Raw genomic sequence first — 230,686 nt, 5'->3', positions numbered from 1 at the left:
TCGACGCTCCTTTCATAAATTTGATTTTTACGACGATCAAACAGACAGAACTCGCCTGCCCTGAATACGACCACTAAACGCGAGGGCTGCTTATCCTGCTAAATGTGCAGTACATCAATACCAGATTACGAAAGGGGTTTAGGTTTAAACAAAATGTCACCGCTAACCTTAGATACGGTTAGCGTTGTAATATGCTGATACATACCATCCTGGAAAAAGCGAAGATATTTGGGCACGCTGACGAATACGCCCACGCCTTCGCTAGTACTATCCTCGTTGACTATGCTGTCAATTGCATTCATTAGAATATGCCCTAGACCCACATGCTGATGAGACGGGTGCACCGCAATGAAAGAAACCATGTGATAAGCATCTGCTGGCATGCTATTTCGAATTTTCTCTTCTTTTTCTACCATGGCTTTGGTACTGAAATAGCCAGCTGTTAACAGCATTTTCAAACGCCAGTGCCAGAACCTTCCACTGGTAAAATCGTTGTTGGGTTTGGTCAAACACGTGACTGCAAGCAAGCGGGTATTATCGAATAATCCCACCATAGGCTGTTCTGCTTCCCAAAACGCATCGAGCTCTTCCCTGATGGCTGCGCGCAACCGTCCTTCATACCCTTCTCTTTCCGCCTGAAAGATGTCCATAAACAAAGGGTCGTCGAAGTATGCGTTGTACAAAATAGATGCCGCTACTTTGAGATCATCAGCGGTAAGGAATATGGCTTGAATGTTCTCAGGCTTTATCCTTTCATCGATAGCATTACTCATTGCGGTATCTCCCTGGGAAATTAACTTATCATTGTTAGTATTGCAGAAATAATTAGCTGTACAAATTACAAACCAAATTGTTAAAACAAAGTTAACAGCTTTTTTGGCTAATGTCGAAATACCTGAGAAACCGAGGGTGAAAGGTTGAAGCAGGAAAGTAAAGCGAGAAGAAAGGAAAGCGGGCTCGAAATAATACAAGCCCGCTATTTAACTAATATTATAAGTATTGATAAGCGCTATCGCCCCACCCTACTAACATGCCATCCTTGAATACCAGCGGCGTGCATTCATCTTTTGTTGTCATGCCATCATCCATTTTCCGCTGAGTGCGGTAGAACAAGATTCGGTATGCATGTCCGCTTTTCTCTACCATCTCATTGAAGTCGGCAACGCCCATCTTTCGAACGACTGATTCGTAGGTCATGTTATTTTCTAACTGAGACACATGTTTACGGTTGTTGTATTCCCGATCTTCCCAGTCAGAAGAATAATGACTATCATCTCCTCCCACAGAAATAACGCAACCAGACAGTGTTAAAGGGGCTAGCATAGCGAGGGCGATAACGGCGTGTTTCATATTCGTTTCCTTTGATCAAAATTTTAGTTTTAGTCATTTTGGAATAAGCTAATCAACTTCCAGACCAACTTTTAACTATATGTTTTTAAAAGGAAATCAAAAAACAGGTCTAAGTAGCACCGCTACTTTTTAGTTAGAATTACTATTATCTGGCTTTCTTAACCAATTTATAATCAAATGACCTGGCTACTACTGTGTGCCAGCTACAGGATAAATTATGTCAGACTCAGATATTGTTCAAAAGCTTGTGATGATATGCCATCAAATGGAAAATGCCGGAGTCACTCCAAGTGTAGGGCTGTTAAGGAATAAAGCCCCATTTAAGGTATCAGTTACACAGGCTATCGATGCGATAAAAAACTACAACAGCAGCCGTAAGAAACCCGTCTCGGAACCTGCTATGGCAGCTAGTAATAGTGATATGGCTTCCCTTGAAAAACGGATAGCACAATTGGAGGCTGCGGTACAAATTTTAGAACAACGCTTGGCGAATGACAAAGGGTGAAGTTGGGCCAATTTTTTACCTGGCCCATACATAGTACTGGGTTAATGAGGCTCAAGTGATGCAATGAATTCAGCCAGATTGGGAGCGAGTACACATTCAGGGTTTTTGCCTACTCGCTCCAGAACCACTTCGCCCGTCTGGTTCTCTAAAGAAATTATGTAATCATCGTCCTGCGTAAGGGCAAAAAACAAGGTGGGAGCCTGTTTAAGACGTTGTTTCATGAGGACATGACCGATCAAGTTTTCCTGCAGCCTGAGAAAATCTTGTTCGCTACAGACCTGAAGCAATTCACATTCGCCCTGGCTGGCGACCGCAGGTAAATGAAAACTGTAGTAAGAAGAAAAATATGCGCAAAAGTCACTATGTATATTTAAAGAAAGCGCGTCTGACATATCTGCAAATGTACCAGCAGGAGATTGCTTCACAGGCCGCCACTGTACTGGTTTTCCATTCTCTGCTTTCTCCTGATAACAAGGAGAAGGCCATTCATCATCGTACTCAATTTGCAATAATTCCTTTTTTTCTTGTCCTAATTTCAGGAATTTATCGATAAATACATCTAAACTTTGTTGAACATGAAGGGTCATTTATGGCGCCTTTTGGTTTACACTAAGGGTAATTATTCAATGATTCCAATAAAAAAGGAATCGGAACACCCTGTTTTTAAGGTTACTCGTTAGTACAATGACAGACAAAACAACTTTCGAAATTCCTTCCCACCTTAGTTTGGGCAAGGCAGTAGAATATGAAACAGCCTATAGCCCTTCATTGTTGCAAGCGGTACCAAGGAGCCTAAGCCGTGAAACCTTGTCCCTTCATAACGAGAACCTGCCCTTTACCGGCGAAGATATATGGACCGGATATGAGTTGTCCTGGTTAAATAAAAAAGGTAAACCACAAGTTGCCATACTGGAATGCAGAGTGCCCGTCACGTCGCCTTCTCTTATTGAATCGAAGTCATTTAAGCTTTACCTCAACAGCTTTAATCAGACTGCTTTCGCATCACCAGAGGAAGTGGAAAAAGTACTTCATGAAGATTTATCCCGATGTGCCGGTAGTCATGTGTCCGTTAGCGTTGTATTGCCATCATCTTTTTCCTCTCTAACTATGGCGGAGTTAGCCGGTGAAGTCATTGATGACCTGGATATTACTGTTGACCGCTACACGCCAGATAGCAGCTTACTCTGTGTTGGAACTGAGTTAGTTGAAGAAACGCTGGTCAGTCATTTGTTAAAATCAAATTGTCTTATTACCAGCCAACCTGATTGGGCGTCCATACAAATTCGCTATGCAGGGCCAAAGATTGATCATGCATCCCTGCTAAAATATCTCATTGCATTTCGCCAACACAATGAATTTCATGAACAGTGCGTGGAACGAATTTTCTGTGATATCAACCGGCTTTGTTCACCGGAAAAGCTGACCGTTTTTGCCCGGTATACTCGCCGCGGCGGCCTTGACATTAATCCTTTTCGCTCTAACTTTGAGCAAGCTGGTAAAAATGTTCGCGTGGCGCGTCAATAACACCTAAGCTTTTATTTTTTCGTCAGGAGCATCATGAACGACAAACAAATAGCAACGCTATCCGGATTCAATGAGTTGCTTTCTTCGTTTATTATTCGGCTAAGTGCTTTTTATGAAGGCTTATCAGCAGATACCGACAATGAACTGAAAGTACTTCGCGGACATCTGTCGGGCAAACCGGATTTCACCTTGGCAACGGTGAGTATCAACAAAATTCAGGGCCTTATTCAGCACGCTGATATATCCATAAAAAAACACGCACAACTCAGTATCAAAACTATCGAGAAAACCGTTAAGCAACATCAACAGGCTTTCGCGTCTGACCCGGTGATTCAGAAGCAATCAGCTCAATTGCTCATGGCAGCTCAACAGCCCATTTCAAATATATTTGAATTACAGTCGTTGTGTATAAAAGCCATTACACTGTTTGGTTCGGTTTCTCCTCAACCCGTTGAGAGTGATAATAGCCAATCCGCAACCCCATCAAACGACGACGAAAAAATGCAAGACAAGTTATTCAGAGAAATCCAATCTGAACTAACACAGCTTGTAGATAGCTATGACGGAAAGATGCAGGCAGAAGCGCGTTTGTCCGATTTAAAGACTAAACTGGTTTCTCCCTTATCAGAAAAAGAGCTCCTCGAAGCGTGTATTGCTATTATCAGAATGGTGGTAAGCGATGCCATGCGGGAAGCGTCACTGAGTGGTAAAATGATAAACCACATTCATCGAGCACTGGGCGGGCTTAGCGATGATGTTGATACCAGTATTCAGTCTTCTGTGTCGGCATTTGAGGCGCGTAAAAAACGCGACGATGAATTTGAGGTCCATCTTCATGATATGGAAGGGGTTGTACGGGAATCTGATTCCTTAGAAAAACTCAAAGCAGAAGCCAAAGCCAAAATAGATGCCCTTTCCAGCGCTGTTAAAAATAAAAAAGCAGAGGATAATGAAGATCAACAAGCGTTGATGTCTTTATTGAGTGGCATGCAGCAACAAATGAGTGCATTGCAAAAGCAAACTCAGCTGTATCGACGTAAACTCGCTGAGCAAACCGCGTTTAGCCACACCGATCCTCTGACACGTCTACCAAACAGACTGGCTTACAATGAGCATTTTGCCAAAAGCTTTTCTAAGTTCAGTGAGAATGGAAAAAGCTTATCTTTAGCAGTGGTCGATATTGACTATTTTAAGTCGATTAATGACAGGTTTGGTCACCAGGCGGGCGATCGCACACTGCAAGCTGTTGGTCAACATCTCAAGAAACAACTCGAAGAAGATGAATTTATTGCTCGCTGGGGAGGGGAAGAATTCGTGATCATACTTCCCAAAACGAGCATAAATGCCCTCGCACACCGCTTAGAGGAAATGCGTGCCTCCCTCGCCCGCTTACCCTTTAAGTTCAAGAGTGAAAAAGTCACTATTACAGCTTCCTTCGGTGGTACATCAGTACGTGAAAACGACGAACAACAAACTGTTTTTGAGCGAGCGGATCAGCTGTTATACAAGGCCAAGGAAAATGGTCGGAATCGCGTTGAAGTAAATTAATGCCAAGACTAGGCATTGCCAGGACACAAGCTATGAACAAAGTGCAGTTAAACCCGGTAGGCTGGATGAGTCAACTGTCCCAGGTGGAGGTTGCCAAATTACAAGACACGACTAACAGCGAACTGTTCAATGTTTTCAGACGATGCTGCCTTGCGGTGCTCAATAGCGGCGTCGATGAAGACAATTTTGAACTTTTATTCGCCCCTTACGACGATTTTGATATTCGACTTATCCGTCGGGAACGAGGGGTTAAAATTGAATTGGTTAACCCTCCGGAAGTCGCTTTTGTTGATGGTAAACTCTTAAATGGTGTGCATGAGCATATTTTCGCCGTGCTGCGCGACCTGCTTTTCATGGGTAACAAATATGCTTTTGTTCATCAGCAGGCCCCTACTGAAAGCAATGCCATAACGGATATGGTATTTGATATGCTAAGGCATGCTCAGGCTCTGGAAGGCAATGATGAATTGAATACTATTGTGTGCTGGGGCGGGCACTCCATAAGACAACACGAGTATAAATATACCAAAGAAGTGGGCTACCAACTTGGCCTGCGGGAAATGAACATATGTACCGGTTGCGGACCAGGCGCAATGAAGGGGCCAATGAAAGGAGCAGCTATCGGGCATGCCAAACAGCGCTACAAGAAAGGGCGCTACATCGGTATCTCGGAACCCAGTATTATTGCTGCAGAGCCTCCTAACGCTATAGTTAATGAACTCATAATTATGCCTGACATTGAAAAGCGTTTGGAAGCTTTTGTGCGGCTTGCCCATGGTATTGTTATATTTCCAGGTGGCGTCGGTACCGCAGAAGAACTGCTGTATTTACTTGGTATTTTAATGAACGAGCGCAACGCTCAGCAACCTTTCCCCGTTGTACTTACAGGCCCTTTGGAATCGAAGTCCTATTTTGAAGCTATTGATGATTTCGTAGGCGCCACCTTGGGTAAAGCTGCACAAGAAAAATATCAGATAATAATAGACGATCCCCCCGAAGTAGCGCGCACACTCCGGGCTGGGTTGAACAAAGTGGAAAGCTTTCGCCGGGCCATGGGCGATGCTTTCAGTTTTAACTGGTCATTAAAAATTGAAGAAGCCTTCCAGGTTCCCTTTATTCCAACTCATGGCTCTATGGCATCGCTTCCTCTGATATCTGATCAACCTGCAAGTGATCTGGCGAAAACGTTACGGCACGTATTTTCAGGCATAGTGGCCGGAAACGTAAAAGCCGAAGGTATAGCAGAAATAAAGAAACATGGGCCGTTTAAATTGAGTGGTGAGTCAGCGCTAATGAAACGCATTGATATGCTACTGGAATCGTTTGTCCATCAGCAACGTATGAAACTACCGGGTGCTGAGTACGAGCCCTGTTATGTCATTGAAGCAAAGCAGTAAAGTTTACTAAATTAAGGTAAATCCGCCTTTTTGGGAGTGACATTTATTAAAGTTTGTTACGATTTTGTCGTTCCTTCGCTTATCACTTTTAAGGTACACTGTACACATAAAGTGGAACATAGTGATGAAGGATGAATAGCAAGATTGCAAGGCTCGTTTTTCTTGGTGTCGGCGCATATGCATTGTTTGTATTTTTGGTCATGTCTTTTTATCCGGACAAGCCCGAAAATATGGATTGGCAAGACAGAGAGGAATATAACAAAGTTCAGATCACTAAACTTCGCTTGGGTTCAACCCGGGAAGAAGTGCTTGCTCTGTTGGGTTCTCCGGATATCACTGAAGCAAAGATGGAATCTGGCACTACCATTCAGGTGATGTTCTATCGCACCCAGCACGTTCGCGCTGACGGCCTTACCACACAGGATGAATGTACACCTCTGCTGTTTGAAAACAATCAGCTAATTGCCTGGGGCGATGGCGCTTACCAGAGTTATCTTAAGTCTTAACGCCCGATTTTCGTGAAAGGTAATATGGATGGAATTACTCATTCTGCACAACAAGCACAGCACGCTTTGTTGCAGGAGGCTAATTCGTCTGGCATGCAAAGAGCGGAAGAGCTAGCGTCTGCGCTCCTCTCGGTGGGCAAAAACAACCCCGATTCACTGCTAGCGTTATCCCACCTGCCCGGCGACAATAATCTCCCCCCTAATTCAGCCTTGCGTCAAGCATGCCTGATGGCCTTTATTGGTATACTCCAACAATACAATGATCATTACCTTCTTCATCTTATAACCGCGACTTTCTGTGTTACTACTGTCTCCCGTTCAGAGCGCGCATTACAGCTACAGCGATCACTTTGGATGCAAAAAAAACGTCTGCTTTTTACAGAAATTAGTCGTCTGAGTAAGCTAGCGAGCCACAACAACCCGCTTACTTTTTTACGACTTCCCACCCTCACGGTAGAACAGCGCTGGTACATTCTAGTTGTGGCGATGAGCAACAACCAAACCCACAAGATAGGTGAGGTGTTGAGACAGGCCATGCCATATCTTCCTGTCCATCAGAGACAAACCTTCACTGTACTGTTGCACTACCCTTTAGATTCCATGCCAGGGAGTAAGGTGATTTACAAGCAGCAGCAGGGTATTCTAATTAACCACCTATCGTTAGACAGGGCACTCGTCTGGTTGCCCAAAAATAGAGAATTTGCAGATGTTTTACTCTCAAAGGCCCAGGTTTCTTCGGGCACAAAGCTTACTCTCTCTCAATGGGAAGAACGTCTACATCAGTCTCAGATATCTGCGCTTGCCACAAAAAGCCTAAGTCCGCGAAGCTATCCGGTAAGTAAGTTACCAGCAGATTTAGCTTCTATTATCAGCATGCTTCAGGACCAGGCTCTGGACATCAATAAATTGGTGTCGGCACTGAACAATCAGCCCGACCTGGCCGACTTTCTTAAGCAGATGGCTGGTCAGGAAAATCGATTGCGCATCGCAGTGAGTGACGTAAAGCAAGCAGTCATGACATACGGCCTGCAACGCCTGGCGGATATGCTGGTCTTACGTGCACTCACTCAGCGATTACAGCAGAAGGGGTTTCCCTTACTCCTCACTTGCAACCGTGTGTGCGATGTCATTGCCAGTATAGCGAGTAGGCTGGCTGAAATTAGTGCAGTTTGTTCATTAACCCCTCAATGTGCAGCGCTTTTAACCACATTTTCTGTGGCACCGTTATATTCTGTCCCCGCTCTAAAAACACGAAAAAAATGGCCGATGAGCACAGGCCCGGCATATCGTCTCGACAGGTTCGCCAAAGACAGTAATGGCACATTGCAGAAAATGGCGGTGACACTGGCTTCTCAATGGCAGCAACCACCGCTTTATCAAAGTATTATTTCACACAGCAATTTGTTCCCTGCTGACATTCCCCAGCGGATAAAAGCTGACACGGTTATCTTAGGCATGAGCCTGCTATTGACCAATCAATGGTTGTTCAACGGAATAAGCCACGAAAAAGATGATCTCTATTACCGCACATCACTTAAAATATTGCAGGTGTCAGACGCTGAAATTCTTTCATTACGTCGTGATATTTGCCCATTGCTGTGGCTTCCTATGGCAGAATAGAAACGAAAGGATTATGATGAACATTCACCGCATTTATGTTCTCGAATAGCCCGCCTCCTGTCACATCAGACGCGATTACGTTAAAATATACCCAACCACCGGGATTTTCTATTCTCTGTATACTACGCTTACTACGTATAAAACTAGCCGTATGCAATCCGGTGTTTCGCTACGTGGAATACCCCACTACGCACTAGCAACCTAACGAAATTTTACGACAAGAATTATCAAAGGATTCCTCAACATGACTCAACAACGCATTACCGTTATTCGCGGCGATGGTATTGGCCCGGATATTATTGATGCCACAACGAAGATATTAGACAAAGTTGGCTGTGACTTTGCGTACGATTATGCAGACGCAGGCTTGGTAGCGTTAGAGAATCACGGTGAGCTTCTGCCACAAGACACGCTGGATCTCATTGCAAAAAATAAGGTGGCTTTAAAGGGCCCGCTTACTACGCCGGTAGGTGAAGGGTTTACATCTATTAACGTTAGCCTGAGAAAACAATTTGCACTTTATGCCAATGTGCGCCCTGTATTATCCTTTAAAGGCACCAAAGCGCGTTACGAAGATATCGACATCATTACTGTACGTGAAAACACACAGGGTATGTACTCAGGTCTCGGCCAGGTTGTCTCAGAAGACGGTCAGGAAGCAGAAGCCATGAGCAAAATCACCCGACAGGGCGCTGAGCAAATTGTCACTTTTGCTTACGAGCTCGCCCGTCGTGAAGGGCGAAAGAAAGTGACAGCGGTTCACAAAGCCAACATTTTGAAATCTACATCAGGACTCTTCCTTAAGGTGGCGAGAGAAGTAGGCGAACGTTATCCTGACATCGAGTCAACAGAGATGATTGTTGATAATACCTGCATGCAGCTGGTCATGAACCCGCATCAATTTGATGTTATCGTAACAACAAACCTCTTCGGTGACATTCTCTCCGACCTCTGTGCTGGTCTTGTTGGTGGTCTGGGTATGGCACCCGGTGCAAACATTGGTAAAGACTGCGCGATCTTTGAAGCTGTTCACGGCTCGGCACCAGATATCGCGGGTAAAAATCTGGCCAACCCGACTTCAGTCATTCTTGCCGCGATTCAAATGCTTGAATATCTCAATATGGGTGACAAGGCAGAAAAGATTCGTAACGCACTAAAAGAAGTGATTGAAACAGGCGACCGTACTACACGGGACCTAGGTGGCCAGGCCGGTACTACCGAATTTACAGATGCAGTGTTAGAGCGTCTGTAGCTAGCGTTTTATTTATGTTGAAAAAGCGGGCACTGCCCGCTTTTTTTATACTGTCATAAAGTTCAACTGTCCTAAAACTGGACTCTCCAAACGACAACTTTTGTTCTAGTCTGTCATTGTACGATTCGTACGAAGGAAATATTTACATTTAAGGATGACTGTTATGAACAAAAAAACACTATTGATTAGCGCTCTCACAGCACTACTCACGTTAAGCCACATGCCAGCCTTCGCTGCTGATGCAATTGAAAAGGATCCTCTCGACGTTGCGGGTATCACCTCGGAATCAGCCATGGATTTAAATACCATGTCTGTAGACCAGTTGATGACGCTACCTGGTATCGGTAAAAGTAAGGCACAAGCGATCATCGCGTACCGGGATGAGAAAGGTTACTTTCACGACGTAGAGCAATTAACCGAAGTGAGAGGTATCGGCCAAAAAATGCTTGCTAAAATACGCGATAAAGTAAAAGTAGTTAAGCATTAATGAAAGAAGCCCGCTATTCAGCGGGCTTCTTTAGTCTGTGTTACAAAAAATTAGCCATTCAAAGAGGCAATATAAGCTTTAAATTCGTCACCTAATGCAGGGTGTCGAAGAGCGTATTCCACATTTGCTTTCATATAACCGAGTTTACTCCCGCAATCATGGCTCTTACCTTTCATATAATAGGCATCAACCTGCTCTATTTTCATCAACGAATCAATAGCATCGGTAAGCTGAACTTCGCCACCTGCTCCCGGAGGCGTCACTTCAAGTAGATCCCAAATTTTCTCAGACAAAACGTAGCGGCCAACAATTGCCAAGTCAGAGGGAGCGTCCTCCAAGTCAGGCTTCTCGACCATTCTGTGGATCTTAGCGGAATCGCCAGGCTTAATATCTACACCTTCAAGATCGGCAATACCGAATTTAGTAATATCTTCCTGAGGTACCTGCTCTACCATAACCTGGCTAACACGGCTTGTATTAAATTTGGCTACCATATCCGCAAGGTTGTCTTTCTTCGGATTACTGGCCACATCGTCGATGATAACGTCTGGTAGCACGACGGCAAACGGCGCATCTCCTACCAGAGGTTGAGCACACAAAATGGCATGACCTAAGCCGGCAGCATGGCCCTGACGCACATGCATAATAGTGACATCTTTAGGACAGATTGACTGAACTTCTTCGAGAAGTTGACGCTTAACACGTTTTTCCAGTGTTGCCTCGAGCTCGAAAGAGGTATCAAAATGATTTTCAATGCTGTTTTTACTGGCATGGGTAACTAAGATAATTTCCTTTACACCCGCCGCAACACATTCATTTACCACGTACTGAATTAAAGGCTTGTCTACCAACGGCAACATTTCCTTGGGAATTGCTTTTGTGGCCGGTAACATTCTGGTGCCTAGCCCTGCTACGGGAATTACTGCTTTCTTAACTTGACTCATATTTACAAGTGTCCTTTTTTCTACTGAAAGTCCAAACCGATAACGGAGTAATGCAATCCCTATTCCGTCATGGGGAAAAAATAAAATTTATTAAAGTGTCGGTAAACTACAGAAACAGTGTCGCATAACATAACAAAAGTCTTACCTATTTTCTGTCTTCAATGCTGTCTGGCATCTCTTTTAAGTAGAACTGGCTGTAAATATTCTACTACCTATTGGCTTTTAAAACGCCTAGAACTGATAACCAGTCTGTAAAACCCACAGAGTAATGTAAAAACCTCCCACATGCACCAATATGAAGCGTTATTGCACCATATTCAATCCCAGATTTAGTGCAACAAACAAGAAAAAATTGTCTCTTTCGAGTTAAAGCAAATTGTATGCACGATAACGTGATACTTTTGTGACAGTCGTGCTAACTATCTGCGCTAAGGTTGAAGCGGCAGTTTACCTGGGGTACTTACCTGTTTTGCCCTTTATACCGTGTAGCAGCCCTTTGAATAAGTATCCAGATCGAATTTTTCCATTTTCCAGGCAGAAGCGATTCACACACCATCTCACGGGTAAGGCTAAAACATTTCGCATCTTCCAATAAAGCGGTACGTAGGGTCGACGAACCAGTATGAGTATATTTCTTGCCTGGTAATAAAGTCTTATGGGAGCCCCAACTTTAAAAGCGATACCTGCGATAACCTGTCGTCCATCCCCTTGTTTATGCGGCATCAACACATCAAGTAACTTTATTATATGATAGCCTTGGGTTCTGGCTCGCCAACACCACTCATGATCTACACCGTCGATAAACAACCCCTCATCTTTGCCGCCAATATCGTCAAAACAACTGACTGTAAGTAACATACCCGACGCAATAATTTGTTTAACGTCTGCCATGTTATCACTTACCGACAGTGCCTTTTGAATTCTGGGCGAAACTGCCGTGCTTTCAAAACGACAGAATACCTGCGGGCCCACAGCAGCTACCTTACCAAACTTTTCAATCGCTTGATCTAAGCCTTTGGCGAGCCCAGCCAGTAGTGCAAGGGAAACCTCACTGTCCTGATCGAAAATGTAAACCGCTTCACAGCCGTTATTTTTAAGACAATTAATACCATAATTCTGAGCTGCAGCAATGCCCACGTTTTGAGGAAAATGAAGATATTCACATTGAGAAGGAAGTGGTAACTCAAGCTTCTCTACGGAATTATCGACTAAAACAATAGGCTTATTTCCCTCCTCAAGCACATCCAATACGGTTTGTAGGTGAGCAATCTCGGGATGATACAAAATAATGACCACACCGGTTTTCACTGCTTTTCACTCCGCTCGAGTATTTTGCGATCCAGTTTGTACGCCAGTTTAACTACCTTCGCTGGCATCAACCGTGTAGCGAGCACGCCACATGCATAAAATAGATTCCACAACGTCAGCCTTTTTAAGGCTCGCATGGCGTATAGTCGCGCGCGAAACTCATTTAAAGACTTACTCAACCCGCGGCGCTTGTAAAAGTCATTTACTCGCCTGAAATCTAATAATCTGTCTTTCAAATTTCTAAACACGAAGCCTTCTTGCGCCAGTTTTATCCACAAGAAATAGTCTTGCGTATTCATTAAAGAAGCGTCGTAGCGAAAACCTTTGCGGAAGATATCGTAGCGGAACGCCACAGTAGGGTGATTCAAACTGCAACGCCGTGGGAGTACCCTTAAGATTTGCTTATGGGAAGCAGGCATTACTCTTGCCCCCACCCTATCTCCAGCTTCGTTGATTTCCGTTAAGGCTGTACCAAGGACCCCTACGATTTGATGGGCTGAAAGGTAATCGATTTGTCGCTCGAGTCTCACGTCTACAGAAATGTCATCGGCATCCATTCTAAAAAAATATTGAAACGGCTTGTCTAAGCCCCACTCTATAGCGAAATTCATACTGGCCGCAAGACCAACATTTTTATCGTTTTTGGCAAGAAATACACGCTCATCCCGTTGCGCAATATCAATAAGCACGTCCTGGATGTGGTTAGAAACTTCGCCGTCTATAACAATAAGGAAAGCGAACTGCTTATAAGTCTGTTGAGAAATACTGTCTACAGCTTGCGCCAGCCAATGGGGATCATCATTGCGATAGACTGACATAGCAACAAGTGCATTTGCCGTAGTTGGAATGCGCCCTTGGTGAATAAATGTGGTTTTTGCTTTGTACAATGCGACCGCCGGAACGCCTTATCATTTTTATAGGGCGCAAACATAGCAAAAATATTGCAAGACGTCTGCACGATTTCGTGTTTTAACGACGCCTACTTTGCACGTATATGACGATTGACTCTTCTGATCATCTTCCAAATATTTTGGATTACGTAGCTGTAAATCATCAACAAGGCTATGAAACCCCAGAACATCACGTATTCCGGAACCTGATATACTTCACCAAGGATACCCACTGCGCAGTAACACATACCAAGAAATAAAATTGCTATTAATGCCTGACGGCTGGACAGCCCGGCCCGCATAAAAATATTGTGCAGATGTTTTCTATCGGGACGCAAAACTGACTGCCCTTTCTTCGCCCGACGATACATGATCGCTGCCATATCCATAAGCGGCAAACCGATTAACCAAACGGCCGTTATCGGCCTGAATGCGGCTTGTTGTCCTTGCGTGTGGTCGACTAATAACCAGACGATAGTGAGGCCGACAAACATACTACCGGCATCACCCATGAAGATTTTATTCCCTTTAAACCCTTTCCAACTGAGATTGAAAGCCAGAAACGGTACGATGGCTGCGACTATTATCAGTGGCTCCATGATGGCTGCACCATTTCCTGTCGCAAGTAGAATGCCGACCACAGTTAACAACACGATAAGGCTCATTCCACCAGCAAGGCCATCAATACCGTCGATCATATTAAACGCGTTAATCACTCCAACCACGCAGACTATGGTAAAAAAGTAACCCGCCAACCCCAGATATGTTTCTCCGAATCCAAATATATTACCCAGAGAGGTGATATAGTTTTGTGCACTCCAGGCCATAATAGCTGCAACACCAAACTGGCACATGAGCCTGCCTTTAGCGCTTAATTGGAATCTGTCATCCAGCATGCCAAGCAAGACAATAAATGCGGATGCGGTGAAAAAGAGCGGATTATTCTTCATCCACACGTCGGTAGCGACACTCGCGACTAAAACCGCCATGAAAATCGCCACGCCACCGGTCAGTGGTACCATGCCAGCGTGGCGTTTTCGGCATGTGGGGTGGTCCACAAGTCCAAACTGATGCGCCAACGGTGTCATCACCACCAACAGGATCAGCGCAACAAAAAACGCCGTGAATAACGGGACAATTTGAAGATAATCAAACATATTGACTAATAATCCCACCCTGACGGAGATAGTTGCCGGCCCTGTTGGCCATGTGTATTGAGGTAAAAATTGCAGTATTCCATTTTGTAACGGCTTCCATCATACAAAGCGTTTAACCCACCTTGATTAACTGACACATGATAATCGACTAGCAACAAAATAACTACCACCTGATTTAATTAAAAGTGGGGCCAAATAGATTTGTTTTTCAAAATCCGTGTACCAAGCCACTAAGTTTTACATAACTCACTACTCGTGTGACTAAAGCAAACCTGTTGATATAGTCCTTTCGGCAATACAATCTAACCACCAGCAATTGATTGTTACATTCTCGCGCAACTACTTTAACAGCAGGAAATCAAAGTCGGCTCGTAAGCTCTACCCTCACAATGATCCGTTCACATCCTTACGCAGTATCTATCTGCTCTCCTCAAAATTATGCAATTTTCGTGCAAACAAAAAGAAATCGATTTTTTAGCACCTGGTTGTTTGCGAAACAATCAATTACACTGCCCATATTTTCTGGGCGCTGCATAGTAATAAATTTATGGTATGCTAGGCCCCAAGTTAAGAGAAGGAAATGTTGAGATATGCGTTTTATCAATGGCTTAGGTGTCGCGCTAGTAACTGGCGTTATTTCTTTAGCTGGGTGTTCATCTGCGCCCACGCCAGTTGTCGCCAATATCCCCCTCGTGTCAGGGAACAATATTGAATTGATGAATTCGGCAGTTGTTCCTGTTCCACAGGGCAATTTATCCGCTGGTAATATGTTGCAAATTGCCGACACCACCTTTCTGGTGGGTAAAAATTATCGTTCTGCAACAGGCCTGAATTGTAAACAATTATTCACAGCTGGTGAGCCTCGTACTCCCCGCGCGATGTGTCAACGCAATGGCCAGTGGCAATTGCTTGCGCCCCTTCTCAACCCTAATGAATCCTAAACGATATGATAAAATTTATGTCTTCTAACCGTTTGGCTATTACATTAGCCTTGAGCTGTTCCCTTTTTTCTCATTCATTTTCAGCTAGTGCGCAATCGCTGTCTGACTTACAGCAGCTTAGAGAGCAGGCGCAACAACAAAATGGCAGTAGCTCGACAAACAGTAGTGTGTCCACCTCTTCGGTATCTCCGATGAACGTGCAGACATCACGCACACTACCGGGCGCCAGAAGCATGGGGCAAGCTTCTGCAGGCCAATACACGAATCAACCCCGCTCAGGAATGACATTGCCGGGGGAACCCACCCTTGAAGATGTCTTCCCCATGCAAGAAGCGCTATCTAACCCGCCGTTTGCTGCTAACCTTTTTATTGGTGGGTTTGAATCGGAGCGAAGCTCTGGACTAAATGACAACTACCTCATTGCTCCAGGCGATAAAATATCCATTTGGATGTGGGGTGCCATTAGTTACTCAGATGTGGTTACCGTAGATAACCAAGGTAACATTTTTATTCCTAACATTGGGCCTGTAACCGTGGCAGACACACCGGCAGGGTCTGTCAATCAATTGGTGACGAACAGTATTAAGCAAGTTTATACCAACGATGTTAATACTTATGTGAACCTGTTAACTGCTACGCCGGTCTCAGTTTATATTACCGGGCCAGTGATACGCCCAGGACAGTATGCTGGTCTTGCCAATGACAGTGTACTTTATTATCTCAAGCGAGCAGGCGGTATTGATTTCAACCGCGGAAGTTTTAGAAAAATAGATATTAAGCGCAGCGGCAAAGTAATAGCTACTGCTGATCTTTACGACTTTATTCGCCACGGTGTTTTACCTGGAATATCGTTTCAGGACGGTGATACCATCATGGTTCACCCAGTTGGAAATCGCGTCACAGTAACAGAAGGTGCCAGTAATAGTTACACCTTTGAATTTAAAGATGACGAATTAGAAGGCAAAACCCTGCTTGAATACGCCCGGCCAACTGAATTTATGAGTCATGTTTCGGTTGCAGGCCTCAGAAAAGACGAGCAATTTGCCGAATATCTGGCACTAACTTCGTTTAACAACATCACCTTGCAAGCGGGTGATCAGGTAAGTTTCGTTAACGACCATCCCCCAATGGTGTATCAGATAAACATTGCAGGACAACACAATGGGCCGTCGCAAATCATGGTAGACAAAGGGACTCGCCTCAAAGATGTAATGGATTATGTCCAAATTGATGAAACCTTGTCCGATCCCACTAACGTATTTCTACTGAGAGAAAGTGTTGCAGAAAAGCAACGAGAGTTAATTGAGCAATCGCTGCAACGCCTGGAACGTAGTATTTACACCGCTCCAATTAGTTCTACGGGAGAGGGCTCTATACGCGTGCAGGAAGCGCAGCTGGTGTCTGACTTTATTCAACGGGCTCGACAAGTAGCGCCTCAAGGCAAAGTCATCGTTGCTGAGAAAGGGGAAATTGCCAATGTACTACTGGAGCCGAACGACACCATAGTGATCCCAGAAGTATCCGACCTGATCCACGTTGCCGGAGAAGTAATGATGCCGCAAGCTGTTGTATTCAACGACGAAGCAACCACGGCTGATTACGTCGCATGGGCAGGTGGTTTTACCCAGCGGGCCGATGACGATCGCATTCTCATTATCCGAAAAAACGGTATTGTGGAATTTGATAGTATTCACAGCAGCTTTTGGTCGGAAGGAGAAGGCAGGCTTGATTTACAACCAGGGGATCACGTTGTAGTGCTACCGTCTATCGATGTTAAATCCCTGCAGGCAATAAAAGATATCACACAGATAATCTATCAAATCGCAGTAGCGGCGAACGTAGCGATTAATTGATGGAATTATCTTTGAAAACACAGCTACTTGCGTGGCGAAGAGTCATCTTCGCCCTATTTTTGCGAGATTTGCAAAGTAAATTTAGCGATAAACTAGGCTTAATGTGGGCATTTATTGAGCCCTTCTTGTTCGTTTTCTTCCTTTCTTTCTTGCGCAGCCTAATAAGGGAAGGTGACGTCCATTCCATCCCGGTATTTTTGTTTATGATGATTGGTTTGATGGGGCTGCAATCCTTTTTGTCCTGTTTAAACAGTGTGCCGAACTCGCTAAAACAAAGTAAACCACTTCTGGCATTTCGTCAGGTCCAGCCGATTGCAGCATTGTTGAGCTCAGCGTTTACAGAATTTAGTATTAAAATTGGGGTCATCGTTTTAATTTTCATCGGTGTCTATCTTTTACAACTGGATTTGCAAGTGGCCAACCCACTGATGTTAATTATGTTGTACTCAACTCTATGGCTAATGGGCATATCGATTGGTCTAATTCTTGGTATAGCTATCACATTTATACCCGAACTGAACAAGATAAAAGCGTTACTTTCAAGACCACTAATGTTCATTTCTTGCGTATTTTTCAGTCTTCAAGACATACCGAAAGAATATTGGCACTGGTTCACGTGGAATCCACTGGTACATTTTATCGAATTGGCTCGTTACGCTTGTTATCCCTCTTATGGAAACGCTGGTGTATCACTATTTTTTATTTTTAAAGTCACCGTTATCTCTCTATTTTTTAGTCTCGCCATTTACCACATTTCCTGGAAAAAGGTGTTGGCGCGATGATTAGAATTGAGAATCTGACCAAGAGCTATCCGAGCAAACTGGGCCCCCAATATATTTTTAAAGATCTCAACTTTGATTTCCCGACGGAAAAGAGCGTAGCGATTCTCGGTAAAAATGGGGCGGGTAAATCTACTTTGTTCAGAATGTTGGCGAAAAGCGAATATCCTGACAAAGGCCGTATTATAACCAATAAAGCCATGTCCTGGCCCGTTGCACTTCAAACCGGCATCCATCCGCAAATGAGTGGACGGGAAAATACCCGGTTTATCGGCCGGATTAATCAGGTGCCCTCGCTCAAAGCGTATGAAGCCGCAGTACAAAAATTTGCTGAGGTAGGAAAGCGCTTTGACCTGCCGGTTAAAACGTACTCAGCGGGGATGCGAGCGAGATTAGCTTTTGCATGTTGTATCAACATCAATTTCGACATTTATCTTATGGACGAAGCCACTTCTGTGGGTGACCCGTCTTTTCGTCGTAAAGCCAGAGAAGCACTAAGAGAAAAAAGTAAGACTGCCGGAATGATTATGGTGAGTCACGAGCTCGACCAAATACGGGAGTTTTGTACCTCAGCCGTCATTATCGAAAACGGCGAGTTACGCTACTTTGAAAATTTAGAAGAAGGCATCGATGCCTACATGGCAGAATAACGTAGCAGCGACAACGATTACATTATGAATATATCCAACATTATCAATAAACTAAAAAAGAACAAGATTGTTTTTATCCTTGCCCCCTGGCTTATTTATGCCTTTTACCTGAATGTCATTGCCGCGCCTCAATATGAAAGCATCAGTAAGCTGATCATAAAGTCTACCGATGGCGGCAGTGCCTTTGACCCTACCAGCCTTCTGGCAGGTACGATAGCGGGTGGCGGCTCCGCCAACGACAGTCAAATTATTGAAAGTTATATTAAATCGCAAAGTATGATGCGTTACCTGGAAAATACTGTTGCCTTATCAGCGCACTTTTCAGGGGAGTATGGGGATATGTTCAGCCGCTTAGCAGAAGACCATACACAGGTAGATTTTTATCAGTACTACCTCGACCATATCACCGTAGAAGTCGATTCTGCTTCAAGCGTTATCACGCTGAAAGTGAAAGCCTTTACCGCTGATTTTGCTCAAATTGTTAACCGCGCTATTGTTGATGAAGCTGAGCGGTTTCTTAACGAAATTAATAACAATCTGGCAAAATCAAAAATGGACTTCGCCAAAGGCGAGCATCAGGTGGTCGAGGAAAAGCTCAAAGAAGCCAAAAACGAATTACTTGCCTTTCAATCAACTTATAACGTGTTGGACCCAACCGCAGAGGGTGCAGCGTCGCAGCAAATTGCCTTTTCACTACAGGCGACACTTGCTCAGAAACAAGCTGAGCTCAATACGTTACAAACCATGATGTCGCCCACCGCGCCAGAAGTACAAAACCTGAAAAGACAAATTGGCGCATTACGGGAGCAAGTGGACATACAAAAAGAGACGTTCAGCAATAAACAAGACGGTGCCGAATTATCTGTTACCGAACAAATGGCCCAATACAGTAATTTGCAAGTGCAAATGCAATTGGCGATTCAAGCCTTTTCATCGTCCCTTGTATCATTAGAGAATGCTCGGGTTGAAGCCTATCAAAAGCTACAATACTTAGTGACTATCGAAACACCGACTTTACCCGATGACAATGCCTATCCGAAAACCCTTTATAACCTGGTGTTATTCGGCGTTATCCTGCTGATAATTTATGGGTCGGTACGTATTATCGTTGCTACTGTCAAAGAACTGTAGAATAAAAAACGAGTAGTAACGGACATTTCTCTTTACTGCTCGTTTTTATTCAATGCACATCTGCAACCCCTTCCCTTGTGTATAGTACTTTCCTTCGGTATAACAGTAGCCAGAATATTACAGAACAGCAGGACTGATACACCTGCTTGCTCATGTAAACTACCATAACAATCATTACAAGACGGAACTCTATTGTGACAATAAAAACATCTAACGATACCAGTTTCTTTGGCCATCCAGGGGGCCTTCAAACACTGTTCTTCACAGAAATGTGGGAGCGCATGAGCTATTACGGTATGCGCGCACTTCTCGTTATCTTCATGACCCTGACCATTCAGCAACAAGGTCTGGGTTTCGACAAAGAAACCGCATACGCTATTTACGGGCTCTACACAGGTGCGGTCTATTTTATGGGCTTGTCCGGCGGTTGGTTAGCCGACCGTCTGTTCGGTGGACAAAACGCCGTATGGTATGGCGGTATTATCATTATGAGCGGCCACATCGTGCTGGCGATCCCCACCACTTCAACCTTCTTTATCGGTCTGATCCTGGTAGTCCTGGGCACAGGCCTTCTGAAACCAAACATCAGTGCTATGGTTGGCCAGCTCTACACGGAGCATGACGCACGTAGGGACAGTGGTTACACGCTTTATTACATGGGCATTAATATCGGCTCCATCATTGGTAATTTTGTATGTGGCTGGCTGGCAGTGAACCAGGGTTATCACTGGGCGTTCGGTGCCGCAGCTGTAGGTATGGGGATTGGTTTAATTCAGTACCGTATTACACAACATAAATTGCCTGCTCATTCGGCTAAACCTACGGTAGAAATGACGCCGTCCGGGGTTAAGAAAAGTTGGACAGGAATTACCATTTTCCTTATCACACTTGCCGTAGTGACCTACGCTATGACCATGGGCTTTCTGGTTATTGACGTGGCCCAGGTAGCTGAGTACGTAGCATACCTGTTTACGGTTATTTTCCTACTGTACTTTGGCTTTATCTTTTTCTTTGGCAACCTCACCAGCAACGAAAAGAAACGCATGCTATCGTTGTTTTTAATTTGTGTGGCATCGGCTTGCTTCTTTGCTGGCTTTGAGCAAGCCGGTTCATCATTAAACGTTTTTGCCAATGAAAATACAGACAGAATGTGGGGGAGCTTTGAAATTCCCTTCGCCTGGTTCCAAAGCCTGAATTCTATCTTTATTATCGCTTTGTCTCCGTTTTTCGCAGTGTTATGGATTCAACTTGGAAAACGTATGCTAGACCCGTCCTACGGCATCAAATGCGCCCTGGGCGTGCTGATTATGGGTAGTGGTTTTATTGTGATGTTTTTTGCCGCCATGTACGCAGCGAGCGGACAGCAGGTTGCTCCCTACTGGCTTGTGGCAACGTACTTCCTTCACACTGTGGGAGAACTATGCCTTAGTCCTGTAGCGCTTAGTGCGGTCAGTAAATTATCCCCACGTCGCTTCTCCGGACAGCTGATGGGTTTATTTGTACTTACATATTCAATCGGCAGCGTTATTGCAGGTGTAATGGCTGGTGCGTTCGGAACGGATGAGTCAGGCAATGTATCTTCACTGTTCAGCAGTATTGCAACCTTTGCTGGGGTCATAGGCGTACTTGTACTGGTGTTCTCTTTAATTACCAGACATTGGGAAAAGTTACCTCAGGAAGATGAAAAGGCAGTGCAATAACCTCTGTGATTCAAATTTCCTTCAGCGTAGCTACCAAACTGCGCTGAATTGCACTACCATAGCCGGTGTAAACGTTTAACCTTTACACCGGTTTTTTTGTATTTAAGGCAGCTATGGCATTTTACTTTTCCACAAGAAATATTCCGGGGCTCGAAGAGCTTCCTCTAAGTGAGCGGGTTCGTATTCTTGAACTTGCCGCAACTAAGTTAACTGTGCCCGAAAAAACACTCCTAAATATACTAAAATTACTCGTTATTGTGCCGGTGTTCGCGTTGGTAATAAGAACGTTTACTCACTGGCATGCATTGCTCTGGGTTTTGGTAATCGTGTTGTTCTACCCGCTTATTATAAAGCCCATTCAATATACATTGTGCGCGAAATACGTACCTCAGGTCTTATCTAAGGAGAGACAATGAAAACCGTTTTGGTAACTGGCGGCGCCGGATACATTGGCAGCCATACTGTTTTACAACTGCTTGAGCAAGACTTTTCCGTAGTCGTATTAGATAATCTGGTAAATGCCAGTGCAGAATCACTACGACGTGTTGAAAAGATCACCGGTAAATCTGTTACCTTTGTGCAAGGTGACATAAGAGATACCACTGTTTTAGACAGTGTTTTTAGCAAACATTCAATTGATGCTGTCATCCACTTTGCAGGCTTAAAAGCAGTAGGCGAGTCAGTAGAGAAGCCGTTGGAATACTATGAAAACAACGTTTACGGTACGCTGACGTTGTGTAAAGCGATGCGACAACACGGCGTGAAAAATCTCGTGTTCAGTTCCTCTGCCACTGTATATGGCGACCCGGTCTCATTACCCCTTCACGAAAAAATGGCGACGGGACAACCTACTAATCCATACGGCATGTCAAAACTCATGGTCGAGCATATGCTAACCGATCTGCATAAGTCAGATGAGAGCTGGAATATCGTACTACTGCGATATTTCAATCCGGTTGGAGCCCACCACTCAGGGCAAATTGGCGAAGATCCCAATGGCATTCCCAATAATCTAATGCCTTATATTTCTCAGGTTGCTACTGGTAAATTAGCCCAACTTAGTGTTTTCGGAGACGATTACGATACGCCAGACGGCACTGGAGTTCGCGATTATATCCATGTAGTCGACTTGGCTAACGGACACCTTAAGGCACTCGACAGACTAGCCTTGAACATGGGCCTGGATGTATACAATCTGGGCACTGGCCAGGGCTACTCAGTGCTTGAAATGATAAAAGCTTTTGAGTCCGCGTCAGGGCAAACCATCAACTATAAAATTGCTCCAAGGCGGAGTGGCGACGTTGCAGCTTGCTATGCCGACCCAACACTGGCAGCGACAGAGCTAAACTGGAATGCCGTTAAAACATTAGAAGATATGTGTAAAGACGTTTGGCACTGGCAGTCGAACAACCCAATGGGTTATAACGCTTAAGCTTTTGCGAAAAGAGAAAAGGGCCATTTCGGCCCCTTTTTTTTGTTATTACTCTTGCGTAGTGTCTATGTCGTCTAGCATAGACTCAAATTCAGAGAAATCATCGAGTTCCTCTTCTTCAATAACGCTATCGCCACTTTTACCATCGGTAACCCGAAATTCAAGATTCTGAAAATAGGCATTCTTAACGAAGGTATAATCGTCAATGGCTTGCTCCAGTTGTGTCTCTTGATCGATGAGCGCCGCCCTGCCCTCTAAAATATTAACGGTAAACCTAACCACATTGGTAGTTCCATCCAGAATGGCCATGGGATAATAAACGTTATCGACGAAACGGCCACCAAGAGAACGAGGATCATTTGGCCCAAGTGCCGGAAGCATAAGGAATGGTCCGGTTTCCACGCCCCACGAACCTAATACTTCGCCAAAGTTTTCCCGCTTTTGCTCAATTCCCATCTTTCCTGCCACATCAATGGTGCCTAATAAACCCACTGTGGAATTGATGACGAACCTGGCTAAGCTATCCAGACCAGCGTCTATTTTGCCCTGAAAAAAGTTGTTAAACATATTCCCAGGTTCTTCCAGGTTATTAGCAGCGTTCACTAAACCCGTACGGGCAAATTGAGGTATAACCGTGACATAACCTATAGTAACCGGACGTAAAACATACTGATCCAATACCTCCCAGTTAAAATCCCAGACTACGCGGTTTACAGGTTCAAGAGGATCTTTCGGGTCTCCCTGATATAAATCCCCCTTCCCTTGTTCAACTCGTTGAGCCTGTTGACTGGCACAACCGGACAACACTGTCGTCAACAGGATGAGACTGGTAATGCAAAATCTGGACAATGTGTTCAAAGCACTTCCTTACTAATGATAATTGAATACTGACTGGTTTCTCCCGGTTTCACCGGAACTGAAATCACGCCTTGAAGGTCACCCGCAGTGGGCATAACGTCTTCATCAGACGACACCCGTGCCGTCAACTTAGCCTGCGAAAGTGTGGCCAACGTATACCCAGGCATCATTGCATTATCATTGTTCAGCGTTAGAGTAACAGGAAATTTTTGTAACGGAATTTTGACCACCGCAGCCGGCATTCTATTTTGGCTGTTAGCGTCCTGCGCATAGACAATCAGATAACCTTCGCCGGGGAGTTTATCACTTACCCCTTCATCAATTGTGACAGTTATCTCAAAGCCAGTGTTGGCAGTCGTATTTTCTGCCTCAGGCAACGCGTCTCTTTGTTGGCTAAGTACTGATATCCGTTGCTCCAACCCCAGACGTGTTTCATTTTCCGCAGGCAATTTGTCTTTAACTTGTTCAAAGTAGCGGGTCGTATTAGCCAGGTCGCCTAATCTTGCTGATACCACCGCCATCATTAGGGCGAGATTATCGTTTTGTGGGCTGCTTGCCAACAAACCTTGCAATACAGACTGAGCTTTAGTCATTTGCCCCTCATCGTTAGTTACCATGAGGGTCTGCGCGTAGGTGATCCTTATTGTGGTATCGTCCGGTTTAAGCACAAGCGCTTTTTCAATTGCCTGCACAGCTTGCGCGTCCTGTCCTACAGACAACCATAGACGAGCCAAAAACATCCATCCCGTGGCATCATCAGGATCACTTCGAAGACGGCTCCGTATAGCATAGGTTAGATCTGCAATATCTTTATTTGAAAACGACGATGCTTCTGGGGAGGAAAGCTTTTCGCTTAAAGCAGGCAATGCTTCAATCGCTTGCTCAGCCCCTTTTACCTGTTCGATATGATTTACTTTGGCATAAACCGTCAGAACCACAGCTACTGACAAAATACCTCCGAAAATCAGAGGGAGCGAGGCTTTCTGACCGGTCTGTTTTTCACTTTCGGCCACTTCATCTAACAAGGCGAGTTTGAGTTCCTCACTGGCAGCTTTTTCGTCCTCCTCACTAATGATTCCTTCTCTTACCTCACGCGCCAGTTCATCCAGGCGTTGCCTGATGATTTTCGTATTCGTCAACACATCCCTTGCACTGACTGAACGCTTACGTAACCAGGGTAAAGCAACCAAAAAAACGACCAGGGTAAGAAACCCGGACACCGCTATAACAAAACCTTGCCAGCTCATAAATCGTCCTGCTTGAGCAGCGCTTCTGCTTTTTTAAGTTTCTCATCCCGATTTTCCACCTCAATTTTCCTGGGTTTCTTCAGGATATAAACAGCCACAAACCCAATAAACAGGACTGGCAGGGCCCATAACCATAGGGTCGCAGCATTTAACGGAGGCTGATAATAAACAAAGTCTCCATAGCGGGCTTTCATGTAATCAATCACTTCCTGCTCACTTTTGCCGTCTTTGAGTAAGGCGTACACTTTCCTGCGCATGTCGTGGGCGATCATGGCATCGGAATCAGCGATGTTCTGATTTTGGCACATCGGGCAACGCAGTGACGCGGTAAGCTCCAGGAACAGTGCTCGCTGTGCTGGGTCATCGAAAGAAAAATTATCTTCAACGCCATATACCGGAGTAAAGGCAAAATACAAAGTGAGTACAAACACGCTCAGTAGTTTTTGTATCGACATGATCTACTGTCCCTCTTTTTCTTTGAGAAGGGCGCGATATACAGGTTCGATTTTGCTTTCCCATACCCGTTGGTTAATATCACCGATATGATGCATACGAACGACACCGCGATGGTCTATCAAAAAGTGCTCTGGTGCTCCTGTGACACCCAAATCTAAGGATGTCTCCCGAAAAACATCAAAAATATTGTATTCATAGGGGTTGCCGTATCGGCTCAACATATCCGTGACTTCCTGTTGTACCCGGGTAAGCGTCTTGGTACCAAAGTCAGGGTCTAGATCCTGATCGAAGTACAAACCAACAAACCGTACACCTGCATCCTGGCGTAACCTCGTCAAATAAGGCATCTCAACGGCACAGGTTACGCACCACACCCCCCACACATTCAGTATTGTAACTTCACCCTTAAGACTCTCCGGCGTGTACATTGTATCCGGGGCCATTAAATCTGGTAAAGAAAAGTCAGGTAATGGCTTTCCATCCGCTTGAGAATCCATTTGTCTGGGATTCGAAAACAGCCCCATAAAAAGAAAAATGACTACTATGAGGAAAGCTGATACTGGGATTACAAACAACCACGTTTTTTTCATAAATTCTCTTAACTTTCCGCGCTAACAAAAGGGGTAACGGCTTTCTTCACAGCCTTGAGTTTGGCCATTCTGTAGCGTTTATCAGACAAGGAACACAGTCCGCCGAGGGACATAATTGCCGCTCCGCCCCAAATCCAAATAACAAAGGGTTTGATATATACCCGAACTGCCCATGCACCATCGTCTAAGGGCTCACCTAGTGCAATAAACAAATCTCGGAACAAAGTAGAGTGTATTCCGGCTTCCGTCATCGGCATTCTCTGCACGGTATACAATCGCTTTTCTGGCTCCAAGTGGATAATTTTCTCACCGTCTTGATAAACGTCAAACACACCAACATCCGCAGTATAATTTGGCCCTTTAAATGGTTTAACACCAGTGAAGTGAAAGGTATAACCGCCCAATTCAGCACGCTCACCCGGCGCCATTCGAATATCTCGTTCCAATTCATAATTAGACACTAAGGTTATGCCAATAAGGGTAACAGCAAAGCCAATGTGGCCCAGCACCATTCCCCAGTGGCTTGGCGTCAAACGGGTAAGTTTTGATATGACACTGGCATCGGGAAGCGCATCAATACGCTGCATGACTTCTTGTACGGTTGTGATTAAAACCCAGGCAGCGAGAACCAGTCCCAGTGCGGCCATGTAGGTAGGCTCATCATAGCTAAAATTAATGAGTACGCCTGCAGAAATACTCAACCCCAGGGCAGTCCAGAACTGTTTACTCATAGCTTGCGCCGACTGCTGCTTCCAGCGTGTCAACGGACCAATTCCAAGCATAAATACGAACGGGACGATCAGCAGTGTAAACATTTGATTGAAGAAGGGGGCGCCAATAGAAATAGAGCCCAGACCGAGTTCTTTGTGCACTAACGGCAGCAAGGTACCAAGTAACACGACAATGGTAGCTGCACACAAAAAAACGTTGTTGCCAATCAACAGCACTTCCCTTGAAAATGTACTGTAACGCCCTGGCGATCTCAATTCAGAGGCGCGCAAGGCGTACAAAAGTAACGCCGTTCCACTGAGTACCACCAGGATCCCAAGAATAAACAATCCTCGGGAGGGGTCACTGGCAAATGAATGCACAGATACAATAACCCCGGAACGCACCAGAAAAGTACCGAGCAAACTCAGGGAAAAGGCCGCGATAGCCAGTAAAACCGTCCAGGACTTGAATACTTTGCGCTTTTCGGTAACAGCTAACGAATGAATAAGAGCTGTACCAACCAGCCAGGGCATAAAGGAGGCGTTTTCAACAGGATCCCAAAACCACCAGCCGCCCCAGCCAAGTTCGTAATAGGCCCACCAACTACCCAGTGCAATTCCCAAGGTCAGAAACGCCCAGGCTGCAATAACCCAGGGCCGAGACCATCGAGCCCATGTAGAATCGAGCTTGCCTGAAATTAACGCTGACACGGCAAACGCAAAAGCGACAGAAAACCCTACATACCCCATATACAGCATGGGAGGATGGATAATCATGCCAAAGTCTTGTAGTAAGGGATTGAGGTCTCTGCCATCAACAGGAAAAAATGGCAGCATGGTGTCAAATGGGTTTGAAGTCAGCAACATAAACAGGTAAAAGCCGATAGCAATAACCCCTAGTACAGACAGCACTCTTGATACCATCTCGTCTGGGATCCCTTTGCTAAATACAGCAACAGATGCAGTCCATACTGACAACATGAGTACCCAAAGCAAAAATGAGCCTTCATGGCCACCCCACACAGCAGTCACTTTATAATAATCTGGAAGTTTGCTGTTTGAATGCTGTGCCACATAAACCACACTGAAATCATCAGTTAAAAATGCGTAAATCAGCGCGACAAATGCAATAAGAGTAAATACAAACATCCCCGCCGCCAGCGGTTTCGCTGTCCCCATCAGAAGGCGATGATTTATGTGTGCTCCCCACATAGGGTAAACAGCCAGTAAAATAGCGCAAAGTAATGCCAGTGTCAGAGATACATTTCCAAGCTCGGGTATCATGTTAAACTCCCGGTTGCTCAGGCTTTACGTGTTTTATCCCCTTCATTTGTTCTGCAAGTTCTGGCGGCATGTATTCCTCATCGTGTTTAGCCAGTACTTCCTGAGCTTTGATTACCGTCTTTTCCGTTAACACTCCGGTTGCCACAATTCCCTGACCTTCACGGAATAAATCTGGCAAAATTCCCGTGTACTGAACAGTGACAGTGGGGCCCGTATCGACTAAGTCAAAACTGACAGCCAGGGTTTCTGAATCTCTGACTACACTGCCGGGTACAACCATACCTCCTATGCGAAGCCGCTGGCCGATATCAGGTTTTTTTCCGTCCCTGCCGTCGACGATTTGAGAAGGTGTATAGAAAAGATCGATGCTATCTGACAACGCGAACAACATAAGAGACACCGCTCCGGTGAGTAAAACACCAATAAAACCGACGGCCATAAGTCGTTGCTTTCTACGTGGATTCATTTTTCTGCCTTGTCTGGAACGGAAGGAATAGAGACATGGTTTGCGCGTTTATTTTCAGCGTGTTGAATGCGCTTTCTACGCTGTGTTTCCGCGCTAATTTGATTTTTAAGGGTTCGTTGCGCCAGTATTGTCTGCACGACAATAGCCAACAAGCTCATTCCTGTAAAGCCAAAGGAAAGCCAAACGTAAAAGCCATACCCACCCATTGCCAAAAAGTCTGCCATCGAATCAAACTGCATTACCAGGCTCCTTTTCGCTTACGAGGTGTTGTACCCAGGGACGATGCAATTCTCTGCGTACTATTTCGTTTTTCATTCGCATAAGCGTGACTGCCCCAATAAAGCAGGCAAACCCGACAATGTTTATCAATAATGGCCATAGCATTTCAGGGGCCATGGATGGTTTATCAAACTTGGTAATGGTGGCACCTTGGTGCAAGGTATTCCACCACTCTACTGAAAAGTGAATAATAGGGATATTCACCACGCCTACCAATGACATAACACCGGCGGCTTTGCCTGCTTGTAATTTATCTTCAAAAGCACCGTAAAGAGCGATAACGCCCAGATACAAAAACAACAAAATAAGTTCGGAAGTTAGCCTTGCGTCCCATTCCCACCAGGTACCCCACATGGGTTTCCCCCATGCAGCCCCTGTAAACAGAGCGATTAATGTCATGACCGCACCCACGGGAGCCATCGCTATCATTGCCATGTAAGCTGTGCGCCATTGCCAAACCATGCCCACCAGCGCGGCAACCGCCATGGCAACATAGGTACTCATCGAAAGCATGGCACTTGGTACATGAATGTAAATGATCCGAAACGAATCTCCTTGTTGATAATCCTGAGGTGCAAATGCCAACCCCCAAACAGAACCTACAACAAGGCACGTTAAAGCAAGACTCCAAAACCAGGGCAACAAGGTTTGACACAGGGCATAAGCCCTTTCTGGTTTAGCGTAAGGATGCATCCATTTCCACATCAGTTTTGACTCACTTTTAACGAATACGCGATGGCCGACGGTGCCGCCGCCAGTGCAAATAAGAGCATGGCACCGATAATAGCAACCTGGCTGCGATAAGGTAACTGCAAGGCAGCAGCGTCCACGGCAGAGGTGGCGAAAATCAATAAAGGAATAAATACGGGGATCAATAAAAGTGCAAGCAAAACACTACCTCGTTGAAGGCCCACGGTCAGCCCCACCGCTATTGCGCCAATCAATGATAATAACGGGGTACCGAGTAAAAGCGTCAGTATGAGTGCCTTGTACATGTCGAATGTCAGATTCAAAAACATGGCTAACAGTGGTGACAATAACAACAGTGGCAGAAACGTCACCAGCCAGTGGCTTAACACCTTTACTAAGGCGACGATGTAAAGAGGGATACCAGACACCTGAAGTTGTTCAAGTGAACCGTCCTGAAAATCGTCACGGAAGAGGCGTTCCATACCCATGAGTGACGAAAGAATAGCTGCAATCCATATTACACCAGGCCCTATCCGCTGAAGCGTCTCAGAACCCGGCCCAACCCCGAGGGGAAACAAGGTCACCACCATTAACAGAAACATCAAGGGCTGTAATAGCTCCGCTCTTTGCCTGAATGCCAGAGCCAGTTCCCGCCGAAGAACGCCCTGCGTTACACCACTCAAATTCGGTACTCCAAATCGAAAAAAGTCAAAGGTCCGGCAACGGCCGACAATGGCTGATGGGACGTGGCCAGGATTGCACCACCGGCTTTCACATGCTGACACATTACCTGCTCAAGTTGCAAAACGCCCTCAACGTCCAGTGCGGTAAAGGGTTCATCCAACAGCCATACGGTGGCTGGTTTTAGCCACAATTTTGCCAACGCAACTCTTCGCTGCTGGCCGGCAGACAACATACGGCAAGGCATATCCTCTAAACCAACTAATTCGAGCACTGACAAAACATCCAGAATATGTGCATCAGATACGTTGACTGCGTGTTGGCAACACCAAAATCGTAAATTTTCAAGTGCGGTCAGCGTGCCATTAACCCCGGATTTATGACCAACATAAATCATTTCCCGATACCACGGCAAATCCAACGGCTTGCCCCGCCAGGTAACATCGCCACTTGCGGGCTGAGCCAATCCTGACAGAATGCGAAGCAAACTGGTTTTACCGGCACCATTGGGCCCCCGCAAATACATCAGTTCACTTTCCCGTAGTTGTAGCGAAAGCCCGTCAAACAGAACGCGATCTTTCTTTATACAGCTAAGATGTCTGGCTTCCAGCACCGACTACCCTTATGATTATTAATACTTTGTGAAAAGTTATCGATGGCATTCTACCATAGGCGCTGGGAATCGCATCAAACCCGTCATGCTATTAAACTTTTTTATGATTTAGTTCAAAACAAACAAAGTCAAATAAAAGGCGCTCAAACAATACGACGTTGAGTTTTCACCGAGGCTGCCGATATGGTTGATATGAATACACAGATTGCAGCATTGCTGACGAGCCCTGACAAGGCCTCAACTGAAGACCTGATTAAACAAAAAGCGGTTTCTCCTCTGCTGACGTCATTGTTGCAAACCCGTGTATCGGTTGCCCAGAGCGGTAATTCGGTACACATTCAGGTGCCTTCAGAACCAGCATCACCACAAACGCTATCTGTGCAAACCCAGGGTCAGCTATCTCTGAAAGAGTCTGCTACTTTCTCAATTGGGAAAACCGGCTCATCTGTCACGCTGTTTGACTTTTTACCAATAAAGCAAACTACGACACTGAATCAAGCTGATGTTCAGCGACTGGTGAGAACCCTGGCTGACGCCATCACCCTTGCAAGTATACAAAGTCCGACTTTATCAAAAGGACTGTACCTTCACGGTGTGGTTGAACAGGCAAGTTCGCAGAGACTTTCCGTTTCTCTGCAATTACCAGGCTCTCCTACTGTCACGATACCAACACCGAACAACACCCCTCTTTTTTCTTCGCAAGAGAAAATAAAGGTTCACATACAGGCGCCTGAATTTCAACAAAATCAAAAAAACTGGCCAGTCACAATTAGCAGTATCCCGCCCAAGCACACTCTTCAGTCTGCAGTTCAGATAACATCTCCCTTGGTTAAGCTTGCGTTGGTAAAGGGGCTCGGTACTGAGGGAATTAAAATTGAGGGGGCGCCACCAAAGCATGTCTCTGATGTGCTTCTTCCAGCACAACCACGGCAACCTGCGATTGTCAGCGCCTCGATGACATTAAAAAATGCACAGTTAAGTGTACAGGGGGTTCAAAGTCGCCCGGTACTCCAGTTCCCAGTAGCTCCACAGCCAGTCGACACCTTGAATATAGCAAAACTGACGTTGCCAGAACGTGTCGTGTCTATTTTAAATAAAGTACCACAAGCGAAAGCAATTTCTCTGCAGCCGCTTCCAGCTACCGCCGTCGCATCCAGCAATGCTGTGCCTTCTAGCGCGCAGGCACAGTCTTCTAACTCGTCCACTTCACAGGTTCACGCCCCCACAATTAGTAATGATGCTGTAAAAACGCCTGCTTCGATGGAGCATCACAGCAAAAGCGGCCAAGTTCCCCCTGAAAGTATACCTGCAACCCCTACTACCAATAATACCCCGCGCCTGGATAGCGAAGTAAAGAGCTCCAGTAAGATTAGTCACAGTGATATTCCCGTTGTTCAGGAAAAGATCCGCCAGCTTTCCAGGCAGCTTTTAGCCGAAACAGGTTCTACCAATGAAGCACTGGGTAAATTAGTGCAGATTTTGCGAACTCATTCCACTCATGCTCCAGCAACGACCAGCATTACTCAACAGTGGTTAAACAAAATAGCCGTTGGCCCCCTCACTGCTGTAAAGCCGCCCTCATCTGCAACTCAAAATGTCGCTTCTGCAGAAAGTTCGGCTCCAGCGACACCAGATGCATTGGCAAATACCATTAAACAGGTGCTAACAGCCCATTCGCTGGTCACCACACCTACGGCCATTTTAGCTCCGCCCTCAAACTCCGATTTCCTTGGTGCTTTGGTGTCAATTTTACAACTTGGCCTCACAGGGCGAGCATTACGAAATCAATCTGGCTTGTCAGCCATTATTGATAAACCTGAATCAGTGATCGCAAAAACCATAGGTACGTCAGTTGCGGGGCAATCTCCGTCCAGAGTTGCCAGTGATATGGCCGCACTCGACCAAAGAACCCAAATCCTCAAGCATGTAAAAACACTACTCGCCAACCATCAGCAACAAAAAATACAAGGCGCAGAAAACCGAACACAGGGAACTGAGAGTTTTTACTACGTACTTCCCATCACCCGTGACGAAAACAAAGCGCCAGAATTATTGTTTCGAACCGAAGAAAAACGGGAGCATGAAAATTCAAAATCTACGCAGAAGGGTCGAGTTTGGCACTTAACCATGAAACTTGATATCGGAGAGTTGGGTGAATTGCTGGCTAAGAGCCGTATTGACGGAGAAAAGTTAAAACTTGATATTTATGCTTCCACCGACCCCTTGCTACACAAAGTCTACGATACCCTGCCCTACTTATTGCGACGTTTAAACCAGCTTGGTGTAGAGATAGAAGGACACACATGCCAACGTGGGCAATTAAAAGGGTTGCTAAAAGATGCGCCTTATCAACTTTTTGAGGCAATGGTATGAGTGATAAGACCCGCAGAGCTATCGGACTAAGGTACGGTAGCGGCGATAAGAAAAGCGCCCCGAAGGTCGTGTCGAAAGGCTACGGTGATTTAGCTGAGGCAATTATCCAGTCTGCACAGGACGCAGGTATACTCATCCACGAAGATCCATATTTAAGCGAGATGCTGGCAACCCTGGATTTGGGGCAGGAGATCCCAGAATCACTTTATTACATCATCGCAGAACTCATTGCCTACAGTTATGTGTTGCAAGGAAAAACGCCAGCGGGTTGGGAAGAGAGTGGGCAGCTACCTCAAAAGATATAAAAAAACCCGCTTTCACAGTCTGTGAAGCGGGCTTATATATTTTTGTTAGCGCGGCTAGTTTTTAGAGCGTCTCTTCCGACTCACCCTGAGCATCTTCTTCTTTTACAGATTTACTCAGTAACAATTCAGCGCGCAATTTGGTTTCGATATCATTGGCAATATCCGGGTTATCTTTTAGAAACTTCATTACATTGGCTTTACCCTGACCAATGCGATCACCGTTGTAGCTATACCAGGCACCGGCTTTATCTACAAGTTTCTGCTTCACACCTAAATCGATAAGCTCTGCTTCTTTGCTTATCCCTTCACCGTAACGGATCATAAATTCAGCCTGTTTAAACGGTGGTGCAACTTTGTTTTTAACGACTTTTACCCGGGTTTCGTTACCCACCACTTCATCGCCCTCTTTTACCGCGCCAATACGGCGAATATCCAAGCGAACTGAAGAGTAAAATTTAAGGGCATTACCACCTGTGGTGGTTTCTGGGTTACCAAACATAACACCAATCTTCATACGAATTTGGTTAATGAAGATACAAAGCGTGTTTGACTTCTTAATGTTTGCCGTAAGTTTACGCAGCGCCTGTGACATTAAACGCGCTTGCAAACCAACGTGAGAGTCGCCCATCTCACCTTCAATTTCTGCTTTCGGTGTAAGAGCAGCAACCGAGTCTACAATAACTACATCTACGGCACCTGAGCGCACCAGCATGTCACAGATTTCGAGAGCTTGCTCCCCCGTGTCTGGCTGTGAAACCAGCAAGTCATCAATGTTGACACCCAGTTTCTCAGCATAGACAGGGTCAAGGGCGTGTTCAGCATCGACGAACGCACAAGTCTTTCCCTTTTTCTGAGCCGAAGCAATTACCTGTAGTGTAAGCGTAGTTTTACCAGATGACTCTGGCCCATAAATTTCAACAACTCGTCCGCAAGGCAGACCGCCTATACCCAGCGCAACGTCGATACTCAGTGAGCCTGTTGAAATCGCTTCAATATCCATGGCCTGGTTGTCGCCCAAGCGCATGATGGCACCTTTACCAAATTGCTTCTCAATTTGCCCAACGGCGGCGGAAAGTGCTTTTGATCTGTTATCGTCCACGATATTATCCTCAAGATAATGACTGCTCATGCCACAAACCTGAATTCACACGTGCGTATAGTTGAGGCACGTACAACGGTTTATTTACCAAGCGTTATGAATTAATATTGAATGCATTCTATACTGTATAAGCATACAGTCAAGTGCATTTTGTGTTTTTCCTGTTTACTTCAGAACTCAACTGAAAAAGACATCACTGTGTAGTAGCTTTCAATGTGAATGATTTACAGCGGCTTCACAACAAGACGTTGGTACAGAAAGTCGATGGCAAAACAAATCGCCTTATATCTCACTTCCTCCCGGTTGCCACTGAAAACTTGTTTTACTGCCAACGTTTCCGAAAACACGTCGAAACCAAACCACACCGTACCCACGGGCTTTTCTTGTGAACCACCACCCGGCCCGGCAATGCCGCTAACCGAAACAGCCACGTTTGCGCCCGAGCGTGCAGTTACACCTGCCACCATTTCCAGTACGGTTTGCTCTGAGACAGCACCCTCAGCGTTGAGTGTTGAATGTTTCACTCCTAGTTGAATGTGCTTAGCTTCATTTGAATACGTCACCCAGGATTGATTAAACCAATCTGAGCTACCAGCCACAGATGTAAAAGCGAAGGCTATTCCACCACCGGTGCAGGATTCTGCACAGGAAACAGAAGCTTTGCGTTCCCGAAGTACCTCTCCCAGGGCCAAAATTTGTTTGTGTAAGAATCCGTCCACGGAAACAGTTGAAATATCTGCGCTCATATCAATAATACTCTCCTGAGATTATAATGGAGTGTACCATTTCCCAATCGGCTCGCCGATACGGATTTAAATATTACTCCAGTGTTGTATGCCGGAGCATTGTACCGGAAAATAGGCGTAGGCGCGGGAAAATGCTTTGGTGTAAACCGCATTCATGACTCTCTCGCACTCATCTGTACCAATTTAGTAAAGAGGTTTCCTTGGAATCACATACGCCCATGATGCGCCAATATCTGGCCATAAAAGCGCAACACCCATCTATCCTGCTTTTTTATCGCATGGGCGATTTTTACGAGCTGTTTTATGACGATGCGAAAAAAGCAGCTCATCTGCTTGATATTTCACTTACCGCCAGGGGCAAATCCGGTGGCGAGCCCATTCCTATGGCTGGCGTACCTTATCACGCAGTGGAAAGCTATCTGGCAAGACTGGTAAAAATGGGCGAATCTGTGGCCATATGTGAACAGGTAGGCGACCCAGCTACCAGCAAAGGGCCAGTGGAGCGCCAGGTCCAGCGTATCGTTACTCCAGGGACCGTTACTGATGAAGCCCTGCTGGAAGAACGAAGAGACAACCTGCTGGCTGCAGTGTGTGGCCATAGTATGCAATACGGATTGGCAACGCTGGATATTAGCAGTGGTCGTTTTTTAGTATTGGAATGCGAAACAGACGAACATTTATTAGCCGAATTGCAGCGTTTGAACCCAGCAGAACTACTCTATCCCGAGGGGTTTGAGAGTCTCCCTCTCATTGAAAAGCGCAAAGGCTTACGACGTCGACCAGAGTGGGAATTTGACCCGCAAGGTGCCACAGAACAACTCACTTCACAGTTTGGCACCGCGTCTTTGGAAGGGTTTGGCATTAAAGGGCTTGATAAAGCCATCGGCGCGGCAGGCTGCGTACTGCAATACGTAAAAGATACCCAGCGAACTGCCTTACCCCACATCCGCAGCATTCACAAAGAACAACAAGAAACCCGTATACAACTGGACGCAGCAACCAGGCGTAACCTGGAGCTGACACAGAACTTATCCGGAGGCATCGACAATACTTTGTTCAGCGTGCTGGATACCACCGCAACAGCCATGGGCAGTAGGTTGTTACAGCGTTATCTGCACGCTCCTGTCACTGACCACTACGAACTCACGGGCCGTCAGCGCGCCATCGCCGCGCTCATAGAAAATGGTAGCGAGGACATCACCGAAGCGCTAAAACGCATTGGCGATATTGAGCGAATCATGGCAAGGCTGGCCCTGCGTACGGCCCGTCCCAGGGATTTTTCCAGATTGCGTAATGCGTTTAACGAATTGCCTGACTTGATGCCTGTTCTCACCGGTTATAACGACGAGCTACTCAACAATGTAGCCTCGGGTATAGGTCAGTACCCCGACTTACAAACGTTACTCAATCAGGCAATTGTCGACAACCCGCCTGTCGTGCTCCGGGACGGCGGTGTTATTGCGCAAGGGTTTAATGAGGAACTCGATGAACTTCGGGCATTGTCACAGGGTGCAACAGACTACCTCACAGCACTGGAATTACGTGAACGGGAGCGTACCGGCGTATCTACTTTAAAAGTGGGTTATAACAAGGTGCACGGCTTTTTTATTGAATTGAGCAGAGCCAACAGTGCCAGCGCTCCGGCCGACTACATTCGCAGACAAACGCTGAAAAATACTGAACGCTACATCACGCCCGAACTCAAAGAGCACGAAGACAAAGTACTCACCAGCCAAAGCCGTGCACTGGCGCTGGAAAAACAGCTTTACGAAGCCTTATTTGACGCCTTTGCTCCTCATTTAAGCGCGCTAATCAATACGGCAGAAAATCTGGCTAAACTGGATGTCATCCAATGTTTTGCTGAACGGGCTATCGCACTGGATTTGCACTGCCCTGAACTAACTGATGGCAAAGAAATTGATTATGATGCAGGTCGTCACCTGGTAGTAGAGCACGTGATGGATGACCCTTTTATCGCCAACCCCGTACAGCTTAGTCCCGAACAGCGAATGCTGGTTATCACCGGGCCGAATATGGGCGGTAAATCAACATATATGCGTCAAACAGCCCTAATTGTGCTTATGGCCTACCTTGGTAGTTACGTACCTGCACAAAGAGCGAAGATAGGTCGGGTCGATAGAATCTTCACCCGCATTGGCGCATCTGACGATCTCGCCTCCGGCCGCTCCACCTTTATGGTGGAAATGACAGAAACCGCGAATATTTTGCACAATGCAACAGAATACTCATTGGTGCTTATGGATGAAATAGGACGGGGCACCAGTACATATGATGGTTTGTCCCTGGCCTGGTCCTGTGCGTGCTTCCTTGCCAGGGAAATTAACGCGTACACGCTTTTTGCTACCCACTATTTTGAACTTACCCAGTTGGCAGACACAGAAGACGGGGTAGTTAACGTACATTTGGATGCCGTCGAACATGAAGACAATATTCGCTTCATGCACCGTGTGGAAACCGGTGCGGCAAGTAAAAGCTATGGCTTGCAGGTAGCACAACTCGCCGGTGTTCCCCGGCCGGTTATTCAGGCGGCAAAAGCAAAACTTCACGAATTGGAGAACCGCGAGCGCCATACCTCTGTCGCAGAAAATCAAAGTCCGGTTCCACAAAGTAACGAAGTTGCTCAGGGACAGTCTGAGATGACGTTTACCGACATGCCAGATCCGTTGAGAGATGCCCTTCGCAATTTATCTCCTGACGAACTGTCACCCAGGCAAGCATTGGACTTGATTTATACCCTCAAGCGACTAAGTGTTAATTGAGCGTTTAACGAGGTGATATAGCGGTGATTAATCCCAACGAAGCGTCATTGGCAGCGCTGTTTTTAACGAGAATTTACGAGAATTCAAAGGCGTGAGAGGAAAGCGCCCGGTAACACAGGCAAACAGATTGTTTGCCTGACGTTCTTTCGCTATACTATTGCGCCGTCCAAGTGTTGAGATTATTTCTGTCTCTCTCAACACATTAGCCATACAATCCAACGCCTTAGGTTTCGCATGACAAATTATATTTTCGTCACCGGTGGTGTCGTATCATCGCTAGGTAAAGGTATTGCTGCCGCTTCTTTGGCAGCCATTCTTGAAGCGCGTGGTCTCACCGTTACGATGTTAAAACTGGATCCATACATCAACGTCGATCCAGGTACTATGAGCCCAATCCAACACGGAGAAGTATTTGTCACTGACGATGGAGCAGAAACCGACCTGGATTTAGGTCACTACGAGCGCTTTATTCGCACACGCATGACAAAACGCAATAACTTCACCACCGGACGGGTATACGAAGAAGTGCTTCGTCGGGAACGACGTGGCGATTATCTCGGCGCCACTATTCAGGTTATTCCCCATATCACTAATGAAATTAAGCGCCGCGTTATTGATGGTGCTGAAGGGCACGATGTTGCCATCGTTGAAGTGGGTGGAACAGTAGGTGACATCGAATCTCAACCGTTTCTTGAGGCCATCAGGCAGTTGGGTACAGAAGTTGGCCGCGATCGCGCCATGTTTATGCATTTAACACTGGTACCTTACATGCCTGCCTCCGGCGAGGTGAAAACGAAACCAACCCAGCACTCCGTTAAAGAGTTACGCTCTATTGGTATTCAACCCGATATTCTGGTGTGCCGTTCTGTTGGTGCCCTGCCGGCAACTGAACGATCTAAAATCGCCCTTTTTACCAATGTTGCCGACAAAGCGGTTATTAGCCTGAAAGACGTAGACAGCATCTATCGCATTCCAGCTGCACTTAAAGCGCAGGGTATGGACCAACTGGTTGTCGATCGCTTCCGCTTAGATTGCAAAGAAGCAGACTTAACAGAATGGGAACAGGTTCTGTATGCAGAATCGAATCCTACCGCAGAAGTTAATATTGGGATGATTGGAAAATACGTCGAATTGCCCGATGCTTACAAGTCAGTTAACGAAGCGCTGAAACACGCCGGTTTGAAAAATCGCTTAACGGTAAATATACACTATGTTGATTCACAGGATGTGGAAACCAAAGGCACTCAGATCCTCGAGCACTTAGATGCCATCCTGGTTCCCGGAGGGTTTGGTGAACGCGGTATTGAAGGCAAGATTGCTGCTGCCCGTTATGCCAGAGAAAAAAAAGTGCCTTATTTAGGTATTTGCCTCGGCATGCAAGTAGCGCTTATTGAATTCGCCCGTAACGTTGCTGGCATGGAAAACGCCAACAGTACTGAATTTAATCCGGATACCCCGTATCCTGTTGTGGGTCTTATTACAGAATGGCTCGACGCAGATGGCTCTACTGAACAGCGCGACGCTACATCAGATCTCGGTGGTACTATGCGTTTAGGCAGCCAGCTGTGTCACTTGATCCCTGGCAGTAAAGTTCATGCTATTTACGGTAGTGAAGAAATTTACGAACGTCACCGTCACCGTTATGAAGTAAATAACAATTTGCGGGATCAAATCGAAGGTGCCGGATTGAAAGTAAGTGGTTTGTCCACCGATAAACGACTTGTAGAAGTTATCGAAATCCCAGACCATCCATGGTTTGTAGCCGGTCAGTTCCACCCGGAATTTACGTCTACACCCAGAGACGGTCACCCGTTATTTACCGGATTTGTAGAAGCAGCCGGTAAATACCAGAAAGAAAATCACTGATTCTAATAGTTCGCGGCATTCTCCCGTTGCCGCAAACACAAACGTTGAGGAAAAAAAATGGCGAAAATTGCTCGCATTGTTGGACGCGAAATCCTGGACTCCCGTGGTAACCCTACGGTAGAAGCGGACGTTTATCTCGATTCAGGTGCTATGGGTCGCGCTGCTGCGCCTTCTGGTGCTTCTACAGGTTCCCGTGAAGCACTGGAACTGCGTGACGGTGATAAGAGCCGCTATATGGGTAAAGGTGTAGAAAAAGCCGTTGGCGCAGTAAATGACGTTATTGCACCAGCCCTGGCGGGTATGGACCCGCTGGCTCAAACTGACGTTGATAACAAAATGCTTGAGCTGGATGGCACAGAGAACAAAGAAAAGTTAGGCGCGAACGCGATCTTAGCTGTCTCTCTGGCTGTAGCCAAAGCGGCTGCTATTGAAAAAGGTGTTGCCCTTTACGAGCACATTGCAGACCTAAACGGTACCTCAGGTCAATATTCCATGCCAGTGCCTATGATGAACATCATCAACGGTGGTGAGCATGCAGATAACAACGTAGACATCCAGGAATTCATGGTTCAGCCTGTTGGTGCCAAGAGCTTTAAAGAAGCCCTGCGTATGGGTGCTGAAATTTTTCACAACCTGAAAAAAGTGTTGTCAGCAAAAGGCTTAAACACAGCCGTTGGTGACGAAGGTGGTTTTGCGCCAAACCTGAGCTCCAATGCAGAAGCGCTTGCAGTTATTGTTGAAGCCGTAGAAAAAGCCGGCTACAAAATGAACGAAGATATCACCTTGGCACTTGATTGTGCTGCATCTGAATTCTACAAAGACGGTCAATACGTGCTGTCAGGTGAAGACAAATCTTTTGACTCAGAAGGCTTTGGTGATTACCTGGCTGAACTGACCAATCAATACCCAATCGTCTCTATTGAAGATGGCTTGGATGAGAGTGATTGGGACGGCTGGGAAAGCCTGACTAAGAAGATCGGTGATAAAGTACAATTGGTTGGTGACGACCTTTTCGTAACTAACACGAAAATTCTTTCTCGTGGTATCGAAAACGGTATTGGTAACTCGATCCTTATCAAGTTCAACCAAATTGGTTCTTTAACAGAAACGCTTAACGCGATTAAAATGGCGAAAGATGCTGGCTTTACAGCGGTTATCTCTCACCGTTCTGGCGAAACAGAAGATGCCACCATTGCCGATTTAGCAGTGGGTACGGCTGCTGGCCAAATCAAAACTGGCTCACTGTGTCGTTCAGACCGCGTAGCCAAGTACAATCAGTTGCTTCGCATTGAGCAAGCGCTGGGTGACAAGGCGGTTTACCGCGGTCGCAGCGAAATTAAAGGTCAATAATGACGCATCAACGGGTAGCTCTGGCTACCCGTTGTTTTTAGTGCTACCTTAGTTTCATCTTTTGTCATCATTTGTTGTTATGTCGTCCCCATCAGAAGCCTCTTCCAGCCAAACTACTTTTTTTGCTGCTTCAGATGCTGCTGATCTCGCGCCGCACTACACTGAAATATGTAACGCCCTTTACGAAAGGGAATTGCAAGTACTGTCTCATTCAACTATTTCCCACGTTTCAGCGTTAAAACTGCGTTTGCAAGCCTTGCCGCACAGGGTACAACGGGCTGCTCACTACTTAGCGCGTAACCCTACCCCACTGGACGTAGACAGTCACAATGGTTCATGGCGCTACAAACAGACCTCTCGGTGCCCGGCGAGAAAATGGCGTGCCGACATCAACACGACATGGTTTTCCCAACACGCAGGTTACGGCTTGCCGGTACCGGTTTATTTAACCCAATTTGGCGAAGAGCATATCGAACTGGATTCAATCGACAAAGTACAGTTTGACAATGAAACACTGCACCTTAACAAATATGGCTGGTTTACCTTTGACGGTGTCAGCTTGGGCAAAAGTGAAAAAACAGAGGCTGTGCTTGTTAAACCTACCAAAGTTATTATGGCTGCCGCGTGTTGTGGGCACCGATGGAATCACAAGGGAAAATTATCGCCTCGGGCTATTACTCTGAGAGAGTTATTGCTATCAACCACCATTAACTGGAAAAAATTTATCCTTCCTACTGTTAAAGCTTCCACTGCATAGGATAAATATAACCATTTTTTCTGTTTATCCTGGCAATGAAGGGTTGACCTGAGCGCCGTAGATGGTTACATTGTCACCTATCAACTGGACGGCAAAAATTACGTTAAAATGATGCATAATTTGCTACTTACTTTTCTACTCCTCACGGCAGCAAGACTGCACGGGTAGATTGCATCCAGTTATAGGAATCTCCATAAACCCGTGCACTGCACGGGTTTTTTTTTAACTAAACATCACGAGTACACAGCCATGACGAATCAGGTAAAAATCTTTGATACTACATTGCGCGACGGCGAGCAGGCACTGCCCGCCAGTTTGAGTGCCAAAGAAAAGCTTCAGATCGCCCTGGCGCTAGAAAGGCTGGGCGTAGATATCATCGAAGCCGGCTTTCCCGTATCCTCACCCGGTGATTTCAAATCGGTGCAGATGATTGCAAAGGAAATAAAAAACAGTGTGGTGTGCGGGTTGTCACGGGCATTACCAAAAGATATCGACGCTTGCGGACAAGCACTGAGTGTGGCTGAACAATTTCGCATTCACACCTTCATTGCCACGTCTGAAATCCACGTAGGTGCAAAGCTGAGAAAGTCCCAGGACGAAGTGGTAGAAATGGCTGTAGCTGCAGTTAAACACACCAGAAAGTACACCGATGACGTGGAGTTTTCCTGCGAAGACGCCGGACGGACCCACATCGATTACCTGTGCAGAATGGTAGAAGCCGCTATTAATGCCGGAGCAACGACAGTAAACATCCCTGATACTGTGGGTTACACCACACCCACTGAATTCGGTGGCATTATCGGCAACCTGTTTAACCGAGTGCCCAATATCGACAAAGCCACTATTTCAGTACATTGTCATAACGATTTGGGACTGGCTGTTGCCAATTCACTGGCCGCTGTTGAGCAAGGCGCCCGTCAGGTAGAATGTACTATTAACGGTATCGGCGAACGGGCGGGCAACTGCTCACTGGAAGAAATTGCTATGATTTTGCAAACCCGCGAAGCTATGTTGGGCATGCAAACCAATATCAATTCAACTGAAATTTTCCGTACCTCAAAATTAGTCAGTCAGTTGTGTAATATGCCAGTTCAGTCCAACAAAGCGATTGTTGGTGCTAACGCATTTAGCCATTCATCCGGTATTCACCAGGATGGCGTGTTAAAAGCACAAAACACCTATGAAATCATGACGCCTGAAAGTGTCGGCATAAACAAAAACAATCTGAATCTCACGTCTCGTTCAGGTCGCCATGTGATTAAACATCGGTTAACTGAACTGGGTTACAAGGCTGACGATTACGATTTAGAAGCAGTGTACAGCGCATTTTTGGCCCTGGCAGACAAGAAAGGCCAGGTTTACGATTACGATTTGGAAGCTTTGCTGTTTTTCGATCAACAGAAACACGAAGAAGCCTATTATCAACTGGCTTATTTACAAGCTAATTCCGGCCGTGAAATTATTCCAAGTGCCACAGTAAAACTAAAGGTTGGCGACGACACGGTAACGCAAACTGCCATTGGTAATGGTCCGGTAGATGCGGCGTTCAACGCGATTATCTCCATTTTAGGTCACGAAGATTTAGAGGTCGTGGACTTCAAGCTGGACTCGAAAGGCGAAGGCGCAGATGCCCTGGCCCAGGTAGGCGTCATTGCCGAGTACAAAGGCCGCCGTTTCCACGGGATTGGCTTGGCCACCGACATCGTAGAAGCAGGAGTCAAAGCCCTGATCTTCGTATTAAACAATACCCATGTTGCTGATCAAATCGATGAGCAAAAGAATCAACAAGAACGCGTAGCAGGAGTATAAATGAGCGAATTTAACATTGCCGTACTGGCCGGCGACGGCATCGGTCCGGAAGTCATGCAGGAGGCCGATAAGGTCTTGAATGCCATTGAAACTAAGTTTGATGTTACATTCAATCGCACGGCTTATCCTGTTGGAGGTTACGCCATTGATACTGAAGGGGAAGCGTTGCCAGCCAAAACCCTGCAAGGGTGTGAAGCCGCTGACGCCATTTTATTTGGTTCAATTGGTGGCCCAAAATGGGATTCATTGCCGCTTGAAAAGCGTCCTGAACGGGCCGCACTGTTGACCCTTCGCAGTCACTTTGATTTATTCAGCAATCTCAGACCTGCTAAAATTTACCCGGGCCTTGAAGGGCTATCTCCTCTTCGCGCTGACATCGCTGCAAGTGGTGTTGACGTTCTGGTAGTTCGCGAGTTAACCAGTGGCATTTATTTTGGTCAGCCTAAAGGCAGAGACGGCGAAGGTGAAGAGGAATTTGCTTTTGACACTATGCGCTACTCGAAGCGGGAAATCAGACGTATCGCAGTATCAGCTTTCGAAGCAGCACAAAAGCGCAGAGGAAAGGTCACCTCTGTAGACAAAGCTAATGTATTAGTGTGCAGCAGACTGTGGCGTGAAGTTACTGAGGAAGTCGCGAAAGATTATCCCGATGTGGAACTGGAACATATTTACATCGACAATGCCACTATGCAAGTAATGAAAAACCCCGCTCAGTTTGACGTAATGCTCTGCTCCAACCTGTTTGGCGACATCATTTCAGACGAATGCGCGATGATGACAGGCTCTATGGGTCTGTTAGCTTCAGCAAGTATGAATGAAGATGGCTTTGGCTTGTATGAGCCTGCCGGAGGCTCTGCGCCGGATATTGCCGGACAAGGTATTGCCAACCCCATTGCGCAAGTACTGTCTGCGGCTATGATGCTGCGCTTTAGCCTCAACCTGCAAGAAGCAGCAGACGCTATTGAAAAAGCCGTAGTGGCCACCTTAGAAGCCGGTGTATTAACAGGCGAGCTATTACCTGAGGACAAACGCAGTGAAGCGTCCACCACGTCTCAGGTTGGCGACGAAATCGTTAAACAAATTATGAATCAGGAGTAGAAAAACCGCATGGCCAAGACCTTATACGACAAAGTCTGGGAGGCACATATTGTCGACCAGATGGGTGATGACAGCTTATTGTATATCGATCGACATCTGATCCACGAAGTCACATCCCCACAGGCTTTTGCTGGTCTTAAGGACAAAAACCGCAAGGTTCGTCGTCCTGATCGCACTTTTGGTACGATGGATCACAGTATCTCTACCCGATCTCTTGCCATCGATGCATGTGGCCCGGCGAATGCCCTACAGCTTAAAACACTGGCTGACAACTGCGAAGAAAACGGCATCAAGCTTTATCCCGTTGGTCACCAAAAACAGGGTATTGTGCACGTTATGGGGCCGGAGCTTGGTTTAATTCAACCCGGCATGACGGTGGTATGTGGCGATTCCCACACCGCCACGCACGGTGCATTTGGTGCCCTCGCCTTTGGTATTGGTACATCTCAGGTAGAACATGTTTTGGCTACCCAAACCCTGAAACAGAGCAAAGCCAAAAGCATGCTCATCAACGTCAATGGCACCTTGCCTGTTGGCATTACTGCCAAAGATATTATTCTGGCCATCATAGGTAAAATTGGACACGCTGGTGCAACAGGCTATGTCATTGAATATGCGGGTGAGGCTATTCGCGCATTATCCATGGAAGAGCGTATGACCATTTGCAATATGAGCATTGAGGCTGGCGCGAAAGCCGGCATGGTTGCACCGGATGATACAACTTTTAACTACTTAAAAGGCCGTGAATACGCACCAACTCAACATTGGGACGATGCTGTCGCTTACTGGAAAACGCTGTACAGTGATGACGGAGCAAACTTCGACACTGTAGTAGAATTGGAAGCTGCTGATATAGCGCCACAAGTTACGTGGGGCACAAACCCCGGTCAGGTTATCGGCGTGGATGCACCAGTACCTTCCCCCGATGATTTCAACGACGCCGTTGAAAAAGAAAGTGCTGTTAAAGCGCTATCTTACATGGGTTTAAACGCCGGCGACAAACTCAGCGATCAGCCCGTGAGTCACGTATTTATCGGTTCCTGCACTAATGGTCGCATTGAAGATCTGCGCGCTGCGGCATTTATAGCTAAACAGGGCAAAGTACCCAGCGAAGTGACTGCTATCGTTGTACCCGGCTCCGGCCAGGTTAAGCGTCAGGCAGAAGAGGAAGGTTTGGATAAAATCTTTACGGACGCGGGTTTTGAATGGCGATTACCAGGCTGTTCTATGTGTCTTGGTATGAATGACGACATTTTACAAGCCGGTGACCGCTGTGCATCTACCAGTAACAGAAACTTTGAAGGTCGCCAGGGCCGTGGCGCTCGCACCCACCTGGTAAGCCCGGCTATGGCTGCAGCGGCAGCGATTACTGGCCGTTTTGCCGATGTCAGAGAATTTCAGGAGTAAGTAATGAGTCAAGGTTTCACTGTACATACTGGCCGAGCCTGCCCGTTAGATCAGGCCAACGTAGATACTGATCAAATCATCCCAAAGCAGTTTTTAACGGGTGTTACCCGGGCTGGCTACGGCAAACATTTGTTCCACGACTGGCGGTATCTCGATCTTCATGAAAAAGAGCCCAACCCTGACTTTGTCATGAATAAACCGGAACACCAGGGCGCTTCCATTCTGCTTTCAAGAGAAAACTTTGGCTGTGGTTCTAGCCGTGAACACGCTCCGTGGGCACTGGCAGACTATGGGTTTGATGTAGTCATCGCAACGTCTTTTGCAGATATCTTTTACGGTAATTGCATCAATAACCAATTGGTTCCTGTTGCGCTTAGCAGTGCCCAAATGGATTCGCTGTTTGCTTTAGTAAAAGCCGAACCATCGATGGATATCATTGTAGATTTACCCGCGCAAACGGTAACAGCTGGAGATGAGGTCTTTCACTTTGATATTCTGGCGCACCACAAAAGCAACCTTATTAAAGGGTTAGATGCTATTGGGCAAACCCTTGAATTAAACAGTGCCATTGAAGGGTATGAAACAAAGCAGCCTGCCTGGCTGTAATACATTGAGTGCTGAAAACTAAGGCGAAAGTTTCCACTTTCGCCTTTTTTATAAGCCTACCAATCTGTTAATGCTGCCATGGAGAAATCCCGGCCTTCAAAGTTCAAAATAACCCGCTGTGCTTCAATCTTAACGATTTGCACTTCATCGTTTATCCAGTCACCTTCCCCGAGCTGAACCCCATTTACCCGAACCCAGCGATCTGACGGTCTGCTAGCGTACATGTGGGCATTAAACGCCATGCTTGGCAACCGGGTAAGCATACGCACGGGAAGTTGATCGACTCTGGGTAAGTCGTCCCTCACTACTACCTGAGGCTCGGGTTCATATTCAGTTGCCTTGTTATCAAGCTCTTCGAGAGCCTGATTAAAACGCGCTAGCAGTTCAGGTGATACATCGCCCTTATTTTCCGGTGGCGCGTTTATGATCTCGCCTTCAGGTTCTTCGGTGATGTTTTGTATCGCTCTCTCACGGGCTATTTCTTCGACAGGCTGAGGCGTCGTTGGCGTTTGCAACGTATTGTCTGAGTTAGACTTTTGCTTTGTTGGTTCTTGCTGTTCAGTCGGCGTGTGTATGTCAGCTGTTAGCTGCTGCTCGTTTTCGCCCGCAAGCACATCAATACTTTCTATAGCAGGTGCAGAGTCAGGCTTTTCATCAATCTTACTGCCCCCGTCCTGGTTTTCTAAAGTAATAGATACATTTCCCACTGATTGCCACCAGCGGGGAAAGCTTCCCGCGCCAAAACCTAATGCCAGCCCAAGTAAAATCACTACACCGAAGGATACACTTTGCTTTGCGTAAACCTTCCACAATGACGGCAATCCCTGCACTGTAGGCAGAAAAAGGCTCCTATTAAACTGGTCTGATATATTTCTATCAAGGGATGCAGCAGAGGTATCCCTTTCGCCGCGGATCAGCGCTTGTGTTTCAGTTCGATGGTGTTTATTGGTTTCAATCTCGACCGTTTGCGCGGGGTCAACCTCAACCTCTTGCACGCCCATTTCTGCCAAACCTTGTACCATGGCGTCGCTGGTAACTAACCCTGATTTACGAATTTTTACCGGGCCATTTTGTTTGGTGATCTGAACAATCACCATGCCGGGTTTAAGATCGGTAATATCTATTGTGTCAGACATACAACCTCCCCATTGCGAAACCCAGCAGCACTGCAACTACAAACGCCATTACCAAATACCATTTTTTCTGATGCTGAATGCGCTGGGCGACAACATCCTCACCCAATATTTGCTCAGCAGCAGCGAGGAAAATTGGCTTTTTCACTACGGCATGCTGTTTAGTAAAGGAAAGGGTTAACGCCCTGTCGCATAACAAATTGATCACCCTGGGAATGCCCCCGGTTATCTGATGAATGGCTTTTAGCGCAGATTGACTAAAGATACTGATATCGCCGTTGGCAACCCCCAGGCGATGAGCCACATAGGCTGACACTTCTGGCGCAGTAAGGGGTAACAAGTGATATCGCGCTGTGATCCGTTGAGCAAGTTGACGCAATTCATTGCGTTTTAACAACTGTTGCAGCTCCGGTTGCCCTATAAGAACAACTTTAAGTAATTTCTCACGGTTCGTTTCTAAATTTGTCAGCAAACGAAGCTGTTCCAGTACTTCGGGCATAAGGTGCTGCGCTTCGTCAATCATCAGCACCGTGTTGGTACCTTTTTGATGATTATCTGCGAGTTTGGCCAGAATTTTATCAGTAAAGTACTTGAGGCTTGCCTTATCGTCGTCATAGGCAATACCGAGCTCATCACACACAGTAGCGAGTAATTCCAAAGCAGACAGCGTAGGGTTTAAAATCATTGCTACCTGCGTGTTGTCAGGCAGTTGCTGTAGCAACTTCCTCGACACTGTGGTTTTCCCAGTGCCCACTTCGCCGGTAAGCATCACAAACCCACCACTCTCCTGTAGACCAAATGTCAAATGAGCCAGTGCCTCTTTATGCCTCGGGCTCATGTACAGGTAATCGGGGTTCGGCGCAATGGAAAACGGATTGTCGTTCAATCCAAAATAGTTCAGATACATGGAGTTTTATTGTTAGCGATTCACCGCGACTAAACTACCCACCCCTTTCAAAGAAGTCAAAATGTAAGCGATGGATAGAACAAAAAAAAACTGAATTAAGGCATAATAGCCACAAAGAGATAAGCAGTGAATCGTATGAAAGTATATCTAGTCGGCGGAGCAGTACGTGATGCCCTGCTAAATCGCCCGGTCACCGAGCGGGATTGGGTGGTAGTAGGTGCCACGCCAGATGCCATGCTTAAGCAAGGTTACACACAGGTTGGCAAGGATTTCCCCGTATTTTTACATCCCAAAACCAAGGAAGAATACGCCCTTGCCAGAACTGAGCGCAAAGCCGGTCTCGGCTACACCGGTTTTACCTGTTACGCCGCGCCAGATGTTACTCTACAAGAGGATCTCATCAGACGTGACCTGACCATTAACGCTATTGCCCAAGCAAAAGATGGCACGTTGACTGACCCTTTCCATGGTGTGCAGGATATTGAACAGCGAACTCTCAGACACATATCCCCCGCGTTTGTTGAAGATCCTTTGCGAGTATTCCGGGTTGCCCGTTTTGCTGCCCGCTACGCATATTTAGGTTTCACCATTGCACCGGAAACGCTGTCACTCATAGAAGAAATGGCCAGCAGTGGCGAGCTCACGCACTTGTCCGCTGAGCGGGTATGGAAGGAAACAGAAAAAAGTCTTATTGAGGGACGACCCGGCATTTTTTTCCAAACGCTGGCTAAGGTTAATGCACTTGCTGACTGGTTTGTCGAATTGCAACCACATGTTGAAACGCTCACATCACTGATGGAACAGAGCAGAGCTCCCCAGGTCAGCGCTGAAGAGCTTTGGGCTCTCATAGGTTTAGTATTGAATGATGCAGACGTCCTCACGCTATGCAACAGGTTGAAATGTCCAAATAAATACCTGGATTTAGCGAAGCTTTGTGCCCGCTTCCACAACGAATTGCATTACACATCAACAACAACATCGCTGTTAACTGTGCTAAACCGCTGTGATGCCTGGCGCAAACCAGAACGTTTCAGGCAGTTGCTTACGGTTATTGGCATTGCGGTTAATAACAAAAAACAGCAACAATTTAATCACTCTCTGCTGAACGCCATCGAAGCTGCCGGAAACGTGGATGCCCGGGTGTTTGTGGAACAAGGCCTGCACGGCCCCGCAATAGGTAAAGCCATGGATTCAGCACGAGACGCCATCATTAAGCAGCAAATGTCTCATTGATTGTCTAGTTCTGATACCCAAGGTATACGATGCAATGATATACTTGGCCTTTGTGTTGAAAACTGTGATTTACCATGACGTTTGAAGAATTAGAGCTTGATGACAGCCTCTGTCAGGCTGTGACAGATATGGGCTACAGCAGGCCCACCTCTATTCAGTCTCTTGTTATTCCCCCTGCGATGGATGGAAAAGATATACTCGCATCGGCCCCTACAGGTACCGGGAAAACCGCTGCATTTTTGCTGCCCGCTTGCCAATACTTGCTGGATTTCCCTCGCCAGGAACCCGGCGCAACACGGGTACTCATTCTTACACCTACCCGAGAGCTAGCGCTTCAGGTATACGAACAGGCGCGGGCGCTTACCCGGCATACAGAATTAGTATGCGGCGTGATCACCGGCGGTATAAATTACGGCACTGACAGAGACACGCTTAGCCAAAATCTGGATATTCTGGTGGCCACACCAGGGCGACTGTTTGAGCATATCGAAAAAGAATCCGCAGATTGTCGCGACATCGAGTGCCTTATTCTCGACGAAGCAGACCGTATGCTCGACATGGGTTTCGGCAGTATTGTTGGTCAAATTGCAGCTGAAGCGCGGTGGCGGAAACAAAACATGTTGTTCTCTGCCACGCTGGAAGGCGTCGGGGTAAGAAACTTTGCCCGGGATATATTGCAGGAACCAGAAGTGGTCGAAGCCAATCCTTCCCGTAAAGAAAAGGCCAAAACCCACCAATGGTATCACCTGGCTGACAACATGGCGCACAAAGAAGCCATGCTTATTCACATTCTCAGCAATGACATCACCAATGCGGTAGTGTTTGTAAAAACCCGGGAACGGTTACAAGCGCTCAAAGACAAACTACTCTCAGAGCGCATTGAAGTTTGCTGGCTGCAAGGAGAGATGCCACAAGACAAACGAAACTCTGCCCTTGCTCGCTTTAAATCAGGTGAGGTGCCTATATTGATAGCGACGGATGTTGCCGCCCGAGGCATCGACGTTCCCAACGTCAGCCACGTAATTAATTTCGATATGCCTCGCAAAGCCGACGTTTATGTTCATCGAATTGGCCGTACCGGTCGCGCTGGCGCAAAAGGAACGGCGATATCACTCGTTGAAGCCCACGACTTTGACATGGTAGGCAAGGTGGAGCGCTATTCTGGTGAGCCTTTAAAGCCACGCTTTATAAAAGGCTTGCGACCACAGCATAAAGCCCCATCTGCCACAGCGAAAAAGAAAAAGAAGTCAGCTTCAGCAAAGAAAAGTAAAAAAGCACGTTAAGGAGTGTTTATGGCCTTTCCGGAAAAAATCGTACTCGCTTCAGGTAACGCAGGAAAAGTTAAAGAGTTTACCCGGCTCTTTGCGGAACGAAACGTGACAATCATTCCGCAAAAAGAGCTCGGGGTGAAAGACGTGCCGGAAACCGGCACCACCTTCGTAGAAAATGCCATTATCAAAGCCCGCCACGCTGCCCGTGAAACGGGTTTGCCAGCTATTGCAGATGATTCAGGTCTGGTGGTGAACGCACTGGGCGGCGCACCAGGTATTTATTCTGCTCGCTACGCAGGGGAAAACGCTCAGGATCTTGATAACATTGAAAAGCTACTTGCAGCGTTGTCAAACAACCAGGATCGTCGTGCGCACTTTTTCTGTATGCTGGTGTTTATGCGTCATCACGACGACCCTGTACCTCTTATCAGTGAAGGTTACTGGCACGGTACCATTACTCACGAGATCACCGGCAATGGCGGTTTCGGCTATGATCCTGTTTTTCATGTTCCCTCCCATAATTGCACAGCAGCAGAACTCGACCGGCAGGTGAAAAACGCCATTAGTCACCGTGGGCAGGCCATGAACTTTTTGCTTGAGAAAATGAGGCAATCTTTTGCGTAATCCGCCTTTGGGGCTGTACATCCACATTCCGTGGTGTGTTCAAAAATGCCCCTACTGTGATTTTAATTCTCACGGTTTAAAATCTGATTTACCAGAGCAAGAATATACGTCACACCTTCTGGACGATTTAACACAAGACGCACACCTGGTAGCCGGCCGTGAAATCACTTCTATCTTCATTGGCGGCGGTACGCCAAGCTTGTTTTCGGCCAACGCAATATCCCATCTTCTGACCGGAGTGAAGGATATTGTTAAGGTAGCGAATAACGCGGAAATTACCCTGGAGGCAAACCCTGGGACCGTTGAAGCTAATCGTTTTGACGGTTATGCAGCCGCTGGTGTAAACCGTATTTCCATGGGCATTCAGAGCTTTCAGGATCGTCACTTAAAAGCACTGGGGCGTATTCACGATACCCATCAGGCTCAACGCGCCATTGCCCTGGCCAATAGAGCGCCGCTAAATAGCTTCAATATCGATTTGATGCATGGTTTGCCAGATCAGTCCCTCGCGAACGCACTGGATGATTTACGCAAAGGAATTGCCAATAATCCAGCACACCTTTCCTGGTACCAACTCACTATTGAACCTAATACGCCTTTTGCTTCCCGTCCTCCCGAACTGCCCGATGACGACGTTCTGTGGGATATTCAGGCGCAGGGGCACGCAGAATTGGAACAGGCAGGTTATCGTCAGTACGAAATATCTGGCTACAGTAAACCTGGCTTCGAGTGCCAACACAATTTGAACTACTGGCGCTTTGGTGACTACCTGGGCATTGGTTGTGGCGCACACGGGAAAATAACTCAAGCGCAAAACAATACGATAACCCGAACGGTAAAAGTGAAGCACCCACGAGGCTATATGGATATTGCCCGTCCTTATGTGGATTCCAGCACAATTGTCGCAGGCGAAGATCTGGCATTTGAATTCTTTATGAATCGTTTTCGCTTAGTTGAGCCATGTCCAAAACAAGATTTTTCAGACTTCACGGGAACAGAGCTGTCAGACACACAACTACAGGAACTGACAAAAGCAATTGATACTGGCTTGCTCGTTGAAGATGAGAAATATTGGCAGGTTACGCAAAAGGGCCGCCGCTATCTGAATACGTTGCTGTCGGCTTTTGTCTAAGCCGATGTCATCGCGCTAATTTGAAACAATCACGTCGAAGGGTTTAAACGCGGGAACGTCTTTGCGCAATTTCTCTTCCAGTTTATTGAGTTTTCTGAGCTTTTCACAAAACCACTGGGCTTTGCTATTTAAAGACGCCGGGCCATTATCCAGATCGAGATGTTCCCCTACCGCCTCCAATTGCCGGGTAATTTCTTCCAGGCGTTCATCACTTATCTCAACCTTGCTTTCATCCATGCCTGCAATGGCAGATAAAATTCCCCCCACAGACATGGAGATAGCTTCTTCCAGCTGAGCTTCAATTTCACTGTCGACAAAATCATCAACACTTTCCAGTGAACCTGGACCGATGAAGTAGTGATTGCTGGCGTGACGAAACTTGTCTTTCACTCTGTTTCGCACTCGTTGCATGGCGGTTTGTAACTTCTCATAGCTTTCGTGATCAGCACCAACCAGCCCCTGGTAAACATTATCCACGGTATCTGTAGCCAGCTCTACGCCTTCAGTAGCAAGGATAATCATCTTGGGTACAACATAATGCAGTCCCCTGGCATAATCTCTCAGCCAGCGACGCTGCTGCACGCTGAGATCCTGCCAACGCCCTTTTATAAAAAGTTGATCCCTTTGGTTGATTTGCACCACTGTCCGGCTCTTATCCATTATGCGCAATTGGTTGTCATTTACAGCAATACCGTAAGCAAAATCGATGTTACAAGATTGCCCTGCCAGGGCCGATAAAGGCAATAACAGTAAAGCGGCCACGCAGGCTCGAACAGTAAATAGGGAGGATAAAATCGTATTCATACCGCTAATTGTGTACGCGTCACCGGGAAATAAAAAGCCGTGATCGGCTCAACCTGCCAAAATTCAGGTTGAATAATCACGGCTTAGTAATGGGGTTAACGGTGCGACCAGACTAATCTGTTTGGGTACGGACTAACCTGACATAAACGTAGCGATCTTTCTCTTTTATAGAATGACTCGCATTAAAAAATGCCACTACCCACGCACGAATCGGGTCTTCCATCGATGGCGTCGATGTCCAGAAATCGTCTGGGGGTGTATTGGGAAAAATCGTGTCATTGATGGCCGGGCGAACACATTGTCTCTCGGTAATGGTAGCCAGTTCCTTGATATTAGGTAGCCGCCAACCCAGTAAAGCAGTGCTGTCTTCCTCCTGAGCTTTTACTAACGCCTCCTGCCAGTTGTACTTTACTGCTGTGTCTGTGCAGGTAGATCCATCCCAGGTTTGCCCTAAAGCACAACGCTGCCATATGAGATCAGTGGCCACGTGCAAAACAGAGCCGTCTCCCTGATCGATGAATTCATCATCAGCGGCGGTTTCAATGCCTTCAGACAGACACGTTTGCGCCAAGGTAGAAAACGAAAATAACAATGTAATTATCGCGGTAAATTTTTTCATCACTTATCTCCCTGCTCTAACCAGTCTGACCCTTGCAGCACTGGACTTGATGAGAAAGTTATCCAGACCCGAAGCGAAATCAATTGCCCAGGCATTTTGCGCGGCATCGCCAGACACCCCATCAGCACTTGGAATTCGCGTCCAGTACCAGAGCCGGTTGTCTGTATTGTCAATCGCGCCGGCGAAGGGGAAGTAGTCCTCATCGAGCATAACACCGCTGGGCAGACCGAAGTGGATTAAGGACATTAATTCTTCGTGGGTTGGCATGCGCCAGTCATAAAAACCACATAATCCTGCACTGTTTACCGCTGAAACGTATGCTTCTGTGTTGCAGTTGGTGAGTGTGCATGTTGTATCTGTGCCATCCAGCGTGCCCACGTATCCACCGTTTTCATCAGTAAAGTACCAGGAGTATGTGTTATCACCATCCCGCAGACCGCCATCATCGGTTTTCTTTTCCCATACCAGCCCAGTTATGTTGTCCCGGACACAAGACCAGGCTTGTGATGTGTCATCTTCTTCGTCGCCGTTACTGTTTAGTTTGGTAAAGTCAAAACCAGCCTGGCCGCGTCCGGCTTTTTCCAGAAAGCCAGCAGCGTTAACCAAGTCACTTCCCCGCTGGCCGTCCTGACCAGGAAAATCATTTTGCTGACTATTTACATAGGCGGTGTTGTTTGTCTGAACGGTTACCCCTGTGTCGTTCATCAGTGGGATTGGAAATGGTCGCACGGTGACGTCTATGGTGTCTGAAACTAAATGACCGAAACTGTCAGTGACCTCCAGCGTATAAGTCACCGTTGTTTCCTCCGATACTAAGGGGGCTACGGCGTATGTTGAGAGATCAGAATCATTTGCAATGGAGTCTGCCGTAACGGCGGTGCCATCCCACATCACATTTAGTGGTAAGCCAGCGTTTACCGTTGTGTTGGCGGTACCATTTAATACAATACGTTCACCACTAAACACCGCCTGATTGACGCCTGCTTCCACGGTTGGTTCAGTTTCACTTTCCGATAACGCAAACAGAGTTACCGTTTCCGTATCTGTTGCACCTTCTTCATCAGTAACCGTCAAAGACAGTATGATAGACTGGCCGTCGGCCTCTATAGGCATCACGATGGAAAGACTCGCCGCATTAGTCACCACATTGTTTAATACGCTATCACCGGAGGTTTGTTGCCACTCCCACTCACTAATGGGGTTTTCAGTATCAGTGGCATCTGCATCGCTACTACTACTTCCAGACAATGTCAGTGTGCTACCGGCAGAGAAGGTATTCTCAGGCTGACCAGATTCTTGTTCGAAGGTAATTATTGCTTCAGGTGACGCATTTACCGGCTTTACGACCACATTTACTGTATCTGTATCACTGTTTCCAGAAGCATTTGTTCCCGTTAAGGTAAGCACAAAAGTAGTGTCTGTAGTAACGGTGGGAGCTGTAAAGGTGGCATCAGCCAAAGAGGTATCAGCGTGGGTAATGGTGGCTTGTGGCGATGACGACCACTGCCACACTACGGTATCAGCTTGTCCACTTGCTTGCCCGGTAATAGCCACATCGGTTTCTTCGAGGGTTTGAATGTCAGCACCGGCATTGACAAAAATGGCATCCGAGCTCTCACTTGTGCCACTATCACCACCGCCACCACAGGCGGTAAGAAAAGATACTGCTAAGCAGAGTGTTAGTAGTGTTGTTGGGTATCGAAATATAAACATCTGGCGCATCACAATCAGTCACCTTTATGAAAAAAGACTCATGCCACTATGTCCCAGATTCATTTCCCCGCTTGTGACTGACTTTCTTCACTGCTCACCTGCATGGCTTCCAACTGCTTTTTACCTGAAGCAATATCTGTCATATCGTAGACCATCAGGCTGATGTAGTCCGTTTTGCCTGTTGCCGATGCAAGTGGAGCCAGGGTGATATTCTGGTACATATACGGCTCATTTCCTGTAATCGGCCGGTAGTTGTGAAACTTGAACAAATGTGGCCGCTGTTCCCACGTCATAAAAGCGCGGGTTTTCAGCTCAAAAACCGGTTTGGCTTTTTGTGCAAACCAGGCTTCGTTGATATGAGGAAAAATGCTGAACAGTGTTTTATCACGCACGTGGCTTGGCAAAAGGCCACTGTGAGATTCCATGAAGCCATTCCACATTTTGATCTTGAATGTTCTGTCGAGCACAACTATGCCTACATCCACACTTTGCAGCATATCCATCATCCAGTGGAACGATTGCATCTCCTCCAATTCACTGTCGTTCATCAAATATCCTCCAGTAAATGGGCCAGTTTTGCATTCATCGTTTGCATGGAATCCTCTGTAAACAAAATAATTAGATCACACCGGACGTTATAGCCCTCCAAGCCATAGCTCAATTCTATTGCCAGTGTGCGCTTCCACTTCATCTTACTGGTTTGAATAATTTCCGTAATGGCCCGATGTTGCCCCAGCACAATAGGCTGGCCCTGGGCAAAGGTGACGTCCATCTGCTGAGCTAACCCGGTTAAACAGGTACCAATTAAAATACTGGCTGCATCCATCAGTAGTTCTAACTGAAGCTGATCGTCAACGTCTTCTGTCACATTGAGAATTTTGGCTACATCTTCGAAACTGGAATCGCTGAGAATACACATAACTTCACCGCGAATACCAGAACCAATAAAGCCTTGGCAAATAGCGGTAACCTGTTCCTGACTTTCAATGTCAGAAAGCATCATATGCATTTCTGATGCTTCAATTAGGTTTACGTTGGGAATAGGAAGGTGGACAAATACGTTCATTGTTCTGGCCAGGTGATCCCCTGCCCTGCCCATAGCGATATTCGTGATCTCCTGGTAACAGTCGCGAATATCCGGGTCTAACTCTGCAGCACCTTCCACCTCTTCGGGCCCTGACAACAGGTTGTGCTTTACCAGCACCTCTTCCAGTGTCACTGGGTCAACGGGTTTGCGAATAAACTCCAGTGCTCCCAAACGGGTCACGCGGTCATGGGCTTCGGGCTGAATATCCCCGGAAATCACCACAACGTTAGTGCTGAGGTTATTGTCTTTTATCGCCTGAAGCGTTTGGTAACCGTCCATTACCGGCATGTTTAAATCCAGTAATAGTAACTGTCCTTTACCTTGTTTTAACGCAGCAACGGCTTCCTCACCATTTTTGGCGAAGTGTATTGCCACGTCCCAATCAGGAGGCAGACATTTGGCCACTTGTTTCCTTGCAACCAGCGAGTCATCGCACACTAACACTGACACCATAAAACCAAAACCTTAAATAAAATCCCTACTACATTTGTAGCATGTATAGCTCATTTTTCCATTCGTCATTGGTGTAAAGTGAGGGATTAGGCCGTGCTTTTAGCAATAATTTGATCTATGCAAACAGCAAAGGCAATAAGAGCGCCGTTATTATTCCGTTTAGGCACAGTCCTAGTGTTGCTAATGCGCCAACCTGCTCCCCCATTTGCAAGGCTTTAGCCGTGCCCACAGCATGACACACTGCGCCAAGTGCAACGCCTTGCGCCTGCGGCAAAGTAATATGTAAAACAGCATAAACGGTAGGGGCAACTACCGCCCCAACAATACCAGTAGTGATAACAAAAACCGCAGCCAAAGGGGGAATGCCCTGAATCTTTGCAGCGGCTTCCATGGCCAAAGGCGTGGTAATAGATTTAGCTAACATAGTCATTTGTAAGGCAGTGGGAGCCTCAAGAACATAAAGCACTCCCCAGGCAGTAACGGGTGCAATGATCCCAGCAAGTAGTACAGCCAACACCAAATGCCATCCTAACTCTCTTATTTTCCGCCACTGAGTGTACATGGGTAAGGCTAACGCCACTGTGGCTGGGCCGAGAAGCCAATGAATGATGCCAACGCGTTGCTGATAAAGGGCTACGTTCTGGCCTGTCACGATAAGGCACAGACCTACGAGTACTGCCGTTACTAAAACCGGGTTAGCCAGGGTGTTGCCTGCCGTGATCTTTTGAATTGCAATGGACAATGCGAATGCCACCAATGTCACGCATATCCAGATTGCTCCATCCAGTGATGCCGACCCTGATAATAATTCAGCCGTGGTAAGCCACCAGTCAGCAAACGCTTCCTTCAGCGTCATTTTTCACCTGCCTGTAACGCACTGCCTAACAAACGCTGTGCCAGCAAGGCGGCAATGCCTAAGCTAACTATTGTCGTTCCAACGATGGCAAGGGAAACTGCAGCGAGATTTTCCTCGATGTGTTGCCAGTATATGGCTACCCCAAGAACTGCAGGTACAAACAGTACAGACATGTACTTTAGCAGTGGCGCACCACCTGCGTGGAGTATCGGAGAAGGACGTGACTGAAAAAACTGAAATGCCAGTAGTAACAATAATCCCATCAGTGTGCCAGGCAGAGGTAACGACAACACCCTAACAGCGATTTCACCGATAAAATAGAACAAAAAAATAAGGACAAACCCTAAACATCGTTGAGTCAAAGACGGCATAAAACACACATGGAAGATTTGAAAACAACAGTGTATCTGAGTACTCAATCACGTCAAACCGACGTTGGTCTTACAGCCATCTGTCCAGTTGTTTTGGATCCATCAAATACCGACGACTTACTTTTAACCGAACGCCGTTTTGTAAAATCAAATACACCACCCGTTGTGCGGGTTTTTCGGCACTTTGAATAGCATCGCAATTGACGATTGTAGAACGACTAATACGAATAAAGCGGGGGCCTAACTTTCGCTGCATATCGCAAAGCGTACATCTGACCACGTGATTTTCATCATAGCAATGAACAACCAGATAGTCTCCGGCAGCGTCTATCCAACGCACATCTTTTTGATCTATGTAGAGCCACTCGCTAGCCGAACGCAGCGCCAATTTTCCGCACGCATTAAACCCCTTATTAATGCGGTTTAATCGCGCCATCAATGCAGCTCTTGATATGCCAGATTGCAATGATAAACCTCGACATACATTGTCGTACAACTGTCGTTGACGGCATTGGTGAAGCTCGTGCAAACGGCGGGCAAGACAAGCATTCAATTTATCCAGGGAGACAGGATAATGAATAAAGCCTGCCGCCCGCGCAGAAAAAGCATGTAACGCCTGGGCATTAGTTTCACCTACCACCAAAACAGAGTTGGGCTGCCAGGTAGCTCGCTGAAAGTGGTCAAAGCAACAGATGGTAATCACGCTGCCATCTGACGACTGCATTGCCAGACATTGGTCGTTATCGTTAACCGGGCAAACGCGCTGAACCAGTGGCGACGCTAATAACGCTTCAGTCAGGCAGTTCCGAAGGGAGACTGAGCCAACCCAAAGAATTACTGAAACAGCTTCTGGCTTTACATCCAGATTGTACGCCATCTCACAGGATGTAGACGTTACTGGCATTGCGCGCACAGTGTTTATCTGCGTGCCGTCATTGTGCGATCGGTCATTCCCAGACGGCGCGCAATCAGATCTCCTGATTTTGCAGCATCATGACGGTCGGCAAACGTCAGCATATCTTCGCCATTACAGCGCAACCCTTCTTGCAACGCTTTTACGCGGATTTTGCTGTCGCGTATGGCAAAACGCAATTTAGTGGTGTTATCATCGCGGATAGCTTCGCAAATCTTCACAAGATCATCAGTTTTGTGAATTGGGTAAGACGCTGCAGCAGCTGAGGCTGAAAATAAAACAGCCATTAGTGACCCGGCAATTAAGACAGGTAAACGGCGTACAGAACGAGTGGCATTTTTTTCGGCAATGGAAGTGGTCATGGCAAATCTCCTTATTGGGTGAAACCTGACAACGAAAACGTCACCAGGGACACTCATAAAGTAGAGAAAAGTGATTAAAAGGTTTGTGTATTCTCGTTGAATTACCATCTTTTGAGATTTTGCGATAAACGGCTTAAATCCGCTGACAACTTGCCCGCTGTAACGGTTAGTTATCGACATTGTTTAACATTCTGTAACAACTCATCATCAACAGGAAAACAATGAGAACCCGAGCAAGCTACAACGAAGTGATGACAAAAATAAGACCAGGAGACCTCATCGCTTTTGGTGGTTATAGTCTTTTTTCCCGTTGGGCAAAACTAACGACCTGGTCAAATGTGACGCATGTCGCCTCTGTAACAGCGCCGCAATATTGCAAACAAGGTCACCTTTCTCATCACGCCTTATTAGAAGCAACGGTAAAAGAAAACAAAAAAGGGGTAATGGTAAACAGCTTGAAAGCGCGCATTGAACGGTATCCCGGTGATGTGTGGTGGCTGCCCCTAAGTGATCACGCACAACAACAATTTGCGTCGTCGATGGCTATAGTCGATGAATTTATAAAGTCTGAAAGCGGAAAAAAATACGACATTTGGCAGCTTTTTGGTTCCGCTGTTGATTTTTGCGACAACCTTCCGTTTCTTTGGCGTTTAACGCGGAATAAAACCTGCGATCGACAATGGTTTTGCTCAGAACTCATTGCAGAATTGTATAATCAAACTGGTGTGGTTCGAGACGTGAATGCTGCAGAAACCACGCCCATCGACCTCTGTCGCTTTTCCATATTCAAATCGCACTATGTGCAACTCAAAGGAAAGGACAAAGATATTAGACGTTTTAATTCCGTTCGTGGAACCAGATGGGGACAGTGGCTAACCGAAGACGAGGAAGCCACTATAAAACAGAAACGTTAAAATGCACTATCCTGATGCACTTTAATAAACATGGAACTATCGGCTTTACTGTAATCTACTTTGTATTCTTTGCCGTTAAGGGTTTGTATAAACACCAGTGTTTTCTCGTCACCGAAAACATCACCGGTAGTAATATCCACCAATTCCATATCCATCATTTTAGCTTCCCGTTTGTTATCGGGAATTTTACCTTCGTAACGCTTTATGCCTTTATACGTCACAAGTACAGGGGGATTGTCATCACCGTTGATAAGAAGCAAGTCCCATTTTCTGACTTTGTGAATAATCGTATTGCGGCCGCTTACCAGAAAGGGCTTTTCAGTCATTTTATTCTCCGCGCTGGCTGCCTGAACTTTAATGTAGGAAAGATAGCAAAGAATCTAAAATTGTGCACTATACCAAAAGGGCAAATAGCGCTTTTTCATTTAGTTACGTTGATACGGTTACGATTTCAGGTATACCTTTTCCGGAGCATCCCAGCGTAACCATTGTCGACCGGTGAGATTTTTTATAACCTTCTCACAGCTGCTGTGGTGTGACTTAGCCATGTTACATTCTGCCACGGCCTTCAAATTCACCCTGAATAAAATCTGTTGCAAACTTGCCAACAACGTTAATTCAGAGACATTCTGGGCCATCGGTAAACTTACCGTTACCCGGTTCGGCTGACTGCATACAGTCGGCTTAGATGTGTTGGTATCACCATTGCAGCCACCACTGGCAAGCAGGAAAGACCAGATAGCGGAAGGTTCAAGATTGTTCTGTAACTCTACGCGAAAAAAGTTGTGACCCTCACGGGTAGACTGAAACATCGCAGGTTTATTAAGCGGCGATAGCTGTTCAGCTTGTTGCGTGTGATTACTATCAAAATCAAGCCCCATGGTTAATCGAAGCTCTGTCGCACGCTTCAGTAATGCCTCGTTCGCGTCCAGGCGAATGTGGGTGTTGTTGAGCTTGCTATCACACCCATGGTGAAACTGTAAGAGTGCAACGTCTTTAGATTGCCATTGGTTTTCGACAAAACTCAGGCGAACCCAGCGGCCGTCCACTTTAATCTCGGGTTTGCTGAGGTACATGGCCAGGTAATTGACCTTCCAAAGTGCTTTATCAATGGTTACATCAAAGCCACACTTTTCACCTGACGACAAATCGGTAAACGTGACGGGAATATCTCCAGGTGCAGTTGGTTTGCCAGTGAAATACTCACAGCCGGAGCAAACCACACACAATATACAAACGCCAACCCATCTAAAAAACATAACAACGAAAACCTGTGAAGTAGAAAACAAATAACTGCTTAGTTTGCGGGCTATCAAAAATACACATTTACCCGCACACCTGCATAGTGAGGTATACAAACAAGAAAGGTCAAGCGTACAAGAGACTAACAGATGGAAACATGCGGCATGCTGTGTGTAGTAAAAACAGACTTCTGTGCTTAGCCATTATTCACCAGACAGGAAAGCTCGCGCCGCGTTTAGATGGGCCTCTTTTGTTTCGGGTTTCATCTTTTCAAGCAATCTCGGCATCATGGATAACCGATGATTACGCTTAAATGCATCGATGTGTTTATCTATAAAATGCCAATATAACCCTGTCCAGGTTTTCTCCCAATCTCCTCCTTTGAAGTCTGACATTTTTTTGATGTAGTTCGCACCGCTAATATAGGGTTTGGTTGCAAAACTTCCGCCATCAGCAAACTGACTCATACCGTAAACATTAGGCACCATTACCCAGTCATATGCATCCAAATACATGCCCATGAACCAGTTGTACACATCATGAGGACGGGTTTCACTCAACAGCATCACATTGCCCAGTACCATTAAACGGTCGATATGATGGTTATACCCCCACGCCAGCGCCGTTGATACGGCATGATCCACCGGGGGTAAACCGGTCTCACCCTGCCAGAATGTGTCATGCAACGCCCGTTTATGCTGCCAGTGGTTTTTATTTCGCATCTCGCTGCCGTCGACCTCGTAGCTAGCCCGGATAAATTCCCGCCACCCCAGGATCTGGCGTACAAACCCTTCTAAGGAATTTAACGCTATACCGTGTTCATCGGCAAAGTCGAGGGCTGCACCCAATACCTGCTTTGGCGTCAGTAAACCAATATTCATTAAAGGAGAAATCGCGCTGTGCCACAACCGCACTCCGCGGCTCGTTATCGCATCTTCATAGGGGCCAAATTTTTCAAATCGCTCTTCAAAAAACTGCTTGAGATAGGCCGTTGCTCCGTCATGGGTATAGGGTAGCCAACAACACGCCTCTCCATACTTTTCTGCCTCAACCTCCTCTACCCACTGCACCGCATCTGAGACGGCCTGATTACCAAATCTTGCCACGTCTTCGGGCAGCACTTCAGACTTAGGGATCTTTTTGCGATTGTCTTCGTCAAACGACCACTTCCCTCCTCTGGGCTCTCTGTTATCCATCAATATATTCAAATCGCTACGCAACCCTTTATAAAAAGTTGCCATAAACTTTTTACTGTCGTTGAACCGGCTAATCGCGGTGTCTTTTTTCAAAATAAAGTACGGGCTGTCGTACCAAACCCTATTCAATTGGGCATCTACCAGCGCCTTTTCTAAATAGTTATCGGTGGTATCAGCTACGTGGATATCTTCAATGCCATCGTTTTTTAGCCGCTCAAACACAGCGTCTGTAGTTGGATATTCGCCTATCGACAGCCGTGTCACCTTCATACCTTCTTTTTCAAGACGAGCTTGGTAGGCATCCATGGTGAGTTTATGCAACACCAACTTTGCCCGGTGAATGGGGTTGAATGTCAGTATTAACGATTCTTCAATAAGATAAACGGATCGCTGCTCGTCAAATGCGGGATGAGTAGCAAATAACTGATGGGGATAAATAAGTACGGCTGAAGACATAGTGCAGATTTGATTAGCTGTTTGTATGTATTACGTAAATGTTGTGATTTGGATTAGCGAAGCAGCGAAAACAAAGGTAGCGAGTATGCTAGCGAAAGGCAGACCTACATGCTCAAAAATGGTTAATTTATATGCGTTTGAAAACTGAAAGATTAATTAGGTAATGACAAACACGTGAGCTATGCATATAATGCGGCGCGTTACTTCGCAGGTTCACCCATGCATTTCACAGTAACGCTTTAAAAGTACTACAAATGGCCCTATAGCTCAGTTGGTTAGAGCACACGACTCATAATCGTTAGGTCCCCTGTTCGAGTCAGGGTGGGGCCACCACTTTTATAAACTTTCCAAGTAAATACCTACTAACAGAAATTACCCTGTGCTACCTCTGTGCTACTTTTAGTATAGCGGTAAACATCTCTATATGCTTGATATAATTAATCTCTTACCTTTACTGAGCTTCACTTCTAATCAGAAAAGCTTGTTGCTATATGATTAGATATTGTTTTGCTTGATATTTGTCAACATTCAGGTAAATCATTTCTTCACCGAGTAAATACTGTGATATTCATCGTTCTAAGCAATAGGAAACGAATGAATACTATTTTCTAAAGAGCTTTTTAAACCCTAAAAGCTCATTTCAGGTGTTGAGTATGAAAGATTGGACTAGGGAAACTGCGAATAAGCCCTGCAATTTAGTTCTTGAACCCGCCTTCGCGTTCGCCGTCTAATTTTTGAACGCCAAATTCTCAATTTAGGCCAATATACTACCTTTTAAGGCCTGATTTCGGGCTTATTGCGGGTTATTCCCGGATTTTAGACAGATCTTGGCTGTCGTCGTAACATCAGGTCTACTTTAAACAGGTTTGCCAAGGTGAATAGAATGGCTAACTGCGAGTCATTTTTCATCAGTCCTTTGTATCGTGTTTTGATAAAGCCACACTGACATTTGATGATCCGAAACGGATGCTCCACTTTCGCCCGGATGCTGGCTTTAAAGTATTCGATGTTGATGGCCGTTTTGTTTTTGCGAGGATGCTTTTTCAGTGCCCGGACTTTTCCGAGGCGTTCGGCAACCTGCCATTCCACATTTGTATCTTGCAACTCTCCCCGTTTCTCTGCGCCTTGATAACCGGCATCGCCGGAAGCGAATTCTTCTTAGCCGTGCAACAGGTTGTGTAACTGGTTCAGGTCATGCTCGTTGGCTGCGGTGGTCACCAACGTATGGGTGATGCCACTCTTGGCATCCACACCAATATGGGCTTTCATACCGAAGTGCCATTCATTGCCTTTCTTAGTCTGATGCATCTCCGGGTCACGTTCACTCTTTTTGTTTTTAGTGGAGCTGGGCGCTTCAATAATCGTCGCATCCACCAGTGTACCCTGCGTCATCATCACACCGCTGTCTGTCAGCCATTGGTTGACCGTTTTGAATAATTTGCGAGTCAGCTTGTGCTTTTCCAGCAAGTGCCGGAAGTTCATAATGGTAGTGCGATCTGGAATGGCTTTACCCAATGACAGTTGCGCAAACTGACGCATCGAAGCAATTTCATATAACGCATCTTCCATCGCTTCATCACCAAGGCTGAACCATTGCTGCATACAGTGAATGCGAAACATAGTCTCAAGCTCATACGGACGTCTGCCATTGCCTGCTTTAGGATAAAAGGGTTCAATCACTTCCAGCAGTTGAGACCACGGCAGCAGGTTATCCATTCTGGATAAGAATATCTCTTTACGAGTTTGATGGCGCTTACTGGAACACTCACTATCGGCAAAAGTTAACTGTTGGCTTATGGGCGGTAATGGCTGTGATTTACTATGCAGCTATGATCTCACATCGGGGACTTATTCGCATCTTCCTTAGATAAACTGACTCTACATTGCTGAGTCGTAAATCAAACCTACTTTATAACCATACGCTAAAATAATGAAGTTTCCGTCTACATTGGTCTAATTTACTACGACGCGAATTGACACTTATTAATCCAAGTTTCTACACATCATAAATCTCGCTTACGGATATTGATTACAACACGACAAATGACACACAGCTATAGATAAATGATAATAAAAACTGTTATCATTTATCTTAACATTCTAACTCTCATCACTTTTCTTTTATTACACAACACTTGGATTTTTTTGCAATGAAATATTTAGCCGCGTTAATAGCTGCTTCGTTGACCTCCCCTGCTTTATCACAAGACATTGAGAACTCTTCGGATACACGTGAAATATCACCCGCAAAATCCGACCAAATTGAGCGTGTGGTAGTGACTAGCAGAGCGATCAATCTATATCGCAATGGTAACTCATCTACAGGTAAATTAAGTGTTGACCCACTTAATTCAACCCAACAAATCACTACGATCAATGAAAGCTTGATACGCGATCAGGGTGCGCGCAATGCAAAAGATATTTATCGCAATATTGCAGGAGTTAGCCAGTTTAGCTATGCCGGTGTAACCGCGAGGGGTTTCAGACAAGAGGAAATCTTCTTCGATGGCTTACGCGGAGACCCTTATGTAGGCTTTAACGTACCTCAACTATTTAATATTGAGCGGGTCGACTTTTTAAAAGGCCCTGCCGGAATGCTCTATGGGCCAGGTGCACCAGGTGGCTTATTTAACTATGTCACTAAAAAGCCAACGTCAGATTTCGACGCCAACGCAAGGGTTATCGCGGGCTCACATTCTCGCTTTGGTGGCTCAGCAGAAATAAATGGAGCGATTGATAACAATCAAAATGCTCGTGCTGGTGTTTTTTATGAGCAACAAGATACCTATCGCGACAACAGTGATAGTGAAGTATTTATCTTCGACTCTGGCTACACATACGACCTTCAAGGCCACCTACTAACGCTTCAGTACACCCATTATTCACAAGATTTGGGCGCTAATCGACTGCGCGGCGTGCCCGTTGACGACAGTGGTAACTTTCTCACAGATATAGATTGGAATCATAACGAAGCCAGTGATTTTCTAAATTTGCGCTCCGACTCTGTCCAGCTTTCTCTAGAGGGACAGCTCAGCGATTCAATCAGCTACGATACACGTTTGCGCTATATAGACAATGAACAAGAGCAGAACTACCATGAACCACGAGCACTTATTGATAGTGATGGAGATGGGAATATAGACCTTGTTGGTCGAGAGTTCAGGGATCAATTACGCGAGCAAGAGCAGCTTAGCTTTGGCGCTAACTTTGTGTATTCAGGCGAGTGGTTGGGTGCAGACCATAGAACGGCGTACGGCGTTGACCTTTACAAAGGAAAAGAGGATGCGCTTTTAGGTGGCACTGCTTTAGAGCAGGATTTTGTTCTTCGCTATCTAAGCGGGACATCGCTTGACTCAGACATCATTCCACTAACGCTTACTAACCCTAACTACGGTGTGACGCAGCCTGAAAACTATAACGTGCAATTCAGGCCGCTAAGCATAACAGAGCAAACGCGAAACGGTGCCTATGTACTTAATGAACTCGCTTGGGAGCAGTTTACCTTTGTTGCAGGTTTGCGCTACGACCAGTTTGAAGATGAAACGCCTAGTGCTGTTTTCGACGATTCGAATGTAAGTTTTCGAATTGGCGGTATTTATAAGATTAACTCTAATATTTCGCTTTATGGTCAATGGGCCGATTCTTACGAACCTCAGTCGGTGAGTAATCAGCAAGATGAAGCTGGCGGTCCGTTTGAGCCGACCACAGGAGATATCATCGAGGGTGGTATGAATGCAGAACTGTTCGATGAAACTACCTTGCTACGATTAGCCGTTTACCAAATAACCCGAGAAAATATCCTTCAGTCAACCGGCGAAGACCCTGAAGGCGACGGCATCGATAATGTCGCGCCCGTGGGTGAGGTAACCAGTGACGGATTTGAAGTTGAGGTAATCACTGACATAACGCCAAATTGGATCTTGAGCGTAGCTTATGGCTACAACGACGCACGAATCACTGCAGATAATGGCGGTGGCGGTATTAGTAACAGTGTAGGCGACCGCTTCGCTAATGCGCCTCAGAATCAATTTGGTTTCTGGACGCGTTACCAAATACCTGAGTGGGATCTCGCTTTTGCCTTTGGTGGAAACTATGTTGACGACCAACTGAGTCTGTCGGGACAAAATGTGAAGTCCTATTTCATTGCCGATGCGTCAATAACTTGGGAAGTAGACAACTACAATGTACTGTTTAGAATAGATAACCTCTTTGATAAAGAGTATGCAGAATCAGGCTTTATTGAGCGCACGGGCCACTTCCCCGGAAATCCAAGAAACGGATTTGTAGAATTCACCTACAAGTGGTAATCCACTGCTCTTTTTAAAATTTGGGATTGGCTGAGCGCATGAGTTCTGCTTTTGAATAGCGCTTTTTAGTTAAATTCTTGCGCTTAGCCCTTATTTCTTTTAATTAAACGCCGTGCTTTTTACAATGTTCCCTGCACCATGCAGGGCTTGTCTTTTATCTTATACAAGTATTTCATAACTAACTTTAAAACCGCGCAAAAATAGTACCTAAAGAAGTTATACAACTTGCATGCGTGGGTAGGCTTGATTAAAAGAAACATTAACGCTGTAGGCTAGGTATAATGGCAGCTGTATTTGAGCCTGGTTGTACGTCTACCTAGTAGGTGGTTTTAAGAAAATATGAAATGAGTTGTCGTCAATATAAGTAAGTGAGCTGAACTGTGGTACTGAAATTCGAAATGAGATTTGAGGAAGTTTTTGCCTCACCATATTCATATTGCATGCTCAAGCTCTCGCATACTTTGTAACTTATGCACCAAAGTCAAAATCTCGTTGGATGGCGCAACTCGAATTCCCGCTTTGCTAAACTTTGAGCAGTTCTTGCTTAATAATTTCTACTTCACTAATACGCATTTACTCTTTTCGATAAAATCACACAACAACTCGCTGTCACTTACTCAAGCTTGCTAACTGTTTTGGCTTTTTGCTTTAGCAAAATGAGGAAGCGCTTTAACAACGCCCCCTGATTTTGAAAAAGCCAATTAAACGCTATTCTCCCCTAACGTTCTGCACTTTTTTCAGCAATGTATTCATCCACTAATTCTTCCAGAATGGCTAGCGGTACTGCGCCGTTTTTAAGTACAACATCGTGGAAGTCCCGCAAATCAAACTTGTCACCGAGCTCAGATTTAGCTTTCTCACGAAGGGCGAGTATTTTCATCATCCCTACTTTGTACGACGTCGCTTGCCCAGGCATAACAATATACCGCTCAATTTCCGCTGTAACATCGCTGAGTGCCATACCTGTGTTATTAACCATGTATTCAATGGCTTCTTCTCGGGTCCAGCGTTTATCGTGAATACCAGTATCGACTACCAGACGCACGGCTCTAAACAGCTCTGCTTGTAATCTTCCAAGGTTGTCCAGGGGGTTATCCTGAAAGCCCATTTCCCACGCTAAATACTCGGTATACAGTGCCCAGCCTTCAGTGTAAGCAGTGAAAGGTGACATTTTACGAATCAAAGGAATGCCTTCTAATTCCATGGCGATGGCAATCTGAAAATGATGGCCAGGAATACCTTCGTGATACGCCAGGGTGCGCATACCGTATTTAGGCGTTGCCTTGATGTCATACAGGTTGGCATAAAAGCGGCCAGGACGTGAGCCATCTATTGCGGGCTGCTGATAGTAAGCACCTGGCGCAGTTTTTTCCTTAAACTCTGGAATACGCACGACTTCCATTCCCGCTTCAGGACGAATTCCAAATGCTTCGCTTATACCCGCGTCGATTTCATCCAGTATTTTTTGATAGTCTTCAAGAATTTGCTCACGCCCAGCGTCGCTGTCTTCATAATAATGTGATGGATCAGCAGCCAACGCGTCTATGGCACTAAAAAAGCCTTGTGATACATCGTAGCCTTCATTGGAGAGTATAGTCAGCATTTCACCCTGAATTCTTGCTACTTCTTTCAAACCCAGGTTGTGAATTTCATCAGCAGTCATATCAGTGGTAGTGAAAAAACGCAGTGCGTTGGCATATACCTTATCCCCATCCGGCAAGTGCCAATACCCGTGATCGCTTCCTGCTTTAGCCTGAAGAGTTGTGAAGTAGTCAATGAACAGTTGATAGGCACGATCTACGTCGTCATTTATCACTGCTTGCGCTTCATTTAAATACGCATCCTGTTGTTCTGCTGAAATATCCTCTGCTTTACTCATTTTTTCTTTTAATGAGCTATAAAGAATATTTTCTTCCAGTGGCGATGAGACAAACCCTTGCATTTCATCCAGCACGCGGTCTATTACAAAACGGGGAGGAATGATGCCTTTTTCTTCTCGTAGCTTCAGCCCTTCTAATACTTGCGCAAACTTTTCATCAACAGCGCGCAAACGGCTTAAATAGTTTTCAACATCGGTAGCATCATTTATTTGATGCTGACCTTCCATAAAGCTAGGAAATCCGTTTTGAACGCCAAACAGCTGGTTCACCGGGTAAGTGTGATAACGAAAAGGTGCATTACTGATTAGATAATCTAGCAGGTACAGGGTGATTTTTTTTGAAAGTTGCTCTTCTCTGTTGAGATCTTCATTGTCGTAAGCACCAACCAATTCGCGAACTTGACGGGCCTGTTCAAAAAGAGCATCACCTTTTTCTACACTTGCATCGTCGAGCTTCCCGTTATGCCCTTTGATCCCTACAGATTCTAAAAAGCCCAGCGAGGTAAGCATTTCAGGGCTATCGAAGGCTACTTTTACCAGCTCTCTATTTAATAAATTATTAAAGTAAAATGGTTTATCGGCATGCCATTCATGAGCAGCAAAACTTCCGCCAACTAACACTACTATCAGTAGCCCCGCTCCAACCCATTTAAAAAATCGTTTCATTGTTATTATTTTCCTTAGTTTAGTCACCGTTAACGTTAACGGAAACAGGCAGTATTAGTAAGAGGGTTTGGTTAAAAATTTAGTGTTCGGGATACCGCCTGATTATAACAACTTTGCACTTAACGCCTTCAAAACTGCGCGGGTGCGATCACGGGTTTTGAGTTTTGCCAGGATATTAGACACGTGATTTTTCACGGTGCCCTGAGCTAAAAACACAGTGTCTGCTATTTCCTTATTGGAATAACCGCCAGCAATTAACTTTAAAATATCCAGCTCTCTTTCACTCAATGGCTCGATATTCGGGTCAGCGAACGTAGAAAGCAGCTCATGGCTAAGCTGATCAAGCAACACAGGTTCTGCCAACATTCCACCTTCATGCACGATGGTAATGGCATCGTGAAGCTTATCGGCATCCACGTCTTTTAATAAAAAGCCGTTAGCGCCAGCATGCATGGCTTGAGTAAATAATTGTGGGTCATCGAAGGTTGTGAGTATGATCACCTTTGTATCTGAACCGGCGTCGCCATCCTGCCTGTTTAGTGCATGCAGCGCTTCTATGCCACTTTTTACGGGCATGCGGATGTCCATAAGCAACACATCCACCGGCGTTTCAGCCAGTTTCGCCAAAGCGTCATCGCCATTCACTGCTTGCCATTTCACGTTGATATCGTCAAATAGCGACAACAAACTGCCAATGCCCTGTCGCACCAATGCCTGATCATCGGCAATGGCCACGTTAATCATAATCTTGCTCCTTATAAGGGATCTGAACGGTTAGCCGCCAGCGATTATTTTCACTGTTTACGGTAATATTTCCATCTAATTCTGCTGCTCGCTGCTGCATATTGCGAAGACCCATTCCCTTGCGTGGTTGCAGGATTTTTGCAAACCCATTCTCAACGGTCATCTCAATAACATTGGCGTGCTGATAAAGGGCAATGATGACGTGCTTGTCTTTGCCGTAGCGCAGCGCATTACTTACCGCCTCCTGACAAATACGCAGCAGCACCTCGGCGTGATGCCCAGACAGTAACGGTGCAGATAAACGCTGGGTGAATTCGGCTTTTACCAGGGGCAAGTTAGCAAACAAGCTATCGATTGCAGCATTGAGATCTAACTGGGTCGACTGCTTGTTTTGACGGACAACGTCTCTTATTTGGCTCAGCAAATCTTTTGCGATTTGTTTGGTTTCATTCACGCTTTTTTGCTGAGGCTCGGCCACGGTTTTACTTAAAAACTCAAGGTTGAGTAATAGCGCGGTGAGTTGATGGCCACAAATATCATGTAAATCCCGGCTTAACTTTTCTCTTTCTGCCTGTCTGGATGTTTGTTCTAACAAGGCCCTGGTAGACATAAGTTCCGCATTAACTTGTTCCAGCGCTACCCTCGATGCCTTCTCCTGCACGGCGATATGGGCCACTGCCAGCGAGAAACTTTGAAAAGCGAGATTCAAACCGATGGCAATGAGGGACGGGTTTAACCCTTTGTTCCACATAAGATAATACAGCAAAAAGCACAATGCATTTATCATCAGCAACAGAATAACGGCTTGGCGCTGATTGAGAAAAAAAGGCAGTTGACCCGCAAAAATCACTAACAAAATCAACGCATCGGTAGACTGACAGCAGACAAATACGGCACCAAACCCCAGTATTTGCACAACCAGGCATAGCCCACTGATACGTTTGTCGTGCAGCGCAGCCGGAATAAAGTTAATGGCGATAAAGCCTAGCAGGAACAATCCAAACCCGACGTAGTACAACGTCTCCGCCAGCGCAAACTGTGCTTTAACCCTGGTGATCATCATCACAGAAAACCACCCGAGCACTCCTGCAATGATTAACGTGGTATTTCTATCGGCTTTACCCATTTTGTATTTCCCTTAACGTCGTGCCTGTAGAATACGCAAAGCAAAGAAGCGTCTCAGGTGCCAAAAGTCACGTTTTCACAAAGCATGACTTTTGGCACCTGTTTGTAACTGTTAGCACCGCTACAGTAAATAACATCACAAACAGGAGACGCCCCATGAAACACACACTGATTGCATTAACATGTTCGACCGCTTTGCTTGCATCGGCCCATGCCGCTGACATTACAGTTGAATTTACTGGCATTACGGATGTATCCGGTGAACTTTATGTAGCGGTTTACCCGTCTGCCACGGCCATGAAACAGCACGCAGCCATTCAAAGTCAAGTTGTCTCGGTACACTCCCCCACTCCCCGAATTGTGCTCGCCGATTTACCAGAAGGCCATTACGGCATCATGGTGTTTCAGGATTTAGACGGCAATCGCGACCTCAACAGCAATATGCTGGGTATTCCCACAGAGCCCTATGGTTTTAGCATTAATCCGCAAGTAATGGGGCCACCTTCTTTTGAAGATATTCGTTTTGATGTAACCGCCTCTAACCAAGTCATCACCATCAGCATGGAGTAATTTCGATGAAAAGACGAGATTTTGTAAAAGCGTTAGGTCTGGCAGGTTGCAGCTCTTTAGTACCTGGCTTTGGCGTTAATGCCTTTGCTGGTGAGAGCGAAACATTTAACAGCTTTTTTCAACAGCAATTGGCAAAACACCCGATTTTGAAGGGGTGGGAAGGTTTAAACGACGACATTGCACCACGCACCTTTTCCTGGCAAGGCAGTTTGCCAGAAGCACTTATTGGCAAACAGTTTTACCGCAATGGGCCTGCATTAGTGGTGCGTAATGACGAGCGCTATACCCACTGGTTCGACGGTGATGGTTTTGTTCACCGCTATGGATTCGATAAACAGGGTGTTACCCATTCCGGTAAGTTTGTACGAACCAAAAAGTATAAAGAGGAATCCCGCGTAGGAAAGTTCTTATACAATGGCGCAGGGTCTGTCATTACAGGTTCAAAACTGTCTAAAAGTGCCGAAGCGGTAAACACTGCAAATATTGCCTTGTTGCCTGTCGACAACGAGCTTTGGGCGTTATGGGAAGCCGCTATGCCTTACAAAGTTGACGCTAACACACTGGAGACTCAAGGCCAGGTTTCTCTGGATAAAACCTTAGACGGAGTACCATTTTCCGCTCACCCGCATACTGACCGCTTTGGCCACATCTGGAATTTTGGTGATCTGTCTTTCTTTGGTGAGTCGGCAATTATTGTTTATCAGATGGATGCTAAAGGGTTGTTACTTAACTACGGCGTCGTAGAGGCACCGCAAAGTTATGTCCATGATTTTGCCGTCACTGACGATTACCTTATTTTTTACTTTCCGCCCATCGCGAAATCTGAGGCAGAAACGTTAATCGACAGTATGTCTTTCCACGGCAATGAACCGGGCGAGTTACTGGTTATTGACAAGAGCACATTAAAGCCAGTGTTTCGCCGCCCTTTCGATGCAGGTTTCGTGTTTCACTTCGGCAATGCCTGGCAACAAGGCAACACATTAGCCATAAACGCCTGTTGGTATGAAAATGCGGATATTATTTTAAATGATGTAAAAACACTGGCACAGCACGGTAAGCAGAAACACCACCGAAGTACTGCGGCGCAGATACATATCGACCTTGCTGCGTCCTCAGCACGATTGGAAAACACTGCCATTCCTATGGAATTTGTACAGTTTGATGGGCGTTTTACCGGCACACCAACCACCTTTCAATTTGGTGTGCATGCCAATGCCGACGCGCCTGACGGAGAATACAATGCCGTAGCTCGGATCGATACAAAAACAGGTAGCGTAGACAGCTATAGCTTTGGAAAACACACACTAGCAGAAGAGCCGCTTTTTGTGCCAACAGGCGCACAAGAGGGACAGGGTTATTTGGTTAATACCTGTCTCGATTTTCGTTCTGGCCACACCTACTGCAACGTGTTTGATGCCATGGCGATAAGCAATGGCCCGGTGGCACAAGCGAAAATAGATACCTATATGCCACTGGGTTTTCACGGTGCAATTATATAGTGTATAACCACAGCGTTGCGTTTCATGCCATAGCACGATCTACAACCACCTTAAGTGGCCCGTGTTATGGCGCACTAATAGAATCGTGCACCACTACCTTGTCCCACAGGTGCGCGTGCTCCTCGACAAACTTTACGTGCAGCGGATGGTTTTGATAAGTGTCCTGATCGGCAACAGAATGAAACATCATCAACTCAGACACGTGAAAGCTGTTATCAATAACATCTCGTTTCAACGTTGATGCAGGCAAGCCAACGTGCAAGCTGGCAATTTCAGGAATGGCAGTCAGACTTCTTAAGCCACTGATAAGCTTATCTCTGTCTGACTCTGAAAACGGGTTGCGCAACCAGAAATACACCATATGCACCACTGCCGGTAATGCACCACTATCACAAGGTGTACTGTTGGCAGAAGCCGGTAACACTGTCGCAGCGCCCAGTGCGCCAGTTGCCATCAAAAGAGAACGCCGTTGTTTATCCATAGAGCATGTGTCCTTATCAACATGGTCAATCAAAATAGCAGTATTACTTTATAACGGATTAAGCGCAAAAAAAACCGCGGTCAAATGCCGCGGTTTGGGTTTATATCTTACACAAGCCTGTGTGGTTATTTTAACGTAACAGTAAGTACAGGGGCGTTGCCATCTGGCCCTGTTACTGTGAACTGGTATTCACCAGAAGTCGGTACTTCCATCACCAGATTGTTATTGCTGCCACCCAACACTTTTTCTTCACCTACTATCACCATGTTTGATGCCGCATCGTTGGGGTTCCCCAAATTCACCGTTGCCCAGTCTTCCGAGGCGACTTTAAACTCAACGGTGCCGGCGCTTAAGGAAACATCGGCTGTGTACACGCCTTCACCAAGGTAGGTAAACTTATCAGCCACACCCCAACCGTTCATCCCGCCGCGAACAAACACCTCTGTGCTGCCCCAATACGCCTCTTTGAACACACCTATGGTAGGGGCGTTCATGTCTGACGTGTCGAAGACAAACACATAGCGATCGCTGTCGGTGATAGTGAGCACCAGATTATCGTTAGTGGCCGCTATACCCAGTGTTTGACCAGATGTAATGTTTCTATCACTGTCGTCACCAGACAACGCGCCAAAGTTCACTGTACTCCAATCTTCAGAAGCCACCTTAAACTCATAAGTACCGGGTTCCATGTCTCTGGCAAAGGTATAAACACGGCCCCCCTGATAGGTAAACATTTCATCTGTGCCCCAGCCATTCATGGCGCCGCGCAGATAAATAGACGTCCCTACGTAAGGCTCTTCATTTTCTACTGTGAGTACAGGTGCTTCACTGTCTGATGCATCTACTGTAAACAGATAGGTGGCATCAATAGTCGGCGTAAACGCGAGGTTGTTATTGGTTCGTGCTAAGCCTTTTTCGACGCCTTCCATCACTACACCATCGTCACCGTCTTCGGCACCAAAGTTAACGGTAGACCAATCTTCCGAGGCGAATTTAAAGCCGTATGTCGTTCCACCCGTTAGCGCAACAGCCACGGTATACACGCCATCTCCCTGGTAGATAAAGGCATCATCAGTACTCCAACCGTTCATATCACCGCGCAAGTAGGCTACCGTATCACCGTAAGGCACCACATCGGGTGCGCCTGCTGTTGCATAAGACGATAAGCCGTAACCCTGGGCGCCGGATTGCGGTTTTTCAAACACAGCAATGGTCATGGCTGGCACAGTGAAAGTACCATTGCCATCTTCACCTTCAGCAAAGCTGGCACCGCGCACCACACTATCTACAGAAGCAGCCTGAACGCTGTGCAGCATAAAGCCAGAAGCGGTATTTACAGTAATCGACTTTTCTTCGTACCCCGTGTTCACCAACACCATGAGCGCATCATTCATCATATCCAGATCAGCACGACTTTCTTCACTGTCTGGCACGATTCCGTCGTCAATACTCATGGCGATGAGCCCTTTTTGTTGACGACTGCCAATGTTGTGAAAACCCACACGGTCGATGATGTCTTCTGCAGTTGTCAGGCGGAATAATGGGCTCGACATGCGAATAGACAGAAGTTCGGCAAATACATCTGAGGCAAACATGATGTCTGACATAGACGCTGACCGATCCGGACTGTAAATGAATTCGCCCATTTCAGCCCAGCGATCTTCATTTTTATCAGCAATAGGCAAACCCACATTCCAGTTATTGGTTTCATATGTAAAGTCTACAAAATTGAACCAATCGCCAGAGTCATAGGAATCTCTGTCCATGGACTTGGAACGCAGCATGTCACCGCCCATTTGCAGGAAGGGAATACCTTGAGAGACCAGGTTAATGCCCATGGCAACATTTTGTGCCCGCACCCGCTCTTCGAGGCTAATGTCGTGGGGCAAAGTGTAGTTTAGCTGATCCCACAGAGTCTGGTTATCGTGCTTAGAAACATAGTTGATAATGTCAGCCGGATCTTCGGCATAACCACCCAGGTTGCTGGTTGCGCCTGCCGTACCCGCTGACGTTTCGAGAATGTAATCTTTGAGCGTACCAATCATACCCATCTTCACCCGATCCTGATCGCTTAACAGCGCGTCTGAATCTGGTCTAAAGATATTCCCCTGACGAATCGCCTCGCGAATGCGGTCGTTGTAGGTACCAATTTCCGTGCCTGCCATATTGAGCTGGTTTGCCTGCTCGTAGCCACGGTCAATTTTGGTCCAGCCTTCGCCGTAGAAGTAGTTGTCTGCGTCGATAGTTTGCACAGCGTCGCGCAAACGCACCATGGTATCGCGGGTCGCCTGACTCATGATGTCAAAACGAAATGCATCATACTTGTAATGCATCGCCCACATCATCAGTGAGTCCTGCATAAACTTCTCCATCATAACATTGCGGGGTTCGGTATCTTCGCAACAGGTTTCCCGAACGATAGCACCGGTGTCTACCTCGTAACGATGGTAATAGCCAGGTACCACCTTATCGAGCACAGATTTCGAGAACACACTGGAAGCATTGGTGTGGTTGTACACCACGTCAAGGGCTACCCGAAGGCCCAGTTCATGCAGAGCCTGGATCATAGAGCGCATTTCTACAATACGTTCAACGCCTTCTGCACTTGAGGCATAGCTGCCTTCCGGTGTATTGAAATGGTGCGGATCGTAACCCCAATTAAACCCGTCTACGCCGCGCATGTCGTTAGTCAACTGCTGTGCTTTTGCCCCTTCCGCTAACGGGTCATAGCTGTTGTAAACATCGATAAGCATCGCTCCGGCGCTTTCTTCCTCGCACACAGCTGCATCGGCATTTAAGCGGCACAAGTCGCCAACAGTGTCGTACAGACCAACAGTTTTTGTCGGGTCTTCATCAATGGTGGCGATGTCATTTGCAGGTAGAATGTGGAAATAGTTAAGACCAGCGTCCACCAGCTTTCGTAAGTGCTCTACTGGTGCCGTATTATCTTCTGTAAATGCCAGATATTTTCCGCGATTGGCTTCTGAGGTTGACATGTCACGAACACTGAAATCCCGAACATGTCCTTCATAGATCACCGCATCTTCCGGGTTAGCAATAGCTGGAATAGCATGGGTATCCCAACCGTCCGGTTTTAAGTCTTCATCGTTTAGGTTAACGAATCGAGAAAAGCGGCCATTGGTGGTGACTGCTACTGAATAGGGGTCTGTCACAAGGAGTGTTTCCACGTTCCCCGTAGACGGATGATAGGCTGTAACTTCAAAGCGGTATAGCTGGCGATCAAATGACATATCGCCCTCGTAATACCATACGCCAGAGGTATCGTTTCGCGTCATGTCATAACGCTGTGCCAGGGTTTTGTCATCGTTGTAACGCAGTAGTGAGACGCTTTGAGCAGTAGGTGCCCAGAGTGCCATGGTAATACCTGCATCTGTGTAAATGACGCCCAACTGCGCTTCATCAGCGTCATCTTCACCCAGGGTATACAAGGCATCAATGGCGTTAGCGATCTGAATACCTGTGGCAACCACTAACGCGCCATCTGCGTCGTAACCACCAACTACCGCCTGTGTTGTCAGTACTGTTTTGGCGTCGTCATCTGACCAATCGCCTTCCCATGCAGTCAATGAGGCAAGGTGCGGCGCTCGCGCCGTTTGTTCTTCGCTGAGCGTTGTAGGCATGAGGGTCACTGCAGTGCCATTAATGCCTGATTCTAAAGACGTCTCTAATTCAGCTTGTGCAGAATAATGCAATTTCACTTCAGCAACATTATCAGGCACATTCCACAATATGGTTTGAGCATCTAACCAATGCGCGCCCAGCCCTTCAATGGCCACGGGTTGTGGTCCTAGTGATAAAATGGGAAATTCAAAAAGAGTTGGCTCACCAGATAAGGTGAAGTTCATGCGCACAAAATCAGCATCGTCCTGAATGAGCGAGCCTTGAAAATCGCCGCCGCCCATTTCTTTACCCGCGTCATCAGTGCCTTTGTGAATAATAAAGTTATGGCAGCTTCCATAGCCTTCTTTGAGTTCTAATACCCAGTAGGCACCATAGTTTGGGTCGATTCCGGTATGTACCCGGCCATTTGCCCAGTCAGTGTCGGCATCAGCGTAGGCATCGCAGCTATCATTGTTCCAGGTGTGTAATCGCCAGCCTTCGTAAGCCGGGTCGCTACTACTGTTATCTGCATCCACCGAGGCGCGATTGTAATAAAGTACCGCTTGGTTGGCAGACGGCGTAAATACCGGCTCTGGCAGTGTTGGATCAGCGCCAACCACACAAGCATCGTTGGTTTCATTGGGTACGGTAGGTGCATCACACTGAATAGGTGGCGGCGCTTCGCAGAATTCGCCAGTGGGATCTGGCAAATTGGGGGCTGAGCACGTAAGTAGGTCGTTGGAGCCCGACTCTACACCAGAGCCCCCACATGCGCTAAGTAGTAATGCAGCTGTAATGAATACAGCCATTTGCCATATCCGTAAGCGACTAAACATAGTTTTCTCCTGAGTATTTGCGTGCTGGTGCACTCGCCCTGCTTGTGTTGTTAGGATGTGTTTTTTCATAGTTGGTATGTCATCCCCAGGTAATATTGCGTGCCAAAGAACTGGATAGTGCCGGTTTGCTCAACGGATGAAAAATAGCTCTTCGTGGGCTCATCGGTGAGGTTGTTTATTTGGAATAACACGCTCCAGTTATCGTCTATTTCATAAGAGGCCTGGTAGTCCATTACCAATTCAGAATCGAAATTCACCACCTGATCGTTCACTGCCACTTGCTGGGACACAAAGGCATCGCGATACCGGGTAGAAAGCCGGGTTTCAAACCCTTCGTATTCCCAAAACACGGTTAACGTGGCGACGTTTTCTGACAGCCCTGGCAAATCAGAAGCATAAACGCCATTGCCCAGCACTCGCTGTATTTCACTTTCGGTATACGAGAAGCTGGCGTTCATACCCAGCCCAGACCACATACCAGGTAACATGCTGTAAATTTGCGTGTATGCCACTTCCAGGCCGCGAACATAACCGCCTTCTGCATTGTTTACCGCAGTGCGATAGCTGCCATTTTCCGTAGGCACGGTAACGAAAATCGGAGCCCCGTTTTCATCTCTGGCCAATTCAGATTCCTGCCCGGAAAACTCGGGGGCTAAATACACGGGCACTTGAATGGAATCAGGAATAACAACACCGTTGGCTTCAAAATCGTATGGGTCAATCTCGATATCTTCCACAAAGGACTCAATGTCTTTGTAGAACCCGGCGATGACTAACGCACCGTCTGTTTCACTAAAATAGTACTCCCAAGACACATCGTATTGGGTGGCATAAAAAGGCTCGAGATACGGACTGTTACTGGCATTACCATTTACTCTTGCGGTAGGCGTTGACAGTGTAATTTCGCCCGAATCCCTGTCTTGCAGCGCCGTCACCACTTCAATGTTAGTGGACGCATTCGCCGCAAACCGGTTAATTGGCGCTCGGCCCATGACCTTTGCAGCAGCCAGTCGCAATTGCGTATTGTCGGTAAACTTGAAGTTCAGGTTGATAGAAGGAAGTACATCGCTGTATTCGTGGGTGAGGAAATCAGGACGATAAAAGTTGTTGATAAGCCCGGCTTCATCAACAATATTCTGTGCACCTGCCGTAGGGTCGCTCACCTCTACGGAAACACCAGTTTCCGGGTCAGTTAAGGTTTGGGTAGCTCGTTGCAGTGTAGTGGAGCTTTGCTTACTTTTCACATAGCGCACACCCACATTTCCCGTAACAGGAATATCGCCCACTTCGGTGTTAATATTAGCCATCAAATAGGCTGAGTTTACCGTTTCAAATACATCACCACTTTCCTGTAACGTCCAGGCTGAAGACGGGCCCGAACCTGGGCCATTGATCACTCCCGCAGCACCAGGCCCCCATGTTTGCAAAGGCTCTGGTCGGCCATCGGGGAACCAGGTATTGAGCGCACGATCTAAATTAATGGAGAGATAACTGGGGAAATAAGCAAAGTCACCCTGCCAATCCACCACTTCCACCATGTCGTTGGTTAAACGCAGTGGCGGTTCGCTAACTGAAAATGCACTGTCGTTGCCGTATTCAAATACCGAACGATCGTTATTGTATTCCCTGTCTGAGTAGCGATACCCAAATTCAAAGCCGGTTATTACGGGTAAGTCGACGTAATACTGGAAATCAATTTTATAAGCATCCAGCTCGTCTTTGTTTTCATAAGGGTAAATGCCGTATTTGCTCACCATTACACGATCGACATCAGAAAAAGCATCGGTCTGGCTAAAGCCGATATCAGGTAAATTGAGTCCGTTTAATAAATAGGAAATTTGGATATTTTCATCAAAAACCGGTGTATCTGCTGTGGCGTCTTCCGCTACCAGTGACCACAACAACCCGTTTCGAAAATCACTTTTTGCGGTAGAGCGGGAAACGTCAAACTGCACAGCAAAATCAGGGGTAATTTCCCACGCTGCGTTCACCCCTAAATTGACAATACTGTCGAAATCCTGATTGTCATCGTTTACTAATTCCACGCGCGTAAAGCTGCTGTCGGTGCGAGAAAACGTGCCACCGACAACATTATTATTGACGACAACCGGATTAGTTATTCCTGCATTCACGCCCCCTAGTTTTACCCGAAAACCACGGGCAAATTCTTCTGAATCAAATTTAGAAACAAAGGCATCCGCTTTTAACGTAAAGGTGTCAGTGGGCGCCCATTCAAACGCCGCGACATAACCATCCCGGGTTTCTTCACCGCCTTTGTGCTGCATTTCAAAACCCTCAGAAATGTTTTCACACTCAGGACAGTTTTCCGGCCCATCCGTATCTCCCTCAACCATATCGACATCGACATTGCCGTTATAGGCAAGGCCAATGAATTGCGTTGATACGCTTGGCTGAAATAAACGGGCATAACCCAACGATACGCCTAAGGTGTCGTCAAGGAATTTACCTTGGTACGAGAAGCTCAGACGGTGGCCATATTCTTTGGCATCGGATATTTCTGACGCCCTGTCGTTGTACATACCGCGAACATTGGCACTGAATTTATGCTGTTCCTCCATCGCTAACGGCGAAGCCGTTCTTAGCTCAACGGTACCGGCAATACCGCCTTCAATCAGCGACGCTTTTGGCGATTTATAAACCGCTGCTTCACTGATGAGTTCCGATGGATACTGGTCAAATTCAATGGCTCGACTGCCGCTGGTAGAGACCTGCTCCCTGCCATTGAGAGTAGAAAACACAAAGTCGCCAGACAAACCACGAATATTTATCTGCGCCGCCTGACCGCCGGTACGCACCGCTGAGATCCCTGGTAATCGGGTTAATGCATCTGCCATGGAAACATCGGGCAAGCCACCGAGATCGTCAGCCGATATTTGCTCCGAAACGGTATCGGAGAAACGTTTTTGATTTAGCGACTGAATAAGACTGGTACTGAAACCTCTTACTTCAATACGCTCATACACTTCGCTTTCCTGCGCTTGCGTTTCATCGGCTGACGTTTCGTTTGTTTGTGCAAGTGCTGACGACATACTCACCGCTAGGCCACTGCTCACCAACGCTGCCATTATTATGCTGGGTTTAAATGTTTTCATTTGGTGTCCCATTCCTGTTTTTTATCGACATTTTCGTGGCTATTCCCGCCTTAAAACGCCATTTATGGTTCCACTACAAATGTTACATTTTTGTTTAAAAAGAGAGCAATGGCTTGCATACGTATTCATTAACAATATGAAAACATTTAATAAACATACGTGAGTTTTATGTGGCCCGTCATTTTATAAAAATCATAACCGACTGATATTTAGATATTTTCATCAGGTGCGACAATTTGTCGCATTGGAACGGGAGGTGTAATGAGACAGACTGCGCCGTTTATTGTTGCTGTTTCTCTCGCCAACTGACTAGATTATCAATGCTGCGCGAGCTCATGCAGACCTACAGGTATTCATTTCATGCCAAATTGGCGCAAATTACACAGACGCATTCATCTTTATCTGGGTTTATCTATTGGTGTTGTCTTCGTTATCATAGGCCTGTCTGGTGCGTTTCTGGTGTTTTACAACGAACTGGATACAGCACTTAATTTACCCGAAGTTGAGGCAAAGCCGACCGTCGCTGATTACGACACTGCGCTCACGACACTGCTTATTGCATACCCACAAAAGACACGCTCTTGGCGGTTTAAAGTAAACGAAATAACCCCCTACATTTCGGCCCGCTATTATCAACCCGAAGAAACAGCTGATGAAGACTTTGCTCCTATGATGGTGTGGCTGTCTAAAGACGGTAAACACATTCTCAGGCGCGATTTCTGGGGGCAATATTTTGCAACCTGGATGTACAATCTGCATTTTCGCCTTTTGGCCGGCCCCAATGGCGGCATTGTGGTGGGTTACGTTGGTATTGGTTGCACGTATTTACTCATCAGTGGGCTTTGGGCTTGGTGGCCTAAACGTAAACAGTGGCAAAAGCAGTTGCGCATAAGAAGCACCCAAAATACGGCGGTAAAACTGTATGATTGGCATAAAGTGGCAGGTCTTGTCACAGCGCTACCCTTACTATTGTTGTGTATTTCGGGTGTCATGCTTGCGTTGCCAGAAGAAACACGCACTATTGCCAAGCCATTACTCGGCCCTGCAGATTCACCGAATATCACTCCACTTGCTGAACATAACAACTCCTTTATTTTACCATCCAAAGCGCTGCAAATTGCTTTAGCGCAGTTTGACAACGCAGTGGGCGCGTGGATAGAAACACCAGATAAAGAGGGCGCAAAAAACTATTATCGCATACGAGTTCAATTGCCTGGCGATCCTTCCCGGCGTTTTCCCCACACCTATATTTACATTGATGGCGCCAGCGGGCAGCTACTGGAAATTTTCGATTACTATGAACAGGGGAAGCTCAACACCATGATGAACTGGCTTCATCCGCTGCATGACGGCACTTTGTTTGGCATTTCGGGCAGGCTTTTTTGGACTGTCAGTGGTGTAGCCGTATTCATATTGTTTGTTCTGGGTGTAACCAGGTGGTGCTACCGCAGAAAACGTAAAGAGCGATCCATCCCAGTGAGAACTCACGTATACTCATCAAGTTCTAATTAGTGAGAAACAATGATGCAACGGGACTATTTATCAAGGTTACTGGCACTGACGACACTGCTTTTTGTCATCTCTGGCTGTGCGTCAAATAAACCTGAAATTAATATCAGTGAAGAACAAAATTTTGCTGACATCGACACCTTCTACGTTCAGCCTCCGGTAAATGTGAGCAATGAAACTATTGCCAATCACATGCAAACGTCGATAGGAAATATCCTCACTAGCAAAGGCCTTCGTTCAACAAATCAGGATGAAGCGGATGTCACTGTGATGTTTTACCCGTCTACGGCTAAAAAAGAAGATGGTAAATCGATTAGTTTTGGTTTGGGAACCGGTACTTTTGGTCGCTCAGGTGGAATTTCATTAGGCAGCGTATTTAGCGTGCCTGTGGGTGAACAGGTAAGCCAATATCAGAATTTGCAAATTGATGTGGTTAAAGACGGGCAATTTATTTATAGCGCGGTGGGCAGTACTGAGCTAGATGCAAAAGATAGTATTACTATCCAGAAAAATCTTACTGAACTAGTGACCTCTTTACTTGCACCATACCCTGCAAAACCCTAAAAACTTTCAATGACCGATAGATACTGGTCTTGGTGGAAAAAAATAGGCGGAAACTGCCTGTAAGACCAATACAGGCCTTTACTCTTCTTGCTTTTATCAGAGCGATACGGATTGCTCCAATTGCCCCAGCAAACGAAATCCTGAACACGGGTAATTTCTCCAGTTACAAACCAGCATTCTGGTTCCCCGCAATCACAAGCCAGAGGAGTAAACGCTCCCTTATCTTTCATTAAAATAGCACGCAGTTCCCCTGACGTGATCACTGATGTGTAAGCGCCATTGATAGTATCTGAAAACTGCGCCTCATACTGCCGGAACATGTCTAACAGCGGTATGCCGTCGATCAGAATGTCAACAGCACCTTCATAAACTTCAGATGTTGATGGTACCAAACCAAGCACATTCACTAACCTTGCGCTCCAGAATATTTTTTTGAACCTCAATGGTGCCGTATTCGCAATGCCGGTGCTACAAAAAACGCAGTAGAACAGCCTACTGCGCTTTTGAATTTTAATTAGCTGCGACTAACTTTTAGACGCAATCGCAGTTCGCACCATCAGTCCGTACGCCGGATCAGCCTGATCATACTGACTAAACATAGCTTCCTGAACATCTGACGTTGCCTGGCTCAAGCCGTCAGCAATATTGTTCACAAGTTGGCGCTTTTGATCATCTGACATTATGCGGAACAAATCGCCTGCTTGAGAAAAATTGTCCTCATCCTGAATATCATGTACATCCAACCATGCATCTTCTTCCAGTGGCATAGCAGGCTCAGCAGCGCTTTCGACTTCTGCTGGCGCACCATTCTCACTCCGATTATTTGGATAGAAGTTCGCTCCACTTCCAGCCAGAGCGGGCTGAATACCTGCAAAAGCCCCATCGCGCTGATAGTTATGAACCGGGCATCGCGGTGTATTTACCGGAATTTGATTCACATTAGCCCCCACCCGGTAGCGATGAGCATCCTGGTATGCCAACAATCTTGCCTGTAACATTCTGTCGGGAGAAGCACCAATACCGGGAACCAAATTGCTCGGCGCAAAGGCGGCTTGCTCAGTTTCTGCAAAATAATTATCTACATTGCGATTCAGCTCCAACTGCCCCACTCCAATTAACGGGAAGTCGCTGTGCGGCCATACCTTCGTTAAATCGAAAGGGTTAATACGATAAGTCTTCGCCTCCGCTTCAGTCATGATTTGCACATTTACCGTCCAGGAAGGAAAATCACCGTTGTCGATACTGTCGACTAAATCCTGCTGCGCGCCGAAAGCGGGCATACGGGCAGCTTCTTCGTTGGTCAGTGTTTTAATACCCTGATTGGTTTTAAAGTGCCATTTAACCCAGAATCGTTCACCCTGCTTGTTCCAGAAACTCAACGTGTGTGAACTATAACCATTAACGTGACGATACGATAAAGGTATACCTCGGTCTGACATCAAAATAGTCGACTGATGTAACGACTGAGGGTTATTCGCCCAGAACTCATAAATTGCCTGTGGATCTGGCAAGTTGGTACGCGGGTTCTTTTTCTGGCTGTGAATAAAGTCGGGGAACTTGATCCCATCTCGCAAGAAGAAAACTGGCGTATTGTTGCCGACCATGTCCCAGTTACCCTGTTGGGTGTAGAACTTTACCGCAAATCCGCGAGGGTCGCGGGCATAGTCACTGGAATCCTGACCGCCACCCACAGTGGAAAAACGCAAAAATACTGGAGTTTGTGCGCCTTCTTCCTGCAAAAAATCAGCGATGGTGTAATCAGACAAGCCGCGGGTTACGGTAAAGGTACCGTAAGCGGCACTACCTCTGGCGTGTACTACTCGCTCGGGAATACGCTCGCGATTAAAATGAGCCAGCTTTTCAAACAAATAGTGATTGTCAAAGGTAACTGGCCCACGGCGACCCACTGTGCGACTTTGATTATCTGATGCGACTGGTGCACCGTTACTGCTGGTTAATGGTACCTGGCTATCGATTTTTTTAGAAAAGGGACACTGACTCATAATACATTCCTTAATATAAGTAAGCTGACAAGTTAATCTTGCCAGTCGATTATTTAAGGTAATTATGATTGGAAATATTAATTTAAAATAGTGATATTAATCTATCATCTTAATCAATATTTACGATGAAAGGGAAGTAGATCATTTTGTAACTCCGAAAATACTGTCAAAGAATTTAACACACTCTCTACAAAATTTTTAAAAAAAATCGTAAACCAATGTTTTTAAGTGCTTTTTACGCTGGTACAACATTTGCTTAAACCAGTTTGAATCAGTGATTATACTTAGATTTAAGATACTGTAGATTAATTAAGGAACAATTATGAAAAACGTTAAATTAAAAAGTTTTGTATTTGGCGCTGGCCTTTGCTTGAGCACCTTAACTCAGGCTGCACTCGTAGATCTAAGTACATGGTCTGCTGAGGGTGCAGGATCTTGGTCTTTGCAAGCTGGCAACGACTCTGTATACCAATCTATAAATGGTGACCCAACCGTATTTTTCAGTGGTGTTGATAGTCAAGGATTGTCTTTATCAGGGGAGATAACTGTTCAAACCTCAAGTGATGACGACTTCATCGGTTTTGTCTTAGGTTACAATGCAGGAGATTTTAATAATGCAAACGCTGATTATTTGCTTATCGACTGGAAACAAGGCAATCAGACATTTTATGGAAGCGCAACTGCAGGCTTAGCTATCTCACGTATTACTGATGTCATGGACGTTTCGTCATTTTGGAATCATGGTACAACGACAGGATTCGAGGAATTGCAACGGGGAACGACATTAGGCAACACTGGCTGGAGTGACAATACAACTTACTCTTTCGACCTAGTATTTACATCGTCACTTGTTCAGGTATTTGTAGACGGTAACTTGGAATTAAATGTCGCAGGAAGCTTTGCTGACGGATCATTTGGTTTTTATAATTATAGTCAGTCAGATGTCCTGTATGCTGGCATAACAGAAGATATTGCACCTCCTCAAGCCAATGTGACTGAACCGGCTACTTTAGGTATTCTCGCTCTGAGTAGTATTGGTTTGCTAGGCTTCCGTCGTCGCAAATAACTCATTAAAAGATAATATCAAGTTAGATTTTTCTTTAATCATATAGAAAGGCATCGTTTTCGGTGCCTTTTTTATTGGTGGTTGACCTGTCAGGAAGACAGTAAATACTCACCCATTTCATGCATAAAGCACGAGACTTGGTGTAGTTTCAGTAGAGGACACTTATCATGACAAAAAATGCAAACAAAAACACCTGAAATTACATGTAAATCTATTGCGTTTTTAAATAGCTTTTAGCGCATTAATGATATCATCAGGCTCCGAGCGGGTTCTGTAATCCACATCCACATATCGCCATATAACCTCTCCATTTTGATTTAACACAAAGGTCGCAGGAATGGGCAAAATGGTGGCATTCCCATTGTTTATTTCTTGCAAATCGAGGCCGCGATCTTTGCGCATATGCTCAAGCAAAAATTCAGGTACTTGCCATGCAACGCCGTAACTTGCAGCGACTTTTGCGTCTTGGTCAGACAAAACAGTAAAAGGTAATTCACTAATCTCATGAGCGCTAAGGGTGCCATCAGGTCGTTCTGGACTAATAGCAATCAGCTTGGCTCCGAGGGAGGTAATATCATCAATACGTTGCTTTAAAGCGTTTAATTGTAAGTTGCAATACGGGCACCAACTTCCACGATAAAACGTGAGTACTACAGGCCCCTGCTCTAAATAATCTTGCAGTGAAACTTGCTCACCAGTGGGAGACGGTAAAGTAAACAGTAGCGCTCTTTCACCCACCGGCAGCGCCAATTCACCTTGCTGCAAGGCTTTCGCTTTTTCAATTTCTTTATCTACACCAGCCATAAAGTCCGGGTTGTTCTTTCTGCCGGCATCAACTTTGGCTTGGGTTTGAGCTTTTAAAGATTTCATTGTTTATGCATTCCTGTGTGGGAGAAAAAACTCACTGTCATGACTTTTTTCATACATTAGCACTAACTAAAACCTTAGCTACATGAAAGAGTGGGATGGATAGACTTTTAAGGTCAATAACTATTACACCACCTGCCCCGCTGCCCAACCACTGCTCCACGCCCACTGGAAATTAAAGCCGCCGAGCCAGCCGGTGACATCGACCACTTCACCAATGAAGTAAAGCCCATCGACGTTTTTCGCCATCATGGTTTTTGATGAAAGTTCGTTGGTATCTACGCCACCAATGGTGACTTCTGCGGTGCGATATCCTTCAGTGCCGTTGGGTTGTATTTCCCAGTTTTCCAGGGTGAATGCAATAGCACCGCACTCACTGTGAGATAACTGTTTTACCGGCACATTTCGCCAATTGTGATAATCGACCAGACTTTGCACCATGCGCTTGGGAAACACTTTGGCTAAACAGGTTGTTAAAAGCGCGTCTGGCGTGTTATTTCGTGCGGTTTGTATAAGTTCTGCTGCATCTTCATTGGGCAGTGTATTGATACTCAATGTGTCACCAGCTTGCCAATAACTGGAGATTTGCAGCATCGCGGGGCCGCTCAAGCCCCGGTGGGTAAAAAGCATGGCTTCTTTAAATGTGGTGTCATTACAACTGGCGTAAACATCTACAGCGATACCACTGAGTTCTGCCAGTGTTTCTTTATCTTTATCATGCAATGTAAATGGCACCAAGGCCGCGCGGGTGGGTAAAACATTCAGCCCAAACTGCTCGGCAATCTTATAGCCAAAGGTTGTAGCGCCCAGTTTTGGCATACTGAGGCCGCCAGTGGCAACAACCAAAGACTCGCAAGCATATTCACCGCTTGACGTGGACAAAACAAAACCGCTCTCGGACTTTTCCACCTGCAGAATATCGCATCGCGTAGTGATGGTGACGTCGGTTTTTTCGCACTCTTTTAGTAATAAATCGACGATATCTTTTGCACTGTCATCGCAAAAAAGCTGCCCTAAGGTTTTCTCGTGATAGGCAATGCCATATTCAGCAACAAGGCTGATAAAATCCCACTGGGTGTAGCGACTCAGTGCCGATTTACAAAAGTGAGGGTTCTGCGATAAAAAGTTTTCGGGGCCCGCATACATATTGGTAAAATTACAGCGACCACCCCCTGACATGAGTATTTTACGACCCACTTTTTTTGCGTGGTCAAGCACTTCAACGCTACGCCCTCGTGCACCAGCCTGCGCTGCACAAAACAATCCAGCGGCTCCCGCTCCTATCACCACAACATCGCATTTTTTCACCGGGTTACTACCTTTCCCATAACCATTATTAAACGGGGTATTATAACATCAATCATGTTCCGATTGATGGGATAAACTCGGTTCTCTCCCAGCCTACCGTAATAAATTTACATACCTAACAGAGTACCAGGTTTTCAGAAAGGCCTGTTTTTTCATGATTTTCTCTCATTCTTTAGTCCAAAAATATAAATTTTAATACTTTTTAACAATACTAAACAATGTGTCGTTAGCTTATAACTACCCACCAAGCTGAGATATTACGCAGCAGTCCATTCATTCACTTGTTGATTAACAGAGGAATCTACACCATGGAAGATTTCATCGCGTCATTAGACGTAAACCAATATTTGCCCGGCGCGCTTGCATGGGCAACGAATATCCTACTTGCTTTACTTATCCTTATCATTGGGTTATGGGTAGCTGGTAAGGTTTACAAACTCATTGTTTCTATCGCCAATCGTCACCCGCAGTTAGACGATACCCTATTCAAGTTTTTCGGCAGTGTGGCTAAGTACACGATTCTGGCTTTTGTAGGTATAGCGGTGTTAAACCGGTTCGGCGTACAAACAGCATCGATTATTGCACTGTTAGGTGCCGCGGGATTAGCTGTTGGCTTAGCGCTGCAAGGTACACTATCGAATCTGGCTGCCGGCGTTATGCTGCTTATTTTCCGCCCGTATAAAGTGAACGACTTCGTTGATGCGGCAGGCAAATTTGGTAAAGTCACAGAAATTGACTTGTTCACCACTATTTTGCAAACATTTGATAATCAGCAAATTATTATTCCAAACAGTCAGATTTGGGGTGAGCAAATCGTGAACCATTCACACCATGAAGTACGCGGTGTAGACATGACCTTTGGTATTGCTTACAACGAAAATACCGATGCTGCTCGAGCAGTTATCGACAAAGTACTGGCTGATCACCCACACGTACTGAAAGATCCGGCACCATTTGTTGAAGTATCTACGCTCAACGACAGTTCCGTTGATTTTATTGTGCGCCCTTTCTGTCACGGCGAACACTACTTCGATATCCGTTTCTCAGTACCTGAGCAAATTAAGAAAGCCCTGGACGAAGCTAACATTGAGATACCGTTCCCACACCGCAAAGTCATTGTGGTTAACGAGAACGCTTAATAAATTAAAAAAAGGAAGCCGATTGGCTTCCTTTGTTGTTCCAGCACAATTACGTCATTCATACGATAATTGTTTTTTCTTCACCGTTAGCATTGCTCAACGTTATAAGCACTTCAAATACACTGTCTTGTGCCGCAGATAATTGAATCATGTACATCAGGCAAAGTGTTCGACTGTTTATACCCACCAATTTCAAACCAATTCGATTAGCTATGTCGTCCATAACATCTGCAACTGCAGATTTAGCATCCAGCCAATACCCAAGCTTTTCGTCGAATGTTTTGTTATGTTCTTTAACTTTAGCTAGAAATTGCTTTTTATCATCCATTGAGGCTTGATTAAGATCGCCGATACCTTTGGTCGACTCTGCTACCTCGCGAAGCGTAGGCCCCAGTTGTGCTAGCGAATAAACAGCTTGCAAGGTTGTCACCAATCGCTTAATGCCAAGATCCCAGCTCTCATATTCCTTCTTATCATCTTTTACACGAAAGCTATCACGATACTTCTCGAAATCCCGTTTTCTTTTGAATCTGTCTTCTATGACATTTTCCACATAGTAATCTTTGAAAGTTTTGTCATCTTCGTATAAGAGCAACCACTTGTACGGATGATCTTCATACATACTGCCGTGAAGCTGACAGATTTTCTCTAACTGCTCTCGACTTCGCGCATAACGCACTGAATTAAATTGAATTTGTGTTCCAAGAACCGTAATGGCATTTGGGTCAAGATTTAACAGTGCTTCAAATGCCGTATTACCAGGCCGCAACTTTATACTCACTACACTACTTGAAGGCGTAAACTTCTCCATGGTAAGTAATGCCTTGTAACGCTCTATTGCTTTTCTTACCCGGAGATCTGACACGATAGGCTGAATGCTGAGAGAACTAAAATCGCAACCTTCCTGTGATTTGGATAAATCCAGTGATGCTAACAATGCATATATTTCAGTAGGTGTATGTAGCTTGTCATCTGTGTTGATATAACTGAAACCAATACTACCTGATTGCTCAGGTGACATGGCTTGGCGAACTACATCATAGGTAAGGTTGAAAAGGGTTTTTCTCGATTCCCCCAAGCCTTCCGCGCTTGCTTGCCCCTTAAACTTGTAGGCAATAGATATACAGCCTGTAGGGTCTACATTAATAACCAGATCTCTGGTTACATCAATGACTTTCTTCATTTGAACGTCAAAGATATCTACGGTTAGCGTTGTGGTACTCTTTTCAAGGGCTTGAAGTTGCGTAGTTCGTTCTATTATCGTGAGCCCTCTACCGTCTAACTGATACAGCAAATTAGCAGCTTTCTTTTCATCACCCAGTAAGACAGCGCGAAGGAAAAGTTGAACCAAGGGGCTATTCTCTTCTTCTATAATCGCTGTATATCCAAGCCCTATTGAGTCTGTCGATTCCCTGCTATTCTCCATCTGTAGTTTGAGTTTAATAGACGCAGATTTTTCCAGTGCCTTTGTTACTTTAGATTTAAAAGTGTTGTAGCCGTCAAGAATAATGGAAAGCTTCGCTGCAGTTTCGGTATCTATCGTTTTAACTGCTGTTTTAACCTTCCCGCCCAATGTTTCTAACGGTTCAAAAAAAGGTGCTAGTTTATCATTGAGGTCACTTTTCAATTCATCTAACTTTTCACTCGCCATCCCTTTTAAATTCGAGATCGCCTCAGATAACGCTTGCTCTGCATGCTCTGTAAGTATTGATGTATCGATACCAGAATCAGGCTCTAGATTTACTGCAAAGCGAGACAATAACTTCTCCAGCAATTTTTTAGCTTGCTCATTGCTATCGGTGGTGAGTGATAAAGGTGTTTTATCAAATTCCTCCTGTAACGTTTCAAGCAACAAGCTATCAATCGTATCGCTGGCTGTCGTCTCACCAGTCACTAAGGTAAAAATGCTTTGCATCCATTCCTTATCCGTATCAAGCTTGCTCTCCAGTATCTCCTGCAAGGACGTTGCAGGGTTCTGGTATTCTTCAAGGAAATCAATTACTTTATCGGCGTCATCAAATAGCCTTTTCACAGTACCTGAGGCAATTTTATCCAGCCCTGTAATTTCTGCACCTGCATTGAGAGTCAACACAGTTGAGCTGCTATCTTTTTCGTTTAGCAGCACTTCAAGGACCACTTTGTCGTCAAGGTTTTTAGTAAATCGGACCAGTGTGTCTCCCTTTTGAGAGACCTCCCGGGCGAGGGACACTCCAAGGCTCGATGCAATATCAACATCTGGCGAGCTATCTTTTCCATCTGCTGAAAATTCTATTGATTGACCTAACGAAACGGTTCCTTTGACCGTCATGGAACCTTCAGCTCGAACTTCAACTGCACAATACCCTTCCTTGCGGCTACCGGACACCAGCATCGAAGATAAATCACCAACGGACCAAAATCTTACAGGGCGCTTGTACATCTGCCACAAAGCACTGCCCAACTCTTTGTCACCTTTCACTCTAAAATATGTGTCTATTTCAACGCTTTTACTTCCTGCAACAGACGCGCCCACAGAAAGAACGTTAAGAGTGGCATTTCCTCCAAGCTCTATCCCTAAACCCGCTCGAATATCCTGATTGATCACCTGATAATCACTATAAAGCGCCGCAACAGATGCATCGCTAGGTTTATCACTGAGGGGAGTCAGATAGATTTTCTCTTCCTCAGCACTCAATACCCGAAGATTGAATGCTGTATCTCCCTCTACAGATAAGTACATTGCGCCTTCACTTCCAGAAGAGTCGAGTTTTTTATCAAAATCGATCTCTTTTTCAGTAATTGAAGTTGTGTCATTTACACTGGTTGTAAACTGTTTGATTAGCGACAGCGCTCGCTGAAACGCTTTATATTCATCGCTCTCCTTTATCTTCGATTGCCGTTCTTCTGATAGGGTCTGGATAAACGCTTCTAAAGTGGTCTCTGTCGACGTTGCTACGGCATTGATACTTTCACTGTTTGTCAACGTGACAATGCTTTCATGCAACTTTTTGAGTTCTTCCTCCTCAATAGACAGCTCATCGTCTCCAAGATAATTTATCAGCGCAGTTAACAGTGCAGGGGCTTGGAGCTTTTCAGGTAAGGCATTAGATAGGGATGATATTTTTAAGGTACTCAAAGTAAATCCTCTTTACAGTTGGTTAAGTTGTGATTAGCGCAGTACCGCAGCAATCCCGCTACGCTAGAAGTGTTAGTTATTAAAATAGCAATTAATTCAGAGCCTTATTATGCACTGACCGGGTTAATACAACCCCACCGCTTTGCGCAGCACAGCTAAATGTTCATTGTCAGAAGGCACTTCGGCACTTTTCCAGTAGGCCGTGTGGGTGAAGCCATCTTTTACTGTTGAATAATCCAAAGCAATTTCTTCAATGGGGGTTTTGGATATGTCGCTGGGAGGCGTCATGGTGCCATTGGCCACGTCAAACGCCTCAAAGCTATAGTTTCGGCTTACCGGCCCTGAGATTAAATCGCCCTTGATATAGCCGTCGTGTGGCATGTAAATATTCGTCCACTTTACTGCCCCGAATACTGCACCGTGATGCAGGTAATATTTATCATCGCCACCGTAATACCAGGCACCGTGCTCAGTGAGCGGCGGAGAAGTAGGTAGCTCTCTATCCAGCTTGCGCTTTTCAAAGTTTTCCTGATTTTTGTAAAGCAACACATCGGCATAGGTGAGTGGCGAACCCAGGGTGATAAAATCTGAAATCAGCCAGTTGTTGTCCGGGTCGTTGTCGGTAAGTGAACTGAAAAGTTGTCGCTGAGTTTCCCAGTACGTGTCAGCATCGAAAGCTTCCGTACCACAGCTTTTGGCAAGCTCTGTTAACCCGTTGCAATGCTCACGCGAGGCTTCGCTCAAGGGGGTAGGAACGTCGTTATGATCTTTAAATTTATTATGCCGAGCCCACAAGTGAGTAAGGATGTCATAGGCCACATAGGAACCTAAACTATGCCCCACAAGCACAATTCTGTCGTAATCACCGGTTTGATGAATGCGCTCCAGTAATTCAACACCGCCTTTTCGAATGGCTTGTCTGATGGCTATGTTGGCAGGTTTTGCCTGAATGTAACGGGCCACATCACCAAAATAATGGGTGAAGAAGCTGCGGGCTTTCGACACAAGGAACGCCCAACCAGCACTGGCTGCTGAGACAAACGTCAGGGTCAGGCCCGACAGATCATCCGAACTACTTGCAATATCACGCCACCACAATGCGAGAAAAAAGCCGAAAATAATAAGCCCCCACAGGATAAACCAAAGTGGCTTTAGCGTATTGGCATGGTTGTCATAGCGGCTTGGTAGACAGAAAAGTAACGCGCTGATCCAGCCCCAAAAATGCTCCCATTTAGTGCCTACCGTTCGGTGAGCCCAGTAGTACTCAAAAAAGTCTGTGCGCTGAACGGGTTCTTCTTTACCGCTGGCTTGTGGCCTGTCTGTGGTAAGCCGTCTCTGCTCGAAGGATTCACTAACTGAACTGGGCTTGTTCCAAAAGTGGGGAGAGGTGAGGTTTGGATCCTGCTTCCAAACATGGGTAACAAATTCGCGAATGGTATCCATTGGGCGTTGCTCACCCATACCGTGAATTACCACTACTGCCTGCTTTTTCGCACTATTTGCGTTAGCTGATGACGTCGCCATTGCCTGTTCCCTTTAGCAAAATTTATCCTGCTCTGAGCAACTGGCAAGTACTACAATCAATTTTGTTTAAATATCAAACAGAACCCACGATAAGTCAACGAGTAATTTCAGAAAATTCATGGTACTAAAACACTTCGGGACGCCTGTTTATGTTCATACATGTTGGCATCAGCTTTTTGTAGCAAAGTTTGAATACTATGATGGGGCTTATCTGCTACAGAACAGCCCACACTGGCGCTCATACGCACACTACCACCTTCGGTATTAAGCATGAAAGACTGACATTGGGTCTGCAGTCGCTCAAATAAACGTCGTGATTGCTGCCGATCCCGGCTGTGGCTTAGCACAACAAACTCATCACCGCCAAAGCGCCCGATAAGGTCGCGTTCCCGACACACAGATTTAACACTCGCTGCGACTTTCTTCAGCATCGCATCGCCCGTTGCATGGCCATACCTGTCGTTTACATCCTTAAAGCGGTCTAGATCTATAAACAGCAGCGTAACAACGCCACCTTCCCTGGCATGTCTGGCGAGCATTCTATCGGCCGCCGTTTCCCATCCCCGACGATTAAGAACCGGACAAAGACTGTCGTAACTGGCATCACGAAATGCACGGGTTCGGTCGATATTTAACTGGCGCACCTTTTCAGATACCGCTACTGCCAGCAAAATTGCCTCGATTGTGACCGCAATGACCAAACCATAGCGGTGTAGAAAAGGGCTTACATCATGAAGGTAGAGACGCAGCAACATAGAAAAAAACATCAACACCAGTGAAATAAGAACCAGAGTTGCGGCAGGCACACGCATTTTGACGGCGTATGAAGTGGCCGCAGTAATTCCAATAATTCCAGCGAGCGTAAACATCCCCATTATACTGCTGTAATGCAACGTGAGATTCTCGGGTAGCAGGATCTGTAACACAGCTAAAGCCAAAACTATCGAACCAACCGAGCGGAGAAGGTGGAAAAATGGTTTGCGTAATAAACGGCCAAGATCCAAAAGGCGGATAATAAACCCCATCGCCGTAAATACTGTGAGCCCGGCAAGGAATAATTTCAGCCTTACATCGTTTGCCCACACAATTCCTGGCAGGACGATGTTCAACATGCCTTCCTGAGCAAAAAAGAACAGGCCTGCCGACCCAACATACGCACTATATGCGTAAAACCCGGCATTGCGCATACTGCGCCCTAACACCCCAACGAATATAACCAGTGCCAGACAAAAACCCAAAAAGCCACTCATCATCAGCAAGTGCATGTGTTCCCGGTCGTAAAAGTCAGATAGCGAATCTAACCGTGGACGGATAAAGCGGCTTCGTTGCACGTCGAGAATCAACTCTACATCGTAGTCACCCACTGGCAGTAAGAAGGCTTTGCTAGCACTATTTAACACAGGAAACTCTTCGCCCGTAGAGCTGTTAGCTATGGCATTTCTCGCAACGTCGAGTCGAAAATTAAGTACTTCCTGTACTTTTAAGTGACAATGCAGAAGAACGCGATGCTCGCCCTGGGAAACAGGAATAGAAGGTGGGAGAGATTCCTTTGAAGTCGAAGTAATACACCCCGCTACGACATGGTGAGGGAAGACGTACAACAACAAACAAAAGCCAATACGAAACCAAACTAAGGGCATGGCAGGCACTTTATGTCGAGCCAGAAAATACGTCGCTTTCATAGTACTACTCGAAACGATCTTTATGTTTCATAGTACTCATTAGGCACTTAAAAATATAATACTATTCCAGCATGAGGAACGCGCCTTTAATAACTTTCTTACTGCTAGCGCTGTACGTCAAAATAGCTTCAAGTGTTTATATTTCAGGCTAGCTCATTTTCGCAATTACGCTTTGAGGCACTATGCGTAGAACCCAGTGCAGCAAGGCCCACGGCCAGGTCGGAACATAACTGTTGGCTTTTTCTTTGTTAATGGCTTTCACCATAGCCTTGCATCCCGTTTCTGTATCCACGATGAAAGGGACTTTTTTAACTTTTTCATTTATCTCACTGCGGATAAAACCAGGATGAACGCAGCTAACTTTAATGGGCGTGTTTCGCACATCAATGCGGATCCCTTCTGACAAGGAGGTAATGGCTGCTTTTGTTGCTGCATACACTGTCATCGCCCGTCTAAAGCCGCGCACTGCACTAATTGAAGAAATTGTCACCAGGTGTCCGTGATCCTGAGCACGAAATATAGCCATTGCCGCTTCGCATTGCGCTAGTGCCGCAACAAAGTTCGTCATTGCAGTTTGCCGGTTAGCCTCAAAAAAGCCGGTTCCCACCGATGCACCTTTTCCCATTCCCGCATTCACGATGACTCTGTCGATTACGCCAAACTCATCTTTAAATGCTGAAAACACCCGAAACACAGAATCGTGATCATTCACATCCAGCGCCCTTACCGATACTTTAATGTCAGGGTTAATTTGCAGAAGGGTTTGCTGCAGATCAGTTAGTCTGTCGACCCGTCGAGCACACAACCCCAAGTCGCAACCCTGCCTGGCAAATTCCAACGCCATTCCGCGCCCTAACCCAGAGCTTGCTCCGGTAATTATTATTGTTTTTCTCATGTATATTCTCTTCGTTTATCACTTAAATATCACACAAATAGCTAACTACAGCAATTTGCCATTTATTGCACGCTGACATCGCCACAGCAGGTAGTGGACAAATATCCAAAAGCGCTTAAATGCCGGGTTTCGCGTCTGCTTATGGTGGTATCTATAGTAAATTTGCTGTGCGATAACTGCGAGACGAAATAACCCATACACCTCATAAAAACGAAAATCCCCGATGTCTATGGCCATTTTGCGCGTATATCGTTGCACCCATTCCTTACGGGATATCATGCCCGCTAAGTGCGTGGGCTGACGTCGCGTAGTCTGAGCGAGAAAGTCATCACCGGGTTCAACCCAGTATGCAAGGGCATTCCCCACATCCATCAACGGGTCACCCAGTGTGGCGAGCTCCCAATCCAGTACCGCTAGCGGCCTGGTTATATCACTGGGATCAAGCACAATATTGTCAAAACGAAAGTCGTTATGGGTCAGACAAATGGTTTCTCTGGCCGGCATGTTTTCTTCCAGCCAACGCATCACTTTATGACCTGCGGGAACGTTCCAGGTTTTCGCTTTTTGATAACGGGAACACCAGCCTGTAATCTGGCGTGCAATGTAGCCTTCCCCTTTACCCAGGGAAGCTAAATCCGCCTGCCGAATATCAACCTTGTGCAAGGCTACGAGACTATCGATAAGTGCGTTGCATAAAGCTTCAGCTTGCTGTTTTGATACTGACACCTCACGGGGAAAACGATTGCGGGGAATAATACCCGCTATTTTCTCCATGACGTAGAATTCACTGCCCGTGCAACTGCTATCATCACAGAAGCCAAGTACAGACGGAACCAGTGGATACACTGGCTTTAGCGCCTTTTGCAAACGATACTCCCGCCCCATATCGTGTGCTCCTTTTGCTTTCGTTCCCGCCGGCGCACGACGCAGAATAAGTGAACTATCAGGGTAAGTCAGTTGGTAAGTCCAGTTAGAAGCACCACCTGAATATTGGCTTACATCCGGTAGCGAATTGCCAAAGTGACCAACGTTCTGTTTTAACCACTCATGCACCGCGGCGACATTGAGAGCTTCACCTTCACGAACCTTTCCAGGACGATCAATAGCACTTTCTGTCATAATGTTACCGCCCTATTTGACGAAGTCTGCGGGTTAGCTTCGCCATCATTTTTAAATAGTAGTTGGGAAATAGCCGCTTTATTCTGAATGCCTTAATCCCTTCTTTATGGGTTAGCAGCATGAACTGACCACTTTGCACACCGCGATAGGCAACATCTGCCACATTCTCGGCAGTAACGCTACCACGTTCCAGCAGTTTGGTGACTACACTTTTCATTGCTGGGTTAGCGCTGCGCACAGACTCATCGAGATTGGTTTTAAAGAACCCCGGGCATAGAACACTCACACCGATATTTGCATCAATCAGTTCCAACCTGAGGGTTTCAGAGAAACTAACGATAGCCGCTTTACTGGCATTGTAAGATGCCATCATTGGCGCAGCTGTGATCCCGGCTTGTGATGCCACATTAAGAATGTACCCGCCTTTTACTTTGAGCAGGGGTAAAAAAGCCCGGGTCATACGCACAGCACCCAGCACATTGATTTCCAGTACCCACTGCCATTGGGTGATGTCTTCTTCCATCAACGCGCCGGCAGTTGCAACGCCAGCATTGTTGATGAGTACATCCAGTCCTCCCCATTGCTGTTGTATTTCTTTCGCTAAATCATCAACTTCCGTATCGCTGCATATATCGCAGTGAAAATACTGAATATCCCAACCTTGACTAGACAGTTCTTCCTGTACAGCCTTTCCTCGCTCGTCATGGATGTCGACGATGACCACCTGTGCGCCTGTTTGTGCCCAGCGTAACGCCATTGCTTTGCCCAGCCCGGAAGCAGCCCCAGTTATCAGTACTTTTTTCGATTCCATGTTATTGCCCTGCCTTGTTACCCAACTGTGCCCTGTACTTCTTTACTTCCAGTCGGGACACCATGGCTTTGTGCACTTCATCAGGACCATCAGCTAACCGCAAAGCTCTGGCCATCGCTGCGAAACCTGCAAGGGGGAAATCAGCGCTCATACCCGCCCCACCATGTAATTGAATCGCCATGTCAACAACGTCCTGCAGCATGTTGGGCACCACAACCTTGATAGCAGAAATTTCCGTCATGGCCGCTTTTACTCCCAGATTATCAATTTTCCATGCCGCATGAAGGGTTAGCAGGCGGGCTTGATCGATTCTCATCCGCGCTTCTGCAATGCGCTCAGTGTTGCCACCCAGTTGAATGATAGGTTGCCCAAATGCTTTTCTTGTCATCCCCCGCTGGATCGCAAGAGCAAGAGCCCGTTCAGCAGCGCCGATTGCACGCATACAATGATGAATTCGCCCTGGCCCCAAGCGCCCCTGTGCTATTGCAAACCCTTTTCCAAGCCCTGCAATGACATTGTCTGCAGGCACAGTAACATTTTGCAAATGCATCTGCCCGTGACCATGAGGGGCATCGTAATCGCCGTAGGCGGTCAGCATACGGGTTATAGTGACTCCCGGTGTGTCCAAAGGGACAAGTACCATGCTGTGACGGGCGTGCTTGTCAGCAGAATCATCAGACAATCCCATCACAATTGCAATTTTTGCATGGGGATGGCCAAGACCAGTTGTCCACCACTTTGTACCGTTAAGTTCTAGCTTGTCGCCACGCTTAACAATAGTAGTCTCCATGTTCGTTGCATCTGAAGAAGCTACATCAGGCTCGGTCATCGCGAACACAGAACGTATTTCTCCAGCCAGTAATGGTGTCAACCAGGTATTCTTTTGCTTTGGAGAGCCAAAATGATAAAGCACCTCCATATTTCCCGTATCCGGCGCATTACAATTAAATAGCTCCGCAGCCAGCACACTTTTCCCCATTTGCTCAGCCACTGGCGCGTAATCCAAACACGATAGTCCCTGACCCAAATCTGCATCTGGTAAAAACAGATTCCACAGATCATCTTCTTTTGCCTGCTTTTTTAGCGCTTCAATGTGGTTGTCTACACGCCACTTCGTCCAGTCGCCATGGCCGTTTTCCCTGTGGTTTCGCGACATAATTTCGGCTTCCACGGGCAACAAATAGCGCTCGATGAAGGTTCCTACTTTTTCCGCATAATATTTACTTTGTTCAGAATGAGAGAAATTCATCTTAAATCCTGTAAACGAATGTTAACGCAGTGTAGCCATCAACAATTGATGAATGAAGTGAAACTAATTAGAGTTGTATTATGAATACCATTCACAATATTAATTATGCGTGAAAAACAATTACATCAATTAGATCTCAATTTGTTACGGGTATTTGAAGCCTTGTACGAAGAACAAAACATGACCCGTGCAGCCGAGCGATTGTATGTTACTCCTTCGGCAATGAGCCATGGGATAAAGCGTTTGCGGGAATACTTAGATGACCCACTCTTCGAACGTCGTCACGGCAAAATGCAACCCACCAGCCAGTGCAGAAGGGTGGCACCTCAGCTATTAGCCGGCCTAAACGCCGTGCGAATGTCGCTTCAACAGTTTACCGAGTTCGACCCGCTGAATAGCCGGCAAAGGTTTAACCTTATGGTCCACGATGCGCTGGAACCTTTGTATGTTCCCGCCTTGTTTAGTGTGCTTCGCTCAAAGGCACCGGGCATTGAACTGGCGTGCCAGGCTCTTGAAAGACAACAAATTCAAAGTGCTTTAACCAGTGGTCAGGCAGATATCGCCATTGACGTTGCCAGGCCAATGTCAAAGCCTATTCACCACCAGCGCATCAGCCGGGATGAATTTGTTGTATTGCGGAAGAAATCAGATCTGCCTCTCACCCTCGATACATACCTACAATCAGAACACGTTGTGGTCAGCCACCGGGCTTCGGGAAAGGTAGTGGAAGAGATTAGTTTACAGCAACGCAATGTTCATAGACGCCAGGTTCTGCGGTGTCAAAGCTACAACACCGCTAGGTATCTTCTCAAACAACAACCGCTTTTACTCACTGTGCCATCGTCTGTGGCTTTACAATTACGTGACAACGACCTGGAACTACTGCCCGTACCTGTCAAAACAACGTCTTTGGATATCGACATGTACTGGCACGAAAACAGTGAACAGGATGCCGCTATAAACTGGTTAAGAGAACAGGTAACTACTGTAAGCCGTACGTTTTCGTCTGACTAAATTCAGCCAAGCTTCTTGGTGATCTGCTCCAGCGATAACCCTTTGGTTTCGGGGAAGAGGCGAATAACGAGGAACAAACTGATCAATGCCAGCAAGCCGTAGATGGCAAAGGTAAATGCTGCACCAAACTGTGCTAGCTCCCAGGGAAAAATAAACTGAACCAAAAAACTGGCGAGAGCATTTACCACCCCCACCAAAGACAGCGCCAATGCTCGTGACTGATTGGGAAAAATTTCCGCCAGCATCGTCCACATCACCGGCCCTAATGACATGGCAAATGAAGCCACAAATGCCATTATACCGAATAATACTAACGGGGCATTCATGTTGATACTTTTACTCAGCAGCAATGCCTCATGTTGTTGCAACATTGCCTCACCTACCGTTGATTCGAGCGCTTGTTTAAAAGCTATATCAGAATTGAACGTGACATTGACAACTGGCGCCAACACTTCGGTGAATTCAGGGGCGATTACCGCTAATTCAGCTACTACGTCACTGCCGAGATAAAACACAGCCTGACTAAACCCGTACGCGCATACGGCCATACTCAGTGTTACGCCGCAAAGGCCCGAAATAAGCAGAGGCTTGCGACCCCAGCGGTCGATCGTGTACATGGCGAGTACCGTGAAAAGGACATTGACCAGGCCTATCCATATAGCTTGAACGAAAGCCGCATTAGTCCCTACACCGCTCTGTTCAAAGATGGTGGGTGCATAGAAGAAAATAACGTTTATACCCGTTACCTGCTGCGCAATGCCAAGGATGAGGCCAATAGCCAGAGGAAAACGCAATGCGGGAGAGACCAAGGACCGTAAACTGTCCCTCCAGTGCCACTCGCGTTCGTTCAAAGAAGCGTTGATGACATCAAACTGTCGGCTCATTGCTTCACCTGAAAACAAACGTTTGATGACCTGCTGAGCGGCATCCTTTTGCCCTTTCAACAGTAACCAACGGGGACTTTCTGGCACAAAGAAAAGCAATGTAAACCACGTCAATGCCGGTATAATTTCCAGGCCAAGCATAAATCGCCAAGGTGCCTCGCTAATACCCAGAGAAGATACCCACCCCATTTCACTTTCGCTCAAATTAAGAAAGAAATAATTGCTGAAATACGACAATGCGAACCCGAGAACGATATTAAGTTGGTTTACCGACACCATTTTTCCCCGTTTTTCGGGCTCACTAATTTCGGCAATATACACAGGAGCAACAACTAAAGAGCAAAAAGCCATACCGCCGACAAACCGGGCCACCACTAACATGGTATAACTCACCGCTAAAGCAGACGCTATAGCCGAGCAAAGGTACAGTAAGGCAATACATAACAAGGTGGTGCGACGTCCCAGCGCATCACTCACCACGCCTGCAAACGCCATTGCGACTAGTGCTCCCAGCGTGGGCGAGCTGACGACAAACCCTTGTTGCCAGGGACTTAACGAAAACGCTTTGTCGATAAACCCTATGGCACCGGATATCACACTGGCATCGAAGCCAAAAATGAAGCCGCCCAACGCTACGACAAGGGTGTAAAACAAGGTTGGTGATACCATTCTACGCATCTGGTGGCTGCCCTAATGACCCGCGTTCAACGAGTTCAGGTAAAAAGACGTGCTCTATGGTGTCGAATCGTTTGATGTTGTAAATCTCATCAAGCACCCACTGTGCTGCCATTTCGCCCATGGCTTTAATAGGGTTATTAATGGTAGTCAGCTTAGGATACAAGTAGCGTGAAAAAAGTACGTTATCGAACCCAATAACAGAAAGCTGTTCCGGTATGCTAAACCCCGCATCTCTGGCGGCGTCCATGGCACCCGACGCCATTTCATCGTTTGCACAAACCAATGCCGTTATTTCCGGATGCGCTTTCATTAGTGCATGAAAACCAGTCTGACCACTCGATTCGTGGTAGTCACCTTCATAAACCCAAGACTCGCAATCTTGGATATGAGCTTCACGTAATGCTCGAATATGCCCCGTTAAACGGTCACGAGCATCTTTCTTAAATTGCGGCCCACTGATGTAACCAATATGCGTATGGCCGCGCTCAATAGCCGTATTAGCGGCAATGAAGCCGCCCTGCTCATTATCTACCACGAAACACTGAGACTCTAAACCTGCAACCATTCGATTTATTATGACAATGGGAATATCGCCCTGACTCAGTGATGTAAGGAATGAATCTGAAACTGCCTCTGCGTGTAATATTAAGGCGTCACAACGGCGGCTTTTAAGAAAATCGATTGCATCGAGTTCCTTCTGTTCGTCTACGTGACCGGCAGTTATAATAACGTGCTTGCCATTTTGCTTTAGCGTTCCTTCCACCGTACTCATTAAATCGCCAAAATAAGAACCATGCAGCTCTGACACCAGTAATCCGACACTGTTGGTCCTTTTAGATGCCAGTGACTGGGCAATAGCATTTGGCTGGTAGCCAAGTGTATCCATTGCATCCAGCACTTTTTTGCGTGTTCTGTCGCTGACACTGGCATGCCCATTCATTACCCGGGATACCGTAGCTAAAGACACACCCGCCGTTTCAGAAACCTGATAAATTGTAGCCATAATATTGAGACTGTTATAGTTTTTAACACAATGTAACGATTATTGTGACGGAACACTAGAGCGTATTGACCTATGCGCTATGTTTTGTATAAAAGACAAACACGCTCTTAGGCCTTGTCACACCGACCATACGTAGATGGTAAACAAAGCAAGTTGCCAGAAACACCGGGCTTACTACGGTTTGTTAACCACATCGAATTATATCCTGCACACAAATAACACTATTTTTACATTGAAAAAGTATTATCTTCGTGTAATTATCCTACCAATGTAAGCGCTTACAAAACCAAAAACAAGATTTGAAAGCGCTTACAAAGAATCAAGTTAACATTAATTACAAAAATAGCCAACAAAGGGGATACGCTTTGGAAACACCGGCGATTTCTACAAATAAAAGCGAAACGGGCGCACCACCAAATCAATCTTATCGATTTGCCTTGTTCGCCCTCACATCACTTTTTTTCATGTGGGGCTTTATAACTTGTTTGAATGATATTCTCATTCCTTATCTCAAAGGCGCTTTCGATCTCACCTTTACCCAGGCAATGCTGATTCAGTTTTGCTTCTTTAGCGCTTACTTTATTGTTTCGCTACCAGCAGGCATGATCGTATCCAAAATTGGCTATCAAAAGGGTATCGTACTCGGATTGGGCATTGCCTGCGTGGGGTGTGTATTGTTCTACCCTGCAGCTGCATATGAAGTATATGCCTTATTCCTTTTTGCCCTGTTTGTGCTCGCTTCAGGTATCACTATTTTGCAGGTTTCTGCTAATCCCTATGTCAGTGCGCTGGGAGACCCCAAAACTGCCTCGTCACGCCTGACAATGACCCAGGCTTTTAATTCTCTAGGCACGACCATTGCGCCATTTTTCGGTGCATACCTCATTTTTGGTAGTACGGGGGAACACGGAGGCACTGCAACTGCGTCGGACGTCCAACTTCCTTATCTCATTCTTGCCCTGGCCCTACTGCTACTGGCGATGACATTTGTGTTCCTTAAACTTCCCAAACTTCACCACGAAAATAATGGTGCAGGGTTATTTTCAGGTGGAGCCTGGCAACACAAACACCTTGTGTTAGGCGCTATCGGTATTTTTATGTATGTAGGTGCTGAAGTCGCCATTGGTAGTACACTTGTCAGCTACCTCGCAGATACGTCAGTCATGGGTCTGTCTGAAAGCCAGGCGTCTAAAATGATTGCATACTACTGGGGCGGCGCCATGGTCGGGCGCTTTATAGGCGCATTAGTGTTACAAAAAATACCGGGCGGTACTGTACTGGTTTTCAATTCACTAATTGCCATAGGGCTAATCGTGGTCTCAGTGAGCACGACTGGCAGTATCGCCATGTGGAGCATTCTTGGCGTAGGTTTATTTAACTCCATAATGTTCCCTACTATTTTTAGCCTTGCACTACAAAAGTTGGGCAAAGACACTCCCCAAGGTTCTGGCATCTTGTGTTTAGCCATTGTTGGCGGTGCCATTATTCCCCTTTTCCAAGGCATGCTGGCCGACAGTCTGGGTATCACACTGTCATTTTTACTTCCTGCTTTATGCTATTTCTACATTGCGTATTACGGCTTAGTCGGTAGCCGAGTACACCCATCTTTGCACGAGGAATCACAATGAAACTCAAATGTCTCACTTCAACCATAGCCGTGATGATGCTGGCGGGTTGTTCTGACTCACCCCACAATATGGCTAACCAGAGCGCCGACGAAGGTAAGGCGTCTGAAATCTGGCCAGCGCTCGATATTGCTATTAAGCCTTCTAAAGACGTTGAAGACAAAGTGTCAGCTGTAATGGCCACGATGACACTTGAACAAAAAATAGCGCAAATGATCCAACCTGAAATTCGCAATATCACCGTAGAAGAAATGCGGGAATACGGCTTTGGCTCGTACCTCAATGGAGGCGGCTCATTTCCTAACGGCAACAAACAAGCTACACCTGAAGAATGGATCCAACTGGCCGAAGACATGTACCAAGCGTCAATTGATGACAGTTTGGATGGTTCCACCATACCCACTATGTGGGGCACTGACGCGGTACACGGTCACAACAACGTACTAGGCGCTACCCTCTTTCCTCACAATATCGGTTTGGGTGCTGCAAACAACCCGGCATTGATGGAAGAAATTGCCCACATCACAGCCAAAGAAGTAATGGCCACAGGAATAGACTGGGTATTTGCTCCTACTGTTGCTGTAGTGCAAGACGATCGGTGGGGCCGCACATACGAAAGTTACTCCGAGAACCCTGAGATTGTCCGTGAGTATGCCGCGTCGGTTGTAAAAGGCCTGCAAGGCTCCGCTGATGCAGACTTCCTTGGCGACCAACGGGTGATCAGTACCGTAAAACACTTTGTGGGTGACGGCGGAACGGTTGGTGGTGACGACCAGGGCGACAACATTGCTAGTGAACAGGAACTATTCGATATTCATGCCCAAGGGTATGTGGGTGGTTTAACCGCAGGTGCGCAATCGGTCATGGCATCATTCAACAGTTGGCATGGTGAAAAATTACATGGTCACAAATACTTGCTTACCGACGTTCTGAAAACGCGGATGGGGTTTGATGGTTTTGTGGTTGGAGATTGGAATGGTCATGGCCAGATAAAGGGCTGTACAAACGATGATTGTGCCCAGGCCATCAATGCCGGCCTGGACATTTTCATGGTGCCTGGAGACTGGAAGCAACTTTACTATACCACTATAAAACAAGTGAAAGACGGAACCATATCATCAGCCCGAATCGATGATGCCGTACGCCGTATTCTTCGGGTTAAAGTGCGCGCTGGCCTTTTTGAAAAACCAAGTCCGGCTGCCCGTCCGCTTTCCGGCAACCGCAGTTTGATTGGACACGCGGACCACAGAGAAGTGGCGCGCCAGGCGGTAAGAGAATCCCTTGTGTTGCTCAAGAACAAGCAGCAGGTATTGCCACTTAAATCGGGCCAACAGATTTTAGTCGCAGGTGATGCAGCCAACAATATTGGCAAGCAATCCGGTGGCTGGACCATTACCTGGCAAGGCACCAACAACACCAATGACGATTTCCCTGGTGGTTCATCGATTTTTGACGGTATTAACGCACTCGCCGACGAAGTGGGTAGCAATGCCACACTATCCGAAGATGGTAGTTACACAGATAAACCAGATGTAGCAATAGTGGTGTTTGGTGAGGAGCCCTATGCAGAAGGTCACGGTGACAGAGAAACCCTCGTATATCAACCAAACGATAAACGGGATCTCGCTCTACTGCAGAAATTCAAAAGCGAAGGTATCCCGGTTGTATCTGTGTTTATTAGCGGCCGTCCTATGTGGGTTAACCCTGAATTAAACGCCTCTGACGCATTTGTGGCAGCGTGGTTGCCAGGCTCTGAAGGTGCTGCCGTTGCTGATGTACTCTTCGGCAAACATGACTTTACCGGCAGACTGCCTTTCTCATGGCCTGCCACACCTTCTCAGGTGGTAAATACTGGCGATGAAGATTACGCCCCCTTATTGCCTATTGGTTTTGGTTTGAGCTTAGAAGATTCCAATGTGCTTGTTGATGATCTTGATACAACACTTGCTCAACAAGTAACCTCCGGACAGCCTCTTACGCTGCTTGACGGCGCGGTTCAAGCTCCATGGGTATTGTGGCTTCAGTCGGGTGACCAATTACTGAGTGTAAACGCGAGTACCCATAAAGTAGGCGCACTGACATACCGCACCAGTGACAAAGTGATTCAGGAAGATGCCAGAACCCTGACCTTCGATGGTAGCGAACCTGCTTCCGTGCGCTTTGCCAGCAAAAGCTACTTTAGAGAAGACGTAAGCTCTCATGTGGCAGAAGACTCTGCATTATCTTTAAGCGTTAACCGTCACAGCGACATCACCGGTCCGCTACACGTGAAAATGAACTGTGAGAGTGAAGGTGATGCACCGGGAAGCTGTTCTGCCAGTATTGATATTGCCGACGCTATTGGGGCAATTCCTGCAAATAAATGGCAAACTATTTCCATTCCCACGGCGTGTTTTACCGCACAAGGCATCGACTTTACTGGTTTGGTGGTCCCACTGGAAATAGCCAGTGCATCGGCTGTTGAATTAAGTATTGCAGATGTAGCAATTAAACCCATGAAAAATGACAGCTTGGCGGTGAAATGTACTGATTAAACAGTCACGCCCTTTAGTCTGAACACGCCTCCCAGTAGACAGTTATCTAATCGCTGGGGGGTATTTCATAAGCTCGCGCATATATTCCTTGTCGGCTTGAACGTTACAATACCGTAGTTTTCCATCCACTCAAGCATATTGCCAAACCAGTCAGACCTGTGATTCATTCCAAAACCATGCCCACCATCGGGCAACAGTAACATCTGAACAGGAACCCGTTTATTTACAAGTGCAGCATGATATTGCAAGGCGTTCTCAACCGGTACGACTTTATCATCATTAGCATGTACGATATAAGCTGGGGGCGTGTTTGTAGTCACATTGTTCTGCGCAGAAAATGCGGAAACTAAATCACCACGGGGCGACTCGCCCAATAAACTTTGTCGCGACCCCGCATGGGTAATACCTTGGTTCATTGAGATAACAGGATAAATGAGGATTTGGAAATCAGGACGAAGGACTTTTTTGTGATGTGCCTTATTTACCGGTTGCCTGAAATGCGTTGCCAGAGTGGCAGCCAGGTGCCCACCGGCAGAGAAACCCATAACCCCTACCCTGGTTGCATCGATTTGCCAACCTTCTGCGTGCTGACGCACTAGCGTTATCGCTTGTTGTGCATCCTGTAGCGGACCATATATTGGATTATCCATGATCTCCGTCAGTGGCATCCGGTATTTCAATACAAACGCGGTAATGCCTGATTCAGCAAGGCGGCGTCCAACGTTAAACCCTTCTTTATCGATGGCCAGCCGTTCATAGCCCCCTCCTGGTAAAATGAGAATTGCTGCGCCATTGCGTCTCGCAACAGGAGGAGCAATCATCGTCAGTTCGGGCTTATCAACGGCGACAATGGAGCGATCATCTATACCTCCACTCCCCTGAAATTCTGTTGGCGTGTGGGATTTTTGACCGGGGATCCCGTTTGGATAAAGGGTTAATTCTGTTATCTGCAGTTGCTTTGTTGTCACTGTTTCTCCGCTATGCCTCATTTCACACTCAACCATACCGGATAAACCGGTTATCCGCGATGACAGCGTAAAGTCCGGGTACAACTTTATCGCAACAGTTTACTCACTTCCTCACTGTGCAGTGGTTTATAATGCAGATATCCCTGACTGGCATCACAACCTAATTGAGCGAGAATTGTTTCTTGTTCTTTTGTCTCCACACACTCGCCTAGAGTAGTTAATTTCAGGCTCTTCGCAAGCATAACAATGGTTTTCACAATGCCATCATTAACATCAGATTTACTCAGCTGTGAGACAAAGCTTCCATCTATTTTAAGTTTATCTATAGGTAAACGGCCTATGTAACTTAAACACGAATAACCGGTACCGAAGTCATCAATGGATATTTTTATCCCTATTTTTTTAAGTTTTTTAAGGGAGGTTAACGCAAATTCGGTTGATCCGATAAAGCTGTTTTCAGTAAGTTCAACTTCGAGTAATGATGGCGATATATCATATCGAGACAACACTTCTTGTATTTGTTCAGCACAATCAAGCTGGATCAGAAAACTGGCGGGCAAGTTAACAGCCACCGGAACAAGGTTTACCCCATCCGCTTTCCACTGTTGAATTTGGCGACAAGCGTTCTCAATGACCCAGGTAGTCAAAGGGTTAATAAGGCCAGCCTCTTCCGCTATGGGTATGAACGTTGAAGGAGGAATAAAGTTGCCATCATCATTCCATCGAATTAATGATTCCAAACCTATAATAGCTCCATTATCTAATCTCACCTGTGGCTGATAAACAAGACTAAAAACATCGCCAAGTTTAATTGCCTGCCTAATTTTACTTTCAGTGGCAAGCCTGGCCAGAGAGTCTTCGAGCATATCAATACTAAAGAAACTGTAATGGCCTGGTCCTTTCTCTTTGGCGTTATACATACTGGTGTCAGCATGCTTTAGAAGCTCTATTCCTTTTTCAAAATTCTGTTGATGCAATGCTATGCCGATGCTGGTAGAAATATGCAACTGGTTTCCATTTACAGACATGGGCTCGCTTAAGCTCTCGATAATTTGCTCAGAGATGGTGACAAGGGTATCGCGCTCTGCAACACCTTCTAACATAATGACAAATTCGTCACCGCCCCAACGGCACACGCAATTTTCTCCGGCGATGAGCCTGGTTAGCTTATTGGCAACGACTATAAGGACTTCATCTCCCACATCATGGCCTAAAGTATCGTTTATAAGCTTGAATCTATCTAAATCTAAAAACAGAACCGACAGCGACGCCCCTGTTTTGTTGGCCTTTTCAACAGCCTTGTCGAGTTTTTCAACAAAAAGGTGACGGTTAGGTAATTGTGTCAAGGCGTCGTAATTTGCTCTTTGATACAGCTGACGCGTGCGCAGATCCACAAGCTTTTCTAATTCTTGATTATGCGCTTGTAACTGAGTTTGGTGGCTTTCAACCGTCGACAATATATGGTTAACACCTTTGAATAACTCGCCAAGCTCATCGCTCCTCTGGTCTGGAATGCGCCTCGAATATTCACGATTTTTACCGACAAATTTTACTAGCGCAATGAGTTGCTGGAGTGGTTTACTCAGCATACGTTGCAAGCGCCAGTGCAAAATGTAAGTTACGAGCATACTTAGCGCTAATACGCTTAAAACGACATAAGTGGCATGTCGTTGTTGTTCTTTCAGAGATTTCGTACTGGCACTTAAAACTAAATGTCCAATGACATCATTGTCGAACATTATGGCCTTGCGATAGTAAATGACGTTCTGCTCGAAAGTGGCACCTTCATCTAACAAAGTTAATGTTTTTAAATCATTGATATCACTCATAGTATAACTGGCAAGCAGATTTTCCTCCGCATCCACAATTGTGGCAGTTAGGACAGCCGGCAATTTAGAGGCGGCGACAAGCAATTCCTGTATTGTATTTGTATCGCTGAATAGCACTGAAGTACTGGTAGCAGAAGCAAGCAGTGTCGACTGGTTGTCAAGAACTGCAACCAGATTGTTTTTATAATCATCAACAAAATTGGTATACAGAATGCCTGCGACTAAGCACAGCGAGAAAAAATTTACTGTTAAAACGGTAATGAATTGTTTGGTGAAAAACGATGAGCGACGAATCATTTTTTCAGCCTCGCAACCTGGAGCAGCTTAGCGCTGATTTTTATGTTCAGTCGGTTTGCTTGAGCTAAGTCGATTTCAAAACGCAGCTTTTGATTGTCTTCGTAGAAACGGAAAACAGTTGGTGCTTGCTGCACACTGTCGATATCAGATATTAAGACGGCTTGATTAAGGTAATCATCTGGCAGCCCTTGGCTATCAGTTAAATATATTATACTGCAGGTGTCGGTACTGAGTGTATCAACGACTTTTATTGAAACACTGTTCTGCTCCCGAGATCCTACCAATGCTTTGAGGAAGTCCAGCAATTCGGGATTATTATGCACACAAAACGTGCGGGCAGGAGCGGTATTAACAGGCCATGTTATAAACTTCGTAAAATTATACATGTAAGCCGCTTTTAACTTGTCCACTTTTTTAAGTTCGGCAAGCGCAGAAGGAACAAGCAGACATTGCAATAAGAATAGCCAAGTTAACTTTTGAGTAGTGCTGGATAAATTCAAAAACACGTTTATCGCTTAAAAGAACGTCGACAATTGAAAACCGAAACGCCATAACTCTTTAGGCTGTGGACCGTTTAAATTCTGATATACAGGTTTACTTCCAGTTACCATAATTTGAAGCCAGTCAGCGGCTGTATAACTTAGTCCGGCATTCAACTTTACTTTTGTGCCGCCATATAAAGCAGGGTTAGTAATTCCCGCAGGATAAGGAAATGCGCTATCTACGGTAATCTCATCGTCCTGACCGTGAATAGGATCTGCATAACTTATCTCTGCGCCGGTGAAGAGCATACTACGTTCTGTTAATACAAAATTGTACTTACCATTTAACTCATAATTGTTGCCCAACCGATAATCACGATCGTTAGTACCTGTGCGAATACGTGCCGACAATGAAACGGAAAACGGATAATCTCCCTTATTACGTAACCCAATTTCCAATGGCAAATCATAGGTACCAGAACCTAATTGCATCGTATAAGGTAACTGTTGGTCTCCGGCCGCTCTTGGCGTGTCACCTTGCTCGTCAATTGAGCCAGTGGGAAAGCTGATACCCCCACTTACCCATACGCTGTAATTTTCATTTGCTATATATTCGAAATGCCCCGTAACGACAACGTCACCTAACCCCTCAGATGAAATCAAAAATTCATCATAGCCTGGTACTACACTGATATGGTCAGTTTCCTGACGAATGAAGGGAATTTGCACCCCTACTTTGATGTCTTTTTTATACTGGTACCCTATTTGAACAATCTTGGCATATTGATTGATGACTGTGGGCAGAACGGGGAAGTTTTCATTAGTCCTTTGCTCTTCACCAGGCACGAAAAGTACTTCGTCACGGGATACATCGCTGTCATCAATCATGTAGCCGTCGAACTCTGCAGCTTTAAACTGTAAGGATACCGACCACTTACGTGAACTAGCATCTGTTACAGTTTCACTAATATCAACATCAAGTAAATCCTGAAAACTCATTTCTGCAAATTCAGAAGGAGTGCTTTGCGCCATAGCGCAACCTGAGGAAAAGAAAAAGAAAAGAGAATAAAAATTGAAAAGTTTCATTAGAAAACCGCGCAAACGTGCATGGCTTTATTGTAGGCTATTTTTGTGTCTCACGGGTATTATCTTAATTATCTAATTTCACACTGTTTATTATCTTAAAATACGTCACTGGTGATAGAAGCAAGACATTGGTGGAGTCCGATAAAAAAAGCCGCTACTGTCAAGAAGCGGCTTCGTCGTTACTTACGAACGTATGAGGTTAGAATGTGTAACGAGCACCGAGGGTATAACGAGGGCCGTACTGACGAGCAAACAGGAACTGCTCTTCAAACCGGCCATAACCACGCTCAGTTTCATTGTTGATATTCACGCCTTCAACAAACACTGTGAAATGCTCGTTAAAGTCATAGTTGATACTCGCATCCCACTGCCCAAAACTATCAAACTGAGTAGCGGGGTTATCTGACGAGCCCTGGGCCTGGCCCATGCCCACAACGTAATCTGAACGCCAGGCATAAGTGACTTTTACCGATAAACCTTCTTTTTCGTAGAAAACCTGGAAGTTGGCAGAGTCACTGATCCCCACCAACGGGTTCTGTGGCTCAAGGTCGTAAGGATCATATTCAACATCCCCATCTACCACGGTGCCGTTTACACCCACACCAAAACCAGTGTCACCAAAGGTATGCTGAATAGCCACTTCGATACCATCCACGGTTTTCGTGTCGTCGAGGTTCCGAGGCTTAGTTACGCGCCAGGAAATAAGCGGGTCACCAGATTCAGGTTCTACCACGCCATTAGCATCAGCATAGCCATTATCAACAAAATAGCCGTATATAGCTGAATCGGTTGCCTGAACACCGTTGGCTTCAAGTGCAGCTACAGCTTCATTCCAACGGGCACCTTCGTAGATGTCAAACAACCCGTCGAAGGTCTCATCTGAAGACTGATAATCTATATAGTTTTTCACCGATTTTCTGAACAGTCCTACAGACGCATAGCTTGATTCGTCGTAATACCATTCAAAAGATAAATCCAGGTTAGTAGACTCATATGGCAACAAGCTGGTATTACCCTCTGACACGGTTCTGGCGCCTATTTTAGGACTGCCGCTAAACGAACGGCCACCCTGCAATAAACCAATCGGAGCACGTGTAATAGATTTACCCCAGGAGAAGCGGGCAACCACATCGTCAGTAACATCAACTTTTACGTCGAACATGGGCAGAAGTACATCGTATTCGCCGGTAAAATCCTGCAATTGTAGTTCAGGTTGGAACTCGGTGATCCACTCTGACGCAGCAACCCAGTTAACCTGCACAGGTACACGCACTTCTGCAGAACTCGGTACTTCTGTCTCCTCATAGCGAACACCTGCGTTCACCTGAACGTAATAACCTTTTACATCAAAATCCCACTCTGTTTGCACGTAGATTGAGTCAGTGGTTTCTTCCACCAGGCTTACTGATGGGTCACCGCTGAAGTATGGGTCAGTTGAATATACGTTGCTTTCACCGGTGACATCGGCCGTCAGATACGCCAGCTGCCGCGTGATGGCTTCATCGAAGCTGTAGGTATAGTAGTAATTAGGGTTTAAATCAGAACCTCCACCGTCAAACGCATCAAGGAAATCACCGGTGTCGTTTCTGACAAACATACTGTCGGGGAAGATTTCCGTATATGACGGGCTAAAGCCCGGACCACCACGCAGCCCACTCCACGCAGTAAATCCACTTAATGTTTGCTCTGTTCTAGCTACACCAAAATCCACTTTCACAAGGGGAATATCAAATGCAGAATTGTACCAGGTACCATCGAGCTGGAATTGTTGTATTTCAGACTTTCCGGGCGAGTAAATAAACTGGCTGAAATTCGAATCAATCTCGCTCGGCATGAGCTCATTGGTACCGTTATTCCAATTTACATAAACGCTGGGTACTTCTCCTGAACGGTAGTCATAGACTTTGGAAAGTAACTGATCAGAACCGAGAATGATTTGACCAGCACTGCCCAGGCCGTCGTCGTGGCCGTTGTCAGTTTCATTGCTGGAATCGTGGTAATCCAGGGAGACTTCCCAATCGTCATTAATTTGCCACTCAAGGTTAATACCTATGGAACGTGCATCAACTTGCGTTGTATTTCGACTGGCTGTAAAGGAACCATCATCACCACTAATGTCAGCGTATACCGCGGTACCATTTTCATCCAATTCATAGGCATTAATGTTGGCACCAAAGTTATTCCAAATACCCCAACCCACGGTATTCGTACCAGTGGTGGCACGGGAGGCAGTGTAATCTACAGTGGCAGTAAAATTGTCTACAGGCCGGAACTGGAAAGTTACCTGGGCATTTGTACGTTCACGCTGAACATCGTTAATGCTGTAGTTCATGTCCTTAGGAAAGAAGGCAACATCAGTCAGGTTTGTTCTGTTGTCAATGACATTCTCAGCATCGAGTTCAGGCAAGGCATCATTTTCCTGTAAAACCCAGCCCTGAATACTGGCCGCCTGTTGTTGGAAATCCCGTTCCTGATGGGAAAAAGATACGCCAATACCAAACATGTCGTCATTAAAGGTATTACTGAATACACCAGCGATTTCCGGTGTGATGTCATCGCCCGCTTCATTAGACGTATCCATGATACCTTTAGCGGAGATAGAAAATTGCTGGCCAGGTCTTGCAAGAGGGCGCATTGTGAGAATATTTACCGTGGCACCCAAACCACCACTTGGGTTTTCCGCCCGCGCAGTTTTTTGTAGCTCAAGGGTGTTTACCCCTTCGGAGGAGAGGTTTTCCAAATTATAAGACCGGGTAAAGCCAGTGCCCGGCATTTGCCGTCCGTTCAACGTCACAAGGTTAAACTCCGGGCCAAAACCACGAACTGTGATTTGGCTACCCTCGCCGTTAGAACGACTAATGGTCACCCCGGTAATACGTTGCAATGCTTCCGCCAGGTTGGTGTCGGGAAACTTACCCAGTTCTTCTGCGGAAATGGCGTCAACCACACCGCTTGAACCGCGTTTTAAGTCCATCGAACGCATTAAGCTGCCGCGAATACCACTTACCTGGATCACTTCCATTTCAGGGTTATCAGCTTGTGTATCTTCTTGCGCTGACACCGAAGAACTAAGTGCTGTACCCATGACTACTGCTAAAGCTGTAGCAAGATGAGATTTTTTAAATACTGTGTTTTTCATAATAGCCCTACTGAATCTTGATGGCTTCTCATTGCCGCCAGCCGATTAGCTGGCGGCAGCCTTTATTTCTATTCTGCTGCGATTTCAGCGTTATCTATACGGTACACCGCGCCTTCGCCTTGTCCCCAGGCGGGAAACACCATGACAACATTAATAGCGCTTATATCCAGGCCAGCGTCATACAACGTCTGTAATGGAAAGGTATAGGTCTGCCATTCACCGGCAACAGGATCTGCGCCTTCGAGACTGGAGGAAAGTGGCAATTCCACAGCGGTTGAAGCACCAATGGATTCAATTTTGAATAACCAAGGTGCCGAGCTGTCATTTGGCAATGCACTTACTTTCATTTCAAAGCGAACTACGCCTGTGCTCAATAAAGCTGAAGCGTCAAAAGAAACATCTTCGTCAGCTAAGAATCCCATTACCGTAGGTTGTGAACCAATTCTGAATTCTGCCACGGTGCCGTGAGCGTCGTCGTCAGTTTCTTCGGTAGGAGTAGAGCCACCACAACAGTCCCAAATTGACCATTGAGAGGCAGCGCTGTCAGCGAACAGAGTCAGCTCAGAGGATTGCTGTGCACCAGCGTCCGGGTGATAGATCTTCATGTTATCTACGCGATACACAGCACCTTCACCACTGCCCCAAGCCGGGAAAATCATGATAACGTCAATGGCACTGAGGTCGAGTCCGGCAGCCTGAAGATCTGCAAGTGGATAAGTATAAGTTTGCCACTCGCCTTCAACGGGCGCAGCGCCTTCTGCACTTGCGGTAAGTGGTAATTCTACTGCAGTCGCGGCATCATTAGATTCCACTTTGAATAACCAGGTCGCACTTGCGTCATTTGGCATACTGACAACACGCATGTCGAATTGTAATAACCCTTCATCTGCTATGGCTGTGGCATCAAAGGGAGTATCGCCACCACCCGCTGCCGACCGGGTAATAAAGCCCATTACCGTTGGTTCTGCACCAATACGAAATTCTGCAGTAAGACCGTGTTCTTCGTTATCGATTTCTTCTGTGGGGGTAGAGCCACCACAGCAGTCCCACATTGGCCAGTTCACATTCATGCTGTCTTCGAACACAACCAGTTCCGGGTAAGAATCCTGTGATATTTCCACATTGGTCAGACGATACACACTGCCTTCGCCTTTGCCCCACTCAGGGAATACCATCACTACATCAATAGCACTCAGGTCAAGGCCGCCGTCAGCAAGCACGGAAAGGGGAAACTCGAAAGACTCCCATTCGTTTGCACGAGGAGAAACGCTGTCTAGGTCGCCCGGGCCTACATAACCACTCATCAGAGGCACAGAGACTTCAGTGGTACCTTCAGCACTTTCCAGTTTGACGAACCAGTTGGCAGTAGTGTCATTTGGTGAAGAAGTTAATTTCAGATCGAACTTGAGACTCCCAGTATCAGCCATGGGCGAGGCATCAAAGGTTTGCGCCTGTCCTTCGGGGTCGGTGATGAACAGCTCACGGCTAATAAAGCCCATCACTGTCGGCGTCGCTCCAATGCTAAATTCGTACACCTGGCCTTCGTCAGCATCTTCCACTAACGCAGGTGTGGTGCCGCCGCAGCAATCCCATGCCGGCCAGTTTGGGTTTGGCGTATTGTCAAATATGGTGAGATCTTGCGCTATACCAGTAGATGGCGGCGAAGGAATGGGTGCTGCACCTTCAACTAACGCATCGTCTAATGATTCATAGCCAGGGCGGATAGTTTCACAACCCTTACCTGTATCAGGGTCTGAAGCACACTGATAAACGCGAACATAATCGACTTCATAGGTATTGCCGTTGGCAAACGCATCTGCATCAATGCCAAGCTCGTTTACGTTCGAGGGCCAGTCACCACCCACAGCAAAGTTGAGAATGAGATAAAACTCCTGGTCAAAAGGCGCATTGTCCCAGAAGGTAGTAAGCTCGCCAGTACCCTGCTCGTAGTACTCAGCATACCATCCACGGTGAGACAGCCCGGTAGCTTCGCCTTTGCTGTTGTAACGCTCTTCAGAGCGACGCTGTGTGGCATACAGATAATCATCCATATACCAGCGAATTTCTCCCTCCTGCCATTCTACCGCATAGGTGTGGAAGTCATCTGCGGGGTTAGCACCGTCGGGTAATTTATACGCCTTGCCTGAGCTGTCATTGTTCGGCCATTCCTGGCCATAATGCAATGTACCGTGGATATACGCTTCGGGGTTGCCGTCGGCATCCATTGCTTTTAAGTTTACCGATTCAAGAATGTCAATTTCGCCTGAACGGGGCCAGCCACCATAGACTTCATCCGTTGGCATCATCCAAAACGCTGGCCAACTGCCCTGACCTGCCGGTAATTTAGCCCGCATTTCGATGCGACCGTATTTGAAGTCAGCTTTATATCGGGTGTTAAGTCGTGCTGAGGTATAGGGTTTTTCAGCCCCTTCTTCCGCGGGTAGCGCCACAATATTTAAAATGCCATCCGCTACGAAACTGTTTTCATCACTATCGGTGTAACATTGTGATTCATTATTACCACCACCGTCACAGTTGATTTCGTGAGTCCATTTGTTGTCATCGATGCTGGTGCCGTCAAATTCATCACTCCACACCAACTCCCAGTCTGTGACAGGCTGGGTAGGTTCAACAATCTCTAGGTTGGTTGAAGTGGACGCTCCGCCTCCGCAGCCAAAGAGGGTTGTGACCGAAATCGCAGCAGCCAGCCGCGTAAGTTGAGTTGTCTTATTAGTCATTATTTTCAGCCCTGATACAAAATTTAATCGCTGTAAACGTCGCGAAACTCCCGCAGACATTTTGTAAGCGCTTACAAAAGGGCCAAAAATAAAAGCACCAGAATTGAAAGCGCTTTCATCACATTAAAACATGGTTTCAGAAAGGTCAACATAGTTCTCAAATTTTTAACACTTTGGTTACCAATTAAGCGAGTGAGTAATAACATCTGCATGAGAAAACGAATTGCTGCTGTTTTGTCCAAAATATCCTCGACACCAGTGTTCCGATTCATTATATTGCGCGCCCGCGATGCATTAATCCTGCATTAACCCAGCAAAAATTCACCGCCTAACACTTGGAATTTATTTTGATTACCACTGCCAACGTAACGATGCAATTTGGTGCTTCACCACTGTTTGAAAATATCTCAGCGAAATTCGGAAACGGAAACCGTTACGGTCTCATTGGCGCCAATGGTTGTGGCAAATCTACGTTCATGAAAATTTTAAGTGGCAAGTTAACACCAACTGGGGGAAATGTTTCTCTGGCACCCGGGACCAAGCTAGGGATCTTAAACCAGGATCAATTTGCCTTTGAAGAGATGAGTGTTGTGGATGCGGTTATCATGGGTGACCGTGAACTGTGGGAAGTTAAACAAGAACGGGACATCATTTACAGCAAAGCAGAAATGAGCGAAGAAGACGGCATGCGCGTGGCCGATTTGGAAACACAATTCGCTGAAATGGACGGCTACACCGCAGAAGCCAGAGCAGGAGATATTCTCATTGCTGCAGGCATTGAAGAATCTTATCACTTCGGCTTGATGAAAGAAGTGGCACCAGGTAAGAAAGTGCGTGTATTGCTCGCCCAGGCTTTGTTTGCAGATCCTGACATCCTGTTGCTTGACGAGCCTACTAACAACCTGGACATTTACACTATATCCTGGTTGGCGGAAGAGCTTAACAAGCGCAAATCCACCATGATTATCATTTCTCACGATCGCCACTTTTTAAATTCCGTGTGTACGCACATGGCCGACATCGATTACGGTGAACTGCGTATTTATCCTGGCAATTACGATGCTTATTCCGAGGCTGCAGCGCTTGCTCAAGAGCAGTTGCATCAGGAAAACGCGAAGAAATCAGCTGAAATTGAAGAATTGCAGAGCTTTGTGGCGCGCTTTTCTGCTAACGCCTCAAAAGCTAAACAAGCAACCTCGCGGGCTAAACGCCTGGAAAAGATAGAATTGGCTGAAATAAAAGCCTCCAGCCGTCGTAAACCTTACATTCAATTCAAACAACACAAAAAATTGCATCGACTGGCCATTACCCTGGAAGATGTTGGCCATGGATTCCCCGAGCTTCCTCTTTTTTCAAAGGGTAACCTACTGTTGGAAGCCGGCGCCCGCCTGGCGATTATCGGTGAGAATGGCGCAGGCAAAAGCACACTTTTAAAATGCCTGATAAACGAATTAGAAGTTAACGAAGGCGTAGTGAAGTGGGCGGAAAATGCCGCTGTGGGCTATGTACCCCAAGACAGCAATCGCGACTTTGCTAATGACATGACATTATTCGAATGGATGTCTCAGTGGCGCGGCCCTAAGCACGACGATTTACAGGTTAAAGCCATGTTAGGTCGCTTACTGTTTGGCTCTGACGATTTTAATAAAAAAGTCAGCGTTTGTTCCGGTGGGGAAAAAAACAGACTGCTATTCGGCAAATTGATGCTTCAGGATATCAATGTTCTAGTGATGGACGAGCCCACTAACCACCTGGATATGGAATCCATTGAAGCGTTAAATATTGCCCTTGGCAATTTCGATGGAACGGTTATTTTTGTTAGTCACGACCGTGAATTTGTTTCCTCTCTGGCCACGCAAATTATTGAAATCAAAGACAAGCAGCTCAATAGTTTTGAAGGCACCTATGAGGAGTTTCTCGCCCATTGCGAAAGCGCCAGTCAATAGTAATTATTCCCCCGTCGACACTAGCGCTAACATGAAAATGAAAGGTTAGTCGCTGGCGGGCAAGTTTTTATAGACTACACTCAGTGACAAAGGGAAAACGGAGTATCGCTTTGTCACTATCTGAGCCTGCACCCACGCAAATCGTACCTATTTTAGCTGGCGGTGGCACGCGCTTGCCAGCTCACATCGGTATTTTACAGGCCCTGGACGATCTCAATATCAGTTGTGGCAACATGGTTGGTGTGTCCGGTGGTGCTATCATTGCGGCACTCTACGCGCACGGCCACTCAATATCGTCAATGAAAAACCTGGCATTAACCACCGATTTTCGTCAATTTGCCGACTTTTCCTTTTGGCGACTACTCCGGGAAGGCGGGTTAGCCTCTGGCGACTATTTCGAACAGTGGCTGGATGACTTACTCAAAGGTGCTACCTTCAACACAATGCCAACCCCGCTACACATTCTTGCTACCGATGTTAACGGTGGCGGACCGGTAATATTCAATCGACAACACACGCCCGACATAAAAGTCGCTGCGGCTGTAAGGGCATCTATGTCGATACCACTTATTTTTTCGTTTAAAAAATTCGAGGACAAACTATTGGTAGATGGGGCTATTCTTTCAGAAGACGCATTGTTCAAAGACTGGCAGGAAGACGGCACACTGTCGGTGTGCTTTCGCTTACAAAGCCGGCAAAAAAAAGAAGATCTTGGGGTAAAGCGGCGCTTTGCCCTCCCCTTCTATTTATTGCTGTTAGCCAGAACTTTTATGTCTGCATTGTCCAGGGAATATGTCCATGCAGAATTTTGGCAACGTACCATACTTATTGATACTGGTGAGGTCTCTGCGGTGGATTTCAACGCCTGTACTGACGATAAAGAAACCTTGTTCGACATCGGGTATAAGACCACCATAGCTTATTTACCGGCCAAACTTCAGCGGGAATTTGAAAAAAGGGAAGAAAAATAGAAAGTCCCTAGTCCCCCTATCGCCACTTTTCATCCAAGTTTAAGCAGTTTCATCGTTTATTTACAACGGTTGATAAGAAACTTGACTCTGGAGTAAGCTCCAGGGTTTATACTTATTTGTATGAACGAAGAATTTTACAAAATTGGCCAACTTGCCAAAGCTACCGGGTTAACCGTAGACACTATCCGCTTTTACGAAGAGCAGGGCTTACTTTGCCCTACCCGTCGCTCAGCCGCAGGATATCGACAGTTCTCACAACAAGATCTGGAAAAGCTACAGTTCATTCAGCGCACCAAGGCTGTTGGTTTTACACTGAAAGAAATCAGTGAGCTACTCGCACTGAAACTTCACCCGGATGCTCACACCTGCATGGAGGTCAAAGAAGTGACAGAACAAAAAATTCATCAGGTATCAAAAAAAATTGACGAATTGGAAAAAATTCGTGGTTCGCTCCAACAGCTCGCTATTGCTTGCGATGGCGGCCCGCGCAGTGCGGAACATTGCAATATATTGCAGCTTCTTGATTCGGATACGCCGCTATGACAGACATTATTGTGTTTTTTACTAATTTCCTCGCACTATTCGTCGAATCAGCGCCCTGGCTACTATTAGGCTTACTAGTTGCAGGGATCATGCACGAGCTTGTTCCCATCAGTTTGCTGCAAAAACATATGGGCAACAGCAGTGTGGGCGCAGTGTTAAAAGCCGCTTTCATCGGAGCGCCATTACCCCTGTGCTCCTGTGGAGTAATTCCAGCCGCACTTGGGCTAAGAAGAAGCGGGGCATCCCGACCGGCTACGGTATCATTTCTGGTTTCCACGCCAGAGACCGGCGTCGACTCTGTGTCTGTTTCGTACGCATTATTAGGCCCCGTGTTTGCTGTTGTCAGGCCCATCGCCGCCATCTTTAGTGCAATTTATGCGGGTTTGATGGTTAAGTTGTTTGCCGAGAAAGACACACCGAGCCATGAGCATCATGGATGTTGCTCAAAAGAACCCGCTAGGAGCGACAGTCAGGAGCACAGTACACATGATCATGAACACTGTGATACTGATAGTTCCCACAATAATGCCGACAGTTGCTGCGGCACCCCGGATCCAGCCCAAGAAAAACCGAATAAGCTGGCTACTTTACTGCAATTTTCTACCGGTAAGTTATTAGAAGACATTACCTTGTGGTTACTGGTGGGCTTATTACTGGCTGCCGCCATTCAAACCTGGGTGCCGACTTCGTTCCTAACGTCCTGGGGTGACGGCTTTCTTGCAATGCTGGTTATGGCACTGATTGGCGTTCCTATGTACATTTGCGCCACTGCATCCACACCTTTGGCGGTAGGTTTTTTGTCTGCAGGCCTCTCCCCCGGAGCCATTCTGGTGTTTTTACTTGCAGGGCCGGCGACCAATGTTTCAACGATGGGCATGATTGGAAAGGAAATGGGAAAACGCACCCTGGGGATCTACATTTTCTGTATTTTGTCGTCAAGCATCGGTTTAGGCTACCTGTTGAACCTGCTCGTTGACACATACGCGTTGGGCAGCTTTATTCCAACTGGCGAGGGACAGCATATTCACGGTGGCGGCGTTGAACTAATTTACGGGTTGTGTGCCTTGGTATTAGGTTTACTTATCGCACGTAACACATGGCGAACAGGCATGAAAAAATGGGCGCGAACAAAAACTGAAAACACATCAAAAAGCAGTTCCTGCTGCCACTAAACCGTTAAGGCTGAGCTCACCAGATTACGCTGGTGAACTCAGGACAAAAATTTCCGACACCGCGAGCTAGTTATTTTAATGGGTAATGATTCTTCAGGTATTGTTATGCTGAAATTCCGGTGCCAACACACTTAGGCCCAAACCGCTTCTTTTATTCACCTTAACCTGGGTGGGAATGCGTTCCTTCATCGCTTCAATATGGCTTATTACGCCAATCATCTTGCCGGATGCATTGAGGTTATCCAAGGCGTCCAGTGCCACATCCAGAGTTTGCGCATCTAAAGTGCCAAACCCCTCATCGAGAAATAAAGAGTCGATACTGGTTTTGTGACTTACCAGGTCTGATAGTGCCAGTGCCATTGCTAAACTCACCAGAAAACTCTCCCCTCCTGACAAGGTTCGAGTGTCGCGTTCCACGTCGCCTTGCCATGTATCTACTATAACAAGTGCCAGATCTTCCCCAGTCTTTCTGGTGAGCTGGTAACGCCCCTGCAAACGCGTTAACTGACGGTTAGCGAGTACGAGAAGATTGTCCAGAGTAAGCCCTTGTGCAAAGGTCCGGAATTTACTGCCGCTGGCTGAACCAATAAGGCCGTGCAGCGCAGACAAGGTACTGAAACTTTTTTCTTTATTCGAAATTTCTTCCATCAGGCCTTTATGCTGTTGACGCAATTCGCTGTCGCGCTCAAGTGTGGAGGTAATGTCGAAACGTTGTTTAAGCGAGTCGTCGCGCTGCTCGTTTAAGACAGCCAAATGTTCCACAGTTTGCTGATGGGTTACATCCTGCCACTTGATAGCTTCAGGACGTGCTTGCCACTGTGCAAGCCCCTGTTGCGCTTCTTCTTTTAGTATTTCGGCTTTTCGTATTGATGTATCCAGTGTACTTTTCAGCGTCTGTAAATCTGTGTACTCTTGTTGAGTTAACAAAGCGTTGAGAAAATTATCATCGCTGGAATAGCCCGCTTCATGCCTCGCCTTCGACCACGCAGAGCCTTGTTCTTCACATCTGTTTTCAATGTGCCGCATCAATTTTACTGCTTCTTGCCACACAGTATCAGCACGCCCGAATGCCTCTCGAACATTAGCCAACACATTCGTCGCTTCGTCTCTGTTTTTACTCATAGTTTGAAGGTGTAATGACAACGCTTCTAACACATCGCTAACGTTTTGCTCGCCGAACAACGCCACGCGGTCAGCGGTGATATTTTTAATCACACGTTCCACGGCAGTTATCTCTTTTTGCAATCCGGCTAACTGCTCCTGACCGTTAGTCAGAGCGTCTTGTAACACTTTCCTATCTGCGTGCAATGAAAGCAGACTCTTTTCTATCTGTTGTGTTTGCTGCTGATTAGCCAGCCACTTATCTCGTTCACCTTCCCGCTGCGTTAACCATGTTTCAGCATCATCAACTGGCACAAACGCAAACCCTGAATCTTGTATATCATGGGTAAGTGGTGTAGCTATGCGCGCTTTTTCAGCCTCTAAAGAAGCGATTGTGTCGTTTAGCGCCTTCTCCTGCTTGATGCTATGTTCCAGATTTTGTTGGTGCAGTGCCAATTCACCCTGTAGTGTATTCGTAGTTTGCTGGTACGCACGAGCATCATCCCGTTTATGCTGCCAGCGAGCCCTCGCTGCTTTAATAGCATTCAAAGATTCCGTAAACCGCTTCTGATCTTCAGTTAACTTGCTTTCCATTTCATCTAACGTAGCGGTATCAGTGAGCTCACTTTGAATACCAAGTTGTTGGCAGTACTGCTGCCAACGAGCCACCAGCACTTCCCAGTCACTGTCACATTCACTTGTGGCTTGTGCTATCTGTGCCAAACTTGCCGACAACACACTACACTTATCCCTGGCATTCATACCATCCCGTTCAGCTTCGACTAAACGTTGTTGTAAGGTTGCCTGACGCTGAGTGCTTTGTGCCACATCGATGTGACATGAACTATCAACGGCTCGTACTTGTTCACCACACAGAGGACAAGGTTCTCCCTCTTGTAACTGCTTGCGATAAATCGAGAGTTGTTCTTCCTGAGAAAGTAGTGCAGTTACATCTTTCAGCGCATCATTTATTTCTGCCCAGCGGGCTCGCATAGCACTGTGCGTTGCAGTGGCCGCAGCTAACGCTTCGCTGTCGTGGGAGTGTTTTTTCCTAAGCACATTTTGCTTTTCCGTGAGCGCAGTGGCTGTGCGCTGCAACTGTTTAGCTTCCGCCAGAGGACGCCATAATCCTTGGTTGTCAGACAACTGCTGTTCAAGATCAGCTTCTGAAGACATGGCTAACAAGCCATCGATATTTGCAAGGGCGTCTGTGCAATCCTTTTCACACGCTTTTTCAGCGGCAATGGCTTGGTCTAGTCGATCGTGCGTCTCTGCCTTCAGAGCTTTCAACCTTGCGGTTTCGCTGCGAGCTTCCTCGCGCTTAACCGTGGCTTGAGCAATCTGTGCTGCCACGTCACGGCCCTGTTCAAATCGAATCCGCCAACCGGAAATTTTTTCTGCCAGCGCAGAATGATGAGTGTGAGCAGTGGCATACTCATCACAGGCATTTTTTGTGGCTTCTGCCTCCTGAATAAGCTTTTCTTTCGCAGCCAGATCTTCACGAAGCGCTTCAACCTTGGCTTGCGTACCTTTACGGGTTTTGACCAAATCAGATAAATGCTCGGTCTCTTGTGCTATCTGAGCATCGAGCGGTTTAACCTTTTTCTCGATGAAAGTCTGTTGAGTCTCGTATTCCTGTTGCGCTTTTTGCCAGTTTACATGGGCAGTGTTTGCATCGAGGTTGGCATCGTCCCGCGTTTTTTCAAGACGGGACTTTTCGCTTAACGCTTCTGCAACCAATTGACGTTGTTGACCCTGTTCACGCTGATACTCCTGAAACTGATCCCAAATTGGGCGCAACTGCTGAGCGGGCTCACCCTCTGCCAGTTTCTGCAGACTAGCTGCGTTATTTTCTACTTCGTGCCTGGCGTTATTGAGGCTTATGGACGCCTGTTCCAATGCGGCTTTTCGTTGTTCAACACCCTCCCACCAGCGCAGCCCTTGTTGCCATACAGCTATGTCGTCATCCAGTTTCTTTACTTGCACATTCACGTTTTTGAGCTGTTCGTTAAGCGACTGCCGTGCTGTGTCATCTAAATACTGAACAGCATCAATATTAGCCCGTAGCAATGCTAATTCGTGCTCTTCTGCTTTGAATGCTTCATGGACACGTTGGGAAATAAGGCCGTACACCTCTGTGCCGGTCAGTTCTTCCAACAGCTCTGCCCGCTCACTTTCCTGGGCATTCAGAAAAGCCGCAAACTGTCCTTGAGACAACAACATAGACTTCGTAAAACGAGCGAAATTCAGCCCGGTGATCTTTTCTATTTCTTCCGCTTTCGGTCTTATTTGAGAGGCGAGTATTTTCTTACTGCCGACTTCTGCCAACTCAACTTCTGCCTGCTGTAAATTCCCATCCGGTTTCCCCCTTGCCCGGCGCATACTCCAAAAAGCGCGGTAAGCCGTATTTTTTACAGAAAACTCAACTTCCGCCAAACATTCAGCAGTGCCTCTGGTCATAATTTCATTGGACGATGACGACAACTGACCCAATCGGGGCGTTTGGTGATACAGCGCAAGGCAGATAGCATCGAGTAAGGTGGTTTTGCCTGCTCCCGTAGGACCTGTAATCGCAAATAAACCGTTGTCAGAGAACGGTGGTTGGGTGAAGTCTATTTTCCAGTCGCCTTTTAAGGCATTTAAATTTTTTAGCCGCAATGACAAAATTCGCATTAGTCAATCTCCTCATCAAGAGAAGCTACCACGGCTGCAAAACGTTGACGCAACGCAGAAGTAAGTTGTGGTTCAAGTTGGTCACCCAACGTCTGCAACCGGCGTTCGAATACCTCCTGGGGCGTCAGTTCAGTGAGTGTTTCGCTGCAATCCTGTCCAATAGCATGAGCCTGTGCTGACTTTACACGGCGTAACTGCAATACTTCTACCGGCAGCGCATCTACCATCGATTGAATTCGCTGATGAAGGTCGGTCAAATAACCGTCAGTAGTAACTTCGATGCACAACCAGGTAGTGCCGTCTGAGTCCTTAAACCCTGCCAACTGAGTTTCAATTTCAGCCAGATCTCCTCTCAATACAGACATTGGCTGAAAACGGGGTACCGGCACCGGCGTAATTGCTGTGCGCTTGTCTTCCTGAAATGTCACTACTAACACCTGCTTTTGAGTGCCCAACTCGTCAAAGCTCAAGGGAATCGGTGAACCGCAATAGCGGATGTACTCACGCTTGGCAACCACTTGTGGACGGTGGATATGGCCAAGAGCAATATAGTCGGCGGCAGGAAAACCGTCAGCCGAAAACCCCTCAAGGGTGCCGATGTAGATGTCTCTAACGCTATCTGACTGACTCACACCCAATGCAGTCAGATGCCCGGTTGCGATTATAGGAATGGAGAGACCTAGGGCATCTCGACGCTTACACGCGAGGTCGAAAAGCGCGTGATAATGAGCAGAAATTGCTTCTCCAATCTGGGCTTTCTTATCTTCACCGGATTGTCCCGCCTCACTTTTAATGAGATCTCGTGGCCGCAAAAAAGGCACAGCACACACTAGTCCTACAACCTGATCGTTACTGTCTTTAATGTCAATAAGCTGCTCTGACAAATCATCTGTACAGGCTGCAACTACCCTCGCATGCAAGTGTTGTAGCAAACTTCGGGTTTCGTTTAACACAGACACAGAATCGTGGTTACCACCTAATACAATAAGTCCACAACCGGTTGCCTGTAGGGATACCACAAACGAATGATACATTTCCCGCGCGTAACTGGGTGGCGAGGCGGTGTCGAAGACATCTCCGGCAACGATTATTGCCTGGACGTTGTGAGTACGCACAACGGTTAACAACCAATCGAGAAAAGCCTGGTGTTCATTTCTTCTGTTTTGAGTAAAAAAACTCTGGCCAAGATGCCAGTCGGAGGTGTGGAGGATGTTCATGGTATAGCGTGTTTAAAAAGGTTGGGAATACTTTAACACAGAGGGAAAGAAAAGCCTTAGCAGAGTAGTAAGCCTTAAGACTCTGAAATACCTTCTGCGTGAATTTTCTCAAGGACTCCGCGCCAACGAGATAGTCTTGCGGAGGGGGAGCCAACTGAACCTTTTTGACCTGGGGACCAAATTCCCGAACTGTTAAAACTGAAAACCGGAATAAGGTCAGTACGCTCACGAGCAGGAAGAACTTCCGCAATTAAGCTATCAAGAATAAGAGGTTGTGCACCAGGAGTGTCATAATACCCCAGAACCATGTGAGCCTGGGTGAGTGTGCTACGCCGCCCACCTATCTTAGCTTTTACATAAATTAATCTCAGCTTTTCTTCAGGCACGCCTAAACGAAGAAGGAACACATACTTGGCGATAGCGTAGTCTTCGCAATCGCCTAGTTCTTTAGCTAAAAATTCTGCTGGCGATGCCCAGTAATCGCTCTGTCGCCATACAAGGTCATCAGTTTTGTAGGTAACATTGTCACGAAAATAGTGATTTACCATTGTAAGTTGCGTACGCGTTTCCGCTTGAGAGGCTTTTTCAAATAATGAGGCTAGTTCTTGCTCCCTAACTTGCGTAACTTTCCCACCATAACCGATTACTGCCCGCCAAAAAATGGCTAAATCAATAGATACTACGGCTTGCGAAATGAAAGAATGACAACACAGCATCAACACAGTTACAAAGAGTAATATGTGCTTTTTCAGGCTTGCTGAATAATAGTTTAATACTGTCACAATTCTTCTTCTTTAGTTATCGGCAGTTAATCTGGCAATGCCGTCAAAGCCTATAGACAGTAACACCTCCTCGTCCTTGTCAGAAACCACACCATCAGCTATTACCAGCATACCTAAAGAATGTGCTAAATCTGTCAAACCATGGAGGTATAACTGGTTTGAACGATTATTAACCACATCATAAACATAAGTACTATCTATTTTTAAGTATGTTAATCCAAACTCATGTACATTTCCGACCCGAGAAAAACTTTCACCAACCCGCTTTAAACCCACCGAAACATTCATTTCCCTCATTTCACGACAAAAAATACGAAATGCTTTGGGATGCATGATAGCGGTTTGCTCACGAAGCTCTAATGCCAATCGACTGGCGGCATCAGGCCATTTTTTTAACAATTCAACAAGTGTCGCTCTCGCTTGTTTCGTCGCAATGGATTCTTCATATAATAATATCGCCCCATGCCTCGCCGTGTTTTCCGATAACCATTTGAGGGCATTAGAGACGCTCACTTCATCAATGCGGGGAATGAACCCAAAACGGCGGGCTGCTTCAGTAAACCGACTGATATTTCGTTGACGTCCGCTGTCGTTAAACTCACATAGAAGTTGCTGATGAAAGCTACCACCTTGTGCAGTTTTTATGGGCACAGCTACTATATCAATTTTGTCAATAATCTTCGTAAAGTCGGCTTGCCATTGCGCTTCACTTTCACAGTGATAACCGCTTTGTGGCACAGGTTCTACACTGTAGCCAGATACAACACCACTGTTTTGAACATGTTCCAGTAAATCGTCAAGTCGCCCAAGTAAATCATAACTCGATTCTTCCGGAGAAATGTAAACACCAGCACAAATACAATGTATCGCTGCATCACGTAACTCTGGATGCTGCAAAACCGGTTCAGCTTCTGAGAATTTTAAAAGTATTGCATCTAAGTTAAGGCATTCCGTTAGCAGTACGCAGATGTCCGTTTCATTAATTCGGGCGATGCGAAAATCAGTGTAAATAGTATGTTCTGACAAATAATAATTACGAATTGCATCTGCAAACAATGCGAAAAACGTATCGTATACATTCGGAGCCAGCGACTGAATATCCCCCTGTTGCTTAGCGATGCTGTGAACAATAAGCGCGTTTTGTCCATCTTTATCTCGATAACGCAATTGTGATTCAAGTAATGTAAAAAAAGCGTTGATATTGGGTATATCGGTAACGGGGTCGTGTTGTTCTTTTCGTCGCCCTTCCTCTAAGCGAGTAGTATTTTCCAATAAGTTTGCCTTGAACCTTTCCGCCAATGAATTCATTGCAAGCACGACTCTGGCAAAGTCGGTGGTCCAAGGTTCATCAATTTTTATGAAACGACGCTCTGAAAAACTATTTGCTTGGTCGACGATGGCGGAAAGAGGTTTGAGTATTAACCGAAGTACTAACGAACTTAGTCCGCAAATTACTACAGATAACAAAAGAATACTGAATACAAAATGCTGAAATTTTTCCCATAACATATCCATGGCAAAAGCCGTTTGACTCTTTACATAAAGCGTGCCGAACTGTTCCCATCCGTCGCTCACTTGGGCGACACCATAGGGAACATTAAGAGACGCAATCCGCTGAAACCACTTTGGTGAAGACGACACTTCGCCTTCATAAATTATTTGATCAATTACATTACCATTAAAACTATCAAGACGAATTTCCGAGTAATGACCAGCATCAAACGTGGCAGACAACATCAACCTAACGCTAGCAGGAGACTTTTCTGCCTGCGTTAATACTAACGCCAGTGAATTCGCATCGTCGATATTTTTTAGGTATAGCTGCTCTTCAGTACTCCTTTGTGCGGAGTGAAAAAGAATTGCGAAACTCACTAAACTGTTAGCCAAAATAATGATAATTATAGAGAGCAACAATTGTTTATTTAAGGTCATCCGGGCTTCACTAGCTATTCTTTAATTTCAGTCGGTAGTGTTAACGTAAAAACTGTGCCTTCACCGACTTTAGAGAAAACATCTAAAATGCCTCCCATTTTTTTTTCAGTAATAGTTTTTACGACATGTAATCCTAAGCCACTACCACCACAATCTCGCTTAGTAGTGAAATAGGCGTCAAACATTACCCTCTGCCATTTTTCCGGAATACCTATACCATTGTCGGCAACACTAATGATGACTCTGTCGTCACCTTTTTTTCTGGCGCACAACGTAATTCTAGGCGAGGCGATAGTGCTATCAAAAGCATGTATGGATGCGTTAAAGAGAAGATTGGTTAACACTTGTGAAAGCGCACCAGGATATCCTTTGACGATAAATTCCGCGTCAAATTCAACGTCGAGCTCAATAGTAATGTGTTTGATTTTCAGTTGAGGGCGAATACTACCTGTCACACTCTCTAATGTGGAAATTAGAGAATAAGGCATTAGTATGTCGGCACTCTGATTCACTGCATTCATTTTAAAATCGCGAATAAGCTTGGCGGCACGATCAAGATTAAAAGCCAATAAATCACCGACTTCGTTACTATCGTCAATAAACTCGGTGAAAATTTCTTCCGATAACGTGCCTTCTTTAAAATGCTTGCCTATCTCGTCAAGACTGTCTTTTAAATGAGATAAAGAGGTGATGGCAACGCCAAGAGGGTTATTCACTTCGTGGGCCACACTTGCCACCATACCTCCTAAGTTGACTAGGCGCTCATTGTCTATCGCGGCTTGCTTTTTGCTCTCCAAGTATTCGCTTTCTGTTAAAATTGGAATGTACTGCTCCACAGTAGATTGTAGTTCCGCCTTTTTGTCTAACTCACCACCGACAATCACAATACACCCCCCGCCGTATAACGATGTATCAACCGGATATACCGCGTAACTGTGTGCCACCCCCGCTTTGTCAAGCCACGCTTTGCATGCTGGAAAGTTATTGATATGCCAAATATGCGAACTTACCGACGTTAGTACTGCTTCACTAATAGGTATTTGCCCGTTTATCGGCTCTCCCACCGTATTGACAGCAATAGCCATTCCCTCGCGAAATGTCCAAGCCGAAACATGATACGCGCCTGTAACAATATAAAGAGCTTTGTTGAGCAGTGTGAATTGCGATTGAACAGGAAGTGAACGCAACAGGTCTGCCGTTAGCAAATCAGAAAACGATTTTTCAAGTGATGCCACCATTCCCCCCTAATCCGGATATTGTTCACGCAACGCCCAGAACACATCAAAATGCTCTAACACAAGATCAACCAATTCCGGATCGAAATGTCTTCCTCTTTGTGTCTGAATCTCATTGTAAATATCTTCCTTTGGCCATGCTTCTTTATAGCAGCGCTTAGAGCCAAGTGAATCAAACACGTCAGCGATGGCAGTGATACGGCTCGCGATGGGTATTTCTTCACCACTTATCCCTTTGGGATACCCGGTCCCGTCCCATTTTTCATGGTGAGCAAGACAAATCTCTGCAGCCATTTTAACAATAGGCTTTTTAGAGCGACTGAGGATGTCGTAACCCAAACGTGCATGGCTTTTCATCACATTCCATTCTTCGTCAGTCAGCTTGCCAGGTTTGTGCAATATACTGTCTGGGATCGCGACCTTTCCAAGATCATGCAAAGGTGAACTTCGGCGAATGCGCTCGCCTTCACGTTCATCGATACCTGCGTATTTAGCTAACAAATAGCTAAACTCTGAGACGCGTTTAACGTGAGCCCCGGTTTCCTTGCTCCGAAGCTCTACCGCATCCCCCAACAAATAGAGGATTTCCTTTTGCGTATCTGAAATTTCTTCGTTGATCAGAAGGTTTTCGTACACCAGCGAAACATTGATACAGTAAATTTCAAGAAACTCCTGCTGAGATTCACTTAGTTTTCCATTGGTATCAATATAAAGGAGGTTTTCGTACCCATTGTCAGTGCAGGTGTAAAACACATAACCATGGTCGAAGTGTTTAGATGCTTTATGCTCAAGCACTTCCTTAAAGCATCGCTCTACCCGCTCCGGTAACGGCATCGAATTGGACTTGTCAATGTCTGCCAAATTACCCGTTGCCGCTAACACCCGAGGCTCAGAAATAATGTCACTATTGTCTGGGATGGTTGAACAATAAATTGCACTGGAATCCAGCTGCAATAAATTCATAATTTCTTTGAGCACTGCTGAAGCAAAACCATTCAACGAATTGGATTGAAGCATCTTAGTTGTACTTTCAATCACCTGCCGCAATCCTCTGCGATGATTCTCGATAGTGGAAATATCGCGATAAGAACGCAGCCCGGTGAACATTAGCGTTTTAAGCTTCTGGCTGGTAAGCTCGGTTTTTTCTTTGTAGTCATTTATATCGTACCGCTCAATGACCTCATGCTCAGGAGCTTGACCTGGTTGTCCCGTGCGCAACACCAACCGACATGATGTATTTTTCAGCTCTGTTCTGACGAAATGGACCAGGTCGAGACCAGCATGGTCTGTTTCCATCACCACATCAACCAGCGCGAGAGCAATCCCTTTCTCTTTACAAAAAATCTCTCTGGCTTCCTTGCCGGAGTAGGCATGTAAAAACTGGATCTTTTTGCCCTCAAATCGGAATCGCTTTAACGTTAAATCTGTGACCCTGTGCACTTCTGTTTCATCATCTATGATTAGCACCTTAAGCTCACTAATCGCCTCTTTACTTTGCTCTTTCCTAACTTCACCAGCTACTGCCTTTTGTTTCGCGAAAAGTGGGTTTCCCATCATCAATCCTCACGCCTTAAATCATTTATTTTTACAGAAATCCACAGTCCATTATCTGGGCTACTACCATAATCTATCTCGCCTTTAAGCTTACTCTTGACCAAGTTATAAACGACACTAAGACCTAGACCAGCATTACCAGCCCCTCGGTTTGTGGTATAAAACGGCTCAAATATTTTAGACAACAACTTCTTCTCAACGCCTTGTCCGTTATCTTCTACTTTCAAGACTAAAGATTTTTCGGAAACGGAAACCCCAATTGAAACTATCTTGCCTGACTTCATACCTTTGAAACCATGGATTTCAGCATTAGTTACCAGAATATGAAGAATTTGTAGAATAACTGTTGGGTAGGTGGTGATTTCAGTTCCATTGCTCAACTGCGTTTTAAATGTGATTTCCGAATCTGCTGACTCGTGAACATAGTTGTCAACAAATTCATTTACCAACACAGCCATATTAACCAACTCGGGCCGCTTAGCATCATCTGCATGCAAAACATCAATTCGCTTAAATGATGTAACGAGTTTTGAGGCTCTTCTCAAATTGTCCAGAGCCATAGAGAGCATCTCTTTGGCTGAACCCACAAAATCCTCAAACTTCTCCTGATCTAATACCCCACGCTCAAAGTCTTCTTTTAAATCCCGTAATAAGTCATTCACATAAGAACAGCTTGTCACACTAACACCCAAGGGCGTATTTACTTCATGGGCAATTCCGCTAACAAGCCCCCCCATAGCGCCGATTTTTTCTGCCTCGACGATTTTTTCTTGGGCAAGTTTGAGCTTCTCTAGCGCCTGTTCTCTCTGGCCACTAATGTGATGCATTCTTCTTGCGAAATATACAAGATACAAAATAAGTAGACTTGCAAGAGCAGAAAGTACCGGAATAAGCATGTACAGCTTACTTACTAAGTTTTCAGGTTGATAAATAGTCAACAACCAACGCTGGTCCAGAAAATTAATGCTTTCCTGAAAATAGTCTCCTTCAGTTTTACTATGGAACTCGCTGGAAAACGCTAAAATCTGTTTGTCATCGAAAAGCTGATATATCGCATAGTTAGAAAGTGCATCGTTCATAGCTTGCATTTCTATCACTAGACTCACATCTACAAGCACACTAACCAATACACCATGAAGAGGCATATCCCGTGTAATAAATACAAGTGAACGCTGGCCGTCGCCTAACCGAAAAAGAGGCGTTGCATAAAATTCATGTTTACCCACTTCTTTTAAATCAATTTGGGTAGACATCATTGAAACTATCATCTCCTCATCAAAATCAGGGTAGTTGCTTGAAGTTTCCCAATATTTCAAAGGCAGTGGCGCGGTTGCATTGCCCCGTTGCCCTGGCCCGTAGAGGACAATACCGGCGCCTACTACAGCCTTCTCGTACTCTAGGTTCAGGGCAACATAGTTATCAAACTCTTCTTCTTCTACCGATTCTGAAGAGTTGTACAACTGAACAATAGATTTCATAAAAAATTGAATCTGGTTCAACCGGTTATCAACATTCTCTTTAAACACCATTGAAGGTATGAAAAAACTGAGCTCTTCTTTTTGTATTTTTAGCCGGTTGTATATACCAATTCCAAAGCTGGTACTCAGGGCACAAAAAACAATTCCTAAAACGATATAGAAAGTATATCTTTTAAAAACCATGGCTCTTACCTCACCACCGATACCAAACTATTCATAGTGCCGTCCGACGAAAATTACCAATTTTGAGTAATAAACCTACTCTGTCCTTCACTCGATATTTTCTAAGAATAGATGACATATGTTCTTTTACGGTTCGCAGTGATATTGACATCGCATCAGCCATTGCCTGGTTAGAAGCACCATTAAGCAAGTGAGCAAGAATTTCACCCTCACGCTCGGTCAATTGCTCCTTGTAATCAGGTTGCCGTTGAAAATTTGGATGTTCTGACAAGCGGTGTACCATGGCAGTAACAAGACCAGCAGGCAGCCAAAAACCACCTGAAGTCACCGCTCCGGAAATATCTTCGTATTGCGAAGCTATCATATTGATATGGGTATATCCTCGGGCGCCAACCAGGAAGCTGCGTTGCATCTCTTTAATATCTAAATTATCAGTGACAACAATGGGCTTTATGTTGTCCTTAGCACAAGTGCGCACCGACTGTAACGCGTTGGGCTCTGATGCGTAAACCCAGCATATGCCACCTTTGGAAAGTGACGTAAAAGTGGCGGTTTCCAATTGTATTGCATCGGAAAAGACACTCTGCGATGCGAGTCTTTCACCTGATATAAACATCTGTGTCATCATCGCTCCCCTAATGCAGAGGCAGATGCCCGAATCAGTGGATTAATTAAATATTGCATTACTGTTCTCTTACCTGTTATCACATCAACCTGAACCATCATGCCTGGCAGAATATCCATCTTGAGGTCAGGTCCACCCTGTGTAGAAAGCCTGACAACGTAATACGTTCTGTCTTGTTCGTCAGTCACTGTGTCCGCACTGATGTGCTCTACCTCTGCTTTCATGCCACCATAGATAGCAAAATCATAGGCACTGAATTTGAGGATAGCCGGTTGCCCCAGTTTCAAAAATGCGATGTCTTTAGGAGGAATTTTCGCTTCGACAATCAAATTGTCGTCAGCAGGTATAATTTCTGCTACTTGGCTACCCGGCGTCACAACACCGCCTACCGTGTTAACAAGGAGCCGCTGGACAGTGCCGTCCACTGGAGAGCGAATGTCTGACTGTTTGACAACATCTTCAAGCCCAGTAAGTGATTCCTGTAAAGACGATAACGTAGCGACAGCATCATTGAGTTCTAAACTCCAGCGGTTCTGCATTTTGAGACGCGCTTCTTCAAGGTTGTTCTGCTCTTCATCGATGGTGGCTTCAGCACGGGAAATCGCCGCTTTGGTTCGTTGTATAGCACCTTGATTTTCGATTATTTGCCTCTCTAGTCGCAAAATATCGATTTCGGATACCGCTCCTGAACTCATTAACGGACGTGTCACTGCTAATTCTCGTTGTGCGATGGATAAGGTTTCCAGGTACTGCTTGAGTTCAGCTTTAAAAGACTGCAAATCTTGTTTTCGTTGTGTGATACGGCTCTCAAACCTTGATTGTGCTTCCTCCATTTCTTCCATACTGGAGAAATATAAAGCTGTTTCATTTGTCACTATCTCTGGCGCATCCTTTTGCAGCTGAATAGGAAAATGTAAAGGCTGCGCGCGGGTTTGTGCGGTCAGACGATGTACCTTGGCTGCAACTGCATTAATTTTAGAGTTATTTTCCTGCAGCGATGATAAATAGCGGGTTGGATCTACCTTAAGAATAATCTGTCCTTCTATTACTTTCTGACCTTCACTAACCAATATTTCTTGCACAATACCGCCATCATATGATTGCAAAACCTGCAACTGACTGGATGGGACAACTTTCCCCTCTCCACGTGCGACTTCATCAACAGATGCAAAAGCCGCCCACACCATCAGACAAAAAATCGTAATAACAATGACATACAGCAATACCTTAGCTCGAAGAGGACGCTGCTGAATGCGTGCCCACTCTGCTTCTAACACCCAGTCATTTTCTGGTGGAGGAGTAAAAAGGCTTTTAAGAAATTTAGAAAACACTGTCATATCACCGGCCTCCTGTTGCAGAGGCAAGACGTCTAAGAACCTGATCTCGCGGACCATCTGTCAACACTGTGCCTTTATCGATAACGATAATCCGATCGACCAAAGTCAGTAGCGATTGGCGATGAGTGTTGAGGATCATCGTTTTGCCTTTGGTCTCACGGTCAAGCATGTCTTTGATGCGCTGTTCTGAAGATGCATCCATGGCTGACGTCGGTTCGTCAAGTAAAAAAATTGATGGACGACGAATGAGCGCCCTGGCTAATGCGACGGCTTGCCGCTTGCCGCCTGACAACAATTTGCCTCCTTCTCCTACATTCATATTTAGTCCGTCAGGGTGGTGATTGACAAAATCAGTTAACCCGCATGCAGTGAGAATTTCCCAGACGAAATCTTCATCCATATCTTCCTGGAAGGCGGTAATATTGTCTTTAAGCGTCCCTTTAAACAGATTGATATCCTGGGGTACAAAGCCAATCTGATTGCGAAGGGCACTGGGTTCATATTGCTGCAAATCGATGTTATCTAGCGTGATCAATCCGCTTGTTGGGGCGTACGCACGCATCAGCAACCTATGTATAGTACTCTTACCCGACCCGTTGTTTCCAAGAACGGCTATACGCTCCCCCGGTTCCACAGAAAGTGATATGCGTGCAATAACATGATTGTCAGCTCCCGGATAAGCAAAGGAGACTTTATCGAATACTAACCGACCATGAATCGTGTTATGGTGTGTCCACTTTTTATCTGCCCCAGACTCTTCAGTTTTGTTCATGAGTTCTGTCAGGGTGTCGTAAGACGCTGCAGCATGGTGATATTGCGACAGTAGACCTGCCGCTTGAGATAACGGCCCCATAGCCCGCGAAGATAGTAGGTAGGATGCAATCAACGCGCCCTGAGTGAGTTCACCTTCCACAATCAGAAATACTCCGACGACGATAATCGCTATACCCACTGATTGTTGAATCCACAACGCAGCACTACTAACCGATGCCCCTGCAGTACGAATTTTTGCATTTACCTTTGCCAGAAAAATAGAGAACTGTTCCCATTCGTGCTGTACATGATGACCTGCGTTAAAAAACTTCACATCGTCAAAGCAGTTAACAGCCTCTGTCGCCAATCCATTTCTCGCTGCACTCACGTCGCTGGCAGTGTGAGCTAACTTTGCCATGTTCCGCTGTGCATAAAGGCTGTATAACACCAAGATAGTACCGCCCACTAAAATAGGCAGCGCCAATAACCCATCAATCAGTCCAATAATGACAATAAACACAATGGCAAAGGGCAAATCCACCAAGGCCACCAACGTCAAAGAGTTAGTAAAACTTCTAATGGCCTCAAACGACTGAAGGTTATTTACGAAGGCCCCCGTCGATGATGGCTTCTCCTTGAATGAAAAGCCCAGCACTTTTTGCATCAGGTTGGCAGTCAATGTGACGTCAATCCGACTCGCGGCTAAATCCACAAAAAAATGGCGTAAAATGCGCAAAAATAATTCAGCAAGTAACACCAGTGAAGCACCAATAGCGAGTACCCAGAGTGTTTCTGTTGCAGCATTGGGTACTACACGGTCATACACGTTCATAACAAACAGTGGCATCGCCAGCGAGAGCAAACCAATAAATACTGAGGCAAGCAACACATCTTTATATAAGCCGACGGCTGCAGACACCGTATCCCACAACCAGTGTCTTTGTTTCTCGCTATTAGTGACGGAGTCAGGTTTCCCTATGCGTCTATCTGGGCGCAGGAAAACCACAAATCGGGTGTAAATCGCATTAAGTGACTCAACTGTAATGCTCTCCACAGTTTCAGACTGGTCTGAAAATACAACCTGTGCGTGCTTATCATCAGGCGAAATAGCTACAAGTACACAGGCGCGTTCTTCAGAGAGCACCAGCACCGCGGGCAAGAGAGCCGGATTAACTTCCGGTAAGTCACGCTTGACCACTTTACAGCTTAGCCCCACCCGTGATGCTGCTCGGGGCATGACCGAAGGCGAGAGTTCGCCTTTGTCCATAGGTAAGCCCGCTAGCACGGCATCGGGAACAAACCGCAGGCCATGAAAATCACACACGGTTTTAAGACACGCCATCAAAGGCCCGCCTTGTACAGAGGTGGCCTGTTCAAGTTTTTCCAGCTTTGATTGGTTAAACTTTGGTTGCGCTGTCACTGACGAAGCTCCGCCAAATCGAGGGATGCATGTCCATGAACGAAGCCCCTTAATGTGGTGTTATTCTCAAGTGCGGGGGCAGGTTTGTCGGCGTCACCTAATGAAAATGAATTCAGCTCAAAACGAACAACATCTTTTGATTGTTGAATAATACCAATGGTGTCATCGGTATTCTGCTGCTCCACGGCACAACCAAAATCATCCACAGCTGTATATGAAGGCGTATCGGGGCAATCGTCCCAAAGATCAGTGGTTCCATCACTATCAGTATCGCGGATCAATATATTTGTTTCTTGTGACATCACATCGATATCTTCTGCGGGACAGACGTATTTGGGATCAAAAACTGCGCGGGATAAAGCAAGTCCTTCTCGTATTTCGATCTCAGTTTTAGATACATTTAAGTATTGTGCTAACATACCGCTTCCAGCTTGCAAACGAAGCACGGCTTTGTATTGCGAGTACTGCGCTTGCGTATATGCACGGCCTGATTCATACGCCTCGTTTTCGGAGTCTAGTAAATCCAGTAGCGTTCGTTCACCAATCTTGAATTGGTCAAGGTACGCCGTTCGTACACGGGACGAAGAAAGCCGATGTTCATTGAGGGCGGGGATTTGTCGAGTTAAGTTGACAACGTCGTTATATGCAATCTGTACTGTTTGTCTAACGTCACGGCAAGACTTATCACGAAGGTCTTTTGCCTGGTAGGTGGCATGAATTGCAGACTTAATAGTCGCATCGTCTGCGCCACCGCGATAAAAGTTATACGTCAGTTGTAAGCCGACTCTTGCCTCGGTTTGACGATTGTTTTGCCCTACTTCGTCACGATTTTGTGTACCATAACTTGCGACTAAGTTTATTTGCGGGTGATAGCGGCTTTTGGCCGAATCAATGCTGTAGTTCTGAGAGCGAATATTGAACCAAGATGCAAGAAAGCCGGGATTTCGTTGATAGGCCTCCATTAGACTGTCAACAACAGATGCAGGGAGCTGAACCTCAGCCAAACTATCAATGGGCGACAGCTGCTGCGGCATCATACCGGTTAACCGTAAAAAACGAGATGTTACATCATGCAAATTAGATTGCTCTGTCATCACGTTAGATTCGGCGAGGTAGAGTCGACCGCTAATTTGTTCCAAATCAGCGCGCCGTGCCACACCAGCAGCAGCGCTCTTTTCAATCTGCTTGTAAACATCAACGTGTATTTTGAGGTTATTTTCCGCCACTTTTAACAATTCACGGTACATCAACACATCTGCATACGCAGTAGCTACCTCTAATGAAATCTGTTCCACCTGATTCAGCAGTTCCAGAAATCTCACCTTTTTTGCGGCTTTAAGCCGCTTGACTTCGGACGACGTAAAAAAACCGTCGTAAAGCATTTGTGTTACTGAGACGCGTGCTTCGTTAGATACGAAGCTTTGGTCTACGCCATAGTTTCGCCTTACTAAGCTTGCATTGGCAGTAAAATCAACCGAGGGCCGATAACCTGAACTTGCCACTCTTACATCTTGCTCTGATTGTAAAAACTCTCTCCACGTGGCTTTAACATCAGGGTTTGTATCTATGGCCTCCCTGACAATGTCTGCAAGAGTAACTGGTTCAGCTTTTACTGAATTAAAAAATGTTAATAAAGAAAATGATAAAAAAAAGAGCAACAAAATTGATTTCATTCAACCTCCAACCTGAAGCGAGAACACTTCAGGAAGCATTAAAACCAGCCTGAACTTCTTATCATTAAAGGTAGACACGGTTTTCTGGTCTCGCAAATAGACTAAAGTAGAACTTATTACGCAACAATATTTAAACTAATAAATACCGAAAAAAGACAGTGAGTTACGCTCTCCCCGTACCTAGGTACAGGGTCGTATTTTCTATTTGCGCTAGCTTTCTATACATAATACGAGCTAGGTAACGAAATATGCTAAATGTCATCAATGTCACAGGTAACGTAACTGCTACTCTTTCTAACGGTGAGCAAATCTCCGTATCCGAAGGGGATATTCTGCCGTCTGACGCCCAAATCATCTCTTCTGATGGGGGTACTATACTCACTGAACAAGCAGGCGAAATTACTTTGCAGCCCGGTTTCCCTCAGCTTGTGGCTAACGTTGAATTGGTGCAAGCGTCTCTGTTTGACAATGAAAATGTGGTTTATGACGACACATTAAATGACGTTTTCGCAGATATTAATGGTGAATCGCCCAGTACTGCCGCTGCAGACATCGACACACTGTTAGCCGGCGATGGCGATATTCTCGACGCCCTTGAGGAAACAGCTGCAGGGGGAGCAGGTGGTGGCGGCGGTGGCGGTGCCACTTTTGTTCAATTGAGTAGAATTGCAGAAGATGTTGAGCCTCTGACATTTGACTATACCCCTGAAGTTGGCAGCCCACAGGACATCGAAGGCGACACTATTGGACAAGGTTCCACGCAGGAGCCTACCACAATAGATAATTTTACTGTAAGTGATGGCTTTCCTCCTGTGGTTTCCGGGGAAACCAACCTTGATCCAAACACACCCATTACTATTTCTGTGATCGATGAAAATGGCGATAGCACGTTAGTCGAGGCACAAACCGATGAAGATGGAAACTTTAATTTCTCCCTGCCAGACACGCTTGAAGATGGAAATATTACAGTGGTGGTAGAAGTGCCCGATCCACAGCAAGGTAGTATCGTTGTTTCAGAGACAGTGACCATTGATGGGACAGCGCCAGGGTTAACTATTGATCCTATTGATGTCACAAATAACCCGTTGCCTGAAATAAGCGGTACTAGTGATTTACCTTCAGGTAGCGAAGTATCAGTAGAAATTTTTGACGCTGCGGGAAATACCCAAACGCTAACTGCATTAGTACTTGAGGACGGAAGCTTTTCGGTTACCCCGTTGACATCACTCAGTGAAGGTGAATTTACGATAAATGTTTCCGCTACAGACGCTGCAGGTAATACAACATCTCTCAGCGCTGGTGGAGAAGCAGATTTTACAGCACCCACATTGGAAGCAAGTATAAATAACAGCGATCCAACCAGTACTGTCATTTCTGGGAATTCAGATTTACCAGCAGGCAGCAACATTTCAATAGTTGTGACTGACGCAAACGGTAATGAACAAACTTTTGATGTTCAAGCCACTGAAGATGGCACATTTACCCTTATTTTAGACGACACATTTGAAGCAGGAGAGTACGCTGTGGCAGTCTCTGCCACCGATACGGCAGGCAATACTGTCGATGTCACTGAGACATTTGCAATTGCTGACAGCAGTCCATCCGAATCAGAAGATACGCCACCAGCAAGTGATGACCTCGCGGATCCGTCCCCAGTAGAAGATGGCACTACCCCATCCACTGGTGAAGATGGCTCATCGCCGACCATTACTATTACGATAGACTCAGTAGGTGCAGTTAGCGATTCAACGCCCATCATTTCGGGTACCACAGATCTGCCTGCCGGTGAAACAGTCACCTTAACCGTCACCGATGCCAATGGTGATGAACAAACCGTCACCGCAACCGTACAACCTGATGGGTCGTTCAGTGCCGATGTGCCCGCCGAATTGGCTGAAGGGGAATTTACTATCACCGCTGAGGCGACCGATGCCGCCGGTAATACCAGCACGACTTCAACGTCAGGCACAGTGGATACCACTGCACCCACCGTTACGCTGGATGCACAAGGCACTGGCAACGATACTACGCCTACCATTTCGGGTAGCACAGATCTGCCTCCCGGTGAAACGGTCACCTTAACCGTGACCGATGCCAATGGTGATGAACAAACCGTCACCGCAACCGTACAACCTGATGGGTCGTTCAGTGCCGATGTGCCCGCCGAATTGGCCGGAGGGGAATTTACTGTCACCGCTGAAGTGACTGATGCCGCAGGGAATACGACTACCACTACCCTTTCGGGTGGCGAAGTCGATACAACAGCGCCTACCGTTACCCTGGATGCACAAGGCACTGGCAACGATACTACGCCCACCATTTCGGGTACCACAGATCAGCCCGCCGGTGAAACGGTCACCTTAACCGTCACCGATGCCAACGGCGACACACAAACGATAACAGCAACGGTGCAGCCTGATGGGTCGTTCAGTGCCGATGTGCCCGCCGAATTGGCCGAAGGGGAATTTACCGTCACCGCTGAAGTGACTGATGCCGCAGGGAATACGACTACCACTACCCTTTCGGGTGGCGAAGTCAACACAGCAGCACCCACGGTCACACTTGATGGACAAGGCACTGGCAACAATACTACGCCCACCGTTTCGGGAACTACCGATCTGCCTGCCGGTGACTCAGTCACATTAACCGTCACTGACGCTAACGGGGACACTCAAACCGTCACCGCAACGGTGCAGCCTGATGGGACGTTCAGTGCCGATGTACCCGCCGATTTGGCTGAAGGGGAATTTACTGTCACCGCTGAGGCGACTGATGCCGCAGGGAATACGACTACCACTACCCTTTCGGGTGGCGAAGTCGATACAACAGCGCCTACCGTTACCCTGGATCCCCAAGGCACTGGCAACGATACTACGCCTACCATTTCGGGTAGCACAGATCTGCCTCCCGGTGAAACGGTCACCTTAACCGTCACCGATGCCAATGGGGATGAACAAACCATCACCGCAACCGTACAACCTGATGAGTCCTTCAGTGCTGATGTGCCCGTTGAATTGGCGGAAGGGGAATTTACCGTCACCGCAGAAGCGACTGATGCCGCAGGGAACACAACTACCACTACCCTTTCGGGTGGCGAAGTCAACACAGCAGCACCCACGGTCACACTTGATGCACAAGGCACTGGCAACGATACTACGCCTACCATTTCGGGAACTACCGATCTGCCCGCCGGTGAAACGGTCACCTTAACCGTGACCGATGCCAATGGTGATGAACAAACCGTTACCGCAACCGTACAACCTGATGGCAGCTTTAGTGCTGATGTGCCTACCGAATTGGCTGAAGGGGAATTTACTGTCATCGCAGAAGCGACTGATGCTGCAGGGAACACAACTACCACTACCCTTTCGGGTGGCGAAGTCAACACAGCATCACCCACGGTCACACTTGATGCACAAAGCACTGGCAACGATACTGCGCCCACCATTTCGGGAACTACCGATCTGCCCGCCGGTGACTCCGTCACATTAACTATTACGGATGCGAATGGTGATGAACAAACCGTTACCGCAACCGTACAACCTGATGGCAGCTTTAGTGCTGATGTGCCCGCCGAATTGGCGGAAGGCAACTTCACCGTCACCGCTGAAGTGACTGATGCCGCCGGTAATACCGGCACGACCTCAACCTCAGGCACAGTGGATACCACTGCACCCACCGTTACCCTGGACGCACAAGGCACTGGCAACGATACTACGCCTGCCATTTCGGGAACTACCGATCTGCCTGCCGGTGACTCCGTCACATTAACTATTACGGATGCGAATGGTGATGAACAAACCGTTACCGCAACCGTACAACCTGATGGTTCGTTCAGTGCAGATGTGCCCGCCGAATTGGCTGAAGGGGAATTTACTGTCACCGCTGAAGTGACTGATGCAGCAGGGAACACAACTACCACTACCCTTTCGGGTGGCGAAGTCAACACAGCAGCACCCACGGTCACACTTGATGCACAAGGCACTGGCAACGATACTACGCCTACCATTTCGGGAACTACCGATCTGCCTGCCGGTGACTCCGTCACATTAACTATTACGGATGCGAATGGTGATGAACAAACCGTTACCGCAACCGTACAACCTGATGGTTCGTTCAGTGCAGATGTGCCCGCCGAATTGGCTGAAGGGGAATTTACTGTCACCGCTAAAGTGACTGATGCAGCAGGGAACACAACTACCACTACCCTTTCGGGTGGCGAAGTCAACACAGCAGCACCCACGGTCACACTTGATGCACAAGGCACTGGCAACGATACTACGCCCACCATTTCGGGTACCACAGATCTGCCTGCTAGTGAATCAGTCACCTTAACCGTGACCGATGCCAATGGTGATGAACAAACCGTCACCGCAACCGTACAACCTGATGGGTCGTTCAGTGCCGACGTACCCGCCGAATTGGCCGAAGGGGAATTTACCGTCACCGCTGAAGTGACTGATGCCGCAGGGAACACAACTACCACCACCCTTTCGGGTGGCGAAGTCAACACAGCAGCACCAACTATTACACTAGATCAGCAAGGCACCGGCAATGACACTACGCCCACAATTTCGGGGACTACCGATCTCCCTGCCGGTGAATCAGTCACGTTGACCGTCACTGATGCCAATGGCGACACGCAAACCGTCACGGCAACGGTACAACCTGATGGGTCGTTTAGTGCCGACGTACCCGACGAATTAGCCGAAGGGGCATTTACCGTTTCCGCTGAAGCCACCGATGTGGCGGGCAATACCGGCACGGCGTCAACCTCAGGCACAGTGGATACCACCGCCCCCACCATTACACTGGATGAACAAGGCACTGGCAACGATACTACGCCCACTATTTCAGGGACTACCGACCTGCCTGCCGGTGAGTCAGTTACGTTAACCGTCACTGGTGCCAACGGCGACACACAAACCGTCACCGCAACCGTACAACCTGATGGGACGTTCAGTGCCGATGTGCCCGTTGAATTGGCGGAAGGGGAATTTACCGTCACCGTTGAAGCGACTGATGCTGCAGGGAATACTGGCACGACCTCAACCTCAGGTACAGTGGATACCACTGCACCCACCATTACGCTTGATGCACAAGGCACTGGCAACGATACTACGCCCACCATTTCGGGAACTACCGATCTGCCCGCCGGTGACTCCGTCACATTAACTATTACGGATGCGAATGGTGATGAACAAACCGTTACCGCAACCGTACAACCTGATGGCAGCTTTAGTGCTGATGTGCCTACCGAATTGGCTGAAGGTGAGTTCATTGTAGATGTGACCGCAACTGATGCTGCCGGTAATACCGGCACGACCTCAACCTCAGGCACAGTGGATACCACTGCACCCACCGTTACCCTGGACGCACAAGGCACTGGCAACGATACTACGCCTGCCATTTCGGGTAACACAGATCTGCCTGCCGGTGAAACGGTCACCTTAACCGTCACCGATGCCAATGGTGATGAACAAACCGTCACCGCAACCGTACAACCTGATGGGTCGTTCAGTGCCGATGTACCCGTTGAATTGGCGGAAGGGGAATTTACTGTCACCGCTGAGGCGACTGATGCCGCAGGGAATACGACTACCACTACCCTTTCGGGTGGCGAAGTCGATACAACAGCGCCTACCGTTACCCTGGATCCCCAAGGCACTGGCAACGATACTACGCCCACCGTTTCGGGAACTACCGATCTACCTGCCGGTGAAACGGTCATCTTAACCGTGACGGATGTCAACGGCGACACACAAACGATAACAGCAACGGTGCAGCCTGATGGCTCATTTAGTGCTGATGTACCCGCCGAATTGGCGGAAGGCAACTTCACCGTCACCGCTGAAGCGACTGATGCGGCAGGTAATACCGGTACGACCTCAACGTCAGGCACTGTGGATACCACTGCACCCACCGTTACCCTGGACGCACAAGGCACTGGCAACGATACTACGCCCACCATTTCGGGAACTACCGATCTGCCCGCCGGTGAAACGGTCACCTTAACCGTCACCGATGCCAATGGTGATGAACAAACCGTCACCGCAACGGTGCAGCCTGATGGGACGTTCAGTGCCGATGTGCCCGCCGAATTGGCTGAAGGTGAGTTTACTGTAGATGTGACCACAACTGATGCTGCCGGTAATACCGGCACGACCTCAACCTCAGGCACAGTGGATACCACTGCACCCACCGTTACCCTAGACGCACAAGGCACTGGCAACGATACTACGCCTGCCATTTCGGGTAACACAGATCTGCCTGCCGCTGAAACGGTCACATTAACCGTGACCGATGCCAACGGCGACACACAAACGATAACAGCAACGGTGCAGCCTGATGGGACGTTCAGTGCAGATGTGCCCGCCGCATTGGCTGAAGGCAACTTCACCGTCACCGCGGAAGTGACTGATGCGGCAGGTAATACCGGCACAGCGTCAACCTCAGGCACAGTGGATACCACTGCACCCACCGTTACGCTGGATCCTCAAGGCACTGGCAACGATACTACGCCCACCATTTCGGGAACTACCGACCTCCCTGCCGGTGAAACGGTCACGTTAACCGTGACCGATGCCAATGGCGACACGCAAACCGTCACCGCAACCATACAACCTGATGGGTCGTTCAGTGCTGATGTACCCGCTGAATTAGCCGATGGGGAATTTACTGTCACCGCAGAAGCGACTGATGCTGCAGGAAATACAACTACCACTACCCTTTCGGGTGGCGAAGTCAACACAGCAGCACCCACGGTCACACTTGATGCACAAGGCACTGGCAACGATACTACGCCTACCATTTCGGGAACTACCGATCTGCCCGCCGGTGAAACGGTGACCTTAACCGTCACCGATGCCAATGGTGATGAACAAACCGTCACCGCAACCGTACAACCTGATGGGTCGTTCAGTGCCGATGTGCCCGCCGAATTGGCCGAAGGGGAATTTACCGTCACCGCTGAAGTGACTAATGCCGCCGGCAATACCGGCACAGCGTCAACGTCAGGCACAGTGGATTCCACTGCACCCACCATTACGCTGGATGCACAAGGCACTGGCAACGATACTACGCCCACCATTTCGGGAACTACCGACCTCCCTGCCGGTGAAACGGTCATCTTAACCGTCACCGATGCCAATGGGGACACTCAAACCGTCACCGCAACCGTACAACCTGATGGGTCGTTCAGTGCTGATGTACCCGCTGAATTAGCCGATGGGGAATTTACTGTCACCGCAGAAGCGACTGATGCTGCAGGAAATACAACTACCACTACCCTTTCGGGTGGCGAAGTCAACACAGCAGCACCCACGGTCACACTTGATGCACAAGGCACTGGCAACGATACTACGCCTACCATTTCGGGAACTATCGATCTGCCCGCCGGTGAAACGGTGACCTTAACCGTCACCGATGCCAATGGTGATGAACAAACCGTCACCGCAACCGTACAACCTGATGGGTCGTTCAGTGCCGATGTGCCCGCCGAATTGGCGGAAGGGGAATTTACCGTCACCGCTGAAGTGACTAATGCCGCCGGCAATACCGGCACAGCGTCAACGTCAGGCACAGTGGATTCCACTGCACCCACCATTACGCTGGATGCACAAGGCACTGGCAACGATACTACGCCCACCATTTCGGGAACTACCGATCTCCCTGCCGGTGAAACGGTCATCTTAACCGTCACCGATGCCAATGGGGACACTCAAACCGTCACCGCAACCGTACAACCTGATGGGTCGTTCAGTGCTGATGTACCCGCTGAATTAGCCGATGGGGAATTTACTGTCACCGCAGAAGCGACTGATGCTGCCGGTAATACCGGCACGACCTCAACCTCAGGCACAGTGGATACCACTGCACCCACCGTTACGCTGGATGCACAAGGCACTGGCAACGATACTACGCCCACCATTTCGGGAACTACCGATCTGCCCGCCGGTGAAACGGTCACCTTAACCGTCACTGATGCTAACGGGGACACTCAAACCGTCACCGCAACGGTGCAGCCTGATGGGACGTTCAGTGCCGATGTGCCCGCCGAATTGGATGAAGGTGAGTTCACTGTAGATGTGACCGCAACTGATGCTGCCGGTAATACCGGCACGACCTCAACCTCAGGCACAGTGGATACCACTGCACCCACCGTTACGCTGGATGCACAAGGCACTGGCAACGATACTACGCCCACCATTTCGGGTAACACCGATCTGCCCGCCGGTGAAACTGTCATCTTAACCGTGACGGATGTCAACGGCGACACACAAACGATAACAGCAACGGTGCAGCCTGATGGGACGTTCAGTGCAGATGTGCCCGCCGAATTGGCTGAAGGTGAGTTCACTGTAGATGTGACCGCAACTGATGCTGCCGGTAATACCGGCACGACCTCAACCTCAGGCACAGTGGATACCACTGCACCCACCGTTACGCTGGATGCACAAGGCACTGGCAACGATACTACGCCCACCATTTCGGGAACTACCGATCTGTCCGCCGGTGAAACGGTCACCTTAACCGTCACTGATGCTAACGGGGACACTCAAACCGTCACCACAACGGTGAAGCCTGATGGGACGTTCAGTGCCGATATGCCCGCCGAATTGGCTGAAGGTGAGTTCACTGTAGATGTGACCGCAACTGATGCTGCCGGTAATACCGGGACAGCATCAACCTCAGGTACAGTGGATACCACTGCACCCACGGTCACACTTGATGCACAAGGCACTGGCAACGATACTACGCCCACCATTTCGGGTAGCACAGATCTGCCTGCCGGTGAAACGGTCACGTTAACCGTGACCGATGCCAATGGGGACACTCAAACCGTCACCGCAACCGTACAACCTGATGGGACGTTCAGTGCCGATATGCCCGCCGAATTGGCGGAAGGGGAATTTACCGTCACCGCTGAAGTGACTGATGCTGCCGGTAATACCGGCACGACCTCAACCTCAGGCACAGTGGATACCACTGCACCCACCGTTACGCTGGATGCACAAGGCACTGGCAACGATACTACGCCCACCATTTCGGGAACTACCGATCTGCCTGCCGGTGACTCCGTCACATTAACTATTACGGATGCGAATGGTGATGAACAAACCGTTACCGCAACCGTACAACCTGATGGCAGCTTTAGTGCTGATGTGCCTACCGAATTGGCTGAAGGGGAATTTACCGTCACCGCTGAAGTGACTAATGCCGCCGGTAATACCGGCACAGCGTCAACGTCAGGCACAGTGGATTCCACTGCACCCACCATTACGCTGGATGCACAAGGCACTGGCAACGATACTACGCCCACCATTTCGGGAACTACCGATCTGCCTGCCGGTGACTCCGTCACATTAACTATTACGGATGCGAATGGTGATGAACAAACCGTTACCGCAACCGTACAACCTGATGGCAGCTTTAGTGCTGATGTGCCTACCGAATTGGCTGAAGGTGAGTTTACTGTAGATGTGGCCGCAACTGATGCCGCAGGGAATACCGGCATGGCTTCAACCTCAGGTAGAGTGGATACCACTGCACCCACCGTTACCCTGGATGCACAAGGCACTGGCAACGATACTACGCCCACCATTTCGGGAACTACCGATCTGCCCGCCGGTGAAACGGTCAACTTAACCGTCACTGATGCTAACGGGGACACTCAAACCGTCACCGCAACGGTGCAGCCTGATGGGACGTTCAGTGTTGATGTGCCCGCCGAATTGGCTGAAGGTGAGTTTACTGTAGATGCGGCCGCAACTGATGCTGCCGGTAATACCGGCACGGCTTCAACCTCAGGCACAGTGGATACCACTGCACCCACCGTTACGCTGGATCCTCAAGGCACTGGCAACGATGCTACGCCCACCATTTCGGGAACTACCGATCTGCCCGCCGGTGAAACGGTCACCTTAACCGTCACTGATGCTAACGGGGACACTCAAACCGTCACCGCAACGGTGCAGCCTGATGGGACGTTCAGTGCCGATGTGCCCGCCGAATTGGCTGAAGGTGAGTTCACTGTAGATGTGACCGCAACTGATGCTGCCGGTAATACCGGCACGACCTCAACCTCAGGCACAGTGGATACCACTGCACCCACCGTTACGCTGGATGCACAAGGCACTGGCAACGATACTACGCCCACCATTTCGGGTAACACCGATCTGCCCGCCGGTGAAACGGTCATCTTAACCGTGACGGATGTCAACGGCGACACACAAACGATAACAGCAACGGTGCAGCCTGATGGGACGTTCAGTGCAGATGTGCCCGCCGAATTGGCTGAAGGTGAGTTTACTGTAGATGCGGCCGCAACTGATGCTGCCGGTAATACCGGCACGACCTCAACCTCAGGCACAGTGGATACCACTGCACCCACCGTTACGCTGGATGCACAAGGCACTGGCAACGATACTACGCCCACCATTTCGGGAACTACCGATCTGCCCGCCGGTGAAACGGTCACCTTAACCGTCACTGATGCTAACGGGGACACTCAAACCGTCACCACAACGGTGAAGCCTGATGGGACGTTCAGTGCCGATATGCCCGCCGAATTGGCGGAAGGGGAGTTTACCGTCACCGCTGAAGTGACTGATGCTGCCGGTAATACCGGCACAGCATCAACCTCAGGTACAGTGGATACCACTGCACCAACCGTCACGCTGGATCCCCAAGGTACTGGCAACGATACTACGCCTGCCATTTCGGGAACTACCGATCTGCCCGCCGGTGAAACGGTCACCTTAACCGTCACTGATGCTAACGGGGACACTCAAACCGTCACCGCAACGGTGCAGCCTGATGGGACGTTCAGTGCCGATGTGCCCGCCGAATTGGCTGAAGGTGAGTTCACTGTAGATGTGACCGCAACTGATGCTGCCGGTAATACCGGCACGACCTCAACCTCAGGCACAGTGGATACCACTGCACCCACCGTTACGCTGGATGCACAAGGCACTGGCAACGATACTACGCCTACCATTTCGGGAACTACCGATCTGCCTGCCGGTGACTCCGTCACATTAACTATTACGGATGCGAATGGTGATGAACAAACCGTTACCGCAACCGTACAACCTGATGGCAGCTTTAGTGCTGATGTGCCTACCGAATTGGCTGAAGGTGAGTTTACTGTAGATGTGGCCGCAACTGATGCCGCAGGGAATACCGGCATGGCTTCAACCTCAGGTAGAGTGGATACCACTGCACCCACCGTTACCCTGGATGCACAAGGCACTGGCAACGATACTACGCCCACCATTTCGGGAACTACCGATCTGCCCGCCGGTGAAACGGTCAACTTAACCGTCACTGATGCTAACGGGGACACTCAAACCGTCACCGCAACGGTGCAGCCTGATGGGACGTTCAGTGTTGATGTGCCCGCCGAATTGGCTGAAGGTGAGTTTACTGTAGATGTGACCGCAACTGATGCTGCCGGTAATACCGGCACGACCTCAACCTCAGGCACAGTGGATACCACTGCACCCACCGTTACACTGGATGCACAAGGCACTGGCAACGATACTACGCCTACCATTTCGGGAACTACCGATCTGCCCGCCGGTGAAACGGTCACCTTAACCGTCACTGATGCTAACGGGGACACTCAAACCGTCACCGCAACGGTGCAGCCTGATGGGACGTTCAGTGTCGATGTGCCCGCCGAATTGGCTGAAGGGGAGTTTACTGTCACAGCTGAAGTGACTGATCCGGCAGGTAATACCGGCACAGCGTCAACCTCAGGCACAGTCGATACTACGCCCCCCGCAGTTAGTCTCAACATTACGACAACATACGATGACGCCACCCCTTTAATTTCTGGTAGTCTGGACATTCCAGAAGGAAATCTCGTCTCGATTACTGTTACTGATGCTAGAGATAACGTACAAACATTCAGCGCACCTGTAACTGCAGATGGCACATTCAATATCGAAGTACCCTCTGACTTGGCTGAAGGGGACTTTACGGTAACAACAACAGCCACTGATGAGGCAGGCAATACAGCGACAGCTACAGCCACTGGGAATGTTGATTTGGCAGCACCATACTTGTACATTGATCCGATAAACACAACTAATGACAACTCCCCCACTATTTCGGGAGCTACCGATGTTGGCGTAGGCACAATAGTTCTGCTAATTGTGACTGACGCCAATGGTATTGAATATAACCTTTCTACCCTTGTACAAGCTGATGGGAGTTGGAGCACAGATGCGCCAGTACTACCTGACGGTTCTTTGAGTGTGCAAGTTCAAGTTTTGGATGAAGCTGGCAATATCATCAATGTAAGCGCTGCAGGAACAATTGATACGGCAAACCCTGGAATCAGTCTGGATACATTTCTTAACACTAACGACGTGCAACCAACTATTTCCGGCACTTCGGATGAACTGGGCGCAAGCGTTGTAGTTGTGCTGACTGACGGATTGGGCATAGAGCAAACTTTATCAGCTACCGTTCAGCCAGACGGAACTTGGTCAGTGAAAGTGCCTTCAGACCTTAATGAAGGAGTTCTCACTATTGAAGCGTCAATAGTAGACGACGCTGGCAATTTAGCAACCGTGTCTACATCAGGGTTGATAGATCTCACTCTGCCACTGCTCAACATCAATCCGTTAGCGAACTTGAACAGTGATACGCCGCTTATCTCAGGGACGTCCGATGAAATTGGCGCGTTGATCAGTATTGCTACCACCGACAGCAATGGCGATACCCAATCCTTCACCACCACCGTTTTAGGTGATGGCACCTGGTCTATCGCGTTACCAGCAGCAGCGTCCGAAGGCCTACTGGATGTGAACGTGTCCGTGCTGGATGATGCAGGCAATGTCGCGACCGTATCTACATCAGGCTTGATCGATCTCACTTTGCCTCTGCTCAATCTTAACCCGCTGGCGAACTTAAACAGTGACACCCCGCTTATCTCAGGCACCTCAGATGAAATTGGCGCAGAAATTAACATTGCAACCACGGATAGCAATGGCGATACCCAGTCCTTCACCACCACCGTTTTAGGTGATGGCACCTGGTCTATCGCGTTACCAGCAGCAGCGTCCGAAGGCCTACTGGATGTGAACGTGTCCGTGCTGGATGATGCAGGCAATGTGGCAACGGTCAGTACCTCTGGCCTCATCGACTTGACGTTGCCATTGCTCAACATCAACCCGCTGGCAAACTTAAACAGTGATACGCCATTGATCTCAGGGACGTCCGATGAAATTGGCGCAGTAATTAACATTGCAACCACGGATAGCAATGGCGATACCCAATCTTTCACCACCACCGTTTTAGGTGATGGCACCTGGTCTATCGCGTTACCAGCAGCGGCCTCAGAAGGCCTACTGGATGTGAATGTGTCTGTGCTGGATGATGCAGGCAATGTCGCGACCGTATCTACATCAGGCTTGATAGATCTCACTTTGCCTCTGCTCAATCTTAACCCGCTGGCTAACTTAAACAGTGACACCCCGCTTATCTCAGGCACCTCAGATGAAATTGGCGCGTTGATCAGTATTGCTACCACCGACAGCAATGGCGATACCCAGTCCTTCACCACCACCGTCTTAGGTGATGGCACCTGGTCAATCGTACTACCGACCTCAGCGTCCGAAGGTTTACTGGATGTGAACGTGTCTGTGCTGGATGATGCGGGTAATGTGGCAACGGTCAGCACCTCTGGCCTCATCGACTTGACGTTGCCATTGCTCAACATCAACCCGCTGGCAAACTTAAACAGTGATACGCCATTGATCTCAGGGACGTCCGATGAAATTGGCGCAGTAATTAACATTGCAACCACGGACAGCAATGGTGATACCCAGTCCTTAACCACCACCGTTTTAGGTGACGGCACCTGGTCTATCGCGTTACCAGCAGCAGCGTCCGAAGGCCTACTGGATGTTAACGTGTCCGTGCTGGATGATGCAGGCAATGTGGCAACGGTCAGCACCTCTGGCCTCATCGACTTAACGTTACCATTACTGAACATCAACCCACTGGCGAACTTGAACAGCGATACCCCGCTTATCTCAGGCACCTCAGATGAAATTGGCGCGTTGATCAGTATTGCTACCACCGACAGCAATGGCGATACCCAATCTTTCACCACCACCGTCTTAGGTGATGGCACCTGGTCAATCGTACTACCGACCTCAGCGTCCGAAGGTTTACTGGATGTGAACGTGTCTGTGCTGGATGATGCGGGTAATGTGGCAACGGTATCTACATCAGGCTTGATAGATCTCACTCTGCCACTGCTCAACATTAACCCGCTGTCCAATCTCAACAGCGATACCCCACTCATCTCAGGCACCTCAGATGAAATTGGCGCAGTAATTAACATTGCAACCACGGACAGCAATGGTGATACCCAGTCCTTAACCACCACCGTTTTAGGTGACGGCACCTGGTCTATCGCGTTACCAGCAGCAGCGTCCGAAGGCCTACTGGATGTTAACGTGTCCGTGCTGGATGATGCAGGCAATGTGGCAACGGTCAGCACCTCTGGCCTCATCGACTTAACGTTACCATTACTGAACATCAACCCACTGGCGAACTTGAACAGCGATACCCCGCTTATCTCAGGCACCTCAGATGAAATTGGCGCGTTGATCAGTATTGCTACCACCGACAGCAATGGCGATACCCAATCTTTCACCACCACCGTCTTAGGTGATGGCACCTGGTCAATCGTACTACCGACCTCAGCGTCCGAAGGTTTACTGGATGTGAACGTGTCTGTGCTGGATGATGCGGGTAATGTGGCAACGGTCAGCACCTCTGGCCTCATCGACTTAACGTTACCATTACTGAACATCAACCCACTGGCGAACTTGAACAGCGATACCCCGCTCATCTCAGGCACCTCAGATGAAATTGGCGCAGTAATTAACATTGCAACCACGGACAGCAATGGTGATACCCAGGCCTTCACCACCACCGTTTTAGGTGATGGCACCTGGTCTATCGCGCTACCAGCAGCGGCGTCCGAAGGCTTATTGGATGTGAATGTGTCTGTGCTGGATGATGCGGGTAATGTGGCAACGGTATCTACATCAGGCTTGATAGATCTCACTCTGCCACTGCTCAACATTAACCCGCTGTCCAATCTCAACAGCGATACCCCACTCATCTCAGGCACCTCAGATGAAATTGGCGCGTTGATCAGTATTGCTACCACCGACAGCAATGGCGATACCCAATCTTTCACCACCACCGTCTTAGGTGATGGCACCTGGTCTATCGCGTTACCAGCAGCGGCGTCCGAAGGCTTACTGGATGTGAACGTGTCCGTACTGGATGATGCAGGCAATGTGGCAACCGTATCTACATCAGGCCTCATCGACTTAACGTTACCATTACTGAACATCAACCCACTGGCGAACTTGAACAGTGATACGCCATTAATCTCAGGGACGTCCGATGAAATTGGCGCAGTAATTAACATTGCAACCACGGATAGCAATGGCGATACCCAATCTTTCACCACCACCGTTTTAGGTGATGGCACCTGGTCTATCGCGCTACCAGCAGCGGCGTCCGAAGGCTTATTGGATGTGAATGTGTCTGTGCTGGATGATGCAGGCAATGTGGCAACGGTCAGTACCTCTGGCCTCATCGACTTAACGTTACCATTACTGAACATCAACCCACTGGCGAACTTGAACAGCGATACCCCGCTTATCTCAGGGACGTCCGATGAAATTGGCGCGTTGATCAGTATTGCTACCACCGACAGCAATGGCGACACACAGGCCTTCACCACCACCGTCTTAGGTGATGGCACCTGGTCTATCGCGTTACCAGCAGCGGCGTCCGAAGGCTTACTGGATGTGAACGTGTCCGTACTGGATGATGCAGGCAATGTGGCAACCGTATCTACATCAGGCCTCATCGACTTAACGTTACCATTACTGAACATCAACCCACTGGCGAACTTGAACAGCGATACCCCGCTTATCTCAGGGACGTCCGATGAAATTGGCGCGTTGATCAGTATTGCTACCACCGACAGCAATGGCGACACACAGGCCTTCACCACCACCGTCTTAGGTGATGGCACCTGGTCTATCGCGTTACCAGCAGCGGCGTCCGAAGGCTTACTGGATGTGAACGTGTCCGTACTGGATGATGCAGGCAATGTGGCAACCGTATCTACATCAGGCCTCATCGACTTAACGTTACCATTACTGAACATCAACCCACTGGCGAACTTAAACAGCGATACGCCATTAATCTCAGGGACGTCCGATGAAATTGGCGCAGTAATTAACATTGCAACCACGGACAGCAATGGTGATACCCAGGCCTTCACCACCACCGTTTTAGGTGATGGCACCTGGTCTATCGCGCTACCAGCAGCGGCGTCCGAAGGCTTATTGGATGTGAATGTGTCTGTGCTGGACGATGCAGGTAATGTGGCAACGGTATCTACATCAGGCTTGATAGATCTCACTCTGCCTCTGCTCAACATCAACCCACTGGCGAACTTGAACAGCGATACGCCACTCATCTCAGGGACGTCCGATGAAATTGGCGCAGTAATTAACATTGCAACCACGGACAGCAATGGTGATACCCAGGCCTTCACCACCACCGTTTTAGGTGATGGCACCTGGTCTATCGCGCTACCAGCAGCGGCGTCCGAAGGCTTATTGGATGTGAATGTGTCTGTGCTGGACGATGCAGGTAATGTGGCAACGGTATCTACATCAGGCTTGATAGATCTCACTCTGCCTCTGCTCAACATCAACCCACTGGCGAACTTGAACAGCGATACGCCACTCATCTCAGGGACGTCCGATGAAATTGGCGCAGTAATTAACATTGCAACCACGGACAGCAATGGTGATACCCAATCTTTCACCACCACCGTTTTAGGTGACGGCACCTGGTCTATCGCGTTACCAGCAGCAGCGTCCGAAGGCCTACTGGATGTTAACGTGTCCGTGCTGGATGATGCAGGCAATGTGGCAACGGTCAGCACCTCTGGCCTCATCGACTTAACGTTACCATTACTGAACATCAACCCACTGGCGAACTTGAACAGCGATACCCCGCTTATCTCAGGCACCTCAGATGAAATTGGCGCGTTGATCAGTATTGCTACCACCGACAGCAATGGCGATACCCAATCTTTCACCACCACCGTCTTAGGTGATGGCACCTGGTCAATCGTACTACCGACCTCAGCGTCCGAAGGTTTACTGGATGTGAACGTGTCTGTGCTGGATGATGCGGGTAATGTGGCAACGGTCAGCACCTCTGGCCTCATCGACTTAACGTTACCATTACTGAACATCAACCCACTGGCGAACTTGAACAGCGATACCCCGCTCATCTCAGGCACCTCAGATGAAATTGGCGCGTTGATCAGTATTGCTACCACCGACAGCAATGGCGACACACAGGCCTTCACCACCACCGTCTTAGGTGATGGCACCTGGTCTATCGCGTTACCAGCAGCGGCGTCCGAAGGCTTACTGGATGTGAACGTGTCCGTACTGGATGATGCAGGCAATGTGGCAACCGTATCTACATCAGGCCTCATCGACTTAACGTTACCATTACTGAACATCAACCCACTGGCGAACTTAAACAGCGATACGCCATTAATCTCAGGGACGTCCGATGAAATTGGCGCAGTAATTAACATTGCAACCACGGACAGCAATGGTGATACCCAGGCCTTCACCACCACCGTTTTAGGTGATGGCACCTGGTCTATCGCGCTACCAGCAGCGGCGTCCGAAGGCTTATTGGATGTGAATGTGTCTGTGCTGGACGATGCAGGTAATGTGGCAACGGTATCTACATCAGGCTTGATAGATCTCACTCTGCCTCTGCTCAACATCAACCCACTGGCGAACTTGAACAGCGATACGCCACTCATCTCAGGGACGTCCGATGAAATTGGCGCAGTAATTAACATTGCAACCACGGACAGCAATGGTGATACCCAGGCCTTCACCACCACCGTTTTAGGTGATGGCACCTGGTCTATCGCGCTACCAGCAGCGGCCTCAGAAGGCCTACTGGATGTGAATGTGTCCGTACTGGATGATGCGGGTAATGTGGCAACGGTATCTACATCAGGCTTGATCGATCTCACTCTGCCTCTGCTCAACATCAACCCACTGGCGAACTTGAACAGCGATACCCCACTTATCTCAGGCACCTCAGATGAAATTGGCGCAGTAATTAACATTGCAACCACGGATAGCAATGGCGATACCCAATCTTTCACCACCACCGTTATAGGTGATGGCACCTGGTCTATCGCGTTACCAGCAGCGGCCTCAGAAGGCCTACTGGATGTGAATGTGTCTGTGCTGGATGATGCAGGCAATGTCGCGACCGTATCTACATCAGGCTTGATCGATCTCACTTTGCCTCTGCTCAATCTTAACCCGCTGGCGAACTTGAACAGTGATACGCCATTAATCTCAGGGACGTCCGATGAAATTGGCGCAGTAATTAACATTGCAACCACGGATAGCAATGGCGATACCCAATCTTTCACCACCACCGTCTTAGGTGATGGCACCTGGTCTATCGCGTTACCAGCAGCGGCGTCCGAAGGCTTACTGGATGTGAATGTGTCTGTGCTGGATGATGCAGGCAATGTGGCAACGGTCAGTACCTCTGGCCTCATAGACTTAACGTTACCATTACTGAACATCAACCCACTGGCGAACTTGAACAGCGATACGCCACTCATCTCAGGCACGTCCGATGAAATTGGCGCACTTCTCAGTATTGCAACCACGGATAGCAATGGCGATACCCAATCTTTCACCACCACCGTTTTAGGTGATGGCACCTGGTCTATCGCGCTACCAGCAGCGGCGTCCGAAGGCTTATTGGATGTGAATGTGTCTGTGCTGGATGATGCGGGTAATGTGGCAACGGTCAGTACCTCTGGCCTCATCGACTTAACGTTACCATTACTGAACATCAACCCACTGGCGAACTTGAACAGTGACACGCCGCTGATCTCAGGCACCTCAGATGAAATTGGCGCGTTGATCAGTATTGCTACCACCGACAGCAATGGCGACACACAGGCCTTCACCACCACCGTCTTAGGTGATGGCACCTGGTCTATCGCGTTACCAGCAGCGGCGTCCGAAGGCTTACTGGATGTGAACGTGTCCGTACTGGATGATGCAGGCAATGTGGCAACCGTATCTACATCAGGCCTCATCGACTTAACGTTACCATTACTGAACATCAACCCACTGGCGAACTTAAACAGCGATACGCCATTAATCTCAGGGACGTCCGATGAAATTGGCGCAGTAATTAACATTGCAACCACGGACAGCAATGGTGATACCCAGGCCTTCACCACCACCGTTTTAGGTGATGGCACCTGGTCTATCGCGCTACCAGCAGCGGCGTCCGAAGGCTTATTGGATGTGAATGTGTCTGTGCTGGATGATGCGGGTAATGTGGCAACGGTATCTACATCAGGCTTGATAGATCTCACTCTGCCACTGCTCAACATTAACCCGCTGTCCAATCTCAACAGCGATACCCCACTCATCTCAGGCACCTCAGATGAAATTGGCGCACTTCTCAGTATTGCAACCACGGACAGCAATGGTGATACCCAATCTTTCACCACCACCGTCTTAGGTGATGGCACCTGGTCTATCACGTTACCAGCAGCGGCCTCAGAAGGCCTACTGGATGTGAATGTGTCTGTGCTGGATGATGCGGGTAATGTGGCAACGGTCAGCACCTCTGGCCTCATCGACTTGACGTTGCCGCTACTTACTGTTGATGCGATTGGGCTAATCAATGATGCTACGCCGACTATCAGCGGTACGTCTGACGAAATTGGTGCACAAGTATCCATTCTCGCTACAGAAAGTGATGGTTCAACTCAATCGTTCGATACTATCGTTCAGAATGATGGTACATTTAATGTCGATATTCCCACGGATGTAGCTGAAGGGATCCTCAATGTAGATGTCACCGTGCTCGACCTCGCTGGAAACCTGTCGCTAGTGCAAATTAACGGTGAAATTGATATTACACCGCCTTCTTTGGCAGTAACACAAACACCAACACTGCTGTCTCCGGTTGTTTCTGGCACCGCTGATCCTGAATCAGTAGGTCTTTACGTCGATGTAGATGTGACCGCTAATATATTGGGGCTAGAAACAAACTTGTCGTTGAGAGCACAAATACAAGAAGACGGAACCTGGACAACCTTGCCCATCGCAGATCTGGGAGTTGGGCCTGTTTCTTTATCTGTATCCTTGGAAGACGAAGCTGGCAACATGACGTCCATCAATGAGACTGCCAGTGTTTCTATATTGGCTCCAGAGAGCGGTGGAGAAAGTGCTTCAACTGACCCTGGTACGGACCCGCTGGTAACTGTGAATTTACTGGGTAACAATATCGATATTTGATGAAGAGGCACTTATCAGTAAGCAAATGAGTTTTGCTGATAAGTGCCTGTCACGCGATCAAAAGAAATGTACCACGCTTTAATAAGGAGACGGCCCACCTTCTTCAACAAATCGGTCAATGCGCTTCTCTAGCACAGAAAGTGGCACTGAGCCGAGTTGCAGCACAGTATCGTGAAAATGACGGATATCAAAGTTCTCTCCTAACGCCTGTTCGGCTCTGGCCCGACACGATTCCATGGTCATTTGTCCCAGGTAATAAGATAACGCCTGGCCTGGCCACGCGATATAGCGATCAATTTCCGTTGTCACTTCATGTACCGACAAGGCTGTATTGTCTTTCATAAACTGCAACGCCCGCTCCCTACTCCATCCTTTAGCATGAATGCCAGTGTCAACCACTAAGCGCGCTGCACGCCACATCTGATAGCTCAACATGCCGAAGATTTCATAGGGCGTGTGATACATCCCCATTTCCTCACCAAGCTTTTCAGCATAAAGGGCCCAACCTTCACCATAGGCAGACACATAGGTTTCACGACGAAAAGCCGGAATATCCTCATTTTCCAACGAGAGCGGCATCTGAAATGCGTGACCTGGGGCTGACTCGTGTAACGTGAGCGCAGGTAGTGAATACAAAGGCCGTGAGGGTAAATCGAATGTGTTCACCAGATATATTCCCGGACCTCCCCGTCCAGCCGTGTAAAACGGAGCAATATCGTCAGGCACAGGCAAAATAGCAAAGCGGGCACGTGGCAAGCGTCCAAACCAATCGTCAGCGACGGCGTCAAATTCCTTGGCCGTCCACGCGGCTCTGTCTAACAAGTCCTGCGGCGTTTCAACATAAAACTGAGGGTCGGTTCTTAAAAAAGTGAGAAAGGCTGACAAATCGCCTTCAAAGTTTACCTCTTTCATTACATCATGCATACGTGCACGAATTTTCGCCACCTCCTGTAAACCTATGTCATGAATTTCTTCAGGGGTGAGATCTAAGGTGGTATATTTTTTTGCCTGAGCTTTGTAATACGCTTTCCCGTCGGGTAAATCGTAGGCAGCAATAGACGGTTGTGCGTTGGGGATGTAGTCGTCAACTAAAAACGTCAGCAACTTTTTATGTGCTGGGATCACCGACGCTTCAATGGCCGTTAATACCTTTTGGGTGATGTTTTTTCGCTTCAGTTCACTCATTCTGGCGGGAAATTTTTTCAGCGGTAAAAAATAAACGTTGTCTTCGCCTTGGTGAGTCACCACAGAAAGCACCGATGATTCCCGCCCTTGCAGTGAGATCTTTGGCAAAGTGAACTGTCTGGCCAGCCCCAATTTCATGTTTTCAATTTGTTCTTCGAAATACCGGGGCATATCGTTAAGCCAGGCGATGTAATTCAAATAATCCTGTTCTGAGTGAAAAGTCTCTCTGGCGAGATAAGTTAAGTCGCTCCAAAAAGCGGTATCACCTAACAGTGGTTTTTCATATGTCTTAAACGTCAGGTCTGAAAGCAGTGATTCAACCTGATTTCGATAAACCGCGTAATTGGTTTTGTTCTCATCAGACAATGCTGCAGTATCAATACCATTTAAATCTCGTAAGACCTGTTGCCACATGGTGAGTTTTTGATTCTGCTTGTCCATACTCACATCAGGTAAAGATGACGGTATAGCCTTGGTATCGCTGTTTTCATTAACTGAATTCTGATTTTTTCGCCACTGCCACTCGTTAGTATAAATATCCTCAAACTGACGATTGACGTCTTGCTGATTGGCGTCTGCGTGTTCGGTCATGCCAATTCCTATGGACAGCAAGGCGATAACCAATATTGTTTGTAGACCTCGTTCCACGATCCCTTCCTCTTGTTATTATTTTACCCACCTGTGTCAGCAATTTTCCATTTTCATGGGCATTGCTTCCGGCGATACAGTGATTTCTTTAGTATGCGCAGCCCTGGGCCAATATCGCAATGATAGACATCATATATTCTTGCATTTCTAACGCAAGGTTGCTGCTTCCTTAGTAGCTCCTGTTATAGTGCACGCTTAACCTGGTTCTTTATGCTGGAGAAAAGATGCTACCCAAAGGCATTGGTGGAAAAACACCCGAACAAGCACTCGCCGATTTACACGATATGACGTTGGCGTGTACACCTATCCAAACGGCAGAATATCTGTCTCGCATTGATACAGCTCAGGCGCATATGCGCGAGCAAGGTATTAGTGCGCTGTATTTGAACGCGGGAACAAATTTATCCTATTTTACCGGCCTTGACTGGTATGCCAGTGAGCGTCTTGTCGGCGCGATTTTACCCGCAAAAGGTAGTATTCAATATGTTGCCCCTGCTTTTGAACGCGGATCTATCGAAGAAAAAATGGTCATTCCAGGACCATTTCACGGCTGGCAGGAGCACGAAAGTCCATATGCCTTGTGCGCAGAACTTATTAACAGATTAAATGGGCATAACGGAAAGCTGGGCATTGATGAGTCGACCGCCTTTTTTATCGCCAATGGACTTCAAGGGGCACTCCCGGGCACACCTGTTGTTGACGCCAGTGTGGTAACGGCGCACTGTAGAATGCATAAAAGTAAGCACGAACTAGCATTGATTCAACGGGCCATGGATATGACCCTGGCTGTGCACAAAGCCGCTGCCAGTATTCTTCGTGAGGGTATTTCCACCACTGAGGTTGAAGCGTTCATTCACGAAGCCCACAAAAAAGTAGGTGCCCCTTCGGGATCGTACTTTTGTATCGTTCTATTCGGTAGCGCAACGGCGTTTCCTCACGGGGTGAAAAACGCACAAATTTTAAAACCCAATGACTTAGTACTGATTGACACAGGCTGTCGATTACACGGCTACCTTTCTGACATCACACGAACGTATTGCTTCGGCAGAGCCACTGAAAAACAGGCAACCTTGTGGCAAGCAGAAAAAAATGCACAGCTAGCTGCTTTTAATGCCGCCAAACCTGGAGCAAGTTGCGGCAGTGTAGATGCCGCCGCCAGGACTGAGTTAGCGCAATACGATCTTGGGCCAGACTATGATCTCCCCGGCCTGCCGCACAGAACGGGGCACGGCATTGGTATGGATATTCACGAATGGCCTTACCTGGTTAAGGACAACTCACACAAACTTGCCGAGGGCATGTGCTTTAGCAATGAACCCATGATTGTGGTACCCGGCGAATTTGGCATCAGACTGGAAGATCATTTTTATATGACGAGCTCAGGGCCGAAGTGGTTTACTGAGCCAGCGTACTCACTAGATGACCCTTTCCATGCTCAACGGTAAGATACATGTTGCGTTCAACTTACTATACGGCAAATAAACTTAGATAGAAATGAGTTATGACATCCCTGACAAACAGCACGAGACCTTACTTGAAGTAAAGAAGAGTAAGTTTTATGGCTGCGCAAACTTCGTCGATTCACGTGAGGCAGCTATGGTTTTTCTCACCGAGGTCAAGCAGCGCTATCCTGACGCGAGACACCATTGCTGGGCATACCTGCTGGGCAACCCTGCTCACCCCACCAGCGCCGCCATGTCAGATGACGGCGAGCCCTCCGGCACCGCAGGAAAACCCATCCTAAACGTGTTGCAGCATAAACCCGTTGGCGACATTATGATTGTCGTCGCACGCTATTTTGGTGGCATCAAGCTTGGCGCTGGCGGTCTGGTAAGAGCTTACTCCGGCACGGCTCAGCAAACCATGGAGACCCTGCCTGTAAAAACTCGCATTTCACTTGAGACCAGACTGGTGACTACCGATTTTGCTCAGGAGCAGTTTTTACGTCATTGGGTGTCGACTGTTTCCGGCGAAGTTGAAGCGTGCGAGTATACTCACGTAGTCACTCTGACAGTGGCGATTCCAGCAGGTGCCCTAGCGGCACTACAAACCTTATCTGCCAGTATGGGCTTTCGCCTCTCTACACCCTATTGAGTTTGTTTTCTAAAGACATGTGAAGAGGAAAAACACCTTATACTATAGTGTGTTAACTATTTTCACCGGCGAAAACAAGGTAATCATCAGGGGCTGACACTTTGTTTTGCTTAGCCTGATACATGGCAATGTCCGCGAGTTTTATGAGTGAATTCATGTCGCTACTCATCCTGGGATAAAAGGCAACACCCACACTCATGGAAATCACCGTTGGCGTCGTTTCATTGTTAAAATAAAACGGCTGTCTTATCCCTTCATTAACCTTACCAATAACTTTCTCTACTGATGCCTCATCATCTGCTTGTATAAGTAAAACAAACTCGTCTCCGCCCCACCGGATTGCAACATCATTTTTGCGAATTTGCCCTTTTAATTGCTCTGCGACAAATATCAACACCTCATCACCGGCATCATGACCAAAAATATCGTTTACTGCTTTAAAGCCATTTAAGTCTATGAGCGCTAAAGCAAAGTTGTGTTCCTTTCTCATTAGTTTAGTAATGAGCTTTTCACCTCCGTTGCGGTTGTAAATGCCGGTGAGCGAGTCGAAATCAGCTTGTAAAACCAGTTTTTGCAGTTCCTGTCTACGACTGGAAATATCATTTAACGTCAATTGGAAAAACCGTTCGCCTTCATCGGTTTGTAAAGAGCTGGCAACCAATTGAACCCAAACCACTTTGTCCGTATCTTTTGAATTAAGCCTATATTCGCCGGTGGCAAATTCATCTCTTGAAAATGCCTCCATCAGTGACGTTTTTACTGCTGAAGGTGTTTCAAATAGCTCCTCTAAGAGTTCGCCGTAATCTTGCTTTACACCCACACCAATTTTTTCTACCAGGTCGTTAAATGCATCATTTCTGAGTTCTATTATCCCTGAGTCAGTCATTAACACAGTGGCTGATTTGGCGTTTTCAAACAATAACCGAAAGCGCTTTTCCAGAAACTCAATTTCTTCCCTTAGCTGACGCTCCTGACGAAATTGATCTTCAACCTTATCTAACAACTCATTGGTATCGTGAACCAGTGCACCAATTTCACTTTGGGAATGATATTCAGGGGTGGGTATACGCTGTGCGGTGCCAGGTGTTATCTCATGCAGGGAGCGCCCGACCTTGAGCATAGGAGAAATAATAACGTAGTAGGTAATAATCAACGCAACAATACATACAACAAGTGCTTCGATATATAACGAATAACTGTTATCTGTACTGATTTTTTCGGCCTGAAGAATAATGTGATCCAAGTTTGGATAGATATTCACTTCAGCAAGAGTCTCTTCAGGGATGAAAGGGTGTCTGACTAAAAATACACGAGGGTCTGAGCCCCGATTAATAGCCTCACTTACATTGAGTTGGTAGTAAAGAACATCACTTTTTTTAATAGAAGCGGCGAGAATTTTCTCGCTTTTAACCAAGCCATTAATAGCTTCTTTCGCTAAATCCTCATCTTCTAGAAAAGCTGAAATAGATGCCGTTGCTGCTACAGTTTGATACAGCTCTTCTATATCCGTGTTCGCCTCATTAATTTCATATTCATAGGTGACGCGATAAAAAAACTCAGCTGTCGCTAACACCACCACGATAGACGCAGCAACTGAAAATAACGAAAATCGAAAACCTAACCCATGTATGTTAATCAAAACGGTAAACTACCTTCATCTTATCGGTAACATGAGACGCGTACACGTATGCCAATGCAGACTCGTCTTCAGCCAGCCGTTGTTGCACATCTTTGATTGACTGCTCAATAGCAGGAGGCTTTACACGGCCTGAAAACTTGAGCCTTGACCAGTAAGCATTGACGCGCGCAAGAGGCAACCCAACCAAGGCCTGATAAAATCGCGCTTTGAGGTCTGTCTCTAATTCAATATCGATGGGCGTCGCTAATTCCCCATTTGGAAATGCTGTATATTTACCCATAAAAAGATCGATGAGCCCTTTTTTATCTATTGCTTCCAGTTGATTCTTTTGGCTTGTAACGACGACAATATGATCCTGTGAAGACGCAGTACACGTAAAGCCTGAAACTAGCAGCAGGGTCAGTATTAAAAAGGAATTGCGTTTGAATAGCATCACATCCTCTCTTAAAAACTGAAGCTCAGAGCTAAAAATAACGTATGGGCAACGCCATCTTCACCAAATACCACGAAACCATCACGGGCTCTTAAGCCACCACCACGGGCTTCGATATCAGTTCGCTCAAGTTGCACTTTGAAAGCCAGGTTTTCCTGTAAATCCCATCGCCAGCCTACCGACAATGATTGCTGGTTATGGGCCAGCGTACTGCCAATTTCTTCAATATAGGTCGCTAACATAGCAGTGCTTTCATTGATCGGGAATTCAGGATTTTCCTGACTAAGAAAATAGTTATCGGAGCTCGCGAACGAATACAGCCCGTAGAAAGTATGGGCACCATAAAGGTAGCTGACGTTAAAAAAGCCGTTTAAAGCTTCTCTTAACCCGATAGATTCTGAATCAATATGGGCCAGTTCACCTGATAGCTCCCAATCACCAAAATTACGATCAAAATAAAGTGAGCTATAGCGAATAGTCGCGTTGCGCAACCTCAAGGTGTCAGCGAAGTCGCTGGCACCACTCCATAGCGGTTGTAATTGCGCCACTGACGTTGCAACAAAAGCGGAGTCGGCATTGTCATTCTCAGCTTCCGTTTGGGTGTGCTTTAACGCCACGCTCCAGTCGAATGCAGACAACTCTATGCCAAGAGAACGCAAGTCTTTGAATTTAATTGGGCTGTAATCGTTACTGGTAAAGTCGCTTTCTCCACTGCCCCAAAAACCTTTTACTGTCAGATTGAAGTCGTGATAACGACGAAGATAGCTTACATCCGCGCCATCGAAACTTCTGGCTGGAACGATCCCATACACCTCAGTTGGCACCTTCACCCAAGGGTAAGCGATAGAAATATCCCTGGTATCACTGAAGTGAAATAAATCGGCTGCTAAACGCCCCCCCCTCACTTGCCATGAAGGTGTAACGTCATATCTAAAAAAGGCCATTTGGGTTATTGAATCCAGGTTTTGCCTGTCTTGCTCCCGATAAACAAACTGACCAACAAAGTCCAATTTATTAGAAACACTATAATCGACTTGAACACCGATTAAACTTAACGGCTTAAGTGCAAAGCCACCTTTCTTTGCAATTGCCGCTTGAGAGCGATCGTTTCGATATTGATAAGTGCTGGAATCTGCGGTTGCCGTTGCTAATGTACCGAATCCACTCACTTTCAGGCTTTGCTGCTCAGCTGAAGCGCTATAAACCGAAATGACATTTACCACCATTATAAGAAAGCACAGCTTTTTCATTACTCGTAGATACCCAACTGAATGCGCGGCAATGGCCGTATAGATTTATTTACCAAGAGAGATAGTTCTCTACTCTAAGGATAGTAAAAAATATAAAAAAAGACTGATGAATCGATTGTATTTTTACTTCTGAATTTATTAAGGATTACTAAAAAAGTACATTTTGGCGTCGTGCTGCATTACTTTTACTTTCTTGCAGCAATAAAGGTGTACAAGTGTACGCTGAAAAATTACACTAGGAAAAATCAAGCAGGAGACCGCCATGACCAATAACAACAAAACGCGTGTCACACCAAAATTATATAACCGCGCTTACAGTGCCGTGGAAGAGTGGTTAAATAGCGTAAGTCACGGAATTGGATTTGTAGCCGCCATCGTTGGCCTGATATTTCTGTTACTTCGCGCTGAGCACCCCTTGGCAGTCACCGCCGCTGCAGTCTATGGTGCGACGCTCATTCTTATGTTTCTTAGCTCTACCCTTTATCATGCCATTAGCCATACCAAGGCCAAAGGGCTACTAAAATTATTTGATCACAGCGCCATTTATTTACTTATTGCAGGTACCTACACACCATTGATGCTGGTCAGTATAGGAGGTTTACTCGGTATTACGATGACCGCCGTCATTTGGGCTCTTGCTTTGGCAGGCGTAGCCTTCAAGCTAATTGCCCAACATCGGTTTCCCAAAGTCTCTGTGGCCACTTACCTGTTAATGGGTTGGATAGCATTGGGGATGATTTACCCATTGTATGTAGCGCTACCAGGAGCCGGATTGTGGTTGCTATTCGCAGGGGGGTTATTATTCAGTGTGGGCGTGATATTTTACGTTGCTAAGTCAAAACCCTTTACTCATGCTATCTGGCACCTTTTTGTGTTAGGCGGGTGTAGTTGTCACTTTTTCTCCATTTATTACTTTGTGGTTTAGCTGTCTGTCTTATGCAACATCTGTAACTACAACTGAACTGTAAACCTGCCCTAACCGACTTGAAGCGCTACTGAGTATCGCTTCAGTGGCCCTTTAACACATAGCTCAGAGACCTTTCGCACATTTTGTCAGTGGTTGGTATCAGACTTGCTAACAGAGCTCAGACAATCTCATCAGTTCTGCGAGTTGGAGTACCTTGCATGGCGAACTATTGTCCTTACCGCTTTTTATATCGTTCCCGGTTAATGCTGATACCAGTGTTATTCAGTCTGCTTGTCGGCTGCTCTGAAGCTGTCTCAAAAAACCATCCCGGATACCTCCCTGGTCAACCAGGAGGCTATATTCTTAGTAAAATGCAAAGGCACACTACACCTACTTTGTCAGACGCACAGAAAATTATAGACAACGCTAAGGAAAACCCACGCTTCGCTACACTATTGTCTTCCATATCCAATCACGATACTTCCCATGGAGCCAAATTGCTTTTGCTTATGGAGTCAGGCATGCCCCTTTCAGACGCTGTCATCGCGCTGGTTAAAAACGAACATTCAGTAGATGAAATGGCGCGAATAGTGGATGTTGCTATGGATTTATTTCCACTGCAGCGGAGCCAGATCTATCACTCTTTGCTCAGCAACTCAGCTCTGCGAGCCACGTTAGTAAAAAAATGGGCACACACCAAAGGTGTACTCACAGTAGCAACCTACCCGGAAGCAGACGAAAACGGCGTATTTATCCAGCCCCTGATTGAATCAGCCAGTGTAACCTTAGGCAAAGTGTCTCACCACGCCAGTGGAGCACTGCACTACCGTGAAACCGGTAGTGAGAAATGGCAGTCTGGCCGTGACTTAGAGTGGGAGCCGGTAAAAGGCGTGCTAACGGGGCCACTAGTGTTCCTTAAGCCCGATACTCGCTATGAATTAAAGATCACCGTGTCCGAAGACAACAATCAGGTGCGGGAAGTCATAACCCACTTTCAAACCAGGCCAGACTCTCCACCCATAGACACCAATAAGGTTTATCAGTTGTCTGATATTTACGATGGCGGTACTTTAGATCTTGAAGCCTTGGATATTGAAGGCTCTGCAAAAGGGTACGCAAAAATCGTCGGCAATGACGACACTGTCATACGGCCAGGGAAAGACGATAAATATGGCGTTTATGTTGGAGACAACAGTTATATTTACTTCGAAGATGTGAAAATTGAAGGCGCTCGCGTGCATGGTATCTATGGTGAGAAGGCTCACCATATCTGGCTAAACAAGTGTGATATTTCTGACTGGGGGCGCTCTGCGAACATTATCAGAAACGGAATAGCATTCGAAAAAACAGACGCTAAGCCAATTAACTACGACTCTGCTATCTATTTTCGCCAATCAGGCGTGATAACGGTAGAAAATTGTCATGTCCACAGCCCTAATGCTAAGGCAAATGATTGGTCCCATGGCCATCCTAAAGGCCCCAACGCCTTTCTTGCCCACGCTAATCACCCAAACCCGGCATTCAAAGGGCAGATAATCTTGCGGAACAACCATTTTTCAGGTTCGACGTCACACAGGTTCAACGACATTATTGAAGGCAGAAAAAACGCTGAATCACTGGGCGGCTTCGTTCGTGATTCCGCGATTTATAACAACGTGCTGGCTTACGCAAACGATGATGCCATCGAAATTGATGGTGGTCAGCAAAATGTACTTGTGTATAACAATGATATTTCCAACACTTACTCAGGGGTTAGCGTAACACCGGTTCGCGTGGGGCCATCGTTCGTGTTCAACAACTACATTCATGATCTCGGTGATGAAAAAGGTAAACAGTGGGCATCTATAAAAATGGGCGGTCTGATGACTGGTCCTGTGGGTAAGAGCGTGATTTTCCATAACCTCATCACGGTTAACCGAAACGGTCTCACCGCCTCGCGATTTCGTTCCGATGACACGTTTTGGACGCATGCACAAAACAATGTGGTGATCACCAGAAAGAATAACCATATGGTTGGGTTTAATATCTTTGATCCCGAGAGCTTCCCCGGTTCTCAATTTAACCAAAACTATTTGTATAACTTGTCCTTAGAGAAGCCTAAAATCGAGAGTGATATACTGACAGAGTACGAATTTAATGAACCAAAGTTGAATAAACAAATTGCACAAGCGCTATTCGTAAAAGGTAAATCAGTTCTGCTCCCTAACCGTGAGAGCACTCACATCAACAACTTCTCTCGTACGACAGAAGACAGAAAGCAAACTGTTATCGGTATTACTGAGTAAAACAACCTGTGTATGTAAAATGCCAAACAAGGACGTTCCTGCCATGTCGCTGAAAGTAAAATCCCTAAAAGGCGCGTTTTTTAATTTGTCTGCAAACGGCGCTGCACAGCTTGTTAACTTTGTTGTGTACGCCATTATGGCAAGGATCCTTGGGGTTGAGGAATTTGGTCTGGTAGCCATTTGCCTGATGGTTGTGGATTTTTGCAATGTATTTGTCACTGTCGGCGTGTCTCAAAACCTTATTCAACGAAAGCAATGGGATTCTGAGTTTGCCAATGCCTCGTTCTGGTTTTTGATAGGTGTATCACTGGCTATTACCTTGCTCATGTTTACTATTGCAGTGCCCATTGCCTGGTTTACCTATTCTGAGTTCGCTGCACAACTCATCGCAGCGTTAGCCATTATTCCTCTCACCAACGGCCTGCGTTTAGTACCGAAAGCAAAAATGGAACGGGACTTTGCCAACAAGCGACTAGCGGCCTATGACACCATCAGCGTTCTGCTTGGTGGCGTAGTATCTGTGACAACTGCACTGACAGGGTTTGGAGCGTGGGCGATAATCTACGGCAAAATCGTACAGGCAGCTGTGGCTACAATACTCACCTGGTATGGCTCTTCATTTCGGCCCCGGAAAAGTCGGGGTCGTCACCACCTTCCGGAAATTTTACAGTTTGCCAAGCCACTAATTGGTATGTCTTTTCTCAACTTTTTTTCCCAGCGTACATCAAACATTATTATTGCCGCCTTTCTGGGCGCGAGTACGTTTGCATACACATCGGTAGCCCGCCAAGGATTTTCAGTTTTAAATAATCTCACCTTACAGCCTCTGAACAGGATCGCATTGGCTGGACTGTCCAGGGTCGATAACCACACCCTACCCAAAACATTTGCCCGGGTGGTAAGTATGACAGCTTTGTTTGTCACCCCCGTGTATTTTGGCGTTGGCGCCGTGGCCCATCCATTCATCGACGTGGTATTTGGCGACAAATGGGTAGACAGCGCCTATTTACTATCTATTTTGGCCATTCAAACCCCCTGCAACGTGATGGCTTACTATTTGCCCAGCCTTCTCATTGCCAGAGGCTTACCCAACTCGGCGTTTAAGCTTAACCTAGTCAACCTCGGGTTTAACTTTCTGCTACCTCTCGCCGCGGTGCCGTGGGGACTATTTGCTGTTATCAGTGCGCTGGTTGTGGCCAACTACGTCACGTTATTCATAAAATTCGCCATAGTAAAAAAAGCGCTTAACATTAGCGTCAAAGATGTGCTGGCCGAAACCTGGATGTTTACCTTAAGTGGCATTGTGATGTTTGTTGCGGTATTGCTCACTGAGCGCAGTGGTGTAATTGGTACTGACAACCCGTTTGTGGTTTTACCCTTGCTCGTTGCCCTTGGTGCGCTGCTCTATGGTGGCATATTGCTGCTGTTTTTTCGTCGTCAAACCTTTGCTGTGATGAGAGAGTTTAAAAACAAAAAGAAAACTTCCTAGTGTCATATTTCGCTCAAATTTCTGGCTCCATTGTTTTGGAGAGTTTCCGTACATGCGTTTGAATTCGCGGCTGAATTGGGGTACAGGCTTACTCATGGTGGAATTCGCACAAAGGTGAAATAAGACGCACCACACTGAATAAGTCTTATATGCTTACTGTGCGCTGTATTCTTGCTTAATTACAGTCTACAGGCATATTAGCCGGGCTTACCATGGCAGCTTCGCTTTTGTGGACGGGAACGTCCACTTTGCCACTGGCAATCACTTCCCCGAGTTGCCATAGTTTCCACTCTCCGCGCTCGTAAATATCCCACTCTTCGTCATGGGTGAGTGGTTCTGTGGCAACAATACTAACCACATCTTTGGGTGTTGTTTCGGCAGCAAAGTCAATTTCCACCTCCACATCTTTTAAACACGCCGGACCAAAAGGCGCGCGACGGGTGATACTCGCCAGCTTGGTGCTACAGAACGTAAACAGCCAATCGCCGTTACTCAACAGGCAATTAAAAACCCCTTGCTGTGCATAACCCTGACTAAGTGAAACTAAAAAGTCAGCCAATTGTTGTGGCATGGCGTCCCGTGGCAGTGTTTCCCGGATTTGATTCATCAAATCACAAAACAGCTCTTCGCTGTCAGTATCGCCGATTGGTTCATACATACCGTGGGAACTTGTAAAACCGGGGATCTGTCCATTGTGCGCGAATACCCAGCAACGCCCCCACAACTCACGGGTAAAAGGGTGAGTATTAGAAAGGTTGATATTACCGACGTTGGCTTGCCGAATGTGGCAAATAGCGGTTTTACTTTTAATGGGCAACTTGCCCACGAACTCGGCAATTTGCGACGTGGCACAGGGCTCGGGGTCGTGAAAAAGTCGCACTCCCTTTCCTTCGTAAAATGCCACACCCCAGCCGTCTTTATGGGGCCCCGTTTCTCCGCCGCGGCGGGTTAGCCCAGTGAAACTGAAACACAAGTCAGTGGGGGTATTGGCACTCATACCAAGCAGTTCACACACAAAAGTTCCTTGCTACACATTGATTGCTTGGAGCATAGCCAACATGATGATGTGATTCAACTTTGAGAATCGCTATTTTCACACTACCAAAGATCAAAGGGAAAGGCGTGATAGAGCTCATGGGTAAGATGGGTAAAGTCTGGTGGCGTTGGCAGGTTCATGGTGATCCCCCGTTCGATATTGTCTGTCCGCGGAATGGCTTGTCTACCTGTTCCCTGATAGTAATCTTCGTACTTAAACATGGATTCACCGCTATTTGAGTCATAAAATACAGCAGGAACCCCGTAAGCCTCAGCAATGATAACACCGTGCAAGCTACTTGAGATAACACGTTCACTGTTTACAATTGCTTCGATAAAAGACCCGGGATATTGCATTGGCGATACCAGATGTTGTTCATAGCCCGAATACTGGGCCATGTCATCATTCATGTGATTGATAATAATAAACGGTTTTTTATCAGTTTTTTGCAACAGTTCTTTTTTATAAAAATAAGGCAACAACAAGGCTGGATCGCCATAAACCTCTGGTACCGCGATACCTCGCTTGAGCAAATAATCACGGGTTAGTGGCCCTCTCACCGCACGCACATCCAGAGTGTCAAACTTGATCACACTGTCACCCATTTTTTTGTTATACCCTGTTCCCCACAAAGCGTCGCCGTTTCGGGCGAAGTGCAGCACAGAGCCCACACTTACCAGCTTTTTCCCAGCATCGCGTTTATCAACAATTCGCTTGCCTTTCATGGCAAGCATACGTTGAACCAAATCATAGGCAACATAATCACCGATGTTCGGACGTGGGTCGTACTTTGACTGCCACCAGAATACCCGCTTTTTCTCCTCATCAAGTACCCGTTTTTCTGCCCATTGATTCAACATGTCTCATTTTCCTTTTCATACTTCGTTTTCGTTTCGCCTGACGACTTTTTCTGCACGGCAACACGACTAAGTGGAATACCACACCCAGTTATTTATCAAGACAGTTTTTTCGACAGCTTGTGCCACATACTTTCCGGGTTATATCGCAATAGCTCACTATCGCGACTAAATTCCTGTTGAAAACGGGCCAGCCACTGAGCGTTCACCTCGCTACTCTGTCTTGTCGTCACAGGGACAGGCGGTATTTTGTTAGCGTCAACATTGACGCCCATGAAATCGGCTATTCTAAGCACAGCGTTTGGAGTGTTCGCTTTTACATCAGAAAAATTTAATTGCATAAAACGACTACCTGATGCCGCCAGAGTGTATTGCCATGACGCATTTTCCATGCAGACACGACGCAGGCCATCGTCAATATCCTTGAACCGGTATTCCGGTTGTGCGCACTCACTTCCCTGACCGGATATCCAGCTGCCTGTTTGTTTTGCTATAGCTAAAGAGACAGCTTGTGCCATGACATCTTCGCGGGTCAGTAATACAAAATAAGGGTTGGGAAGCAGTTCACACAGAGCAGCAAAACCGCCAAACCGCTCAATATGACTGTAATGCACTTTTATACCGAATACGCCATTAGGCGATGTGCGCTTCGCCATTAAATCTTCGAGAACGCCTGGCAATGAACGACGATTAAAGCGCTTCTTCCACTCGCTCAAATTGTGCTTATTCGCATACTCAAGGGGAAAGCCAAAGGCATCTGTTTGTTTTAAAACATGGCCAAGCATGTGACTACCTGATCGCACCGTAGAAGCAATAACCAGTGTTTTACGGGTTTCGGTTTGATGTGGATAGTCGTATTCACTGGAGAATTGATCTTCATAGAGTTGCATTGCCCTCTCCTTTTTAAACCACAACGACACTTTTTTTCTGTCCGCCAACACGTTGGCGTAGCTTTTTTGCGGTCACTGAAATGATGTGCACAAAGGTGATACGCATACCAGCCAAGCGTATTGAAGTAAGTACCCACTTAAGCTTCTGTCGCTTTTGGGGAAGGTATACCAACAACTGCGCCGCCACCCGTTTACGATAGTTTTCTTCACCGAGAAACTGTTTGTGCTTATCCGCTGATCGCAACCTGATAACGGCTTCTTCCGGCGTCATTTTCGCCACTTTTGCGCCAATGCCATCCATATTCATAAACCGATAGAGAAAGATAGACTTGGGTATGTTTTTAAGCTCATAACCTTGTTGATGGAGACGAACGTACATATCCCAGTCCTGACCATTTGGCAGAGATTCATCAAAGCGTTCTTTACGCGCAATGTGCTTGCGAATGCTAAACCCGCTCATTCCGCAGTAATGATTGCCAGTGCGAAGGATGGATAACTCAACCCGCTCAGAAGGTTGCACATACACTTCATCTTCTTTACCCAAATTCTGATAACCACTCACCACAGCATCAGCGCCGTTTTCATAGGCTTTTTTATGCTCCAACAGGTAATCCGGTAACCAGATGTCATCATCGTCGAGAAATGCAATCACATCACCCAGAGCTTTATCAACACCGATATTTCTGGCTTTATTAGCCCCCGACGATTCATTGAGATAGTGATAGTGAAAGCCAGGCTTATCAGAAAAACCGCTTATAACCTCTTCATATGGCAAGGAAGATGCATCATTGACAACAATCACTTCCAGCGGCAGTTCAATTTGTGCGTAAACACCATCAAGTGCCTCTTTGAGTTCTGCTGGTCGGTTAAACGTTGTAATCACAACACTGAATTTGATGCTCATCGGGAACCCTGTGAGTTAACAAGAAATTTAGTTCAATCGGGTTATCTTTGAAGATTACCCGAACCTGGAGAGAGTGGAGCAAGAATCATGCAAGAAATGTTGAAAGGGTCATTGGAAAACTATTTGAAACGCTTTCCGAGAATATTTTTCTGTCATGTGCCCAAGTGCGCCGGCGTGTCTTTATCCAACGCGATATATCGCGCCGTCTACCCTGCATACCTCAAAGCCACCCGCTACACAGGACATATTTCACTCCCGGGCAGCCGACATTGTGAATCGCTCCTCGGCATTGACATGATGACAGCGAGAGAAGCGCAGTTAATATTTCAACTCAGTACCCCCAGCCAGCTATTCACAACCGGACACTGCGTGGCCAGGCCGGCAGTAGTCAGTGAGTTTTACAAAGACTGGCACTTTTTAACCGTTCTTAGAAACCCCGTTGACCGTTTTATTTCTGAGTATGTTTACAACCGTTTTAAAACGTCAGAATGGCAAAAAGATGACCGGGGAATAGAGACTTACCTCGATTCAGATACAGCCCTACATTCAGCGCTAACATATGCGAGATACTTTTCTGGTATACAAAATGTGAGTGAACTACTGGCGGATCCCGAGGAAGCCGTTGCCCGTTCTGTTGCAAATTTGCGTCGGTTTTCTGTTATCGGAACACTGGACAAGATGACAAAATGGGAAGCTGACTTTAACCAGCGTTTTAATTCCACTTTGCGCATGGGCAATAAAAATGCAAGCCCGAACCAAGGGGCTTCTGCACTGATCACCGGAAACAAGGAATTTATGGAACGAATTACTGCAATCAGTCACATCGATATGGCCATTTACGAACAGGTAAGTGCCTGGTAATGACAACTCAGCCGTAACCGGTTTTTCTATCCTGTTTCGTTCTGCTCGTATTGGCTTCCCTACGGATAGCCAATACACCACAAGATAAGAAAACTGATGTGTCGATATAATGAGGAGATTTAAGGGGTGAGTACCACTCGCCAGGATTCACGAATGGCGTCTTCGCCATAACGAGCAATAGCTTGATTTAGAACTGTATCAGGGTGCACATATTCCAGGGCAGATAATTGTTCAGCCAGATTTTCCGCATTGATAATTTTAACAAAGGGAAATTCTCTGGCCTTCATTCTGGCAAACGCAGAGTCAAAGCATAGTACGTTAGCCCCCATACTAATTGCCATATAAAAAGTGCCTGATGAAATCATAGCGTTGTCATCGTGAGCCATGATGACAAAACGGGAATCTGAGACCGCCCCTTCGAGGGTTTCATCCTGAACAAATTCGTTATTCCAATCCACTTGCAAACCTCGTCGTTCTATCAATTGATAAAGTAACTTTGCATACTGCGCATCTGCGCAATTCCCCATAATGCGCAGCGCTTTGCCCACCGGCCATACAGAGAGTAATTTGTCCAAACGCTTATACGGTTTAATCGAACCAAAATACAAAAACTCGGTGTTCCGTTGGGTATGACTCGTTATATGTTGGGATTGTTTAATATCCCTATCGTGAAAATACAGCGGGTGCTTGACTACACTACTGTCGATGTCAGCCGTCATTTCCAGGGTTACCACTCTGCTCGCAACCAGTTCAAGCAACCAGAGAACACTTCGATACATCGTTGATTTTGATGAAATATTGTGGGGCTTATAGTTATGCCTAACCCACACTACCTTATTGCTGAACAAAGGAAGGGACAGTAACGTGAGCACAAACGCTGTGACAAAGCCGATTCTTTTGAATGTGCTCATTCCTTTTCTGAAAGGTTGATCCTCGTACCAATTTAAAACCAACCAGTTTTCATTGCGGGAGAAAAGGTGCGACGGCCGAAAAAGACGTTTGAAAGGGTGCAATTCATAACCCAAATCTCCAAACGTCTCTTTGAGGCGTGTTATTACTCCATTACTGTGCTCAAACGGATATAGGTACAACCTTGATTTCATTGGAATCTTAGTCATTAACCTGCCGATGCCGGTTGGATCGGTGTTCCCATAGCCAGATTGTTTGCAATGGTATAAGTGTCGTCAGAAATTGCATCCCAGTTGAAGGTGCTCAAGAACGCCTCTTTGTTAATAGCCAGCGCTAAACTGTCAACGTGAGTCAGTTTACCGGCAAGCGCGTCTGTGTCTCCCACTGTAAAATATGAGTCTGCAGGTAACCCGATATCGGTGTTAGGTGTAATATTACTCATCAGTACTTCAGTTCCCGCACTGATAGCTTCTAATGCCACTATAGGCAGCCCTTCATGATATGAAGGTAAGACGAACACTCTCGCAAACTTGTACAGTGCGACGAGTTCCGTGCCCTGACGACGTCCGGCAAAGATAATATTATCAGACGCTTCTTTTTTTAGGTTTTTTGAATAGTCATCTTCGTGATCTGCACCGCCTACGATGACTAACTTAAGGTCTGTATTCGCCTTCTTATGAGCTTCGACCAAATCGTGAAACCCTTTTTCAGGAACAAGCCGACCCACAGTAAGTACATACTTACCAGGCTGGATATCGAGATCCTTAGGCATGGCTTCAGCAGACATTTGTGTGTTCATATCGGTTTTAGCGCCATTTGGCACAAATACAATGCGGTTAGCCTTGCCAGTAAAGCGCTGTCTTAAACTACGGGTTAGTGACTGCCCCACTACGATGGCGCGGTCAGAAAATTTCACCGCCATGTTCTCACCGAACATGAGTACTTTCTTAGCAAATTGATTCCACTTCTGGCGGTCGTAATCTGCACCGTGGTGTGTCACCATCACTTGCATACCCAACAATTTGGCCAGCGGAGTAAACAAAGCCGGGCCAATGCCATGAATGTGCAAAACATCAGGTTTCACCACAAAACGGGCGTAGAAAATGGCCAAAAACGTATGCAAAAAGGTTTCGACAAATTTGTGTTTTACGGTCCACACAGAGCGAAGCTTAACACCTTCATATTCGTCACGGGAAGTATCTACATAGGGCGAGCGGCAGATCACTGTGACATCCATGCCTGACTTGACCAACCGCGGATAAAGTTGCTGACAATGAGATTCTATCCCACCCATTACATCAGGAATTCCTCTTAATCCAACGGCACATAATTTCATAATATTCTCCAATATCTCAGTGAGTACTGAGAAAGATCAGTTAGCCAAACGAGACGCAAAGGCAGGCGAAGCAAACCAGTCGTTGCGCGGAAGTTTCACCGGTCCGATGGCGTTGCCAATTAATATGGCGAAAAGAATCAGCCCCTCGATATTCCAAAGAGGCATTGTGGCGAAATTCATAATGAGGAACCCCACCATGGAAGAACAAAGCATGAGGGAAAATTGCTTGTTCTTATTTCTGAACGCATGCTTCAACAAACTAAGTGCAGCGAACAGGAAAGCGAGCAGGCCCACAAGGCCATACTCGTAAAGATAAGAGACGTAGGTGTTGTGTGCGTATTTAGGAAACACACCGGCCCAGGATTCAGGACCCCAGCCAATGATTTGGTGTATCAATGAGCCGTTGACGTAATCATAAATGTACATGCTCCATAAATAGACCCGGGCAGAAAATATGTCCCGCTGGGCATCTGAGTAGTAAAAGGGAGCTTTGATCAGCTCATCAAGACTGGTCAAAAAGACAGTCACATCTGCAAAGCGTGCTTGCATTGAGTAAAACGCTACGAGAAACAGCACGCTAAAAGTAAAAATCGCTGAAACGACAAACACCCCTTGATGACGAACAGGTACTCTGGCAGCAGCAGTGGTGTAGGCAAATAAAGCGACAATCGGCAGAATAGCCAGCACTGACGTTCTGTAGTTCACCAGGATCAACAACACGCAACCGAGAACGAACAACGGGCCACGGAAGCGTATATACCCAGGGGATAACAAGCCAACCACAAGAATAAACGCTGCGATAATCATCGAAAACGCCGCTTCGTGATTGTAGCCGCCGATGTAACTGACCGAGCCATCCGCTTCAGTAGCTTTCACCTCACCCAGTAAGATTGACATAATGGCAAGCGATACGGGTAAGAAGAAGGCCACCAGTAATTTCTTTAATGCAAAATCTTTGTCTGTCTTGCGAATAGCCATAAACATGGCGCAAGTCACTGAAAGGAAAAACACCCATTTCACCATGACGTTGATCAAACCGCTTACACTGCCATTTACCAGACCACTGATTAAAATGACTGCAAAAAAACCATATAACGGCACAAGAACGCGCAACTGAAAAACCCGAGGCGGCAGAAGTAGTAAGCCTGAAAGCGCAATGCCTATGGACGCTAAAGCATTAATCGAGAAGCCAGCAACCATTGGTGTATAAGTGAATTGATGAAAAGCCGACAGGAAAAAACGCAACCAAACTGCAATCAACACAAACGCGAGATATTTATTGCAGTTTTTCCTGACGGCCTGACAAACCAACCATCCGCTCAACAAAGCGAATACAGCTTTAACTAACAGAAACATGGTCTGGAATCCTCGTTTTGTTAGTAAGTCCTAACACTTCATGAAAGCGCTGTTTAAACAGCTTATTGCTAAAGGCACTTGCCCGTTCTTTGCTGCGTTTGGCGTAATTCTGAACGCGATCATCATCTGAGAAAAAATTCAGTGCATCTGTCACACCCTGAACATTATTCACCTCGCAAATACAACCAAACGCTTCCGCTTTAAAACCCTTTACAGAATACGGGTACTCACCGGTGAGTATTTCAGCTGGCCCGGATTCACAGTTTGTCGCGATTACCGCTTTACCCAGACACATAGCTTCGGCTATTGCATTGGGAAAACCCTCTGCATTAGAGGTTGAGACAAAAAAATCGCTGTGGAATAGGTAAGGATACGGGTTATTTTTGAATCCCAGAAAATGCACCCGATGTGCAATACCTAAGTCTTGAGCTTTGTCTTCCAGGACTTCCCGTTCTTCTCCCTGACCAAGGATCACTAAATCATGTGTTAATTGAGAAGCAGCCAATGACTCAAGCAATAGTGAAAAGTTCTTATTCTGAACCAATCGCCCAGTGGCAATCACGTAAGGATTAGCGGGCAAATCGTCTACCTGCTCACTTGCCATGGTTGTTATGGTTTTTACATTGTAAGGGTTGTAAATGGTGCTTATACGATTTTGTGGTACGCCGAAGTTGTCCACCAAATCTGCCTTTACTCCTTCTGAAACCGCTATGACTGCATGGGCAGATGGATAAGTCATTCGCACTAAACATTTGGATATAATGTCTTTTATGCCACCAGATAAATGACTACTGGTATTCACCCTTTCACTGATAATAGCCCGGTGTCCCAGTTTTTTACCGGTGGCAACATTTAGCAGGTTTGACCTGGTTAGGAAGCTAACGCACAGAGTTGGCTTTATCGCTCGTAACACAGTTTTAAGCGCACTATAGCCGTTGTGCAGGCTTCCTTTTGTATCTAGTACGTGCTTGCGAACATAGGAAGGGGGAGAATGTGCCTGGGGCAAATCATCAAGTAAAATGAGATGAACATCGAGATTAAGTGCCGCAAAATCCTTTTCCATGATGGATAAAAGCTTACACATAACACGTTCAGCACCACCCCCTTCAAGGGAGTTAATGATAAAAGCAATTGCAGTGTTAGCCTGATTCATGGATATTCCTCGTAGACTGGCCTGTAGTAAATCTGCGAGTTCAGCACGGGATTTACCTACCTTATTACCTCTGTATTCATCAAATGTGCCAACTGTAAAGGTGGACCAGTAAAACTGAACCTACACAAGGAAAAAGCAGACATAGATGCTCCAGAAAAACCACTTAACCAATTGTAAATAAATGTAAAAATCAAAACTCAACGTGGAAATTTAAATTCTGAAAAAATTCTTAAGAGTTCGTTTTTTGAGTCAAGAATTTAAACTTTCGTCTAGGTTTAAAGTAAACGTTCAGGGATGTGTAGCAGGTTTGCTACAGTGAGCCTCATCTTCAAAAGAAGCGTTTAGAAGCGTGAAATATGTCGTTGATGAGTTATGATTAACGGCTGAAGATATCAGTGAAGAGAACCACCGTGAGTGAAGAGCGCCATCCAGTTTATGAATCACAGGCGATAGAACGTCTGCTGAGCAAAATGTCTCCCGAAACAGCAGCATCTTTTAGCGAAGCACAACTTATTGCTATCAACAAAGCACTTGGTGGAAGGAGCTGGGCCCGGCACAAAGTCGATGTACGGGGCACAATCAATATCTGGCGTTCCAGTATCTATTTTGTTGTGCTGGCGGGTAGAAACCGACGGGAACTATCAAGGCTGGAACAGCAAATAAGTCGGGCCACCCTGGCAATGATGTTTGCACTTTTTGTCACCTTCAGCACCTTGTTTGGTTTGTTGGTGTTGTATTTGATTAAGTCGGCGCTGGGCATTAATTTGTTCGAGAACTTTTCGTTGGGAATTTGGACCTGGTTTAAAGCCAATATCCTTAACCACTAATACGACCACCAAACCAACACGTTTTGAACAGCGTAAGCACTACACTACTGGCAAAACGTGTTGTTTTAGTTAGTTTGTTCACTTGGCACTGACTAGGACGCGCTGTAACCGTACTGATCGTAAAACCCCCCATAGCGGGCGGATACATCTGATTTTTTCAAATCGACCTGATTTAACACCACACCGTCCACGCGATGTCCCACCTGGAGGAATCGTCCCAGGCCGTTGTTGATCACTTTTTCGCTGGTACTGTCAGCTTTCACGACGTACAGCACTGAGTCGCAGGTTTTCGAAACGACCATAGCGTCAGAAACTGCCTGAGTAGGTGCAGTATCAATAACCACGTATTTGTACTCTTGTTTTAGCGATTCAATGAGTTTGTTAAAACCGTCTCCGGCTAACAGTTCCTGAGGGTTTGACGGAATACTGCCTGCACATATCAAATCAATACCGGACTGCTCGTCGTGTACCACGCACTCGTCGGCATTGTGGGTTTGCATGATTAGGTTTGACAATCCCGGCTGATAATTTGGCACATTAAACCGCTTACCCACGGTGGGTCGCCTTAAGTCAGCATCTATCAATATGGTTTTATCCAGTTGTCCCAGCGCGAATGAAAGATTAATCGAAACTGTCGTTTTTCCTTCTTTTGGCACCGACGATGTCACCAATATAGCCTTGTGATCGCGATTGAGATTCATCAGGGACAAACTCGTTCGCAACGTTCTTACCGCCTCACTGAACTGATGATGCTGGTTGTCGAAAAACGCGCGCAACGAAAGTGCGGTTTTGCGTTTTACCGGAACACTTGGAATGATGCCGAGCATGCGCTGTCCAAGTTTCTTCTCCACATCATCAATGGAGCGAACACCACTATTCAGTGCCTCGAGGAAAAATGCCAGCAACACGCCAAAACCAAAACTTACGACAAAAGCAGCGGCAATAAGCATGGTTTTATTGGGAGAAGTGGGATTATTAGGCACCGTAGCCGGGTCCAGTACTCTGGCATTTGCCGACTCAAAACCGCCCATTTCACTGGTTTCTTTCAAGCGGGTAAACATTGAATTGTACAATTGTTGGTTAATATCCACTTCTCGCTGTAAGCTGCGGCGCTGATTTTCTAATGTCGACAGAGTGCGGTATTCCGCCTTGGTTTTAGCCACGTCGGCCTGCAAGGTTGCAACACGTTCTTGAGAAGCACGGTACTGAGTGGTAATACTAGAGATCAGATCGCGAATTTGCTGTTGCAATGTCTCACGAACTGACGACAATTCAGCATTCGCAGCTATCATTTTCGGATGCTTTGGTCCAAAAACTTTACTAAGTTCAGATACCCGACTCATGGCCTGTGCTTCCTGACGCCGTACGCTCTGAATACTAGGGTGATTAAGCACCTCCGGTAATCTGGCTAGTGCATTGTAATCAGCACCGTTTTGCTGGGTCTGTTGATAAATTGTACGGTTTTGTTTTAGCGTGGTCTCGGCTTCCAATAGCTGCTCACTGCGCTGCTCCAATGCCTCGGCCGCCAGTCCTACCACACCATTAGATAAATTAACCAATTCATTTTCTTCATAAAACGCTGATAGATCAGCTTCCGCCTTGGTTAATTTATCCCGTAAACTATCCATGCTCTCGGTGAGAAAAGATGTTGCTTTGGTAGTCATCTCAACCTTTGCCTGAAGGTAGTTTTCAACGTAAACATCACCCATTGTCGTAGCAATAGCTGCTGCCAGTTCGGGGGATTCGCTGACCGCTGTAATGGTAATAACCTGGGTGTTGTCTACCAGTGATACCGATACAGCTTTCATCAATTTATTAATCGCTGCCTGCCTGCGCTTTTCAGCCTTTTGCTCGTCACCCAACGATGGTTTTTCGGCTTCGCTTCCCATTGACAGATTAGTAAGTACCCATTTTTTGGCCTGCGTGACTATCGAAACAGATTTATTCCCCGTAGGCATGAACACCGGGTTGTTGGACAAATCCAATTCGTCGACCGCACGTGATGCAACCTGTCGGGATTGCAGGATCTGAAACTGGGTACGCATGTAATCTTTGCGCGATGTATCAGATTTATACACCTCTTCAATAGACATTACGTTAGCCGCAGAAGACTCGATGAGCAAACTGGCGGTTGCAGAATAAACGGGTGTCAACTTCATCACGACTAGCGTCACCAAAACAGTGAAAAGCGTGGCCAGGATGATAATTCGACCGAGGTAGCGTTTTAATATTTGCCAGTAGTGGGCAAAATCGATAGTTTCGTCGTCAAGGATACCCGACTTCATGGGATCCAACTTATGTGATGACATCGGAATTCCTTATTTATCAGAAGAAGCGTTGGGGGATAGTGATGATATCGCCAGGCTGAATACGGTGGGTTACCGGCACTTCCAGTGTTTCAGTTTGCCGCTTGCTTTCTCTGACAATGGTAATATCAGAGCGTGAGGCCCGCTCGGTGTAACCTCCAGCCAGCGCAGCCGCTTTGTTTACTGTTAACCCTGGCTGATACGGATATCCCCCGGGACGCTTCACTTCACCGTCAATAAAAAAAGGCCGGTATTCGACAATAGACACAGCCACTGAAGGGTTTACCAGGTAATCGCCTGCTAGGCCCGTATAAAGTAAGTGCTCAACCTCAGACAGTGTCAGCCCCACCAGTTTTAGTTCTCCAAGAAAGGGGTAGTTGATTTTGCCAACATCGGGCAGGCGGGTTTCCATGGATAGTTCACTTTGGCCGAAAACACTGATAAGAATTTTGTCACCCACGCCAAGTTGGTACGAGCCCATGGCCTGATTCACCTCCTGCGCTTCTGTAGCAAAATGGCAAAGCAAATAAAAAGCGGCAACAAGCCATATTCTGTGTATCATATACCTGCTCATTACAATGTCACCTCTGCCATCAGGCCATACACACTTCTGTCATATTCAACCTCAGACCGATTACTGTCCCGTTTGCTCAGGGAATAATACAAGCCAAGCGTTAACCACCGCCTGAAGTTATAGTCAGCCTGAACGGTAACCTTCGTTGCCTCGTCGTCCCGCAAATCCTCGGCCTCTCCGACATACTCATCATCCATAAACGCAAGCGTGGTAGTGGTAGACAATCTGTCCAGCCAATGATGCTCCCAGGTAGCGGCATAGTCTCGACTGCGAATATAGTCTGCCTCGCTATTTGTTTCCCGTGTATCCTGTTTGGTAGTGAGAGTGAACTTAGAGTAACGCAATGGTAACCAGCGCATCCCAATTTCCCAGGCCATGCCTGAGAAGTCATCGCGGCCTGTGGCTTCAAAAACTTTTTCTTTATAACCGACCTTGGCAAAACTGTCTGTCACGCCATTAACATTCCAAGAAAGCCCAGTTAGAATACGATGCTCAGTACTGTCCAAGGATTGCTGAGGACTGGCGGAATTATCGTAGTTGATGTCATTTCGATCCGCGTCAACTACAAAATTTGTACTGTCGAAGAGGCGATAAGTGAATTCAGCCCCTACTTTAGTAGTACTTCTGTCGCGAATAAGATACATCTCACTATCATTGTCGTAGCCCAGGGTTTCGAAACCCGCCGTCAAATCCACCTTTGCAAAAGAGGTATCTGCGCCGTAAGAATAAGTGCTGCTGACTGCATTGTGTTTATAGGTATCTACCGTCGTCAGTGCATTACCAAATCCATTGGAATAGCGACGTCCACGCTCGTCGTGCCCGGTCTCGTGGGTCAATTGCCCTGCCAGTCTGTGCCGGTCATTAATTGTGTATTTTCCTTTTAAATTCGCAAAATGATCGGTGTAATTATCTGCCGGAGTGCTGTGGTATTCCCCTCTTTCTAACCTGTAACCCATCGAGATCTCGTGCCCGTCAACGGTGGTATACCCATTGACTTGCGGCGATATGACAGTTACCCAACTCGCTTGCTCCTGGTCCTTTTCACTGGCGTAAGTCACGTTATCAATGTGTGAAACCTGGGTAGTCAGAACCGGCGTAATATCGAACTTCCCTAACTGAACAGTTGCTTCCTTCTGCGCTGCCGCTGAAAGAGAGCACAAAGACATGAAAATGGCACTTGAAGTCCGTTTTGACATAGGGTCTCCGGGTTAGTTGTTAAAGCTAAGCGTGCGAACTGAACACACATATTGGGCGTGATTATGCTATTTGCGTGCCACTGAAAAATTCAGGTAGTCGATGACGAATGAATGAACTCAATTGGTATGGGAAATGCAAATCAACCATTATCAAGGCGTTGCGAATGCTACAAAAAAACATCGACTTGACATTACATACCATTGAAAAGTATGGCATTTGTTACTTTTGGAGCTACCGATATGAAATTCAATTTACTGCATAACCAGGCGCTGATAAGAGACAATTCCGCTGACGTGCGAGCCCCAAACAACGTGTCAGGTTCCAATCAAAGTAGTTTTTCAACCTTGTACCGGCTCATTGATCTGGCTGCTATAACGCTGTGTTTTTTCTCTGCACTTTATTACCATTCTGTGGCGCTATCGACGTCCGGACTTTTACTCCTTTTCACCAGTGTGGTTGTCTTCCAGTTATCTGCCGAAGGATTAGATTTGTACCGTTCATGGCGTTCCAGCAATACTATGGCGATGATTAAAACGGCCCTCTATGCAGGCGTAATCAGCTTTTGTATAACATTCAGTGTTGGATTTCTTCTTCCCCCAACAGGCCAGTTACCGACGCAGGAGATTGGTATTTGGTTTACCAGTGCTTTGGTTACGCTTTGCGGTTGGCGTGTTGTGATGCGTCAGGTTTTGTTCGCAATCAGACGCAGCGGGCTGAACAGCCGCTCAGCTATTATCATAGGTGCCAACGATATTGCCATGAATATGGCCAGACAGATGATGGAAAACGAACAATTAGGTATTCAATTCCGGGGAATGTATGACGATCGCCCAATGGAGCGTATTGATGAACAGTATCGCCAACACTTAATCGGAAGTATAGATGAGGCCATTGAACTCGCCCGGCGTCGTCAGGTAGATTACATTTACATCGCTTTACCCACTGCAGCGGAAGACCGTATCAAAGGTATATTGGAAAAATGCAGTGACACAACAGCCAATGTTTATCTTATCCCCAATTTCTTTATGAATACGCTACTGCACTCCCGGTGGCAGAATGTAGGAAACGTTCAGGCGTTAAGTATCTACGATACCCCTTTTCAAGGCGCCAGTAATATAATGAAACGGGTGGAAGACGTACTCTTCGGCAGTGTGATCTTAGCAATGTTGGCTATTCCAATGCTGTTGATCAGCGCTGCGGTCAAAATCACATCACCAGGGCCTGCTATTTTCAGGCAAAAGCGCTATGGACTGGATGGAAGAGAAATCACTGTGTACAAATTTCGCTCTATGACAACACAGGATAACGGAAGAGTTGTAAAGCAGGCGACTAAAAATGACCCGAGGGTTACCCCATTAGGCGCTTTTCTTCGCCGAACTTCGCTTGATGAATTGCCCCAGTTTATTAACGTGTTACAAGGCAGAATGTCCATTGTGGGGCCTCGTCCTCATGCGGTGGCACACAACGAACAATACAGAAAACTGATCACAGGGTACATGCTTAGACACAAAGTAAAGCCCGGCATTACAGGTTGGGCCCAGGTAAATGGTTTACGGGGTGAAACGGATACCCTTGATAAGATGGCTAAACGGGTGGCCTATGATTTAAATTATATGCACCGGTGGTCAGTATTCTTTGACCTAAAGATTATCCTGAAAACCGTCATCGGGGGATTTAAAAACCCTAATGCATACTAGAACTTGTTGACCTCTGGGGTATGTTTCTGCAGCAAAGAGCTACACACTCTAGGGGTTGATCGTCGGAGCAAAGCAGAACATGTACATGTTCTGCTTTGAATTATAAGATTATTTTTAAAAGTCGTAGATATGGGCTTCGGTTAGTAATTTATCCGCAGTCAGTTTTTCTTGCACACAATCATTAACCTGCCCTTTGCTGAAAACATAAATCCGATCCTGGGTCTGTCGGCGGTCTGTTCGTGTGAAGCCTTTCAACACAAAAGTAATATGCTCATTAGCAGGTAGCGCTCGCATGCCGCCGCCGAAATGACACAACGCTTCCCCGACCCCCGTTTCAAAACTACTCAAAAATGCCCTCATCGATTGTTTTTGGGCATTTTCCCGAGCCGCCATCTCTTCGTTTCGCTGTTGTTCAAATACGTCAGCCCGGTCTTCTAGCTTCTGTTCACGCTTAGCCAGTAACGCCAGCTCTTTCTCCATTTCCTCAAGCTCTTCCTTGATATCCTCTTGTCTGGATTTATCTCCCCTACTGGCTTCAAATTCGAGATCCCGCTTACGCCGTTCGATTTCCCGACGCTCCCAGGCTATCTCTCTTTGATCGCTCCGCAAATCATGAATTTTTTCTGATGTTTCCGCAAACGCCTCTTCAAATCGTTCTGCAGTTTCCTCGGCAAAGGATTCCCATTCGCGACTCAATTCAATATCCATTTCCCCACCGTGGACGATGACTGGTACTTCTGGCAACGGCGGAATGGGTGGGATTTGACTGATAAATTCAGACATATGACCGGCCCAACCGCTGTTCCCTGAGGTTGAAACCGTAAACACTACGCCCTGCCCCGCCAAATAAGTGGCATCTAAAGCACGATAGCGAATGCCTTTTTTAGGTTGTTGCTGTTTAAGAGAGGTATCGATTATGCCTTTTACTATCTCTATTTCCTTCTCTATGCGCGAATACGCTGCCGGGGTATCTGCTACAGATGCGCCAGCGGTAAAAAACATGGCTACAGCCAACAAAGTTCTTTTCATCATCATTCTGCCTCTTTTGAATTACTCGCCGGATACGGAAGGCATTACATAGCCCCCTTCCAGCGCATCGATTTCATTTTTAAGATGATTCAGTTGCCTTGCCATAAAGCGCTGATCGTCATCTCGTTGTTGATTAATAAACTTTACAAACTCAGCAAAGTCTTCCCGTCGCTCCTGCCTGCTTGAAGACAACAAATATTGGGTAAGCTGCGCAGCGCTCTCTTTCTGCTGAAGTGCAATAGCATCGACGTATTTGCCGAACATTTCCTGATTGGCGAGTTGATATTGATTGAGCTTGTCATCTACCATGGCTGCGATTTCCTGCTGACTTGGCGCTTTAGCAGCAAAACCCACTGTCATGCGACTATCTTCAACAGACACCTGAAAGCCGGTTAGTACCATGACTATCGCAATAGCTGAAGCACTTAAGGATAAAGCGGGTAACCCCTGCCACTGCCACCACTTTGTTTTTTCAGGCATATCAAATGTGCTGTTTTTATCCCATTGCGGTACAGCTGTATGCTCGAATTGATCTGCCATCATTGCAACCTGATTCGCCGAGGCGACTTGCTCAGCAAACTCATTGTCTTCCATACACAGGTTTTCAAACTTACTGCGCTCTTGCGCCGTCATTACATTATCAAGCCACTTGGCTAACAATATTTCTTTCTCATGCGTTGACATGTTCTACCTCCAAATCCAGCTTTAACCTGGACAATGCGCTATAAAGGCGAGACTTAACGGTATTGGGTGACAACCCCATTTGGTCGGCAATTTCGTCGAACGTAAACTGGCCAAAGAATTTGAGCTCTACCACGGCTTTTTGGGAGAGGGGTAATCGCTGCATGGCAGCCAGTAAAGACTGGCTCGTGCTATCGTTTAACACCTCTCCTTCCGGCGTTGTCCTTTCACATTCAGGTTCTGGTACATCGTCCATTGATTGCTCTGGTTTTCGCTTGCGATAAAACTCAATACAGCGAAAATGGGCAATGCGAAATAACCAGCCTTTGAAAGCACCTTCACCCCGGTAGTTCGACAGACTGCGAAATACCGACACAAAAATATCCTGCATCAAATCAGCGGCATCAGCCTGATTTCCGGTCATTCTGAGGCCGTACTGATAAATTGACTTTTCGTAGCGAGTAACCAGTGCCAGCCAGGCGCGCTTATTCCCCTTCAAGGCCTGTGTAACCAATTGCTCGTCGTGTTTTTCGAACACGTGTGTTCCTCGTACAAATCTTTTCGTGAATGAAGCAATGGTATTGTTATCGACCAACCAGATAACGTTTGGTGCTGTGGCATCACTTCCCGCGTTTCAGTAATAATGTCGCTACCGCACGCAGGAAAGTTTGCTTTAGTTACATATTTTTTTTATTGCCGCTTATTTTAAGGTAGGAACGGGTAACAAGGGGGCCAGAATTTCGCCCACTCGGCGGAACAATCTCATACGGGTAGTGCCCGAGCGCCACACCAAGCCAATCTCGCGAAAAGCTTGGTCTTCAGCGGGCAATGACACCAATTCTGTATGCTTAATAATATTCTGATTTAGCGCCAGTTCGGGAAGAAAGGTATAGCCCAACTTGCTGTTTGCCAGTTGCACCAAGGTATACAAACTACTGGCCGCCAGAGAACTCACCTGCTCTCTGTGTTGTAAGTTACAGGCACTCACCGCATGGCCTGTCATACAATGCTCCTGCTGCAGAAGAAAAATACTTTTATCCGGCAATGCTGAAATATCGAACGGGTCTGGCAGGGAGGATGCGAGGGATTCATGGGCAATCAAATGAAAGGGATCATGCCCAATAACCATCTGTTTGCAACCCGGTGTTTCCATTGGTAAAGCCAGGATCAACAAATCTAACTTGCCATCGGTTAACTGCTCTAACAAGTTCTGCGTGGTGTCCTCCTGCAACTCCAGGGCGATGTCTGGTAAAAATGTTTTAAAACTGCCAATCATTCCTTCGAAGAGAAAGGGAGCGATGGTGGGGATAACACCGAGCTTTAGTTTGCCCTTTTCCCAGTTACCCGCATTTTGTGCAAACTCTACCAGTTCGCCAGCTTCTTGTAGCAGCACCTTACTTCGTTCAACAATTTCCAACCCCAACGAGGTAAACACAAATGTTTTGTGCTCCCGCTCCAGCAACTGACTGCCAAAATGCTCTTCGAGGTTTTGGATTGCCGTACTTAAGGTAGATTGACTGACATTGCAACGTTGTGCTGCGCGATGGAAATGCTGCTCTTGATAAAGTGTAACCAGATAGTGGAGATGCTTGAGGTTGGGCCACTTCATACCGATACCTTGATAGATTAAAAGACTCAATATTAATCTAGCATGCAGATTAACCCGACACAAGGTTACGAAGGCTTACGCCCGCGCAAAACATAACGCAATGCAGCTTATGTCATGAAAGATTCACCTATTCTTTGCTGTGCCGGGTGTGGGCGAAGTCTATAATGAATAACATTATGTTCTTCCAAAGCAGGTAAATCATGAATAAAGGGCGCTTCACCAATATTCTTTGTGTTTTGCATGATACACATAAGCAGGACCCACTTATTGCACAGGCAGTACATATTGCCAAGGTTCACCAGGCGTCCCTAACTGTCATGTTATCATTGGATACACTTCCGCCGAACGCGCAAATGGTAATGCAATCTTTTGAGTACCTCGAATCGCAGTCAACGATGGCACAATCTGCTCAAACCTGGCTTGATAGTAAACTGGCGCGATGGGCTGACGACATTCCAATTAAAGGTGTTGTTGCCGTAGGCGAACTTTTCCTTGAAGTAATTAAGTTTACAGTACGAAACGATATTGATTTGGTGATCAAGCGCAACCAACACGGTTTACTAAATACGCTCACCGGCAGTGACGATCGTCACATGTTACGAAAATGTCCGTGCCCTGTTTGGATAATGCAGCATGAAAAAGAAAAAAATTATAAACACATTGTGGCTGCGGTGGACGTTAACTACCATTATCCGGCACACGAGATAGCGATTCGCAAGCAACTCGCGTTAGACATACTGAATTACTCTGCACATATCGCCGTGCTCGAAAACGCGCAATTACATGTTGTTCATGTCTATGACTCGGTACCGGAGAATATTTTGCGAAGTGGTTTCATAAGTGTTGATGAAAATGCCCTCCAACAGGATCGTCAGGCTATTCACCAAGAACGGGAGGCGGAGATCCTGCGCTTACTGGGCGTATTGCAATTTGATATTGGAGAGGAGCAATACAACAAAATCACACCTTGTATCCATTTGGTACAAGGTTATCCAAGAAGGGAGATTGCGAAAGCCAGTAAACAGTGTCAGGCGAATGTGGTGGTGATGGGCACGCTATCACGATTAGGTGTCCCAGGGTATATCATGGGTGGAACCGCAGAAGAAACAATTGTACAACTGGACTGTGGGATTATTGGTTTAAAACCAGAAGGCTTTGTTACTCCTGTAGACATAGAAGATTAACTTCCCCCTATTGCCAGTAAAAAAGCCGACATCAAGTGTCGGCTTCTTTATAAAGTTTCACCTATCAGGCCACGCCAAACCATGCTTTCAGGCTGAAGAAACAGATTATGGCAAGGATAGCACCGGCTGGCAGAGTGATGACCCATGAAACGACAATGTTTCTCACAATTCCAAGATTCAGCGCTGACACGCCTCTGGCCATACCCACCCCAAGAACTGCACCAACAAGTGTTTGAGTGGTTGATATAGGCAAGCCCGTTCCTGAGGCTATTACCACCGTACAGGCGGCTGCGAGTTCTGCAGCAAACCCCCTGCTTGGCGTCAGGTGAGTAATCCCCTGACCTATGGTCTTGATAACCCGATGACCAAAAAGCGCCAGTCCCGCGACAATACCCAAACCACCTAAAGGAAGGATCCAGGGAGCAAGCTCAGCACTGGTGTTGATTTCTCCGCCTGACGATACCACACTTACCACTGCGGCAAGAGGGCCAATTGCGTTTGCCACATCGTTCGAACCATGGGCAAACGCCATACAACAGGCAGTTACCACCATTAGCATGGCGAATACTTTCTCAACATTTGCACTTTGAATGTCAGCGCTGTGGTCTTCAGAGAAGTGCATTCTGGAGATCGCATAGCGACCAATGAGCCCGAGCACAACAGAAATACCGATTGCCAACAGATATCCCATTTCCGGAGAAAGGTTTAAACCAACGTGCTTAAGCCCTTTTTTGATGGTTACCAGTGACATTACAAAACCCGCTAACGCCATGTAATAAGGCACATAACGCTTGGCATTTTTAAAAGGTGTGGCAGTGTCAAAAATGAGTTTGTGTGCACTTATGAAGATCAGGTACGCAATGATTCCGGAAATAGCGGGCGTGACAACCCAGCTTCCTACGATACCTCCCACTTTACTCCATTCCACGGCATCCATACTTACGCCGGTGGCAGTGAACCCGATAATCGCACCGATTATAGAGTGCGTGGTTGATACCGGCCAGCCTAACCAGGACGCTAAGCCAAGCCAAATGCCCGCTGCGAAGAGCGATGCGATCATCCCAAGTACCAGATAGTCAGGCCTGTCAGCAAAGAACATTGGATCGATAATACCTTTGCGGATAGTGCTGGTGACTTCGCCACCAGCTAAGTAAGCCCCGGCAAACTCGAAAATCATTGCAATAATAATTGCCTGTTTGATCGTCAGGGCCTTTGAACCAACCGACGTTCCCATTGCATTTGCAACGTCATTGGCACCTATACCCCAGGCCATGACAAAGCCAACAACTGCGGCAAGAATGATTAGCGTCATGCCATAACTTTGCAGAAGTTCCACAGGTTTCGCTCCTGGATTATTCGCATTTAAAGTCAAAAAGCGCCGATGTGCGCTCAGGGTTTATCTCATTAACTTTGCCATTGTCTTTGACAACAGACACAAACCATAGCCGCTTGAATACAGCTTATAATTTGACCATTTATAAGTTAACTGCGGCGCATAATAGCGTAACTCATTGCAATGCCATAGAGGAAATTTGCGTTAAAAGACAAATCGCGATAAATGGGAGTTTGAATGCACAAATTAGCAACTATTATTGCAAAATTGTGACAATTACCAGCTTCTACTAAGACAGTTGATTTAACTTTTGCTGAATGTTTTCCAGCGGTGAATGGCGAACATCTGTCCCTCGGGCCAAATAAACCACGTATTCACAGACGTTTTTACAACGGTCACCTATTCGCTCCAATGAACGCATTGCCCACAATACCTCTAGCCAATCCTGCATGTCTTCAGTGGTTTTTTGCATTTCTGATGTGGTGTAGTTAAGCAGTTTCTTATATTCAGCATCTATGCGGTTGTCCTGATCATAAACCTCAAGTGCTGCATTCTCGTCTTGCCGCGCAAGAGCATCAAAAGTGCCTCGCATCATCTGAATAACCCGCTCACCAATTAGCAACATACTACTTTTAATGGTTTCAGAGGCGGGGAGCTTGTTTTTAGTCACCAACCTGGCTATGCGTTCTACTTCGTCGCCCATACGCTCAATGTCGGTGATGGCTTTTGACACCATCATGACAAGACGGAGGTCTGATGCTGTGGGATGCCGCTTTGCAATAATACGCAAGCATTCTTCGTCGATTTGCATTTCCATCGCATTGACTTTCAAATCGTTGAGAATGACCTTCTCAGCCAGGCCAGCGTTATTAGATTTAATCGCTTTTAGGGTATCGACAAGTTGTTGCTCTACTTCTCCCCCCATTGTCAGCACTGAGTTGCGAAGGTTTTCCAGTTCAGTATTAAACTTACCGGAGATATGGGTATTTAACGCTACTTGACGAGACATTATTACTTCTCCTATCCGTACCGGCCGGTAATGTAATCTTCGGTTTGTTTGTGCTCCGGCATGGTGAACAAAGTATCGCTGTCTGTGTATTCGACCAGCTTACCCTGATGCAGGAAAGCCGTATAGTCTGACACCCTGGCTGCTTGTTGCATATTATGAGTGACAATAACGATAGAACAGCGCTTTTTCAGCCCCGCCATGAGCTCTTCGATGAAAAGTGTCGTTAGTGGATCAAGGGCAGATGTCGGCTCATCAAGGAGCAAAATATCCGGTTTGAGCGCCAGCGCTCTTGCTATCACCAAACGTTGTTGTTGTCCACCGGATAAAACGTGTGCAGACTCAAATAGCCGGTCTTTTACTTCATCCCACAAGGCAGCCTCTTTTAATGCCTGCTCTACCGCATCGTCGAGGAAACGTCGTACCCGAATTCCCTGAAGCTTTAACCCGTAACTCACATTATCGTAAATGCTCATGGGAAAGGGGTTCGGCTTTTGAAACACCATGCCTACCTTCGCCCGCAACTGTGACAAGTTTTCCTTTCTACTATTGATGTCACGGCCACCAATAAACACTTTGCCTGAATACAAACAATCAGGAGCCAGTTCATTCATTCTGTTGAAACTACTGATAAGAGTAGATTTCCCACAACCACTTTGACCAATAAACGCGGTAATACGGTGCTTCGGAATTGATAAACTAATATTTTGCAAAACTTGTTTGTGGCCGAAACTCAAGTTGAGATTTTCAACCTTTATGGCTGTATCTTCTTCACGCAGGTTGTGAACGTCCAGGGTTTCATGTTCAAACAGTTTCAGCATAAACGTACTCAGTTAGTCAAATAGCGCTTTCGTAAACGCGCGCGCAATAATACCGCCAGTATATTTAACACCAACACCACCAACAGTAAAAGCAAACAGGTAGCAAACATCATAGATGCTCCCTTGGCGTCAGTTTGACTGTGAAATGCACCATCATAAATCAATACGCCCAAGTGCATAAACTGTCGTTCTAGATGCAAAAACGGAAATTCGCCGTCAAAAGGCAAATCAGGTGCAAACTTAACAGCACCAACGATCATTAACGGTGCTACTTCTCCCGCAGCTCTGGCTATGGCAAGAATAACGCCTGTCATAATTCCCGGAGAAGCAATAGGTAGAACAGTGTGAATGATGGTCTCTGCTTTAGTGGCACCCAGTGCATAACTGCCCGCCCGCAAACCAGTCGGAACCTGACGAAGACCCTCTTCAGTTGCCACAATAACAACCGGTAGTGTGAGCATTGCCATGGTCAATGATGCCCAAAACAAGCCAGGCGTGCCAAAGGTCGGTGCGGGAAGACTTTCAGAGAAGAACAGCGCGTCTATACTGCCGCCTAATGTGTAAACAAAAAAACCTAGGCCAAAAACGCCGTAGACGATAGACGGAACGCCTGCCATATTGGAAACACTCACTCGAATGACTCCGGTAAGTATTGTATCTGGTGCGTACTCACTGAGATAGACCGCGGCAAGCACGCCAAATGGCGTGACAATGATTGTCATTAAAAAGACCATGAGCACAGTACCAAACAGTGCGGGAAAAACACCGCCCGCCGTATTTGCCTGCTTAGGCGACTGGGAAAGAAATTGGCCTACTCTCTCTATTGTTACAGCTATTTTTCCGCCAACGTTGAGTTGACCCGGAAAAACAATATCCTGAATGCGCCCCAGTGCAATTGGCACCGCTGTACCATCGGCCATAGCTACATCAACCGTATAGCTGTCACGCTCTTCTTCAAGATCAATGATTCGACGCTGCCACTGATGAAATGCCTCATTAAGCTTTTCCCGCGCAGGTGCATCCTGATCCACCTTCAACTTATCGAGCTCTGCCAGCTTCTGATGGATTTCCGATAACCAGCGGTTTCGAATATCGGTAATACTGGCGTTAATCTCTTCTACTTTTTTGCGCATAATGTCGTAGGACTGCGCTGTATATGAAGCTGAACCCGGACCATTTAAAAACACCGGAACGCCCATGACAGACAGCCCGTCATTAAGTGTAATACTTGCTCCATTGGCAGATTCGATAACAGACAAGGTGTGTTTTTCATCAAGCAGAACCTGGGTGCCAAACGGATTATCCTCGTCGGAGTAACGCAGCCACCTGACCTTTTCGCCATCTTCTTCGAACTCACTGAATATTTGTGCATAAACCACTTTCGCTCGACCGTCGTTTTCTGACACTAATGCAATGGAATAGATGGGTTCAGGCCAAAAATATGCCACTCCTCGGTAGATCACTAGCGCCAGAATACTGCCTAGCACTAATAGCAAGAGGGTTGAGAAAAAGGCAGTGACGCTAATAACAAAAGACTGCCGTTGCGTTGGGTTAAGCAATGATGTCACTTTGTCACTAAGCATAGCGTGAACTCCGGCGCAAACGCTGGCGCAATAACTCAGCAAAGGTATTTACCAGAAAGGTAAAGCCGAACAGAATACAGGCAGTAAAGAACAACAGTTGAAAATGCGTACTGTTTACGTCAGCCTCTGGTAGTTCAATCGCCAGATTCGCTGTCAGTGCCCGCAGTCCTTCAAGTAGGCTCCAGTCTGCCACTGGTGTATTCCCGGTAACCATTAGTACGATCATTGTTTCACCAAACGCCCTGCCGAACCCCATCATTATCGCTGCTAAAATACCAGGCATCGCAATTTGAAAAACAATGTGATGTAACGTTTGCAAACGCGTAGCCCCTAACGCAAATGACGCATGTTTCAACTCTTTCGGCACACCATTGATCGCATCTTCTGCCAGTGAATAAATAGTAGGCGCAATGGCAACACCAAGGGCGAGGGCTACCACAATAGTCGTTTTGCCTATGGGACTTTTTGATTGTTCATTCAGAAGGTCGAAGCCGTTAATTTCAAGCAAAGCAAACAACCAGTCAGGTATCAAGTGCATGCTAAGATAACCAACAGCCAGCGCACTTACCGGAAGTATTATTAGCTCTGTCCCACGACGAAGACGACTCGGTAACCGGCTGCTTAATCGATGCTGAATAAAAGCTACACCCAGCAACACCACAGGTACAACAAATAAAAAGAATGCGAAAGCGAAAAGCACACGCTCAGCCATGGGTGCAAGCCAGATGGCTGCAACAAAACCAATGAGTACGGAGGGCAATGCTTCGAGCAATTCGATAGCAGGCTTTAACCAGTGGCGAATTCTGGTCTGACAGAAATACGCCGTGTATATAGCGGCGCCGAGGGCCACCGGAATCGCAATAACGAGGGCCAGCAGAGACGCTTTCAAACTTCCGATTAACAGCGGGACTAAACTGTATTTATTCTCCTGAAAGTCCGACCCACTGGTGGATTGCCATATTGTTGCAGGCTCACTGTAGCCTTCGTACAGATGGGAGCTAAACAGGGAAGACCAGGTGGTAATACCTGACAACCAGTTAACCTTATAAATTGCGATGTCTTGCTCTGCACTAAGATATAAATTTTGACCAAACCAAAAAGCCTGATCATATTGGCGAGCAACCGACTGCGTACGCACAACTTCACCTGTCACCCTATTTAGAAATAACACTTGCTTATCATCGTTGAGCATTACCAGGGCGTTAGTCGTAGCATGGTCTGATATTGCACTTAATGATGTTTTGTCAGGTTTAGTGAATGACCAGCTTGGCACGTAAGACATGTCGCCCCCCTGGTTGCGCAGCACCCACCTGGTAACAACATGATCATCAGTCTCAATAATCACCGAACGATCTTTTGCCAACCTGAACCAGTTTTTAATCGGCGTTTCCAGCAGTTTATCTGTATGCTTTCCGTTAACGGAGTATTGCTCTAACAAAGTACCATTGCTTATAAGCATGACGCCACTTCCCGCCAGAGCAAGCACGCGGTGACCTTGTGTGAACGTGTGGTCGAAAACCAGGGTTGGGTTTTCACGGTTCACCCAGCGAACGAAAGTAACGTCTGCGGTTTCTATTGTTGCCACTGCCCAGGTTTCGCTGAGCTCAACCTCCCAATTCACCCGGCTCTCCCACAGTTTTTTCGGCAATACAAAACTCACTGTGGGCGTTTGAATTGACTGAGTTCGCTGCCGGCCAGCAAGGTTGCGCTGAGGCAAAATAATGGCCTGCACTTCCATGATGCGTAACTGGCCTGCTGCAGATACATCAATAAGATACTGCTGCTCTTGTTCTGTAAGTACTTTAGTACTGTGCTCACAAGGGCGAAGGTAATCATGAAAAGGCTGCAAAGCCGACTCCTTGCCCAAGCTGAGCATTGTGATTCTACAAGCATCTGCCTGTACGATAAGAGGCTGGTTTTCTAACAAATCTCCACTTGCCAGAATCTGACTTTCAGACAATGCAGGCAATTCTTTTATGGAGATATTTGCTACAGTAGACAAAGATGGGCGCAAGGCCAAAGGAAGAGCCTGGGAAACCAGGTGTGTTATCAGCACTATTAAAGTTAAAAGCACCAAAGCACCAAAGAACGAAACGGTGATTTTCAGCTGCTTATCTTTGCGCTGCCTTTTGTTATTGAGTTTGTCCGCAGGTGACTTCATTATTATAAAAGCAACTTTTGCCTGATTTTTCAGATCTCAGATAGGGTTGAACACCAATCATGTGTTATTTTAACACTCGTAATCAAGTGAAACTTGACGGGATTTATCAAGCTTCTCTCGCACCACTTTAAGGTGCTAACCGTGACAATATCAGGAGTGCAAATGCAACCATTGATTATCACTATAATGGGTAAGGACAAACCGGGTCTGGTTGATGCCTTAGCCAAATGTGTTTACCGCCACGATGCCAACTGGCTCGGAAGCAGCTTTGCTCATATGGCTGGCCACTTCACCGGCTTTGTTGAAGTTCATGTTCCGTCGGAAAAGCACGATGAACTTGTCGTAGCATTAGACAGCTTGCCAGACTTAACTGTACAGTCTGTATCCATTGCCGCAAAAACTGAAACCCTTCACGATACACTCGCCGTGGAAGTAATGGGCAATGACAAGCCTGGCATCGTACAGGAACTTACTCATATTCTAAACCAGTTTAATCTCAACATTGTGTCTTTTGATTCCCGTTGTGAGAGCGCGCCAAACTGGGGTAGCCTGATGTTTAAAGCAAAAGCGGTTATCGCTGTGTCTGAAGATTTCGATGACAACGCATTGCAAACTGCCTTGGAAGGCATTGCTAACGACCTAGTGGTCGATATAAACACCAACCAGGAAAACTAAGCGTATTTTGTCACATTGATGTCACGGGGCCGTGACAAACTCTCTCATTTTGGAAAACGACTGTTACAGTATGGAACACAACGAACTGTATTATCCCAAAGAACTCAGCTGGCTGTCTTTTAATGAACGGGTGCTTCAGGAAGCCGCTGATAAAAACAACCCGGCAGTTGAACGCATCCGTTTTTTAGGTATTTATTCAAACAATCTGGATGAGTTTTATCGCGTTCGGGCAGCTGACGTAAAACGGCAAATTACTATTGCCCAGGAAAATGGTAGCGATGAAGAAGCCGAACAACTGATTTCGCTGATGGAGCAAATTCAGCGTAAAGTTGTGCAACTCTCGAATAAGTTCGATGAAATTCACAAAGACGTTCTCAAAGCATTAGCGCGCTACAACATTTTTATCCTTCGCAAAAACGATCTCGATGATTATCAACGCACGTGGGTAAGAAACTTATTCGTCAATAAAATTCTTCGCCACATTGCGCCCATTCTCATCGACAAGAAAACAGATTTACTCAGTCGTCTTAATGGCACAGCAGTTTATCTTTACGTCGCTTTGCGCAGAGAAGGCAGAAATACACGCTACGCTGCAGTGCAGGTGCCGACGTCTGAAACCTCACGGTTTATCGTTATCCCGCCAGAAAAGAGCAGAAAGAAAAAGCATATCGTGTTACTGGATGACGTCATTCAGTTATGTCTGGAAGACATTTTCAGAGGGTTTGTTAAATACGACTCCCTGGAAGCCTACTCGTTTAAGATGACCCGCGACTCCGAATACTCTATCAATGATGAAATTGATGAGAGCTACATGGATAAAATGTCTGAAAGCATGAAGCAGCGTCTCATTGCAGAACCGGTTAGGGTGATCCATGACAACGCCATGCCTGAAGATATGGTGCTTGATCTTCGCAAACGTTTAAAAGTATCGAAACTCGATACTATCCACGCAGCCGGGCATTATCGTAACTTCAAGGATTTCATTGGCTTTCCAAATGTGGGCAGGGAATATTTAGAGAACACCCGCTTACCGGCAATCGACAGCAAAATGTTTTCTGGCTACAACACAGTGTTTGAAGCCATCACGGCGCATGACATTCTATTGTATTACCCTTACCATCGATTCTTACATTTCACAGAGTTCGTTCGCCAGGCGGCCTTCGACCCTAACGTCAAAACCATTCGCATCAATATTTACCGCGTAGCCAGCCATTCCCGTATCATAAACTCCCTTATCGACGCCGTGGACAATGGAAAGAAGGTAACTGTTGTTGTAGAGCTCAGGGCTCGCTTTGACGAAGAGGCCAACATTGAATGGTCACGGCGCATGACAGATGCGGGAATTCGGGTTGTCCTGGGCGTACCCACACTTAAAATCCACAGTAAATTGTGTATTGTAACGCGGGAAGAACGGGGTTCTCTGGTGCACTATGCACACTTTGGTACCGGAAACTTCAACGAAAAGACAGCTAAGATTTACACCGACTTTAGCCTGTTCACACGTAATCAGGAGCTTGCTGAAGAAGGGGTTAGCGTGTTTGACCTCATTCAATATCCCTATCGACGTTACAAGTTCCAGCACCTGCAAATTTCACCGTTAAATAGCAGAACAAAAATACAGTCTCTGATACGGCAGGAAATTCAATACCTTAAAGAGGGACACAATGCCCAAATTACATTTAAAATCAACAATCTGGTAGACAAAGAATTAATTGATGATTTGTATAGAGCGAGTCAGGCTGGTGTCAAAATTCGGGGCATTGTCAGGGGAATGTGTTCACTGGTTCCAGGCCTTCCCGGTATAAGCGAAAACATCTCAATTATTTCTATTGTTGATCGTTTCCTCGAGCACCCCAGGGTGATGGTTTTTGAAGGGGGCGGACAACGCAAAGTATTTATTTCTTCGGCAGACTGGATGACCCGAAACATGGACAACCGCATCGAAGTGGGCTGTCCGGTATACGACAAGCGTTTACAACAACAAATTGTGGATGTCATGGAGCTTCAGTTTCGCGATACCTTAAAAGCACGGGTGATTGACAAGGAACAAACCAATCGGTACGTTCGTCGGGGAAACAGAAAGAAACTGCGTTCACAAATAGAAATATATGACTATTTAAAACGCATCGACGGTGAGTAACCCCATTAAATGAGCCCTACTGAAACTATCTTTGAAGCTGTTGAAAGCCGTGAAACTACCAAGGTTGCGGCTTTGGACATAGGGTCCAACAGCTTCCACCTTGTGGTCGCCCGCATTAACGCTGGTTCTGTGCAAATTCTGCATCGTTTAAAGCAAAAAGTCAGGTTGGCTGCAGGTCTGAATGACGACAATCTATTGTCTGATGAGGCCATCGAACGGGGCTTGAAAATGTTGGCGCTGGTAGCTGAAAGCCTGCGGGGTTTTGAGCCTGATTCAGTCAGAATTGTAGCTACTCACACGCTGCGAAAAGCGGTTAATGCCAGGGCGTTTATCAACGCTGCAAAAGAGATATTGCCTTACCCCATAGAAATTATTTCAGGGGTGGAAGAAGCACGGTTAATTTATCAGGGCGTTGCGCATACTAATCACAGCGATGGTCGTCGCTTGGTCACTGACATTGGCGGTGGTTCTACTGAGTTTGTAATTGGCGAGGGGTTTGAACCCCTTGTGTGCCGTTCTTTACAAATGGGCTGTGTCAGCTACACGAAGCGTTTCTTTTCATCTGGCGAACTTAAAAGTAAATCGTTTAACCGAGCGATTACTGCGGCAAAGCAAGAACTGGAGCTCATTGAAAACCGCTATAAGCGTTTGGGGTGGGTTCAATGTATCGGTACATCCGGCACAATAAAAACACTTTACAATCTTGCTCAACGGGATAAAACCAATGGCCATGAACAACCCGTAACGCTGAAAAGTCTCAAGCAATTAGTCAAAACCTTCGTTGATGCAGGACATGTAGATAACCTCACCATGGCTGAAATCAGCGAGGACAGACGTGGTGTCATCGCCGGTGGATTAGCCATTCTAATCGGTACCTTTGAAGCCCTTGGTATTGATGAACTCGTGTATTCTGCTGCTGCACTTCGCGAAGGTGTGCTTTACCAAATGGAAGATGAGTTAAAACACTCTGATATCAGAGAGCGCACTGCAAAGAGCCTGGCGACGCGTTACGATGTCGATACCATTCAGGCTAATATGGTATTGAACACAAGCTTGCACCTGTTCGATCAAGTGTCAGATACCTGGAAGTTCAAAAACAAGGATTACCGCGCCATGCTGGCTTGGGCTGCGCTACTACATGAGGTTGGACTGCAAATAAACTCAAGAGGTGTACAGCGCCATTCGGCCTACATTCTGGCAAATGTCGATATGCCAGGGTTTACCCAGGAACAACAGGAATTGCTGTCGAGCTTGGTGCGGTTTCATCGCAAGAAGATTAAATTGCAGGAATTACCGGAACTACAACTTTTCGATTTTGCAGCAGTAAAACGCCTTATCGCCTTACTTCGTCTTGGCGCTTTACTCAATATCAAACGTCAGGAAGGTTTTCTACCTGACATCACCGTTGAGGCAGCAAAACAAAAACTGGTTTTGCAATTTCCGGAAGGCTGGCTTGAAAGTCGCCCAATTCTGTGGGCAGATTTACAACAAGAAATAACGTATTGTAAAGCGCTGGATTTAGAGTTGCAGATCGCGTAATTGGCGTTTTGCAATATTAGCAGACGCTATCTCTTACTGCTGAGAAATGACATAGAGCGGGCTGGAAGCAACGCCAGCCCGAATTAAATAGTTAAGATGCAGATGCCTGGTAAATAGAAGCTATTGCTTTATCTAGCGTGCTATCAAATTCTTCATCGCTCTGCTGTGCAGAAACGCCTTCCGTTAATGCTCTGGAAAACGATGCTATAACACCTTGGTTTTCTGCCAGTTTAGCGTTAGCGTCATCCCGGCAATACCCACCTGACAACGCAACCACTTTGATCACTTTCGGATGATCCACAAGGGCTTTATAAAAATTTGTTTCCGTGGGTAACGTAAGCTTCAACATTACTTCTTGTCCGTCGCCCAGTAAGTCAAGTTGAGTGAGGATCTCTTCTTTCAACATGGCCTCTGCCTCTGGTTTTTGCGGGCTGTTAATATCGACCTCAGGCTCAATAATTGGCACAAGTCCAGCAGCGATTATTTGTTTGCCAACTTCGAACTGCTGCTCAACCACGGCTTTAATACCCTGTTGGTTAGCTAGTTTAACGACTGAGCGCATTTTAGTGCCAAACACGTCTTGCGCTACGGCCTTGTCCAAAAGTCCATCCAACCCTGGAATGGGTTTCATCACTTGTACGCCGTCCTGCTCCTCAGCTAAGCCTTTATCGACTTTGAGGAAGGGCACAACCTGTTTTTTATCCCATAAATACTTTGCTGACGGCATGCCATCAATTTCACGATCCAGGGTATTTTCGAACAAAATTGCCCCCAAAACCCGATCGCCTTTGAAAACGTCACTTGTAACAATGCGGGTTCGCATGGCGTGAACCATATCAAACATTTCTTCGTCTGAGCTGTACTCAGTCGCATCCACACCATAAAGTTTCAGTGCTTTAGGTGTACTACCACCACTTTGATCCAAAGCAGCAATAAAGCCTTTTTGGGTTTTGATTTTTTCAAGCATAGCTTGCTGAGCTTGTGATGCCATGAGCAACACTCCTTTTTGGGACGCCACCTGACGGCAGCTGTAGGGTTTATAATTATGCCGGCGAACGTCACTGTTCGCCGAACAAGTTGAGTAACGAATTCGTTACACGAGCGCTGTTTTACTTATTATTTTTTTCTTCTAAAACAGCGACCGCTGGCAAAGTCTTGCCTTCCAGAAATTCCAGGAAAGCACCTCCACCTGTAGAAATATAGGATATCTTATCAGCGATTTGGTATTTATCCACTGCTGCCAGAGTATCACCTCCACCAGCAATAGAAAATGCATCGCTATCTGCAATTGCCTGCGCCAACGACTTAGTACCGGCAGCGAACTGATCGAATTCGAACACGCCTACCGGACCATTCCAAACGATTGTGCCTGCATTTTTAAGAATAGTCTCAAGGGCTGCGGAGGAATCGGGACCAATATCGAACACCATGTCCTCTTCTGCAATCTGATCAACAGGCTTTAATGTCGCAGGGGTACTTTCAGAGAATTCCGTCCCAACAACGACGTCAGTTGGTACGGGAATATCACCGCCACTTGCCTGAGCCTGGGCAATGAGCTCTTTTGCTTCATCTACCAGGTCCATTTCAACCAGTGATTTACCCACACTGTGCCCTTGAGCCGCAATGAAGGTATTTGCAATGCCACCGCCAACAATAAGCTGATCGACTTTTTCTGCCAGTGATTTTAATACAGTGAGCTTTGTTGATACCTTTGAACCACCCACAATTGCTACCATTGGGCGTTTGGGGTTGTCCAGAGCCTTACCAAGGGCATCAAGCTCAGCAGCTAGCAACGGACCAGCACACGCTTGTAATGCGAATTTCGCGACTCCGTGAGTTGAGGCCTGGGCCCTGTGAGCGGTTCCGAATGCATCCATCACGAAGATATCGCACAGTGCAGCATACTGCTTGGCCAGGGTTTCATCGTCGCTCTTTTCGCCTTTGTTAAAGCGAACGTTTTCCAAAATAAACAGCTCACCGGCTTTTGCATCCACACCACCGAGGTAATCTTTGACCAATGAAACCGGAACATCCAGAGCCGAGTTCAAATAGTCGACTACTGGCTGTAATGAATATACTTCGTCGTATTCACCTTCTGTAGGACGGCCTAGGTGTGACATAACCATTACTGCAGCGCCTGCGTCTAAGGCTGCCTTTATAGTAGGTATAGATGCCCGGATGCGGGCATCAGAGGTCACTTTACCGTCTTTCACCGGTACGTTGAGATCCTGGCGAATTAACACACGCTTACCGTCGAGCGCGAAATTCGTCATAGTAGGAATAGCCATGTTGTCCCTCTCTTAGTTCAAAGTTTAGTTAACACCCCGCTTGGACCATCGCCAGCGTGGTATCGATCATTCTGTTTGCAAAGCCCCACTCGTTGTCACACCAGACTAAGGTTTTCACGAGTTGGCCATGACTTACTCGGGTTTGAGTCCCATCAACAATACAGGAATGGGGGTCGTGATTAAAATCCACCGACACCAATGGCGCTTCTGAATATCCAAGAATACCGGACAAACGACCTTCCCTTGCCTTTTTAAGCGCATCGTTCACGTCATTGATGTTGACGTTTGTGTCAAGCGTCACACTCAAATCCATTGCCGTGACATTAATTGTAGGCACCCTGACGGCGATAGCTTCAAACTTACCGGCAAACTTAGGTAATATGCGCTCAATTCCTGCAGCCAAGCGGGTATCGACCGGGATGATAGATTGACTCGCGGCCCGTGCTCGTCTGAGATCTTTATTATAAGCGTCTATAACCTGCTGATCGTGCATGGAAGCATGAATAGTGGTAATGGTGCCACTAAGCACGCCAAAAGCATTATCTAGCGCTTGTATGACAGGAACAATACAATTGGTTGTGCAAGAACCGTTGGAAACGAGCTTGTGGGAAGGTTGTAAGGATTCTTCGTTGGTTCCGAAAATTATTGTGTTATCCAGATCGGTACTGCCGGGCTGTGAAAAGAGCACTTTTCCTGCGCCTGCACCAAGGTGCGACATTCCTGCCTCTCTGTCAGAAAAGACACCAGTACACTCAAGGACGACATCGACACCGAGGTCATGCCAGGGAAGTGAATGAATATCAGGTTCAGCCAACAGACGAATACTGTCGCCCGCAACCATTAATTGCTCACCCTGCAAGGCCACATCGAACCCGAAGCGACCATGGGAAGTATCGTATTTTAGTAGGTGGGCAATGCCTTCTGGTTCAGCTAAATCGTTTATCGCAACTACTTTAATCAGCTGATTGCGCCCTGTCTCATACAGGGCGCGTAGTACATTACGACCGATGCGGCCAAAACCATTTATGGCAACTCGGACCATAAAAACCGCCTTTGTTGACGTATTATTTCAAAGACAGCGCTGCTTCTACTACTGCATCTGTAGTGATACCGAAGTGTTTGAACAAGTCTGCAGCCGGACCGGATTCACCAAAGGTGTCCATGCCGACAATCGCGCCGCCGAAGCCTACGTATTTATACCAAGAATCCTTGGCTAAAGCTTCAACTGCAACACGTTTTGTTACCGCAGCAGGTAATACCGACTCTCGATACTCAGTAGATTGACGGTCAAACGCATCAGTACAAGGCATAGAAACAACCCGTGCTTTAACGCCTTTTTCAGCCAGTTGTTCACTAGCAGCCACTGCCAGTTGAACTTCAGAGCCGGTGGCGATCAGCAGCACGTCAGGGGTGCCATCCGTGTCTTTGAGAATATAGCCACCTTTTGCGATGTCACTAACTTGCTCATCGCTACGAGGTTGCTGGGGCAAACCCTGACGGGTAAAAATTAGCGTGGTAGGGCCATCGTTTCGCAAAATAGCTTCTTTCCAAGCTACCGCAGACTCAACCTGGTCACATGGTCGCCAGTTGTCAAGGTTGGGGGTTGCTCGCAAAGCTACCAATTGTTCTACCGGTTGATGTGTCGGTCCATCTTCTCCTAACCCGATAGAATCGTGAGTGTAGACAAATATGGCAGGTGCTTTCATCAGTGCAGCCATGCGCACTGCATTTCGCGCGTATTCCATAAACATCAGGAAAGTTGCGCCGTAAGCTTTAAAGCCGCCGTGAAGCACGATGCCGTTCATCATTGCTGACATACCAAATTCACGGACGCCGTAATAAATATAGTTGCCCGAAGCGTCCTTGGCGTCAACTCCTTTAGATCCAGACCAGATTGTCAGATTCGAACCGGCCAAATCGGCAGAACCGCCCAGTAGTTCTGGTAGTAATGGGCCATATGCATTCAACGCATTTTGCGACGCTTTTCGTGTTGCTGGAGCCTCAGGGTTTGCCTGCAACCCTGCGATGTAGGCATCGGCTTTTTCTACAAAATCAGCGGGTACTTCGTTATTGATTCGACGACTGAACTCTGCGGCCAATTCAGGGTAAGCTTTTTCATAGGCTGCGAAAGCATCATTCCAGGCGCTTTCTGCACCCTCGCCTTTTGCCTTGGCGTCCCATTCGGCATAAATATCTTGTGGCACTTCAAATGGTCCGTAAGTCCAGCCAAGTGCTTCACGGGTCGCTGCAATTTCGTCATCACCCAAAGGAGCGCCGTGACAGGATTCTGTGCCCTGCTTGTTTGGTGAGCCAAATCCGATGATGGTTTTACAACAAATCAGTGTTGGCTGACTATCATTAGCTTTGGCCGCTTCTACTGCGCTGCTGATTTGTGCAGGATCGTGTCCGTCAACACCGGCGATAACATGCCACCCATAGGATTCAAAGCGTTTTACCGTGTCATCCGTAAACCAGCCCTCTACTTCACCATCAATTGAAATACCGTTGTCATCATAAAACGCAACAAGCTTTCCAAGACCTAACGTTCCGGCTAAAGAACAGGCTTCATGAGAGATACCTTCCATCAAACACCCATCGCCCAAAAAGGCGTAGGTATAATGATCGACAATCTCATGTCCGTCTTTGTTAAATTGTGCAGCCAATACTTTTTCAGCCAGCGCCATACCCACAGCGTTACTTATTCCCTGTCCGAGAGGCCCTGTGGTCGTTTCTACGCCCGGGGCATAGCCGTATTCCGGGTGACCAGGAGTTTTTGAATGCAATTGACGAAATTGTTTTAGTTCGTCTAATGGCAGGTCGTACCCGCTCAGGTGAAGCAATGAATACAACAACATAGAGCCGTGACCATTTGACAAAACAAAGCGGTCGCGGTTTGCCCAGTTTGGATTCGCCGGGTTGTGAGACAGATGATCGCACCACAACACTTGTGCGATATCGGCCATCCCCATGGGTGCTCCCGGGTGTCCGGATTTAGCTTGTTGAACGGCATCCATACTCAGGGCACGGATAGCGTTGGCGAGTTCATGACGGGTAGGCATGCTAACTCCTTTAATAATTTATTTAAATTTCTCGATGACAACCCGGAGAATGCGCCACAATTTGATCGAATTTCCTGCTGCCTGCTTTTAAACTGGGTTTTTTCAAACTGCCGACTATTCTTACCTAAGCGTATAGGTAAGTTCAACGTGTTTTATTCCCTTCAACAGAATTCATAAAAGGGGTAAACGAATTCGTTACGCTTTTCGTAACATCGAACTATACTGTCAACAAAAGCTAACAAATAGACTTTTAGACGTCCAGAAGTAAAGATGCTTTTTTTACGTAGACGGGTTAAGATACTTTTTTAATTTGGTAATCCTAAAGAAAACGGAGGATTTATGGCCGCACACTTATTCACATCCGAGTCTGTTTCGGAAGGGCATCCAGACAAAATTGCCGATCAGATTTCTGATGCAGTGCTCGATGCCATACTTGAGCAAGACCCTAAAGCAAGGGTAGCTTGTGAGACATACGTAAAAACCGGCATGGTACTGGTTGGCGGTGAAATCACCACCACGGCATGGGTCGATATTGAAGAGCTGACCCGCCAGACCGTCAAAGAAATTGGCTACAATCACTCAGATGTGGGCTTTGATGCTGACTCTTGTGCAGTACTCAACGCCATCGGCAAGCAATCACCTGATATAAACCAAGGTGTCGACCGCGCTCGCCCAGAGGAGCAAGGCGCCGGCGATCAGGGTCTGATGTTTGGTTACGCCAGTGACGAAACTGACGTCTTGATGCCTGCCCCCATTACCTATTCTCACCGTTTGGTACAAAAACAGGCAGAAGTGCGTAAATCCGGGAAGTTGGATTTTCTTCGCCCTGATGCCAAAAGCCAGGTTACCTTTGTCTATGAAAACGACAAACCCGTCGGTATTGACGCTGTGGTTTTATCGACTCAACACAATGAAAGTGTGACAACTGAGCATCTGCGTGAAGCCGTGATGGAAGAAGTCATCAAGCCTGTCCTTCCAGCAGAATGGCTCACCAAAAACACACAGTTCCATATTAACCCGACCGGTCGCTTCGTTATTGGCGGACCAATGGGAGACTGTGGTTTGACTGGGCGCAAAATAATCGTGGACACTTACGGTGGAATGGCACGTCACGGTGGTGGTGCCTTCTCTGGAAAAGATCCTTCCAAAGTAGACCGTTCCGCGGCCTATGCAGGGCGTTATGTGGCTAAAAATATTGTGGCAGCCGGCCTTGCGAAACGCTGTGAGATCCAGGTTTCCTATGCCATAGGCGTCGCTGAGCCTACGTCGATTAGTATAGAAACATTTGGTACAGGTATTGTGGATGAAAAAACGCTCGTGGCATTAGTAAGAGAGCATTTCGATCTACGTCCTTACGGCCTTATCAAAATGCTTGATCTCGAGCGTCCAATTTACCGCCCTACAGCAGCATACGGGCACTTCGGACGAGAAGAGTTTCCATGGGAAGCGACAGATAAAGCAGCGGCTTTAAAAGCATCTGTGTAGCGCTACAGACGACATTAGGCTGGTATGGCGTGTTTCTTATCGCCACGCCGGCTGATGTCCACAATACTTTATCGTCACAGCTCTCTTGGCGTAAAAATATGCAAATTCACTTTACACATAGAAAAAATCCGTCATAGTTAATTGGCAGAGGTCTGAAAAGTCGTTTATTACGACAAATAACATCAAAAGACACCGTCATTACGTTATTTTCCTGACATCGAATGCATTAAAACCAAAGGGACACGCTATGAAAAGCGTCTGGCTAGCTTTCCTTATTGTTATCTCAATTGGCGATATTCACGCCAACGATTTAGTGTACACAAGCGAAAAGCTCGAAAAAACCACCTTTGTTGCATCCACCTATCAGTCTGAAATTTCATATCAAAGTAAAGATTTACCAGCCTGGCAATTTGGTGTGCGTTATGACCGTTCAGTGCCATACCATACTCAATGGTTAGACAGCATTAATAGTTATCACGTTATTGATTCGGTTAAACTTTCCGCAAGCCGAAGAATAATACAGCATTCAACTCAACGGATTTTTGCAGAAATACAAACCAGTAGTAATTATCAAAATGGACTAGTTGAATGGCAGACACTTCCTCAAAATGCCGGTAACGCAGCGAGCTTAGGTTGGCAGATTGGCGATAGTCGCTCTGTAAACATGGCCGTGAAGTACGAGTTCAGAGCATTGAGCGACGTCGACATAAACTCTCTTTCACTGGGGGTAAACTACTATTTTTAATCGCTCATGAATAAAGAACCAAATTTTGAAACCTAACACAATCAATCTGACAAGATAAAATCCACAATCGCCCGGCAATGAATCTCTGTCGTATCCAACACGGGAATACTTACATCGTCTGCCGTTATTAACATACCAATTTCAGTACACCCTAAAATAACCCCCTGAGCCCCATCGATGGCCAGTTGCTCAATAACCTGCTGAAATACAATTTTGGAATTTGGAAGGATTTGGCCCTGGCAAAGCTCGCGATAAATAATGTCGTGGACTGCTTGTCGCGCGTTAAGTGCTGGTGTGATCACTTCAATATTATTGTTGTTAAGGTACTCGCGGAAAAATGGCTGCTCCATAGTGAACCGTGTCCCGAGCAGCGCAACCTTCTTAACTTGCAGAGATTGACACTCAGCCGCTGTCGACTGAGCGATATGAAGGAGCGGAACAGAAACCGACGTGGCAACTTCCCGAGCAACTTTGTGCATAGTGTTGGTCGCAATAGCAATGGCAGCAACACCGGCGGCTTCCAATTGCTTTGCTGCAAAAACCAAACGCGATGCAATTTCGTTCCAGTCTTCATCGTGTTGCAACACACTGAGTGGTTGAAAATCTACGCTATTGATAATCACTGGCGCACTGTGCAAGCCTCCTAATCTCGCCCCCACCTTACGATTTAGTCTTTGATAGTACATTGCTGTAGACTCCCAGCTCATACCTCCAATAATACCAACCTGTTTCATATGTTCTCCATGTGAGGTGGCTAATCTGAAATGATAACGTGCTGAAGTTGCGTGTATTACCGCGCCAGAGCAGAGAAAGTAGATCCAGATGCCGCCGATATAACAAACGTTTGTTGAATTAATTCTGCATCCACGCTCGCTCTGTGACGAGCAACGCATTGCTGCGCCAGCACTCGCTTCTTAACCTCATGCCAGCATTGCATTTGCTTTTCCGATAAAATATATTCCAACGCCGACAATCGGAAAGACATAGCAATACCAGCCTCTGCGTAGAGCTTAATTAACCAGGGGTGATCCACAACCCAACCATCAGAGTACGCTGTTGAGTGTTGTAAAAAGTCATTAAGCTGCAAGCAAACCGCTCTGCCATCAACGCCAAATTCATCTAGCTGGCCTCGCGTAATGCCATGTAATTTTGCAGCGGTCTCATCCCAGTGATGCCAATTTGCATAGGGTTTTATTAGCTTGCAGAAACGTGCACCATCGGCGCGCTTGACGCCGATTTCAATTGGAAAGCTTCTGCTGCCAAAGCCACTGGCTTCAATATCCAGAATCGTGGGTGGCTGTTTGATAAGTATACTCCCTACTCTCATCATTACTACGTAAACTACGGAGGTCCGTCGAGAACTTCAAGGGTTAATTCCCTGTATTCTCGTCCTTTGTCTAATTGCACTTTTTCAGTGCTCTAGTAATGTCTTGCACGTATTTTTCTAATTTGAGTATAGCTATGTTTCTGCGCTTTTCCTTGCTACTCCTGCTGACTTCACTGGGCGCTTTAGTGCCGGTGAATGCCAGTTCAGAGGGGCAAGACCCGATAGTCATTGCATTGGACGCAGATATGACAGCCGTTGCCGTAGACGGTGGTGTGGCTATTTCCAGGGGTGCTGAACTGGCCATTGAAGAGATCAACGAAGCCGGAGGCGTACTCGGTCGTCCTCTGCAACTCGTCACCTTTGATCACCGTGGGAATCCAGCGCGAGGAGTAAGTAATATTAAGCAAGTAGCCGAGATGGAAAACATACTTGCCATATTAGGTGGCGTGCATACTCCAGTAGCGCTGGCTGAACTTGATATTATTCACGACGCCGACCTTATCTACATAAGCCCTTGGGCTGCAGGTACATCTCTAATAGATAATAATTTTACACCAAACAATATATTCCGTGTCTCCATTCGTGATGAAGAAGCAAGTAAAGTGCTCATTCAACACGCGCGTAAACGAGGTCTGAAAAACGTTGCCCTGGTGCTTGAGCGCACTGGATGGGGGCGCTCTAACCTTGAATCTCTTACCCGTGAAGCTCAGACACAAAATATTGATATTTCGACCGTTCAATGGATAAACTGGCGACAACCCGAATTCACTACTGAACTTGCAGACATTTTGGAAACCAATACTCAGGGCCTGATTTTGGTAACTAACGCACCAGAGGCCGCAACAGTAAGCAAGGCTATCCTCACATCGTTCCGTCCCAACCTACCGATAATTGCACACTGGGGGCTTGCCGGTGGTGACTTCGTATCTTCTTTAGGGTATGAGAATGTAAGTAAATTAGATTTATCTGTTATTCAAACATTCAGTTTTCTCAGACAGACTCACGAGAAAGCCAAAACCCTGCTGCAACGCTATGTAGCCCGCTATGGCAATGACATCCCTCAGGCTATTCCAGCTGTGGTCGGACTGGCCCATAGCTACGACAGCATTCACTTGCTCGCTCTTGCCGCAGAGAAAGCTGGTGGAATTAACACGAACCAAATTCGACAATCACTGGAAAATCTGCCACCTTTCACTGGTGCGGTTAAAACTTACGCACCGGCATTTACACAACAGGCTCGAGATGCACTTATGGCAAAGGACTATTTTATGACAAGATTCGATAACAACGGTCACCTGGTACCTATAGCAGACACCGCTGACAACCAGTGAATAACCGGCCATCTTTCTATCAGCAGCTGCAACGGCGAATTGTCCCGAGGCTTTTGACAGTTTTATGCCTGGTAAGTATTGCCTTGTCGCTGGTAATTTTCTTTATAGCAAGACAGCAAATTACAGAAGAGCAGCGCAATACTATTCAATATCTGAAAAAAGATATTACTGGCACACTCAACAGCACACGCCAGCTTATGGAAGGCATCGCATCTAACGATCTGCTTATAAACAGCTTCATCGACACCCAACAACGCAAAAATTATCTTCCCGTCTTTTTCGATTCATTAAAATTCACGCGAGGGGAAGAGTTCAGCCTCGGACTATTTCAGTTTGACGGTACTCCCATCATTACCAAAGACTGGGAAAATAAGGTGCCAGCCCCTTTAATAAATAGTTGGAAGAACACGACCCTCAACGAGTCACGATCATTGACACGCGTAGAGTCAACAGGCGTGCTCATTGCTGTTCCAGTTTTGATGGGCGGGCAGGCAGAAGGCGCATTGGTGCTGTACGTACCATCTCTTGATGATTTCGTGTTTGAAACAACGCAGGCTGGTCATCAGCTCATTTTATCTGACACAGGCACCATCCTTTATACCAGTCACCCCGAACACTACACCGCGCAACAAATCTACGACACCACACTTTATAACTTTTGGCTGATAGAGTCAGAGCCATGGCACGACCTTACCCTTTTACACCAGACGCCTGCTCTCGACGCATTTGCCAATGTACTCTGGCTACTTCCCGCCATTTTCATTACGTTGATTTCTGCAGTTTTAGTCAGCGTGTATGCCTCCATGCACGCAGCAAAATTGAGTGCCAGAACATTACAAACACTGCTTAACACTATTCAGGATCGCGCTAGCAGCGGGGTTGGCCCAACTTTAGCGCCTGAAGAAGAGCCTCGAGAGCTTTTTGTCATTCGGCAGGCTTTTGAGAAGCTACTGTCAAACCTTAGCTCTATGACATTGTCGAACACACAGTTCTCCAATGTTATTGATTCGCTGGAAGAAGTATTGGTTGTACTGGATGAGAAGAATAACAAGCTCCTCACTAACCGAACATTTACGGAACACAACGCACTTTGTAAACTTTCTGATGCAGATTTATCTGCAATTCGACAACAACTCATCTTTAGTGCAGGTGAGCTTGAAAGGAAGTATGGGGCGAGCGACGGTTCACCTTCATTGACAATTCGTTGGTCTATGTTACCTCTGCAAGATCCACAGAGTAAGCATGTAGGCACCATTTTGTTGGGCAATGACATCACCCAGCATCGTTCTTTGGAAGCTCAAATAAACGTTATCAGTCATGCCATGAAATCGGCGACGTTATCGATTCTTATTGCTGAGAAGCGTGGCGACAACTTCCCCATCATCTACGTGAACCCCCATTTTAGTAGGGTCACGGGTTATGATGAGAACGAAGTGCTTGGCAAAAGCGATTTTCTACTTGATAAAATGAAGGCGGATGGGGATAAGCTCAAGCAAATCAGGAGCGCGTTAAAGAATGGAATGCCCTACTCTGACACGCTTAAATGCCATAAACAGAACAACGTTTTATTTTTCAACCAGGTTATCATTACCCCTGTGTTCGACCAGAGCGAGCTTACTCATTACGTCGCTTTTTTCCAGGATGTTACTGAGCAGGAACAAACCCAGCAACTTTTAAAGGATGCCAAATTAAAAGCTGAGGAATCAGCCAGATTAAAATCGAGTTTTCTGGCGAGTATGAGTCACGAAGTGCGAACCCCTCTTCACGGTATATCGGGAGCATTGCAACTGGTTAATAATACCGACTTGAATCAGCAACAGGCTAAGTTTATAGCCTTGGCAAATGACAGTCTGAGTAATTTGAAACACATCGTGGATGACATCCTTGATTTTTCAAAAATTGAAGCCGGACAACTCAACCTTGAAGCTCTGCCCTTCAATCTTTCTCTGCTAATCAAAACAATCCACGATCAATTTGTTATCAGTTGCCGTGAGAAAGGCATCACTTTCACATTGAATTACGATCCACAAGGACAAGATACAATCATTGGAGATCCAATCAGGCTCAGGCAAATTCTCGGTAATCTACTGAATAACGCAGTCAAATTTACGGAGCAAGGTGGTGTGACCCTTTCCGTAGCAGTCAAGAGATCTTCCGGCAAGAGCAAACTTTTCGCCTCAGTGAGAGATACGGGAATAGGAATTTCAAAACAAAGCCTGGAATCTATTTTTGAGGCTTTCAGACAAGAAGACACCTCCACCACCAGACGCTTTGGTGGCACAGGGCTCGGGTTATCTATTTGTCGTCAGCTCTGTCAGCTGTTGGGCGGTGAGCTCGTAGCAACAAGTGAAAAGGGCAAAGGGAGCTGTTTCAGCTTTGATATTCAAGTGTCCACGACAGACGAGCGTTTTGAGGAGAAGATAGTACCTACCGATCCACTTACGGCCCTCCCTGCTTTTAAAGCGAAAATATTGATCGTAGAAGACAACGAAGTCAATCAGCTCATTGCCAGAGAACATTTGAAACAACACAAGATCATGACTGCTAAGAATGGACGCGAGGCTTTGGAAGCACTTAGTAGAATACGCCTTACTTTCGATGCGATTCTGATGGACTGCCACATGCCGGAAATGGACGGCTTTGAGACGACAAAACGAATTCGTCAGGGCGAAGCTGGTGAACGTTATCGCGACGTTCCCATCATCGCATTAACAGCCAACGCATTAAAAGGCGATCGTGAACTTTGCGAAGCCGCGGGTATGGACGACTATATCAGCAAGCCTTTCACAGCAAACGACTTACACACTGTTTTGGCTAGGTATTGCTCATAGCGTGTTGCGATAACATCATTTCAATGTGCGCCTTACAACGTGATGCATTAATTTCGAACAGTTCCTTACGCTCGGGCTCCAACGCACAATGTAACCACAGGCCGTCAATAAGCGCGGCAGTGGTTTCAGCGGCGTCTTTAACTTTCTCACCGGGTAGTAACGCTCTGAAACTGTAAGCCAAATTGCTAATGAGTCGACTTCTGTTTATTTGTTGTAGTCGGTGCAAATCATCATCCTGGGTAGATTGCGCCCAAAAACTTAACCATGCCCTACCAGACGCTCTGGATTGTTGAATAGGAGCGAAGTTCGCGTCGACTATTCCCATCAATCGTGAAAGTGGGTCAGGATAGTTACCTTTTACTCGCAGTTGAGATACCAAATACCTTACCGTGGCATCAATCAGGCCTTTTTTGTTTCCAAAATAATGACTAATAATGCCCGTCGACATCCCGGCTTCTTTACTGATTAAGGAGAAAGTAGTGTTAGCTAAGCCTACTTCACCAATAACGTTAAGCGTTGCTTCGATAAGCTGTTGACGGCGAAGGGGCTCCATTCCGACTTTTGGCATGTTTTACTCCACACAAGCCATTGCGAACAGTGTATTAATGAAAGTGAGTATGGCACGACTCCCACTATAATAGAAAGTCGTGCCCAGCTTGAGGTTTAGAAAGATGCTTTTACGTTAATAGCAGCGGTGCGAGGCGCACCAATCCATCCTGCATTCGTAACTACCGTTCCCAAATAGCTTTCGTCAAAAAGATTATTGATGGTAAGGCGTATATCCAGTGTCTTAACGCCAGGAGCAACGTTATCCAGCATTACACCCGCATAGAAATCACTGACGATATACTCGTCCGCCTCCATGGTGTTTTCAGCATTCATATAACGCGGGCCAACATACTTTGTGCTCAAACCAGCCAGGTAAACGCCCTTAGCGTAATCAAGACTAATGACAGCCATATCTTGGGCAGTACCTATTACAGTATTTCCTTCAACGGGGTTTTCAACATCATCATAAGCCGATTTCGTATACTCAGAGTTGTTATACGTATAGGAAGCAAAAACACTCAGGTAATCTGTTGCCTGCCACTGTGCAGAAGCCTCAATACCATCTGATTCAACACCACCGTCATTCACAAAACCGCCGGCTGCAGCTTCGAGGAAATCGATTCCGTCTGACTGTTCGTTACTGATAAAGCGAATACGGTTGTCAAACTCGATGGTGTAGTAAGTTAAGCTGGCATTGAAACCTGGCATGGAATAACGCACACCAAGATCAATGTTTTCCGCAGTTTCCGGCTCAATAAGTGACACATCGGCATCATCGCGCTCAAATACAGAATCTTTGATGGCGGCGAAGTTTTCAGCATAGCCACCAAACACTTCAAACTCATCGGAAATCGGGGCGACGAAACCTGCTGATAATAAAACGTCAGAATCAGAAGTTACGTCCAAATCATTTGACGCATCGAACAAATCGTTTTTCTCGAGTTCGACGTCAAATTGTTTAGCGCCAAGGCGGATTTTTGCAAATCCTACATCCAACTCATCTTCGATGTAGTACATCAGAGTTTCCACAGGGAAATCCCGACTATACTGCACCCAATATGGTGTGTGGTCATAATAGAAGCTGGATGCTGAATCAATGATCTTGTGCCAGTCACGATATTCCTCACGGGTATAGTCTTCATACCAAATACCCGCTCGGAGAGTGTTATCCATATCACCGATTTTCGTGTACCAGGTCAAATCAGCATTAAAGCCGATACGCTCTTTTTTGTAGTGAGTGTGACGATAGGAACCCACAGGAACCGCACTATCATCGTAGCAAGACGGGTCGTACTCAGGGCCACTTCCGCCATAAGGAAAGGTTAGGCTACTCTCGCAACCGTCTTCAGCAAACAAAGTTTGTCCTGTTGGCGAAACAAAGAAAAGCTGTCCTAAGCTCGCTCCACCATAAACAGTGTTACCAGACACCAATTCTGAATTTGGTTGGTTAAGGCCGTCATCTGTTACGTCAACTAAATAGGGAGGGATCCAGTCACCTCGTCCTTCAAGGTTGTGATAATAAACATTGGCGCTGATATCAACATCGCCTACCGTAGTATCTGCTTGCAAATAAGTGAAGAAGTTTTCTCTCAGAGTTGACCACCCACGACGGTAGGCTTGATCTTGATAAGGAATACCTGTCCAGTCACTGGTCAATTGATCCCACTCTGGGTTTTGCTCAAACTGCGCTGTACCATAGACGCGTTGATAATTGTCTTCGTGAGTGTCGTCATAGGAAACATAACCGGTAAAATCAATGCCACTAACAAGACTGGTAATTTTCGCAGCAAAGTGGTCACGGGTATTTTCGGCGGCCTGATCCATCCAGTCGCTACTTTCCTGTGTTGATACACTCACCCACGCATAGGTGTCTTTCGCCAACTCGCCGGTTTCATAGCGAAGGTAGATTTTTTGTGCGTCAAACTCACCCAGGGTCCCACTCACCACCATGGTTTCTTCCTGACCAGGATTAATCGTTGTGAAGTTGAGTGTGCCGCCCAATGCTTCATTGGAACGAGAAGCGATGTCTGCTGTACCTTGAGAAACATCAACAGAGCGCAGGTTTTCTGTATCGATATAACGATTGGCTTTAGCACCACCGCCATAGTTTGAGTTCCCGTTAGCGATCCCATCAACCGTCATCCCGATCTGTTGTTGATCCAAATCGACCTGAAAACCGCGAATAGAGATACTGGTAGACCAATCATCAGCACCAAAAGTGTCGCCTTCATTGATAAGTACACCAGGAAGGTTATCAACAGTAGCCAGTACACTGGTCATGGCTGACTGCTGATTTTTCATATTCTCGTCAGTGGCATTGTTCGCGTAGGAAACGCTGCGACCAATAACTTGTATTTCTTCAATTGTATTGCTGCTACCAACATCAGCCGGTACTGCTTCGTCAGCCTTTGCATGAATAACAGGTGTCGCTGCCAATGCCGCGAATACCGACATCGCCAGAAGACTGGGCTTACCAAAAATCGTTTGTCTCATGAGTGTTTTCCCAAAGTATGCTTGTTATAGTGGCGTTAAATAACCGCTTAAGCGTATTGGGAAAATGTGACAGTTGCGTTTTAGTTAATTGACCGTTCAATTAAAAAATAATGACACTTCTGCTACTCTACATACCATTTACTATGCTTGTGAACATCGTCCCGGCTAAGCATGTCTTCAATGGTAAACCACTGATAACGGGCGTGTTGCTCGGTAGGTAACTCAGTGAGTTCAATATCCAAGGCCAATTTGTAGCCTACCACTACGTAATGAGTTGAAATGGCATCATCAAACACGCTGTCATCATACAAATGTTCGTAAACACCGAGAAACTCTGCTTGGTTTCGGGCAATCGCCCTGCCTAATTCTCCCTCTGTTAAACGCAGGAACGCAGCATCCATCTTTTCATTTTTCTGAATTCGCCCACCGGGGACAAACCAATGATTTTGGGCTGGGCGGTTGGTGCGATACCCTAATAAAATTTCGTCGTTACTATTTTGAATAAGAAGGTCAATAGACACTAACGGCGTGGAATCAATAATTGAAGAGAAAACTTGTTGTGGAAGAAAAGCCATAAATGTTACCGCTGAATAAAAAAATATTATCAAGTTTACTGACTTTTACGTTACTTTTCCCACCGATTTTGCAGTTAATCAAAGTTAGTGCTTTACTCTATCGAAATACTCACGCACTCTATTTGTGGTATGTTAATTTTTAGGAAGTTTGAGAGCGGGAATGCTTATAAATCAGGACTTAATCAATTTAAGCCGACACCCACTACACGGCGTTTCATTTGTTCAGTCTGAACAAGAACCCATCCATACACCTCATTCTCTTGTACTTGAAGAATCACCGCTGCTCCCGTTACCGCAAGATGCCAGAATATGGACGTTAACAGATAAGGGAGAGCGGTATGAGTCAACAATTGAACTCTATCGGCACGATGACTTATACCATTTATCTATAGATTGTGAAGGGAAGGGACGATTTTCCCTGGACTGTGCAAAAAAACATCTCACTGTAGATTGGCAGAAAGGAGGAACCGGGCCGTCTCATTATATTCAGACATTAGCTATATCGCTTTTCCTGGAACTCAACAATACTCTCTGCCTTCATGCGAACACGCTGATAAAAGACGACAAAGCTTACTTATTTCTAGCTCCTAGTAGAACCGGAAAGTCGACACTTACAAGTGCGATGACTGAAAGGGGATATCATCTCATTACTGACGATATGGCTGCTATCTACCAGACAGGCAACTCTCTGAAAGTTTTCCCCAGTTGGCCTAAAGTCAGACTGTGGCCCGACTCAGCCGAATATTTTTCGCAAACTACAGCATTGCAAAATACCAGCAGTCAACGAGTTCATGAGCGTTTCGCAAAAAAAGAAATCACTTTTAAAGATGCATCTCCTCACTACCCTTATCCCGTAGCAGGAATGTATTTGCTAAACCGTGAAGAAAACCCCAATCAGGCAGTTTCTTTAACGACGTTACCGCCAAGCCATGGGCTGATTATACTGATGCAAAACAGCATGCTGGGCGACGCTTACAAAGCGCTGGGAATTGATGTACATCGGATGGGTAGAATTGCGCAACTGCTTAATAACATCCCTTTTCAAAAAGTGAGTTATCCTTCAGGATTGGACAAACTAAAGAGCGTAGTGAAAGAGCTAGATACCGTGATCAGCCAACAATCAATTTAGCGCTTTGGGACAACGACGACGAAAGTCGATCCTGACTACAACAAAAGTCTTAGTCAAAAATTTTTACACTTTTTTAGTGTCATAAAAAAAGCCAGTTTTTCAACTGGCTTTTTAATACCACTTACAAAGATTAACCCTGGAAAGGATTACGCTTTGTTTGACCGCCTTGCTCGTCAGGAATACTTCCTGCGAAACCTTCAGTCAATTCAGCCAATGTACCTACTTTTTGTAGTTCAGGCTTCGTGTAAGTTTGTTTGCTTTCTAAAGCAACAGTCTTATCAGATTTCATTTTCTCTTCCTTATGCCTTTTTACGGCGGTTGAAACCCATAAAGCCCAATGCTGCTGCAAAGATGCCCAGAGTAGCTGGAGCTGGAACAGAAATGTCAGTATCAGCTACGAACTGGAAAGAACCAGCAGTATCTAATAGTGCACCGTTCATGCCGGTCAACATCAAGCCACCAAACAGCTCATCTTCAACGTTCATGTCGAACATGCCGCTTACGTTCATGTCATCAGCAACGAACATACGACCTGCACCTGAACCGTTAGCACTTGCATCGCCTTCGGCAGTATCAAATACTACGTCAGCTGCCCATGCGTCGATGTATACAGATTCAATACCAGAAGCCATGCCGTCGTAAGTGAATGTCCAAGCACCCAGAACACCTGGAGCACCCGGAGGATTATCTGAGATTGAATCACCTTGTTGCATAAGCGACCAAGTTGATCCTGTAACACCGCCAGAGTAGCCTTCCATAAACGGCACGGAAGGATCCATGGAAATTACATCCCAGACCATTGTTTCAACGGACATGTCAGAGAAAGTTACAGTCACTTCCATACCTGCCATATCTGCACCTGTTACAGTAGAGATGTAGCTAGCTGAAGCTTGACTGCTTAAAACCAGAGCGATAGCCCCGAATAAAGCCGACTTTTTCATTCCATTTTCCTTGTGAGTTTAAAACTACGTGGTTGAATTATTATTGTACGATGAGAAAAAGCAAGTAGCGTACCAATAAAAAAATTATCAATTGTTACAAACAATTAGAAGGCCACTTTTCGTTCTATTATAAAAACCACGAAATAAAAAAAGCGATCTGTAAAAAAAGCAGACAGATCTTTTTGAGTACAGTCGCGGATGCACCTCTCCAGTGCTATGAAAAGCAAACTGCGAAGCCATGTGCATGTTAAGCATACAATATTTCATTCAGATTTACTAAAAAAACCTTGCCGGCTGTTTTTCTACAGCTTAGCCTATCTACTTTGTAGCCCATATGTGCATAATACGCCTGAACAACCTTAACTAAGACGGATCTTTGTGAAGCCTTTTGTTTTCTTATTTAGTCACAGTGATGAATTTCGCCACCAAGCCCAGCAACACCTTGCACGATTATGGGGCGCAGTAAATGCAACTGACGTCGTTAGTGGGCCCAGCCTTCAAGGTTACATGCTGTGTGCGGGACATTCTGATCAACCACTAATTTCAACAGATTCATCTGCTATTAATGAAAAGCGACTCAATGGCCCGGGCTGCATTGTCCACTCCTCAGACCGGGCGAGTATCGTCACTGATCCACTTGGTCTACAGACGATCTACTTTGCTAAGATCAGCAAGATCACGGTTTGTAGTAACTCCACACAGGCCATACTCAGCCTGTTTCGTTTAACGCCGGAACTCGATGATACGGCGCTTAGTGGTTGGTTAGCCGGACAGCCGGTTCCAGAGCTATCCTTGTATCGAAATGTTTCCGTGTTGCCTGCTGGCTATGCTCTCGAGATCAGTGCCGACAGCTATAGTTTGAAGAAGTACTGGGATATTGATCCGGCTCACACAATAAGATTCACCAATGAGAAAGAGTACGCAGCAAGTTTCCGCTCTGTTTTTACACATGTTGTGGAAGAATACATTGGAGATTCGTCAGTAGTTGCTTCCCAAATGAGTGGCGGCATGGATTCGACATCTGTCACTGCAATTGCGTTAAAGTGGCAACGCCAACACGAAAGAAAATGTATAGCCCTCTCCCATTACTACCGGCATGATCCCAAATCAGACGAAAGTGCACTTATTGAGGATATGCGCACGCACCTTAATATTGATGATTTTATTTTCCAGGATGTGGACCGAGAGCAATATCGTGACTTTCTACAACTGTATCCAGCGCACTTCGATCATCCAGGCATAGTGCTATCCCCCCGTTATAAAGATGAAATGCGAGCACTTGCTGCACAAAACGTGACCATGTTGTTAACGGGGAACGGTGGCGATGAAATGTGTTGGGGACATGCCAGCACCTATACGCAAAGACTAAAACAGGGGGAAATAGGTGTTATTGGTGAAGTGAAACGAGCCTGTAGGGAAACAGATCTTACATTCTATCCTATTGCCAAATCACTTTTTGTTAAGCCACTCATACCGCAGTGGTTAATAAATACCGCGAAACGTTTGAAGGGACAAACACCAGGTCTCATTTCTATGCCTCGTTGGATGACGCCCAAAGGCAGAGAGCTTGCCAGCGCATCATACGACTTCCCGAACCCTTTTGACGGGAGTAAAGATCCCGCCCGTTATGCACGTTACTTTGCATTAAAAACCACGACAACGTTCAATTCAGTTCGTTCGTACGATGCCATTGCATCTGAATTTAATATCAATGTGAAACATCCCTTTTTTGATTATCGAATAGCAGAACATTCATTTGCCGTGCCGCCCGTTCAATTGATCAAAGGGGCCTATCCCAAATATATGCTGAGAAATGCAATGACGGATTTATTACCAAAATCGGTATGCTGGCGGAAAACCAAGACCACATTTGATCACCATTTCGCCAATTTAGTCAGAGAAAATGCCGAAAGCCTACGCAACTGTTTAGCCCACCCCTATTTGGCTGACCGGGGCCTAATCGACACAACACAAGTATTGAAAGCATTCGACGACGCAGTTTACAACAGAAATGGCGGCGTACATGTTGATCTGCTTTTTGTGATCCTGACGCAACGTTGGCTGCAGACATTTCACAAGCTTTGATAGGGATGATTCACGGGGTAACCGTCAGGCAAGGTTTTTGAAAAGAGTACTGGTATTTTTTGTTTTTAATTCCGTATATGCAGAAACGACCTCCTCGCTGTCGTTTATCAGTGCACCATTAAGAGATAACCAGCAATGGGCTTTCGTTACCCCGTTTTCAATTTTAACGCCGAAATGTATTGTGGGGTAAATCTCAATCCGATGTGACATCTCCATGGTAACCAGACAGCGTCGCAAACAATTCATGTGGCAGAGGTGATGCCTGCCAGCCTTTTCAATGGTCGCTACAAAGTTAGCCGGATAACCAGACTGGGAAGTCGCTGTTGTAGGAAAAACACGGTTCTGCCAGGCTTTGTAATTTGAAAAACGAATTCGAACATGCCAAAGCAGAAATGCAAACCAGGCTCTAATAAACCATTTTTTCTGGTTACCAGGCAGACGGAGAAACGCCAGCATTACATCACAACTTCAACTAAACCCTGTGCTTCGAGTTGCGCTAAAAGCTGCTGATAATCAGCTCTCACTTCCTCTGCGTCCACGGCAAACTTTTCTGTCATGGCTGCTACTACTTCATCTTCGCTCTTACCTTCTTCAAGCAGGGCTATCATTTCACTACCCACGCCGTTAACAGTAAAGTACTCGCCGTTTTCAGGTTCTAAAATGACCATTTCATCAACCACTTTTTGCGCTAGTACGTCAGATTTTAATTTATAAGTTGTCATGTCTTCCCTTGTTCACTTTTTAATTGATAATCATGGAGTGTAAACACCCTGTCTGCTACATCAGACAGCGTTGGATCATGAGATATCATAATAATGGTAAATGTTTTAAACACTGTTTCCAATTCTTTGCGAAACTGCTGTCTGCCAGTCTCATCCAACATAGAGGTTGGTTCATCAAACAATAAAATGGCAGGTTTTTTCAGTAAAGCCCGGGCAAGTGCTATCCGTTGCTTTTGCCCTCCAGATAAGCGTATGCCGCCTTCCCCAACCATGGTATGTAACCCATTCGGTAACCGCGCAAGCACAGGCACTAAACCCGCTTGCTCGCACACTTTCTGTACCTCGTCTTTATTTGCTTCTTCCACTCCATAAGTGATGTTGTCGAATATTGAGCCATTACACAAGACAACATCTTGAGAAACATGGCCAATAGCGTTGCGAACCGATGAAGTCGTCACGCCCCGAATATCTTGCCCGTCTATCAGAATTCTTCCAGACTGGGGTTCATGAAAGCGCATCAACAAATGCAGGAGGGTGGATTTACCCGCGCCGTTTCTACCTACAATCAATACAGTTTGCTGTGGCTTTACAGTAAAACAAACACCTTTCAACACTGGTTCATCAGAAATGTACGAGAAGGTAACATTGTCGAATTCAACATACCCTGCTTCTGCTTCTAAAGATTTTTCTCCACTATCAGAAGGTTCACGTTCTTTACCGTGAATCGCCAGCAATCGGGCCAGGGCTCCAGTCATTTGCATTGTCTGCCCATAAAGACCAGCGAGTGTGCTTACAGGACGAGTAAAAATCATACCGTAGAGCAGAAGGGATACAATGTCAGCTATTTCAATTTTCCCAGCTTTGAACTGAATAAGACAAACACCAATAATGGCCATAATACACACGGACGCTAAAAACTGAATTGTAGGCGTAAGCAGCGCCTGGTAACGAAATTGCCGGGTTCGCAACGACAACACTTCGCCAGTTCTGCTGGCATAACGGGTTGATTCCGTCCTCTCTCTGTTAAAGGATTTTATTAACGAAATAGTACTAATATTTTCACTGGCAATCGCCAGAGTGTCAGCTTGTTTTTCGACGATTTGACGAGAGAGAGGATGAATTTGGCGACCGATGATTTTAGTGACCAGATACACAATCGGGATAAGCGTGACAATCATCAGAGCCACCAGCGGTTCTATCCAGTACATCATGATGACTGAGCCAAATAAGACCATGAGATTTGGAACCAGTGTGGTAAGTACACTGGTCACGTAATAACTAACTGTTCCCAAGTCATGGGTTAACAGAGATAATACGTCGCCTTTCTTGACATCCTGGAAATAGCGAAGTGGAAGGATCTGAATATGATCATAAAGCCGACAACTAAGATTTGCTACCAGCTTGGCCCCTAAAACATTTAGTCGGTAAGTAGAGATGAACTTCATTAAACACTGTAGCGCGAATAAAACGCACCACAGGATCAGATAGCCCCCTAAATCCGTAATTTTAACAAATTCGGCACTCGCAAGCTGCCCGGATTGCTTACCAATGACATAAGGAATGGCCAGACTCACCAGCGTCTCTACAAATAAGACGCAAAATATCAGCAAAAAACTAGCCTTGTAGTTTCGAAAGATATTACGTCCGAAATACAGGCTACGTTTCCACATTGCTCACTTCTTTTATCATTAGGTTTAAAATGTCAATCTGCTCAATGACTAACGTTTGTGGCTAGTATACATTTTTGCCAACGAAACCTTTAAAGAAAGTGAAAATTACAATTTTAAAGTCAAGCCACAATGACCAGTTACGAATATATTCCAAATCGTACTGAACTCGCATTTGCATTTTTTCAACAGTATCAGTTTCACCACGCCAACCATTAACCTGTGCCCAGCCAGTAATACCAGGTTTAATACGATGCCTCAGCATGTAATATTTTACGGTTTTCCGATACATTTCATTGTGGGCAATGGCGTGGGGGCGCGGCCCTACCACAGACATAGTGCCCTGTAAGACATTGATAAACTGCGGCAGCTCATCGAGAGACGTGCGCCGTAGGAAGGCACCCAATTTGGTCACTCGGGCATCCCCTTTAGTTGCCTGAGTCACTGTGTCGCCATCTTCAGTCACAGTCATGGAGCGAAATTTCCAGACTTTAATTTTTTTGCCATCCACACCGTAACGGTTCTGCTTG

The 230,686-nt window shown here is 46.5% G+C and carries 173 protein-coding genes, 1 tRNA gene and 2 pseudogenes (1 of these 176 cut by a window edge); 66 read left to right on the top strand and 110 right to left on the bottom strand.

The window, feature by feature from the left end; genetic code table 11:
• Nucleotides 1-125 precede the first annotated feature (125 nt).
• Both ACXACM_RS09160 and ACXACM_RS09155 read right to left on the bottom strand, forming a co-directional pair.
• Nucleotides 126-773 (bottom strand): GNAT family N-acetyltransferase, encoded by a 648-nt coding sequence (locus tag ACXACM_RS09160; protein WP_474821247.1) that lies wholly within the window; start codon nucleotides 771-773, stop codon nucleotides 126-128.
• Nucleotides 774-990: 217 nt separating this feature from the next.
• Complete coding sequence (locus ACXACM_RS09155) at nucleotides 991-1,350, bottom strand: DUF3192 domain-containing protein (RefSeq protein WP_474821246.1); 360 nt, start codon at nucleotides 1,348-1,350, stop codon at nucleotides 991-993.
• A gap of 217 nt (nucleotides 1,351-1,567) precedes the next feature.
• Here ACXACM_RS09155 and ACXACM_RS09150 point away from each other — a divergent pair, with 217 nt between their 5' ends.
• Nucleotides 1,568-1,855 carry a hypothetical protein gene (locus ACXACM_RS09150; protein ID WP_474821245.1) on the top strand — a complete coding sequence of 96 codons (288 nt, stop codon included), beginning with the start codon at nucleotides 1,568-1,570 and terminating at the stop codon, nucleotides 1,853-1,855.
• Between the two features lie 41 nt (nucleotides 1,856-1,896).
• Here the strand turns inward: ACXACM_RS09150 and syd are convergent, their stop codons facing one another.
• Nucleotides 1,897-2,442, bottom strand: a complete 546-nt coding sequence (syd, locus tag ACXACM_RS09145) for a SecY-interacting protein (RefSeq protein ID WP_474821244.1) — start codon at nucleotides 2,440-2,442, stop codon at nucleotides 1,897-1,899.
• A 97-nt stretch (nucleotides 2,443-2,539) separates the two neighbouring features.
• Between syd and queF the strand changes: the two genes are divergently transcribed.
• The 7 genes from queF to ACXACM_RS09110 all read left to right on the top strand — a co-directional run bounded on the left by queF (nucleotide 2,540) and on the right by ACXACM_RS09110 (nucleotide 10,189).
• Nucleotides 2,540-3,379 carry an NADPH-dependent 7-cyano-7-deazaguanine reductase QueF gene (gene queF / locus ACXACM_RS09140; protein ID WP_474821243.1) on the top strand — a complete coding sequence of 280 codons (840 nt, stop codon included), beginning with the start codon at nucleotides 2,540-2,542 and terminating at the stop codon, nucleotides 3,377-3,379.
• A gap of 33 nt (nucleotides 3,380-3,412) precedes the next feature.
• On the top strand, nucleotides 3,413-4,927 hold the full coding sequence (locus tag ACXACM_RS09135) for a GGDEF domain-containing protein (RefSeq protein ID WP_474821242.1): 1,515 nt from the start codon (nucleotides 3,413-3,415) through the stop codon (nucleotides 4,925-4,927).
• A gap of 32 nt (nucleotides 4,928-4,959) precedes the next feature.
• Nucleotides 4,960-6,324, top strand: a complete 1,365-nt coding sequence (gene ppnN / locus ACXACM_RS09130) for a nucleotide 5'-monophosphate nucleosidase PpnN (RefSeq protein WP_474821241.1) — start codon at nucleotides 4,960-4,962, stop codon at nucleotides 6,322-6,324.
• A 131-nt stretch (nucleotides 6,325-6,455) separates the two neighbouring features.
• Nucleotides 6,456-6,830 (top strand): DUF3192 domain-containing protein, encoded by a 375-nt coding sequence (locus tag ACXACM_RS09125; protein WP_474821239.1) that lies wholly within the window; start codon nucleotides 6,456-6,458, stop codon nucleotides 6,828-6,830.
• A 24-nt stretch (nucleotides 6,831-6,854) separates the two neighbouring features.
• Complete coding sequence (locus ACXACM_RS09120) at nucleotides 6,855-8,450, top strand: hypothetical protein (RefSeq protein WP_474821238.1); 1,596 nt, start codon at nucleotides 6,855-6,857, stop codon at nucleotides 8,448-8,450.
• 244 nt (nucleotides 8,451-8,694) lie between these two features.
• A complete protein-coding gene (locus ACXACM_RS09115) occupies nucleotides 8,695-9,702 on the top strand; it encodes an isocitrate dehydrogenase (RefSeq protein WP_474821237.1) in 1,008 nt (335 codons plus the stop codon).
• Nucleotides 9,703-9,865: 163 nt separating this feature from the next.
• Nucleotides 9,866-10,189: a ComEA family DNA-binding protein gene (locus ACXACM_RS09110; RefSeq protein WP_474821235.1), complete on the top strand. Its 324-nt coding sequence runs from the start codon at nucleotides 9,866-9,868 to the stop codon at nucleotides 10,187-10,189.
• A gap of 50 nt (nucleotides 10,190-10,239) precedes the next feature.
• On the opposite strand, the gene galU is transcribed toward ACXACM_RS09110, so the two are convergent.
• The 4 genes from galU to wecA all read right to left on the bottom strand — a co-directional run bounded on the left by galU (nucleotide 10,240) and on the right by wecA (nucleotide 14,488).
• Nucleotides 10,240-11,133, bottom strand: coding sequence for a UTP--glucose-1-phosphate uridylyltransferase GalU (gene galU / locus ACXACM_RS09105; protein ID WP_474821233.1), 894 nt, complete (start codon nucleotides 11,131-11,133; stop codon nucleotides 10,240-10,242).
• A gap of 447 nt (nucleotides 11,134-11,580) precedes the next feature.
• Nucleotides 11,581-12,441: a glycosyltransferase family 2 protein gene (locus ACXACM_RS09100; protein ID WP_474821232.1), complete on the bottom strand. Its 861-nt coding sequence runs from the start codon at nucleotides 12,439-12,441 to the stop codon at nucleotides 11,581-11,583.
• Nucleotides 12,438-13,328 carry a glycosyltransferase gene (locus tag ACXACM_RS09095; protein ID WP_474821231.1) on the bottom strand — a complete coding sequence of 297 codons (891 nt, stop codon included), beginning with the start codon at nucleotides 13,326-13,328 and terminating at the stop codon, nucleotides 12,438-12,440. The genes ACXACM_RS09100 and ACXACM_RS09095 overlap by 4 nt, the downstream gene beginning before the upstream one ends.
• Before the next feature lie 92 nt (nucleotides 13,329-13,420).
• A complete protein-coding gene (gene wecA, locus ACXACM_RS09090; RefSeq protein ID WP_474821229.1) occupies nucleotides 13,421-14,488 on the bottom strand; it encodes a UDP-N-acetylglucosamine--undecaprenyl-phosphate N-acetylglucosaminephosphotransferase in 1,068 nt (355 codons plus the stop codon).
• Between the two features lie 590 nt (nucleotides 14,489-15,078).
• On the opposite strand from wecA, the gene ACXACM_RS09085 reads away from it, so the two are divergent.
• The 8 genes from ACXACM_RS09085 (at nucleotide 15,079) to galE (ending at nucleotide 22,974) form a co-directional block, all read left to right on the top strand.
• On the top strand, nucleotides 15,079-15,429 hold the full coding sequence (locus ACXACM_RS09085) for a hypothetical protein (protein ID WP_474821228.1): 351 nt from the start codon (nucleotides 15,079-15,081) through the stop codon (nucleotides 15,427-15,429).
• 17 nt (nucleotides 15,430-15,446) lie between these two features.
• Entirely contained in the window at nucleotides 15,447-17,282 is a 1,836-nt protein-coding gene (locus ACXACM_RS09080; protein ID WP_474821227.1) for a polysaccharide biosynthesis/export family protein, read from the top strand.
• Nucleotides 17,283-17,293: 11 nt separating this feature from the next.
• Nucleotides 17,294-18,064 (top strand): ABC transporter permease, encoded by a 771-nt coding sequence (locus tag ACXACM_RS09075; protein WP_474821224.1) that lies wholly within the window; start codon nucleotides 17,294-17,296, stop codon nucleotides 18,062-18,064.
• Nucleotides 18,061-18,711, top strand: a complete 651-nt coding sequence (locus ACXACM_RS09070) for an ABC transporter ATP-binding protein (RefSeq protein ID WP_474821223.1) — start codon at nucleotides 18,061-18,063, stop codon at nucleotides 18,709-18,711. Before ACXACM_RS09075 ends, ACXACM_RS09070 begins: the two co-directional genes overlap by 4 nt.
• Before the next feature lie 24 nt (nucleotides 18,712-18,735).
• Entirely contained in the window at nucleotides 18,736-19,842 is a 1,107-nt protein-coding gene (locus ACXACM_RS09065) for a KpsE/RkpR family capsule polysaccharide export protein (protein WP_474821221.1), read from the top strand.
• Between the two features lie 200 nt (nucleotides 19,843-20,042).
• Nucleotides 20,043-21,542, top strand: a complete 1,500-nt coding sequence (locus ACXACM_RS09060) for a peptide MFS transporter (protein WP_474824287.1) — start codon at nucleotides 20,043-20,045, stop codon at nucleotides 21,540-21,542.
• Between the two features lie 113 nt (nucleotides 21,543-21,655).
• A complete protein-coding gene (locus ACXACM_RS09055; protein ID WP_474821220.1) occupies nucleotides 21,656-21,958 on the top strand; it encodes a DUF6170 family protein in 303 nt (100 codons plus the stop codon).
• Complete coding sequence (gene galE / locus ACXACM_RS09050; RefSeq protein WP_474821218.1) at nucleotides 21,955-22,974, top strand: UDP-glucose 4-epimerase GalE; 1,020 nt, start codon at nucleotides 21,955-21,957, stop codon at nucleotides 22,972-22,974. Before ACXACM_RS09055 ends, galE begins: the two co-directional genes overlap by 4 nt.
• A gap of 48 nt (nucleotides 22,975-23,022) precedes the next feature.
• Here galE and ACXACM_RS09045 read toward each other — a convergent pair whose 3' ends face one another.
• From ACXACM_RS09045 to ccmA, 10 genes are read right to left on the bottom strand one after another with little or no spacing between them, the layout of a single operon-like run.
• A complete protein-coding gene (locus tag ACXACM_RS09045) occupies nucleotides 23,023-23,832 on the bottom strand; it encodes an MlaA family lipoprotein (RefSeq protein WP_474821217.1) in 810 nt (269 codons plus the stop codon).
• A complete protein-coding gene (gene ccmI / locus ACXACM_RS09040) occupies nucleotides 23,829-25,079 on the bottom strand; it encodes a c-type cytochrome biogenesis protein CcmI (protein WP_474821215.1) in 1,251 nt (416 codons plus the stop codon). The genes ACXACM_RS09045 and ccmI overlap by 4 nt, the downstream gene beginning before the upstream one ends.
• Nucleotides 25,076-25,534 carry a cytochrome c-type biogenesis protein gene (locus ACXACM_RS09035; RefSeq protein WP_474821214.1) on the bottom strand — a complete coding sequence of 153 codons (459 nt, stop codon included), beginning with the start codon at nucleotides 25,532-25,534 and terminating at the stop codon, nucleotides 25,076-25,078. Before ACXACM_RS09035 ends, ccmI begins: the two co-directional genes overlap by 4 nt.
• 3 nt (nucleotides 25,535-25,537) lie before the next feature.
• Nucleotides 25,538-26,125, bottom strand: coding sequence for a redoxin family protein (locus ACXACM_RS09030; protein WP_474821213.1), 588 nt, complete (start codon nucleotides 26,123-26,125; stop codon nucleotides 25,538-25,540).
• A gap of 8 nt (nucleotides 26,126-26,133) precedes the next feature.
• On the bottom strand, nucleotides 26,134-28,119 hold the full coding sequence (locus ACXACM_RS09025) for a heme lyase CcmF/NrfE family subunit (RefSeq protein ID WP_474821212.1): 1,986 nt from the start codon (nucleotides 28,117-28,119) through the stop codon (nucleotides 26,134-26,136).
• A gap of 1 nt (nucleotide 28,120) precedes the next feature.
• Complete coding sequence (gene ccmE, locus ACXACM_RS09020; RefSeq protein WP_474821211.1) at nucleotides 28,121-28,585, bottom strand: cytochrome c maturation protein CcmE; 465 nt, start codon at nucleotides 28,583-28,585, stop codon at nucleotides 28,121-28,123.
• Nucleotides 28,582-28,824 (bottom strand): heme exporter protein CcmD, encoded by a 243-nt coding sequence (gene ccmD, locus ACXACM_RS09015; RefSeq protein ID WP_474821209.1) that lies wholly within the window; start codon nucleotides 28,822-28,824, stop codon nucleotides 28,582-28,584. Before ccmD ends, ccmE begins: the two co-directional genes overlap by 4 nt.
• Nucleotides 28,814-29,569 carry a heme ABC transporter permease gene (locus ACXACM_RS09010; protein ID WP_474821207.1) on the bottom strand — a complete coding sequence of 252 codons (756 nt, stop codon included), beginning with the start codon at nucleotides 29,567-29,569 and terminating at the stop codon, nucleotides 28,814-28,816. Before ACXACM_RS09010 ends, ccmD begins: the two co-directional genes overlap by 11 nt.
• Nucleotides 29,569-30,237 (bottom strand): heme exporter protein CcmB, encoded by a 669-nt coding sequence (ccmB, locus tag ACXACM_RS09005; RefSeq protein ID WP_474821206.1) that lies wholly within the window; start codon nucleotides 30,235-30,237, stop codon nucleotides 29,569-29,571. Before ccmB ends, ACXACM_RS09010 begins: the two co-directional genes overlap by 1 nt.
• On the bottom strand, nucleotides 30,234-30,848 hold the full coding sequence (gene ccmA / locus ACXACM_RS09000) for a cytochrome c biogenesis heme-transporting ATPase CcmA (protein WP_474821205.1): 615 nt from the start codon (nucleotides 30,846-30,848) through the stop codon (nucleotides 30,234-30,236). Before ccmA ends, ccmB begins: the two co-directional genes overlap by 4 nt.
• A gap of 183 nt (nucleotides 30,849-31,031) precedes the next feature.
• On the opposite strand from ccmA, the gene fliK reads away from it, so the two are divergent.
• Nucleotides 31,032-33,221 carry a flagellar hook-length control protein FliK gene (gene fliK, locus ACXACM_RS08995; protein ID WP_474821203.1) on the top strand — a complete coding sequence of 730 codons (2,190 nt, stop codon included), beginning with the start codon at nucleotides 31,032-31,034 and terminating at the stop codon, nucleotides 33,219-33,221.
• Nucleotides 33,218-33,526, top strand: coding sequence for an EscU/YscU/HrcU family type III secretion system export apparatus switch protein (locus ACXACM_RS08990; protein WP_474821202.1), 309 nt, complete (start codon nucleotides 33,218-33,220; stop codon nucleotides 33,524-33,526). Before fliK ends, ACXACM_RS08990 begins: the two co-directional genes overlap by 4 nt.
• Nucleotides 33,527-33,587: 61 nt before the next feature.
• Here the strand turns inward: ACXACM_RS08990 and recA are convergent, their stop codons facing one another.
• Entirely contained in the window at nucleotides 33,588-34,625 is a 1,038-nt protein-coding gene (recA, locus tag ACXACM_RS08985) for a recombinase RecA (RefSeq protein WP_474821201.1), read from the bottom strand.
• Between the two features lie 224 nt (nucleotides 34,626-34,849).
• Nucleotides 34,850-35,371, bottom strand: a complete 522-nt coding sequence (locus tag ACXACM_RS08980; protein WP_474821200.1) for a CinA family protein — start codon at nucleotides 35,369-35,371, stop codon at nucleotides 34,850-34,852.
• Between the two features lie 218 nt (nucleotides 35,372-35,589).
• On the opposite strand from ACXACM_RS08980, the gene mutS reads away from it, so the two are divergent.
• The gene (gene mutS / locus ACXACM_RS08975) at nucleotides 35,590-38,151 is read left to right on the top strand and encodes a DNA mismatch repair protein MutS (RefSeq protein WP_474824285.1); all 2,562 of its coding nucleotides are present in this window, start codon (nucleotides 35,590-35,592) and stop codon (nucleotides 38,149-38,151) included.
• Between the two features lie 27 nt (nucleotides 38,152-38,178).
• On the opposite strand, the gene ACXACM_RS08970 is transcribed toward mutS, so the two are convergent.
• Nucleotides 38,179-38,361 carry a hypothetical protein gene (locus ACXACM_RS08970; protein WP_474821198.1) on the bottom strand — a complete coding sequence of 61 codons (183 nt, stop codon included), beginning with the start codon at nucleotides 38,359-38,361 and terminating at the stop codon, nucleotides 38,179-38,181.
• 24 nt (nucleotides 38,362-38,385) lie between these two features.
• On the opposite strand from ACXACM_RS08970, the gene ACXACM_RS08965 reads away from it, so the two are divergent.
• The 7 genes from ACXACM_RS08965 (at nucleotide 38,386) to leuD (ending at nucleotide 47,044) form a co-directional block, all read left to right on the top strand.
• Nucleotides 38,386-40,017: a CTP synthase gene (locus tag ACXACM_RS08965; RefSeq protein ID WP_474821197.1), complete on the top strand. Its 1,632-nt coding sequence runs from the start codon at nucleotides 38,386-38,388 to the stop codon at nucleotides 40,015-40,017.
• Between the two features lie 57 nt (nucleotides 40,018-40,074).
• The gene (gene eno / locus ACXACM_RS08960; RefSeq protein WP_474821196.1) at nucleotides 40,075-41,367 is read left to right on the top strand and encodes a phosphopyruvate hydratase; all 1,293 of its coding nucleotides are present in this window, start codon (nucleotides 40,075-40,077) and stop codon (nucleotides 41,365-41,367) included.
• Between the two features lie 61 nt (nucleotides 41,368-41,428).
• Entirely contained in the window at nucleotides 41,429-42,124 is a 696-nt protein-coding gene (locus ACXACM_RS08955) for a hypothetical protein (RefSeq protein ID WP_474821194.1), read from the top strand.
• A 249-nt stretch (nucleotides 42,125-42,373) separates the two neighbouring features.
• Nucleotides 42,374-43,933 carry a 2-isopropylmalate synthase gene (leuA, locus tag ACXACM_RS08950; protein WP_474821192.1) on the top strand — a complete coding sequence of 520 codons (1,560 nt, stop codon included), beginning with the start codon at nucleotides 42,374-42,376 and terminating at the stop codon, nucleotides 43,931-43,933.
• Nucleotides 43,934-45,031 carry a 3-isopropylmalate dehydrogenase gene (gene leuB / locus ACXACM_RS08945; RefSeq protein WP_474821190.1) on the top strand — a complete coding sequence of 366 codons (1,098 nt, stop codon included), beginning with the start codon at nucleotides 43,934-43,936 and terminating at the stop codon, nucleotides 45,029-45,031.
• Between the two features lie 9 nt (nucleotides 45,032-45,040).
• Nucleotides 45,041-46,438 carry a 3-isopropylmalate dehydratase large subunit gene (gene leuC, locus ACXACM_RS08940; RefSeq protein ID WP_474821188.1) on the top strand — a complete coding sequence of 466 codons (1,398 nt, stop codon included), beginning with the start codon at nucleotides 45,041-45,043 and terminating at the stop codon, nucleotides 46,436-46,438.
• Nucleotides 46,439-46,441: 3 nt separating this feature from the next.
• A complete protein-coding gene (leuD, locus tag ACXACM_RS08935; RefSeq protein WP_474821187.1) occupies nucleotides 46,442-47,044 on the top strand; it encodes a 3-isopropylmalate dehydratase small subunit in 603 nt (200 codons plus the stop codon).
• Nucleotides 47,045-47,100: 56 nt separating this feature from the next.
• On the opposite strand, the gene ACXACM_RS08930 is transcribed toward leuD, so the two are convergent.
• Both ACXACM_RS08930 and ACXACM_RS08925 read right to left on the bottom strand, forming a co-directional pair.
• On the bottom strand, nucleotides 47,101-48,180 hold the full coding sequence (locus tag ACXACM_RS08930) for a general secretion pathway protein GspB (protein ID WP_474821186.1): 1,080 nt from the start codon (nucleotides 48,178-48,180) through the stop codon (nucleotides 47,101-47,103).
• Nucleotides 48,173-49,084, bottom strand: a complete 912-nt coding sequence (locus tag ACXACM_RS08925; RefSeq protein WP_474821184.1) for an ExeA family protein — start codon at nucleotides 49,082-49,084, stop codon at nucleotides 48,173-48,175. The genes ACXACM_RS08930 and ACXACM_RS08925 overlap by 8 nt, the downstream gene beginning before the upstream one ends.
• A gap of 135 nt (nucleotides 49,085-49,219) precedes the next feature.
• Here ACXACM_RS08925 and ACXACM_RS08920 point away from each other — a divergent pair, with 135 nt between their 5' ends.
• The 4 genes from ACXACM_RS08920 (at nucleotide 49,220) to hemW (ending at nucleotide 53,344) form a co-directional block, all read left to right on the top strand.
• On the top strand, nucleotides 49,220-50,317 hold the full coding sequence (locus tag ACXACM_RS08920) for a tRNA nucleotidyltransferase/poly(A) polymerase-related protein (RefSeq protein WP_474821183.1): 1,098 nt from the start codon (nucleotides 49,220-49,222) through the stop codon (nucleotides 50,315-50,317).
• A 74-nt stretch (nucleotides 50,318-50,391) separates the two neighbouring features.
• Nucleotides 50,392-51,600, top strand: coding sequence for an ATP-dependent RNA helicase SrmB (srmB, locus tag ACXACM_RS08915; RefSeq protein WP_474821182.1), 1,209 nt, complete (start codon nucleotides 50,392-50,394; stop codon nucleotides 51,598-51,600).
• Nucleotides 51,601-51,609: 9 nt separating this feature from the next.
• Nucleotides 51,610-52,212: an RdgB/HAM1 family non-canonical purine NTP pyrophosphatase gene (gene rdgB, locus ACXACM_RS08910; protein WP_474821180.1), complete on the top strand. Its 603-nt coding sequence runs from the start codon at nucleotides 51,610-51,612 to the stop codon at nucleotides 52,210-52,212.
• A complete protein-coding gene (hemW, locus tag ACXACM_RS08905) occupies nucleotides 52,205-53,344 on the top strand; it encodes a radical SAM family heme chaperone HemW (RefSeq protein WP_474821179.1) in 1,140 nt (379 codons plus the stop codon). Before rdgB ends, hemW begins: the two co-directional genes overlap by 8 nt.
• Nucleotides 53,345-53,359: 15 nt before the next feature.
• Here hemW and ACXACM_RS08900 read toward each other — a convergent pair whose 3' ends face one another.
• From ACXACM_RS08900 to ACXACM_RS08860, 9 genes are all read right to left on the bottom strand, one after another.
• The gene (locus ACXACM_RS08900) at nucleotides 53,360-54,148 is read right to left on the bottom strand and encodes a DUF2884 family protein (RefSeq protein ID WP_474821177.1); all 789 of its coding nucleotides are present in this window, start codon (nucleotides 54,146-54,148) and stop codon (nucleotides 53,360-53,362) included.
• A gap of 112 nt (nucleotides 54,149-54,260) precedes the next feature.
• Nucleotides 54,261-54,767 (bottom strand): Lcl C-terminal domain-containing protein, encoded by a 507-nt coding sequence (locus ACXACM_RS08895; RefSeq protein WP_474821176.1) that lies wholly within the window; start codon nucleotides 54,765-54,767, stop codon nucleotides 54,261-54,263.
• 3 nt (nucleotides 54,768-54,770) lie between these two features.
• Nucleotides 54,771-56,489: an Lcl C-terminal domain-containing protein gene (locus ACXACM_RS08890; RefSeq protein WP_474821175.1), complete on the bottom strand. Its 1,719-nt coding sequence runs from the start codon at nucleotides 56,487-56,489 to the stop codon at nucleotides 54,771-54,773.
• 50 nt (nucleotides 56,490-56,539) lie between these two features.
• Nucleotides 56,540-57,028, bottom strand: coding sequence for a PAS domain-containing protein (locus tag ACXACM_RS08885; RefSeq protein ID WP_474821173.1), 489 nt, complete (start codon nucleotides 57,026-57,028; stop codon nucleotides 56,540-56,542).
• A complete protein-coding gene (locus tag ACXACM_RS08880) occupies nucleotides 57,028-58,020 on the bottom strand; it encodes a response regulator (RefSeq protein WP_474821172.1) in 993 nt (330 codons plus the stop codon). The genes ACXACM_RS08885 and ACXACM_RS08880 overlap by 1 nt, the downstream gene beginning before the upstream one ends.
• A 115-nt stretch (nucleotides 58,021-58,135) precedes the next feature.
• Entirely contained in the window at nucleotides 58,136-58,876 is a 741-nt protein-coding gene (locus ACXACM_RS08875) for an LrgB family protein (RefSeq protein ID WP_474821171.1), read from the bottom strand.
• Nucleotides 58,873-59,247: a CidA/LrgA family protein gene (locus tag ACXACM_RS08870; RefSeq protein ID WP_474821169.1), complete on the bottom strand. Its 375-nt coding sequence runs from the start codon at nucleotides 59,245-59,247 to the stop codon at nucleotides 58,873-58,875. Before ACXACM_RS08870 ends, ACXACM_RS08875 begins: the two co-directional genes overlap by 4 nt.
• Before the next feature lie 70 nt (nucleotides 59,248-59,317).
• Nucleotides 59,318-60,151 (bottom strand): LytR/AlgR family response regulator transcription factor, encoded by an 834-nt coding sequence (locus tag ACXACM_RS08865; RefSeq protein ID WP_474821168.1) that lies wholly within the window; start codon nucleotides 60,149-60,151, stop codon nucleotides 59,318-59,320.
• 14 nt (nucleotides 60,152-60,165) lie between these two features.
• A complete protein-coding gene (locus tag ACXACM_RS08860; protein ID WP_474821166.1) occupies nucleotides 60,166-60,522 on the bottom strand; it encodes a DUF3718 domain-containing protein in 357 nt (118 codons plus the stop codon).
• Between the two features lie 221 nt (nucleotides 60,523-60,743).
• On the opposite strand from ACXACM_RS08860, the gene ACXACM_RS08855 reads away from it, so the two are divergent.
• On the top strand, nucleotides 60,744-61,436 hold the full coding sequence (locus ACXACM_RS08855; protein WP_474821165.1) for a hypothetical protein: 693 nt from the start codon (nucleotides 60,744-60,746) through the stop codon (nucleotides 61,434-61,436).
• Here ACXACM_RS08855 and ACXACM_RS08850 read toward each other — a convergent pair.
• From ACXACM_RS08850 to ACXACM_RS08840, 3 genes are all read right to left on the bottom strand, one after another.
• On the bottom strand, nucleotides 61,433-61,762 hold the full coding sequence (locus ACXACM_RS08850; RefSeq protein WP_474821164.1) for a hypothetical protein: 330 nt from the start codon (nucleotides 61,760-61,762) through the stop codon (nucleotides 61,433-61,435). The genes ACXACM_RS08855 and ACXACM_RS08850 overlap by 4 nt on opposite strands.
• Before the next feature lie 117 nt (nucleotides 61,763-61,879).
• Nucleotides 61,880-62,695, bottom strand: a complete 816-nt coding sequence (locus tag ACXACM_RS08845; RefSeq protein ID WP_474821162.1) for an MbnP family protein — start codon at nucleotides 62,693-62,695, stop codon at nucleotides 61,880-61,882.
• A 186-nt stretch (nucleotides 62,696-62,881) separates the two neighbouring features.
• Nucleotides 62,882-64,330 (bottom strand): cryptochrome/photolyase family protein, encoded by a 1,449-nt coding sequence (locus ACXACM_RS08840; protein WP_474821161.1) that lies wholly within the window; start codon nucleotides 64,328-64,330, stop codon nucleotides 62,882-62,884.
• A 256-nt stretch (nucleotides 64,331-64,586) separates the two neighbouring features.
• On the opposite strand from ACXACM_RS08840, the gene ACXACM_RS08835 reads away from it, so the two are divergent.
• Nucleotides 64,587-64,663 (top strand) — tRNA-Ile (locus tag ACXACM_RS08835).
• A gap of 483 nt (nucleotides 64,664-65,146) precedes the next feature.
• On the opposite strand, the pseudogene ACXACM_RS08830 reads toward ACXACM_RS08835, so the two are convergent.
• A pseudogene (locus tag ACXACM_RS08830) lies at nucleotides 65,147-66,127 on the bottom strand (IS5 family transposase).
• A gap of 353 nt (nucleotides 66,128-66,480) precedes the next feature.
• Here ACXACM_RS08830 and ACXACM_RS08825 point away from each other — a divergent pair.
• Complete coding sequence (locus ACXACM_RS08825; protein ID WP_474821160.1) at nucleotides 66,481-68,637, top strand: TonB-dependent siderophore receptor; 2,157 nt, start codon at nucleotides 66,481-66,483, stop codon at nucleotides 68,635-68,637.
• A gap of 718 nt (nucleotides 68,638-69,355) precedes the next feature.
• Here ACXACM_RS08825 and ACXACM_RS08820 read toward each other — a convergent pair.
• The 3 genes from ACXACM_RS08820 to ACXACM_RS08810 form a co-directional block, all read right to left on the bottom strand.
• Nucleotides 69,356-71,182 carry a DUF885 domain-containing protein gene (locus ACXACM_RS08820; protein ID WP_474821159.1) on the bottom strand — a complete coding sequence of 609 codons (1,827 nt, stop codon included), beginning with the start codon at nucleotides 71,180-71,182 and terminating at the stop codon, nucleotides 69,356-69,358.
• 102 nt (nucleotides 71,183-71,284) lie between these two features.
• Nucleotides 71,285-71,926, bottom strand: coding sequence for a response regulator transcription factor (locus ACXACM_RS08815; protein WP_474821158.1), 642 nt, complete (start codon nucleotides 71,924-71,926; stop codon nucleotides 71,285-71,287).
• A complete protein-coding gene (locus ACXACM_RS08810; protein WP_474821157.1) occupies nucleotides 71,919-73,052 on the bottom strand; it encodes a sensor histidine kinase in 1,134 nt (377 codons plus the stop codon). Before ACXACM_RS08810 ends, ACXACM_RS08815 begins: the two co-directional genes overlap by 8 nt.
• 155 nt (nucleotides 73,053-73,207) lie before the next feature.
• Between ACXACM_RS08810 and ACXACM_RS08805 the strand changes: the two genes are divergently transcribed.
• Nucleotides 73,208-73,621 (top strand): DUF2141 domain-containing protein, encoded by a 414-nt coding sequence (locus tag ACXACM_RS08805; RefSeq protein WP_474821155.1) that lies wholly within the window; start codon nucleotides 73,208-73,210, stop codon nucleotides 73,619-73,621.
• A 5-nt stretch (nucleotides 73,622-73,626) separates the two neighbouring features.
• Nucleotides 73,627-75,120, top strand: coding sequence for a carotenoid oxygenase family protein (locus ACXACM_RS08800; protein WP_474821154.1), 1,494 nt, complete (start codon nucleotides 73,627-73,629; stop codon nucleotides 75,118-75,120).
• 64 nt (nucleotides 75,121-75,184) lie between these two features.
• Here the strand turns inward: ACXACM_RS08800 and ACXACM_RS08795 are convergent, their stop codons facing one another.
• The 3 genes from ACXACM_RS08795 to ACXACM_RS08785 all read right to left on the bottom strand — a co-directional run bounded on the left by ACXACM_RS08795 (nucleotide 75,185) and on the right by ACXACM_RS08785 (nucleotide 83,171).
• Nucleotides 75,185-75,601, bottom strand: coding sequence for a Dabb family protein (locus tag ACXACM_RS08795; protein WP_474821153.1), 417 nt, complete (start codon nucleotides 75,599-75,601; stop codon nucleotides 75,185-75,187).
• Between the two features lie 125 nt (nucleotides 75,602-75,726).
• Entirely contained in the window at nucleotides 75,727-80,058 is a 4,332-nt protein-coding gene (locus ACXACM_RS08790) for an alpha-1,6-glucosidase domain-containing protein (RefSeq protein ID WP_474821151.1), read from the bottom strand.
• 65 nt (nucleotides 80,059-80,123) lie between these two features.
• Nucleotides 80,124-83,171 (bottom strand): TonB-dependent receptor, encoded by a 3,048-nt coding sequence (locus ACXACM_RS08785; RefSeq protein ID WP_474821150.1) that lies wholly within the window; start codon nucleotides 83,169-83,171, stop codon nucleotides 80,124-80,126.
• 360 nt (nucleotides 83,172-83,531) lie between these two features.
• On the opposite strand from ACXACM_RS08785, the gene ACXACM_RS08780 reads away from it, so the two are divergent.
• Nucleotides 83,532-84,683: a PepSY-associated TM helix domain-containing protein gene (locus tag ACXACM_RS08780; protein ID WP_474821149.1), complete on the top strand. Its 1,152-nt coding sequence runs from the start codon at nucleotides 83,532-83,534 to the stop codon at nucleotides 84,681-84,683.
• 9 nt (nucleotides 84,684-84,692) lie between these two features.
• Nucleotides 84,693-85,244 (top strand): DUF4136 domain-containing protein, encoded by a 552-nt coding sequence (locus tag ACXACM_RS08775; RefSeq protein WP_474821147.1) that lies wholly within the window; start codon nucleotides 84,693-84,695, stop codon nucleotides 85,242-85,244.
• On the opposite strand, the gene ACXACM_RS08770 is transcribed toward ACXACM_RS08775, so the two are convergent.
• Complete coding sequence (locus tag ACXACM_RS08770; protein ID WP_474821146.1) at nucleotides 85,241-85,645, bottom strand: hypothetical protein; 405 nt, start codon at nucleotides 85,643-85,645, stop codon at nucleotides 85,241-85,243. The two genes, ACXACM_RS08775 and ACXACM_RS08770, sit on opposite strands and share 4 nt — an antisense overlap.
• A 123-nt stretch (nucleotides 85,646-85,768) precedes the next feature.
• Complete coding sequence (locus ACXACM_RS08765; RefSeq protein WP_474821145.1) at nucleotides 85,769-87,247, bottom strand: catalase; 1,479 nt, start codon at nucleotides 87,245-87,247, stop codon at nucleotides 85,769-85,771.
• A gap of 322 nt (nucleotides 87,248-87,569) precedes the next feature.
• Between ACXACM_RS08765 and ACXACM_RS08760 the strand changes: the two genes are divergently transcribed.
• A complete protein-coding gene (locus ACXACM_RS08760; RefSeq protein WP_474821143.1) occupies nucleotides 87,570-88,313 on the top strand; it encodes a PEP-CTERM sorting domain-containing protein in 744 nt (247 codons plus the stop codon).
• Between the two features lie 222 nt (nucleotides 88,314-88,535).
• Here the strand turns inward: ACXACM_RS08760 and ACXACM_RS08755 are convergent, their stop codons facing one another.
• Both ACXACM_RS08755 and ACXACM_RS08750 read right to left on the bottom strand, forming a co-directional pair.
• Entirely contained in the window at nucleotides 88,536-89,183 is a 648-nt protein-coding gene (locus ACXACM_RS08755; protein ID WP_474821142.1) for a peroxiredoxin-like family protein, read from the bottom strand.
• A gap of 123 nt (nucleotides 89,184-89,306) precedes the next feature.
• On the bottom strand, nucleotides 89,307-90,488 hold the full coding sequence (locus ACXACM_RS08750) for a BaiN/RdsA family NAD(P)/FAD-dependent oxidoreductase (RefSeq protein ID WP_474821140.1): 1,182 nt from the start codon (nucleotides 90,486-90,488) through the stop codon (nucleotides 89,307-89,309).
• 308 nt (nucleotides 90,489-90,796) lie between these two features.
• Between ACXACM_RS08750 and ACXACM_RS08745 the strand changes: the two genes are divergently transcribed.
• Nucleotides 90,797-91,627: a mechanosensitive ion channel family protein gene (locus ACXACM_RS08745; RefSeq protein WP_474821139.1), complete on the top strand. Its 831-nt coding sequence runs from the start codon at nucleotides 90,797-90,799 to the stop codon at nucleotides 91,625-91,627.
• A 58-nt stretch (nucleotides 91,628-91,685) separates the two neighbouring features.
• On the opposite strand, the gene ACXACM_RS08740 is transcribed toward ACXACM_RS08745, so the two are convergent.
• The 7 genes from ACXACM_RS08740 to ACXACM_RS08710 all read right to left on the bottom strand — a co-directional run bounded on the left by ACXACM_RS08740 (nucleotide 91,686) and on the right by ACXACM_RS08710 (nucleotide 102,022).
• A complete protein-coding gene (locus ACXACM_RS08740) occupies nucleotides 91,686-94,742 on the bottom strand; it encodes a hypothetical protein (RefSeq protein WP_474821138.1) in 3,057 nt (1,018 codons plus the stop codon).
• A gap of 123 nt (nucleotides 94,743-94,865) precedes the next feature.
• Nucleotides 94,866-96,266, bottom strand: a complete 1,401-nt coding sequence (locus ACXACM_RS08735) for a hypothetical protein (RefSeq protein WP_474821136.1) — start codon at nucleotides 96,264-96,266, stop codon at nucleotides 94,866-94,868.
• Between the two features lie 116 nt (nucleotides 96,267-96,382).
• The gene (locus ACXACM_RS08730) at nucleotides 96,383-97,948 is read right to left on the bottom strand and encodes a sensor domain-containing diguanylate cyclase (RefSeq protein WP_474821135.1); all 1,566 of its coding nucleotides are present in this window, start codon (nucleotides 97,946-97,948) and stop codon (nucleotides 96,383-96,385) included.
• 148 nt (nucleotides 97,949-98,096) lie between these two features.
• Entirely contained in the window at nucleotides 98,097-98,843 is a 747-nt protein-coding gene (locus ACXACM_RS08725; protein WP_474821134.1) for an SDR family oxidoreductase, read from the bottom strand.
• Between the two features lie 45 nt (nucleotides 98,844-98,888).
• Nucleotides 98,889-99,962, bottom strand: coding sequence for a phosphotransferase family protein (locus tag ACXACM_RS08720; protein ID WP_474821132.1), 1,074 nt, complete (start codon nucleotides 99,960-99,962; stop codon nucleotides 98,889-98,891).
• 4 nt (nucleotides 99,963-99,966) lie between these two features.
• Nucleotides 99,967-100,773, bottom strand: a complete 807-nt coding sequence (locus tag ACXACM_RS08715; RefSeq protein ID WP_474821131.1) for an SDR family oxidoreductase — start codon at nucleotides 100,771-100,773, stop codon at nucleotides 99,967-99,969.
• Between the two features lies 1 nt (nucleotide 100,774).
• A complete protein-coding gene (locus ACXACM_RS08710) occupies nucleotides 100,775-102,022 on the bottom strand; it encodes an acyl-CoA dehydrogenase family protein (RefSeq protein WP_474821130.1) in 1,248 nt (415 codons plus the stop codon).
• Nucleotides 102,023-102,127: 105 nt separating this feature from the next.
• On the opposite strand from ACXACM_RS08710, the gene ACXACM_RS08705 reads away from it, so the two are divergent.
• On the top strand, nucleotides 102,128-103,036 hold the full coding sequence (locus tag ACXACM_RS08705; RefSeq protein ID WP_474821129.1) for a LysR family transcriptional regulator: 909 nt from the start codon (nucleotides 102,128-102,130) through the stop codon (nucleotides 103,034-103,036).
• Nucleotides 103,037-103,038: 2 nt separating this feature from the next.
• On the opposite strand, the gene ACXACM_RS08700 is transcribed toward ACXACM_RS08705, so the two are convergent.
• Together ACXACM_RS08700 and ACXACM_RS08695 are read right to left on the bottom strand one after the other, a co-directional pair.
• Complete coding sequence (locus ACXACM_RS08700) at nucleotides 103,039-104,598, bottom strand: sugar porter family MFS transporter (RefSeq protein ID WP_474821128.1); 1,560 nt, start codon at nucleotides 104,596-104,598, stop codon at nucleotides 103,039-103,041.
• Nucleotides 104,591-105,601 carry a LacI family DNA-binding transcriptional regulator gene (locus tag ACXACM_RS08695; protein ID WP_474821127.1) on the bottom strand — a complete coding sequence of 337 codons (1,011 nt, stop codon included), beginning with the start codon at nucleotides 105,599-105,601 and terminating at the stop codon, nucleotides 104,591-104,593. The genes ACXACM_RS08700 and ACXACM_RS08695 overlap by 8 nt, the downstream gene beginning before the upstream one ends.
• Nucleotides 105,602-105,966: 365 nt before the next feature.
• Here ACXACM_RS08695 and ACXACM_RS08690 point away from each other — a divergent pair, with 365 nt between their 5' ends.
• A complete protein-coding gene (locus tag ACXACM_RS08690; protein ID WP_474821125.1) occupies nucleotides 105,967-107,229 on the top strand; it encodes a sugar MFS transporter in 1,263 nt (420 codons plus the stop codon).
• On the top strand, nucleotides 107,226-109,760 hold the full coding sequence (locus ACXACM_RS08685; protein ID WP_474821124.1) for a glycoside hydrolase family 3 protein: 2,535 nt from the start codon (nucleotides 107,226-107,228) through the stop codon (nucleotides 109,758-109,760). The genes ACXACM_RS08690 and ACXACM_RS08685 overlap by 4 nt, the downstream gene beginning before the upstream one ends.
• A gap of 65 nt (nucleotides 109,761-109,825) precedes the next feature.
• Here ACXACM_RS08685 and ACXACM_RS08680 read toward each other — a convergent pair whose 3' ends face one another.
• From ACXACM_RS08680 to ACXACM_RS08655, 6 genes are all read right to left on the bottom strand, one after another.
• A complete protein-coding gene (locus ACXACM_RS08680; RefSeq protein WP_474821123.1) occupies nucleotides 109,826-110,728 on the bottom strand; it encodes an alpha/beta hydrolase in 903 nt (300 codons plus the stop codon).
• Between the two features lie 86 nt (nucleotides 110,729-110,814).
• Nucleotides 110,815-112,854: a bifunctional diguanylate cyclase/phosphodiesterase gene (locus ACXACM_RS08675; RefSeq protein ID WP_474821121.1), complete on the bottom strand. Its 2,040-nt coding sequence runs from the start codon at nucleotides 112,852-112,854 to the stop codon at nucleotides 110,815-110,817.
• Nucleotides 112,851-113,360 (bottom strand): YfiR family protein, encoded by a 510-nt coding sequence (locus ACXACM_RS08670; RefSeq protein ID WP_474821119.1) that lies wholly within the window; start codon nucleotides 113,358-113,360, stop codon nucleotides 112,851-112,853. The genes ACXACM_RS08675 and ACXACM_RS08670 overlap by 4 nt, the downstream gene beginning before the upstream one ends.
• 9 nt (nucleotides 113,361-113,369) lie before the next feature.
• A complete protein-coding gene (locus ACXACM_RS08665; RefSeq protein WP_474821118.1) occupies nucleotides 113,370-114,368 on the bottom strand; it encodes a hypothetical protein in 999 nt (332 codons plus the stop codon).
• Between the two features lie 253 nt (nucleotides 114,369-114,621).
• Entirely contained in the window at nucleotides 114,622-117,561 is a 2,940-nt protein-coding gene (locus tag ACXACM_RS08660) for a TonB-dependent receptor (RefSeq protein ID WP_474821116.1), read from the bottom strand.
• A 68-nt stretch (nucleotides 117,562-117,629) separates the two neighbouring features.
• Entirely contained in the window at nucleotides 117,630-120,299 is a 2,670-nt protein-coding gene (locus ACXACM_RS08655; protein WP_474821115.1) for a family 16 glycosylhydrolase, read from the bottom strand.
• Between the two features lie 347 nt (nucleotides 120,300-120,646).
• Between ACXACM_RS08655 and ACXACM_RS08650 the strand changes: the two genes are divergently transcribed.
• The 4 genes from ACXACM_RS08650 to ACXACM_RS08635 all read left to right on the top strand — a co-directional run bounded on the left by ACXACM_RS08650 (nucleotide 120,647) and on the right by ACXACM_RS08635 (nucleotide 124,931).
• Nucleotides 120,647-122,245 (top strand): ABC-F family ATPase, encoded by a 1,599-nt coding sequence (locus ACXACM_RS08650; RefSeq protein WP_474821114.1) that lies wholly within the window; start codon nucleotides 120,647-120,649, stop codon nucleotides 122,243-122,245.
• A 104-nt stretch (nucleotides 122,246-122,349) separates the two neighbouring features.
• On the top strand, nucleotides 122,350-123,216 hold the full coding sequence (locus ACXACM_RS08645) for a patatin-like phospholipase family protein (protein ID WP_474824283.1): 867 nt from the start codon (nucleotides 122,350-122,352) through the stop codon (nucleotides 123,214-123,216).
• A gap of 120 nt (nucleotides 123,217-123,336) precedes the next feature.
• Nucleotides 123,337-123,759 (top strand): Zn(2+)-responsive transcriptional regulator, encoded by a 423-nt coding sequence (gene zntR / locus ACXACM_RS08640; RefSeq protein ID WP_474821112.1) that lies wholly within the window; start codon nucleotides 123,337-123,339, stop codon nucleotides 123,757-123,759.
• Nucleotides 123,756-124,931 carry an SO_0444 family Cu/Zn efflux transporter gene (locus tag ACXACM_RS08635; protein WP_474821111.1) on the top strand — a complete coding sequence of 392 codons (1,176 nt, stop codon included), beginning with the start codon at nucleotides 123,756-123,758 and terminating at the stop codon, nucleotides 124,929-124,931. Before zntR ends, ACXACM_RS08635 begins: the two co-directional genes overlap by 4 nt.
• Before the next feature lie 93 nt (nucleotides 124,932-125,024).
• Here the strand turns inward: ACXACM_RS08635 and ACXACM_RS08630 are convergent, their stop codons facing one another.
• The 11 genes from ACXACM_RS08630 to ACXACM_RS08580 all read right to left on the bottom strand — a co-directional run bounded on the left by ACXACM_RS08630 (nucleotide 125,025) and on the right by ACXACM_RS08580 (nucleotide 142,894).
• Nucleotides 125,025-128,705 carry an AAA family ATPase gene (locus tag ACXACM_RS08630; RefSeq protein WP_474821110.1) on the bottom strand — a complete coding sequence of 1,227 codons (3,681 nt, stop codon included), beginning with the start codon at nucleotides 128,703-128,705 and terminating at the stop codon, nucleotides 125,025-125,027.
• A complete protein-coding gene (gene sbcD, locus ACXACM_RS08625; RefSeq protein ID WP_474821108.1) occupies nucleotides 128,705-129,922 on the bottom strand; it encodes an exonuclease subunit SbcD in 1,218 nt (405 codons plus the stop codon). Before sbcD ends, ACXACM_RS08630 begins: the two co-directional genes overlap by 1 nt.
• 74 nt (nucleotides 129,923-129,996) lie before the next feature.
• Nucleotides 129,997-130,704: a transglutaminase-like cysteine peptidase gene (locus ACXACM_RS08620; protein WP_474821107.1), complete on the bottom strand. Its 708-nt coding sequence runs from the start codon at nucleotides 130,702-130,704 to the stop codon at nucleotides 129,997-129,999.
• Between the two features lie 12 nt (nucleotides 130,705-130,716).
• Nucleotides 130,717-132,636, bottom strand: a complete 1,920-nt coding sequence (locus ACXACM_RS08615) for a bifunctional diguanylate cyclase/phosphodiesterase (RefSeq protein ID WP_474821106.1) — start codon at nucleotides 132,634-132,636, stop codon at nucleotides 130,717-130,719.
• A 14-nt stretch (nucleotides 132,637-132,650) separates the two neighbouring features.
• Nucleotides 132,651-133,874: a sensor histidine kinase gene (locus ACXACM_RS08610; RefSeq protein WP_474821105.1), complete on the bottom strand. Its 1,224-nt coding sequence runs from the start codon at nucleotides 133,872-133,874 to the stop codon at nucleotides 132,651-132,653.
• Nucleotides 133,875-133,880: 6 nt separating this feature from the next.
• On the bottom strand, nucleotides 133,881-135,425 hold the full coding sequence (locus tag ACXACM_RS08605) for a DUF3369 domain-containing protein (RefSeq protein ID WP_474821103.1): 1,545 nt from the start codon (nucleotides 135,423-135,425) through the stop codon (nucleotides 133,881-133,883).
• Nucleotides 135,426-135,427: 2 nt separating this feature from the next.
• Complete coding sequence (locus ACXACM_RS08600) at nucleotides 135,428-137,086, bottom strand: sensor histidine kinase (RefSeq protein WP_474821102.1); 1,659 nt, start codon at nucleotides 137,084-137,086, stop codon at nucleotides 135,428-135,430.
• A gap of 31 nt (nucleotides 137,087-137,117) precedes the next feature.
• A complete protein-coding gene (locus ACXACM_RS08595; protein ID WP_474821100.1) occupies nucleotides 137,118-137,711 on the bottom strand; it encodes a response regulator transcription factor in 594 nt (197 codons plus the stop codon).
• A complete protein-coding gene (locus ACXACM_RS08590) occupies nucleotides 137,711-139,048 on the bottom strand; it encodes an HlyD family type I secretion periplasmic adaptor subunit (RefSeq protein WP_474821099.1) in 1,338 nt (445 codons plus the stop codon). The genes ACXACM_RS08595 and ACXACM_RS08590 overlap by 1 nt, the downstream gene beginning before the upstream one ends.
• Before the next feature lies 1 nt (nucleotide 139,049).
• Entirely contained in the window at nucleotides 139,050-141,221 is a 2,172-nt protein-coding gene (locus tag ACXACM_RS08585; protein WP_474821097.1) for a type I secretion system permease/ATPase, read from the bottom strand.
• A complete protein-coding gene (locus tag ACXACM_RS08580) occupies nucleotides 141,218-142,894 on the bottom strand; it encodes a TolC family outer membrane protein (RefSeq protein ID WP_474821096.1) in 1,677 nt (558 codons plus the stop codon). The genes ACXACM_RS08585 and ACXACM_RS08580 overlap by 4 nt, the downstream gene beginning before the upstream one ends.
• A gap of 248 nt (nucleotides 142,895-143,142) precedes the next feature.
• Here ACXACM_RS08580 and ACXACM_RS08575 point away from each other — a divergent pair, with 248 nt between their 5' ends.
• Nucleotides 143,143-163,335, top strand: a complete 20,193-nt coding sequence (locus ACXACM_RS08575) for a beta strand repeat-containing protein (RefSeq protein ID WP_474821094.1) — start codon at nucleotides 143,143-143,145, stop codon at nucleotides 163,333-163,335.
• Between the two features lie 78 nt (nucleotides 163,336-163,413).
• Here ACXACM_RS08575 and ACXACM_RS08570 read toward each other — a convergent pair whose 3' ends face one another.
• Nucleotides 163,414-165,168 carry a DUF885 domain-containing protein gene (locus ACXACM_RS08570; RefSeq protein ID WP_474821093.1) on the bottom strand — a complete coding sequence of 585 codons (1,755 nt, stop codon included), beginning with the start codon at nucleotides 165,166-165,168 and terminating at the stop codon, nucleotides 163,414-163,416.
• A gap of 224 nt (nucleotides 165,169-165,392) precedes the next feature.
• On the opposite strand from ACXACM_RS08570, the gene ACXACM_RS08565 reads away from it, so the two are divergent.
• Complete coding sequence (locus ACXACM_RS08565; RefSeq protein ID WP_474821091.1) at nucleotides 165,393-166,613, top strand: M24 family metallopeptidase; 1,221 nt, start codon at nucleotides 165,393-165,395, stop codon at nucleotides 166,611-166,613.
• Between the two features lie 49 nt (nucleotides 166,614-166,662).
• On the top strand, nucleotides 166,663-167,262 hold the full coding sequence (locus tag ACXACM_RS08560) for an IMPACT family protein (protein WP_474821090.1): 600 nt from the start codon (nucleotides 166,663-166,665) through the stop codon (nucleotides 167,260-167,262).
• 52 nt (nucleotides 167,263-167,314) lie between these two features.
• On the opposite strand, the gene ACXACM_RS08555 is transcribed toward ACXACM_RS08560, so the two are convergent.
• The 3 genes from ACXACM_RS08555 to ACXACM_RS08545 are packed head-to-tail and all read right to left on the bottom strand — an operon-like array spanning nucleotide 167,315 to nucleotide 170,584.
• Entirely contained in the window at nucleotides 167,315-168,901 is a 1,587-nt protein-coding gene (locus ACXACM_RS08555) for a sensor domain-containing diguanylate cyclase (RefSeq protein ID WP_474821088.1), read from the bottom strand.
• Nucleotides 168,894-169,334 (bottom strand): hypothetical protein, encoded by a 441-nt coding sequence (locus ACXACM_RS08550; protein WP_474824281.1) that lies wholly within the window; start codon nucleotides 169,332-169,334, stop codon nucleotides 168,894-168,896. Before ACXACM_RS08550 ends, ACXACM_RS08555 begins: the two co-directional genes overlap by 8 nt.
• Before the next feature lie 11 nt (nucleotides 169,335-169,345).
• The gene (locus ACXACM_RS08545) at nucleotides 169,346-170,584 is read right to left on the bottom strand and encodes a hypothetical protein (RefSeq protein WP_474821087.1); all 1,239 of its coding nucleotides are present in this window, start codon (nucleotides 170,582-170,584) and stop codon (nucleotides 169,346-169,348) included.
• Between the two features lie 262 nt (nucleotides 170,585-170,846).
• Between ACXACM_RS08545 and trhA the strand changes: the two genes are divergently transcribed.
• The 4 genes and pseudogenes from trhA to ACXACM_RS08525 form a co-directional block, all read left to right on the top strand.
• Nucleotides 170,847-171,509, top strand: coding sequence for a PAQR family membrane homeostasis protein TrhA (gene trhA / locus ACXACM_RS08540; protein WP_474821086.1), 663 nt, complete (start codon nucleotides 170,847-170,849; stop codon nucleotides 171,507-171,509).
• Nucleotides 171,510-171,709: 200 nt separating this feature from the next.
• On the top strand, nucleotides 171,710-173,776 hold the full coding sequence (locus tag ACXACM_RS08535; RefSeq protein WP_474821084.1) for a right-handed parallel beta-helix repeat-containing protein: 2,067 nt from the start codon (nucleotides 171,710-171,712) through the stop codon (nucleotides 173,774-173,776).
• Between the two features lie 43 nt (nucleotides 173,777-173,819).
• Complete coding sequence (locus tag ACXACM_RS08530; RefSeq protein ID WP_474821083.1) at nucleotides 173,820-175,265, top strand: lipopolysaccharide biosynthesis protein; 1,446 nt, start codon at nucleotides 173,820-173,822, stop codon at nucleotides 175,263-175,265.
• 86 nt (nucleotides 175,266-175,351) lie between these two features.
• A pseudogene (locus tag ACXACM_RS08525) lies at nucleotides 175,352-175,444 on the top strand (fibrobacter succinogenes major paralogous domain-containing protein); the annotation flags it as partial.
• Here the strand turns inward: ACXACM_RS08525 and ACXACM_RS08520 are convergent.
• The 4 genes from ACXACM_RS08520 to ACXACM_RS08505 all read right to left on the bottom strand — a co-directional run bounded on the left by ACXACM_RS08520 (nucleotide 175,441) and on the right by ACXACM_RS08505 (nucleotide 178,952).
• Nucleotides 175,441-176,280 carry a class II glutamine amidotransferase gene (locus tag ACXACM_RS08520; protein ID WP_474821081.1) on the bottom strand — a complete coding sequence of 280 codons (840 nt, stop codon included), beginning with the start codon at nucleotides 176,278-176,280 and terminating at the stop codon, nucleotides 175,441-175,443. The pseudogene ACXACM_RS08525 and the gene ACXACM_RS08520 sit on opposite strands and share 4 nt — an antisense overlap.
• Before the next feature lie 83 nt (nucleotides 176,281-176,363).
• Complete coding sequence (locus ACXACM_RS08515) at nucleotides 176,364-177,161, bottom strand: polysaccharide pyruvyl transferase family protein (RefSeq protein WP_474821080.1); 798 nt, start codon at nucleotides 177,159-177,161, stop codon at nucleotides 176,364-176,366.
• A gap of 95 nt (nucleotides 177,162-177,256) precedes the next feature.
• Nucleotides 177,257-178,048, bottom strand: coding sequence for a Stf0 family sulfotransferase (locus ACXACM_RS08510; RefSeq protein WP_474821078.1), 792 nt, complete (start codon nucleotides 178,046-178,048; stop codon nucleotides 177,257-177,259).
• 13 nt (nucleotides 178,049-178,061) lie between these two features.
• On the bottom strand, nucleotides 178,062-178,952 hold the full coding sequence (locus ACXACM_RS08505; RefSeq protein ID WP_474821077.1) for a glycosyltransferase family 2 protein: 891 nt from the start codon (nucleotides 178,950-178,952) through the stop codon (nucleotides 178,062-178,064).
• A gap of 87 nt (nucleotides 178,953-179,039) precedes the next feature.
• Here ACXACM_RS08505 and ACXACM_RS08500 point away from each other — a divergent pair, with 87 nt between their 5' ends.
• Nucleotides 179,040-179,813, top strand: coding sequence for a sulfotransferase family 2 domain-containing protein (locus ACXACM_RS08500; RefSeq protein ID WP_474821076.1), 774 nt, complete (start codon nucleotides 179,040-179,042; stop codon nucleotides 179,811-179,813).
• 119 nt (nucleotides 179,814-179,932) lie between these two features.
• Here ACXACM_RS08500 and ACXACM_RS08495 read toward each other — a convergent pair whose 3' ends face one another.
• The 4 genes from ACXACM_RS08495 to ACXACM_RS08480 all read right to left on the bottom strand — a co-directional run bounded on the left by ACXACM_RS08495 (nucleotide 179,933) and on the right by ACXACM_RS08480 (nucleotide 184,567).
• Nucleotides 179,933-180,724: a glycosyltransferase family protein gene (locus ACXACM_RS08495; RefSeq protein ID WP_474821074.1), complete on the bottom strand. Its 792-nt coding sequence runs from the start codon at nucleotides 180,722-180,724 to the stop codon at nucleotides 179,933-179,935.
• 206 nt (nucleotides 180,725-180,930) lie between these two features.
• Nucleotides 180,931-182,058 carry a glycosyltransferase family 4 protein gene (locus tag ACXACM_RS08490; protein ID WP_474821073.1) on the bottom strand — a complete coding sequence of 376 codons (1,128 nt, stop codon included), beginning with the start codon at nucleotides 182,056-182,058 and terminating at the stop codon, nucleotides 180,931-180,933.
• Nucleotides 182,059-182,094: 36 nt separating this feature from the next.
• On the bottom strand, nucleotides 182,095-183,414 hold the full coding sequence (locus ACXACM_RS08485) for an O-antigen ligase family protein (protein WP_474821072.1): 1,320 nt from the start codon (nucleotides 183,412-183,414) through the stop codon (nucleotides 182,095-182,097).
• Entirely contained in the window at nucleotides 183,398-184,567 is a 1,170-nt protein-coding gene (locus ACXACM_RS08480; protein WP_474821070.1) for a glycosyltransferase, read from the bottom strand. The genes ACXACM_RS08485 and ACXACM_RS08480 overlap by 17 nt, the downstream gene beginning before the upstream one ends.
• A 395-nt stretch (nucleotides 184,568-184,962) precedes the next feature.
• On the opposite strand from ACXACM_RS08480, the gene ACXACM_RS08475 reads away from it, so the two are divergent.
• The gene (locus ACXACM_RS08475) at nucleotides 184,963-185,394 is read left to right on the top strand and encodes a 3-phosphoshikimate 1-carboxyvinyltransferase (RefSeq protein ID WP_474821068.1); all 432 of its coding nucleotides are present in this window, start codon (nucleotides 184,963-184,965) and stop codon (nucleotides 185,392-185,394) included.
• A 92-nt stretch (nucleotides 185,395-185,486) separates the two neighbouring features.
• On the opposite strand, the gene ACXACM_RS08470 is transcribed toward ACXACM_RS08475, so the two are convergent.
• Genes ACXACM_RS08470 through ACXACM_RS08460 form a run of 3 tightly spaced genes read right to left on the bottom strand, consistent with a single transcriptional unit; the run spans nucleotide 185,487 to nucleotide 189,470 of the window.
• Complete coding sequence (locus tag ACXACM_RS08470; protein WP_474821067.1) at nucleotides 185,487-187,703, bottom strand: GumC family protein; 2,217 nt, start codon at nucleotides 187,701-187,703, stop codon at nucleotides 185,487-185,489.
• A gap of 16 nt (nucleotides 187,704-187,719) precedes the next feature.
• Nucleotides 187,720-188,262 carry a polysaccharide biosynthesis/export family protein gene (locus ACXACM_RS08465; protein WP_474821066.1) on the bottom strand — a complete coding sequence of 181 codons (543 nt, stop codon included), beginning with the start codon at nucleotides 188,260-188,262 and terminating at the stop codon, nucleotides 187,720-187,722.
• An 11-nt stretch (nucleotides 188,263-188,273) separates the two neighbouring features.
• Nucleotides 188,274-189,470: an outer membrane beta-barrel protein gene (locus tag ACXACM_RS08460; protein ID WP_474821064.1), complete on the bottom strand. Its 1,197-nt coding sequence runs from the start codon at nucleotides 189,468-189,470 to the stop codon at nucleotides 188,274-188,276.
• Nucleotides 189,471-189,710: 240 nt separating this feature from the next.
• Here ACXACM_RS08460 and ACXACM_RS08455 point away from each other — a divergent pair, with 240 nt between their 5' ends.
• Nucleotides 189,711-191,168, top strand: a complete 1,458-nt coding sequence (locus ACXACM_RS08455) for an undecaprenyl-phosphate glucose phosphotransferase (protein WP_474821063.1) — start codon at nucleotides 189,711-189,713, stop codon at nucleotides 191,166-191,168.
• 114 nt (nucleotides 191,169-191,282) lie between these two features.
• On the opposite strand, the gene ACXACM_RS08450 is transcribed toward ACXACM_RS08455, so the two are convergent.
• The 4 genes from ACXACM_RS08450 to ACXACM_RS08435 form a co-directional block, all read right to left on the bottom strand.
• Nucleotides 191,283-192,203, bottom strand: coding sequence for a hypothetical protein (locus ACXACM_RS08450; protein ID WP_474821062.1), 921 nt, complete (start codon nucleotides 192,201-192,203; stop codon nucleotides 191,283-191,285).
• A gap of 15 nt (nucleotides 192,204-192,218) precedes the next feature.
• Nucleotides 192,219-192,881, bottom strand: a complete 663-nt coding sequence (locus ACXACM_RS08445; RefSeq protein ID WP_474821061.1) for a hypothetical protein — start codon at nucleotides 192,879-192,881, stop codon at nucleotides 192,219-192,221.
• Nucleotides 192,868-193,416 (bottom strand): RNA polymerase sigma factor, encoded by a 549-nt coding sequence (locus ACXACM_RS08440; protein ID WP_474821060.1) that lies wholly within the window; start codon nucleotides 193,414-193,416, stop codon nucleotides 192,868-192,870. Before ACXACM_RS08440 ends, ACXACM_RS08445 begins: the two co-directional genes overlap by 14 nt.
• Before the next feature lie 162 nt (nucleotides 193,417-193,578).
• Complete coding sequence (locus ACXACM_RS08435) at nucleotides 193,579-194,487, bottom strand: LysR substrate-binding domain-containing protein (RefSeq protein ID WP_474821059.1); 909 nt, start codon at nucleotides 194,485-194,487, stop codon at nucleotides 193,579-193,581.
• Between the two features lie 200 nt (nucleotides 194,488-194,687).
• On the opposite strand from ACXACM_RS08435, the gene ACXACM_RS08430 reads away from it, so the two are divergent.
• Complete coding sequence (locus ACXACM_RS08430; protein ID WP_474821057.1) at nucleotides 194,688-195,671, top strand: universal stress protein; 984 nt, start codon at nucleotides 194,688-194,690, stop codon at nucleotides 195,669-195,671.
• A 64-nt stretch (nucleotides 195,672-195,735) separates the two neighbouring features.
• Here the strand turns inward: ACXACM_RS08430 and ACXACM_RS08425 are convergent, their stop codons facing one another.
• From ACXACM_RS08425 to ACXACM_RS08405, 5 genes are all read right to left on the bottom strand, one after another.
• A complete protein-coding gene (locus ACXACM_RS08425) occupies nucleotides 195,736-197,007 on the bottom strand; it encodes an inorganic phosphate transporter (RefSeq protein ID WP_474821056.1) in 1,272 nt (423 codons plus the stop codon).
• A gap of 286 nt (nucleotides 197,008-197,293) precedes the next feature.
• The gene (phoU, locus tag ACXACM_RS08420) at nucleotides 197,294-198,013 is read right to left on the bottom strand and encodes a phosphate signaling complex protein PhoU (protein ID WP_474821055.1); all 720 of its coding nucleotides are present in this window, start codon (nucleotides 198,011-198,013) and stop codon (nucleotides 197,294-197,296) included.
• Between the two features lie 11 nt (nucleotides 198,014-198,024).
• Complete coding sequence (gene pstB / locus ACXACM_RS08415) at nucleotides 198,025-198,831, bottom strand: phosphate ABC transporter ATP-binding protein PstB (RefSeq protein ID WP_474821053.1); 807 nt, start codon at nucleotides 198,829-198,831, stop codon at nucleotides 198,025-198,027.
• Between the two features lie 8 nt (nucleotides 198,832-198,839).
• Nucleotides 198,840-200,414: a phosphate ABC transporter permease PstA gene (gene pstA, locus ACXACM_RS08410; protein WP_474821052.1), complete on the bottom strand. Its 1,575-nt coding sequence runs from the start codon at nucleotides 200,412-200,414 to the stop codon at nucleotides 198,840-198,842.
• Nucleotides 200,407-202,575, bottom strand: a complete 2,169-nt coding sequence (locus tag ACXACM_RS08405; protein WP_474821051.1) for an ABC transporter permease subunit — start codon at nucleotides 202,573-202,575, stop codon at nucleotides 200,407-200,409. Before ACXACM_RS08405 ends, pstA begins: the two co-directional genes overlap by 8 nt.
• 162 nt (nucleotides 202,576-202,737) lie before the next feature.
• Here ACXACM_RS08405 and ACXACM_RS08400 point away from each other — a divergent pair, with 162 nt between their 5' ends.
• The 3 genes from ACXACM_RS08400 to ppx all read left to right on the top strand — a co-directional run bounded on the left by ACXACM_RS08400 (nucleotide 202,738) and on the right by ppx (nucleotide 206,929).
• Nucleotides 202,738-203,250: a glycine cleavage system transcriptional repressor gene (locus tag ACXACM_RS08400; RefSeq protein ID WP_474821049.1), complete on the top strand. Its 513-nt coding sequence runs from the start codon at nucleotides 202,738-202,740 to the stop codon at nucleotides 203,248-203,250.
• Nucleotides 203,251-203,320: 70 nt separating this feature from the next.
• On the top strand, nucleotides 203,321-205,390 hold the full coding sequence (gene ppk1 / locus ACXACM_RS08395; RefSeq protein WP_474821047.1) for a polyphosphate kinase 1: 2,070 nt from the start codon (nucleotides 203,321-203,323) through the stop codon (nucleotides 205,388-205,390).
• A gap of 9 nt (nucleotides 205,391-205,399) precedes the next feature.
• Complete coding sequence (gene ppx, locus ACXACM_RS08390; RefSeq protein WP_474821046.1) at nucleotides 205,400-206,929, top strand: exopolyphosphatase; 1,530 nt, start codon at nucleotides 205,400-205,402, stop codon at nucleotides 206,927-206,929.
• Between the two features lie 91 nt (nucleotides 206,930-207,020).
• Here the strand turns inward: ppx and ACXACM_RS08385 are convergent, their stop codons facing one another.
• The 4 genes from ACXACM_RS08385 to tkt all read right to left on the bottom strand — a co-directional run bounded on the left by ACXACM_RS08385 (nucleotide 207,021) and on the right by tkt (nucleotide 212,276).
• Nucleotides 207,021-207,920, bottom strand: a complete 900-nt coding sequence (locus tag ACXACM_RS08385; protein ID WP_474821044.1) for a fructose bisphosphate aldolase — start codon at nucleotides 207,918-207,920, stop codon at nucleotides 207,021-207,023.
• Between the two features lie 118 nt (nucleotides 207,921-208,038).
• Entirely contained in the window at nucleotides 208,039-209,217 is a 1,179-nt protein-coding gene (locus ACXACM_RS08380; protein ID WP_474821043.1) for a phosphoglycerate kinase, read from the bottom strand.
• 28 nt (nucleotides 209,218-209,245) lie between these two features.
• A complete protein-coding gene (epd, locus tag ACXACM_RS08375; protein WP_474821041.1) occupies nucleotides 209,246-210,259 on the bottom strand; it encodes an erythrose-4-phosphate dehydrogenase in 1,014 nt (337 codons plus the stop codon).
• A gap of 22 nt (nucleotides 210,260-210,281) precedes the next feature.
• On the bottom strand, nucleotides 210,282-212,276 hold the full coding sequence (tkt, locus tag ACXACM_RS08370) for a transketolase (RefSeq protein ID WP_474821040.1): 1,995 nt from the start codon (nucleotides 212,274-212,276) through the stop codon (nucleotides 210,282-210,284).
• 339 nt (nucleotides 212,277-212,615) lie between these two features.
• Between tkt and metK the strand changes: the two genes are divergently transcribed.
• Nucleotides 212,616-213,761 carry a methionine adenosyltransferase gene (gene metK / locus ACXACM_RS08365; RefSeq protein ID WP_474821039.1) on the top strand — a complete coding sequence of 382 codons (1,146 nt, stop codon included), beginning with the start codon at nucleotides 212,616-212,618 and terminating at the stop codon, nucleotides 213,759-213,761.
• Between the two features lie 247 nt (nucleotides 213,762-214,008).
• Nucleotides 214,009-214,506, top strand: coding sequence for a hypothetical protein (locus ACXACM_RS08360; RefSeq protein WP_474821037.1), 498 nt, complete (start codon nucleotides 214,009-214,011; stop codon nucleotides 214,504-214,506).
• A 41-nt stretch (nucleotides 214,507-214,547) separates the two neighbouring features.
• On the opposite strand, the gene ACXACM_RS08355 is transcribed toward ACXACM_RS08360, so the two are convergent.
• Nucleotides 214,548-215,240: an aspartate/glutamate racemase family protein gene (locus ACXACM_RS08355; RefSeq protein ID WP_474821036.1), complete on the bottom strand. Its 693-nt coding sequence runs from the start codon at nucleotides 215,238-215,240 to the stop codon at nucleotides 214,548-214,550.
• A gap of 56 nt (nucleotides 215,241-215,296) precedes the next feature.
• A complete protein-coding gene (locus ACXACM_RS08350; protein WP_474821035.1) occupies nucleotides 215,297-215,836 on the bottom strand; it encodes a hypothetical protein in 540 nt (179 codons plus the stop codon).
• Nucleotides 215,837-215,967: 131 nt separating this feature from the next.
• Between ACXACM_RS08350 and ACXACM_RS08345 the strand changes: the two genes are divergently transcribed.
• Nucleotides 215,968-217,164, top strand: a complete 1,197-nt coding sequence (locus ACXACM_RS08345) for an ABC transporter substrate-binding protein (protein WP_474821034.1) — start codon at nucleotides 215,968-215,970, stop codon at nucleotides 217,162-217,164.
• 53 nt (nucleotides 217,165-217,217) lie between these two features.
• Nucleotides 217,218-219,995 (top strand): ATP-binding protein, encoded by a 2,778-nt coding sequence (locus ACXACM_RS08340; protein WP_474821032.1) that lies wholly within the window; start codon nucleotides 217,218-217,220, stop codon nucleotides 219,993-219,995.
• Here the strand turns inward: ACXACM_RS08340 and betI are convergent.
• The 3 genes from betI to ACXACM_RS08325 form a co-directional block, all read right to left on the bottom strand.
• A complete protein-coding gene (betI, locus tag ACXACM_RS08335; protein WP_474821031.1) occupies nucleotides 219,979-220,563 on the bottom strand; it encodes a transcriptional regulator BetI in 585 nt (194 codons plus the stop codon). The genes ACXACM_RS08340 and betI overlap by 17 nt on opposite strands.
• Before the next feature lie 95 nt (nucleotides 220,564-220,658).
• Nucleotides 220,659-223,037, bottom strand: a complete 2,379-nt coding sequence (locus ACXACM_RS08330; RefSeq protein ID WP_474821030.1) for a TonB-dependent receptor domain-containing protein — start codon at nucleotides 223,035-223,037, stop codon at nucleotides 220,659-220,661.
• Nucleotides 223,038-223,159: 122 nt separating this feature from the next.
• On the bottom strand, nucleotides 223,160-223,612 hold the full coding sequence (locus tag ACXACM_RS08325) for a GDP-mannose mannosyl hydrolase (protein ID WP_474821028.1): 453 nt from the start codon (nucleotides 223,610-223,612) through the stop codon (nucleotides 223,160-223,162).
• A gap of 160 nt (nucleotides 223,613-223,772) precedes the next feature.
• Here ACXACM_RS08325 and ACXACM_RS08320 point away from each other — a divergent pair, with 160 nt between their 5' ends.
• On the top strand, nucleotides 223,773-224,741 hold the full coding sequence (locus ACXACM_RS08320; protein WP_474821027.1) for a hypothetical protein: 969 nt from the start codon (nucleotides 223,773-223,775) through the stop codon (nucleotides 224,739-224,741).
• Nucleotides 224,742-224,871: 130 nt separating this feature from the next.
• On the opposite strand, the gene ACXACM_RS08315 is transcribed toward ACXACM_RS08320, so the two are convergent.
• Together ACXACM_RS08315 and ACXACM_RS08310 are read right to left on the bottom strand one after the other, a co-directional pair.
• Nucleotides 224,872-225,030: a lasso RiPP family leader peptide-containing protein gene (locus ACXACM_RS08315; RefSeq protein WP_474821025.1), complete on the bottom strand. Its 159-nt coding sequence runs from the start codon at nucleotides 225,028-225,030 to the stop codon at nucleotides 224,872-224,874.
• Nucleotides 225,031-225,040: 10 nt separating this feature from the next.
• Nucleotides 225,041-225,682: a PEP-CTERM sorting domain-containing protein gene (locus ACXACM_RS08310; RefSeq protein ID WP_474821024.1), complete on the bottom strand. Its 642-nt coding sequence runs from the start codon at nucleotides 225,680-225,682 to the stop codon at nucleotides 225,041-225,043.
• A 378-nt stretch (nucleotides 225,683-226,060) separates the two neighbouring features.
• Here ACXACM_RS08310 and ACXACM_RS08305 point away from each other — a divergent pair, with 378 nt between their 5' ends.
• A complete protein-coding gene (locus tag ACXACM_RS08305; protein ID WP_474821023.1) occupies nucleotides 226,061-227,767 on the top strand; it encodes an asparagine synthase-related protein in 1,707 nt (568 codons plus the stop codon).
• A 24-nt stretch (nucleotides 227,768-227,791) separates the two neighbouring features.
• Here ACXACM_RS08305 and ACXACM_RS08300 read toward each other — a convergent pair whose 3' ends face one another.
• From ACXACM_RS08300 to ACXACM_RS08285, 4 genes are all read right to left on the bottom strand, one after another.
• Nucleotides 227,792-228,223, bottom strand: a complete 432-nt coding sequence (locus ACXACM_RS08300; RefSeq protein ID WP_474821021.1) for a lasso peptide biosynthesis B2 protein — start codon at nucleotides 228,221-228,223, stop codon at nucleotides 227,792-227,794.
• The gene (locus tag ACXACM_RS08295) at nucleotides 228,223-228,489 is read right to left on the bottom strand and encodes a PqqD family protein (protein WP_474821020.1); all 267 of its coding nucleotides are present in this window, start codon (nucleotides 228,487-228,489) and stop codon (nucleotides 228,223-228,225) included. Before ACXACM_RS08295 ends, ACXACM_RS08300 begins: the two co-directional genes overlap by 1 nt.
• A complete protein-coding gene (locus ACXACM_RS08290; RefSeq protein ID WP_474821019.1) occupies nucleotides 228,486-230,159 on the bottom strand; it encodes an ABC transporter ATP-binding protein in 1,674 nt (557 codons plus the stop codon). The genes ACXACM_RS08295 and ACXACM_RS08290 overlap by 4 nt, the downstream gene beginning before the upstream one ends.
• A gap of 61 nt (nucleotides 230,160-230,220) precedes the next feature.
• A protein-coding gene (locus ACXACM_RS08285; RefSeq protein ID WP_474821017.1) for an undecaprenyl-phosphate glucose phosphotransferase crosses the window boundary here: on the bottom strand, nucleotides 230,221-230,686 show its final stretch. 932 nt of this gene lie beyond the right edge of the window; 466 of the gene's 1,398 nt are visible here — the last part of the coding sequence; its start codon lies beyond the right edge, outside the window; its stop codon occupies nucleotides 230,221-230,223.

The organism is Alteromonas sp. AWQ4_252, assembly GCF_056158205.1.
This window is presented reverse-complemented; position numbering and strand designations above follow the sequence as displayed.

What these genes read in the sequence shown, in the direction of transcription:
- ACXACM_RS09160 (WP_474821247.1), bottom strand. Translation starts at nt 773, where the DNA reads ATGAGTAATGCTATCGATGAAAGGATAAAGCCTGAGAACATTCAAGCC.
- ACXACM_RS09155 (WP_474821246.1), bottom strand. Translation starts at nt 1,350, where the DNA reads ATGAAACACGCCGTTATCGCCCTCGCTATGCTAGCCCCTTTAACACTG.
- ACXACM_RS09150 (WP_474821245.1), top strand. Translation starts at nt 1,568, where the DNA reads ATGTCAGACTCAGATATTGTTCAAAAGCTTGTGATGATATGCCATCAA.
- syd (WP_474821244.1), bottom strand. Translation starts at nt 2,442, where the DNA reads ATGACCCTTCATGTTCAACAAAGTTTAGATGTATTTATCGATAAATTC.
- queF (WP_474821243.1), top strand. Translation starts at nt 2,540, where the DNA reads ATGACAGACAAAACAACTTTCGAAATTCCTTCCCACCTTAGTTTGGGC.
- ACXACM_RS09135 (WP_474821242.1), top strand. Translation starts at nt 3,413, where the DNA reads ATGAACGACAAACAAATAGCAACGCTATCCGGATTCAATGAGTTGCTT.
- ppnN (WP_474821241.1), top strand. Translation starts at nt 4,960, where the DNA reads ATGAACAAAGTGCAGTTAAACCCGGTAGGCTGGATGAGTCAACTGTCC.
- ACXACM_RS09125 (WP_474821239.1), top strand. Translation starts at nt 6,456, where the DNA reads ATGAATAGCAAGATTGCAAGGCTCGTTTTTCTTGGTGTCGGCGCATAT.
- ACXACM_RS09120 (WP_474821238.1), top strand. Translation starts at nt 6,855, where the DNA reads ATGGATGGAATTACTCATTCTGCACAACAAGCACAGCACGCTTTGTTG.
- ACXACM_RS09115 (WP_474821237.1), top strand. Translation starts at nt 8,695, where the DNA reads ATGACTCAACAACGCATTACCGTTATTCGCGGCGATGGTATTGGCCCG.
- ACXACM_RS09110 (WP_474821235.1), top strand. Translation starts at nt 9,866, where the DNA reads ATGAACAAAAAAACACTATTGATTAGCGCTCTCACAGCACTACTCACG.
- galU (WP_474821233.1), bottom strand. Translation starts at nt 11,133, where the DNA reads ATGAGTCAAGTTAAGAAAGCAGTAATTCCCGTAGCAGGGCTAGGCACC.
- wecA (WP_474821229.1), bottom strand. Translation starts at nt 14,488, where the DNA reads ATGTTTGATTATCTTCAAATTGTCCCGTTATTCACGGCGTTTTTTGTT.
- ACXACM_RS09085 (WP_474821228.1), top strand. Translation starts at nt 15,079, where the DNA reads ATGCGTTTTATCAATGGCTTAGGTGTCGCGCTAGTAACTGGCGTTATT.
- ACXACM_RS09080 (WP_474821227.1), top strand. Translation starts at nt 15,447, where the DNA reads ATGTCTTCTAACCGTTTGGCTATTACATTAGCCTTGAGCTGTTCCCTT.
- ACXACM_RS09070 (WP_474821223.1), top strand. Translation starts at nt 18,061, where the DNA reads ATGATTAGAATTGAGAATCTGACCAAGAGCTATCCGAGCAAACTGGGC.
- ACXACM_RS09065 (WP_474821221.1), top strand. Translation starts at nt 18,736, where the DNA reads ATGAATATATCCAACATTATCAATAAACTAAAAAAGAACAAGATTGTT.
- ACXACM_RS09055 (WP_474821220.1), top strand. Translation starts at nt 21,656, where the DNA reads ATGGCATTTTACTTTTCCACAAGAAATATTCCGGGGCTCGAAGAGCTT.
- galE (WP_474821218.1), top strand. Translation starts at nt 21,955, where the DNA reads ATGAAAACCGTTTTGGTAACTGGCGGCGCCGGATACATTGGCAGCCAT.
- ccmI (WP_474821215.1), bottom strand. Translation starts at nt 25,079, where the DNA reads ATGAGCTGGCAAGGTTTTGTTATAGCGGTGTCCGGGTTTCTTACCCTG.
- ACXACM_RS09035 (WP_474821214.1), bottom strand. Translation starts at nt 25,534, where the DNA reads ATGTCGATACAAAAACTACTGAGCGTGTTTGTACTCACTTTGTATTTT.
- ACXACM_RS09030 (WP_474821213.1), bottom strand. Translation starts at nt 26,125, where the DNA reads ATGAAAAAAACGTGGTTGTTTGTAATCCCAGTATCAGCTTTCCTCATA.
- ACXACM_RS09025 (WP_474821212.1), bottom strand. Translation starts at nt 28,119, where the DNA reads ATGATACCCGAGCTTGGAAATGTATCTCTGACACTGGCATTACTTTGC.
- ccmE (WP_474821211.1), bottom strand. Translation starts at nt 28,585, where the DNA reads ATGAATCCACGTAGAAAGCAACGACTTATGGCCGTCGGTTTTATTGGT.
- ccmD (WP_474821209.1), bottom strand. Translation starts at nt 28,824, where the DNA reads ATGCAGTTTGATTCGATGGCAGACTTTTTGGCAATGGGTGGGTATGGC.
- ACXACM_RS09010 (WP_474821207.1), bottom strand. Translation starts at nt 29,569, where the DNA reads ATGTGGAAATGGATGCATCCTTACGCTAAACCAGAAAGGGCTTATGCC.
- fliK (WP_474821203.1), top strand. Translation starts at nt 31,032, where the DNA reads ATGGTTGATATGAATACACAGATTGCAGCATTGCTGACGAGCCCTGAC.
- ACXACM_RS08990 (WP_474821202.1), top strand. Translation starts at nt 33,218, where the DNA reads ATGAGTGATAAGACCCGCAGAGCTATCGGACTAAGGTACGGTAGCGGC.
- ACXACM_RS08980 (WP_474821200.1), bottom strand. Translation starts at nt 35,371, where the DNA reads ATGAGCGCAGATATTTCAACTGTTTCCGTGGACGGATTCTTACACAAA.
- mutS (WP_474824285.1), top strand. Translation starts at nt 35,590, where the DNA reads ATGATGCGCCAATATCTGGCCATAAAAGCGCAACACCCATCTATCCTG.
- ACXACM_RS08970 (WP_474821198.1), bottom strand. Translation starts at nt 38,361, where the DNA reads ATGGCTAATGTGTTGAGAGAGACAGAAATAATCTCAACACTTGGACGG.
- ACXACM_RS08965 (WP_474821197.1), top strand. Translation starts at nt 38,386, where the DNA reads ATGACAAATTATATTTTCGTCACCGGTGGTGTCGTATCATCGCTAGGT.
- eno (WP_474821196.1), top strand. Translation starts at nt 40,075, where the DNA reads ATGGCGAAAATTGCTCGCATTGTTGGACGCGAAATCCTGGACTCCCGT.
- leuA (WP_474821192.1), top strand. Translation starts at nt 42,374, where the DNA reads ATGACGAATCAGGTAAAAATCTTTGATACTACATTGCGCGACGGCGAG.
- leuB (WP_474821190.1), top strand. Translation starts at nt 43,934, where the DNA reads ATGAGCGAATTTAACATTGCCGTACTGGCCGGCGACGGCATCGGTCCG.
- leuC (WP_474821188.1), top strand. Translation starts at nt 45,041, where the DNA reads ATGGCCAAGACCTTATACGACAAAGTCTGGGAGGCACATATTGTCGAC.
- leuD (WP_474821187.1), top strand. Translation starts at nt 46,442, where the DNA reads ATGAGTCAAGGTTTCACTGTACATACTGGCCGAGCCTGCCCGTTAGAT.
- ACXACM_RS08930 (WP_474821186.1), bottom strand. Translation starts at nt 48,180, where the DNA reads ATGTCTGACACAATAGATATTACCGATCTTAAACCCGGCATGGTGATT.
- ACXACM_RS08925 (WP_474821184.1), bottom strand. Translation starts at nt 49,084, where the DNA reads ATGTATCTGAACTATTTTGGATTGAACGACAATCCGTTTTCCATTGCG.
- ACXACM_RS08920 (WP_474821183.1), top strand. Translation starts at nt 49,220, where the DNA reads ATGAAAGTATATCTAGTCGGCGGAGCAGTACGTGATGCCCTGCTAAAT.
- srmB (WP_474821182.1), top strand. Translation starts at nt 50,392, where the DNA reads ATGACGTTTGAAGAATTAGAGCTTGATGACAGCCTCTGTCAGGCTGTG.
- rdgB (WP_474821180.1), top strand. Translation starts at nt 51,610, where the DNA reads ATGGCCTTTCCGGAAAAAATCGTACTCGCTTCAGGTAACGCAGGAAAA.
- ACXACM_RS08900 (WP_474821177.1), bottom strand. Translation starts at nt 54,148, where the DNA reads ATGAATACGATTTTATCCTCCCTATTTACTGTTCGAGCCTGCGTGGCC.
- ACXACM_RS08895 (WP_474821176.1), bottom strand. Translation starts at nt 54,767, where the DNA reads ATGAAAAAATTTACCGCGATAATTACATTGTTATTTTCGTTTTCTACC.
- ACXACM_RS08890 (WP_474821175.1), bottom strand. Translation starts at nt 56,489, where the DNA reads ATGCGCCAGATGTTTATATTTCGATACCCAACAACACTACTAACACTC.
- ACXACM_RS08885 (WP_474821173.1), bottom strand. Translation starts at nt 57,028, where the DNA reads ATGAACGACAGTGAATTGGAGGAGATGCAATCGTTCCACTGGATGATG.
- ACXACM_RS08880 (WP_474821172.1), bottom strand. Translation starts at nt 58,020, where the DNA reads ATGGTGTCAGTGTTAGTGTGCGATGACTCGCTGGTTGCAAGGAAACAA.
- ACXACM_RS08875 (WP_474821171.1), bottom strand. Translation starts at nt 58,876, where the DNA reads ATGACGCTGAAGGAAGCGTTTGCTGACTGGTGGCTTACCACGGCTGAA.
- ACXACM_RS08870 (WP_474821169.1), bottom strand. Translation starts at nt 59,247, where the DNA reads ATGCCGTCTTTGACTCAACGATGTTTAGGGTTTGTCCTTATTTTTTTG.
- ACXACM_RS08865 (WP_474821168.1), bottom strand. Translation starts at nt 60,151, where the DNA reads ATGCCAGTAACGTCTACATCCTGTGAGATGGCGTACAATCTGGATGTA.
- ACXACM_RS08860 (WP_474821166.1), bottom strand. Translation starts at nt 60,522, where the DNA reads ATGACCACTTCCATTGCCGAAAAAAATGCCACTCGTTCTGTACGCCGT.
- ACXACM_RS08855 (WP_474821165.1), top strand. Translation starts at nt 60,744, where the DNA reads ATGAGAACCCGAGCAAGCTACAACGAAGTGATGACAAAAATAAGACCA.
- ACXACM_RS08850 (WP_474821164.1), bottom strand. Translation starts at nt 61,762, where the DNA reads ATGACTGAAAAGCCCTTTCTGGTAAGCGGCCGCAATACGATTATTCAC.
- ACXACM_RS08845 (WP_474821162.1), bottom strand. Translation starts at nt 62,695, where the DNA reads ATGTTTTTTAGATGGGTTGGCGTTTGTATATTGTGTGTGGTTTGCTCC.
- ACXACM_RS08840 (WP_474821161.1), bottom strand. Translation starts at nt 64,330, where the DNA reads ATGTCTTCAGCCGTACTTATTTATCCCCATCAGTTATTTGCTACTCAT.
- ACXACM_RS08825 (WP_474821160.1), top strand. Translation starts at nt 66,481, where the DNA reads ATGAAATATTTAGCCGCGTTAATAGCTGCTTCGTTGACCTCCCCTGCT.
- ACXACM_RS08820 (WP_474821159.1), bottom strand. Translation starts at nt 71,182, where the DNA reads ATGAAACGATTTTTTAAATGGGTTGGAGCGGGGCTACTGATAGTAGTG.
- ACXACM_RS08815 (WP_474821158.1), bottom strand. Translation starts at nt 71,926, where the DNA reads ATGATTAACGTGGCCATTGCCGATGATCAGGCATTGGTGCGACAGGGC.
- ACXACM_RS08810 (WP_474821157.1), bottom strand. Translation starts at nt 73,052, where the DNA reads ATGGGTAAAGCCGATAGAAATACCACGTTAATCATTGCAGGAGTGCTC.
- ACXACM_RS08805 (WP_474821155.1), top strand. Translation starts at nt 73,208, where the DNA reads ATGAAACACACACTGATTGCATTAACATGTTCGACCGCTTTGCTTGCA.
- ACXACM_RS08800 (WP_474821154.1), top strand. Translation starts at nt 73,627, where the DNA reads ATGAAAAGACGAGATTTTGTAAAAGCGTTAGGTCTGGCAGGTTGCAGC.
- ACXACM_RS08795 (WP_474821153.1), bottom strand. Translation starts at nt 75,601, where the DNA reads ATGGATAAACAACGGCGTTCTCTTTTGATGGCAACTGGCGCACTGGGC.
- ACXACM_RS08790 (WP_474821151.1), bottom strand. Translation starts at nt 80,058, where the DNA reads ATGTTTAGTCGCTTACGGATATGGCAAATGGCTGTATTCATTACAGCT.
- ACXACM_RS08785 (WP_474821150.1), bottom strand. Translation starts at nt 83,171, where the DNA reads ATGAAAACATTTAAACCCAGCATAATAATGGCAGCGTTGGTGAGCAGT.
- ACXACM_RS08780 (WP_474821149.1), top strand. Translation starts at nt 83,532, where the DNA reads ATGCCAAATTGGCGCAAATTACACAGACGCATTCATCTTTATCTGGGT.
- ACXACM_RS08775 (WP_474821147.1), top strand. Translation starts at nt 84,693, where the DNA reads ATGATGCAACGGGACTATTTATCAAGGTTACTGGCACTGACGACACTG.
- ACXACM_RS08765 (WP_474821145.1), bottom strand. Translation starts at nt 87,247, where the DNA reads ATGAGTCAGTGTCCCTTTTCTAAAAAAATCGATAGCCAGGTACCATTA.
- ACXACM_RS08760 (WP_474821143.1), top strand. Translation starts at nt 87,570, where the DNA reads ATGAAAAACGTTAAATTAAAAAGTTTTGTATTTGGCGCTGGCCTTTGC.
- ACXACM_RS08755 (WP_474821142.1), bottom strand. Translation starts at nt 89,183, where the DNA reads ATGAAATCTTTAAAAGCTCAAACCCAAGCCAAAGTTGATGCCGGCAGA.
- ACXACM_RS08745 (WP_474821139.1), top strand. Translation starts at nt 90,797, where the DNA reads ATGGAAGATTTCATCGCGTCATTAGACGTAAACCAATATTTGCCCGGC.
- ACXACM_RS08735 (WP_474821136.1), bottom strand. Translation starts at nt 96,266, where the DNA reads ATGGCGACGTCATCAGCTAACGCAAATAGTGCGAAAAAGCAGGCAGTA.
- ACXACM_RS08730 (WP_474821135.1), bottom strand. Translation starts at nt 97,948, where the DNA reads ATGAAAGCGACGTATTTTCTGGCTCGACATAAAGTGCCTGCCATGCCC.
- ACXACM_RS08725 (WP_474821134.1), bottom strand. Translation starts at nt 98,843, where the DNA reads ATGAGAAAAACAATAATAATTACCGGAGCAAGCTCTGGGTTAGGGCGC.
- ACXACM_RS08720 (WP_474821132.1), bottom strand. Translation starts at nt 99,962, where the DNA reads ATGACAGAAAGTGCTATTGATCGTCCTGGAAAGGTTCGTGAAGGTGAA.
- ACXACM_RS08715 (WP_474821131.1), bottom strand. Translation starts at nt 100,773, where the DNA reads ATGGAATCGAAAAAAGTACTGATAACTGGGGCTGCTTCCGGGCTGGGC.
- ACXACM_RS08710 (WP_474821130.1), bottom strand. Translation starts at nt 102,022, where the DNA reads ATGAATTTCTCTCATTCTGAACAAAGTAAATATTATGCGGAAAAAGTA.
- ACXACM_RS08705 (WP_474821129.1), top strand. Translation starts at nt 102,128, where the DNA reads ATGCGTGAAAAACAATTACATCAATTAGATCTCAATTTGTTACGGGTA.
- ACXACM_RS08700 (WP_474821128.1), bottom strand. Translation starts at nt 104,598, where the DNA reads ATGCGTAGAATGGTATCACCAACCTTGTTTTACACCCTTGTCGTAGCG.
- ACXACM_RS08695 (WP_474821127.1), bottom strand. Translation starts at nt 105,601, where the DNA reads ATGGCTACAATTTATCAGGTTTCTGAAACGGCGGGTGTGTCTTTAGCT.
- ACXACM_RS08685 (WP_474821124.1), top strand. Translation starts at nt 107,226, where the DNA reads ATGAAACTCAAATGTCTCACTTCAACCATAGCCGTGATGATGCTGGCG.
- ACXACM_RS08675 (WP_474821121.1), bottom strand. Translation starts at nt 112,854, where the DNA reads ATGATTCGTCGCTCATCGTTTTTCACCAAACAATTCATTACCGTTTTA.
- ACXACM_RS08665 (WP_474821118.1), bottom strand. Translation starts at nt 114,368, where the DNA reads ATGGCGCAAAGCACTCCTTCTGAATTTGCAGAAATGAGTTTTCAGGAT.
- ACXACM_RS08660 (WP_474821116.1), bottom strand. Translation starts at nt 117,561, where the DNA reads ATGAAAAACACAGTATTTAAAAAATCTCATCTTGCTACAGCTTTAGCA.
- ACXACM_RS08655 (WP_474821115.1), bottom strand. Translation starts at nt 120,299, where the DNA reads ATGACTAATAAGACAACTCAACTTACGCGGCTGGCTGCTGCGATTTCG.
- zntR (WP_474821112.1), top strand. Translation starts at nt 123,337, where the DNA reads ATGAACGAAGAATTTTACAAAATTGGCCAACTTGCCAAAGCTACCGGG.
- ACXACM_RS08635 (WP_474821111.1), top strand. Translation starts at nt 123,756, where the DNA reads ATGACAGACATTATTGTGTTTTTTACTAATTTCCTCGCACTATTCGTC.
- ACXACM_RS08630 (WP_474821110.1), bottom strand. Translation starts at nt 128,705, where the DNA reads ATGCGAATTTTGTCATTGCGGCTAAAAAATTTAAATGCCTTAAAAGGC.
- sbcD (WP_474821108.1), bottom strand. Translation starts at nt 129,922, where the DNA reads ATGAACATCCTCCACACCTCCGACTGGCATCTTGGCCAGAGTTTTTTT.
- ACXACM_RS08615 (WP_474821106.1), bottom strand. Translation starts at nt 132,636, where the DNA reads ATGACCTTAAATAAACAATTGTTGCTCTCTATAATTATCATTATTTTG.
- ACXACM_RS08610 (WP_474821105.1), bottom strand. Translation starts at nt 133,874, where the DNA reads ATGGTGGCATCACTTGAAAAATCGTTTTCTGATTTGCTAACGGCAGAC.
- ACXACM_RS08605 (WP_474821103.1), bottom strand. Translation starts at nt 135,425, where the DNA reads ATGGGAAACCCACTTTTCGCGAAACAAAAGGCAGTAGCTGGTGAAGTT.
- ACXACM_RS08600 (WP_474821102.1), bottom strand. Translation starts at nt 137,086, where the DNA reads ATGGTTTTTAAAAGATATACTTTCTATATCGTTTTAGGAATTGTTTTT.
- ACXACM_RS08595 (WP_474821100.1), bottom strand. Translation starts at nt 137,711, where the DNA reads ATGACACAGATGTTTATATCAGGTGAAAGACTCGCATCGCAGAGTGTC.
- ACXACM_RS08590 (WP_474821099.1), bottom strand. Translation starts at nt 139,048, where the DNA reads ATGACAGTGTTTTCTAAATTTCTTAAAAGCCTTTTTACTCCTCCACCA.
- ACXACM_RS08580 (WP_474821096.1), bottom strand. Translation starts at nt 142,894, where the DNA reads ATGAAATCAATTTTGTTGCTCTTTTTTTTATCATTTTCTTTATTAACA.
- ACXACM_RS08575 (WP_474821094.1), top strand. Translation starts at nt 143,143, where the DNA reads ATGCTAAATGTCATCAATGTCACAGGTAACGTAACTGCTACTCTTTCT.
- ACXACM_RS08565 (WP_474821091.1), top strand. Translation starts at nt 165,393, where the DNA reads ATGCTACCCAAAGGCATTGGTGGAAAAACACCCGAACAAGCACTCGCC.
- ACXACM_RS08560 (WP_474821090.1), top strand. Translation starts at nt 166,663, where the DNA reads ATGAGTTATGACATCCCTGACAAACAGCACGAGACCTTACTTGAAGTA.
- ACXACM_RS08550 (WP_474824281.1), bottom strand. Translation starts at nt 169,334, where the DNA reads ATGCTATTCAAACGCAATTCCTTTTTAATACTGACCCTGCTGCTAGTT.
- ACXACM_RS08545 (WP_474821087.1), bottom strand. Translation starts at nt 170,584, where the DNA reads ATGAAAAAGCTGTGCTTTCTTATAATGGTGGTAAATGTCATTTCGGTT.
- trhA (WP_474821086.1), top strand. Translation starts at nt 170,847, where the DNA reads ATGACCAATAACAACAAAACGCGTGTCACACCAAAATTATATAACCGC.
- ACXACM_RS08535 (WP_474821084.1), top strand. Translation starts at nt 171,710, where the DNA reads ATGGCGAACTATTGTCCTTACCGCTTTTTATATCGTTCCCGGTTAATG.
- ACXACM_RS08530 (WP_474821083.1), top strand. Translation starts at nt 173,820, where the DNA reads ATGTCGCTGAAAGTAAAATCCCTAAAAGGCGCGTTTTTTAATTTGTCT.
- ACXACM_RS08515 (WP_474821080.1), bottom strand. Translation starts at nt 177,161, where the DNA reads ATGTTGAATCAATGGGCAGAAAAACGGGTACTTGATGAGGAGAAAAAG.
- ACXACM_RS08510 (WP_474821078.1), bottom strand. Translation starts at nt 178,048, where the DNA reads ATGCAACTCTATGAAGATCAATTCTCCAGTGAATACGACTATCCACAT.
- ACXACM_RS08505 (WP_474821077.1), bottom strand. Translation starts at nt 178,952, where the DNA reads ATGAGCATCAAATTCAGTGTTGTGATTACAACGTTTAACCGACCAGCA.
- ACXACM_RS08500 (WP_474821076.1), top strand. Translation starts at nt 179,040, where the DNA reads ATGCAAGAAATGTTGAAAGGGTCATTGGAAAACTATTTGAAACGCTTT.
- ACXACM_RS08495 (WP_474821074.1), bottom strand. Translation starts at nt 180,724, where the DNA reads ATGAGCACATTCAAAAGAATCGGCTTTGTCACAGCGTTTGTGCTCACG.
- ACXACM_RS08490 (WP_474821073.1), bottom strand. Translation starts at nt 182,058, where the DNA reads ATGAAATTATGTGCCGTTGGATTAAGAGGAATTCCTGATGTAATGGGT.
- ACXACM_RS08485 (WP_474821072.1), bottom strand. Translation starts at nt 183,414, where the DNA reads ATGTTTCTGTTAGTTAAAGCTGTATTCGCTTTGTTGAGCGGATGGTTG.
- ACXACM_RS08480 (WP_474821070.1), bottom strand. Translation starts at nt 184,567, where the DNA reads ATGAATCAGGCTAACACTGCAATTGCTTTTATCATTAACTCCCTTGAA.
- ACXACM_RS08470 (WP_474821067.1), bottom strand. Translation starts at nt 187,703, where the DNA reads ATGTCATCACATAAGTTGGATCCCATGAAGTCGGGTATCCTTGACGAC.
- ACXACM_RS08465 (WP_474821066.1), bottom strand. Translation starts at nt 188,262, where the DNA reads ATGATACACAGAATATGGCTTGTTGCCGCTTTTTATTTGCTTTGCCAT.
- ACXACM_RS08460 (WP_474821064.1), bottom strand. Translation starts at nt 189,470, where the DNA reads ATGTCAAAACGGACTTCAAGTGCCATTTTCATGTCTTTGTGCTCTCTT.
- ACXACM_RS08455 (WP_474821063.1), top strand. Translation starts at nt 189,711, where the DNA reads ATGAAATTCAATTTACTGCATAACCAGGCGCTGATAAGAGACAATTCC.
- ACXACM_RS08450 (WP_474821062.1), bottom strand. Translation starts at nt 192,203, where the DNA reads ATGATGATGAAAAGAACTTTGTTGGCTGTAGCCATGTTTTTTACCGCT.
- ACXACM_RS08445 (WP_474821061.1), bottom strand. Translation starts at nt 192,881, where the DNA reads ATGTCAACGCATGAGAAAGAAATATTGTTAGCCAAGTGGCTTGATAAT.
- ACXACM_RS08435 (WP_474821059.1), bottom strand. Translation starts at nt 194,487, where the DNA reads ATGAAGTGGCCCAACCTCAAGCATCTCCACTATCTGGTTACACTTTAT.
- ACXACM_RS08430 (WP_474821057.1), top strand. Translation starts at nt 194,688, where the DNA reads ATGAATAAAGGGCGCTTCACCAATATTCTTTGTGTTTTGCATGATACA.
- phoU (WP_474821055.1), bottom strand. Translation starts at nt 198,013, where the DNA reads ATGTCTCGTCAAGTAGCGTTAAATACCCATATCTCCGGTAAGTTTAAT.
- pstB (WP_474821053.1), bottom strand. Translation starts at nt 198,831, where the DNA reads ATGCTGAAACTGTTTGAACATGAAACCCTGGACGTTCACAACCTGCGT.
- pstA (WP_474821052.1), bottom strand. Translation starts at nt 200,414, where the DNA reads ATGCTTAGTGACAAAGTGACATCATTGCTTAACCCAACGCAACGGCAG.
- ACXACM_RS08405 (WP_474821051.1), bottom strand. Translation starts at nt 202,575, where the DNA reads ATGAAGTCACCTGCGGACAAACTCAATAACAAAAGGCAGCGCAAAGAT.
- ACXACM_RS08400 (WP_474821049.1), top strand. Translation starts at nt 202,738, where the DNA reads ATGCAACCATTGATTATCACTATAATGGGTAAGGACAAACCGGGTCTG.
- ppk1 (WP_474821047.1), top strand. Translation starts at nt 203,321, where the DNA reads ATGGAACACAACGAACTGTATTATCCCAAAGAACTCAGCTGGCTGTCT.
- ppx (WP_474821046.1), top strand. Translation starts at nt 205,400, where the DNA reads ATGAGCCCTACTGAAACTATCTTTGAAGCTGTTGAAAGCCGTGAAACT.
- ACXACM_RS08385 (WP_474821044.1), bottom strand. Translation starts at nt 207,920, where the DNA reads ATGGCATCACAAGCTCAGCAAGCTATGCTTGAAAAAATCAAAACCCAA.
- ACXACM_RS08380 (WP_474821043.1), bottom strand. Translation starts at nt 209,217, where the DNA reads ATGGCTATTCCTACTATGACGAATTTCGCGCTCGACGGTAAGCGTGTG.
- epd (WP_474821041.1), bottom strand. Translation starts at nt 210,259, where the DNA reads ATGGTCCGAGTTGCCATAAATGGTTTTGGCCGCATCGGTCGTAATGTA.
- tkt (WP_474821040.1), bottom strand. Translation starts at nt 212,276, where the DNA reads ATGCCTACCCGTCATGAACTCGCCAACGCTATCCGTGCCCTGAGTATG.
- metK (WP_474821039.1), top strand. Translation starts at nt 212,616, where the DNA reads ATGGCCGCACACTTATTCACATCCGAGTCTGTTTCGGAAGGGCATCCA.
- ACXACM_RS08360 (WP_474821037.1), top strand. Translation starts at nt 214,009, where the DNA reads ATGAAAAGCGTCTGGCTAGCTTTCCTTATTGTTATCTCAATTGGCGAT.
- ACXACM_RS08355 (WP_474821036.1), bottom strand. Translation starts at nt 215,240, where the DNA reads ATGAAACAGGTTGGTATTATTGGAGGTATGAGCTGGGAGTCTACAGCA.
- ACXACM_RS08350 (WP_474821035.1), bottom strand. Translation starts at nt 215,836, where the DNA reads ATGATGAGAGTAGGGAGTATACTTATCAAACAGCCACCCACGATTCTG.
- ACXACM_RS08345 (WP_474821034.1), top strand. Translation starts at nt 215,968, where the DNA reads ATGTTTCTGCGCTTTTCCTTGCTACTCCTGCTGACTTCACTGGGCGCT.
- betI (WP_474821031.1), bottom strand. Translation starts at nt 220,563, where the DNA reads ATGCCAAAAGTCGGAATGGAGCCCCTTCGCCGTCAACAGCTTATCGAA.
- ACXACM_RS08330 (WP_474821030.1), bottom strand. Translation starts at nt 223,037, where the DNA reads ATGAGACAAACGATTTTTGGTAAGCCCAGTCTTCTGGCGATGTCGGTA.
- ACXACM_RS08325 (WP_474821028.1), bottom strand. Translation starts at nt 223,612, where the DNA reads ATGGCTTTTCTTCCACAACAAGTTTTCTCTTCAATTATTGATTCCACG.
- ACXACM_RS08320 (WP_474821027.1), top strand. Translation starts at nt 223,773, where the DNA reads ATGCTTATAAATCAGGACTTAATCAATTTAAGCCGACACCCACTACAC.
- ACXACM_RS08315 (WP_474821025.1), bottom strand. Translation starts at nt 225,030, where the DNA reads ATGAAATCTGATAAGACTGTTGCTTTAGAAAGCAAACAAACTTACACG.
- ACXACM_RS08310 (WP_474821024.1), bottom strand. Translation starts at nt 225,682, where the DNA reads ATGAAAAAGTCGGCTTTATTCGGGGCTATCGCTCTGGTTTTAAGCAGT.
- ACXACM_RS08300 (WP_474821021.1), bottom strand. Translation starts at nt 228,223, where the DNA reads ATGCTGGCGTTTCTCCGTCTGCCTGGTAACCAGAAAAAATGGTTTATT.
- ACXACM_RS08295 (WP_474821020.1), bottom strand. Translation starts at nt 228,489, where the DNA reads ATGACAACTTATAAATTAAAATCTGACGTACTAGCGCAAAAAGTGGTT.
- ACXACM_RS08290 (WP_474821019.1), bottom strand. Translation starts at nt 230,159, where the DNA reads ATGTGGAAACGTAGCCTGTATTTCGGACGTAATATCTTTCGAAACTAC.